At 70.2% G+C, this 230,686-nt stretch carries 203 protein-coding genes, 2 tRNA genes and 2 pseudogenes (1 of these 207 cut by a window edge); 133 read left to right on the forward strand and 74 right to left on the reverse strand.

Translation table 11 applies throughout. The features are described from left to right. Positions 1 to 4: 4 nt before the first annotated feature. The 10 genes from OG714_RS33140 to OG714_RS33185 all read left to right on the forward strand — a co-directional run bounded on the left by OG714_RS33140 (position 5) and on the right by OG714_RS33185 (position 12,778). Positions 5 to 1,492, forward strand: a complete 1,488-nt coding sequence (locus OG714_RS33140) for a bifunctional folylpolyglutamate synthase/dihydrofolate synthase (protein WP_406126544.1) — start codon at positions 5 to 7, stop codon at positions 1,490 to 1,492. 5 nt (positions 1,493 to 1,497) lie between these two features. Beyond that, positions 1,498 to 1,863, forward strand: coding sequence for a DUF4233 domain-containing protein (locus OG714_RS33145; protein ID WP_406126545.1), 366 nt, complete (start codon positions 1,498 to 1,500; stop codon positions 1,861 to 1,863). A gap of 78 nt (positions 1,864 to 1,941) precedes the next feature. After that, positions 1,942 to 2,355, forward strand: coding sequence for a nucleoside-diphosphate kinase (ndk, locus tag OG714_RS33150; protein ID WP_327404109.1), 414 nt, complete (start codon positions 1,942 to 1,944; stop codon positions 2,353 to 2,355). 276 nt (positions 2,356 to 2,631) lie between these two features. Beyond that, a complete protein-coding gene (locus tag OG714_RS33155; protein WP_019065566.1) occupies positions 2,632 to 3,651 on the forward strand; it encodes a rod shape-determining protein in 1,020 nt (339 codons plus the stop codon). Between the two features lie 172 nt (positions 3,652 to 3,823). Then, entirely contained in the window at positions 3,824 to 4,765 is a 942-nt protein-coding gene (gene mreC, locus OG714_RS33160; RefSeq protein ID WP_406126546.1) for a rod shape-determining protein MreC, read from the forward strand. Positions 4,766 to 4,777: 12 nt separating this feature from the next. Further along, a complete protein-coding gene (gene mreD, locus OG714_RS33165) occupies positions 4,778 to 5,446 on the forward strand; it encodes a rod shape-determining protein MreD (RefSeq protein WP_405972036.1) in 669 nt (222 codons plus the stop codon). A gap of 92 nt (positions 5,447 to 5,538) precedes the next feature. Further along, positions 5,539 to 7,800: a penicillin-binding protein 2 gene (gene mrdA / locus OG714_RS33170; RefSeq protein ID WP_406126548.1), complete on the forward strand. Its 2,262-nt coding sequence runs from the start codon at positions 5,539 to 5,541 to the stop codon at positions 7,798 to 7,800. Then, entirely contained in the window at positions 7,797 to 8,993 is a 1,197-nt protein-coding gene (gene rodA / locus OG714_RS33175; protein WP_406126549.1) for a rod shape-determining protein RodA, read from the forward strand. Before mrdA ends, rodA begins: the two co-directional genes overlap by 4 nt. A gap of 105 nt (positions 8,994 to 9,098) precedes the next feature. Then, positions 9,099 to 10,703 (forward strand): CHAD domain-containing protein, encoded by a 1,605-nt coding sequence (locus tag OG714_RS33180; protein WP_406126551.1) that lies wholly within the window; start codon positions 9,099 to 9,101, stop codon positions 10,701 to 10,703. Between the two features lie 107 nt (positions 10,704 to 10,810). Next, entirely contained in the window at positions 10,811 to 12,778 is a 1,968-nt protein-coding gene (locus tag OG714_RS33185) for a TIGR03960 family B12-binding radical SAM protein (RefSeq protein ID WP_406126553.1), read from the forward strand. 12 nt (positions 12,779 to 12,790) lie between these two features. Here OG714_RS33185 and OG714_RS33190 read toward each other — a convergent pair whose 3' ends face one another. Continuing rightward, positions 12,791 to 13,486: a DUF899 domain-containing protein gene (locus tag OG714_RS33190; protein ID WP_406126555.1), complete on the reverse strand. Its 696-nt coding sequence runs from the start codon at positions 13,484 to 13,486 to the stop codon at positions 12,791 to 12,793. A gap of 193 nt (positions 13,487 to 13,679) precedes the next feature. After that, the gene (locus OG714_RS33195; protein WP_406126557.1) at positions 13,680 to 14,549 is read right to left on the reverse strand and encodes a hypothetical protein; all 870 of its coding nucleotides are present in this window, start codon (positions 14,547 to 14,549) and stop codon (positions 13,680 to 13,682) included. A gap of 307 nt (positions 14,550 to 14,856) precedes the next feature. Here OG714_RS33195 and OG714_RS33200 point away from each other — a divergent pair, with 307 nt between their 5' ends. Then, positions 14,857 to 16,008, forward strand: a complete 1,152-nt coding sequence (locus OG714_RS33200) for a glycosyltransferase (RefSeq protein ID WP_406126559.1) — start codon at positions 14,857 to 14,859, stop codon at positions 16,006 to 16,008. Positions 16,009 to 16,037: 29 nt separating this feature from the next. Here the strand turns inward: OG714_RS33200 and OG714_RS33205 are convergent, their stop codons facing one another. Continuing rightward, a complete protein-coding gene (locus tag OG714_RS33205; RefSeq protein ID WP_406132043.1) occupies positions 16,038 to 16,514 on the reverse strand; it encodes an RrF2 family transcriptional regulator in 477 nt (158 codons plus the stop codon). A 157-nt stretch (positions 16,515 to 16,671) separates the two neighbouring features. Between OG714_RS33205 and OG714_RS33210 the strand changes: the two genes are divergently transcribed. After that, positions 16,672 to 17,409: an SDR family oxidoreductase gene (locus OG714_RS33210; protein WP_406126560.1), complete on the forward strand. Its 738-nt coding sequence runs from the start codon at positions 16,672 to 16,674 to the stop codon at positions 17,407 to 17,409. 5 nt (positions 17,410 to 17,414) lie between these two features. Here OG714_RS33210 and OG714_RS33215 read toward each other — a convergent pair whose 3' ends face one another. Beyond that, positions 17,415 to 18,263 (reverse strand): helix-turn-helix domain-containing protein, encoded by an 849-nt coding sequence (locus OG714_RS33215; RefSeq protein WP_406132045.1) that lies wholly within the window; start codon positions 18,261 to 18,263, stop codon positions 17,415 to 17,417. Between the two features lie 153 nt (positions 18,264 to 18,416). Between OG714_RS33215 and OG714_RS33220 the strand changes: the two genes are divergently transcribed. Continuing rightward, positions 18,417 to 19,169, forward strand: coding sequence for an SDR family oxidoreductase (locus OG714_RS33220; protein WP_406126562.1), 753 nt, complete (start codon positions 18,417 to 18,419; stop codon positions 19,167 to 19,169). Between the two features lie 13 nt (positions 19,170 to 19,182). Here OG714_RS33220 and OG714_RS33225 read toward each other — a convergent pair whose 3' ends face one another. Further along, positions 19,183 to 20,022: a hypothetical protein gene (locus tag OG714_RS33225; RefSeq protein ID WP_406132047.1), complete on the reverse strand. Its 840-nt coding sequence runs from the start codon at positions 20,020 to 20,022 to the stop codon at positions 19,183 to 19,185. A 143-nt stretch (positions 20,023 to 20,165) separates the two neighbouring features. Beyond that, the gene (locus OG714_RS33230; protein WP_406126563.1) at positions 20,166 to 20,705 is read right to left on the reverse strand and encodes a cysteine hydrolase family protein; all 540 of its coding nucleotides are present in this window, start codon (positions 20,703 to 20,705) and stop codon (positions 20,166 to 20,168) included. A 62-nt stretch (positions 20,706 to 20,767) separates the two neighbouring features. Between OG714_RS33230 and OG714_RS33235 the strand changes: the two genes are divergently transcribed. From OG714_RS33235 to OG714_RS33295, 13 genes are all read left to right on the forward strand, one after another. Further along, the gene (locus OG714_RS33235) at positions 20,768 to 20,953 is read left to right on the forward strand and encodes a hypothetical protein (RefSeq protein WP_406126564.1); all 186 of its coding nucleotides are present in this window, start codon (positions 20,768 to 20,770) and stop codon (positions 20,951 to 20,953) included. A gap of 3 nt (positions 20,954 to 20,956) precedes the next feature. Beyond that, entirely contained in the window at positions 20,957 to 21,496 is a 540-nt protein-coding gene (locus OG714_RS33240; protein ID WP_406126566.1) for a GNAT family N-acetyltransferase, read from the forward strand. A 15-nt stretch (positions 21,497 to 21,511) separates the two neighbouring features. Further along, positions 21,512 to 22,621 carry a hypothetical protein gene (locus tag OG714_RS33245; protein ID WP_406126567.1) on the forward strand — a complete coding sequence of 370 codons (1,110 nt, stop codon included), beginning with the start codon at positions 21,512 to 21,514 and terminating at the stop codon, positions 22,619 to 22,621. Between the two features lie 46 nt (positions 22,622 to 22,667). Continuing rightward, complete coding sequence (locus OG714_RS33250) at positions 22,668 to 23,435, forward strand: TIGR03936 family radical SAM-associated protein (RefSeq protein ID WP_406126569.1); 768 nt, start codon at positions 22,668 to 22,670, stop codon at positions 23,433 to 23,435. Between the two features lie 261 nt (positions 23,436 to 23,696). Then, on the forward strand, positions 23,697 to 27,713 hold the full coding sequence (locus OG714_RS33255; protein WP_406126571.1) for an Rne/Rng family ribonuclease: 4,017 nt from the start codon (positions 23,697 to 23,699) through the stop codon (positions 27,711 to 27,713). A gap of 231 nt (positions 27,714 to 27,944) precedes the next feature. Continuing rightward, positions 27,945 to 28,265, forward strand: a complete 321-nt coding sequence (rplU, locus tag OG714_RS33260; protein WP_006374708.1) for a 50S ribosomal protein L21 — start codon at positions 27,945 to 27,947, stop codon at positions 28,263 to 28,265. Between the two features lie 14 nt (positions 28,266 to 28,279). Continuing rightward, complete coding sequence (gene rpmA, locus OG714_RS33265; protein WP_019063244.1) at positions 28,280 to 28,534, forward strand: 50S ribosomal protein L27; 255 nt, start codon at positions 28,280 to 28,282, stop codon at positions 28,532 to 28,534. A gap of 151 nt (positions 28,535 to 28,685) precedes the next feature. After that, positions 28,686 to 30,122 carry a GTPase ObgE gene (gene obgE, locus OG714_RS33270; protein WP_406126573.1) on the forward strand — a complete coding sequence of 479 codons (1,437 nt, stop codon included), beginning with the start codon at positions 28,686 to 28,688 and terminating at the stop codon, positions 30,120 to 30,122. Positions 30,123 to 31,074: 952 nt separating this feature from the next. Further along, entirely contained in the window at positions 31,075 to 32,625 is a 1,551-nt protein-coding gene (locus tag OG714_RS33275; RefSeq protein WP_406126575.1) for an alkaline phosphatase D family protein, read from the forward strand. Between the two features lie 114 nt (positions 32,626 to 32,739). Further along, the gene (locus tag OG714_RS33280) at positions 32,740 to 33,903 is read left to right on the forward strand and encodes a hypothetical protein (RefSeq protein ID WP_406126576.1); all 1,164 of its coding nucleotides are present in this window, start codon (positions 32,740 to 32,742) and stop codon (positions 33,901 to 33,903) included. A 149-nt stretch (positions 33,904 to 34,052) separates the two neighbouring features. Next, on the forward strand, positions 34,053 to 35,546 hold the full coding sequence (locus tag OG714_RS33285; protein ID WP_406126578.1) for an SDR family NAD(P)-dependent oxidoreductase: 1,494 nt from the start codon (positions 34,053 to 34,055) through the stop codon (positions 35,544 to 35,546). 59 nt (positions 35,547 to 35,605) lie between these two features. After that, positions 35,606 to 37,648: a hypothetical protein gene (locus OG714_RS33290; protein WP_406126580.1), complete on the forward strand. Its 2,043-nt coding sequence runs from the start codon at positions 35,606 to 35,608 to the stop codon at positions 37,646 to 37,648. Between the two features lie 156 nt (positions 37,649 to 37,804). Continuing rightward, positions 37,805 to 39,043, forward strand: a complete 1,239-nt coding sequence (locus tag OG714_RS33295; protein ID WP_406126581.1) for a glycosyltransferase family 2 protein — start codon at positions 37,805 to 37,807, stop codon at positions 39,041 to 39,043. A gap of 157 nt (positions 39,044 to 39,200) precedes the next feature. On the opposite strand, the gene OG714_RS33300 is transcribed toward OG714_RS33295, so the two are convergent. Continuing rightward, positions 39,201 to 39,590, reverse strand: coding sequence for a BTAD domain-containing putative transcriptional regulator (locus OG714_RS33300; protein WP_406126583.1), 390 nt, complete (start codon positions 39,588 to 39,590; stop codon positions 39,201 to 39,203). A gap of 211 nt (positions 39,591 to 39,801) precedes the next feature. Between OG714_RS33300 and proB the strand changes: the two genes are divergently transcribed. From proB to OG714_RS33325, 5 genes are all read left to right on the forward strand, one after another. Further along, positions 39,802 to 40,908, forward strand: a complete 1,107-nt coding sequence (gene proB, locus OG714_RS33305) for a glutamate 5-kinase (RefSeq protein ID WP_406132048.1) — start codon at positions 39,802 to 39,804, stop codon at positions 40,906 to 40,908. A 204-nt stretch (positions 40,909 to 41,112) separates the two neighbouring features. Next, positions 41,113 to 41,571, forward strand: coding sequence for a hypothetical protein (locus OG714_RS33310; protein WP_019063252.1), 459 nt, complete (start codon positions 41,113 to 41,115; stop codon positions 41,569 to 41,571). A 103-nt stretch (positions 41,572 to 41,674) separates the two neighbouring features. After that, complete coding sequence (locus OG714_RS33315) at positions 41,675 to 42,961, forward strand: glutamate-5-semialdehyde dehydrogenase (RefSeq protein WP_406126585.1); 1,287 nt, start codon at positions 41,675 to 41,677, stop codon at positions 42,959 to 42,961. Between the two features lie 93 nt (positions 42,962 to 43,054). After that, positions 43,055 to 43,660, forward strand: a complete 606-nt coding sequence (locus tag OG714_RS33320; protein WP_406126587.1) for a hypothetical protein — start codon at positions 43,055 to 43,057, stop codon at positions 43,658 to 43,660. Positions 43,661 to 43,749: 89 nt separating this feature from the next. Next, positions 43,750 to 44,838 (forward strand): hypothetical protein, encoded by a 1,089-nt coding sequence (locus OG714_RS33325; protein ID WP_406126589.1) that lies wholly within the window; start codon positions 43,750 to 43,752, stop codon positions 44,836 to 44,838. An 84-nt stretch (positions 44,839 to 44,922) separates the two neighbouring features. On the opposite strand, the gene OG714_RS33330 is transcribed toward OG714_RS33325, so the two are convergent. Next, entirely contained in the window at positions 44,923 to 46,047 is a 1,125-nt protein-coding gene (locus OG714_RS33330; protein WP_406126591.1) for a M48 family metallopeptidase, read from the reverse strand. 101 nt (positions 46,048 to 46,148) lie between these two features. On the opposite strand from OG714_RS33330, the gene OG714_RS33335 reads away from it, so the two are divergent. The 7 genes from OG714_RS33335 to OG714_RS33365 all read left to right on the forward strand — a co-directional run bounded on the left by OG714_RS33335 (position 46,149) and on the right by OG714_RS33365 (position 50,546). Then, entirely contained in the window at positions 46,149 to 46,310 is a 162-nt protein-coding gene (locus OG714_RS33335) for a hypothetical protein (protein WP_327404136.1), read from the forward strand. Positions 46,311 to 46,474: 164 nt separating this feature from the next. Then, positions 46,475 to 46,636: a hypothetical protein gene (locus tag OG714_RS33340; RefSeq protein ID WP_033285922.1), complete on the forward strand. Its 162-nt coding sequence runs from the start codon at positions 46,475 to 46,477 to the stop codon at positions 46,634 to 46,636. 67 nt (positions 46,637 to 46,703) lie between these two features. Further along, positions 46,704 to 47,393: a nicotinate-nucleotide adenylyltransferase gene (gene nadD / locus OG714_RS33345; RefSeq protein WP_026151393.1), complete on the forward strand. Its 690-nt coding sequence runs from the start codon at positions 46,704 to 46,706 to the stop codon at positions 47,391 to 47,393. 16 nt (positions 47,394 to 47,409) lie between these two features. Then, positions 47,410 to 49,119, forward strand: coding sequence for an LCP family protein (locus tag OG714_RS33350; protein ID WP_406126593.1), 1,710 nt, complete (start codon positions 47,410 to 47,412; stop codon positions 49,117 to 49,119). Positions 49,120 to 49,274: 155 nt separating this feature from the next. Beyond that, the gene (gene rsfS, locus OG714_RS33355; RefSeq protein ID WP_406126594.1) at positions 49,275 to 49,718 is read left to right on the forward strand and encodes a ribosome silencing factor; all 444 of its coding nucleotides are present in this window, start codon (positions 49,275 to 49,277) and stop codon (positions 49,716 to 49,718) included. Further along, complete coding sequence (locus tag OG714_RS33360; RefSeq protein WP_406126596.1) at positions 49,715 to 50,380, forward strand: histidine phosphatase family protein; 666 nt, start codon at positions 49,715 to 49,717, stop codon at positions 50,378 to 50,380. The genes rsfS and OG714_RS33360 overlap by 4 nt, the downstream gene beginning before the upstream one ends. A 93-nt stretch (positions 50,381 to 50,473) precedes the next feature. Next, positions 50,474 to 50,546 (forward strand) — tRNA-Ala (locus OG714_RS33365). Between the two features lie 70 nt (positions 50,547 to 50,616). Here the strand turns inward: OG714_RS33365 and OG714_RS33370 are convergent. Continuing rightward, positions 50,617 to 51,462 (reverse strand): helix-turn-helix transcriptional regulator, encoded by an 846-nt coding sequence (locus tag OG714_RS33370; protein ID WP_406126597.1) that lies wholly within the window; start codon positions 51,460 to 51,462, stop codon positions 50,617 to 50,619. A 208-nt stretch (positions 51,463 to 51,670) separates the two neighbouring features. On the opposite strand from OG714_RS33370, the gene OG714_RS33375 reads away from it, so the two are divergent. The 4 genes from OG714_RS33375 (at position 51,671) to OG714_RS33390 (ending at position 53,732) form a co-directional block, all read left to right on the forward strand. Continuing rightward, positions 51,671 to 53,047 (forward strand): MFS transporter, encoded by a 1,377-nt coding sequence (locus tag OG714_RS33375; protein WP_406132050.1) that lies wholly within the window; start codon positions 51,671 to 51,673, stop codon positions 53,045 to 53,047. Between the two features lie 68 nt (positions 53,048 to 53,115). Next, on the forward strand, positions 53,116 to 53,289 hold the full coding sequence (locus OG714_RS33380; RefSeq protein ID WP_019063265.1) for a hypothetical protein: 174 nt from the start codon (positions 53,116 to 53,118) through the stop codon (positions 53,287 to 53,289). A gap of 3 nt (positions 53,290 to 53,292) precedes the next feature. Beyond that, positions 53,293 to 53,526, forward strand: a complete 234-nt coding sequence (locus tag OG714_RS33385; protein WP_003976229.1) for a hypothetical protein — start codon at positions 53,293 to 53,295, stop codon at positions 53,524 to 53,526. 133 nt (positions 53,527 to 53,659) lie between these two features. Continuing rightward, positions 53,660 to 53,732, forward strand: a tRNA-Ala gene (locus OG714_RS33390). Between the two features lie 125 nt (positions 53,733 to 53,857). Here OG714_RS33390 and OG714_RS33395 read toward each other — a convergent pair. Further along, entirely contained in the window at positions 53,858 to 55,471 is a 1,614-nt protein-coding gene (locus tag OG714_RS33395) for an NADH-ubiquinone oxidoreductase-F iron-sulfur binding region domain-containing protein (RefSeq protein WP_406126600.1), read from the reverse strand. Further along, positions 55,468 to 56,802, reverse strand: a complete 1,335-nt coding sequence (locus OG714_RS33400) for a cytochrome b/b6 domain-containing protein (RefSeq protein WP_406126602.1) — start codon at positions 56,800 to 56,802, stop codon at positions 55,468 to 55,470. The genes OG714_RS33395 and OG714_RS33400 overlap by 4 nt, the downstream gene beginning before the upstream one ends. Before the next feature lie 444 nt (positions 56,803 to 57,246). Between OG714_RS33400 and leuS the strand changes: the two genes are divergently transcribed. From leuS to OG714_RS33430, 6 genes are all read left to right on the forward strand, one after another. Next, complete coding sequence (leuS, locus tag OG714_RS33405) at positions 57,247 to 60,135, forward strand: leucine--tRNA ligase (RefSeq protein WP_406126604.1); 2,889 nt, start codon at positions 57,247 to 57,249, stop codon at positions 60,133 to 60,135. A 191-nt stretch (positions 60,136 to 60,326) separates the two neighbouring features. Further along, the gene (locus tag OG714_RS33410) at positions 60,327 to 61,058 is read left to right on the forward strand and encodes a hypothetical protein (RefSeq protein WP_406126606.1); all 732 of its coding nucleotides are present in this window, start codon (positions 60,327 to 60,329) and stop codon (positions 61,056 to 61,058) included. Positions 61,059 to 61,202: 144 nt separating this feature from the next. Continuing rightward, positions 61,203 to 62,048 carry a DegV family protein gene (locus OG714_RS33415; RefSeq protein WP_366437232.1) on the forward strand — a complete coding sequence of 282 codons (846 nt, stop codon included), beginning with the start codon at positions 61,203 to 61,205 and terminating at the stop codon, positions 62,046 to 62,048. A gap of 363 nt (positions 62,049 to 62,411) precedes the next feature. Beyond that, a complete protein-coding gene (locus tag OG714_RS33420; RefSeq protein WP_406126608.1) occupies positions 62,412 to 62,540 on the forward strand; it encodes a hypothetical protein in 129 nt (42 codons plus the stop codon). Positions 62,541 to 62,752: 212 nt separating this feature from the next. Next, positions 62,753 to 63,634, forward strand: a complete 882-nt coding sequence (locus OG714_RS33425; RefSeq protein WP_406126610.1) for a helix-hairpin-helix domain-containing protein — start codon at positions 62,753 to 62,755, stop codon at positions 63,632 to 63,634. Next, positions 63,631 to 66,240, forward strand: a complete 2,610-nt coding sequence (locus OG714_RS33430; RefSeq protein ID WP_406126611.1) for a ComEC/Rec2 family competence protein — start codon at positions 63,631 to 63,633, stop codon at positions 66,238 to 66,240. Before OG714_RS33425 ends, OG714_RS33430 begins: the two co-directional genes overlap by 4 nt. A 133-nt stretch (positions 66,241 to 66,373) precedes the next feature. On the opposite strand, the gene OG714_RS33435 is transcribed toward OG714_RS33430, so the two are convergent. Then, positions 66,374 to 67,075, reverse strand: a complete 702-nt coding sequence (locus OG714_RS33435; protein WP_406126612.1) for a TetR/AcrR family transcriptional regulator — start codon at positions 67,073 to 67,075, stop codon at positions 66,374 to 66,376. Between the two features lie 24 nt (positions 67,076 to 67,099). Here OG714_RS33435 and OG714_RS33440 point away from each other — a divergent pair, with 24 nt between their 5' ends. The 6 genes from OG714_RS33440 to holA all read left to right on the forward strand — a co-directional run bounded on the left by OG714_RS33440 (position 67,100) and on the right by holA (position 71,786). Next, positions 67,100 to 67,378, forward strand: a complete 279-nt coding sequence (locus OG714_RS33440) for a hypothetical protein (protein WP_406126614.1) — start codon at positions 67,100 to 67,102, stop codon at positions 67,376 to 67,378. Then, complete coding sequence (locus OG714_RS33445) at positions 67,375 to 68,388, forward strand: ROK family protein (protein WP_406126616.1); 1,014 nt, start codon at positions 67,375 to 67,377, stop codon at positions 68,386 to 68,388. The genes OG714_RS33440 and OG714_RS33445 overlap by 4 nt, the downstream gene beginning before the upstream one ends. A gap of 92 nt (positions 68,389 to 68,480) precedes the next feature. After that, positions 68,481 to 69,626, forward strand: coding sequence for an alcohol dehydrogenase catalytic domain-containing protein (locus OG714_RS33450; protein WP_406126617.1), 1,146 nt, complete (start codon positions 68,481 to 68,483; stop codon positions 69,624 to 69,626). Next, positions 69,623 to 70,408 (forward strand): arylamine N-acetyltransferase, encoded by a 786-nt coding sequence (locus OG714_RS33455; protein WP_406126619.1) that lies wholly within the window; start codon positions 69,623 to 69,625, stop codon positions 70,406 to 70,408. Before OG714_RS33450 ends, OG714_RS33455 begins: the two co-directional genes overlap by 4 nt. Positions 70,409 to 70,420: 12 nt before the next feature. Further along, positions 70,421 to 70,666, forward strand: coding sequence for a hypothetical protein (locus OG714_RS33460; RefSeq protein WP_406126620.1), 246 nt, complete (start codon positions 70,421 to 70,423; stop codon positions 70,664 to 70,666). 130 nt (positions 70,667 to 70,796) lie between these two features. Continuing rightward, positions 70,797 to 71,786 carry a DNA polymerase III subunit delta gene (holA, locus tag OG714_RS33465; protein ID WP_406126622.1) on the forward strand — a complete coding sequence of 330 codons (990 nt, stop codon included), beginning with the start codon at positions 70,797 to 70,799 and terminating at the stop codon, positions 71,784 to 71,786. A 176-nt stretch (positions 71,787 to 71,962) separates the two neighbouring features. Here holA and rpsT read toward each other — a convergent pair whose 3' ends face one another. Next, positions 71,963 to 72,229 (reverse strand): 30S ribosomal protein S20, encoded by a 267-nt coding sequence (rpsT, locus tag OG714_RS33470; RefSeq protein ID WP_329249620.1) that lies wholly within the window; start codon positions 72,227 to 72,229, stop codon positions 71,963 to 71,965. Positions 72,230 to 72,732: 503 nt separating this feature from the next. On the opposite strand from rpsT, the gene lepA reads away from it, so the two are divergent. Next, a complete protein-coding gene (lepA, locus tag OG714_RS33475; protein ID WP_365300338.1) occupies positions 72,733 to 74,607 on the forward strand; it encodes a translation elongation factor 4 in 1,875 nt (624 codons plus the stop codon). Between the two features lie 214 nt (positions 74,608 to 74,821). Then, positions 74,822 to 76,708: an AMP-dependent synthetase/ligase gene (locus OG714_RS33480; RefSeq protein WP_406126624.1), complete on the forward strand. Its 1,887-nt coding sequence runs from the start codon at positions 74,822 to 74,824 to the stop codon at positions 76,706 to 76,708. A gap of 108 nt (positions 76,709 to 76,816) precedes the next feature. On the opposite strand, the gene OG714_RS33485 is transcribed toward OG714_RS33480, so the two are convergent. Then, complete coding sequence (locus tag OG714_RS33485) at positions 76,817 to 77,392, reverse strand: two-component system response regulator (protein WP_406126626.1); 576 nt, start codon at positions 77,390 to 77,392, stop codon at positions 76,817 to 76,819. Between the two features lie 12 nt (positions 77,393 to 77,404). Then, positions 77,405 to 81,544, reverse strand: a complete 4,140-nt coding sequence (locus OG714_RS33490) for a HAMP domain-containing protein (RefSeq protein WP_406126628.1) — start codon at positions 81,542 to 81,544, stop codon at positions 77,405 to 77,407. 102 nt (positions 81,545 to 81,646) lie between these two features. On the opposite strand from OG714_RS33490, the gene OG714_RS33495 reads away from it, so the two are divergent. Together OG714_RS33495 and hemW are read left to right on the forward strand one after the other, a co-directional pair. Further along, positions 81,647 to 83,578 carry a SpoIIE family protein phosphatase gene (locus OG714_RS33495; RefSeq protein ID WP_406126629.1) on the forward strand — a complete coding sequence of 644 codons (1,932 nt, stop codon included), beginning with the start codon at positions 81,647 to 81,649 and terminating at the stop codon, positions 83,576 to 83,578. A 40-nt stretch (positions 83,579 to 83,618) separates the two neighbouring features. Continuing rightward, positions 83,619 to 84,851: a radical SAM family heme chaperone HemW gene (hemW, locus tag OG714_RS33500; RefSeq protein ID WP_406126631.1), complete on the forward strand. Its 1,233-nt coding sequence runs from the start codon at positions 83,619 to 83,621 to the stop codon at positions 84,849 to 84,851. 33 nt (positions 84,852 to 84,884) lie between these two features. On the opposite strand, the gene OG714_RS33505 is transcribed toward hemW, so the two are convergent. Together OG714_RS33505 and OG714_RS33510 are read right to left on the reverse strand one after the other, a co-directional pair. Continuing rightward, the gene (locus tag OG714_RS33505) at positions 84,885 to 85,694 is read right to left on the reverse strand and encodes a DUF3097 domain-containing protein (protein ID WP_406126633.1); all 810 of its coding nucleotides are present in this window, start codon (positions 85,692 to 85,694) and stop codon (positions 84,885 to 84,887) included. A 34-nt stretch (positions 85,695 to 85,728) separates the two neighbouring features. After that, complete coding sequence (locus tag OG714_RS33510; RefSeq protein WP_406126634.1) at positions 85,729 to 86,460, reverse strand: MBL fold metallo-hydrolase; 732 nt, start codon at positions 86,458 to 86,460, stop codon at positions 85,729 to 85,731. 173 nt (positions 86,461 to 86,633) lie between these two features. Between OG714_RS33510 and hrcA the strand changes: the two genes are divergently transcribed. From hrcA to OG714_RS33560, 10 genes are all read left to right on the forward strand, one after another. Beyond that, on the forward strand, positions 86,634 to 87,650 hold the full coding sequence (hrcA, locus tag OG714_RS33515; RefSeq protein WP_200682116.1) for a heat-inducible transcriptional repressor HrcA: 1,017 nt from the start codon (positions 86,634 to 86,636) through the stop codon (positions 87,648 to 87,650). Next, a complete protein-coding gene (dnaJ, locus tag OG714_RS33520; protein ID WP_328683406.1) occupies positions 87,651 to 88,784 on the forward strand; it encodes a molecular chaperone DnaJ in 1,134 nt (377 codons plus the stop codon). 143 nt (positions 88,785 to 88,927) lie between these two features. Further along, positions 88,928 to 90,004 carry a nitronate monooxygenase gene (locus OG714_RS33525; protein ID WP_406126636.1) on the forward strand — a complete coding sequence of 359 codons (1,077 nt, stop codon included), beginning with the start codon at positions 88,928 to 88,930 and terminating at the stop codon, positions 90,002 to 90,004. Beyond that, entirely contained in the window at positions 90,001 to 90,753 is a 753-nt protein-coding gene (locus tag OG714_RS33530) for a 16S rRNA (uracil(1498)-N(3))-methyltransferase (protein ID WP_406126637.1), read from the forward strand. Before OG714_RS33525 ends, OG714_RS33530 begins: the two co-directional genes overlap by 4 nt. A gap of 16 nt (positions 90,754 to 90,769) precedes the next feature. Beyond that, positions 90,770 to 91,162, forward strand: coding sequence for a VOC family protein (locus OG714_RS33535; protein WP_406126639.1), 393 nt, complete (start codon positions 90,770 to 90,772; stop codon positions 91,160 to 91,162). A gap of 143 nt (positions 91,163 to 91,305) precedes the next feature. Continuing rightward, entirely contained in the window at positions 91,306 to 91,818 is a 513-nt protein-coding gene (locus tag OG714_RS33540; RefSeq protein ID WP_406132051.1) for a hypothetical protein, read from the forward strand. Positions 91,819 to 91,888: 70 nt separating this feature from the next. Further along, positions 91,889 to 95,110, forward strand: coding sequence for a S41 family peptidase (locus OG714_RS33545; protein ID WP_406126641.1), 3,222 nt, complete (start codon positions 91,889 to 91,891; stop codon positions 95,108 to 95,110). Between the two features lie 97 nt (positions 95,111 to 95,207). Beyond that, entirely contained in the window at positions 95,208 to 95,561 is a 354-nt protein-coding gene (locus OG714_RS33550; RefSeq protein WP_406126643.1) for a histidine triad nucleotide-binding protein, read from the forward strand. 6 nt (positions 95,562 to 95,567) lie between these two features. Next, a complete protein-coding gene (locus tag OG714_RS33555) occupies positions 95,568 to 96,473 on the forward strand; it encodes a ribonuclease Z (RefSeq protein ID WP_406126644.1) in 906 nt (301 codons plus the stop codon). A 20-nt stretch (positions 96,474 to 96,493) separates the two neighbouring features. Further along, entirely contained in the window at positions 96,494 to 97,486 is a 993-nt protein-coding gene (locus tag OG714_RS33560; RefSeq protein WP_406126646.1) for an adenosine deaminase, read from the forward strand. Between the two features lie 32 nt (positions 97,487 to 97,518). Here OG714_RS33560 and OG714_RS33565 read toward each other — a convergent pair. Further along, positions 97,519 to 98,858 (reverse strand): annotated as a pseudogene (locus tag OG714_RS33565) (MFS transporter). Between the two features lie 247 nt (positions 98,859 to 99,105). Next, positions 99,106 to 99,888, reverse strand: a complete 783-nt coding sequence (locus tag OG714_RS33570) for an IclR family transcriptional regulator (RefSeq protein ID WP_406126648.1) — start codon at positions 99,886 to 99,888, stop codon at positions 99,106 to 99,108. A gap of 170 nt (positions 99,889 to 100,058) precedes the next feature. Here OG714_RS33570 and OG714_RS33575 point away from each other — a divergent pair, with 170 nt between their 5' ends. The 3 genes from OG714_RS33575 (at position 100,059) to OG714_RS33585 (ending at position 103,598) form a co-directional block, all read left to right on the forward strand. Next, positions 100,059 to 100,955: a 5-dehydro-4-deoxyglucarate dehydratase gene (locus OG714_RS33575; protein ID WP_406132052.1), complete on the forward strand. Its 897-nt coding sequence runs from the start codon at positions 100,059 to 100,061 to the stop codon at positions 100,953 to 100,955. Beyond that, entirely contained in the window at positions 100,952 to 102,241 is a 1,290-nt protein-coding gene (locus tag OG714_RS33580; protein ID WP_406126649.1) for a glucarate dehydratase family protein, read from the forward strand. The genes OG714_RS33575 and OG714_RS33580 overlap by 4 nt, the downstream gene beginning before the upstream one ends. Before the next feature lie 196 nt (positions 102,242 to 102,437). Then, positions 102,438 to 103,598: a carbohydrate kinase family protein gene (locus tag OG714_RS33585; protein ID WP_406126651.1), complete on the forward strand. Its 1,161-nt coding sequence runs from the start codon at positions 102,438 to 102,440 to the stop codon at positions 103,596 to 103,598. A 67-nt stretch (positions 103,599 to 103,665) separates the two neighbouring features. Here OG714_RS33585 and OG714_RS33590 read toward each other — a convergent pair whose 3' ends face one another. Next, on the reverse strand, positions 103,666 to 104,391 hold the full coding sequence (locus OG714_RS33590; protein WP_406126653.1) for an FAD binding domain-containing protein: 726 nt from the start codon (positions 104,389 to 104,391) through the stop codon (positions 103,666 to 103,668). A 339-nt stretch (positions 104,392 to 104,730) separates the two neighbouring features. Here OG714_RS33590 and OG714_RS33595 point away from each other — a divergent pair, with 339 nt between their 5' ends. The 4 genes from OG714_RS33595 to OG714_RS33610 are packed head-to-tail and all read left to right on the forward strand — an operon-like array spanning position 104,731 to position 107,992. Then, complete coding sequence (locus OG714_RS33595) at positions 104,731 to 105,786, forward strand: PhoH family protein (protein ID WP_033285958.1); 1,056 nt, start codon at positions 104,731 to 104,733, stop codon at positions 105,784 to 105,786. Positions 105,787 to 105,798: 12 nt separating this feature from the next. Then, on the forward strand, positions 105,799 to 106,296 hold the full coding sequence (gene ybeY / locus OG714_RS33600) for an rRNA maturation RNase YbeY (protein ID WP_405839883.1): 498 nt from the start codon (positions 105,799 to 105,801) through the stop codon (positions 106,294 to 106,296). Between the two features lie 32 nt (positions 106,297 to 106,328). Then, positions 106,329 to 107,636: a hemolysin family protein gene (locus OG714_RS33605; protein ID WP_406126656.1), complete on the forward strand. Its 1,308-nt coding sequence runs from the start codon at positions 106,329 to 106,331 to the stop codon at positions 107,634 to 107,636. Continuing rightward, positions 107,633 to 107,992 carry an MmcQ/YjbR family DNA-binding protein gene (locus tag OG714_RS33610; protein WP_406126658.1) on the forward strand — a complete coding sequence of 120 codons (360 nt, stop codon included), beginning with the start codon at positions 107,633 to 107,635 and terminating at the stop codon, positions 107,990 to 107,992. Before OG714_RS33605 ends, OG714_RS33610 begins: the two co-directional genes overlap by 4 nt. Before the next feature lie 209 nt (positions 107,993 to 108,201). On the opposite strand, the gene OG714_RS33615 is transcribed toward OG714_RS33610, so the two are convergent. Continuing rightward, positions 108,202 to 108,336: a hypothetical protein gene (locus tag OG714_RS33615; protein ID WP_406126660.1), complete on the reverse strand. Its 135-nt coding sequence runs from the start codon at positions 108,334 to 108,336 to the stop codon at positions 108,202 to 108,204. A 452-nt stretch (positions 108,337 to 108,788) separates the two neighbouring features. On the opposite strand from OG714_RS33615, the gene OG714_RS33620 reads away from it, so the two are divergent. Further along, positions 108,789 to 109,712, forward strand: a complete 924-nt coding sequence (locus OG714_RS33620) for a helix-turn-helix domain-containing protein (protein WP_406126661.1) — start codon at positions 108,789 to 108,791, stop codon at positions 109,710 to 109,712. Between the two features lie 110 nt (positions 109,713 to 109,822). Continuing rightward, positions 109,823 to 110,038: a DUF397 domain-containing protein gene (locus OG714_RS33625; RefSeq protein WP_406126663.1), complete on the forward strand. Its 216-nt coding sequence runs from the start codon at positions 109,823 to 109,825 to the stop codon at positions 110,036 to 110,038. A gap of 52 nt (positions 110,039 to 110,090) precedes the next feature. Here OG714_RS33625 and OG714_RS33630 read toward each other — a convergent pair whose 3' ends face one another. Beyond that, positions 110,091 to 111,500 (reverse strand): MFS transporter, encoded by a 1,410-nt coding sequence (locus OG714_RS33630; RefSeq protein WP_406126665.1) that lies wholly within the window; start codon positions 111,498 to 111,500, stop codon positions 110,091 to 110,093. A 91-nt stretch (positions 111,501 to 111,591) separates the two neighbouring features. Between OG714_RS33630 and OG714_RS33635 the strand changes: the two genes are divergently transcribed. The 5 genes from OG714_RS33635 to OG714_RS33655 all read left to right on the forward strand — a co-directional run bounded on the left by OG714_RS33635 (position 111,592) and on the right by OG714_RS33655 (position 116,294). Then, positions 111,592 to 112,461, forward strand: coding sequence for a helix-turn-helix transcriptional regulator (locus tag OG714_RS33635; RefSeq protein ID WP_406126667.1), 870 nt, complete (start codon positions 111,592 to 111,594; stop codon positions 112,459 to 112,461). Between the two features lie 37 nt (positions 112,462 to 112,498). Further along, positions 112,499 to 112,852 (forward strand): cytidine deaminase, encoded by a 354-nt coding sequence (locus OG714_RS33640; protein WP_405859399.1) that lies wholly within the window; start codon positions 112,499 to 112,501, stop codon positions 112,850 to 112,852. Between the two features lie 341 nt (positions 112,853 to 113,193). Beyond that, entirely contained in the window at positions 113,194 to 113,679 is a 486-nt protein-coding gene (locus tag OG714_RS33645; RefSeq protein ID WP_406126668.1) for a hypothetical protein, read from the forward strand. Between the two features lie 208 nt (positions 113,680 to 113,887). Then, positions 113,888 to 115,204, forward strand: coding sequence for a beta-xylosidase (locus OG714_RS33650; protein WP_406126670.1), 1,317 nt, complete (start codon positions 113,888 to 113,890; stop codon positions 115,202 to 115,204). 76 nt (positions 115,205 to 115,280) lie between these two features. Continuing rightward, on the forward strand, positions 115,281 to 116,294 hold the full coding sequence (locus OG714_RS33655) for a WxL protein peptidoglycan domain-containing protein (RefSeq protein ID WP_406126672.1): 1,014 nt from the start codon (positions 115,281 to 115,283) through the stop codon (positions 116,292 to 116,294). On the opposite strand, the gene OG714_RS33660 is transcribed toward OG714_RS33655, so the two are convergent. Then, entirely contained in the window at positions 116,188 to 116,526 is a 339-nt protein-coding gene (locus tag OG714_RS33660; RefSeq protein ID WP_317769879.1) for a P-II family nitrogen regulator, read from the reverse strand. The two genes, OG714_RS33655 and OG714_RS33660, sit on opposite strands and share 107 nt — an antisense overlap. Continuing rightward, entirely contained in the window at positions 116,523 to 117,866 is a 1,344-nt protein-coding gene (locus tag OG714_RS33665; RefSeq protein ID WP_406126674.1) for an ammonium transporter, read from the reverse strand. Before OG714_RS33665 ends, OG714_RS33660 begins: the two co-directional genes overlap by 4 nt. A 162-nt stretch (positions 117,867 to 118,028) precedes the next feature. Here OG714_RS33665 and era point away from each other — a divergent pair, with 162 nt between their 5' ends. Beyond that, positions 118,029 to 118,988: a GTPase Era gene (era, locus tag OG714_RS33670; protein WP_406126676.1), complete on the forward strand. Its 960-nt coding sequence runs from the start codon at positions 118,029 to 118,031 to the stop codon at positions 118,986 to 118,988. Positions 118,989 to 119,028: 40 nt separating this feature from the next. On the opposite strand, the gene OG714_RS33675 is transcribed toward era, so the two are convergent. Then, positions 119,029 to 119,874 (reverse strand): helix-turn-helix transcriptional regulator, encoded by an 846-nt coding sequence (locus OG714_RS33675; RefSeq protein WP_406126677.1) that lies wholly within the window; start codon positions 119,872 to 119,874, stop codon positions 119,029 to 119,031. Positions 119,875 to 120,002: 128 nt separating this feature from the next. Here OG714_RS33675 and OG714_RS33680 point away from each other — a divergent pair, with 128 nt between their 5' ends. After that, positions 120,003 to 120,857, forward strand: coding sequence for an NAD-dependent epimerase/dehydratase family protein (locus OG714_RS33680; protein WP_406132053.1), 855 nt, complete (start codon positions 120,003 to 120,005; stop codon positions 120,855 to 120,857). 18 nt (positions 120,858 to 120,875) lie between these two features. On the opposite strand, the gene OG714_RS33685 is transcribed toward OG714_RS33680, so the two are convergent. Genes OG714_RS33685 through OG714_RS33700 form a run of 4 tightly spaced genes read right to left on the reverse strand, consistent with a single transcriptional unit; the run spans position 120,876 to position 124,949 of the window. Continuing rightward, on the reverse strand, positions 120,876 to 122,171 hold the full coding sequence (locus OG714_RS33685; protein WP_406126679.1) for an MFS transporter: 1,296 nt from the start codon (positions 122,169 to 122,171) through the stop codon (positions 120,876 to 120,878). Beyond that, positions 122,168 to 123,493 carry a GH1 family beta-glucosidase gene (locus tag OG714_RS33690; RefSeq protein WP_406126681.1) on the reverse strand — a complete coding sequence of 442 codons (1,326 nt, stop codon included), beginning with the start codon at positions 123,491 to 123,493 and terminating at the stop codon, positions 122,168 to 122,170. Before OG714_RS33690 ends, OG714_RS33685 begins: the two co-directional genes overlap by 4 nt. A 59-nt stretch (positions 123,494 to 123,552) precedes the next feature. Further along, a complete protein-coding gene (locus OG714_RS33695) occupies positions 123,553 to 123,819 on the reverse strand; it encodes a protealysin inhibitor emfourin (protein WP_406126683.1) in 267 nt (88 codons plus the stop codon). A 47-nt stretch (positions 123,820 to 123,866) separates the two neighbouring features. Next, positions 123,867 to 124,949 carry a M4 family metallopeptidase gene (locus OG714_RS33700; protein ID WP_406126685.1) on the reverse strand — a complete coding sequence of 361 codons (1,083 nt, stop codon included), beginning with the start codon at positions 124,947 to 124,949 and terminating at the stop codon, positions 123,867 to 123,869. A gap of 302 nt (positions 124,950 to 125,251) precedes the next feature. Here OG714_RS33700 and leuA point away from each other — a divergent pair, with 302 nt between their 5' ends. The 6 genes from leuA to OG714_RS33730 all read left to right on the forward strand — a co-directional run bounded on the left by leuA (position 125,252) and on the right by OG714_RS33730 (position 133,292). After that, on the forward strand, positions 125,252 to 126,991 hold the full coding sequence (leuA, locus tag OG714_RS33705; protein ID WP_406126686.1) for a 2-isopropylmalate synthase: 1,740 nt from the start codon (positions 125,252 to 125,254) through the stop codon (positions 126,989 to 126,991). A gap of 196 nt (positions 126,992 to 127,187) precedes the next feature. Then, complete coding sequence (locus OG714_RS33710; RefSeq protein ID WP_406126688.1) at positions 127,188 to 127,892, forward strand: TerB family tellurite resistance protein; 705 nt, start codon at positions 127,188 to 127,190, stop codon at positions 127,890 to 127,892. 186 nt (positions 127,893 to 128,078) lie between these two features. Then, a complete protein-coding gene (locus OG714_RS33715) occupies positions 128,079 to 130,151 on the forward strand; it encodes an MMPL family transporter (protein ID WP_406126690.1) in 2,073 nt (690 codons plus the stop codon). Positions 130,152 to 130,176: 25 nt separating this feature from the next. Next, positions 130,177 to 131,376 carry a sensor histidine kinase gene (locus tag OG714_RS33720; protein WP_406126691.1) on the forward strand — a complete coding sequence of 400 codons (1,200 nt, stop codon included), beginning with the start codon at positions 130,177 to 130,179 and terminating at the stop codon, positions 131,374 to 131,376. Further along, a complete protein-coding gene (locus OG714_RS33725; RefSeq protein WP_406126693.1) occupies positions 131,373 to 132,038 on the forward strand; it encodes a response regulator in 666 nt (221 codons plus the stop codon). Before OG714_RS33720 ends, OG714_RS33725 begins: the two co-directional genes overlap by 4 nt. Positions 132,039 to 132,065: 27 nt before the next feature. Next, complete coding sequence (locus OG714_RS33730; RefSeq protein ID WP_406132054.1) at positions 132,066 to 133,292, forward strand: exo-alpha-sialidase; 1,227 nt, start codon at positions 132,066 to 132,068, stop codon at positions 133,290 to 133,292. A gap of 20 nt (positions 133,293 to 133,312) precedes the next feature. Here OG714_RS33730 and OG714_RS33735 read toward each other — a convergent pair whose 3' ends face one another. The 5 genes from OG714_RS33735 to OG714_RS33755 form a co-directional block, all read right to left on the reverse strand. Next, positions 133,313 to 134,248, reverse strand: a complete 936-nt coding sequence (locus tag OG714_RS33735; protein ID WP_406126695.1) for a dihydrodipicolinate synthase family protein — start codon at positions 134,246 to 134,248, stop codon at positions 133,313 to 133,315. Continuing rightward, positions 134,245 to 135,267 (reverse strand): oligopeptide/dipeptide ABC transporter ATP-binding protein, encoded by a 1,023-nt coding sequence (locus OG714_RS33740; protein WP_406126697.1) that lies wholly within the window; start codon positions 135,265 to 135,267, stop codon positions 134,245 to 134,247. The genes OG714_RS33735 and OG714_RS33740 overlap by 4 nt, the downstream gene beginning before the upstream one ends. Before the next feature lie 67 nt (positions 135,268 to 135,334). Then, the gene (locus OG714_RS33745; protein ID WP_406126699.1) at positions 135,335 to 137,332 is read right to left on the reverse strand and encodes a dipeptide/oligopeptide/nickel ABC transporter permease/ATP-binding protein; all 1,998 of its coding nucleotides are present in this window, start codon (positions 137,330 to 137,332) and stop codon (positions 135,335 to 135,337) included. Then, positions 137,332 to 138,291, reverse strand: coding sequence for an ABC transporter permease (locus OG714_RS33750; protein ID WP_406126701.1), 960 nt, complete (start codon positions 138,289 to 138,291; stop codon positions 137,332 to 137,334). Before OG714_RS33750 ends, OG714_RS33745 begins: the two co-directional genes overlap by 1 nt. Positions 138,292 to 138,309: 18 nt before the next feature. After that, a complete protein-coding gene (locus OG714_RS33755) occupies positions 138,310 to 139,944 on the reverse strand; it encodes an ABC transporter substrate-binding protein (protein WP_406126703.1) in 1,635 nt (544 codons plus the stop codon). A gap of 225 nt (positions 139,945 to 140,169) precedes the next feature. Here OG714_RS33755 and OG714_RS33760 point away from each other — a divergent pair, with 225 nt between their 5' ends. Next, positions 140,170 to 140,883 (forward strand): FadR/GntR family transcriptional regulator, encoded by a 714-nt coding sequence (locus OG714_RS33760; RefSeq protein ID WP_406132055.1) that lies wholly within the window; start codon positions 140,170 to 140,172, stop codon positions 140,881 to 140,883. 98 nt (positions 140,884 to 140,981) lie between these two features. Here the strand turns inward: OG714_RS33760 and OG714_RS33765 are convergent, their stop codons facing one another. Both OG714_RS33765 and OG714_RS33770 read right to left on the reverse strand, forming a co-directional pair. Further along, positions 140,982 to 141,794, reverse strand: coding sequence for a GH12 family glycosyl hydrolase domain-containing protein (locus tag OG714_RS33765; RefSeq protein WP_406126704.1), 813 nt, complete (start codon positions 141,792 to 141,794; stop codon positions 140,982 to 140,984). Positions 141,795 to 141,805: 11 nt separating this feature from the next. Next, a complete protein-coding gene (locus OG714_RS33770) occupies positions 141,806 to 142,642 on the reverse strand; it encodes a pectate lyase (protein WP_406126705.1) in 837 nt (278 codons plus the stop codon). Between the two features lie 145 nt (positions 142,643 to 142,787). Here OG714_RS33770 and OG714_RS33775 point away from each other — a divergent pair, with 145 nt between their 5' ends. After that, positions 142,788 to 143,276, forward strand: coding sequence for a protein phosphatase (locus OG714_RS33775; protein ID WP_406126707.1), 489 nt, complete (start codon positions 142,788 to 142,790; stop codon positions 143,274 to 143,276). Here OG714_RS33775 and OG714_RS33780 read toward each other — a convergent pair. Further along, a complete protein-coding gene (locus tag OG714_RS33780) occupies positions 143,250 to 143,822 on the reverse strand; it encodes a class I SAM-dependent methyltransferase (RefSeq protein WP_406126708.1) in 573 nt (190 codons plus the stop codon). The genes OG714_RS33775 and OG714_RS33780 overlap by 27 nt on opposite strands. 232 nt (positions 143,823 to 144,054) lie before the next feature. Next, positions 144,055 to 145,011 (reverse strand): class A beta-lactamase, encoded by a 957-nt coding sequence (bla, locus tag OG714_RS33785; RefSeq protein ID WP_406126710.1) that lies wholly within the window; start codon positions 145,009 to 145,011, stop codon positions 144,055 to 144,057. Positions 145,012 to 145,137: 126 nt separating this feature from the next. On the opposite strand from bla, the gene OG714_RS33790 reads away from it, so the two are divergent. After that, positions 145,138 to 146,292, forward strand: coding sequence for an abortive phage infection protein (locus OG714_RS33790; RefSeq protein ID WP_406126712.1), 1,155 nt, complete (start codon positions 145,138 to 145,140; stop codon positions 146,290 to 146,292). A gap of 37 nt (positions 146,293 to 146,329) precedes the next feature. Here OG714_RS33790 and OG714_RS33795 read toward each other — a convergent pair whose 3' ends face one another. Then, positions 146,330 to 146,857, reverse strand: a complete 528-nt coding sequence (locus OG714_RS33795) for a GNAT family N-acetyltransferase (protein ID WP_406126713.1) — start codon at positions 146,855 to 146,857, stop codon at positions 146,330 to 146,332. A 286-nt stretch (positions 146,858 to 147,143) separates the two neighbouring features. Here OG714_RS33795 and OG714_RS33800 point away from each other — a divergent pair, with 286 nt between their 5' ends. From OG714_RS33800 to OG714_RS33825, 6 genes are all read left to right on the forward strand, one after another. Further along, positions 147,144 to 147,908 carry an SCO2525 family SAM-dependent methyltransferase gene (locus tag OG714_RS33800; protein WP_406126715.1) on the forward strand — a complete coding sequence of 255 codons (765 nt, stop codon included), beginning with the start codon at positions 147,144 to 147,146 and terminating at the stop codon, positions 147,906 to 147,908. 84 nt (positions 147,909 to 147,992) lie between these two features. After that, entirely contained in the window at positions 147,993 to 149,834 is a 1,842-nt protein-coding gene (locus OG714_RS33805; RefSeq protein WP_406126716.1) for an SCO2524 family protein, read from the forward strand. 4 nt (positions 149,835 to 149,838) lie between these two features. After that, on the forward strand, positions 149,839 to 150,756 hold the full coding sequence (locus tag OG714_RS33810) for an SCO2523 family variant P-loop protein (protein WP_406126717.1): 918 nt from the start codon (positions 149,839 to 149,841) through the stop codon (positions 150,754 to 150,756). Next, positions 150,753 to 151,736 (forward strand): SCO2522 family protein, encoded by a 984-nt coding sequence (locus OG714_RS33815; protein ID WP_406126718.1) that lies wholly within the window; start codon positions 150,753 to 150,755, stop codon positions 151,734 to 151,736. The genes OG714_RS33810 and OG714_RS33815 overlap by 4 nt, the downstream gene beginning before the upstream one ends. 1 nt (position 151,737) lies before the next feature. After that, positions 151,738 to 152,706, forward strand: coding sequence for an SCO2521 family protein (locus tag OG714_RS33820; protein WP_406126719.1), 969 nt, complete (start codon positions 151,738 to 151,740; stop codon positions 152,704 to 152,706). A gap of 171 nt (positions 152,707 to 152,877) precedes the next feature. Then, positions 152,878 to 153,822: a hypothetical protein gene (locus OG714_RS33825; RefSeq protein WP_406126721.1), complete on the forward strand. Its 945-nt coding sequence runs from the start codon at positions 152,878 to 152,880 to the stop codon at positions 153,820 to 153,822. Here OG714_RS33825 and OG714_RS33830 read toward each other — a convergent pair. Both OG714_RS33830 and OG714_RS33835 read right to left on the reverse strand, forming a co-directional pair. After that, complete coding sequence (locus tag OG714_RS33830) at positions 153,788 to 154,624, reverse strand: ABC transporter permease (protein WP_406126722.1); 837 nt, start codon at positions 154,622 to 154,624, stop codon at positions 153,788 to 153,790. The genes OG714_RS33825 and OG714_RS33830 overlap by 35 nt on opposite strands. Continuing rightward, positions 154,621 to 155,535: an ABC transporter ATP-binding protein gene (locus OG714_RS33835; protein WP_406126724.1), complete on the reverse strand. Its 915-nt coding sequence runs from the start codon at positions 155,533 to 155,535 to the stop codon at positions 154,621 to 154,623. The genes OG714_RS33830 and OG714_RS33835 overlap by 4 nt, the downstream gene beginning before the upstream one ends. A gap of 133 nt (positions 155,536 to 155,668) precedes the next feature. Here OG714_RS33835 and OG714_RS33840 point away from each other — a divergent pair, with 133 nt between their 5' ends. The 3 genes from OG714_RS33840 (at position 155,669) to OG714_RS33850 (ending at position 157,987) form a co-directional block, all read left to right on the forward strand. Then, positions 155,669 to 156,871 (forward strand): sensor histidine kinase, encoded by a 1,203-nt coding sequence (locus OG714_RS33840; protein ID WP_406126726.1) that lies wholly within the window; start codon positions 155,669 to 155,671, stop codon positions 156,869 to 156,871. After that, positions 156,868 to 157,524, forward strand: a complete 657-nt coding sequence (locus OG714_RS33845) for a response regulator (protein WP_406126728.1) — start codon at positions 156,868 to 156,870, stop codon at positions 157,522 to 157,524. The genes OG714_RS33840 and OG714_RS33845 overlap by 4 nt, the downstream gene beginning before the upstream one ends. An 82-nt stretch (positions 157,525 to 157,606) precedes the next feature. Continuing rightward, positions 157,607 to 157,987: a VOC family protein gene (locus tag OG714_RS33850; RefSeq protein ID WP_406126730.1), complete on the forward strand. Its 381-nt coding sequence runs from the start codon at positions 157,607 to 157,609 to the stop codon at positions 157,985 to 157,987. Between the two features lie 9 nt (positions 157,988 to 157,996). On the opposite strand, the pseudogene OG714_RS33855 reads toward OG714_RS33850, so the two are convergent. Then, positions 157,997 to 158,827 (reverse strand): annotated as a pseudogene (locus OG714_RS33855) (helix-turn-helix domain-containing protein). A gap of 184 nt (positions 158,828 to 159,011) precedes the next feature. Here OG714_RS33855 and OG714_RS33860 point away from each other — a divergent pair. The 4 genes from OG714_RS33860 (at position 159,012) to OG714_RS33875 (ending at position 161,546) form a co-directional block, all read left to right on the forward strand. Beyond that, complete coding sequence (locus tag OG714_RS33860) at positions 159,012 to 159,227, forward strand: hypothetical protein (RefSeq protein WP_406126732.1); 216 nt, start codon at positions 159,012 to 159,014, stop codon at positions 159,225 to 159,227. Between the two features lie 57 nt (positions 159,228 to 159,284). Next, the gene (gene recO / locus OG714_RS33865) at positions 159,285 to 160,034 is read left to right on the forward strand and encodes a DNA repair protein RecO (RefSeq protein ID WP_393041623.1); all 750 of its coding nucleotides are present in this window, start codon (positions 159,285 to 159,287) and stop codon (positions 160,032 to 160,034) included. Between the two features lie 63 nt (positions 160,035 to 160,097). Then, positions 160,098 to 160,940 (forward strand): isoprenyl transferase, encoded by an 843-nt coding sequence (locus OG714_RS33870; RefSeq protein WP_406126734.1) that lies wholly within the window; start codon positions 160,098 to 160,100, stop codon positions 160,938 to 160,940. A 63-nt stretch (positions 160,941 to 161,003) separates the two neighbouring features. Beyond that, positions 161,004 to 161,546: a YcxB family protein gene (locus OG714_RS33875; protein ID WP_406126735.1), complete on the forward strand. Its 543-nt coding sequence runs from the start codon at positions 161,004 to 161,006 to the stop codon at positions 161,544 to 161,546. An 85-nt stretch (positions 161,547 to 161,631) separates the two neighbouring features. Here OG714_RS33875 and OG714_RS33880 read toward each other — a convergent pair whose 3' ends face one another. The 4 genes from OG714_RS33880 to OG714_RS33895 are packed head-to-tail and all read right to left on the reverse strand — an operon-like array spanning position 161,632 to position 164,762. Beyond that, positions 161,632 to 162,042, reverse strand: a complete 411-nt coding sequence (locus tag OG714_RS33880; protein WP_033284652.1) for a Fur family transcriptional regulator — start codon at positions 162,040 to 162,042, stop codon at positions 161,632 to 161,634. 59 nt (positions 162,043 to 162,101) lie between these two features. Then, entirely contained in the window at positions 162,102 to 163,004 is a 903-nt protein-coding gene (locus OG714_RS33885) for a metal ABC transporter permease (RefSeq protein ID WP_406126737.1), read from the reverse strand. Continuing rightward, entirely contained in the window at positions 163,004 to 163,795 is a 792-nt protein-coding gene (locus tag OG714_RS33890) for a metal ABC transporter ATP-binding protein (protein ID WP_406126739.1), read from the reverse strand. Before OG714_RS33890 ends, OG714_RS33885 begins: the two co-directional genes overlap by 1 nt. A 7-nt stretch (positions 163,796 to 163,802) precedes the next feature. Continuing rightward, positions 163,803 to 164,762 (reverse strand): metal ABC transporter substrate-binding protein, encoded by a 960-nt coding sequence (locus OG714_RS33895; protein ID WP_406126740.1) that lies wholly within the window; start codon positions 164,760 to 164,762, stop codon positions 163,803 to 163,805. Positions 164,763 to 164,947: 185 nt separating this feature from the next. Between OG714_RS33895 and OG714_RS33900 the strand changes: the two genes are divergently transcribed. Beyond that, a complete protein-coding gene (locus tag OG714_RS33900; RefSeq protein ID WP_406126742.1) occupies positions 164,948 to 166,330 on the forward strand; it encodes a glycine--tRNA ligase in 1,383 nt (460 codons plus the stop codon). A gap of 74 nt (positions 166,331 to 166,404) precedes the next feature. Here OG714_RS33900 and OG714_RS33905 read toward each other — a convergent pair whose 3' ends face one another. Further along, positions 166,405 to 167,451 (reverse strand): chitinase, encoded by a 1,047-nt coding sequence (locus tag OG714_RS33905; protein WP_406126744.1) that lies wholly within the window; start codon positions 167,449 to 167,451, stop codon positions 166,405 to 166,407. Between the two features lie 155 nt (positions 167,452 to 167,606). Between OG714_RS33905 and OG714_RS33910 the strand changes: the two genes are divergently transcribed. Next, entirely contained in the window at positions 167,607 to 168,617 is a 1,011-nt protein-coding gene (locus OG714_RS33910; protein WP_406126745.1) for an aldo/keto reductase, read from the forward strand. Positions 168,618 to 168,643: 26 nt separating this feature from the next. Then, positions 168,644 to 169,228, forward strand: coding sequence for a TetR family transcriptional regulator (locus OG714_RS33915; protein WP_406126747.1), 585 nt, complete (start codon positions 168,644 to 168,646; stop codon positions 169,226 to 169,228). 3 nt (positions 169,229 to 169,231) lie between these two features. Here OG714_RS33915 and OG714_RS33920 read toward each other — a convergent pair whose 3' ends face one another. The 3 genes from OG714_RS33920 to OG714_RS33930 form a co-directional block, all read right to left on the reverse strand. After that, complete coding sequence (locus OG714_RS33920; RefSeq protein WP_406126749.1) at positions 169,232 to 170,365, reverse strand: serine hydrolase domain-containing protein; 1,134 nt, start codon at positions 170,363 to 170,365, stop codon at positions 169,232 to 169,234. A gap of 104 nt (positions 170,366 to 170,469) precedes the next feature. Further along, positions 170,470 to 170,676, reverse strand: coding sequence for a hypothetical protein (locus OG714_RS33925; protein WP_406126750.1), 207 nt, complete (start codon positions 170,674 to 170,676; stop codon positions 170,470 to 170,472). Between the two features lie 122 nt (positions 170,677 to 170,798). Beyond that, complete coding sequence (locus tag OG714_RS33930) at positions 170,799 to 172,226, reverse strand: MFS transporter (RefSeq protein ID WP_406126752.1); 1,428 nt, start codon at positions 172,224 to 172,226, stop codon at positions 170,799 to 170,801. A gap of 101 nt (positions 172,227 to 172,327) precedes the next feature. On the opposite strand from OG714_RS33930, the gene OG714_RS33935 reads away from it, so the two are divergent. Next, positions 172,328 to 173,236 (forward strand): helix-turn-helix transcriptional regulator, encoded by a 909-nt coding sequence (locus OG714_RS33935; RefSeq protein ID WP_406126753.1) that lies wholly within the window; start codon positions 172,328 to 172,330, stop codon positions 173,234 to 173,236. A 13-nt stretch (positions 173,237 to 173,249) separates the two neighbouring features. Here the strand turns inward: OG714_RS33935 and OG714_RS33940 are convergent, their stop codons facing one another. Next, positions 173,250 to 174,695, reverse strand: a complete 1,446-nt coding sequence (locus OG714_RS33940) for an MFS transporter (protein WP_406126755.1) — start codon at positions 174,693 to 174,695, stop codon at positions 173,250 to 173,252. 97 nt (positions 174,696 to 174,792) lie between these two features. Here OG714_RS33940 and dusB point away from each other — a divergent pair, with 97 nt between their 5' ends. Continuing rightward, complete coding sequence (dusB, locus tag OG714_RS33945) at positions 174,793 to 175,959, forward strand: tRNA dihydrouridine synthase DusB (protein ID WP_406126757.1); 1,167 nt, start codon at positions 174,793 to 174,795, stop codon at positions 175,957 to 175,959. Positions 175,960 to 175,986: 27 nt separating this feature from the next. Here the strand turns inward: dusB and OG714_RS33950 are convergent, their stop codons facing one another. From OG714_RS33950 to OG714_RS33960, 3 genes are all read right to left on the reverse strand, one after another. Further along, positions 175,987 to 177,555: a sulfatase-like hydrolase/transferase gene (locus tag OG714_RS33950; protein ID WP_406132056.1), complete on the reverse strand. Its 1,569-nt coding sequence runs from the start codon at positions 177,553 to 177,555 to the stop codon at positions 175,987 to 175,989. Between the two features lie 1,346 nt (positions 177,556 to 178,901). After that, the gene (locus tag OG714_RS33955; protein WP_406126759.1) at positions 178,902 to 180,839 is read right to left on the reverse strand and encodes a glycogen debranching N-terminal domain-containing protein; all 1,938 of its coding nucleotides are present in this window, start codon (positions 180,837 to 180,839) and stop codon (positions 178,902 to 178,904) included. Further along, a complete protein-coding gene (locus OG714_RS33960) occupies positions 180,836 to 182,308 on the reverse strand; it encodes an MGH1-like glycoside hydrolase domain-containing protein (protein ID WP_406126761.1) in 1,473 nt (490 codons plus the stop codon). Before OG714_RS33960 ends, OG714_RS33955 begins: the two co-directional genes overlap by 4 nt. 120 nt (positions 182,309 to 182,428) lie before the next feature. Here OG714_RS33960 and OG714_RS33965 point away from each other — a divergent pair, with 120 nt between their 5' ends. Together OG714_RS33965 and ppdK are read left to right on the forward strand one after the other, a co-directional pair. Further along, the gene (locus tag OG714_RS33965; protein ID WP_406126763.1) at positions 182,429 to 183,631 is read left to right on the forward strand and encodes an ROK family protein; all 1,203 of its coding nucleotides are present in this window, start codon (positions 182,429 to 182,431) and stop codon (positions 183,629 to 183,631) included. A gap of 405 nt (positions 183,632 to 184,036) precedes the next feature. Beyond that, positions 184,037 to 186,757 carry a pyruvate, phosphate dikinase gene (gene ppdK, locus OG714_RS33970; RefSeq protein ID WP_406126765.1) on the forward strand — a complete coding sequence of 907 codons (2,721 nt, stop codon included), beginning with the start codon at positions 184,037 to 184,039 and terminating at the stop codon, positions 186,755 to 186,757. A 157-nt stretch (positions 186,758 to 186,914) separates the two neighbouring features. On the opposite strand, the gene OG714_RS33975 is transcribed toward ppdK, so the two are convergent. After that, positions 186,915 to 187,415, reverse strand: coding sequence for an excalibur calcium-binding domain-containing protein (locus OG714_RS33975; protein ID WP_406126767.1), 501 nt, complete (start codon positions 187,413 to 187,415; stop codon positions 186,915 to 186,917). Positions 187,416 to 187,588: 173 nt separating this feature from the next. On the opposite strand from OG714_RS33975, the gene OG714_RS33980 reads away from it, so the two are divergent. After that, the gene (locus OG714_RS33980; RefSeq protein WP_406126769.1) at positions 187,589 to 188,515 is read left to right on the forward strand and encodes an oxidoreductase; all 927 of its coding nucleotides are present in this window, start codon (positions 187,589 to 187,591) and stop codon (positions 188,513 to 188,515) included. Between the two features lie 39 nt (positions 188,516 to 188,554). Here OG714_RS33980 and OG714_RS33985 read toward each other — a convergent pair whose 3' ends face one another. From OG714_RS33985 to OG714_RS34000, 4 genes are all read right to left on the reverse strand, one after another. Beyond that, on the reverse strand, positions 188,555 to 189,334 hold the full coding sequence (locus OG714_RS33985) for an SDR family NAD(P)-dependent oxidoreductase (protein WP_406126771.1): 780 nt from the start codon (positions 189,332 to 189,334) through the stop codon (positions 188,555 to 188,557). A 70-nt stretch (positions 189,335 to 189,404) separates the two neighbouring features. Next, a complete protein-coding gene (locus OG714_RS33990) occupies positions 189,405 to 189,989 on the reverse strand; it encodes a TetR/AcrR family transcriptional regulator (protein WP_406126772.1) in 585 nt (194 codons plus the stop codon). A gap of 86 nt (positions 189,990 to 190,075) precedes the next feature. Further along, entirely contained in the window at positions 190,076 to 191,215 is a 1,140-nt protein-coding gene (locus OG714_RS33995; protein ID WP_406126774.1) for an LLM class flavin-dependent oxidoreductase, read from the reverse strand. A 126-nt stretch (positions 191,216 to 191,341) separates the two neighbouring features. After that, positions 191,342 to 192,271 carry a LysR family transcriptional regulator gene (locus OG714_RS34000; protein ID WP_406126776.1) on the reverse strand — a complete coding sequence of 310 codons (930 nt, stop codon included), beginning with the start codon at positions 192,269 to 192,271 and terminating at the stop codon, positions 191,342 to 191,344. Between the two features lie 176 nt (positions 192,272 to 192,447). On the opposite strand from OG714_RS34000, the gene OG714_RS34005 reads away from it, so the two are divergent. Then, a complete protein-coding gene (locus OG714_RS34005) occupies positions 192,448 to 193,848 on the forward strand; it encodes a M20 family metallopeptidase (RefSeq protein WP_406126778.1) in 1,401 nt (466 codons plus the stop codon). 79 nt (positions 193,849 to 193,927) lie between these two features. Further along, complete coding sequence (locus tag OG714_RS34010) at positions 193,928 to 195,244, forward strand: MFS transporter (protein ID WP_406126780.1); 1,317 nt, start codon at positions 193,928 to 193,930, stop codon at positions 195,242 to 195,244. A 51-nt stretch (positions 195,245 to 195,295) separates the two neighbouring features. Here OG714_RS34010 and nirD read toward each other — a convergent pair whose 3' ends face one another. Together nirD and nirB are read right to left on the reverse strand one after the other, a co-directional pair. Next, complete coding sequence (gene nirD, locus OG714_RS34015; RefSeq protein ID WP_406126782.1) at positions 195,296 to 195,646, reverse strand: nitrite reductase small subunit NirD; 351 nt, start codon at positions 195,644 to 195,646, stop codon at positions 195,296 to 195,298. Beyond that, positions 195,643 to 198,258, reverse strand: coding sequence for a nitrite reductase large subunit NirB (gene nirB, locus OG714_RS34020; protein WP_406126783.1), 2,616 nt, complete (start codon positions 198,256 to 198,258; stop codon positions 195,643 to 195,645). Before nirB ends, nirD begins: the two co-directional genes overlap by 4 nt. Positions 198,259 to 198,536: 278 nt before the next feature. Between nirB and OG714_RS34025 the strand changes: the two genes are divergently transcribed. From OG714_RS34025 to OG714_RS34040, 4 genes are all read left to right on the forward strand, one after another. After that, positions 198,537 to 199,052 (forward strand): hypothetical protein, encoded by a 516-nt coding sequence (locus tag OG714_RS34025; RefSeq protein WP_406126785.1) that lies wholly within the window; start codon positions 198,537 to 198,539, stop codon positions 199,050 to 199,052. A gap of 10 nt (positions 199,053 to 199,062) precedes the next feature. Beyond that, the gene (locus OG714_RS34030) at positions 199,063 to 200,412 is read left to right on the forward strand and encodes a sensor histidine kinase (protein ID WP_406126787.1); all 1,350 of its coding nucleotides are present in this window, start codon (positions 199,063 to 199,065) and stop codon (positions 200,410 to 200,412) included. 32 nt (positions 200,413 to 200,444) lie between these two features. Continuing rightward, positions 200,445 to 201,092, forward strand: a complete 648-nt coding sequence (locus tag OG714_RS34035) for a LuxR C-terminal-related transcriptional regulator (RefSeq protein WP_406126789.1) — start codon at positions 200,445 to 200,447, stop codon at positions 201,090 to 201,092. A gap of 90 nt (positions 201,093 to 201,182) precedes the next feature. Continuing rightward, entirely contained in the window at positions 201,183 to 201,965 is a 783-nt protein-coding gene (locus OG714_RS34040) for a sulfite exporter TauE/SafE family protein (protein WP_406126790.1), read from the forward strand. A gap of 38 nt (positions 201,966 to 202,003) precedes the next feature. Here the strand turns inward: OG714_RS34040 and OG714_RS34045 are convergent, their stop codons facing one another. Together OG714_RS34045 and OG714_RS34050 are read right to left on the reverse strand one after the other, a co-directional pair. Then, positions 202,004 to 202,645, reverse strand: coding sequence for a class F sortase (locus OG714_RS34045; protein WP_406126791.1), 642 nt, complete (start codon positions 202,643 to 202,645; stop codon positions 202,004 to 202,006). 118 nt (positions 202,646 to 202,763) lie between these two features. After that, a complete protein-coding gene (locus OG714_RS34050) occupies positions 202,764 to 203,282 on the reverse strand; it encodes a hypothetical protein (RefSeq protein WP_406126793.1) in 519 nt (172 codons plus the stop codon). Positions 203,283 to 203,553: 271 nt separating this feature from the next. Here OG714_RS34050 and OG714_RS34055 point away from each other — a divergent pair, with 271 nt between their 5' ends. Continuing rightward, on the forward strand, positions 203,554 to 204,138 hold the full coding sequence (locus tag OG714_RS34055) for an NADPH-dependent FMN reductase (RefSeq protein WP_406126794.1): 585 nt from the start codon (positions 203,554 to 203,556) through the stop codon (positions 204,136 to 204,138). A gap of 122 nt (positions 204,139 to 204,260) precedes the next feature. Here the strand turns inward: OG714_RS34055 and OG714_RS34060 are convergent, their stop codons facing one another. Next, positions 204,261 to 204,527 (reverse strand): hypothetical protein, encoded by a 267-nt coding sequence (locus OG714_RS34060; RefSeq protein WP_406126795.1) that lies wholly within the window; start codon positions 204,525 to 204,527, stop codon positions 204,261 to 204,263. Positions 204,528 to 204,711: 184 nt separating this feature from the next. Here OG714_RS34060 and OG714_RS34065 point away from each other — a divergent pair, with 184 nt between their 5' ends. The 4 genes from OG714_RS34065 (at position 204,712) to OG714_RS34080 (ending at position 209,616) form a co-directional block, all read left to right on the forward strand. Further along, positions 204,712 to 205,854: a hemopexin repeat-containing protein gene (locus OG714_RS34065; RefSeq protein WP_406126797.1), complete on the forward strand. Its 1,143-nt coding sequence runs from the start codon at positions 204,712 to 204,714 to the stop codon at positions 205,852 to 205,854. An 80-nt stretch (positions 205,855 to 205,934) separates the two neighbouring features. Beyond that, positions 205,935 to 207,398: a hypothetical protein gene (locus OG714_RS34070; protein ID WP_406126798.1), complete on the forward strand. Its 1,464-nt coding sequence runs from the start codon at positions 205,935 to 205,937 to the stop codon at positions 207,396 to 207,398. Between the two features lie 14 nt (positions 207,399 to 207,412). Further along, positions 207,413 to 208,996 (forward strand): hypothetical protein, encoded by a 1,584-nt coding sequence (locus tag OG714_RS34075; protein WP_406126799.1) that lies wholly within the window; start codon positions 207,413 to 207,415, stop codon positions 208,994 to 208,996. Next, complete coding sequence (locus OG714_RS34080; RefSeq protein WP_406126801.1) at positions 208,990 to 209,616, forward strand: hypothetical protein; 627 nt, start codon at positions 208,990 to 208,992, stop codon at positions 209,614 to 209,616. Before OG714_RS34075 ends, OG714_RS34080 begins: the two co-directional genes overlap by 7 nt. Here the strand turns inward: OG714_RS34080 and OG714_RS34085 are convergent. Beyond that, positions 209,613 to 210,344 (reverse strand): TetR/AcrR family transcriptional regulator, encoded by a 732-nt coding sequence (locus tag OG714_RS34085; protein WP_406126803.1) that lies wholly within the window; start codon positions 210,342 to 210,344, stop codon positions 209,613 to 209,615. The two genes, OG714_RS34080 and OG714_RS34085, sit on opposite strands and share 4 nt — an antisense overlap. A 149-nt stretch (positions 210,345 to 210,493) precedes the next feature. Here OG714_RS34085 and OG714_RS34090 point away from each other — a divergent pair, with 149 nt between their 5' ends. Beyond that, the gene (locus tag OG714_RS34090; RefSeq protein WP_406126805.1) at positions 210,494 to 212,011 is read left to right on the forward strand and encodes an MFS transporter; all 1,518 of its coding nucleotides are present in this window, start codon (positions 210,494 to 210,496) and stop codon (positions 212,009 to 212,011) included. A gap of 88 nt (positions 212,012 to 212,099) precedes the next feature. On the opposite strand, the gene OG714_RS34095 is transcribed toward OG714_RS34090, so the two are convergent. Beyond that, positions 212,100 to 212,702, reverse strand: coding sequence for a hypothetical protein (locus OG714_RS34095; protein WP_406126807.1), 603 nt, complete (start codon positions 212,700 to 212,702; stop codon positions 212,100 to 212,102). Next, complete coding sequence (locus tag OG714_RS34100) at positions 212,692 to 213,219, reverse strand: SigE family RNA polymerase sigma factor (protein WP_406126809.1); 528 nt, start codon at positions 213,217 to 213,219, stop codon at positions 212,692 to 212,694. Before OG714_RS34100 ends, OG714_RS34095 begins: the two co-directional genes overlap by 11 nt. 170 nt (positions 213,220 to 213,389) lie before the next feature. Between OG714_RS34100 and OG714_RS34105 the strand changes: the two genes are divergently transcribed. Continuing rightward, positions 213,390 to 213,680 carry a hypothetical protein gene (locus OG714_RS34105; RefSeq protein WP_406126811.1) on the forward strand — a complete coding sequence of 97 codons (291 nt, stop codon included), beginning with the start codon at positions 213,390 to 213,392 and terminating at the stop codon, positions 213,678 to 213,680. Positions 213,681 to 213,938: 258 nt separating this feature from the next. Here the strand turns inward: OG714_RS34105 and OG714_RS34110 are convergent, their stop codons facing one another. Beyond that, complete coding sequence (locus OG714_RS34110) at positions 213,939 to 214,439, reverse strand: GNAT family N-acetyltransferase (RefSeq protein WP_406126812.1); 501 nt, start codon at positions 214,437 to 214,439, stop codon at positions 213,939 to 213,941. A 427-nt stretch (positions 214,440 to 214,866) separates the two neighbouring features. After that, on the reverse strand, positions 214,867 to 216,510 hold the full coding sequence (locus tag OG714_RS34115; protein ID WP_406126813.1) for a M4 family metallopeptidase: 1,644 nt from the start codon (positions 216,508 to 216,510) through the stop codon (positions 214,867 to 214,869). Positions 216,511 to 216,632: 122 nt separating this feature from the next. On the opposite strand from OG714_RS34115, the gene OG714_RS34120 reads away from it, so the two are divergent. After that, positions 216,633 to 217,061 carry a gamma-glutamylcyclotransferase family protein gene (locus tag OG714_RS34120; protein ID WP_406126814.1) on the forward strand — a complete coding sequence of 143 codons (429 nt, stop codon included), beginning with the start codon at positions 216,633 to 216,635 and terminating at the stop codon, positions 217,059 to 217,061. A gap of 36 nt (positions 217,062 to 217,097) precedes the next feature. Here OG714_RS34120 and OG714_RS34125 read toward each other — a convergent pair whose 3' ends face one another. Beyond that, positions 217,098 to 217,790, reverse strand: a complete 693-nt coding sequence (locus OG714_RS34125; protein ID WP_406132058.1) for a vancomycin high temperature exclusion protein — start codon at positions 217,788 to 217,790, stop codon at positions 217,098 to 217,100. Between the two features lie 229 nt (positions 217,791 to 218,019). Here OG714_RS34125 and OG714_RS34130 point away from each other — a divergent pair, with 229 nt between their 5' ends. The 5 genes from OG714_RS34130 (at position 218,020) to OG714_RS34150 (ending at position 225,094) form a co-directional block, all read left to right on the forward strand. Beyond that, positions 218,020 to 218,895 (forward strand): sirohydrochlorin chelatase, encoded by an 876-nt coding sequence (locus OG714_RS34130; RefSeq protein WP_406126816.1) that lies wholly within the window; start codon positions 218,020 to 218,022, stop codon positions 218,893 to 218,895. 173 nt (positions 218,896 to 219,068) lie between these two features. Further along, positions 219,069 to 220,388, forward strand: a complete 1,320-nt coding sequence (locus tag OG714_RS34135; protein WP_406126818.1) for a deoxyguanosinetriphosphate triphosphohydrolase — start codon at positions 219,069 to 219,071, stop codon at positions 220,386 to 220,388. Between the two features lie 93 nt (positions 220,389 to 220,481). Then, positions 220,482 to 221,747 (forward strand): NAD(P)/FAD-dependent oxidoreductase, encoded by a 1,266-nt coding sequence (locus tag OG714_RS34140; RefSeq protein WP_406126820.1) that lies wholly within the window; start codon positions 220,482 to 220,484, stop codon positions 221,745 to 221,747. Positions 221,748 to 221,794: 47 nt separating this feature from the next. Then, the gene (gene dnaG, locus OG714_RS34145) at positions 221,795 to 223,702 is read left to right on the forward strand and encodes a DNA primase (RefSeq protein ID WP_406126822.1); all 1,908 of its coding nucleotides are present in this window, start codon (positions 221,795 to 221,797) and stop codon (positions 223,700 to 223,702) included. A gap of 81 nt (positions 223,703 to 223,783) precedes the next feature. Beyond that, positions 223,784 to 225,094 carry an RNA polymerase sigma factor gene (locus OG714_RS34150; RefSeq protein ID WP_406126824.1) on the forward strand — a complete coding sequence of 437 codons (1,311 nt, stop codon included), beginning with the start codon at positions 223,784 to 223,786 and terminating at the stop codon, positions 225,092 to 225,094. 167 nt (positions 225,095 to 225,261) lie between these two features. Here the strand turns inward: OG714_RS34150 and OG714_RS34155 are convergent, their stop codons facing one another. The 4 genes from OG714_RS34155 to OG714_RS34170 all read right to left on the reverse strand — a co-directional run. Beyond that, positions 225,262 to 227,190 (reverse strand): ABC transporter ATP-binding protein, encoded by a 1,929-nt coding sequence (locus tag OG714_RS34155; RefSeq protein ID WP_406126825.1) that lies wholly within the window; start codon positions 227,188 to 227,190, stop codon positions 225,262 to 225,264. After that, positions 227,190 to 228,923 (reverse strand): ABC transporter ATP-binding protein, encoded by a 1,734-nt coding sequence (locus OG714_RS34160; RefSeq protein WP_406126827.1) that lies wholly within the window; start codon positions 228,921 to 228,923, stop codon positions 227,190 to 227,192. Before OG714_RS34160 ends, OG714_RS34155 begins: the two co-directional genes overlap by 1 nt. Positions 228,924 to 229,086: 163 nt before the next feature. Then, positions 229,087 to 230,544, reverse strand: a complete 1,458-nt coding sequence (locus tag OG714_RS34165; protein ID WP_406126828.1) for an FGGY-family carbohydrate kinase — start codon at positions 230,542 to 230,544, stop codon at positions 229,087 to 229,089. Between the two features lie 51 nt (positions 230,545 to 230,595). After that, positions 230,596 to 230,686 carry the final stretch of a YtxH domain-containing protein gene (locus OG714_RS34170; RefSeq protein ID WP_406126829.1) on the reverse strand. Its footprint extends 215 nt past the window's final position, so the window shows 91 of its 306 coding nt (coding positions 216-306); the start codon falls outside the window, past its right edge; its stop codon occupies positions 230,596 to 230,598.

The raw sequence follows: 230,686 nt of genomic DNA on the forward strand, positions 1-230,686 counted from the left end.
CCACGTGACTGACAGCGACCCGTTCGACGAGATCATCGAGGCCGAGACCGACCGCGACCCCGACCTCGCGGTCATCGAGGCCGGCAGCCGCACCCTACGAGCCCAAGGCACCGGCGCCCCCCAGGCAGACGTCCCCGGCCGCCCGGAAGACCCCGCCCTGGACAAGGCCCTCCGCACCGTAGAGGCCGACCTCGCCACCCGCTGGGGCGAGACCAAGCTGGAGCCCTCGGTCAGCCGTATCGCCGCGCTGATGGACGTCCTGGGCGACCCGCAGCGGTCGTACCCCTCGATCCACATCACCGGCACGAACGGCAAGACATCCACGGCCCGCATGATCGAGGCCCTGCTCGGCGCCTTCGAGCTGCGGACCGGCCGCTACACCTCGCCGCACGTGCAGTCGATCACCGAGCGCATCAGCCTCGACGGCGCCCCGATCTCCGCCGAGCGCTTCATCGAGACGTACGAGGACATCAAGCCGTACGTCGAGATGGTGGATGCCCAGCAGGAGTTCCGGCTGTCGTTCTTCGAGGTGCTGACGGGCATGGCGTACGCCGCGTTCGCGGACGCGCCCGTCGATGTGGCCGTCGTGGAGGTCGGGATGGGCGGGACCTGGGACGCCACGAACGTCATCGACGCCGACGTCGCCGTGGTCACGCCCATCGATCTCGACCACACCGACCGCCTCGGTGGGACGACCGGCGCGATCGCCACCGAGAAGGCCGGGATCATCAAGCAGGACGCGACCGTGATCCTCGCGCAGCAGCCGGTGGACGCGGCGCAGGTGCTGCTGAAGAAGGCCGTCGAGGTGGACGCGACCGTGGCCCGGGAGGGCCTGGAGTTCGGGGTCGTGTCCCGGAGCGTCGCGGTCGGCGGACAGCTCATCAACCTGCGCGGCCTCGGTGGCGAGTACGAGGAGATCTACCTCCCGCTCCACGGCCCGTACCAGGCGCACAACGCGGCCGTCGCCCTCGCCGCCGTGGAAGCCTTCTTCGGTGTCGGTGCCCAGCGGCCCGATCCGCTCGCGATCGACACCGTGCGGAAGGCGTTCGCGTCGGTCACCTCGCCGGGGCGGCTGGAGGTGGTGCGGCGGTCGCCGACCGTTGTGCTGGACGCGGCGCACAACCCGGCGGGCGCCCGTGCAACCGCCGAGGCCGTGGCCGAGGCATTCGACTTCAGTCGGCTGATCGGTGTCATCGGGGCCAGCGGGGACAAGGACGTGCGCGGGCTGCTGGAGGCCTTCGAGCCGATGTTCGCCGAGGTCGTCGTCACGCAGAACTCCAGTCATCGCGCGATGGACGTGGACGAGCTGGCGGGGATCGCCGTCGAGGTGTTCGGCGACGAGCGCGTGCAGGTCGAGCCGCGGTTGCCGGACGCCCTGGAGGCCGCGATCACGCTGGCCGAGGAGGACGGCGAGTTCGCGGGCGGCGGTGTGCTCGTCACCGGTTCCGTCATCACCGTCGGTGAGGCCCGACTGCTCCTGGGGAGGGGCTGACTTCCGTGCGTACGCTCTGTTCTTCGACGCTGATCGGCGAGTTCTTCGTGATCGGTTTCGCCGGGCTCGTGGCCATGAAGGACCCGGATCTGACCACCTCCACCGTGTGGACGGTGTGCGGGATCGCCATGTTCCTGTCCGTCGCGCTGTGCGGCGTGGTGACCCGGCCGGCCGGCATCGTGCTGGGCTGGGCGCTGCAGATCGCGCTGATCGCGTCGGGCTTCGTGGTGCCGTCCATGTTCTTCCTCGGGGTGATCTTCGCGGCCCTGTGGTGGGCCTCGGTCCACTACGGCCGGAAGATCGACGAGGCGAAGGCGCGGTTCGCGGCGCAGGCCGCGCAGGCCGACTCCACTACACCTGACGCTGCGTAATGGACGCATGGACACGCCCTGTAGCCTCGGGCTTGTCGTGAGACGTCCCGCACCATCATGATCCGAAGGAGTCCCCTCGTGACCCAGCGCACCCTCGTCCTGCTCAAGCCCGACGCCGTACGTCGTGGCCTGACCGGCGAGATCATCAGCCGGATCGAGCGCAAGGCCGGCTGGCAGATCACCGCGCTGGAGCTGCGCACCCTGGACCAGGACACCCTGGAGCAGCACTACGGCGAGCACAAGGGCAAGGTCTTCTACGAGCCGCTGGTGGAGTTCATGGCCTCCGGTCCCGTCGTCGCCCTGATCGTCGAGGGCGAGCGGGTCATCGAGGGCGTGCGCCAGCTGGCCGGTCCGACCGACCCGATCGCGGCCGCCCCGGGTTCGATCCGCGGGGACTTCGGGGTCATCGTGCGGGAGAACCTGATCCACGCCTCGGACTCGGAGGAGTCCGCCGAGCGCGAGGTGAAGATCTTCTTCCCGGGACGCGTCTGAATCTCCATCAGTAACCCACATGCCTGACCAGGGACGGCCGCGTTTTTCCGGCCGTCTCTTGGCATATGCGTGCCGATCGGGGGAACGAGTGCCCCCGTTGGGCCGTCTCCACAAGCGAGGCAGCGCCTCACATGCTGACAATGGCGAAGACCCTCGCGCAGTGTTCGTGATGGCGCGTCTACGATGGAAGCCTTCACGTCACAGCACCCACTTCGCCGACCTGAAAAGCCCTCAAAAGCTCCCAGGAAGGCCAGACGAATCCTGATGGGGAACTCAATGTCGTTCATCGGCCGTGACATGGCTGTCGACCTCGGGACCGCCAACACGCTGGTGTACGTCAGGGGTCGCGGGATCGTACTCAACGAGCCGTCCGTCGTCGCGATCAACACCAACACCGGTGGCATTCTCGCGGTCGGCTCCGAAGCCAAGAAGATGATCGGGCGCACGCCCGGCAACATCGTTGCCGTACGTCCGCTGAAGGACGGTGTCATCGCCGACTTCGAGATCACCGAGCGCATGCTCCGCTACTTCATCCTGAAGATCCACAAGCGGCGCTATCTCGCCCGCCCCCGTGTCGTCGTCTGTGTGCCCTCGGGCATCACGGGCGTCGAGCGCCGTGCCGTCATCGAGGCGTCGTCCCAGGCCGGGGCCCGCCAGGTGCACATCATCGAGGAGCCCATGGCCGCGGCCATCGGTTCCGGCCTGCCGGTCCACGAGGCCACGGGCAACATGGTGGTGGACATCGGCGGCGGCACCACGGAGGTCGCGGTCATCTCGCTCGGTGGCATCGTCACCGCCCAGTCCATCCGCGTCGCGGGCGACGAGTTGGACAACGCGATCATCCAGCACATCAAGAAGGAGTACTCGCTCCTCCTGGGTGAGCGGACGGCTGAGCAGATCAAGATCACGATTGGTTCCGCGTACGACCTCGACGATGACCAGCACACCGAAATCCGCGGCCGGGACCTGGTCTCCGGCCTTCCGAAAACCGTCGTCATCTCGGCCGGCGAAGTCCGCAAGGCGATCGAGGAGCCGGTCAACGCGATCGTCGACGCGGTGAAGACGACCCTAGACAAGTGCCCGCCGGAGCTCTCCGGCGACATCATGGACCGCGGAATCGTTCTGACCGGCGGTGGAGCCCTGCTGAAGGGTCTCGACGAGCGGCTGCGCCGGGAGACCGGAATGCCGATCCACATCGCCGAGGATCCGCTGGACAGCGTGGCGCTCGGCTCCGGCAAGTGCGTCGAGGAGTTCGAGGCGCTCCAGCAGGTTCTGGACGCCCAGCCGCGCAGATGACGTAACGCTTCGATTCCGCCGTACTGGATGATCTCCTCTCGTGCGGCGGATCGTTGATACGGAGGCATAGGCTCCGTCATAGGCCTCCATTCACATCTGACGGGGCCTCCGTACACACACCTGCATACCCGAACCTCTGCACATTTCTATGAGGAAGGCACGGCCGCCGCACGTGAGGGACACACGAGAGAGCCGGCTGCTCCTGGTGCTGCTGATCGCCGTAGCGTTCGCGTTGATCACGGTGGACATCCGGGGAGGGCAGGACTCACCGGTCGACGGTGCCCGCCGGGCCGCGGCCACCGTGTTCGGCCCGATCGAGAACGGCGTGTCGTCCGCCGTCGACCCGGTCGGTGACGCGGTCTCCGCGGTCCGCGACTCCGGTGAGCGGCACGACCGGCTCGCCGTCCTGGAGAAGGAGAACGCGGCCCTCAAGGCGAAACTCGGCAGCGACGACCGCAACCGCAGCCGCCTGACCCAGCTCGACAAGATGCTGAAGGTGGCCGGCGAGGGCCAGTACGGCATCAAGGGCGCCCAGGTCATCGCGATAGGAGCCGCCCAGAGCTTCTCCTGGACGATCACCATCGACGTCGGCGCCAACGACGGCATCAAGCGCGACATGACCGTCCTGAACGGCAACGGACTGGTGGGCCGGGTGACGACCGTCGGCCCCGACACCGCCACCGTCCTCCTCGCCAACGACCCCGACTTCACCGTCGGCACCCGGATGGAGGACAGCGACGAACTCGGCTTCGCCTCCGGCGAGGGCGACGGACCGCTGCGCGTCGAACTCCTCAACGGCAAGGCCGAGGTGAAGAAGGGCGACCGGCTCGTCACCTTCGGCTCGCAGGCCGACAAGCCCTTCGTGCCCGGCGTCCCGGTCGGTGTCGTCTCCCGCGTCGACCCCTCCGGCGGCGGCCTGACCCGCACGCTGTACGTCACGCCGTACGTCAACTTCACCAAGCTCGACATCGTCGGCGTGGTCGTGGAGGCCCCGAAGAAGGACCCGCGTGACACGGTCCTGCCGGCGAAGCCCAAGCCGACCCCGATCCCGACGGTGACCGTCACGGTCACCCCGTCCGCGAACGCGCCGGTCGACGGCCAGCAACAGCAGTAGGAGCCCCTCCCCATGCGTGTCAACCGGATCCTGCTCTCCGTGCCGCTGGTCGTCGTCGCCCTCGTGATCCAGGTGAGCGTCCTCGCCCGCCTCCACCTCCCGGGCGCCGTCCCCGACCTGCTGCTCCTCACCGTCCTCGGCCTGGCCATGGTCTACGGCCATGTCGCGGGCGCCCTCATCGGCTTCGGCGCGGGCCTCCTCGCCGACCTGGCCCCGCCCGCCGACCACGCGGCCGGCCGCTACGCGCTCGTGCTGTGCGTCATCGGCTACCTCGCGGGCCTCGCGAAGCCGGAGAACGGCCGCCTGAAGTCGGCGACCGGCCCGATGGCCGTCGTGGTCGCCGCCGCGATCGGCGCCACCCTGCTCTACGCCGGTGTCGGCGCCCTCGTCGGCGACACCGCGGCCCGCCATGTGGGCCTGGGCAGCCTGCTGTTCACGGCCTCCCTGTACGACCTGCTGCTCGCCCCGTTCGTCGTCCCCGGGATCATGGCGCTGGCCCGGCGCGCCGACAACGACCCGCTCGCGGAGACCAACGCCGCCAAGTCGGCCGACATCTCCTCGGGTTGGCTCTCCTCGGGCACCGGCCTGAAGATCGGCGGCCAGCGCGGCGGACTGAGGATGAAGACCGCACGCGCGCGCGTGGCCCGTGCGGGACGTATCAAGGGGGTCAAGAGGCTTTGACCACCGGGGAGTTGGGCCACGGACTCACAGGTCCGTCGTATATGACTCATACACGCATCGTGTACACGCACTGAGAGGGGGAGGCAGCACAAGTGACCAACATCCCGGAGACCGGTCGGACTCCACGGGTTCAGATCAGGCTCGTCGTCATCCAGATTCTCGTCCTCTCCCTCCTCGGCACCCTCGGCGGGCGCCTCTGGTACCTGCAGATCCGTGAGGGCGCCGCGTACCAGAAGGAAGCGTCCGGCAACCACGTCCAGCAGGTCGTCGAGCCCGCGGTACGCGGTTCGATACTGGACGCGCGCGGTGTGCCCCTCGCCGACAACGAGACCCGGCTCGTGGTCTCCGCCTCCCGCACCGACCTGCTGAAGCAGGCGGACGACGGCAAGGCCGTCCTCACCAAGCTGGCCGGCGTGCTGGGCCTGAAGCCCGCGGACGTCATCCAGAAGGTCCGGCTGTGCGACGCGAAGACCCCGCAGCCCTGCTGGAACGGCTCGCCCTACCAGCCCATCCCGATCACCGACGAGGCCACCGCCAAGCAGGCCCTGCAGATCCGCGAGCGCGCCGAGGACTTCCCCGGCATCACCGCCGAGCCCGAGGCCGTACGGCGTTACGCGGCCCCCGGCGACGCCAACGCGGCGCAGGTCCTCGGCTACCTCTCGCCGGTCACCGACGACGAGATCACCCAGGCCAAGGACTCCGACTCGCCGTATCTGCGCTCCGACCAGGTCGGCCGCTCGGGCCTTGAGCGCGAGTACGACAAGGAGCTGCGCGGCAAGGCCGGCGTCACCCGCTACGAGGTCGACAACCTCGGCCGTGTCATCGGCAAGGCCAAGTCCGATGCGGCGCAGCCCGGTTCGAACCTCGTCACCAGCATCGACGCCCGCGTGCAGCGCGTCGCCGAGTACCAGCTGGACAAGGCGATGAAGACCGCCCGCCAGCAGTTCGACAAGATCACCGGCGAGAACTACAAGGCCGACTCCGGTGCCGTCGTCGTGATGGAGGCCAAGACCGGCCGGATCGTCGCCATGGCGTCCGCGCCGACGTACGACCCGAACGTCTGGGTCGGCGGCATCTCCGCCAAGGACTACAAGCAGCTCACCGGCAAGAACTCCGACTACCCGCTCCTCAACAGGGCCATACAGGGTCAGTCGGCGCCCGGTTCGACGTTCAAGGTGGTCTCCACGGCCGCCGCGGTCGAGGCCGGCTACGCGTGGGACGGCGGCTACCCCTGCACCAGTTCGTACTCGGTGGGCGGCCAGGTCTTCAAGAACTTCGAGGGCGAGAACTTCGGCCCCATCTCCCTGGGCCGCGCGCTCGAAGTCTCGTGCGACACCGTCTTCTACGGCCTCGCCGACTCCCAGTGGAAGAAGGACGGCGGCATCAACCCGAAGAAGGGTGAGCCCAAGGACTACTTCTACAAGGCGGCCCACCAGTTCGGCCTCGGCAAGACCACCGGCGTCGACCTCCCCAACGAGGTCACCGGCCGCATCCCGGACCGCAAGTGGAAGCAGGAGACCTGGGAGGCCAACAAGGCCTACTGGTGCAAGACCGGCAAGAAGGGCGGCACGTACGTCCAGCAGATCGCGTACGAGAACTGCCTCGAAGGCAACAAGATGCGCGAGGGCGACTCGATCAACTACTCCATCGGCCAGGGCGACACCCTCGTCACGCCGATCCAGGAGGCCATGATCTACGGCGCGCTCGCCAACGGCGGCACCGAGTACGTCCCGACCATCGGCAAGGCGATCGTCAGCGCCGACGGCAAGACCGTCACGGAGATCAAGCCGAAGGTGAAGGCCAAGCTGCCGATCAGCGCGGCCACGCACAAGGGCATCGACAAGGCCCTCGCGGGCGTGGTCACCAGCGGTACCGCAGCCTGGAAGTTCCAGGGCTGGCCGCAGGACAAGATCGAGCTGCACGCCAAGACGGGTACGGCGGAGGTCTACGGCAAGCAGACGACCTCGTGGTTCGCGACGTACACCAAGGACTACACGGTCGTCATGACGATCGCGCAGGCCGGTACGGGTTCCGGCGCCTCCGGTGAGGCCGTGCGCAACATCTACAACGCGATGTACGGCGTCCAGGCCGACGGCTCCATCGACAAGAAGAAGGCGATGCTGCCCACGCCGCAGACGAGCCTCCCGAAGGTCCGCGCCGACGGCACGATCGCCTCCCCGAAGATCACCGCCGACCCGGCCAAGGAGCTGGAGAAGCAGCAGGAGAAGGCGACCCAGGGCGGTGTCACACCCGCGGACGACACCCAGCAGCCCGCCACCTCGCCCTCACCGTCCACCAACAGCAACACCCGCAGGCGTCCGCGCAGAAGGGGTAGCCGGAGGATGCTCACATGACCGGCAACAGCTTCTCCGTCTCCGGATACGGGCCCGACCGGGCCGGCTGGACGCGGGTGTTCTCCCGTGACTCGCTGGCCCGCCGGCTGGACTGGCCGATACTGCTGTCGGCGATCGGCCTGTCCCTGATCGGCTCGCTGCTGGTCTACTCGGCGACCCGCAACCGCACCGAGATCAACCAGGGCGACCAGTACTACTTCCTGATCCGGCACCTGATGAACACCGGCATCGGCATCGGCCTGATGATCGCCGTGATCTGGGTCGGCCACCGCACCCTGCGCGTCGTCGTCCCGTTCCTGTACGGCGCCTCGGTGTTCGGCATCCTGCTGGTGCTCACCCCGCTCGGCTCGACGGTCAACGGCGCGCACTCCTGGATCGTGCTCGGCGGCGGATTCTCGCTCCAGCCCTCGGAGTTCGTGAAGATCACGATCATCCTGGGCATGGCGATGGTGCTCGCCGCCCGGGTCGACGCGGGCGACAAGCCCTACCCCGACCACCGCACGGTCCTCCAGGCCCTGGGCCTCGCCTCGGTCCCGATGATGATCGTCATGCTGATGCCCGACCTCGGCTCGGTCATGGTCATGGTCATCATCGTGCTCGGCGTGCTGCTGGCCTCCGGCGCGTCCAACCGCTGGATCTTCGGCCTGCTGGGCGTGGGCGCGATCGGCGCGATCGCGGTGTGGCAGCTGCACATCCTGGACGAGTACCAGATCGCCCGCTTCGCCGCCTTCGCCAACCCGAGCCTCGACCCGGCCGGCGTCGGCTACAACACCAACCAGGCCCGCATCGCGATCGGTTCGGGCGGCCTCACCGGCGAGGGCCTGTTCCACGGCTCCCAGACGACCGGCCAGTTCGTCCCCGAACAGCAGACGGACTTCGTCTTCACGGTCGCGGGCGAGGAGTTGGGCTTCGTCGGCGCCGGCCTGATCCTCGTCCTCCTGGGCGTGGTGCTGTGGCGCGCCTGCCGCATCGCCCGCGACTCGACCGAGCTCTACGGCACGATCGTCGCCGCCGGGATCGTCGCCTGGTTCGCCTTCCAGGCCTTCGAGAACGTCGGCATGACCCTCGGCATCATGCCGGTCACCGGCCTCCCACTGCCCTTCGTGTCGTACGGAGGTACGTCGATGTTCGCGGTGTGGCTGGCGGTGGGGTTGTTGCAGTCGATCCGGGTGCAGCGCCCGATGTCCGCGTAGCCGCCGTCCTCGCGTGGCCGCCACCGCCCCGAACCCCAGGGTTTCCCTGGGGTTCCTTGGGGACGCGCCCTGCCATCCTGGCCGGTCAGCAACTAGATTCAGGTCATGGCGGACACAAAGCGGGAGATCGAGCGTAAGTACGAGTCCGACGAGAGTGGGCTGCCCGACCTGACCGGTGTCGCCGGGGTCCAGGCCGTCATCGACAAGGGCGTCATGAGTCTGGACGCCGTGTACTACGACACCGCCGACGAACGCCTCGCCGCCGCCTCACTGACCCTGCGCCGCCGCACCGGCGGCTCCGACGCGGGCTGGCACCTGAAGGTGCCGGTCGCGCCCGGCGTCCGCGACGAGATCCGGGAACCCCTCTCCGACACCGTGCCGGACAGCCTCGCCGCGCTGGTCCGCTCCCGGGTGCGCGAGGCCGAACTGCTGCCCGCCGTCCGTTTGCGCTCAGACCGCGACGTACGGCACCTCGTGGACGCGGACGGCGTGCTGCTCGCCGAGGTCAGCGTGGACGCCGTGCACGCGGAGCGCCTCACCGAGGGCGGCGGCACCGCCCAGTGGACCGAGATCGAGGTCGAACTCGCCGACGACGGCGACCCGGCGTTCCTCGACCAGGTGGAGAAACGGCTGCGCAAGGCGGGCGTACGGCCGTCGTCGTCGGCCTCGAAGCTGGCGCGGGCGCTGGCGGAGACGTCACGCCCGTCGGGGCCGGGGAAGTCGGGGTCGGGGAAGTCGGGGTCGGGGAAGTCGGGGTCGGGAAAGTCCGGGTCGGGAAAGTCCGGGTCGGGTAAGAAGAAGCGCAAGGCGCCGCCCGTGCCCGAGGGGCCCGCGGATCCGGTCACCGCCGGCGACCACGTCCTCGCCTACGCCCGCGCCCAGCGCGACGCGATCCTCGAACTCGACCCCGCCGTACGGCAGGACGCGTACGACTCCGTCCACCGCATGCGCGTCGCCACCCGCCGCCTGCGCAGCACCTTCCGCTCCTACGGCAAGGTCCTCGACCGGGAGGTCACCGACCCGATCGGCGACGAACTGAAGTGGCTGGCGGGCGAGTTGGGCGTGGACCGCGACCGGGAAGTGGTGACCGAACGCCTGACGACGATCCTCGGCGAACTGCCCGCCACCCTGATCTCCGGCCCGATCCGCACCCGCCTGGACACCTGGGCGAACGCCCGGCACGGCGGATCCCGCAGCCGCCTGATCGGCGTCCTGGACTCCCGTCGCTACCTCACGCTCCTCGACACCCTGGACGCGGTGATCGCCGAACCGCCCCTGCTGCCCGCCGCGGCCGGCACACCGGAGAAGGCGATCGGCAAGGCCGTACACAAGGACTTCGGGAAGGTCTCCGCGCTCGTCGAGGAGGCGATCGAGGCTCCGCCCGGCGCGGACCGTGACCTCGCGCTGCACGAGGCCCGCAAGAAGGCCAAGCGCACCCGGTACGCGGCGGAGGCGGCGACGCCGGCCCTCGGTGCGCCGGCCCGCACGCTGGCCAAGTCCATGAAGTCGCTGACCAGCCTGCTGGGCGAGCACCAGGACAGCGTGATGGTCCGGGTGACCCTGCGGGAGCTGTCCGCGGTGGCGCACGCGGCGGGGGAGAGCTCGTTCACGTACGGAGTGCTGTACGGACGGGAGGAGCAGCGGGCGGCCGGGGTGGAGGCCGCGTTGCCGGGGGCGTGGGAGGAGATCGTGGCCGAGGAGTCCGTCTGAGCGTGCGGGGAGGCCCGTGCGTGATTGCGGCGTACGGGTGAGGTCCGGGATCGCGTTAGTCTGGATGGTCACCCGTCCGTTCAGTCCCGCTCACGAAGGTTCGCGAGATGCCTGCCGAAGTCGCTGCGGCCGCAGAGTCCGTCTTTCCGCAGCTCGAAGCCCTGCTCCCGCAGGTGCAGAAGCCGATCCAGTACGTCGGCGGTGAGCTCAACTCCACGGTCAAGCCGTGGGAGTCGTGCGATGTCCGCTGGGCGCTGATGTACCCGGACGCGTACGAGGTCGGCCTGCCCAACCAGGGCGTCATGATCCTCTACGAGGTCCTGAACGAGCAGGAGGGCGTCCTCGCCGAGCGCACGTACAGCGTGTGGCCGGACCTGGAGGCGCTGATGCGGGAGCACAAGGTCCCGCAGTTCACGGTCGACAGCCACCGCCCGGTGGGCGCGTTCGACGTGTTCGGCCTCTCCTTCTCCACCGAACTCGGCTACACGAACATGCTCACGGCCCTGGACCTGGCGGGCATCCCGCTGGAGTCGAAGGACCGGACGCTCGACGACCCGATCGTGCTGGCGGGCGGCCACGCGGCCTTCAACCCCGAGCCGATCGCGGACTTCATCGACGCGGTGATCATCGGCGACGGCGAACAGGCCGTCCTCGACATGACGAAGATCATCCGAGCCTGGAAGGCGGAGGGCCGCCCCGGCGGCCGCGAGGAGGTCCTCTTCCGCCTGGCGAAGACGGGTTCGGTCTACATCCCGGCCTTCTACGACGTCGAGTACCTGCCGGACCACCGCATCGCGCGCGTGGTCCCGAACAAGTCGGGCGTCCCGTGGCGGGTGAGCAAGCACACGGTGATGGACCTGGACGAGTGGCCGTACCCGAAGCAGCCGCTGGTCCCTCTCGCCGAGACGGTCCACGAGCGCATGTCGGTCGAGATCTTCCGCGGCTGCACGCGCGGCTGCCGCTTCTGCCAGGCGGGCATGATCACCCGCCCGGTCCGTGAACGCTCGATCACGGGCATCGGCGAGATGGTCGAGAAGGGCCTCAAGGCGACGGGCTTCGAGGAAGTGGGCCTGCTGTCACTCTCCTCGGCCGACCACTCGGAGATCGGCGAGATCGCGAAGGGCCTGGCGGACCGCTACACGGAGGACAAGGTCGGCCTGTCGCTGCCGTCCACCCGCGTGGACGCGTTCAACGTGGACCTGGCGAACGAGCTGACGCGCAACGGCCGGCGCTCCGGCCTCACCTTCGCGCCGGAAGGCGGCTCGGAACGCCTCCGCAAGGTCATCAACAAGATGGTCTCGGAAGAGGACCTGATCCGCACGGTCTCGACGGCGTACGGCAACGGCTGGCGCCAGGTGAAGCTGTACTTCATGTGCGGCCTCCCGACGGAGACCGACGAGGACGTCCTGCAGATCGCCGACATGGCGATGAAGGTGATCGCCGAGGGCCGCAAGGTCTCCGGCCAGAACGACATCCGCTGCACGGTCTCGATCGGCGGCTTCGTCCCCAAGCCGCACACCCCCTTCCAGTGGGCCCCGCAGCTCTCGGCGACGGAGACGGACGCCCGCCTCACGAAGCTCCGCGACAAGATCCGCGGCGACAAGAAGTACGGCCGCTCGATCGGCTTCCGCTACCACGACGGCAAGCCGGGCATCGTCGAGGGCCTCCTCTCCCGCGGCGACCGCCGGATCGGCGCGGTCATCCGCGCGGTCTACGAGGACGGCGGCCGCTTCGACGGCTGGCGCGAGCACTTCTCCTACGACCGCTGGATGCGCTGCGCCGAGAAGACGCTGCCGGCGTTCGGCGTCGACGTCGACTGGTACACGACCCGCGAGAAGACGTACGAGGAGGTCCTTCCCTGGGACCACCTGGACTCGGGCCTCGACAAGGACTGGCTCTGGGAGGACTGGCAGGACGCCCTCGACGAGACGGAGGTCGAGGACTGCCGGTGGACACCGTGCTTCGACTGCGGGGTGTGCCCGCAGATGGACACGTCCATCCAAATCGGGCCCACGGGGAAGAAGTTGCTCCCGCTGACGGTCAAGCAGCCCGCGGGGAGTGGGCACACGCACTGAGCGGTGCGTCGGTCAACTGACGGGGTCCGAGGGGCCGTAGAGCGTGGCGATGTCCTTGGACCCTGCCCATCGGCTGTACGTGGGGGACTGGGGCCAGCCCTCGGGGGAGTCCTGCCATTCCTCCTGGCGGCCGTACGGCAGGAGGTCGATCAGGGCGAAGCTGTGGCTGAGTTGCTCGGTGCCGCGGCCGGTGGTGTGCCAGGTGCGGTAGACGGTGTCGCCGTCGCGCAGGAAGACGTTGACCGCGAATCCTCCGTCGGGCGGTGCGCCGACGTCGGTGCCGAAGGGGCTGTTCGCGGTCGAGTACCAGGGCATCCGGTTGCCTACCCGCTGCTTGTAGGCGAGGGCCTCGTCGATCGGGCCCTGGGTGACGATGACGAACCGTGCGTCGTAGTCGTCCAGGAACTCCAGGCGGGTGAACTGCGAGGTGAACCCCGTGCAGCCCGGGCACTGCCATTCCTTGCCGGCGAACCACATGTGGTTGTAGACGATCAACTGCCGCTTGCCGTCGAAGACTTCCGCCAGCCGGGCCGGGCCGTCCTCGCCGTCGAGGGTGTAGTCGGGCATCTCGACCATCGGCAGACGGCGGCGTTCGGCGGCGATGGCGTCGAGTTCCCGGGTCGCGGCCTTCTCGCGGGCGCGGAGGGTCGCGAGTCGGGTTTCCCACGTTGCGGTGTCGACGACGGGGGGTAGCGCGTCGGTGGTCATGGTCCCTCGCAGAGCTGGTGGGCGTGGCTGTGCCTTGTGCGGGGGTAGACCTCGGCGGGCCGTGGAACTCATCGGTCGGGAGGCCCGGGAAGCTCGGCGAGGCGGCCGGATGCCCGGAGCGGGTGTTGTCCGCACCCGGCCCGGCCCGGTCACGTCGTGGGATGTGACCGGGCCAGAGGTGCGTGCGGGACGGTCAGTTGTTGCTGTTGCCCGGTTCGGGTGAGTTCAGCGCGGTCCACGGGCCGGGGCAGGTCAGGCTGGCCGGGGTGTTCGCGGCGTGGCTCTCGGTGCAGATGGTCTCGAAGACCAGTCCCGTGGTGGTGATGACGTCGTACTTGATGCCTGCCAGGTCCTGGTTGCCCTGGCTGTGTTCGTTGACGGACACGGCACAGGCGAAGCCGTTGGTGCCGCCGCTCGGGTAGCCCGTCAGTGTGCTGAGGTCGGTCCACCTCATGGTGTGGTCCTCGTTGGGGCGGACGTCGCGGATGCCCGCGTAGGTGATGGTCCCGCTCACCGCGCCGCGGACCTCGTACACCTGCTGGTCCTGGAACCCGTCGATGTCGGCGCACGGCCCGGTGGCGCCGGTGGGGCCCGCCGGTCCGGTCGCGCCCGTGGTGCCCTGTGCTCCGGTGGCACCCGTCGCGCCCTGGTCGCCCTGCGGGCCGGTGGGGCCGGTGGGCCCGGTGGCTCCCGGTCCTCCGGGCTGGCCCTGGGCGCCGGTCGCGCCCGTGGCGCCCGTGGGCCCCTTGGGACCGGTCGCGCCGGTGGCTCCCTTGTCGCCCTTCGGGCCCTTCGGACCGGTCGGGCCCGTCGGTCCCTTGCAGTCGCCCTTGCCGCCGCCCTCGGTCACCCGGGACTTGTGATGGTGGGCCGGTTTGCAGTGGTCGCCGCCGTTGCCGGCGGCCGCCTTCGGCCGGTCGGTCACGCTCCGCGCCGCCGCGGCGGCCGGAGTGGCCACGCCTGCCGCCAGGACCAGGGCGAGCGAGGCCACCGTGCCCGCCTTCCTGAACCGGTCCCGGACCAGCGGACCGAGGGGCGAGGACGTCGGGAACTCAGGGTTCATCTGTGTGCTCCTTGGGAGACCGGTCCGGGTGATGTCCCGAATCCGAGTGCGAACGCGAGCTTGGCCTGAGGTGGCTCGGGCGACCGGCGTAGCGGTACGGAACGCGCCCGTATGTCGTCATATCGGACTAACTGGTGCGCTCCGATGGGGCACTTTTTACCTGCGATCACCCGTACGGCCTCGGCCGCCGCTGTTCGGGGACTCTCGGCGCGGGCTTCCGCGTGGATGGACGGTCACGAAGCGGACGCGTGCCACTGTGACGCGCGTGATTCCGACGGGACGTCAGCAGTCCGGGACGGGTGAGGCCGTGAAGCAGCAGACCCTCTGCCTGTGCATGATCGTCAAGAACGAGTCGCTCGTGATCGAGCGCTGTCTGGAGGCCGTCCGCCCGCTCGTCGACTACTGGGTGATCTCCGACACCGGCTCGACGGACGGCACGCAGGACCTGATCCGCAAGGTGCTGGACGGCGTTCCCGGCGAACTCCACGAGGAACCCTGGGTCGACTTCGGGCACAACCGGACCCGGAACATCCAGCACGCCCGCGGCAAGGCCGACTACCTGCTCACCCTCGACGCCGACCACGTCATGCGGCAGGACGCCCCGCTGCCCCGGCTGACGGCCGGTTCATACATGCTGCGCTACGACACCCCGGGCACCCAGCACCGGTTCAAGCACCTGATGCGGGGCGACTGGCCGTGGCGCTACGAGGGGGTGACGCACGAGTACCCGTGCACCGACGAGGCCGACACCCAGGAGAACCTGGACGCGCTCGTCATCGAGGACCAGGCCGACGGCGGTTGCCGTAGCGACAAGTTCGAGCGCGACGCGCGTCTGCTGCGGCGCGAGCTGGAGCGGGACCCGGACAATCCGCGCACGGTCTTCTATCTGGCCAACACCGAACGCGACCTGGGGCACCCGCGGGAAGCGATCGCTCTCTACGAGCGGCGCGCGCGGATGGGTGGCTGGGGCGAGGAGGTCTACTGCTCCCTCCTGGAAGCCGGAATCCTGCGGGCGGAGGAGGCCGACGACTGGCCGGGGGCGATGGACGCGTTCTCCCGGGCCTGGGACGGGCGCCCCGAACGGCTGGAAGCCTGCTACGAGTTGGCGTCCCGCCTGCGGCTCGCGGGCCGCCACCGCACCGCGTACGCCCTTCTCCGCGACGTCGTCGGCAGGCCGGAACCGGGTGACCTGCTCTTCACCAAGTCCTGGGTGTACCGATGGGGGCTCCTCTTCGAGTTCTCGATCACCGCCTACTGGGTGGGCGAGTTCGCGGCCTCGATCGAGGCGTGCGACCGGTTGCTGGCCCTGCCGGACCTGCCCGCCGCCATCCGCCGCCAGACCATGGCCAACCGGGAGTTCTCCGCCCCGCACGCCGCCGCGGTCCCCCGGCCGTCGAACTCCGCGCGCGGGCCGAAGGCATCCCGGGCGGGCAAGGCGGCCAGGGGCGGGAAGAAGTAGGCGGTACGCCGACGCGCTCGCCGTGAGGGTCAGTCGTGTTGTGAGACCAGCCAGGTGCCGACGCCCGCCAGCGTCCCCTCCCCGGAGTCCGATTCCACGTCGCCCGCCAGGTCGGCGATCGTGACGGACCGCAGGGCATCGCGGCGGGCCGACTCGGCCGCGGCCATCGTGCGGGCGATCGCGCACGGTGTGGTGCAGGACTCGGGAGGGGTGGCCATCGGGCCGCGTTGGCGGATCTCCGTGCAGACGAAGGCCGGGTCGGGGCCGTCGATCGCCTCGACGACGTCGAGGACCGTGATCGACGCGGGGGAGCGGGTCAGGACGTAGCCGCCCGACTTGCCCTGTACCGAGCGGACCAGGCCGGAGCGGGAGAGGGCCTGGAGCTGTTTGGCGAGGTAGGTCGGTGACACGTCGTGGAACTCGGCCAGGCGTGCGGCCGGGACCGGGGCCTGGGTCGAGGTCAGGACAACGCAGCAGTGCAGGGCCCACTCGACTCCGCCGGACATCTTCACCCACTCATTTTACTCAGACTCCGGTTGACTCGGATGTCTGTTGTCCGAGTATTATCTCGGATAAGAAGTGTCCGGGTTTTGGTTTCGGGGTGCCGCCGGTTTCGCCCGGCGGTGCATATCGGACGTAAGTCATCTACGGAAGGCGTAGGCCATGAAGATCGCAGTCATCGGCGGTACCGGACTGATCGGGTCGCAGGTCGTGCGGAACCTGAACGCGGCCGGGCATCAGGCCGTGCCGCACTCGCAGTCCACCGGCGTGGACATCATCACCGGTGAAGGGCTGGAGGCGGCCGTCTCGGGCGCCGACGTCGTCGTCAACCTGACGAACTCACCGACCTTCGACGACGCCTCGATCGGGTTCTTCCAGACGTCGATGGACAACCTGCTCACCGCGAGCGAGAAGGGCGGGGCCGGCCACTTCGTCATCCTGTCCATCGTCGGCGTGGACCAGGTCCCCGGGCTGGACTACTACCGGGCGAAGGTCCTTCAGGAGGACCTCCTCAAGGGCGGGCCGGTCCCGTACTCCATCGTCCGCGCCACGCAGTTCATGGAGTTCATGGGTGCGACCCTCGCCATGACCACCGACGGCGACACCGTCCGGCTGCCGCGTACGCCGGTCCAGCCGATCGCCGCCGCGGAGGTCGCCGCCGTCGTCGCCGAGGTCGCCGCGGGCGCCCCGCTGAACGGCGTCCTCGACATCGCGGGACCGGACGTCTACCCCCTCGACGAACTCGGCCGGCTCACCCTGACCGCCAAGGGCAGCGCCGACTCCGTGGTCACCGACGACACCGCCGGCATGTTCGCCGTCGTCCCCGGTGACGTCCTCACCCCCCCGGACGACGCCCGCATCACCGCCACCCACTACACGGAATGGCTCGCCGGGCACTGACTCGCCTACCGCTGGGGCGCTTTCGGGGTCCCGGCCGCGTGCAGGGACCCCAACCGCGCCAGCGCCGCCGCGTCCGCCGTGTCCGGCTCCGCCGTGCCGACCAGGAGGCACTGGCCGGGGGCGCTCTGCACGTCGAAGGTCTGGTACGTGAGCGTGATGCGGCCCACGTCCGGGTGGTTGAAGGTCTTGGACTGGCGGCCCGGGCGGCTGACGCTGTGGTTCTGCCACAGGGCGGCGAACTCCTCGCTCCCGTCGAGGAGTTCGGCGATCAGCGAGTCGAGCTCGCGGTCGTCCCGGTCGTGGCCCGTCGCCAGGCGCAGCGCCTCGGCCGAGCAGCGCGCGACATGCTGCCAGTCGGCGAACAGGTCCCGGGCCGCCGGGTCGAGGAACAGCGAGCGGACCATCCTGCGGCGGTCGCCCAGGGGCGCGAGCAGCGCGTCGGCCAGCGCGTTCGACGCGAGGACCTCCAGACGCCGGTTGATGACGTATGCCGCCGCCGTCGGGAACGCGTGCATCAGCCGGCGCAGCGCCGGGTCCACCTCGTCGGACGGCTCGGCGGGGACGGGCCTCGGGACCAGGCCGGCCAGGCGGTACGCGTGCCAGCGGGCGTCCGTGTCCAGGCGCAGGGCGCGGGCGATGGCGTCGACCACCTGGCCGGAGGGGCTGCGCTCCCGGCCCTGCTCCAGCCGGGCGTAGTAGTCGGCGCTGACCCCGGCCAGCACGGCGACCTCCTCGCGCCGCAGCCCGGCCACCCGGCGCGCCCCTGAACTGGGAAAACCCACCTCCGCCGGCGTCAGCCGGGACCGCCGCGCACGCAGGAAATCACCGAGTGCGTAACCGTCCGTACCGTCCATGCCGTCCATTCCAAAAGCCTACGGCGCCCCCTCGCTTCCTGGGAGTGGCGCACCCAGGAAGCCTCGCCCTGCCTCATCGGGCCGATTCCGCCGATGCTCGGAAGGCACGGTGGATCACCACCGTGCGGATCAGGTTTCACCGAAGGGCTCCTCATGACCGCCACCACCGTCCAGTCCGTCTCCCGTACCGCCAAGGTCGTCCTGATCACCGGCGCGAGCAGCGGTATCGGCGAGGCCACGGCCCGGCTGCTGGCCGCGGCGGGGCACCGGGTGTTCCTCGGCGCGCGGCGAGCCGACCGCCTCGCCGCCGTGGCCAAGGACATCCAGGCGGCCGGGGGTACGGCCGACCACCACGAGCTGGACGTGACCAGCCTGGAGAGCGTGCAGGCTTTCGTCCGGGCCGCGCGGGAGTCGTACGGACGGGTCGACGTGCTCGTCAACAACGCGGGCGTGATGCCCCTGGCGATGCTGGAGGCCCTGAAGGTCGACGAGTGGAACCGCATGATCGACGTGAACATCCGCGGTGTGCTGCACGGCATCGCCGCCGTGCTGCCCGTCATGCGCGAGCAGGGCGCGGGACACATCGTGAACGTCGCCTCCGTCGCCGGGCACCGCGTCGATCCGACCGCGGCCGTCTACTGCGCCACCAAGTACGCGGTCCGCGCCATCTCCGAAGGGCTGCGGCAGGAGAGCCGCGACCTGCGCGTCACCGTGGTCAGCCCCGGCTTCACCCGCACCGAACTGACCGACAGCATCGGCGACTTGGGCATGCGCGCGGTCGCCGAGGACATGATGGGCATCGCGATCCCCGCGACGGCGATCGGCGAGGCGATCGTCTACGCCGTCAACCAGCCCGCGGACGTCGACGTCAACGAGATCGTCGTCAGGCCCACGGCGCAGGGCTGAAGTCCCGTCAGGGTCAGGGGAGTTGGCTGCCGGTCGGCGAAGCGGATGCCGACGGTGGCGGGTAACTCGGGTGCAGTGAGGCGGAGAGCGGGGCCAGCCCGGCGCACAACGACGTGGGGAACGCGGGCTCCGCGCGCCGGACGGCCTTGCAGCCGCCGGCCGCGCTCTCCGCCACCGGTGCCCAACCGGCGGGCTTCGCACGGAAGAACCAGCGGTCGCCCAGCTGGGACGAGCAGCCGGCCGGGGACGCGGTCGTGTCGCCGCAGACCGGGCCCGTACGCCAGGAGAAGTCGAGGACCAGCCATTTGCCGTCGCAGTGCTCGGAGTTGAGGTAGGTGTGCTCGGGGGCGTCGGCCGCCATCAGCGCCTGCTGGTAGGAGGCGCTGGTGCAGCCGGTGGCCGGCGGGTGGCAGCCGAGCTCCCCGCACAGCCGCAGTGCGGGCAACTTGGCGCCGTCGGTGGTGAATTGGGTGTCGTTGTCGATGACCAGCTTCTGGTCGCCCAAGCGCTCGGGCAGCCGGAGTCGCGTCGTGGCCGTACGTTCCCCGGTGCAGCCGGAGCGCCTGTCGCCCGATGGTGAGGAGAGGGTGATCTGGACCCACACGGTGTTGTTCTCGGCGGCGGTGACCGCGGCCCTGAGCGCCCGCACGCAGGGCCGCTTGCCGTCGGGGACCCGGGCGGTCAGGGTCAACGTCCGCTGATCGTCGGCCAGTTGGGCAGCCGTGACCCTGAAGGGCTCCGTGGTGGTCCAGGGGATCGGCCCGGTCGGCGTCGCGCCGTCCGCGCCGCCCGCGACCTGCCTGCCGCAGGCACCGAGAAGCAGTACGGCTACGGCGCAGAGGGCGGCGACCACGGCCGCCCCGCGAGTTCTGTCCGGTCCCACGAGCGCTCAATCCCCCCGGGTCGCTCCGACGTCGACTCCGGCCCGTCCAAGGGCGGGTGTCACGTACGGGCCTCAAGTACGCCCACCAATATAGGTAGTTCAGTACAGGGAGTTCAGCGCGCGGTGACCCAGTCCGCCACCGTCGTCACCTCGGCCTGCATCGGGAACACCTTCTCCGTGAGGACCCGGTGGACCTCCGGGTCGTTGTCGAGGCAGCCGTCGGACAGGACGGTGAGGGTGAAGTCCAGGTCGGCGGCCTGGCGGAGGGTGGACAGGACGACGCCGCTGGTGGCGATGCCCGTCAGGACCAGGTGGTCGACGTCGTTCGCCCGCAGGACCATGTCGAGGTCGCTGCCCGCGAACGCGCTGACGCGGCGCTTGGTGACGACGATGTCGCCGGGTCCGGGGGCCACATCCGGGTGAACGTCGTTGGCCGGGCCGGCGGGGGCGCCCGCGAGCCTGCCGAACAGCTTGTTGCGGGGGCTGATCTCCGGGGCGCCGGGGCGGAATCCGACGGTCACGTAGATCACACGGACGCCGCTCGCGCGGGCCGCGTCGATCGCCTTGCGCAGGCGCGGCAGATAGGCCGGGTCGGGGTAACGGTCCACGATCATGCGCTGGACGTCCATGACGAGAAGGGCTTGCTCGGACACCGCGGTCCTTTCGTACGGGGGAGATGGCGGGGGAGAGGCGGGCCAAGTCAACAGGTGATTGCTTGCCTGACGCAACTATGCCTTATGGGTGCCGGGAGATCGGACACCAACTCGTCACCGCCCGCGAGGAGTTCGTCCGGAACTTCGTCAACTGGGCGGCGGAGAGATCGGGTTCACGCCGGTGCATGGTCGTCGCGGGGGTCGGCGTGATCCCCGCCTACGCCCGCCCCAGTGACCCCTACCCTTGACCGATGCCTGAACTCATCCTGCCCGACGCCCGGTTCCGGGTCTCCTTCCTGGACGCCGTGTACGAGCACATCGTCGAGGACGACTTCTTCGGGGGCACTCTCGCGCGTGAACTGCGGGAGCACGGCAGCACCTGGCGGCAGCCGGCGGGGTTCGCGCGGTACGTCGAGGCGGTGCGTGAGGAGGAGTCGGAGGACGGGCGCCGGCCCGAGGGGTTCGTGCCGAACACCTGGTACTGGTACGTGGACGGCGACACCTACCTCGGCCGGATCCAGATACGGCACAGGCTCACTTCATGGCTCCTCGACTACGGCGGCCACATCGGGTACGGCGTCCGGCCGGGTGCCCGTCGCCGCGGGCACGCGACCGCGATGCTCCGCGACGTCCTGCCGTACGCTCGGGCACTCGGCCTGGATCCGGTCCTCGTGACCTGTGATGCCACCAACATCGCGTCCCGCAAGGTGATCGAGGCCGGTGGCGGGAAGTTCGAGGACGAGCGGGACGGGAAATTGCGGTACTGGATCCGGACCCGGACGGGGAGCTGAGGCGTCTTGCCCGGTATGGACGCCCCCAGGAAATTCGAGAAGCCGCCCGCGCGGCCGTCGCCGCAGTCGCCCGAGGGATGTCTCGCCGTCGCGATCCGCGTCCCGGTGCGCATCGTCGTGCTCGTGCTGGTCGTGCCGGTGCGACTGGTTTGGGACGCGCTGGTGGTCGGCGGACGGTTCCTGTACCGGACCGTGCTGCGGCCGGTGGCGCGCGCGGTGTTCGTGTGGCCGTGGGTGGCGCTGTGGCGGTACGTCGTCGTGCCGCTCGCCAAGGCGCTCGGCTGGCTCACCAACCTCCTTGTCCTTGTACCGCTGGTCTGGCTGTACCGGTACGTGTTCACCCCGGTCGGGCACGGTCTCGCCTGGGCCGCCCGGCAGGTCGGGGGCGGGCTGGTGTGGGTCTACGCGCGCCTGCTCACTCCCGTAGGGCACGCGTGCGCGTGGATCGCGGGCGGGGTGGCCGCCGGGGTGGCGTGGGTCGTCGGCGGGGTGGCCGCCGGTCTGACCTGGCTCGGGCGTTACCTGTTCGTCGTGCCCGCCGGGTGGCTGTACGCGTGGGTCCTGGCGCCGGTCGGGCGCGCGATCGCCTGGTGCGGGCGGGGACTTCTGTGGCTGCTGAAGGCGATCGGTACCGGTGTCGGGTTCGTCCTCTACTGGACCGCCCGGATTCTCCTCGTCCTGCCCGCCATCGGCCTCTGGCGCTGGGTGCTGACACCGGTCGGGCGCGTGCTCGCCGTCGTCGGGCGGGAGGTCCGGGACGCCCTCGGGCACGCCTGGCGGATCGCCGGGCACATCTCGCTCGCCGTGGGGCGGGTCCTCGGGACCCTCTTCCGGTGGATCTTCGTCGAGCCCGTGACCTGGGTGTACCGGACGGTTCTCACCCCGGTCGGACACGTCGTACGGGACCTGGTGCTGCGGCCCGCCGCCGAGGCCGCGCGCGCTGTGGGACGGGTCACCCGGCAGGTGCTGACCGCCGCGCGCGACTCCGCCCGGCAGGCTCGCGCCGACTTCCGGCGGATGGTCTTCGGCGAGCCCCGGCAGCCCGAGCCGGTGGAGCTGCGGGAACCGACGGGCGACGACACACGTACTCTTGGTAGAAGTACGACCGTTCTCACGAAGGACTAGGACACTGGGCAAGCGACAGCCCGAAGGCCCGCCGCCCGCACCCGCGGTGCAGCGCATCCGACTGCGCTACACCAAGCGCGGCCGCCTCCGGTTCACCAGCCACCGAGACTTCCAGCGCGCCTTCGAGCGTGCGCTGCGCCGCGCCGAGGTGCCGATGGCGTACTCGGCGGGGTTCACGCCGCATCCGAAGGTGTCGTACGCCAATGCCGCACCCACCGGCACGGGCAGTGAGGCGGAATACCTGGAGATCGCGCTCACCGCCGAGCGCGACCCCGACAAGCTGCGCGAGCTGCTCGACGAGTCGATGCCCGTCGGGCTCGACATCATCGACGCGGTCGAGGCCCGGACCTCCGGGCTCGCCGACCGGCTCACGGCTTCCGTGTGGGAGCTGCGGCTCGACGGAGTGGCGCCCGAGGACGCCGAGCGCGCGGTGGCCGCTTTCAACGCGGCCGAGAGCGTCGAGGTCCAGCGCATGGCCAAGAACGGCATGCGGACGTTCGATGCCCGACCCGCCGTAGCGCATCTAGAGGCGGTTGGTCCACAGGCTGATAGGCCTACCGACCAGGCCTGTGCGATACTGCGGCTGGTTGTTCGGCACGTGACGCCTGCCGTTCGACCCGACGACGTCCTGTCCGGTCTTCGCGCCGTGGCCGACCTGGCGCCGCCGGTCGCCCCAGCGGTGACCAGGCTGGCGCAGGGGCTGTTCGATGAAGAGACCGGCACGGTGACCGACCCGCTCGCGCCCGACCGCGAGGCAGCAGTGACCGGGAACACCACGGTCGCCGAAGCTGCCGCCGCGAAGGCGCCGGCGTAGGGAAGTTCCGCGTAGGACGGACGTCGTAGCGTCGCCCTCGGACTCGGGAGCCACCTGGGTCGGGCAGCGCACCGACCACAAGACTTTCGCCAGGCCGTCCGCATCTGGGCGTACGGAACCGGCGAGACAGGACACAGAGAGCTCCCGTGCGGCGCCCGCGCCCCGGACGGCGGCACCGCGCAACGCGCGAGCCGCGGACGTCACCGGCATCCCTGCCGGACCAGGCGCGGCGCCCGGGAGCCTGACGGGAGAAACGCCCGCATGCTCGAACCGACCGAACCCACCGAGGGTTCCGAACCGACCACCCCGAGCGACACGCTGCCGCCGCGCCGCAGGCGCCGCGCCGCGTCTCGCCCAGCGGGACCGCCGACCGCCGCCGAGGGCGCGGTCGAGAACAGCGCTCCGGCCATACCGGCCGACGTGAGCGACGAGAAGCAGGACGAGAACGCCGAGGTCACCGCGCCCGTCGCGGCCGAGGTGACCGAAGTGGCTGCCGAGGCTCCTGCCGCCGTAGAGGAAGCCGCGCCCGCCGGGCGTACGCGTCGGCGTGCCACTCGGCGGGTCTCCGCGCCCGCCGGTGCGCCCGAGGCGAGTGAGGTGCCCGAGGCTGCCGAGATCGTGGTGCCGGCCGTTGCCGCCGCCGCGCCCGCCGCCGTCGAGGAGACCGCGCCGCCCGTGGAGTCCGACGAGGATGCCGCTCCGCGGCGTACCCGCCGTCGCGCCACGCGCCGGGTGACCGCGCCCGAGACCGTTGCCCCGGCTGCCGTGGTGGAGCCGGTGGAGGAGCCCGAGGCCGCGCCCGTCGTCGCCGAGGAACCCGCAGTCGTAGCGGAAGAGGCTGCTGCGCCCGCCGGGCGTACGCGTCGGCGTGCCACCCGGAAGGTGTCCGCGCCCGCCGGTGCGCCCGAGGCGAGTGAAGTGCCCGAGGCCGCCGAGAGTGCTGAAGCCACCGCAGTGACCGAAGAAGTGACCGAAGGTTCCGCGGCTGCCGCGTCCGATGAGGATGCCGCTCCGCGTCGGAGCCGTCGTCGCGCCACGCGCCGTGTGTCCGCGCCTGCCGGGACGCCCGTGGGCGAGGAGGCCCCTGTGAACGACGAGACCACCGCGGACACCGCGGACACGAACACCGCTGCCGAGGTTCCCGCCGAGGACTCGGGGCCGCGACGTCGGCGCCGGGCCGTGCGGACCGCAGCCGGAGGGTTCTCCGCGCCCGCGCCCAAGAACGGGAACAGCGCCGAGGAGGAAGACGGGCCGCGTCGGCCGAGGCGGCCCGCTGTCGCCGTGTTCCAGGCGCCCGTCTTCACCGAGCCGATGTTCCAGACCCCGGAGCGGGCCGCCGCGGCCGCCGCCGCCGAGGCCGTGGAGGACGACGAGGAAGAGGTCGTCGTCGTAGCGGAGCCAGTGGCCGTGGAGGTTGTCGAGGAGGAGACCGGCGGACGTCGTCGGCGTCGTCGCCGGGGGGCCGCCTTCGAGGCCGAGCCCGAGGCGCCCGCCGTCGTCGAGGCCGTCGCCGTGGAGGAGGAGCCCGAAGAGGCCGACGAGGCCGAGGACTCCGCCGACGGTGACGAGACCGAGGAGCCCGGTTCGCGCCGCCGCCGTCGGCGTGGTGGCCGGCGTCGTCGCCGTGGCGAGTCCGCCACCGGTGAGGACGAGGGCGAGGACGGCGAGGAGTACGCCGCCGAGCAGGCCGCGCAGGACTCCGAGGACACCGCCGAGCAGGTCGAGGAGGACGCCGAGGAGGCGGACGACGACCAGGGCGGTTCCGGGTCCAGCAGCAGCCGTCGTCGGCGCCGTCGGCGTCGTCGCGCCGGTGACTCGGGCGGCGAGAGCGAGACGCCCGCGTCGGCCGACGACCCCGAGCGCACCGTCGTCAAGGTCCGCGAGCCGCGCGCCAAGAAGGACGAGCACCCGAGCGACGAGGTGCAGTCCATCAAGGGCTCCACGCGTCTTGAGGCCAAGAAGCAGCGCCGCCGCGAAGGCCGCGAGCAGGGCCGTCGACGCGTCCCGATCATCACCGAGGCCGAGTTCCTGGCCCGCCGCGAGGCCGTCGAGCGTGTGATGGTCGTCCGGCAGAGCGGTGAGCGCACGCAGATCGGCGTCCTGGAGGACGGCGTGCTCGTCGAGCACTACGTCAACAAGGAGCAGTCGACCTCGTACGTCGGCAACGTCTACCTGGGCAAGGTCCAGAACGTGCTGCCCTCCATGGAGGCCGCGTTCATCGACATCGGCAAGGGACGCAACGCCGTCCTGTACGCCGGTGAGGTCAACTTCGAGGCGCTCGGCATGGCCAACGGGCCGCGCCGCATCGAGTCCGCCCTGAAGTCCGGCCAGTCGGTCCTCGTGCAGGTCACCAAGGACCCGATCGGGCACAAGGGCGCGCGTCTGACCAGCCAGGTCTCCCTCCCGGGGCGCTACCTCGTGTACGTCCCCGAGGGCTCCATGACCGGCATCAGCCGCAAGCTGCCCGACACCGAGCGGGCCCGGCTGAAGACCATCCTCAAGAAGATCGTCCCCGAGGACGCGGGCGTCATCGTGCGCACCGCCGCCGAGGGCGCGAGCGAGGACGAGCTGAGCCGTGACGTCGAGCGCCTCCAGGCGCAATGGGAAGACATCCAGAAGAAGGCGAAGGGCGGCGGCGGCTCGAACGCGCCGACTCTGCTGTACGGCGAGCCGGACATGACCGTCCGCGTCGTGCGCGACATCTTCAACGAGGACTTCACCAAGGTCATCGTCAGCGGCGACGAGGCGTGGGACACCATCCACGGCTACGTCGCGCACGTCGCCCCCGACCTCGCCGACCGGCTCTCCCGCTGGACCTCCGAGGTCGACGTCTTCGCGACGTACCGCATCGACGAGCAGCTGATGAAGGCGCTGGACCGCAAGGTCTGGCTGCCCAGCGGCGGTTCGCTGGTCATCGACAAGACCGAAGCGATGATCGTGATCGACGTCAACACCGGCAAGTTCACCGGTCAGGGCGGCAACCTCGAAGAGACCGTGACCAGGAACAACCTGGAGGCGGCCGAGGAGATCGTGCGCCAGCTGCGGCTGCGCGACCTGGGCGGCATCGTCGTCATCGACTTCATCGACATGGTCCTGGAGTCCAACCGGGACCTCGTCCTTCGGCGGCTCCTGGAGTGCCTGGGACGCGACCGTACGAAGCACCAGGTCGCCGAGGTCACCTCGCTGGGCCTGGTCCAGATGACCCGCAAGCGCGTCGGACAGGGCCTGTTGGAGTCCTTCTCCGAGACCTGCGTCCACTGCAACGGCCGCGGTGTCATCGTGCACATGGAGCAGCCGACCTCGGTCGGTGGCGGCGGCAAGCGCAAGCGGCGCGGGCGCGGTGGTGACGGGACCGGGCAGGACGTCCACGACACCCACGAGCACGACCACGAGCACGATGTGGCCGACGACGAGGTCGAGACCGAGGCCGAGGTCGCCGCCGAGGTCGCCACGCCGGTTCCGTTCGCCGAGCCCGAGTTCCGGCCCGACGAGGACCTGTACAGCAGCGCCGCCGAGGCGGAGGCCGCGGCCACCCGTGGTGGGCGTTCGCGGCGCCGGACGAGCCGGCGGGCGTCAGCTCCGGCCGGTGCGCCGAGGGGCGAGCGGCAGTCGCGCGAGGTGCGTGAGGAGGCCGAGCCGGCCGCCGTCGCGCAGGCCGAACCCGTCGCCGTGGAAGACCCGGTCGTCGAGGCGCCCGTGGTTCAGGAGACCCCGGCGTCCGCGCCGGTCGTCGAGGCTCCGGTGGTCGACGACGCGGCGCCCAAGGGGCGTACGCGGCGTCGGGCGACCCGTAAGGCGACCGCGCCCGCGGGTTCGCCTGCCGGGTCCGAGGAGGCCGCCGTGGTGACGGTCACCGAGGCCGTCGCGCCGGTCGTCGTCGAGACGCCCGCGCCCGTCGAGCAGCCCGAGGCGCCCGCCGAGAGCGCGGCTCCGGCCCGCCCGCGGCGTCGTGCCGTGCGCAAGGCCACCGCGCCCACCGCGTCCGAGGAGGCGGCCGTCACGGTCGTACCGTCGGCCGTGGTGGAGGAAGTGCCGGTCGCCGAGGCCGAGGTCGAGGCGGACGCTCCGGCCAAGAAGACGGCCGCGCGCAAGGCTGCCAAGAAGGCCCCGGCGAAGAAGGCGGTCGCCAAGAAGACGGCGGCCACCAAGACCGCGGCCAAGAAGACGGCCGCGAAGAAGACGACGGCCAAGAAGGCCGCCAAGACCACGTCGAAGAAGACCGCGGCGGCGGAGCAGACGAGCCCGTCCTCCGTCACCGCCTCCACCGACGAGGGCTGAACCCCGGGCGGGTGCGGCTGGTCCATGTGACCAGTCGCACTCCCCACCGGGCCCGGTTTGACCCGTTCGGCTGCGGCCCCGTAACCTTGACTGTCGGCGTGTCCACTGGTGACACGCCACATCCCCGTAAACCTCTTCCTCCCGGGCGTGTTCCGCCGGGAGAGGCCGTCTGCTCGTGCAGGGCGGCTGGACTGCGGGGGTGCCGTCCCTGAGCTAGAGAGTGAGATCAGCGTGTACGCCATCGTGCGCAGCGGTGGTCGCCAGCACAAGGTTGCTGTCGGCGACATCGTTGAGGTTGACAAGATTTCCACTGCCAAGGTTGGCGACACGGTCGAGCTCTCGACCCTGCTCGTTGTCGACGGCGACGCTGTGACCAGCGACCCGTGGGTGCTGGCCGGCATCAAGGTCCAGGCCGAGATCGTGGACCACCACAAGGGCGTCAAGATCGACATCCTTCGCTACAAGAACAAGACCGGCTACCGCCGTCGTCAGGGCCACCGCCAGCAGTACACGGCGATCAAGGTCACTGAGATCCCCGCGGCTGCGAAGTAAGGGACTGAGGAGACATGGCACACAAGAAGGGCGCATCGTCCACCCGGAACGGTCGCGACTCCAATGCCCAGCGGCTCGGCGTGAAGCGCTTCGGCGGTCAGGTCGTCAACGCTGGTGAGATCCTGGTCCGCCAGCGCGGCACCCACTTCCACCCCGGTTCGGGCGTCGGCCGTGGCGGCGACGACACGCTGTTCGCGCTGAACGCCGGTGCGGTGGAGTTCGGTACCCACCGTGGCCGCAAGGTCGTGAACATCGTTCCGGTCGCCTGAAGCATCAGGTAGCTGAATCAGGCAACTGATCGGAAGCTTTCGCGAGGCGGACCTCACTTCCCTTCCGGGAAGCGGGTCCGCCTTTCGCGTGTTGAACAAGAGACATAGCTGAACCAAGAGACATCGCTGTACGTAACTGGAGGCACATCCCATGACCACCTTCGTGGACCGCGTCGAGCTGCATGTCGCCGCGGGTAACGGAGGCCACGGCTGTGCCTCCGTCCACCGTGAGAAGTTCAAGCCGCTCGGCGGCCCGGACGGCGGCAACGGCGGAAGGGGTGGGGATGTCATCCTCATCGTCGACCAGTCCGTGACCACGCTGCTCGACTACCACCATTCCCCGCACCGCAAGGCCACCAACGGCAAGCCCGGCGAGGGCGGCAACCGCTCCGGCAAGGACGGCCAGGACCTGGTCCTGCCGGTGCCGGACGGCACGGTCGTGTTCGACGGCGCGGGCAACGTGCTCGCCGACCTGGTCGGCCACGGCACCTCCTACATCGCCGCGCAGGGCGGCCGGGGCGGCCTCGGCAACGCGGCCCTGTCCTCGGCCCGCCGCAAGGCCCCCGGTTTCGCGCTGCTCGGTGTGCCCGGTGACCTCCAGGACATCGTGCTGGAGCTGAAGACGGTCGCCGACGTCGCCCTCGTGGGCTACCCGAGCGCCGGCAAGTCCTCGCTGATCTCCGTGCTGAGCGCGGCCAAGCCGAAGATCGCCGACTACCCGTTCACGACGCTGGTCCCGAACCTCGGCGTGGTGACCGCAGGCGAGACCGTCTACACCATCGCCGACGTGCCCGGTCTCATCCCCGGCGCCAGCCAGGGCAAGGGTCTCGGCCTGGAGTTCCTGCGCCACGTCGAGCGGTGCAGCGTCCTCGTGCACATCCTGGACACCGCGACGCTGGAGTCCGAGCGCGACCCGATCTCCGACCTCGACATGATCGAGGAGGAGCTGAAGCAGTACGGCGGCCTCGACCGGCGTCCGCGGATGGTCGTCCTGAACAAGATCGACGTACCGGACGGCAAGGACCTGGCCGAGATGGTGCGGCCGGATCTGGAGGCGCGTGGCTACCGCGTCTTCGAGGTGTCGGCCGTCGCTCACACGGGACTGCGTGAACTGTCCTTCGCCATCGCGGAGTTCGTCGCCGCGTCGCGTGCCGCGAAGCCGAAGGAGGAGGCGACCCGGATCGTCATCCGCCCGAAGGCGGTCGACGACAGCGGCTTCACCGTCGTACAGGAGGAGGACGGTCTCTTCCGCGTGCGCGGCGAGAAGCCCGAACGCTGGGTCCGCCAGACCGACTTCAGCAACGACGAGGCCGTCGGCTATCTCGCCGACCGGCTCAACCGTCTCGGTGTCGAGGCGTCGCTGATGAAGGTCGGCGCCCGCTCCGGCGACGGCGTCGCCATCGGTCCCGAGGACAACGCGGTCGTCTTCGACTGGGAGCCGACCGTCATGGCCGGTGCGGAGATGCTGGGCCGGCGTGGCGAGGACCACCGGCTCGACGAGCCGCGGCCGGCGACGCAGCGGCGTCGGGACAAGCAGGCCGAGCGGGACGAGGCGACCCAGGAGTTCGAGGAGTTCAAGCCCTTCTGAACGACCTGCGCGGCGCGGCCTTCCGGCGACCGGAACTGTGCGGTGACCGGAGCTGTGCGATGCCTGTTCGGCCGGCGGGCTGACCGCACGGCTCGGCGGGGTGACTGCCCGTCGAACGGGGTGCCGGTCGCCGGCCGTGGCGGCTGCGTGGCTGGCGCGGCGGCTGCCGGTCGGGTGTGGTGACCGGTGGCATAGCCGTTTGCCCGGCGTGGCAGCTGCCTGCCCGGCGCGGTGGTTGTCCGTCGTGGCCAGGTGACTGTCTGTCGGGTGTGGTGATCGGTCGACCGGTGGGACGGCCGTTTGCCCGGCGTGGTGACCGCCCGTCCGGCGTGGCGGCTGTCCGTCCCGGCCAGGTGACTGTCCGTCGGGTGCGGGGACCGGTCGACCGATGGGACGGCCGCCTGCCCGGCGTGGCGGCTGCCTGTTCGGCCCAATGGCCGCTCGCCCCGGCGGAGTTGATCGTCCGCCAAGCATGCTGGCCGTCCGGCGCGGCGGCTGTCCGCCCTGGCCAGGTGACTGTCCGTCGGCTGCGGGGGACTGGTCGACTGGTGGGACGGCCGTTTGCCCGGCGTGGCGACCGCCCGTCCGGCGTGGTGGCTGCCTGTCCGGTGCAATGGCCGCCCGCCCCGGCGGAGTTGATCGCCCGTCAGGCACGTCGACCGTCCGGCCCGGCATGACGACCGTTCGCCCCGCGCGTCGCTCACCCGCCCAGCGCGTCGCTCACCCGTCCCGCGCGACGGTGTCCCACCCTGCGCGCCGATCGTCCGTCCGGCGTGAAGATCATTCACCGGCGTGACCAAACTGGCTGAGACCCGTTGCTCTCGGAGTAACGGGTCTCTTGCTGTGCGCTCATTTGTCATGGACGCGATACTTACTGTTCAACGGGCGGGACTCCGCGCACTGTGAGGCTTCCAAGTGACCCAAGAGGCCAACGTCGCAAGGGAGTTCACCGATGACCGGAGCCGTATCACCCGATCGACGACGTTTTCTCGCGGCCGGCGCGGCGGTGCTGGGAGCCGCCGCCTCCGCCCAGCTCTGGCTGCCGACCACCGCCCGAGCTGCCGAAACCCCGCTGCCCGACGGTGTGTTCAGCCTCGGCATCGCCTCCGGCGACCCGCTGCCCGACGGCATCGTGCTGTGGACGCGGCTCGCACCGGACCCGCTGAACGGCGGCGGGATGCCGGACCAGGTGGTCCCCGTGGAGTGGGAAATCGCGGAGGACGAACGCTTCAGAAAGCACGTGCGCCGCGGAATCGCGCCCGCCCGGCCCGAGTACGGGCACAGCGTTCACGTGGATGTACGGGGACTGCGGCCGGGCCGTGACTACTGGTACCGCTTCCGTGTCAGCGGGCAGATCTCCGCCACCGGCCGCACCCGCACCGCGCCCCACGCGAGCAGCTCCGGCGGCCGGCTGCGCGTCGCGCTCGCCTCCTGCCAGAACTGGCAGAACGGCTACTTCACGCCGTACGCCGACATGCTGTCCCAGGACCCCGACTTCGTGCTCTTCGTCGGCGACTACATCTACGAGTCGGCGCCGTCGAACGCGGGGCCGCGCCGACACGAGGGGACCGGGGAGCCGTACAGCCTCGTGCAATATCGCAATCGGTACGCGCAGTACCGGAGTGATCCCGACCTCCTCGCCATGCATGCCAACAGCCCCTGGGTCGTGACCTTCGACGACCACGAGGTGGACAACGACTGGGCGGGGGAGATCCCGCAGGACCCCGCCCAGCAGTCGCACGACGCGTTCGTCGCGCGGCTGACGGCGGCCTTCCAGGCGTACTACGAGCACATGCCGGTGCGCGCGACCGCAGTACCGAACGGGCCGCACATCCAGATGTACCGTCGGCTGGAGTTCGGTCGGCTGATGCGGCTCAACGTCCTCGACACCCGGCAGTTCCGCAGCGACCAGGCGACCACGCAGGCCGGCGCCGAGGACCCGTCGATGACGATGATGGGCGCCGGGCAGAAGGAGTGGCTGCTGAAGGGGCTGCGCCACTCGCCCGCGCGCTGGAACGTCATCGCCTCGCAGATCATGATGGCCGAGACGGACATCCTGCTCGGCGCGGGCAAGCAGTGGTTCTACGACGCCTGGGACGGCTACCAGGCCGAACGCAACGCCCTGCTGGAGGACTTCAAGAGCGTCCGCAACCCCGTGGTGCTCAGCGGCGACCGGCACCTCACGATGATCAGCGACCTCAAGGAGGACTTCGCCGACCCGGACTCCGACGTCGTCGGCGCCGAGTTCGTCGGCACGTCCATCTCCAGCAACGGCGACCAGGACCAGGCCGCCTTCCACGCCCAGTGGGACCCGCTGATGGCGGACAACCCGCACTGGAAGGTGATCGACGCCCACCGCGGCTACCACCTGTTCGACATCCGGCGGGACGGCATCGACGCGCAGGTGAGGGTCGTGGACACCGTGCTCAAGCCCACGGCCGTGCCCAGTACCTACGCCTCGCTCCGGGTGGAGGCGGGCGACCCCGGCGTCAGCGTGGTCTGAGTTCCGTGAAGTCTGTGTGACGCGTGAAGCCTGTGTGACGGGAGCCTGGGACTCATCTGTGTCCCAGGCTCCTCTCAGGTCAAACTCAGGAACAACTCTTACCGTCCGTTAACCATGGAGACGGATTGTATTGAGGAAGCGCTGCCCGTCGGGACCCGGCTGCTGCACATCGGCCCGCACAAGACCGGGACCACCGCGATCCAGGGCGCGCTGTTCGCCGCGAAGGACACGATGCCCGAGCACGGCGTCGACTTCCCCGCACACAGCAGGCACCCGATGGAAGCGGCCCTCGCGGCCTGCGCCCGGCCCGCGATGATGGGCGACACCGTGCCCACCGACAAGCACTGGACGCGCCTCCTCGACGCCGTGCGGGCCACCGGCGACCGCACCTCGGTGATCAGCAGCGAGTTCTTCGCCGACGCCGAGGACGACGAGACGATCGCCCGGATCGTGGAGCAGCTCGGCGGCGAGCGCGTGCACATCCTGATCACCCTGCGCCCGCTGGCGAAGATCATGCCCTCGCAGTGGCAGCAGTACGTGCAGAACGGCCTGCGCATGGGCTACGACAACTGGCTGGAGCACATGCTCCGCAAGGCGCCGTACGAGCAGCCCAACCCCAGCTTCTGGCGGCGGCACCGGCACGACCGGCTGGTCGAGCGCTGGGCCCGGGTCGTGGGTCCCGGGCGGGTCACCGTCGTCGTGGTCGACGACGGTGACCGGGAGGGGCTGCTGCGTACCTTCGAGACGCTGCTCGGGCTGCCCGCGAATCTCCTGCGGCCGGTTCCGGACGCCGCCAACCGTTCTCTCACCCTCGCCGAGACCGAAATGCTGCGGAGGCTCAACGTCGAATTCCGCGGAAATGGCCTCCCCGACGAGCTGTATTCCAAGCTCGTGCGCAACGGCGCCGTCATGCATATGAAGAATGCGTGCAGCCCGACCCCGCAGGACGTGAAGATCACCACGCCCCGGTGGGCACTGGAGGCGGCCGGCGCGATCGGCGCCGAGATGACCGGGACGATCGCCGCCACGGGCGTACGGGTCGTAGGGGACACCGCCCTGCTGTCGGCCGTGCCCGAGGGAGGCGGGAAGGCGCCCGGGGCGCCGCGGATCGCTCCCGAAGTGGCCGCGCAGGCGCTCTACGGGGCGCTCGCGGCGGTGGCCGCGGCGCCCGTGCGGCACAGTGCGCCGGCGAAGGCGCGGACGGTCCACCAGACGTCGTCGAAGGAACTCGTACGGGTTCTCGGTCACCGTTGTCTGAAGAGGCTCCGGCGGCGCTGAGTTCCGTCATCGCACGGTCACCGGCAGTGCAAGATGAATGACAGGTGTCGCGCGCCTATGCGGCGGAGGTCACTCGCCTTGCACTGCGGTAACCGCGAGTGGGACCATTTGCGAGTTCCCCATTGTCCCGAGGTAGGTCAAGGTCACCTGTGTCGCACATAGCCAAGCCCCGCACCACCGCAGTGATCCTGGCCGGCGGTACCGGTCAGCGGGTGGGTCTCTCGATCCCCAAGCAGCTGCTGAAGATCGCCGGCAAGGCAGTCATCGAGCACACCCTGACCACCTTCGAGAACACCGACTCGATCGACGACATCATCGTCCTGATGGCGCCGGGCTACGTCCCGGACATCGAGAAGATCGTCGCCAAGGCCGGTTTCCAGAAGGTCACCCGGATCATCGAGGGCGGCTCCACACGGAACGAGACCACCGAGCGCGCCATCGCCGCGCTCGGTGAGGGCCTGGCCGAGGGCGAGGACCGCAACGTCCTCTTCCACGACGCCGTGCGCCCCCTGCTCTCGCAGCGCGTGATCGACGACTGTGTGGTGGCCCTGGAGCGCTTCCAGGCCGTCGACGTGGCCATCCCGTCCGCGGACACCATCATCGTGACCCGCACGCACGGCGACGACGGCGAGTTCATCACCGAGATCCCCGACCGCTCCCGGCTGCGCCGCGGCCAGACGCCCCAGGCGTTCAAGCTGTCCACGATCCGCCGCGCCTACGAGGTCGCCGCCGGGGACCCCAACTTCCAGGCCACGGACGACTGTTCGGTCGTACTCAAGTACCTGCCGGACGTGCCGATCCACGTCGTCGCGGGCGACGAGTACAACATGAAGGTCACCCAGCCCGTCGACGTCTTCATCGCCGACAAGCTCTTCCAGCTCGCCTCCACGGCCGCGCCCGAGCAGGTCGACGAGGCCGCCTACCGCGAGCTGCTCACCGGCAAGACGCTGGTCGTCTTCGGCGGCTCGTACGGCATCGGCAAGGACATCGCCGAGGTCGCCGAGGGCTACGGCGCCACGGTGTACGCGCTGGGCCGCTCGACCACCGGCACGCACGTCGAGAACCCCGAGGAGGTCGACGACGCGCTGTCCAAGGCGTACGGCGAGACCGGGCGCATCGACTACGTCATCAACACCGCGGGCGTGCTGCGCATCGGCAAGCTGGCCGAGACGGACAACGCGACCATCGAGGAAGCGCTGAAGGTCAACTACCTGGCGCCCGTGCAGATCGCCCGTTCCGCGTACAAGTACCTCGCCGAGACCAAGGGCCAGCTGCTGCTCTACACCTCCAGCAGCTACACCCGAGGCCGCGCCGAGTACAGCCTGTACTCCTCGACCAAGGCCGCGATGGTGAACCTCACGCAGGCCCTGGCGGACGAGTGGGCCGGCGACGGCATCCGCGTGAACTGCATCAACCCGGAGCGCACCGCCACCCCGATGCGCACCAAGGCGTTCGGCCAGGAGCCGACGGGCACCCTGCTCTCCTCCGAGGCCGTGGCCCGCACCTCGCTCGACGTGCTGCTGTCCGAGCTGACCGGCCACGTCATCGACGTCCGCCAGCAGGACCCGACGGCCGGCGCGGCCAGGGCGTCCGGCTTCGAGGCCGCCCTCGCCTCGGTCCTGGACGTCCAGGACGGCGTTTAATTAAGCCTGCTTCTGAGATCCCGGTAAATTACTCAAAACCCCCAAGAGCAGGTTTATCAGTGATTTCCACCGCTATTCGCGTGGCCCGTGTGGGCAGCGCGGCTGAGCTGGCCGCCGCCGCCCTGATGATGCTGGGATACCCGGCCCTCATGCTGGCCGCCCTCGTCCCGAGCGTCCCCGCCTTCGCCGCCGCGACCGTCGTGACGTACGTCGCGGACCACTACCTCCACCGCCAGGCCAGCTACCTGATCAACCGCCTCAGCAAGGTCAGAGCGGGCCTCTCCATCCGCTTCCTGATCCGCCAGCTCCTGCTGATCCTGCTGCTGGCCCGCATGGACCTCTCCGACAACCTCATCTTCTACGGCGCGATCGCCTGCTTCATCGCCTTCTACGGCCTCCAGGCCCCGCACGGCGCCGTCGTCACGCTGATCCGCAACCGCCGCCGGATGCCGGTCGCCACCCGCAACGTCGACCTCGGCTCACGCATCCACATCCCGGACGCCCCGAGGTTCGGCCTGCTGGAGCGCTCCGCCGAGAAGATGCTCCACCTCGACCTGTTCGCCGTCGTCGGCCTGCTGATCTCCGCCGAGCTGGACTCGGCCGTCGCGGGCTTCATCGGCATCGGCATCACCCTGTTCCTGGGCACCCTCTACGTCGGCGCGCTCCTGCCGTACATACGGGGTACGAAGATCCCGCCGACGCCGGAGGTCATCCTCACGGCCGTCGACGACTGGCTGCGCGAGTACAACCCACAGACGGTGCTCTACTTCTCCGGCTCCAAGGACTCGACGTACCAGGTCAACATGTGGCTGGAGACCATGGAGCAGCTGGACACCCGGCCGCTGGTCCTGCTCCGTGAGCGCGTGATACTGCAGAACCTCGCCCAGACCAAGGTCCCCGTCATCTGCGTGCCCGGCGGTGTGCACCTGATGAACATGGACCTGTCGACCGTGCGCGTCGCGCTGTACGCGGCCAACGTCGGCAAGAACATCCACCTGCTGCGCGTCCCCACCATGAAGCACGTCTTCATCGGCCACGGCGACAGCGACAAGCTGGCCAGCGTCAACCCGTTCAGCAAGGTCTACGACGAGGTGTGGACCGCCGGCCGTGCGGGCCGCGACCGCTACGCCATCGCCGACGTCGGTGTCCGCGACGACGACATCGTCGAGGTCGGCCGCCCGCAGCTCGCCCCGATCCAGACCTGGCAGGGCGTGCCCGAAGGCCGTATCCCGACCGTGCTGTACGCGCCGACCTGGGAGGGCTGGGACAACGACCCCGGCAACACCTCCCTCCTGCTGGCCGGCGAGAACATCGTGAAGAAGCTGCTCAAGGCCGACCCGCCGGTCCGTGTCCTGTACAAGCCGCACCCCTTCACCGGCACCGTCAGCCCCGCCGCCGGCTCCGCGCACCGCAAGGTCGTCGCCCTGGTCGAGAAGGCCGCCGCCCAGCGCGCGACCGACCCGCGCTTCCAGGCCGACGCGGCCGTGCAGACCAAGGCCAAGGCCGACCTGGCCCGCATCGACGCCCGTATCGCCGAACTGTCCGGCGGCCCCGCCGACAAGGGCGACGAGGCCGAGCTGACCCGTGACGGCGTGGTCGACCTGGTCAAGTACGAGGAGATCGCCCGGCTGCGCGCCGAGTGGAACGACGCGTACTGGAACTCGGTCGGTACCTTCGAGCACCGCGTCATCGCGGGCGCCGAGCCGCGCCTGTACGACTGCTTCAACGTGTCCGACGCGATGGTCTCCGACATCTCCAGCGTGGTCTCCGACTTCATCGCGAGCGGCAAGCCGTACGCGGTCACGGACTCGGCGAAGCTGGGCGTGGAGGAGTTCAAGCGGCAGAACACCGCGGTGCGCGCGGCCGTGATCCTCTCCAACAAGGCGTCGGAGATGGGCGAGTTGCTGGCGGCGGTCCGCGCCCCGGAGGCCGACCCGATGGCCGAGGACCGCAAGGAACTCAAGGAGTACCTGCTCGGCCCGGACGAGCCCACGTCGATCGAGCAGTTCAACACCGCGGTGGGGAACCTGGCGGTCAAGTCCGAGACGCGGAACGTCGGCCAGGAGCGGGTGGCGACGACGGAGGCCGAACTCACCAGCTGACCCGTGCGTGTCAGTACTTGGTCAAGAAGAGCCCGGTTTTTGGGGAGTGATTCTCGAAAACCGGGCTCTTTTGCGTATCCCCTCCTGACGGAGGACAACCGATCCACTCGGTCGGCCGTCTTGTAGATGGCGATTCAATGGACAAGGGGGGTACGCGTGACCGTGACGCAGCCTGATGTGACCGTGGTCGTCGGGGCGTACGAGGCGATGCCGTACCTGGTCGAGTGCCTGCGCTCGGTCGAGGCGCAGACGCTGGACCCGGCCCGCATCGAGGTCATCGCCGTGAATGACGGCTCGACGGACGGTACGGGGGAGTACCTGGAGGAGTTCGCGGCCCGCGCCGCGACCCACGTCACCGTGATCCACCAGGAGAACTCCGGCGGCCCCAGCGCCCCGCGCAACGTCGGCCTCGGCAAGGCGAGCGGACGCTACGTCTTCTTCCTCGACGCCGACGACCGGCTCGCCCCGGAGGCGTTGGAGCGCATGGTCGCGATGGCCGACCGCAACGGCACGGACGTGGTGCTCGGAAAGGTCGAGGGCATCAACCGCGTCCCGCCCAAGGCGGCGTGGGTCGAGACGCTGGAGCGCACCGACGTCTTCCACTCCAACATCAAGTTCACGCTGAGCGCCCAGAAGCTGTTCCGGCGGGCGCTGTTGGAGCGGCACAGCATGCGGTTCGACGAGTCGCTGTTCACCGGCGAGGACGCGCTGTTCACGATGGAGGCCTATCTGCGGGCCGACGGCGTCTCCGTGATCGCCGACCACACCTGCTACTACCTGGTGGGCCGCGACGACGGCAAACACGTGACGAAGAGCGGGAGTTACACCCTGCGCTTCGACTCCGCGCGTGCCCTGATGAATCTCATCGCGGAGATGGTCCCGCCGGGCGTGGAGCGCGACAAGCTGATGCTCCGCCCCTTCCTGGTCACGCTGCTCCCGCAGTTCGGCCCCAAGTACCTCAAGGACAGCGAGCAGGTCAGGCGGCACAAGTTCGAGCTGGCCAAGCCGTTGATGGCCGCCCACTGGACCGACGAGGTCGCCGTCCGCCTCAAGGTGGACGAGCGGCTCCGCCTCCACCTGGTCGCCGAGGAACGCCCCGAACTCCTCCTGGACGTCGTCGAGTTCGTCCGGGCCAAGAAGCAGCCCGCCGCCGTCCTGGAGCGGCGTGGCCGCCGGGTCTACCTGGCCTACCCGCACTTCCGCTCGGAGGCGGTCGGCCTCCCCGACTCCCTCTACCTCGCCGAACCGCGGGAGGCACGCGCCGTCGAGGGCTACCACGAGCCGGGGCGCCGACTCGTGCGCCGGGCGCTGGGGAAAGCGCGCCGGGGACTGGGGAGGACGCGCCGGGTGCTGCTGTCGCGCGGAGTCACCTCACGCGGCCGGGCGGCGGCCTGACGGATCCTGACGGACGGTGAGCCCGGTCCCTGGGCGGGACCGGGCTCGTGCGCCGCACTACCGCGGTCGTCGTCTTTCCGTCTGCTTCAGGGTCTGACGCCCTTGGACTTGTCCCGAGGGCCGGGCACCTTTCTGCGGCGGACGTCAGGGAAATCGCTCAGCACGTCATGAGCAGGCTCGCCGCCCGCTCGCGAAGGGGATGCTCGATGACAAGAGACGTCAGTTCCCTGATCGTGTCGCGGGCCCGGCCGACTTCGAGGACGGCCGCGGCGTGCTCCTCCAGGGCGGAGAGCCGCTCCTCCTCCTCCATACAGGCCTCCATATAGGCGCCGGCCGTCGACGGCAACCACTGGCCCGCCAGGCCCGAGAGCGGCGGCCCGTGCCACAACTCGACTTCCTCACCCAGGAGTTCACTCGCCCGCACCGCACCGACGTGCTGGGCCAGATCGACCAGACGCCGGAAACGGTGGAGGCCGATCTGTTCCTTGTCACCCGCACGCCTGTGACCAGGGCACCTGAGACACGCTGAGAGCGGCCAAGTCCCCACGGCCGTCCGTGACCACCCAAGGTCCCTCGTCGACCACCCGAAGGTCCGTCGTCGGACGAGCGGACGGTCACGGACGGCTTACGGATGGCCGACGGACGGCTGTCCGGGGACTGGACCGGTCAACGGCCCCCGCCCCGTTCGCGTAGATTGCCGGGCGGGCAGCCATACCTACGCGAGGGGAACTCAGCACGTGGCAGGGGCAAGGCAGGCCGTGACCGAGGCCCGCAGGATTGTCGTCAAGGTGGGTTCCTCCTCGCTGACCACCGCGGCCGGCGGCCTGGACGCCGACCGCGTCGACGCACTGGTCGACGTCCTCGCCAAGAGCCGCAGCGGGGGAGAGAAAGAGGTCGTCCTCGTCTCCTCCGGCGCCATCGCCGCCGGACTCGCCCCGCTCGGACTGCGCCGCCGCCCGAAGGATCTCGCCCGTCAGCAGGCCGCCGCGAGCGTCGGCCAGGGCCTCCTGGTGGCCCGCTACACCGCCTCCTTCGCGCGTTACGGCATCCGCGTCGGCCAGGTCCTGCTCACCTCCGACGACATGAGCCGCCGCTCCCACCACCGCAACGCCTCCCGCACCCTCGACAAACTCCTCGCCATGGGTGCCCTCCCGATCGTCAACGAGAACGACACCGTCGCCACGGACGAGATCCGCTTCGGCGACAACGACCGGCTCGCCGCCCTCGTCGCCCACCTCGTCCACGCCGACCTGCTGGTCCTCCTCTCCGACATCGACGGCGTCTACGACGGCGACCCCAGCAAGCCGGGCACCTCGCGGATAGCGGAAGTCCGGGGACCGCAGGACCTCGCGCACGTCGAGATCGGCAGCGCGGGCAAGGCCGGCGTCGGCACCGGCGGCATGGTGACCAAGGTGGAGGCGGCCCGGATCGCCGCCGCCGCCGGCATCCCCGTCGTGCTGACCAGCGCGGTCCACGCGACCGACGCGCTGGGCGGCGGCGACACGGGGACCTACTTCCACGCCACCGGAAAGCGTTCCGCGGACCGGCTGCTCTGGCTCCAGCACGCGTCCACCCCGCAGGGCTCGTTGACGCTCGACGACGGTGCCGTACGCGCGGTCGTGCAGCGTCGGATGTCGCTGCTGCCGGCCGGAATCGCCGCCGTCGAGGGCGAGTTCAGCGCGGGCGACCCCGTCGAACTCCGCGACGGCACCGGGCACGCGGTCGCCCGGGGCCTCGTCAACTTCGACGCCAAGGAGATCCCCCAGCTGATCGGCCGCTCCACCAGGGAACTGGCGCGGGAGCTGGGACCGTCGTACGAGAGGGAAGTCGTCCACCGGGACGACCTGGTGATCCTGCACCCGTAGAACCGGCGAAGCGACCGGCACCCGTAGGACAGGCGAGGCGTTCGGTCGAAAATTGCGGGAACGCCGATCGTGGGCGACAGCCATGAGGTGGACCTTCCGTAAAAGCGCCACGCGGACGCCTTGGGCCTGCTCAACTTTGCTCAGGGACACATCCGCGCGAGCACAGCAGCTCGCCCCTTGCGTAAGGAGGCCGTCGTGAGACGAGTGCGCCCTGGGGCGGCGGCGTCCCGCGGTGGTGCCACCTCCCGCGCGCCCGGCGAGGAGCGCACGCTGACGAGCGTCGCGGCCGGCGCCCGGTACGAGGGCGAGGAACCCAAGGATCTGCCCCGGCTGTGGCATGTCACCCTCAGCGTCTCCGGCGGCGAGGCCCCGCTGAAGGAAGTGCGGCGCGGTCTGGAACAGCTCGCCCACGACCACCCCTTTCTGCTGACCAGCCGCTACGCCAACGACCACGCGGAGATCCGCTACTGGGAAGAGGCCCGCGACCTGCACGACGCGGCAGCCGTGGCGCTGCGCCTGTGGGGCGAGCACCGCCAGACCGCCAAGCTGCCGCCGTGGGAGATCGTCGGCCTGGAGGTCATCGACCGCGAGACCTACCACCAGCGCATCTCCGAGGGGTACGGCCCGCTGCCCGCGACCCCCGTCGGCGTACATCCGTTCTGAGACCCTCAGGGTCCGTTTCGAGCCGTCCTCGGGTCCTTCCGCGCTTGTCTCGCGGTTTGGGATAGCCGGTGGACGCCTTCGCGGGGCGCACTACCCTTCCCTCATGACCACGCTCTCGCCGTACGACTCCCTGTCCCCGGTCACGCAGGCCGCGTACCGCGCCAAGTCCGCCGCCGCCGACCTCGCGCCGCTGCCGCGCGCCGAGAAGGACGACGCGCTGCTCGCCATCGCGGACGCGCTGGAGGTCCGTACGAGCGAGATCGTCGAGGCCAACGCCAAGGACATCGCCAAGGCCCGCGCCGCCGGCACCAGCGAGACGGTCATCGACCGGCTGACGCTGACGCCCGAGCGCGTACGGGCCATCGCCTCGGACGTACGGGACGTCGTAGCACTGCCCGACCCGGTCGGCGAGGTCGTCCGCGGCTCGACCCTGCCGAACGGCATCGACCTGCGCCAGGTCCGCGTCCCCCTCGGCGTCGTCGGCATCATCTACGAGGCCCGCCCGAACGTCACCGTCGACGCCGCCGCCTTGTGCCTCAAGTCCGGGAACGCGGTCCTCCTGCGCGGCTCGGCCTCCGCCTACGAGTCGAACACCGCCCTCGTGCGCGTCATCCGCGACGCCGTCGGCGGCGCCGGACTGCCCGCCGACGCCGTGCAGTTGGTGCCCGGCGAGAGCCGCGAGAGCGTGCGCGAACTGATGCGCGCCCGGGGACTCGTAGACGTCCTGATTCCGCGCGGCGGCGCCTCCCTGATCCAGACCGTCGTCAGCGAGTCGACCGTCCCCGTGATCGAGACCGGCGTCGGCAACTGCCACGTCTACGTCGACGCCGACGCCGACCTCGACATGGCGATCGACATCCTGATCAACTCCAAGGCCCAGCGGCCCAGCGTCTGCAACGCCGCCGAGACCCTCCTCGTCCACCAGGACATCGCCCCCGAGTTCCTGCCGCGCGCCCTGGACGCCCTCGCCGAGGCCGGCGTCACCGTGCACGCAGACGAGCGCGTGCTCGCCTACGCCAAGGACTCCGAGGCCACGGTCGTCGAGGCCACCCCGGAGGACTGGGACACCGAGTACCTCTCCTACGACATCGCCGCCGCCGTCGTCGACTCGCTCGACAAGGCCGTCCAGCACATCCGGCTGTGGAGCTCCGGCCACACCGAGGCGATCGTCACCAGCTCCCAGCAGGCCGCCCGCCGCTTCACCCAGCTGGTCGACTCCACCACCGTCGCCGTCAACGCCTCCACGCGCTTCACGGACGGCAGCCAGTTCGGCTTCGGCGCCGAGATCGGGATCTCCACCCAGAAGCTGCACGCGCGGGGTCCGATGGGCCTGCCGGAACTGACGAGCACCAAGTACATCGTCACGGGCGACGGACACATCCGCCGCTGAGGCCCCGCCGTTCGGCATATGCGGTGGGCATAGCGCCTCGTCGGGGGAGAGACGTCTCACACAACGGATGAATTTCCCTACCGCCTGCCCAAATTGACCCCCCAGGTCTACTCTGGAGAGGTGCCGGAGGACGTGGGGGGCAGGCCGTTTCCTGACGGCTGGGAGCCCGACGACGACCACGACCGCGGAGTGTCGGACGAAGAGTTCGCATCCGTGGTCTTCGACGAGGCCTTCATACGGGCGGCCGTAGTACACGAGCCGACCGCCGTCGAGCGCCTCCTGGCCGCCGCGCAGGCGAGAGCCGAGGCCTCCGAGGCCGAAGCCCGCCGCGCGCAGCACGGCAGACGCGCACGAGGCGACGATCCGTTCGAGGACGCCTACGGACGCGAATTCGGCCATGATCCGGAACTCGACGACCTGGACGACCCCGACGTCGTCGAGGGCCGCTACGGCGCCCCGGGGACCTACGGCAAACAGGTCCGCTGGCACCGCCCGGTCGCCTGGCTGCTCGCCCTGGTGATGGGCATCGGCATGGTCGCCCTGGCTTTCTCGGCGGTCTACCGCGGCGCCTCCTCGGGCGGCAGGGACCGTGTCCCGCCCCCGGCCTCGACGGGCGTGGAACAGGGCACGGCTGCGGCACCGTCCGCTTCCGCCGACAACTCCCAGCCACCGCTGTCCGCGGTCCCGCGCACGCCCTGAGCGAGCTGTGAGCGCCCCGGTGAGAACCTGTCAGAACTTGTCGTGTAGCAGGGCGTTTACCTGAGGCTCCAGAGACCTACTCTGAAAGTATGGGCGGTCCAGGAGACCCACCTGAGGGCACGCCCGAGGGCGCTCCCGGTGGTGGTGAGGACGAGTACCGATCCGTCGTCTTCGACGAGTCGTTCGTCCGCGCTGCCCGCCTCCAGGAGTTCTCCGCGCAGGAGCGCCTGGCCGACCACGCCCCCGCCGTCCGCCGCCGCCCGGCCTTGCGCCGCGGTCTCTCCCGCCAGGCCCTGATCCTGGTCATGCTGATCGCCGTCGCCTTCGGCACCGCGATCTACATGGGTGTACGGCACCCCTACACGACCCCCACGGCCCAGCAGCCCATCGAACCGCTGCGGATGACCGTCATCCCACTGTCCCCCCAGGGCAAGGTCCCGGGGGCGGCCGACGCCGAGTACCTCTACGAGCACAGCCCGGCCGCGCAGTTCAGCGTCGGCGCCGAGGGCGTGCCGCTGCCGGCCGCGCGGCGCACCGCGCACTTCTCGGACAGCCAGGTCATCGCCGCCCTGAGCACCGCCAAGGACTACATCGTGGAGTCCTCGCTCTACCCGGCGGTGCTCACCGGCGGACAGATCCGCCCCGCGCGCGTCCTCGTCGACCCGGACCAACTCGACCAGTTCGACCAGAGCTTCGAGCACCCGACCGCCGACGGCCGGCACGAACCCACCGGATGGCTGGTTCGCTTCGACCCCTCTCGCGTCCAGCTGGCCGACCGCAAGATCCGCGTCCAGGGCACCCTCCAGGCCACCGAGATCGACTCGTCCACTCTTGAAGTCATCGCCGACGGAACCTTCGTCTACGCGCTACGGCCCACCGGCTCGGCGGCCTCGGCCGGCTCCGGCGACCAGGCCCAGGCGTCCCTGTTCACCGTCCGCCGCGAACTGCACTTCCGCTTCGACCGCGACGACCTGCGCATGCACCAGGCCCAGCTCGTCGTCTCCTACGTCCAGGCCGGGCCCCTGTCCTGCGCCGAGGACTCCGTGACCCATCTGCGCCCCCTGCTCGCCGGCCAGACCGCCAAGGCGGGCGGCCCGGCCGGCACGGACCCGTACGCGACGGGCAGCGCGACGGCGCTGTGCGGGTCACTGGCGACGAGCGCGCAGCCGAAGGTGTGAGTTTCCTGAATTTCCACGCCGGGGGCCGTGCCCGGAAGGAGCCGTGCACGGCCGTCGTACGTGATGGATGAGTGAGGTCGGTCCTCAGTCGCGCGGCGGTGTGTCGTCCGTCGGCGGCTGCTCCGTGCCGTTGGCCGGGCCCGCCGGCGGCTCGTCCTGCGGGGTCGAGCTCGCGAAGCCGCCGAAGCCGCGTCGCACCCGGCCGCCCAGGTCGCCCGCGCCGCCCGCGAAGTCGCTGACCAGCTTCATCAGCGGGTCCTTGGAGTTCTTGACGTTGCTGGCGTAGCTCGCCGCCGACTCGCGGAACGAGTCCGTGACCGAGGTGTCCTTGTCCTCGCTGCGCCGCGGGTAGTGCCCGTCCATGATCCGCTGGTAGTCGCGGGACTCGGCCCACTTCTTCAGCTCGGCCGCCCGCACGGTGGTGAACGGGTGGGAGCGGGGCAGCACGTTCAGGATCTTCAGCACCGAGTCGCGCAGGTCACCGCCCGACTCGAACTCCTCGGCCTGCTTGAGGAAGGCGTCCACGTTCATCTCGTGCAGGTGGTTGCCGCCTGCGATCTTCATCAGGCCGCGCATCGAGGCCCGCAGGTCCTGGCCGACCAGCAGACCCGCGCGGTCTGCGGACAGCTCCGACTTGCGGAACCACTCGCGCAGCGCCGTCACGATCGCCAGGATCGCGAGGTTGCCCAGCGGGATCCAGGCGACCTTCAGGGCGAGGTTGGTCAGGAACAGCAGGATCGTGCGGTACACGGAGTGGCCGGACAGCGCGTGGCCCACCTCGTGGCCGACGACCGCCCGCATCTCCTCCTCGTCGAGCAGCTCGACCAGGCCGGTGGTGACGACGATGATCGGCTCGTCCAGGCCGATGCACATCGCGTTGGGCTGCGGGTCCTGGGTGACGTACATCGGCGGGACCTTCTCCAGGTCCAGGATGTAACAGGCGTCCCGCAGCATGTCGTTGAGGTGCGCGAACTGCTGGTCCGACACGCGCACCGAGTCGGACAGGAACAGCAGCCGCAGACTGCGCTCGGGCAGCAGCCCGCTGAGCGCCTTGAACACCGTGTCGAACCCGGTCAGCTTGCGCAGCGCCACCAGGGCGGAGCGGTCGGCCGGGTGCTCGTACGCACGCGAGGAGATCCCCTCGAAGCGCCTGCGCTGCCTGCTCGGCACGTTCTCGTGCCCGTTCTGCTCGTGGCCGTCTTCGGACATGTGGTCCCCCATGTGCGTGTGAGTGCCCTGAGTGCCCCCGAAGCAGAGCCCAGCCTAGGCGGAGATACCGTGGACGGGCAGTACAGCGAAGGAGTCAACGCATGGAGCCCCATTCCGCAGCCGCCTGGCTCGCAGAGGCCGCGAACGCCGCCCCCCGGCAAGGATCGGGGGACCTGCTCAAGGTCGTACTGATCGTCATGTTCTTCGGCTGCATCCTGACCGCGTGGTTCCTGCTGCGCGGGTACAAACAGAAGGACGACTGAGGCGCCCGTCGAGTTCCCTGTCGCGTCCAGGTCGGCTGCCCGTCGTCTTCCAGCCGGCTGTCCGTCGGCTTCCAATGGCGGAGTCGGCGTGATCGCCGCCGGGGCGCCCGCTTACCATGGGCCGACATCTTTATCCCGCCCACACCGGATAGGTTCTGCTGAAGATGAGCATCCACGGCACTGCTGCCCAGTTGGTCACTCTTGCCGCCGAGGGGGAGGGCGGGGGCAACCACGAGAGCCTCCAGCCGATCATCACCGGTGGCGGCGCGTTCATCGTCCTGATGCTCCTGCTGTGGATCACCACCCGCTTCAACCGCGACCGCTAGGGTCTGTCCCTTCTGTCCACCGGACGGGTCCCGGGGCCTTCACACCGGGCCGGTAGGGTCTGCACGCATGGGAGAGCAGGACATGCCTACCGGTCCGGCGAACGACACGACGCGCGGCACGGAGATCCGAATGGCGAACGGCCCGCGCAACAACGGCCCGTCGAACCCCGGCAAGCGCCGACTCGGCGTCATGGGCGGAACGTTCGACCCGATCCACCACGGGCACCTCGTGGCGGCCAGTGAGGTCGCCGCGCAGTTCCACCTGGACGAGGTGATCTTCGTCCCGACCGGTCAGCCGTGGCAGAAGACCGACCGCAAGGTGGCCCTGGCCGAGGACCGCTACCTGATGACGGTGATCGCGACCGCCGAGAACCCCCAGTTCTCGGTGAGCCGTATCGACATCGACCGCGGCGGCCCCACCTACACCACGGACACCCTGCGCGACCTGCGGGCGCTCAACCCCGACGCGGACCTCTTCTTCATCACCGGCGCCGACGCCCTCGGCGCGATCCTGACCTGGCGGGACGCGGAGGAACTGTTCTCCCTCGCGCACTTCATCGGGGTCACCCGCCCCGGCCACACGCTGACCGACCCGGGTCTCCCGGAGGGCGGCGTCTCGCTGATCGAGGTGCCCGCGCTGGCCATCTCCTCGACGGACTGCCGGGCGAGAGTCGCGAAGGGAGATCCCGTCTGGTACCTGGTGCCCGACGGAGTCGTGCGCTATATCGACAAGCGCGAGCTGTACCGCGGCGAGTGAGCCGAGAGGGGCACCGGTGAACGACCGATACGACGCCGGGTACGGCGGCGACCAGTACGAACTGGTCGGCTACGACGAATACAACCAGCCTGTCTACCGGCAGGTCCCGGCCCAGCAGACCCAACAGCCCCCACAGCAGCAGCCGTACGACCCGTACGGGCAGCAACAACAGGGCTACGCCTACGACCCGTACGCAACCGGCACCCAGCAGCAGCCGTCCCCGTACGACACGGGCACGCAGCAGTCTTACGACACCGGCCAGCAGGCGCCCCAGTCCGGCTACGACCCGTACGCCACCGGGACGACGACGGCCTACGACCCCTACGGGCAGACCGCGGCCGGCGGACAGCAGCCCTGGGTCGCCGAGCAGACCGCCTACATCCCGCAGCAGTCCGGGCCGGCCGAGGACACGGAAGCCCCGAAGGCCCCGGACACGGGTGAACGGGACTACCGCACCGAGCAGTTCGCGTTCGTGGAGGAGCCGACCGACGACTCCGAAGACGTCATCGACTGGCTGAACTTCACCGAGAACCGCACCGAGCGCCGCGAGGAGGCCAAACGCCGTGCCCGCGGCCGCATGGTCGCCCTCGTCGTGGTCCTCGCGCTGGTCGCGGCCGGCGGTGTCGGCTACCTCTGGTACGCCGGGAAGCTCCCCGGAGTGTCCACGCCCGCCTCGAAGTCCGGCACGACAACGGCCGAGGGCGCCCAGAACCGCGACGTGATCGTCGTCCACCTGCACAACACCGCGAAGGGCGGCACCTCTTCGGTGCTGCTCGTCGACAACACCACCCTGAAGCAGGGCACCACCGTGCTCCTGCCCAACTCCCTGGCGCTCACGGACGACGACGGCAACACGACGACGCTGGCCAAGTCGGTCGACGACGACGGCACCTCCGGGACCGTCGACCAGCTCAACACGGTCCTCGGCACCGACATCGAGGGCACCTGGCGGCTGGACACCCCCTACCTCCAGAACCTGGTCGACCTCGTCGGCAACATCGACCTCGACACCAACGTCGACGTGCCCGACCCGGACGCCACGAAGAAGAACGCCGCACCCCTCGTCCACAAGGGCAAGGACCAGACCCTCAGCGGCAAGATGGCCGTCGCCTACGCCACCTACCGCGCCTCCGGCGAGGCGCAGAACGCCCAGCTGGAGCGGTTCGGCCAGGTCATGCAGGGCGTCCTGCGCCAGCTGACCTCGGACCCGACGGCGGCGACCACCACCGTGCAGACGCTGGCCCAGATCCTGGACCCGCCCCTCACCGACAAGGACCTCGGCACCTTCCTCGCCAAGCTCGCCGACCTCGCCAAGAGCGGCGACTACAAGACGGCCCTGCTGCCCGTCCAGAACGACGGCACCCTCACCGCGCAGGCCTCGGCCAGCGTCGTCAAGGACATCCTGGGCGGCACCGCGAAGAGCCCCGACGAGGGCTCGGCGGTCCGGGTCGCCGTCCAGAACGCCACCGGCGTCAAGGACGACACCGAGAAGGCCCGCGTCGTCCTCCTCAACGGCGGCTTCACCTTCCTGGAGGCCGGCACGTCGTCCACGGCCTCGGCCACGTCCAAGATCACGTACTCCGACGCGGCCGACAAGGAGAACGCCACCGAGGTCGCCAAGACCCTGGGCCTGCCCACCAGCACCGTGACCAAGGGCACAGTCTCCGCGAACGCGGATGTCTCGGTGATCCTCGGAGAGGACTACAAGCCGTCGTCGTCATCATGACGACGACCTGGTGGCCGGGTGACGGAGAGCATGCCCCGGAGGCCGGAGCCGGTGTCCCGACCGGCCTCCGGGGCATGATCCGTTATTCACGTGGGGTGCCGTCCGCGGTCCGTGAGACCCTTGAGGTCTGTTGACCGCCGACCGAAAGCCGCGTAGTGACCGCCACTGACCGCTCCATCGAGCTCATCTCCGCCGCCGCCCAGGCGGCCGCCGACAAGCTCGCGCACGACATCATCGCCTACGACGTCAGCGACGTGCTGTCGATCACGGACGCCTTCCTGCTGGCCTCCGCTCCCAACGACCGTCAGGTCAAGTCGATCGTCGACGAGATCGAGGAGCGGCTGAACAAGGAGCTCGGCGCCAAGCCGGTGCGCCGCGAGGGCGACCGTGACGCCCGCTGGATCCTGCTCGACTACGTCGACATCGTCGTCCACGTCCAGCACAGCGAGGAGCGTGTCTTCTACGCCCTGGAGCGGCTGTGGAAGGACTGCCCCGAGCTGGAGATCCCGGCCGAGGCCAAGGCCACCCGCGGCAAGGCTGCCGAGCACGCCAAGCTGCAGGCCGAGGAGGACACCTCCGAGTTCGGGGAGGTGCGGTGACCGCCGGGGCAGACGGCCGCAAGGCGGGCCGGGGCCGCCGCGTCATCCTGTGGCGGCACGGCCAGACCGCGTGGAACGTGGAGCGCCGCTTCCAGGGCACCACGGACGTCGAGCTCACCGAGACCGGCATCGGCCAGGCCCGCCGCGCGGCCCGGCTGCTGGCCTCCCTCGAGCCGGACGCGATCGTCGCCTCCGATCTGAAGCGGGCGGCGAACACGGCCGCCGAGCTGGCCGCCCTCAGCGACCTCGACGTCACCCACGACGAGGGCCTGCGGGAGACCTACGCGGGCGTCTGGCAGGGGCTGACGCACGAGGAGATCATCGCCCGCCACGGCGAGGAGTACGCCGCGTGGAAGCGCGGGGAGCCGGTGCGCCGCGGCGGCGGCGAGCTGGAGACCGAGGTCGCCGACCGGGCCGCCCCCGTCGTGCTGCGGCACGCCGAGAAGCTGCCCGAGGACGGCACCCTCGTGGTGGTCAGCCACGGCGGCACGATCCGCACCACCATCGGGCGTCTGCTCGGTCTGGAGTCCCAGCACTGGGAGAGTCTCGGCGGCCTCTCCAACTGCTGCTGGTCCGTCCTCGGCGAGGGCGCCCGCGGCTGGCGCCTGCTGGAACACAACGCCGGCACGCTCCCGGAACCGGTGCTCGGCGACGACGACTGAGCGGCCCTCCAGGGCCCCGACCCCGGATTTCACTTTCCGGCAGGTCGCAGGCTAAAGTTCTTCTTGTTCGCCCGCCGAGCGGGAAGAACGCAAGGGGCTATAGCTCAGTTGGTAGAGCGCCTGCATGGCATGCAGGAGGTCAGGAGTTCAATTCTCCTTAGCTCCACAGATCGACACTCTTGAGTTGTCAAAGATCGAGAGTCGTCCACGATCGAATCGATGAGATCCCATCCCTTTCAGGGGTGGGATCTTTTCGTCGCTGTCAGCGCCTCCGTGCGCAGCCGAGTCTCCTCGTCGGCCGGGGTGTAGACCACGATCCGGCATTCCGGCATGCCGTTGATCGACAACGACACCGACGTCATCCGCATCTCGCCCACCGCCGCGTGCCGGAACGTCTTCACCCGCCGCCCCGGCTCCGCCACGTCCCCGCTCCTCCACAGCCGCGCGAAGAGCGGACTCGCCGCCGACAGCCCGCGTATGAACTCCTCCCAGGCGGGCTCGCCGGTATGCACCCCGTAGGCGGAGCGCAGCGTCGCCACCATCACCGGCAGCTCCGTCTCCCGGTACAGCAGCGGACACTCCTCCTCCGGCACCGTGAACAGCTTCCACAGCGCGTTCGGCATCGGGCCCGGCGGCAGCGGCTCCAGCCAGAACACCGTCCGGTAGGGGGAGTTGGTGGCGAGGATGTCGTACCGCGAGTTGTAGACCACCGCAGGGCGTGGCTCCAGGGCGTCGAGGATGCCCTGGACCTCCGGCCCCACCGTCTGCGCGAGCGCTTCCGGAGGATGCGCGTACGGCACCTCGGCCAGGTGGTACAGATGCTCGCGCTCCGGCGCGTCGAGCCGGAGCGTGCGCGCCACGGCGTCCAGCACCTGCGCGGACGCGTTGATCGGGCGCCCCTGTTCGAGCCACGTGTACCAGGTGACGCCCACTCCGGAGAGCTGCGCGACCTCCTCGCGGCGCAGTCCCGGCGTACGGCGTCGAAAACCCGGCGGCATGCCGACGTCGTGCGGTGTCACCCGGGCGCGCCTGCTGCGCAGAAACGCGGCCAGCTCGGGCCGGCGGCGCTGTGTCGTCCCCATCCCCATCGTCACATCCCCCATGTTCGACGCCCGGCCTGGTCCCTGCCAGGTGCTGCCGGTACCAGCATCAGCGGGCTCTCGGCACCCGTACCGGAGCGCCCCCACGCTCGACGGCATGACGACGACACCCCGTACGGAACCGGATTCCGCACCCGTTCCGACTCCTGCCACCAGTAAAGACCCCGGCACTGACAATCGCCGCGGGCCGATGCTCGCGGTGCTGCTCGCGGCCCTCTTCATGGCGCTGCTCGACGTGTTCATCGTGAACGTCGCCGCCCCCACCATCGGCACCGAACTCCACGCGTCCGGCGCCGACTTGCAGCTGGTGATCGCCGGATACACCATCACGTACTCGGTGTTGCTGATCACCGGCGCCCGGCTCGGCGACCGGTTCGGTCACGCCCGGGTGCACCTCGCCGGGCTCGCCCTCTTCACCGCCGCCTCGCTCACCTGCGGCCTGGCCCAGGGCTCGACCGAGCTGATCGTGTTCCGGCTGATCCAGGGGTCCGGCTCGGCGCTGATGATCCCTCAGGTGCTCAGCCTGATCCAGCGGAACTTCGTCGGCGAGGCCCGGATGCGGGCGCTCGGCGTCTACTCGGCGGTCATCGCCGTCGGCGCCGCGGCCGGGCAGATCCTCGGCGGTGTCCTCGTCAGCGCCGACCTGTTCGGCACGAGCTGGCGGCCGGTGTTCCTCGTCAACGTGCCCGTGGGCGTCGTACTCCTGTTCCTCGGCAGGCGCGTCCTGCCGAGGAACGGCGGGGCGGAGCCGGAGCGGGCGCGGGCCTTCGACGTGCCGGGGCTGGTGCTGCTCGCCTCGGCGGTCTCGCTGCTGACGGTGCCGCTGGTGCTGGGGCAGGAGGAGGGCTGGCCGCTGTGGTCGTGGCTGTCGCTGATCGCGGCGGCCGTCCTCTTCACGTCGTTCTGCGTGTACGAGTCCCGGCTCGCGCGGCGCGGGGGAGCGCCGCTGATCGCGCCGCGTGTGCTGCGTCACCCGGGCATGGGTCTCGCCGTCTTCCGGATCCTGGCGGTCATGGCCGTCAACGCCGGTTTCCTGTTCGCGCTCACCCTGCACGTCCAGGGCGGCCTCGGCTTCAGCGCGCTGCGTGCCGGTCTCACCTTCGCGCCGACGGCGGTCGTCTTCGGGGCGGTCGGGCTGACCTGGCGGAGGTGGCCGGCGGCCTGGCAGCGGGCGCTGACCCCGCTCGGTTTCCTGATCACGATCCCGGCCGTCACGGGAGTCGGCCTGGCGTTCGAAGGCGGCGACCGCGGCGGGGCCGTACTGTACGTGGCGTACGTCGGTGTGGGGGCCGGGCTCGCGCTCGCCTTCAGCCCGACGCTGACCCGGGCCCTCGCGACGGTGCGGCCCGAGGACGCGGCGGACGCCAGCGGTTTGCTCTCCACGGTCGCGCAGCTGGGTCAGCTGATCGGGGTCGCGGTTTTCGGCACACTGTTCTTGAACCGGCTTGAGTCACTTGGGGCCCCGGGGGCGTATACCTCTGCGGAGGCGCTTTTGGCGTGCATGTTCGCGCTGGCGGGGACGGCCGCGGTGGGTGCCGTGTCCGGACTGGTACTGAGGCGTCGCTGACCGTATTGGTCCGGCCGTGGCAGAATCAAACGGCCGGAGGGGGCGCGGCCCGACGGGAGGGAGTAGCGATGCCTGCGAGCATCATCGAGGAGGTCGACCACCTCTTCGATGCGGCGTTGATACGGGATACGATCACCCGCCTGAGCTGCCCTTCCTGCGGTTCCGCCCACGTGGCCCAAGTCCTCGGTGACAACGGCGGAGTTTCCTACGTGTGCACGGCCTGCGGCCACAGCTGGAGCTGATCGATGGGTGCACACAGGCGAAAGTGCGACTGGTGCGGCAGTGGGACGCCGATCGTCCGTGACATGGAACCGGTGAATCCCGACTACCAGTACTGGTGCGAGGAGTGCGCGCGGGCGCTGATCATAAAAGGCGACCCGATCGAGACGTACCGCGAACTCGAGGGTGAGCCGATCTACGGTCGACTCCTGGAAGAGCACTGCACATTGAAACGGTTCTATTCGTTCGTCACCGCTTGACTCCGGCCGGGGCCCCGCGAGGAGGTCCCGGCGATCACGGTCACGACCACGGGGACGGAAACGATTTGGTGGTGAACCGGGTCCACCGGTAATGTTGGCGTCGCCGCCGGGGAGACCCGGTAGCACACCGCACGGGGCTATAGCTCAGTTGGTAGAGCGCCTGCATGGCATGCAGGAGGTCAGGAGTTCAATTCTCCTTAGCTCCACAGAAGTCGAAGGCGGGTCATCCCACAAGATGACCCGCCTTCGGTGTGTTCAGGGGGAGTTGGTGCCGTTCATGGAGCAGCGGGCCGCCCCTTCTTAAGAAGAGGGCGGCCCGCTGCTCGTGTGCTCAGCGGCCGAGGGCCCGCCGGCCGCGGCCCTGGGAGAGGACCGGCAGGTTGCGGGCCGGGCCCTTGTCCCGCGCGGTCTCCTCCTCCAGGCGCAGGGCGAGCGCCGGGCAACGGCGCACCGCGCGGAGCGCCTTCGCCTCCGCGTACCGCGGCACCTGGGCCTGCGCGACGGTGGGGAAGCCGTCCGCGCCGAGTTCGAAGACCTCCGGGAGGATGTCCGCGCACAGACCGTGGCCCCGGCACAGCGTCCAGTCGACGTAGATCTTCTGACGGCTGGGACCGTTGTCCTCGGGCTCCGCGCCGCTCGTGATGCCCGCGGGGAGCTGGCCGCCCTCGAAGAGCGGCAGAACGCCCTCCACGGGCCTTCCGCAGCCATTTCCGAGGACGTGGGCGGCGAGGTCGTCCGTGAACGCCTTGATGGTCGACTCCAGGAACATCGCGGAGCCGTCCGGGTGCGAGCAAGCACCGCGCCGCTTCACGGCCTTGGCGACCTGCTTGAGCGCCTCCAGGGCGGCCGGGCCGCCGCCGTTGAGGATGTCCTCCATGCCGCGCGCGGCGGCCGGCAGACCGAGGTAGCAGGGACCACATTGTCCCGCGCTCTCGTCGGCGAGCCACTGGGCCACGCGCAGTGACTCGCCCAGCGGGCAGGTCTCCTGGGTGATCGGCATGATGGCGCCCGCGCCGAGCGCACCGCCCACCGCGTCCAGGGAGTTGCGGGAGACGATCGCCTCGTTGACCGTCGCCGCGTCGATCCACTTGCCGTGGTAACCGCCCGTCAGCACACCCTGGGGGACCGGCGGGGCGCCGGCCAACTGCAGGACGTAGCGCAGCGGTACGCCTGTGGGGACCTCGATCACCATGGGGCGCGCGACCGCTCCGGAGACCGTGAGCATGACGGTGCCGGGCTCGTCGTAGAGGCCGGTGTTGCCGTAGCGCTCGGGGCCGATGCGGGCGGCGATGGCGAGTTGGGCGAACGTCTCGGCGTTCGACAGCAGGGTGGGGACGCCGCCGACGCCGTTCTGGGAGGCGCTGACCTTGCGGCCGGGCGGGATCGCCGGGCCGCCGTCGATCGAGCGGATCAGCGACGCGGCGGCGCCGGTGACCATGCGGACCGGGTTGCGCTGGACGAACGCCTTCAGGGCCGAGCGGCGGGTGTTGCTCAGGCCGCGCTCGGAGAGTGCGGCCTCCATGGAGCGCTGCGTCGACTCACGGGTGACCCCCACCACGAGCGTGCGGGCACCCAGGGCCTCGGCGACCAGCAGCGCGCCGTCCAGGATGAGGTGCGGGGCACGGTTGATGAGCACCGTGTCCTTGCGGCAGGCCGGCTCGTCCTCGCTGCCGTTGACGACGACGACCGGTCGTACACCGCGCTTGATCGCCGCTTCGGCGACCGAGCGCAGCTTCTTGTGGAAGGGGAAGCCCGCGCCGCCGCGGCCCTTCAGGTTGATGGCCTCGGAGAGCTTCGCGAGCTGCTCCCCGCCCATCGGTTCGAGCGGCCCATGCACCTTCAGGTGCATGGGCAGGTCGAGTCTCTCGACAAGGTCGAAGCCAGACGTGAGCTGCGGAAGCCCGACCACGCGGACTTCTGGGACGTCGGGCAGGGCCTCGTTCACCTATAGCCTCCGGAAGGCGTGTTCCAAGGTTCGCCCGAGCCGCCCTGCGCGTCGAAGTCGTACGACGTGTTGGGCGTTTGATCAGTGGCGGGACCGCTGTTGTACGTGTCATTGGGGTTGTACGTACCGGAGGCACCGTTCGACTCACCGGTGTCGTACACATATCCCTCGCCGTACCCGCCCGTGTTCGCGTTGTTGTTGTACGTGGGGATGTTGTACCCGGTGTCCTGGAGCGGGTCGTACGCCGACGGGGGCGCCTCGCCGACCGGCGGCGGCGACGGGACCGGCCAGCTTCCGGAGGTACTGCCGCCGTTGTCCGCGCGCGGGACCGCCTGCGTGTTCTGCATGTCCATCGGCACGTTCATGCGCGAGGTCTGGTCGGTGATGAACGGCATCTGACCGGTGGACTCCGGCGTGGCGGTGCGGTAGGCGGCCGCGAAACTGTTCGTGTCGGGCTCCGGGGTCATGGACCTCGTCTCGTACGCGCCGGCGGGGTCCACGCGCGGCATCGACCCGGTCTCGGTGAACGAGGGCTGCTGCGAGGCCCGTCGGCCCTCGGCAGGGCGTCGGCTCTCGTAGCCCGGCAGCCCGGACTCGGCCACGCGGCCGCGGCTCGCGTCGAGTTCGTCGAGACCCGGCCGCTCCTCGTTGCCCAGGAGCCTGGCGACCTTGTCGGCGAACTGGCGCTTGAACGGGCGGGGCGCCGAGCGCAGGGCGAGGGCGGCGGCGACCCCGACCAGGCACAGCTCGTACGAGATCATGAAGAACGGCTTCGCCGCGCGGCCCGCGAACAGGCCGTGGACCAGCGCCGCGCACCAGGCCGGGTAGGCCAGCATGTGCATCGCGCGCCAGCGGGCGGCGACCGGCGCGGGGGACGCGAACTGGTTGCGCAGGGCGCCGGTGATGCCCACGAAGATCATCAGCAGGCCGCCGAGCGAGCCGAGGCCGATGAGCCCGGCGCTGCCCTTCACGCCGAGGCTGAAGGGGATCAGCGCGGCGATCAGGACGGTGTGGTCGAGCGCCAGCTTGACCGTGATGTGCACCACGAGGAACGCGATCGAGCCGACGGCGGTCACCCGGTGGATGCCCTGCGCCACGATCCGCTGGCGGATGTTGAGGATGACCCGGTCCTGGGCGACGAGCCCCCAGATCACCGAGCAGGAGAGGGAGACGAGCGAGAGAACGCCCGCACCGAAGTTGAGGAAGTCCTGTACCTGGCTGCCTCCGGCCAGCACGAACACGGGTATGAAGATCAGGACGACGAGGCTCACCACGCCATAGGCCGAGCGGCCCGGCTTGGGGAGCGAACTGGTACTACGACGAGCGTTCATGGGGGCAACTCCGAGCAGTATCGGGAAAGCGGTCCCGCTGCCGAACTCTAAGTGGCTCCATACCGGTGGGTACGAGGTTTGAGTTATTGCGTTGTTATCAAACGACAATGCGCTTGCTGTGATGTCCCGTAGTGGGTGGTACGCGAAGGTAATCCTTGAACCGGGGTCAGTCCACGCCGGTGTGGACAGGGTGCCAAGGGTGATACGGAAGCGCGTCGCGTTGTGCTCAAGGGCTGCGGTACTCTGACGCCATGCGTGCCGTACGCCTTCTGCTTAGCGAGCCGCGCTGATCAGTCCCGACCACCGGTGAACGGTGAGGTCGGAATCGGCGCGGCGTCCCCTCCTGTGCGAGGGGATTTTTCATTTGGTGGATGTCACAGCGTGGACGTCACACCCTGAATGTCGCAGCCGCTGGCAGAGACGATCGATGGAGCTTTGAGGATCATGAGCGAGACGAACCCCGCTGCCGCCGCCGAGGTGGTCGCCCCGCACCGCTACACGGCCGCCATGGCCGCGGACATCGAGGCACGCTGGCAGGACTTCTGGGACGCCGAAGGCACCTACGAGGCGCCGAACCCGACCGGTGACCTGGCCGGCGACCCCGAACTGGCCGCCCGCCCCAAGAAGTTCATCATGGACATGTTCCCGTACCCCTCCGGTGCGGGCCTGCACGTCGGCCACCCCCTGGGCTACATCGCCACCGATGTGTTCGCCCGGTTCCAGCGGATGACCGGCCACAACGTGCTGCACACCCTGGGCTTCGACGCCTTCGGCCTGCCCGCCGAGCAGCACGCCGTCCAGACCGGCGAGCACCCCAGGATCACCACCCTGGCCGCCATCACCAACATGAAGTCCCAGCTGCGCGCGCTGGGCCTGGGCCACGACAAGCGCCGGTCGTTCGCCACGATCGACCCCGGGTACTACAAGTGGACCCAGTGGATCTTCCTGCAGATCTTCAACTCCTGGTACGACGACGAGGCCGACACGGCCCGCCCGATCGCCGAGCTGATCGCCCAGTTCGAGACCGGTGAGCGTGCCGTACCGGGACACACGCGCGCGTGGCACGAGCTGAGCGCCACCGAACGTGCTGACGTCCTGAGCGAGTTCCGCCTGGCGTACGCCTCCGACGCGCCCGTCAACTGGTGCCCCGGCCTGGGCACCGTGCTGGCCAACGAGGAGGTCACCGCCGACGGCCGCTCCGAGCGCGGCAACTTCCCCGTCTTCAAGGCCAAGCTGCGCCAGTGGAACATGCGCATCACCGCCTACGCCGACCGGCTGCTGGCGGACCTGGAGGAGCTGGACTGGCCCGAGGCCATCAAGCTGCAGCAGCGCAACTGGATCGGCCGCTCCGAGGGCGCCCGCGTCGACTTCCCCGTGGACGGCGAGAACATCACCGTCTTCACCACCCGCCCGGACACCCTGTTCGGCGCGAGCTACATGGTGCTGGCGCCCGAGCACCCGCTGGTCGACAAGTTCACGCCGGGAGCCTGGCCCGAGGGCACGCGCGACGCGTGGACCGGCGGCCACGCCACCCCGGCGGAGGCCGTCGCCGCGTACCGCGCGCAGGCCGGCACCAAGTCCGACGTGGAGCGGCAGACCGAGGCCAAGGAGAAGACCGGCGTCTTCACCGGCGCGTTCGCGACCAACCCGGTCAACGGCGAGCGGCTGCCCGTCTTCATCGCCGACTACGTGCTGATGGGCTACGGCACCGGCGCGATCATGGCCGTCCCGTGCGGCGACCAGCGCGACTTCGACTTCGCGCGCGCCTTCGAGCTGCCGATCAACTGCATCGTCGAGCCGACCGACGGCCGCGGCACTGACACGTCCACGTGGGAGGACGCCTTCGGGTCGTACGACGCGAAGATCATCAACTCCTCGAACGACGACATCTCCCTGGACGGCCTGCCCGTGGCCGAGGCCAAGGCCCGCATCACGGAGTGGCTGGCCCGCAAGGGCATCGGCGAGGGCACCGTCAACTTCCGTCTGCGTGACTGGCTGTTCAGCCGCCAGCGCTACTGGGGCGAGCCCTTCCCGATCGTCTACGACGAGGACGGCATCGCGCACTCGCTGCCCGAGTCGATGCTGCCCCTGGAGCTGCCGGAGGTCGAGGACTACTCGCCGCGCACCTTCGACCCGGACGACGCGAACACGTCCCCGGAGACGCCCCTGTCCCGCAACGAGGACTGGGTCGCCGTCACCCTGGACCTGGGCGACGGCCGCGGCCCCCAGAAGTACCGCCGCGAGACCAACACCATGCCGAACTGGGCCGGTTCCTGCTGGTACGAGCTGCGCTACCTGGACCCGCACAACGACCAGAAGCTGGTCGACCCGGCCATCGAGCAGTACTGGATGGGCCCCCGCGCGGGCATGCCGCACGGCGGCGTCGACCTGTACGTCGGCGGCGCCGAGCACGCCGTACTGCACCTGCTGTACGCGCGCTTCTGGTCCAAGGTGCTGTTCGACCTGGGGCACATCTCGTCCCCGGAGCCGTTCCACAAGCTGTTCAACCAGGGCATGATCCAGGCCTACGTCTACCGGGACAGCCGGGGCTTCCCGGTGCCGGCCGCCGAGGTGGAGGAGCGCGACGGCGCCTACTTCCACCAGGGCGAGAAGGTCTCCCGGCTGCTGGGCAAGATGGGCAAGTCCCTGAAGAACGCGGTCACTCCGGACGAGATCTGCGACGAGTACGGCGCCGACACCCTGCGCCTGTACGAGATGGCCATGGGTCCGCTGGACGTGTCCCGGCCGTGGGACACGCGCGCGGTGGTGGGCCAGTACCGGCTGCTGCAGCGGCTGTGGCGCAACGTCGTGGACGAGGCGACCGGTGAGGTCACGGTCGCCGACGTCGAGGACGCCGATATCGACGTGGCCACGCTGCGTGCCCTGCACAAGGCGATCGACGGTGTCCGTCAGGACCTGCAGGGGCTGCGCTTCAACACGGCCATCGCCAAGATCACCGAGCTGAACAACCAGCTGACCAAGGCGGGCGGCGCGGTGCCACGCTCGGTCGCCGAGTCGCTGGTGCTGCTGATCGCGCCGCTGGCCCCGCACATCGCCGAGGAGCTGTGGCGCAAGCTGGGCCGCACCGACACGGTGGTCCACCAGGACTTCCCGGTCGCCGACCCGGCGTACGTCGTGGACGAGAGCGTGACCTGCGTCGTGCAGATCAAGGGCAAGGTCAAGGCACGGCTGGAGGTCTCGCCGACGATCTCCGAGGCCGAGCTGGAGAAGGTCGCGCTGGCCGACGAGAAGGTCGTCGCCGCGCTGGAGGGCGCGGGCATCCGCAAGGTCATCGTGCGGGCGCCGAAGCTGGTGAACATCGTTCCGGCGTAGTCGGTAGTTCGGTAGTTGACAGTCGATGTCGGCAGGCCTTGTCGGCATGGCCTTTCGACGCGCCGGGGCGCGTGCCTCGGGGTAGTCCCCTACGGGCAGGTTCGGGGTTCTTGTGGAACTCCGGACCTGCCCTTTGCGTTTACCGTTGAAGAGCGGCGCGGCGTGTGCCGCCCGGAGCCGGTGGAGGAGCGTTGGAAGCCGTGATCGCAGTCTTCGCCCTTCTCTTCCTGCTGTTCGTGGTCGTGGGCGGCTATGCGGCGGTCAAGGCGGTCGGTGCGGCCAAGCGCGGTGTCGACCGCACGGTCGCGCAGGCCCGGCGCTCGGTCGAGGACCACACCCTGCGCGCCAAGTCCTTCGCCCAGCCCGGACCGCAGGGACAGGTGGCCCAACTCCGGCTCGCGCTGCGCACGTCGATGCGCGCGACCCAGGACGCGCTGCACGCGGGCGTGACCGAGGACGAGTCACTCAAGGAGTCCCTGGGCCTCTTCGAGCGGCTCAGCGCGCACGGCCGTGAACTCGACGGTGAGCTCAGGCGCCTGGAGTCCGAGCCGGACCGCAGGAGCCTCGCCGAGCGGCTGCCCGCCCTGCGCGAGCGCACCGAGCGCATCACGAAGTCGGCGGACTCGCTGCGCTGGGCGGCCCGCGACCGCGCCGGCCGCTTCGCGGAGGACGACCTGGACACGCTGAGCGCCCAGATAGACATGGAGGCCGGTGCCCTGCGGCACTGGACGAAGTCGGAGCCCACGACACCTCCGTGGCCCGAGGCTCCGCCCGCCGACGCCACGGCGGGCCGGCAGACCTGGCCGGAGCCCCCGCGTTCCCGTCCCGCCGCCGAGGAGCCCGCCCCGTCCGCCATCACCCCGCTGGGACGGCGCCCCAGCTACCCCTGGCAGAAGAAACCCCGTCCCGAGAGCACGACTTGATCGGGCGGCACGGTGTGAGGGCGCGGGACTGTGTGAGTGTGCGGCATGGCGTGCGCGTGCGGCATGGTGTGATCCGGCCGGTTCCGGCCCAGGTGAGAGGGGTCGGGCTGCCGCCCGGCCGCTACGGCAGGTAACCTCCAGCTCATGTCCCGCCATGTCGCGATCGTCACCGATTCAACGGCCTACCTGCCGCCGCTGACGATGGAGCGCCACGGCATCACAGCGGTGCCGCTGACCGTGGTCCTGGGCGACCGGGCGCTCGAAGAGGGCACCGAGATCTCCACCCGCTCGCTGGCGCAGGCCTTGCAGAAGCGCCGCCCGGTCACCACCTCGCGCCCCAGCCCCCAGCTCTTCGCGGAGACCTACCGCAAGGTCGCCGAGTCCGGCGCCACCGGCATCGTCTCCCTCCATCTCTCCGCCGAACTCTCGGGCACCTACGACGCGGCGGTCGTCGCCGCGCGCGAGGCACCGGTGCCGGTACGGGTCGTTGACACCGGGATGGTCGCGATGGCCCTCGGCTTCTGCGCACTCGCCGCGGCCGAGACGGCGGAGGCGGGCGGCACGGTGGACGAGGCGGTCACGGCCGCGGAGAAGCGGGCCGCCGGCACCTCCGCCTACTTCTACGTCGACACCCTCGACTATCTGCGCCGGGGCGGCCGTATCGGCGCCGCGCAGGCTCTGTTGGGCTCCGCGCTCGCCGTGAAACCGCTGCTCCAGCTGGAGGGCGGGCGCATCGAACTCCTGGAGAAGGTACGGACGGCGTCGAAGGCGATCGCCCGTCTTGAGGAGCTCGCGGCCGACCGGGCGGGCAGTGCGCAGGTCGACATCGCCGTCCATCATCTCTCCGCGCCTGAGCGGGCGTCGGCGCTCGCGGACCGGTTGCGGGTGCGCGTGCCGGGGCTGGCCGATCTGCATGTGAGTGAGGTCGGGGCGGTGATCGGGGCGCATACCGGGCCTGGGTTGTTGGGGGCTGTGGTTTCGCCTCGGTGACGGGGTCTGTCGGGGGTGGGGTTCGCTGGGGTGGCGGCGCTCTAGGGCGGTGTCTCGGGCCGGTACCTGGGCCGGTGCTTGGACCGGTGCCTTGGGCGGGTGACGCTCGTGTGGGTGACGGAGTTATCCACAACTGGGCGGTCGTCCCCGGGAATTGACCAAGATCATCGTGAAGTCGCGGAATGTCCGATCCTCGGCGCATGGCACTTCGATCACGCTCACACACAGCGACTGCGACCAGCGGCCCGGGCCGCCCCCCGTCCTCCGACGGCCGAACTCGGCATCGCCGCACGCCTGTACGGGGGCGGGCACATCGGCAGGCTTCGGCGGAGGAACTTCGGCGACGGGCGGAACTGCTCTTCGGTGAACCTGGTGAAGGTGGTGAACGCGCGGGGGAGCGGGGGGAGTTGGGGAATGGGCCGCCGGGTGGCGGTGGCGGTGGCGGTGGCGGTGGCCGTGGCGCTGGTGGTGCGGGCGGGGGTGAGGCTGTAGGCCCTCCTGTTCTGCCGGTGGCTGAGGTGAGGGGGCGGGCTGCTCCGTCTGTGTCGCCTGTGGCTGTGCCGCCTGTGGTCAGGGCGGCGGGGCTTCGTTTTCCGGCGCCTGTTGATGCCGGGCCGTGGGCTGTTCCGGAGCGGGAGCCTGAGCCTGAGCTGGAACCGGTGCCGGTGCCGGAGCCGGAGCGGGTGGTCCGGGGTGGTTCGCCGGTGGGTGTTGCGCTGGACCCTGACCGTTTCTCGTGCCCCGGAAGGGCCGGAGTGGCTGGAGACGCTGGGGAGTTCAGCGGATCCGGAGAGGTCGGTGCCGGGCGGGATCGTGCGGGCGGGGCCTGGCGGGAGCGGGTCGGGGTGGCTCTGCGGGAGCGGATGCCGGTGTGGATGCAGACGCGGTGCGGGCTGGAGCGGCGGAACGTGGTCGCGCTCGGTGTACTGCTCGTCGTTGCCGCGGTCTTCGCCGTGCAGCACTTCTGGGTGGGCCGGACCCAGCCCGTTCGCGCACCGGAGGTGGTGGGGGCGGCGGCTACCTATGGAGACGGAGATGGGGTTGGAGGCAGGGGCGGCGGGGGTGCGACTGCGGCTGCGGGGAAAGGGGCCGAACCGCGTGACTCGTCGGTCGGAGCGCGGGGTGCTCCGGGTGCTGGCGGCACCGAGATCGTCGTGGACGTCAGCGGCAAGGTCCGGGAGCCCGGGGTGCATCGGCTTCCGGCCGGTTCGCGGGTGACCGATGCGTTGCGGGCGGCGGGCGGGGTACGTCCGGGCACCGGCACCGAGGGGCTCAACCGGGCTCGGTTCCTCGTGGACGGGGAGCAGATCGTCATCGGCGGTCCGGCCCCTGCGGCGGTGCCTGGTGGGGGCGGCGGTGCGAACACCACAGGGGTGGCGGGCGCCGCTCCGACGGCTCCGGTCTCCCTCAACACGGCCACCGCGGACCAGCTCAACACCCTGCCCGGCGTGGGACCTGTGCTGGCCCAGCACATCATCGACTACCGCACCCAGCACGGCGGTTTCCGCTCGGTGGACGAACTGCGCCAGGTCAATGGCATCGGCGACCGCCGCTTCTCCGATCTGCGGGACCTGGTACAGCCATGACCCACGTCTCCTCACCGGCCCGCCCCACCGTGCACGCCGCCTCCGGAAGCCGGCGAGGTGCCGCACACCCTCAACAGGAAGGACCGACGGACCTACGACTCGTACCGCCCGCACTCGCGGCCTGGGCGACGGCGGCACTGGCACTGGACGCGTCACCAGGCTGGGTCACAGGAGTCGCCGTCGCCTCGCTGACCGTGGCGCTCGTGCTGCTGCTGGTGACGCGGCGGCGGGACAGGGCAGGCGGCAGCCCCGCCCCCTCACAGTTGGACGCCAACCTCTTACCGGAAGGCGTTCACCCCGCACCGTCATGGCGGCGGGCCGCATGGCCCCGTGTCTCGATCGCCGCCCTGCTCCTCTCCATCGCCGCTGCTGCCGCTTCCGCCGGGCTGCACGGGGCGGATCTGCGGCGTGGGCCGGTGCCCGAATTGGCGCGGGAGTACGCGACCGTGACCGCGGAGGTGGAGGTCGGTTCCGATCCGAGGTTGACCAGGCCCCGGGTCAGCGGGGATCACGCGGCCCCGGTCTCCGTGCTGATCGACGCCGAGGTACGGCGGGTCGAGGAGATGGACGGGACGGTCGTGGAGACACGGGCGCCGGTACTGCTGATCGTCGACCCGGGTTCGTCCACCAAGGGAGAGGGGGCGAGAGGGCGTTCCGGTGGTGGGCCCGAGCGTTCGCCTTGGCTACGGCTGCTTCCGTCGACGCGGGTGAAGGTGACCGCGCGGTTGGCGCCCTCGCTGACGAGCGGGGACCGGGTCGCGGCCGTGCTGCGGGTGCGCAACCAGCCGGTGCCGGAGGTGGTGGGGGAGCCGTCCGGAGCGCAGCGGTTCGCGGGGCGGCTGCGGGCCGGGCTGCGTGAGGCCACCGACGGGTTGCCGGCGGACGCGCGGGCGTTGCTGCCGGGGCTGGTCGTCGGGGACACCGCCCGGATCACACCCGAGTTGGACGAGGCGTTCAAGGCGACGGACCTCGCACACACCCTCGCCGTCTCCGGAAGCAACCTCACCATCCTGCTCGCCCTCCTCATCGGACCACCCGGTCTCGCCCAGCACGTCGAACGCCGGGGTCTGGCACCGCGGTTGGGTATCTCCCTCCGGGCGACCGCACTGCTGGGCGGGGTGCTCACGCTCGGGTTCGTCGTCGTGTGCCGCCCCGACCCGAGCGTGCTGCGGGCCGCGGCCTGCGGTGCCGTCGCGCTGCTCGCCCTGGCGACCGGGCGCCGCCGATCACTGATCCCGGCCCTGGCGACGGCCGTACTGCTGCTGGTGCTCTACGACCCGTGGCTGGCCCGCAGTTACGGCTTCCTGCTCTCCGTGCTGGCTACCGGTGCCCTGCTGACGCTCGCGCCGCGCTGGTGCGAGACGCTGCGTCGGCACCGGGTTCCGCCGCGGCTGGCCGAGGCGCTGGCCGCCGCCGCTGCCGCGCAGGCGTTGTGCGCGCCGGTCGTGGCCGTGCTGTCGGCGCGGGTCAGTCTGGTGGCGGTGCCGTGCAATCTGCTCGCGGAGATCGCCGTCGCGCCGGCCACGGTGCTGGGCTTCGCGGCGCTGGCGGCGGCGCCCGTGGCGATGCCGGTGGCCAAGGTCCTTGCCTGGGGCGCGAGTTGGCCCGCCGGGTGGATCGCGGACGTCGCCCGGACCGGCGCGGCGCTGCCCGGTGGGGGAGTGGACTGGCCGGGCAGTTGGACCGGGGCGCTGTTGCTCGCCCTCGCGGTCGCGGCCCTCGTGCTGGTCGGGCGGCGGCTGTTGAAGCACCCCTGGTTGTGCGGTGTCTGCGGGTTGTTGCTGCTGCTGATCGTGGTGGCGCCGGCGCCGTTGACCCGGGTGATCACGGGGTGGCCGCCGCCGGGCTGGAGATTCGCGATGTGTGATGTCGGTCAGGGCGACGCGACGGTGCTCGCCGCGGGCAAGGGCGCCGGCGTGGTCGTGGACGCCGGACCCGATCCCAAGCTGGTCGACCAGTGTCTGCGCACGCTCGGCATCACCAGGATTCCGCTCGTCGTCCTCACGCACTTCCACGCCGACCATGTGGCGGGGCTCCCCGGGGTGTTGCGGGGCCGTTCGGTGGGCGCCATCGAGACGACGTCCTTCGAAGAGCCCGCGGACCAGGCCGAGTTCGTACGGAGAGCGGCAGCGGAGCAGCACGTCCCGATCACCCGGGCCGTGGCCGGGGAACAGCGACGCACCGGCCCGCTGTCCTGGCAGGTGCTGTGGCCCCCACCGCGCCCGGCGCCGGACCCGGACGGGCCGAACGATGCCAGCGTCGCCCTGCTGGTACGGGCGGCCGGGCTGCGACTGCTGCTGCTCGGGGACCTCGAACCCCCGGCCCAGCAGGAGCTGTTGAGGTCACCGGCGGCCGCGTTGTTGGGAGGCGTGGACGTGCTCAAAGTCGCTCATCATGGTTCGGCTTATCAAGATCCGGACCTTATACGCAGGGTGGCCCCGCGGCTGGCGTTGATCTCCTGTGGAGAGAACAACACCTATGGGCACCCCGCCCCCAGCACGGTCGCGGCGCTGCGGGCCATGGGTGCGGTGGTCCTGCGGACGGATGTGGACGGGGCGTTGGCGGTGAGTGGGGAAGGAGACGGTCTGCGGGTGATACGGGAGTGAGGGAACGGGCGTGGCGCAGGCCACCGGCACGACCGGCACACCGTCTTCCGCTTCACCGGCACGCCCGGCACACCGTCGGCTCAGGTCCCGCCCGGCGGCACGTGCCCCGACTCGCACGTGATGCAGGCCCCGCTCAGTTCTCGCCCAGCAGTACCCTGACCGACCTCCACGCCGTGTCCGCCACGGTCCGTAGCGCCTCTGTCGTCGCGCCGTCGCGGGCCCGGTGCGACATGCCCTGGACGATGACTCCGGTGAACTCGGCGACCGCGCGGGCGTCGGTGCCGGCCGGGAGGGTGCCGTCATCCACGTCGGCTCTGACGTGGGACTCCAGGCGGTCGATGTTGGCGTTGCGGAGGGACTGGAGGCGGTCGGCGACCTGCTGCGCGGCGTCGGAGACCCGGGTGGCGGAGCCGATGATCAGGCAGCCGCCGGGGCCGTCGACGTGGGTGTAGGTCTCGGCCGCCTCGTACAGCAGCCGTCGGATCAGGACGGGGGAGCGTTCCTCCTCGTCGAAGGCGCGCTGCATGAAGCTGCCCCTGCCGTTGTTGTAGTACTCGACGGCGGCGAAGAAGAGGCCCTCCTTGCTGCCGAAGGCCGCGTAGAGGCTGGGGGTGTTGATCCCCATCTCCCGGGTGAGGGTGGCCACCGAGGTGCCGTCGTACCCGTGCCGCCAGAAGGCGAGCATGGCCTTCTCCAGGATCTCGTCGAGATCGAACTTGCGGCCCTGGCCGCGTACGCCTGCCATCGCGTGCTCCCACGTCGTCGTCGGTGAGCGGGTTCTGCCGGAGGTGCGGGCCGGGGGCACGGCGGCACACCGGCGTGATCCGTTATTCATGTAGCGATCGATATACGAATGGTAGTGTCGGCGAGCCGGCCCGAGGGCTTCCGCACCGCCGCCCGCCTCCTCGACGTCGACATCGCCGAATGCCTCCTCTTCGAGGACTCCACCCCCGGCCTCCTGGCCGCCCACCGCTCCGGCGGCACCCCCGTCGCCGTGGCCGCCCCCGCCACGGAACCCGCCCCGTACCGCGTCGACGACCTCACCGCCGTCACCGCCCACACCCGGGACGGCCGTATCCACCTGGAGATCCGACCACCCCGGGCACACACCGGACAGACGCGGGAGCTACGGCCATGAGCACGCGGCCCGTCACCGAGGACCGCGACGGCCGGGTGCGTACGGAGGTCGCCGTCGACCTCGGAGGGACCTGGCTGCGGATCCGCACAGGCTCCGAGGAGACCGTACGGCTGCCCGCGCCCAGCGTCCTCAACCGGCCCGGCGAGCAGCCCGAAGCGCTCCTGGAGCTGCTGATCGAGACCCTCGCCGGAGCGGTCCCGGACGGGGCGCGGGTGGCGATGTCCTGCGGTGCGGCCATGGACGAGGAACACGGGGTGCTGCACGGCTCGGGCCCGCTCTGGGGCGGTGGCCCCGACCGGCCCGTCCCGCTCCGCGCCCTGCTCACAGCCCGCCGCCCGGACGTCGACTGGCACCTGTTCAACGACGTCACCGCGGGCCTCGCGAGTTTCGTCGGGCGGTTCGGCCGCCCCCACCACCGCCGAGTCGTGTACCTCACGGTGAGCACCGGTATCGCCCTGCGCACCGCCGACCTCACCGAACGCTCCGTCCCGGTCGACGCCCACGGCATCCAGGGCGAGGTCGGCCACCTCCCGGCCGTTTCCACCGCGCCCGCCGCCGTCCGAGCCCTGCGCTGCCCCTGCGGCGGCACCGGTCATGTCGCCGCCCTGGCCGCCGGACCGGCCCTCCCGCACGTGGCCGCCGCGCTCGGCGTCGAACACCCCGAGAACATCCGCGACGCCCTCGCCACGCGGCTGTCGTCCGGGGACCCCGCCGCCCAGCGCCTGCTCACCACCGTCGTGGAACCCGTCGCCGAACTCGTACGCGTCCTGCGCTGTCTCGATCCCCGGATCGACCTCATCGGCATCGGCGGCGGCTACGCGGAAGGCCTCGGCGACCCCTACCGCGCCGAACTGGTCCGCCAGACAGGCGAGATACGCAGCTACGCCGACCGCGCCACCGGCCCCGACCGGACCGCGGACCGGCTACGGCTGTGCCGCCCCGGCGAGGTGGACCCGCTGACGGGCGCCGTCGCGCTCTCCCACGGCGCGTTGACCATCACCAAACACTGAACGCTGACCGGCACCAAGCGCTGACCGTCACCGAACGCCGAGACCCCCTTCACCATTTCACCCCTTCGCCCCGCTGCCCCGGAAAGGACCCCATGCCGATCACGGCCACCCACCGCGCGATCGTCCGCCACGGCACCACCTGCCGTATCGAAGAGGTCCCCACCCCGGACCCCGGCGAGGGCGAACTCCTGCTCGCGCCCGAGCACGTGAGCCTCTGCGGCACCGACATCCAGATCCTGCGCGGCGACCGCGACGACCCCTCGTCCGTCGTCGGGCACGAGGGCGCCGCCCGGATCGTCGCGGCCGGACCCGGCACCGACGGCTTCGCGCCCGGCGACCGGGTGTTCGTCAACCCCACCCACCCCGGCGACCCGTCCTTCCTCCTCGGTCACAACGTCCCGGGCCTCTTCCAGCAGCGCGTCCTCATCGGCGCCTCGGCCGTCCGCGGCGGCCTGGTCTCCTCCCTCCCCGAAGACCTTCCCGCGGCCCGCGCCACCCTCGTCGAGCCGTACGCCGTCGTCCGCTACGCCCTCTTCTGCCTGGCCACCTCGGCCCCCGACACCCTCGTCGTCCGCGGCGACGGCCTGACCGGCAATCTCGCCGCCCTGCTCGCGCCCCGCTTCCTCTTCCCCACGGTCCGGGTCGTCGTGGTCCACCGCACGGAAGCCGGTCTCGAATGGACCCAGGCCCACGTCCCCCACGCGGTGAGCGTCCTCGCGGACGACCCCCTCGCCCCGCAGGTCACGGGCTCCGTCGCGCTCCTCGTCACCACCCACCGCGGCGGCACCGTCCCCGCCGTCGAGGCCACCCTCACCGCCCTCGGCGAGCGCGTGGTCGCGATCCATCCCCTCGGCGGTGTGCCGCCCCGCGCCACCACCTCCCTGCTGCCGGGCGTCGATCTCGACGGCGTCCGCCGCGCCAACACCGGCGGTCCCTGGCCCCCGGCGACCACCACCTTCACCCGCCCCGGCCCGAGCGTCACCCTCAGCGGCAACCGCGGCGTCTCCAACCTCCAACTCCTCGCCGCCGCCGAGGCACCCTGCGCGCCGACAGCACCGCCGACCCGTCCTCACCCACGTCATGGACCTGGAACCCGGCGTCCAGCACCTCAACCGGATCATCGGCGACCGCACCCGCACCGTCGCCGGCGAACTGGTCGTCCGCCTGGTCATCACCCTGGGCAACGCCCCCGCCCACCCGCACGCACGGCCACCGCTGGAGTGAGACTGGGGGCATGAACCCCGCACAGACCGACGCCTACCTCCGCCGCCTGGGCCTCGCCCGCCCACCCGCGCCCACCGCCGACGCCCTGCGCGAGCTCCAGCTACGACATCTGCGGACCGTGCCCTTCGAGAACCTGTCGGTTCATCTGGGGGAGGAGATCGTGCTGGAGGAGAACCGCCTGCTGGAGAAGGTGGTGGGCGCGCGCAGGGGCGGGTTCTGCTACGAACTCAACGGCGCCTTCGGGGCGTTGCTCACCACCCTGGGCTTCGAGGTCACGCCGCTCGCCGCGCGGGTGCACGGGGACGAGGGGCGGCTGGGCATTCCGTACGACCATCTCGCGCTGCGGGTACGGGCGGTGGACGGGAGCGTGTGGCTGGCCGACGTCGGCTTCGGCAAGCACAGTCACCACCCGCTGGCGTTCGCGGAACGGGGCGGACAGCAGGACCCGGGTGGCACTTTCAGCCTCGTCGAGGCGGGGCCCGACCTGGATGTCGTCCAGGACGGCAAGCCGCAGTACCGCCTGGAGGTACGGCCCCGGGTGCTCGCCGACTTCGTGGCCGGGGCGTGGTGGCACAGCACGTCACCGGCCTCGCACTTCACCCAGTCACTGGTCTGTTCACGGCTCCTTGAGGACGGCGGGAGGATCACGCTCGCCGGCCGGACCCTCACGGTGACCAGCGGGGAGGGGACGCGGGACGTACGTGAACTGGCCACGGACGAGGAGGTGTTGGGGGTGTACCGGGAGCGGTTCGGGATCGAGCTGGGGTCGGTTCCGGAGGTGCGGGAGCGGGGGTAGAAAATGTCTCGCGTGAGCGATGTGAGACATGTGCTGGTGCTGCCCGACCGTGACGCGGCCCAGGAGGCGGCGGAGGCGCTCGGGGAGCGGTTCGCGCTCGACGAGGAACCGCGGCTGGTGCGGGACGCGCTGGCCGGTGAGGACGACGCCGAGGACGCGCAGTGGCTGCTCGTTCTACGGGACGAGGACGGGCGGCTCGATCCCGCGGCACTGGACGCGTTCGCGGGGGAGTGGGACGGCTGGCGCGAGGAGCCGTAGCGGCGGCCGGTTCTACGGTCGGACGCGCGCCCGAACCCGTACGCGCACCCGAACCCGTACTCGCCCCCCGTCCGAGCCGGCACGCGGCACGCGGGACGCGTTGTCAGTGGCGCGTGCGATGCTTTACGCGATGGCCAGGAAGACTGCGAATGACGACCCTCTCGCCCCGGTGACGCTTGCCGTGGGCCAGGAGGACCTCCTGCTCGACCGTGCCGTGCGGGAGGTGGTGGCCGCTGCCCGGGCCTCCGACGCCGACACGGACGTACGTGACCTGACTTCGGACCAGTTGCAGCCCGGCACGCTCGCCGAGTTGACCAGCCCGTCGCTCTTCGCGGAGCGCAAGGTCGTGGTCGTACGCAATGCGCAGGACCTGTCCGCGGACACGGTCAAGGACGTGAAGGCGTATCTCGGCGCGCCCGCCGAGGAGATCACGCTGGTGCTGTTGCACGCGGGCGGGGTCAAGGGCAAAGCGCTGCTCGATGCCGCGCGCAAGGCGGGGGCGCGGGAGGTGGCCTGCCCGAAGATGACGAAGCCGGCGGACCGGTTGGCGTTCGTGCGGGGCGAGTTCCGGGCGACCGGGCGATCGGCCACGCCGGAGGCCTGCCAGGCACTCGTCGACTCCCTCGGCAGTGATCTGCGCGAACTGGCGTCCGCCGTCTCCCAGTTGGTCGCCGACATCGAGGGGACCATCGACGAGGCGGTCGTCGGGCGGTACTACACGGGGCGGGCCGAGGCGTCGAGCTTCACGGTTGCGGACCGGGCCGTGGAGGGGCGGGCGGCGGAGGCGCTGGAGGCGTTGCGGTGGTCGCTGTCCACCGGGGTGGCGCCGGTGCTGATCACCAGCGCGTTGGCACAGGGGGTGCGGGCGATCGGGAAGCTGTCGTCCGCGCGCGGGGGACGGCCGGCGGATCTGGCGCGTGAGCTGGGGATGCCGCCCTGGAAGATCGACCGGGTACGGCAGCAGATGCGGGGGTGGACACCGGACGCGGTCTCCGTCGCGCTGCGGGCGGTGGCCGAGGCGGACGCGGGAGTGAAGGGCGGGGGGGACGATCCGGAGTACGCGCTGGAGAAGGCGGTCGTCGCGATCGCCCGCGCGGCCCGGTCCCGGGGACAGGCCTGACGGTCCCGCCCGAGGCGGACACAGCAATGCCCCCGAAGTGGGTCCGGGGGCACTGTACGTGGCGTGGCGACCACGATGTCTGTCCGTGAATCGAGGTAGAGGGCTCGACGTTGTCCTCACGGTGGATTGCTACTGGTCCGGTCCGCGCGAGCGCGGGCCGAGGCAAGTGCGGAGGATCAGCCCTTGAGCGCGGTGACCTTGGAAGCAAGCGCCGACTTCTTGTTGGCGGCCTGGTTCTTGTGGATGACGCCCTTCGCGACGGCCTTGTCGAGCTGACGCGCGGCAGCGCGCTGGTACTCGGTGGCCTTCTCGACGTCACCCGCGGTAGCGGCTTCGCGGGCCTTGCGGATCGCGGTCTTCAGGGAGGACTTGACGGCCTTGTTGCGCAGCCGAGCCTTCTCGTTGGTCTTGATCCGCTTGATCTGGGACTTGATGTTCGCCACGAATGAGCCTTTGCAGGTTCTGGCACGGGGCCGCACGGGTCCCGGGCCGATGATTTTCCTTGGGGTGTGTCTCGCACCGAGCGGGGATACCGGTCAGGGATGAGACACAGCCACCCAGGCTACCAGCCGCCCATGGGCCCACCCAAACCGGTCGCCGAGGGGCCGACGGCCACCGTCCCGCACCGGCCCGAACCGGACCGCACCCTTCGTCCGTCGGCCCAGGCCAGGCCCCTGACCCGGCTCCCGAGTCGGTCCCAGGCTTACCCGGACGTCTCCCCGAGTCCCCGAGCGGCCCGAGACATACCCGACCGCTTCCCCCACTTCCCGAGCAGCCCCTGAGCCGCCGAACCCGCCCCCGGACCGACCCGCGAAAACCCCCATGGTTACCCACCCGCACCGGCCCAAACCGGACCGCACCTCCCACGCGTGGGACGATGGAGCCTACGTATCGATCCGACCCGAGACCGCAGACACTGCGGACGCCTCAAGAATCAGGACCCTGCGTGCCCGCGATCCCCAGCCATGTGCCCGAGCCGAGCCGTACCGACCCGGCGCTGATCCGCAATTTCTGCATCATCGCGCACATCGACCACGGCAAGTCCACGCTCGCCGACCGGATGCTCCAGCTGACCGGAGTGGTCGACAGTCGGCAGATGCGTGCTCAGTACCTCGACCGCATGGACATCGAGCGCGAGCGTGGCATCACGATCAAGTCCCAGGCGGTGCGTCTGCCGTGGGCCCCCACCGAGGGGGCCGACAAGGGCAGTACCCACATCCTCAACATGATCGACACCCCGGGACACGTCGACTTCACGTACGAGGTCTCGCGGTCGCTCGCCGCCTGCGAGGGCACCGTGCTGCTCGTGGACGCCGCCCAGGGCATCGAGGCCCAAACCCTCGCCAACCTCTACCTGGCGATGGAGAACGACCTCACGATCATCCCCGTACTGAACAAGATCGACCTGCCGGCCGCGCAGCCCGAGAAGTTCGCGGAGGAGCTGGCCAACCTCGTCGGGTGCGACCCCGACGACGTGCTGCGGGTGTCCGCCAAGACCGGTATCGGTGTCGACGTACTGCTGAACAAGGTCGTCAAGGAGGTCCCGGCGCCGGTCGGGAACGCGGACGCGCCCGCCCGCGCCATGATCTTCGACTCCGTCTACGACTCCTACCGCGGTGTCGTGACGTACATCAGGGTCATCGACGGACAGCTCACCAAGCGCGAGAAGATCCGGATGATGTCCACGAACGCCACGCACGAGCTGCTGGAGATCGGGACGAACTCGCCGGAGATGCTCGGCGCGGACGGCCTCGGGGTCGGCGAGGTCGGCTATCTGATCACCGGTGTGAAGGACGTCCGCCAGTCCAAGGTCGGTGACACGATCACCACCCTGCACAAGGGCGCGACCGAGGCGCTCGGCGGTTACAAGGACCCCAAGCCGATGGTCTTCTCGGGCCTGTATCCGCTGGACGGGTCCGACTACCCGGAGCTGCGCGAGGCCCTCGACAAGCTCCAGCTCAACGACGCCGCGCTCGTCTACGAGCCGGAGACCTCGGCGGCGCTGGGCTTCGGCTTCCGCGTCGGTTTCCTCGGGCTGCTGCACCTGGACGTGATCCGGGAGCGGCTGGAGCGCGAGTTCGGCCTCGACCTCATCGCGACCGCGCCGAACGTGGTGTACCGGGTCGAGATGGAGGACGGCAGCGAGCACGTCGTCACCAACCCGAGCGAGTTCCCCGAGGGGAAGATCGACAAGGTCTACGAGCCCGTCGTCCGCGCGACGATCCTCGCGCCGTCGGAGTTCATCGGTTCGATCATGGAGCTGTGCCAGACCCGGCGCGGCACCCTGCTCGGCATGGACTACCTGTCCGAGGACCGGGTCGAGATCCGCTACACGCTCCCCCTCGCGGAGATCGTCTTCGACTTCTTCGACCAGCTGAAGTCCAAGACCCGCGGCTACGCCTCGCTCGACTACGAGCCCACCGGCGAGGTCGACTCCAGCCTGGTCAAGGTCGACATCCTGCTGCACGGCGACAAGGTGGACGCCTTCTCGGCGATCACGCACAAGGACGCGGCGTACGCGTACGGCGTGCGACTGGTCGCCAAGCTGCGGGAACTCATTCCGCGGCAGGCCTTCGAGGTGCCCATCCAGGCCGCGATCGGCTCCCGGGTCATCGCCCGCGAGACCATCCGCGCCATCCGCAAGGACGTCCTCGCCAAGTGCTACGGCGGTGACATCTCCCGTAAGCGGAAGCTGCTGGAGAAGCAGAAGGAGGGCAAGAAGCGGATGAAGATGGTGGGTTCCGTGGAGGTTCCCCAGGAGGCCTTCATCGCGGTGCTGTCCAGCGACGACAGCGGTCCCGGAGCCAAGGGCAAGAAGTAGCGGCGATTCATGGGGCCCGTTGCGCTTTTGCGCGGCGGGCCCTATGTGTTGGGTCTGTACGAAGTGGTCACGGCTCTGTTCGAAGTGACCGTCCGCCGCCCCTTACGCACCGGCCGGTCGCGGCTTACTCTGATCACTGCTCGATAGTTACTCGCGAGTTAAACAACAGCCGTAGCAATGAGCCAGCCGCACTGTCGCGGGCCCGGAGGATGTCGTGAGCGACACACAGACCCTGATCGAGAACCGTCCGCCGTCCGTGGCGGGCCTCTTCCTGGAGCGCGTGGCGGCCACGCCGGACGCCGAGGCCTACCGCTACCCGGTGCCGGCGGCCTCAGGTGAGGGCCCCGACGACTGGAAGTCGCTGACCTGGGCGCAGGCCGCCGAGCGGGTCTACGCCATCGCGGCCGGCCTGATCGAGCTGGGCGTGGAGCCCGAGCAGCGCGTCGCCCTCGCCTCCGCCACCCGCGTCGAGTGGATCCTCGCCGACCTGGGCATCCTGTGCGCCGGCGCCGCCACGACCACGGTGTATCCGCAGACCAACGCCGACGAGTCGACGTTCATCCTCGCCGACTCCGACAGCAGGATCCTGATCGCGGAGGACGCGGCGCAGCTCGCCAAGGCCCGGGAGAAGCGCGCCGACCTGCCCGAGCTGACGCACGTCGTGGTCATCGACCCCACCGGCGTCGAGACCGGAGCCGACGAAGGCGACTGGGTGCTGACCCTCGCCGAGCTGGAGCAGCGCGGTGCCGCGTACCTGGAGAAGAACCCGGACCTGATCAAGGAGCGGGTCGGGGCCATCACCAAGGACCAGCTCGCGACGATCATCTACACCTCGGGTACGACCGGCCGCCCCAAGGGCGTCCGCCTCCCGCACGACAACTGGTCGTACCTGGCGAAGGCCATCGCCGCGACCGGACTGCTCGGCCCCGAGGACGTGCAGTACCTGTGGCTGCCGCTCGCCCACGTCTTCGGCAAGGTGCTCACCTCCGGGCACATCGAGATCGGGCACGTCACCGCCGTCGACGGCCGCGTCGACAAGATCATCGAGAACCTGCCGATCGTGCAGCCGACGTACATGGCGGCCGTCCCGCGCATCTTCGAGAAGGTCTACAACGGCGTCGCCGCGAAGGCACGCGCAGGCGGTGCCTCCAAGTACAAGATCTTCCAGTGGGCCGCCGAGGTCGCCCGCGAGTACGCCAAGGTCACCCAGGACAACTTCCGCCGCACCGGCACGGCCACCGCGCCCTTCGGTCTCGCCGCCAAGCACAAGGTCGCCGACGCGCTGGTCTACGCGAAGATCCGCGAGGCCTTCGGCGGCAAGCTGCGCGCGTGCGTCTCCGGTTCGGCCGCGCTCGCGCCCGACATCGGCTACTTCTTCGCCGGCGCCGGCATCCACATCCTTGAGGGCTACGGCCTCACCGAGTCCTCCGCGGCCTCCTTCGTGAACCCCGGTGAGGCCTACCGCACCGGCACGGTCGGCAAGCCGCTGCCCGGCACGGAGGTGCGCATCGCGGACGACGGCGAGATCCTGCTGCGCGGCCCCGGCATCATGGAGGGCTACCACGGCCTCCCCGAGAAGACCGCCGAGGTCCTGGAGTCGGACGGCTGGTTCCACACCGGCGACATCGGCGAGCTGTCCCCGGACGGCTACCTGCGCATCACGGACCGCAAGAAGGACCTGATCAAGACCTCCGGCGGCAAGTACATCGCGCCGGCCGAGGTCGAGGGCCAGTTCAAGGCCGTCTGCCCCTACGTCTCCAACATCCTGGTCCACGGCGCCGACCGGAACTTCTGCACCGCCCTCATCTCCCTCGACGAACCGTCCATCCTGGAGTGGGCGAAGGACAACGACCTGGCCGGCAAGTCCTACGCCGAGGTCGTCGCCGCACCCGCGACGGTCGCCATGGTCGAGGGCTACGTCAAGGAACTCAACGAGGGCCTCCAGCGCTGGCAGACCATCAAGAAGTTCCGCCTCCTCCCGCGCGACCTCGACGTCGAACACGGCGAGATCACCCCGAGCCTCAAGCTCAAGCGCCCGGTGGTGGAACGGGAGTACAAGCACCTGATCGACGAGATGTACGCGGGCTCGCGCGAGGCGTGACCATGTGATGGGCCCCGCGCCCCGAAGGGGCCGCGGGGCCCATCAGGGGCGCGGGGAACTGCGCGACAAGCCCCCACCGGCCCGCAGGCAACAACGCACCCACCAGGCCTAACGCCGCCGCATATCCCTCACCAGCTGCCCCATCTCCCGCACCTGACGCCGAAGTTCCTGCACCTCATCCACCGAACTCGCGGCCATCTGCGCCTCAACTTCCTTGAGCCGCAACGCCAGTTCATCGAACTGCCCCTGCTCACGCGCCAGCATCCGCTCCAACAACTGGTTCTTACGGTGCAGTTCGAGAAAAACGGTGACCTTGGCCCGCAGCACCCAGGGATCGAACGGCTTGGTCAGGTAGTCGGCGGCACCCGTGGCATACCCCCGGAACGCATACCCCGCGTCCGAGTCCGTGCCGGTCAGGAAGATGATCGGCACGTCCTTGGTCTGGTCGAGCCGTTTGATGTTGGCGGCGGTCTCGAACCCGTCCATGCCCGGCATCCGGATGTCCAGCAGAACCACGGCGAAGCGCTGCCGCAGCAGCGCCTTCATCGCCTCCTCGCCCGAACGAGCCCGTACCAGCGGCTCGTTGAGGGACCGCAGGACAGCCTCCAGCGCGACCAGGTTGTCCTCCATGTCGTCGACCAGGAGGATGCTGGCGCGCTCGTCGGTCGTTGCCTCAGCGCTCATGATGGCTGTGCCTCACTCAGTCGTCGGCGGAACCGCCGCTTCTCCTGAAGTACCCGGATCCGCCACCGTGATGTCCTCGGACGCGGCCTCGGGGTCCAGGAGGGCGCAGACGACGGTCAGCAACTGATCGACATCCACCGGCTTCGGTACGTAGTCGTTGGCGCCCCGCGCGATGGACTTCTCCCGGTCGCCGGGCATCGCCTTGGCGGTGAGCGCGACGATGGGCAGTCCGGTCCAGCGCGGGGCGCGGCGGATGGCGGCGATGGTCTCGTACCCGTCCATCTCCGGCATCATGATGTCCATCAGCACGAGTTCGACGTCGGGATTGCGCTCCAGGGTCTCGATGCCCTCGCGGCCGTTCTCCGCGTAGAGCACCGGCATGCCGACCCGGCCCAGCACATGGGTGAGCGCGAAGACGTTGCGGATGTCGTCGTCCACGATCAACACCCGCCGCCCGGGCAGCACTTGACCCGCCCGCCCGGCCTTCCACGCCTCCAGCTTGGTGGGTGTCGGCCACGAGTCGTCCACCTCGGTCGAGGTGAACGGCTCGCTGGACAACTGCTCCGGCAGCAGCGGCAGTTCGCGGTCCTCGGTGAGCGGCGCGCCGCCCGCCGCGTGCCCGGGGCTGACGACGGGGACGTAGAGAGTGAAGGTGGACCCTCGCCCCGGCTCGCTCTCGGCGACGATACGGCCGCCCAGCAGGCCGGAGATCTCGCGGCTGATGGACAACCCCAGCCCCGTGCCGCCGTACTTGCGGTTGGTCGTGCCGTCGGCCTGCTGGAACGCCTCGAAGATCACCGGGAGTTTCTCGGCGGCGATCCCGATCCCGGTGTCGGAGACGGCGAACACGATGACCTCGTCGCTGTCGTCGGAGTAGCGGTGCTCGGGGTCCTTGACCCGGTTGACGCGGAGTTCGACGCGGCCCGTCGCGGTGAACTTGATGGCGTTGGACAGCAGGTTGCGCAGGATCTGCTGGAGCCGCTGCTCGTCCGACCACATCTCGCGCGGCACGTCCTCGCCGACCGACACCTCGAAGGCGAGCCCCCGGTCCAGGGTGAGCGGGCGGAACGTGGCGTGGACGTAGTCGAGGAGCTTGATGAGCGGAAGCCGCTTCGGGCGTACGTCCATCCGGCCGGCCTCGATCTTCGACAGGTCGAGGATGTCGTTGATGAGCTGGAGCAGGTCCGAGCCGGAGCGGTGGATCGTGGTCGCGAACTGCACTTCCTGGTCGGAGAGATGGCCGTCCGGGTTGTCCGACAACAAGCGCGCCAGAATCAGCAGCGAGTTCAGCGGGGTGCGCAGCTCATGGCTCATGTTCGCCAGGAACTCCGACTTGTACTGCGAGGAGGTCGCCAACAGGGCCGCCTTCTCCTCCAGTTCGGCGTTGGACCGCTGCAACTCGGCCTGCTGCTTCTGGAGTTCGTCCGAACGTTCCTGCAACTGCGTCGCCAGCCGCTGGGACTGGCCGAGCAGGGACTCCGTGCGGGAGTTGGCGATGATGGTGTTGATCGCGACGCCGATGGTGTTCACGAACTGGTCGAAGAAGGCGAGGTGGACGTCGGAGAAGCGGGAGAAGGAGGCCAGTTCGATCACGCCGAGGAGCTTGTCCTCGAAGATGATCGGGATGATGACCACACTCGCCGGGGCGGCTTCACCGAGCCCGCTGTTGATCTTGATGTAGTCCGGCGGGGCCTCCTCCACCAGGATCCGCTTCTTCTCCCGCGCCGCCTGCCGGACCAGACCGTGCACCGGCATACCGCCCGTGTCCACGGTCGCGCCCTGCGCCGACCCGTACCCGGCGATGAAGGCAAGTCCCTTGGCGGGGATGGCCGTTCGCAGACTGTCCTCGTCGGGATCGGCCAGGAAGAACGCCCCGTACTGCGCGTTCACCAGCGGGGTCAGCTCGCGCAGGATCAGGTCGGCGACCTCCATCAGGTCCCGGTGCCCCTGCATCAGGGCCGCGAGGCGGGCCAGGTTGGACTCCAGCCAGTCCTTCGCGCGGGTCGTCTCGCGGAGGTTGGCCACCATCAGGTTGATGTTGTCCTTCAGTTCGGTGACCTCGCCCTGGGTCTCCACCGTGATCGAGCGGGACATGTCGCCCTGGGCCACCGCCGAGGCCACCTCGGCGATCGCGCGGACCTGCGTGGTGAGGTTGAGCGCGAGTTCGTTCACGTTGGTCGTCAGGCGCTTCCAGGTGCCGTAGACGCCCTCCACCCGTGCCTGGCCGCCGAGTTGGCCCTCGGAGCCGACCTCGCGGGCGACCCGGGTGACCTCGGAGGAGAAGGAGGAGAGGGTGTCGACCATCGTGTTGATGGTGGTCTTCAGCTCCAGGATCTCGCCGCGCGCGTCCACGTCGATCTTCTTCGACAGATCGCCCTGCGCCACCGCGGTCGCGACCTGGGCGATGTTCCGCACCTGCGAAGTCAGGTTGTCGGCCATGTAGTTGACGTTGTCGGTCAGGTCCCGCCAGACACCCGAGACGCCCAACACCTGGGCGCGGCCGCCGAGTCGGCCGTCGGTGCCGACCTCGCGGGCCACCCGGGTCACCTCGTCGGCGAAGGCGCGCAGCTGCTCCACCATCGTGTTGACGGTGTCCTTGAGTTCGAGGATTTCGCCGCGCGCGTCGACGGTGATCTTCTTCGACAGATCGCCGTTGGCCACCGCGGTCGTCACCTGCGCGATGTTCCGCACCTGTGAAGTCAGGTTCAGGGCCATGAAGTTGACGTTGTCCGTGAGGTCCTTCCAGACCCCGGAGACCCCCCGCACCTGCGCCTGACCACCGAGGTTGCCCTCGGTGCCGACCTCGCGGGCCACGCGCGTCACCTCGTCCGCGAAGGCCGAGAGCTGGTCCACCATCGTGTTGATCGTGGACTTCAGCTCCAGGATCTCGCCCTTGGCCTCCACCGTGATCTTCTTGCCGAGGTCGCCCTGCGCGACGGCGGTGGACACCAGCGCGATGTTCCTGACCTGTGAAGTCAGGTTGTCCGCCATGAAGTTGACGTTGTCGGTGAGGTCCTTCCAGACCCCGGAGACCCCCCGCACCTGGGCGCGTCCGCCGAGGTTGCCCTCGGTGCCGACCTCGCGGGCGACGCGCGTCACTTCGTCAGCGAAGGCGGAGAGCTGGTCGACCATCGTGTTGATGGTCGACTTCAGTTCGAGGATCTCGCCCTGCGCGTCGACCGTGATCTTCTGGGACAGATCGCCGTTCGCCACGGCCGTCGTCACCTGGGCGATGTTGCGGACCTGCGACGTCAGGTTCGACGCCATGAAGTTGACGTTGTCGGTGAGGTCCTTCCAGACCCCGGACACGCCCCGCACCTGGGCGCGTCCGCCCAACTGCCCCTCGGTGCCGACCTCGCGGGCGACGCGCGTCACCTCGTCCGCGAAGGCCGACAGCTGGTCGACCATCGTGTTCACGGTGAGCTTCAGTTCGAGCAGCTCACCGGTCGCCTCGACGGTGACCGTACGCGTCAGGTCGCCGCGCGCCACCGCCGTGGTCACCAGGGCGATGTCCCGCACCTGCGCGGTCAGCCGGGACGCCATCGTGTTGACCGCCTCGGTCACATCACGCCAACTGCCGGACAGCCGCGTCACCTTGGCCCGTCCGCCGAGTCTGCCCTCGGTGCCGACCTCGCGGGCCACCCGGGTCACCTCGCCGGTGAACAGGGAGAGTTGATCCACCATCTTGTTCACGGCCCGGCCCAGGTGCCGTAGATCACCGCGCAACTGCCTGCTGCCGTCGTGCAGATCGACCCGCTGGGTCAGGTCGCCGCCCGCCACCGCGTCCAGGACGCGGGTCGCGTTGGCGGCCGGGGCGACCAAGGCGTCGAGGAGCTGGTTGACGTCGTTGACCCGGGACGTCCAGCCGCCCTGGCCGGGGCTGGCGGAGAGGCGTTCGTCGAGGCGGCCGTGGCGCACCAGCTCCCGTTTGACGCGCTGTGTCTCGGAGTTGAAGTGGGTACTGCGGTCCATGATCTGGTTGAAGGCGGCGGTCAGTTCGGCCACCAGGCCGTGGCCCGTCTCCGGCGCCTTCGTGAAGTCGCCGTCGCGGGCGGCCGTCATCACGGCGAGCAGCGGACGGAGATCGGATGCTCGAATCCAGTCGTCTTTGTGACCGTCTTCGAGCACACGCGTAGCACTGTTCTCACTCATGGCGGCCCACTTCGGTAACTCGGCGCTTATGGCCGCGGCCAGTCTGTCACTCTGTCCGCATCGATCGAGGCGTATTCGTCCGAACTGCTCGGGGAGCTGCGCATGGGGGCCATACCGACGCAACGGGAGACCACTTCACGTGCTCCCGATGCGCCCGCGCACCACGGCGCGGACCGGCGTACGACGGTGCGCGCGACGCTCTCGGGCAGCTCCCTCGCGCCCGGTTCCGCCCGCGGCCTGGTGCGTGCCACGCTCCGCGAATGGGCCGAACTCGGCCTGCCCGGCAGCGAGATGCTCACCGACCGGCTGGCCGACGACGCGATGGTCGTCGTCAGCGAACTCGTCACCAACGCCGTCGTCCACGCGGGCACGGACGTCGAGCTGGTGTGCCGCCTGGAGGACACGGACTCGGTCGTCGTCGAGGTCGCCGACCACCACCCCTCCCGCGCCCCGCGCGACAACAGCGCCGAACCGGCCTACGAGACACCGGAGTTCGGCCGCGGCCTGCGCCTCGTCTCCACCCTCGCGGAGTCCTGGGGCGTCACCTACCGCACCGGCACCAAGACCGTCTGGGCCCGCCTGCCCGCCGAAGGCACCCCGGCCGCCGAGGAGTTGGAGACGTACGCGGGGGAGCGCGGCCTGCGCGTCGCCGAGATCCTCGCCCCCGAACCTCCCCCACCTTCGAACACGCCCGGGCGGGGCGACCCGCAGCGCGCCGAACACGACCGGGACTGGCTCGGCCGCGGCGCCCTGTCCTTCCTCGCCGAGGCCTCCGACCTGCTCGCCGGACAGCTCGACGAGGACCTCGTCGCCGCGCTCGCCGGACAGCTGATCGTGCCGCGGCTGGCCGACTGGTGCGCCGTATGGCTGGAGGACGAGGCGACGGGCCGCGGCGGAGGCTGGGGCGAGGGCGCCGGGAGCAGCGCCGGGCCGCGCCTCGCCCGGGTCTGGCACGGCAGCGAGAACCGCATCGAGGAACTGCGCGGCGCCCTGGAGAAGAACCCGCCCCGCCCGCCCGACTCCCTGCGGCCCGTGTCCTACCCCTGGCCCGCCGACGCCCTCGGCCCGCACGGGACGTACGGCGCGGCGCTGGCGTACCGGCTGATCGCGGGCGGCCGGCCGCTCGGCACGCTGGTCATCGGACGGTCCGGGCTGCCGCGCTTCCCCGACGAGGTCACCGGCCTGGTCGAGGACCTCAGCCGCCGCGTCGCGCTCGCGATCGGCGCGGCCCGCCAGTACGCCCGCCAGGCCACCATCAGCCGCGTCCTCCAGCGCGGCCTGCTGCCCGGCGCCGTCGCCGAGATCCCCGGTCTGCACAGCGCCCTCGTCTACGAACCCTGCGACAAGGGCGGCCCCAGCGGCGACTTCTACGACCTCTTCCCGGCCGGCGACGGGCGCTGGTGCTTCGCCCTCGGCGACGTCCAGGGTAAGGGCCCCGAGGCCGCCGTGGTGATCGGACTGGCCCGCCCCTGGCTACGGCTCCTCGCCCGCGAGGGCTACGGCGTCGCCGACGTCCTCGACCGCCTCAACCAGCTCCTCCTCGACGACGCCACCGAGGCCGCCGACGCGGCCGCCCACGCGCTCGTGGCGGCGGGCGGCATGCCGGGCCCGGTCGGCGACGGCCCCCGCTTCCTCTCCCTCCTCTACGGCGAGCTGGTCCCCTTCGACGGCGGCGTCCGCTGCACCCTCGCCTCCGCCGGACACCCGCTGCCACTGCTCCTCGGACCGGACGGCAGCGTCGGTACGGCAGCCCGCCCGCAGACCCTCCTCGGGGTCGTCGAGGACGCGACGTACACCAGCGAGACCTTCGAACTGCGGCCCGGCGACAGCCTGTTGTGCGTCACGGACGGGGTGACCGAGCGGCGCTCCGGCCCGGTCCAGTTCGACGACGGCGACGGGCTGGCGACCGCGCTCGCCGGATGCGCGGGACTGAGCGCCGAGCTGATCGCGGAGCGCATCAAACGCCTGGTGCACGAGTTCGGCGGCCGTCCCCCGGAGGACGACATGGCGCTGCTGGTGCTCCAGGCGGAATAGGCGGAGCGGTCAGCCGCACCGGTGCTGGACAATGGAGGACATGCCTTCCGCACTCCCCGACGGCGATCCCGTCCCCGACGACGGCGCCCTGCCCGCACCGGCGCTCGCCGGGGCCGCCGACCGCCCCCTCGGGTTCTATCTGCACGTCCCGTACTGCGCGACCCGCTGCGGCTACTGCGACTTCAACACCTACACGGCGACCGAGCTGCGCGGCACGGGCGGAGTGCTGGCCTCCCGCGACAACTACGCGGACACCCTGATCGACGAGGTCCGCCTGGCCCGCAAGGTCCTCGGCGACGACCCACGCCCGGTCCGCACGGTCTTCGTCGGCGGCGGCACCCCCACGCTGCTGGCGGCGGGCGATCTCGTACGGATGCTGGGCGCGATCCGCGACGAGTTCGGCCTGGCACCGGACGCGGAGATCACCACGGAGGCGAACCCGGAGTCGGTGGACCCCGCCTACCTCGCCGCCCTCCGCGACGGCGGCTTCAACCGCGTCTCCTTCGGCATGCAGAGCGCGAAACAACACGTACTGAAAGTCCTCGACCGCACCCACACCCCCGGCCGCCCCGAGGCCTGCGTCGCGGAGGCCCGCGCGGCCGGCTTCGAGCACGTCAACCTCGACCTGATCTACGGCACCCCCGGCGAGACCGACGACGACTGGCGCGCTTCCCTCGACTCCGCCCTCGGCGCGGGCCCCGACCACATCAGCGCGTACGCCCTGATCGTCGAGGAGGGCACCCAGCTCGCCCGCCGCATCCGCCGCGGCGAGGTCCCGATGACGGACGACGACGTCCACGCCGACCGCTATCTGATCGCCGACGAGGTGATGTCGGCGGCGGGCTTCGACTGGTACGAGGTCTCGAACTGGGCGACGTCGAATTCCGGCCGTTGTCTCCACAACGAGCTCTACTGGCGCGGCGCCGACTGGTGGGGCGCGGGCCCCGGAGCGCACTCGCACGTGGGCGGGGTGCGGTGGTGGAACGTGAAGCACCCGGGGGCGTACGCGGGGGCGCTGGCGGCAGGCCGCTCACCGGGCGCGGGCCGGGAGATCCTCTCCGAGGAGGACCGCCGGGTGGAACGCATCCTCCTGGAGCTACGACTCCGCGAGGGCGCCCCGCTTGACCTGCTCCGTCCGGAGGGGCTCGCGGCTTCGCGCCGGGCGCTGGGGGAGGGGCTGCTGGAGGCGGGGCCGTACGAGGAGGGGAGCGCCGTGCTCACCCTGCGGGGGCGGCTGCTGGCGGACGCGGTGGTGCGGGACCTGGTGGACTGACCGGATCGACCCGTCAGCACTCGTCGGTGTCCGTCAGCTGTCTTCGGGTGCCGTGACGAAGTCGATCAACTCCTCCACCCGCCCCAGCAGTTCCGGCTCCAGATCCCGGTAAGACCCCACCCTGGCCAGAATCGCCTGCCACACCGCACCGGTGTTTTCCGGCCAACCCAACGCCCGGCACACCCCCGTCTTCCAGTCCTGCCCGTGCGGGACGCGGGGCCACGCGGCGATGCCCACGGAGGACGGTTTCACGGCCTCCCAGATGTCGATGTACGGGTGGCCCACGACCAGCGCGTGCTCACTCGTGACCGACTGGGCGATGCGCCACTCCTTGGTGCCGGGGAGCAGGTGGTCGACCAGGATGCCCAACCGCGCGTCCGGGCCCGGGGCGAACTCCTCCACGATGGCCGGCAGATCGTCGACGCCCTCCAGGTACTCGACCACCACGCCCTCGATGCGCAGGTCGTCGCCCCACACCCGCTCGACGAGTTCGGCGTCGTGCCGGCCCTCGACGTAGATCCGCCCGGCGCGAGCCACGCGCGCGCGTGCGCCGGGGACTGCCACCGAACCGGACGCCGTACGCGTGGGCCGTAGCGGACTCGACACGGGCCTGACCAGGGTCACCACCCTGCCCTCCAGGAGGAAGCCGCTCGGCTCCATCGGGAACACCCGGTGCTTGCCGAAGCGGTCCTCCAGGGTGACCGTGCCGGCCTCGCAGCGGATCACCGCGCCGCAGAAACCGGTGCCCGGCTCCTCGACCACCAGGCCCGCCTCCGCGGGGACCTCGGGGGCCGGCTTGGGCTTCTTCCACGGCGGGGTCAGGTCGGCGGAGTACTGGCGCATTCGGATGACGATAGGAGAACCGGGCCGACCACCGTCACGACACGCCGAAACGCGTTGCCAACGCGTCCCGTTGGGCCCGCACGAACCCCGCGTCCACCACCGCTCCGTGACCGGGCACGTACACCGCGTCCTCCCCGCCCAGTTCGAGGAGGCGGTCCAGGGCGGCCGGCCAGAGACCCGGTACGGCGTCGGGGCCCGCCTGCGGTTCGCCGGACTCCTCGACCAGGTCGCCGCAGAACACGACCGGCGGGTCGCCCGGCACCATGACCGCGAGATCGTGGTCGGTGTGTCCCCGGCTGTGCACCAGCAGCACCTCCGGGCCGCCGTCCAGTTCCAGCCGCATCCGACCCTGACCCCACACGTACACGCATTCGCGGGGGTGCACGAAGACGTCCGCCGCGTTCTCCGCCGCCCGCGGGTCCAGCCCGTTGCGCACAGCGTCGGCCAGCAGCTCCTCGCCCCCGCGCTCGAACACCCCGCTCGCGCCCCCGCCCACGAAAACCGTCGCCCCCGCGAACACCGCCGCCCCGAAGACATGGTCGAAATGGAGGTGGGTGAGCGCGAGAAGCGGCACACGGCGCCCGGCCAGCGCCTGCGCCTGCCCGCGCAACCGTGCGCCCTCCGCCAGGCTCGACCCCGCGTCGATCAACAGCGCCGAGTCCCCGCCGATCACCAGCCCGACCGTGCAGTCCCAGCCAGGGAGCCGGCACCGCCCCACCCCGGCGGCCAGCCGCTCCCACCCCGCCTCTTCCCAAGTCACCGTCATACGGCGACGCTAACGGTGACGGCACTCAGGGCATGGCATCGCAGGACCGGCCTTGCCCGGGGTGTACCTCACGGCCGTACACTGGGCCGGGGAACGCTGGCACTCACGCGCACAGAGTGCCAGGAAAGGGCAGCCCGGCAACAAAACGGCGACCAGAACTGGAGGTGTGCGCGATGCTCAGCGAACGCAGGCTTCAGGTGCTGCGCGCCATCGTCCAGGACTACGTCGGCACCGAGGAGCCGGTCGGGTCCAAGGCGCTCACCGAGCGGCACAGCCTCGGCGTCTCCCCGGCGACCGTGCGCAACGACATGGCCGCCCTGGAGGACGAGGGCTACATCGCCCAGCCGCACACCAGTGCCGGGCGCATCCCGACCGACAAGGGCTACCGGCTGTTCGTCGACAAGCTCGCCGGCGTCAAGCCGATGACCGGCCCCGAGCGCAAGGCGATCCAGAACTTCCTCGACGGTGCCGTGGACCTCGACGACGTCGTGGGCCGTACGGTCCGGCTGCTCGCGCAGCTCACCCGGCAGGTCGCCGTCGTGCAGTACCCCTCGCTGACCCGCTCGACCGTCCGGCACGTGGAGCTGCTGTCGCTGGCCCCCGCGCGCGTGATGCTCGTGCTGATCACCGACACCGGGCGGGTCGAGCAGCGCATGGTCGACTGCCCGGCGCCCTTCGGGGAGAGCTCGCTCGCGGATCTACGCGCGCGGCTCAACAGCCGGATCGCGGCCCGCCGCTTCGCGGACGTACCGCAGCTCGTGCAGGACCTGCCGGAGGCCTTCGAGAACGAGGACCGCGGCACGGTCGCGACGGTGCTCTCCACCCTCCTGGAGACCCTCGTCGAGGAGACCGAGGAGCGGCTGATGATCGGCGGCACCGCCAATCTCACCCGCTTCGGACATGACTTTCCCCTCACCATCCGCCCCATCCTGGAAGCTCTGGAGGAGCAGGTCGTCCTCCTCAAGTTGCTTGGTGAGGCGGGGGATTCGGGCATGACCGTACGGATCGGTCACGAGAACGCCTACGAGGGACTCAACTCCACTTCCGTGGTGTCGGTCGGTTACGGTTCGGGCGGCGAGGCAGTCGCCAAGCTCGGCGTGGTCGGACCGACCCGCATGGATTACCCGGGAACGATGGGAGCGGTACGCGCAGTGGCACGGTACGTCGGACAGATCCTGGCGGAGTCCTAAGTGGCCACGGACTACTACGCCGTTCTCGGCGTGCGTCGCGACGCGTCGCAGGATGAGATCAAGAAGGCCTTCCGTAGGCTCGCGCGCGAGCTGCACCCGGACGTGAATCCGGACCCGAAGACCCAGGAGCGGTTCAAGGAGATCAACGCCGCTTACGAGGTGCTCTCGGACCCGCAGAAGAAGCAGGTCTACGACCTCGGCGGCGACCCCCTCTCGCAGGCGGGCGGCGCGGGCGCGGGCTTCGGGGCCGGTGGCTTCGGGAACTTCTCGGACATCATGGACGCGTTCTTCGGCACGGCGTCGCAGCGCGGACCGCGCTCGCGCACCCGCCGCGGCCAGGACGCCATGATCCGGCTGGAGATCGAGCTCGACGAGGCGGCCTTCGGCACCACGAAGGACATCCAGGTCGACACGGCCGTCGTCTGCAACACCTGCAACGGCGAGGGCGCGGCCCCCGGCACCTCCGCGCAGACCTGTGACATGTGTCGCGGTCGCGGTGAGGTCTCGCAGGTGACCCGGTCCTTCCTGGGCCAGGTCATGACGTCCCGCCCCTGCCCGCAGTGCCAGGGCTTCGGCACGGTCGTGCCGACGCCGTGCCCGGAGTGCGCCGGCGACGGCCGCGTCCGCTCGCGGCGCACGCTCACCGTCAAGATCCCGGCGGGCGTGGACAACGGCACGCGGATCCAGCTCGCGGGCGAGGGCGAGGTCGGCCCCGGCGGCGGCCCCGCCGGTGACCTGTACGTCGAGATCCACGAGTTGCCGCACGCGATGTTCCAGCGCCGCGGCGACGACCTGCACTGCACGGTCACGCTCCCCATGACGGCCGCGTCCCTGGGCACGAAGGTGCCGCTGGAGACGCTGGACGGCATGGAGGAGGTCGACATCCGCCCGGGCACCCAGTCCGGCCAGTCGATCCCGCTGCACACCCGCGGCATCACGCATCTGCGCGGCGGCGGCCGGGGCGACCTCATCGTGCACGTCGAGGTCACCACCCCGACCAAGCTGGACGTGGAGCAGGAACGTCTGCTCCGCGAACTGGCCAAGCTGCGCGGCGAGGAGCGCCCCATGGGGACGTTCCAGCCGGGTCAGCAGGGGCTGTTCTCGCGCCTCAAGGACGCTTTCAACGGTCGCTGAGAGGGTCCGGGGGCTGCCGCCCCCGGACCCTCTCTTCGTCTCAACGGCCCCGTCCTCCATGGCCGGACCGGCTGAAAGTAATGGCATGTGCCAGCGCCAAGGCCGGATTCGGACTTGTTCGGAGGACGTGACAACATGCCGTCATGTCCTCCGCACTGACCGATCTCTTCCCTCATCCGATCGTGCAGGCCCCGATGGCGGGCGGTGTCTCCGTCCCGCGTCTCGCGGCCGCCGTGTCCGAGGCCGGCGGGCTGGGATTCCTCGCCGCCGGGTACAAAACGGCCGACGGCATGTACCAGGAGATCAAGCAGCTGCGGAGCCTGACCGGCCGCCCCTTCGGCGTGAACCTCTTCATGCCGCAGCCGGAGTACGCGGACAAGGCCGCCGTCGACGTCTACGCCCACCAGCTGGCCGGCGAGGCCACCTGGTACGACACGGAACTCGGCGACCCGGACAGCGGCCGCGAGGACGGCTACGACGCCAAGCTGTCCGTCCTGCTCGACAACCCGGTGCCGGTGGCCTCCTTCCACTTCGGCATCCCGACGCCGGAGGTGCTGGACTCGCTGCGCCGGGCCGGCACCTTCACCCTCGTCACCGTCACCACCGTCGAGGAGGCCCTCGCCGTCGAGCGGGCCGGCGCCGACGCGGTGATCGCGCAGGGCGTCGAGGCAGGCGGCCACCAGGGCACCCACCGCGACCTCCCGGAGAACGACGGCGCAGGCGTCGGCCTGCTCTCCCTCGTCGCCCAGATCCGCGAGACCGTGAGCCTCCCGATCGTCGCCGCCGGCGGTCTGATGCGCGGCAGCCAGATCGCCGCGGCCCTCGCGGCGGGCGCGAGCGCGGCCCAGCTCGGCACGGCGTTCGTGGCCGCGCCGGAGTCCGGCGCCCACGCGCTCCACAAGCAGGCGCTCACCAACCCCCTGTTCACGCGTACCGAGTTGACCCGCGCGTTCTCCGGCCGCCCGGCGCGCGGCCTGGTCAACCGCTTCATGCGCGAGCACGGCCCGTACGCCCCCGCCGCGTACCCGGAGATCCACCACCTGACCTCCCCGCTCCGCAAGAAGGCCGCCGCGTCCGGCGACCCGCAGGGCATGGCCCTGTGGGCCGGACAGGGCCACCGCATGGCCCGCGAGCTGCCCGCCGGCCAACTGGTCGAGGTCCTGGTCGCCGAACTCGCCTCCGCCCGGACAGCGTTGTCCACCGGAGGCGACCTCCGATGACCGCGCCGGTGTTCGTCGTCGAGTCCCTCCAGGGCGTGGGCCCCGGCTCCGTCGCCGAGGTGGACGGCCCCGAGGGACGGCACGCCGTCTCCGTACGGCGGCTCCAGCCCGGCGAGGACGTCGTGCTCACGGACGGGCAGGGCCGGGGCGCCGCCGGGGTGGTCCTCAGGGCCGAGGGCAAGGACCGGCTGATCGTCGAACTCCACGATTTCCCCGTCGAGTCCGAGCCCACCCCCCGTATCACCGTCGTCCAGGCCCTCCCCAAGGGCGACCGCGGCGAGCTGGCCGTCGAGACGATGACCGAGACCGGCGTCGACGCGATCGTCCCCTGGGCGGCCGCCCGTTGCATCACACAGTGGAAGGGCGACCGGGGTCTGAAGGCCCTCGCCAAGTGGCGCGCCACCGCACGCGAGGCCGGCAAGCAGTCCCGTCGGCTGCGCTTCCCGGAGGTCGCGGACGCGGCAACGAGCAAACAGGTTGCGGCACTTCTGGCCAAAGCCGACTTCGCCGCCGTCCTCCACGAGGACCGCGACTACGGCAGCGCGCCGCTGGCCACCGCCGAACTCCCCGCCGAGGGCGAGATCGTGCTGGTCGTGGGCCCCGAAGGAGGCGTCTCCCCCGAGGAGTTGGCGCTCTTCGAGGAGGCGGGGGCGAAGGCCTACCGGCTCGGGCGTAGCGTGCTGCGTACTTCGACCGCCGGGACCGCGGCGAGCGCCCTGCTCCTGGGCCGTACCGGACGCTGGTCCTGAACCAGGGGGGATCACCGTGGAACTCGCTCAAGTACGGCTGCTCGTCACCGACTTCGCCGCCTGCTACCGCTTCTACGCCGAAGTCCTCGGCCTGAAGCCCCAGTCGGGGGCGGCCGAGGGACCGTACGAGAAGTTCAGCCCCGCCAAGGGGTCCGCCGGGATCGCGTTGCAGGACCGGGCGATGATGGCCCAAGTCCTCGGTGAACTGGGGGACTTGGCGACCGGGCACCGCTCGCTCGTGGTCCTGCGCGTGGACGCTCTGGACGAGTACTGCGAGCAGATCACCGCCCGGGGCGCGGAGCTGCTGCACGGGCCCGCGCCGATGACGGACCGCATGCGGGTCGCCCATCTCAAGGACCCCGAGGGCAATGTGGTGGAGCTTCAGGAGTGGCTGCTGCTCCGGGGCTGACGGATCGTGCGCCGGTGACCGCGCCCCCGGCGCACGCGTGGCCGTATGCGCTCTTCCGTGTGCGCTCCGACGGTGGCAGGCTGCCGTCCATGGGGGTGTTGAGACGGAACTGGCGTCGGCCGCGCGGGCGGCGGGTGGCCGCTGTGGCGGGGCTCGCGATGGTGACCGTGGGCGGGGCCGTCGCGTGCCAGCCCGGTGATCTCAGCTCGGCGACCGTCGCGTACACGACCGACAAGACGGCCACCGCGGAGCTCAAGCGGGACCACGTGAGCGTGCGCTGGCTGACCTGCACGGGCAGCTACGGCAGCAACGACAAGGCCTACACGCCCGGGAAGACGCCCTCGCCGACCGAGACCACGGTCGTCAGCGTCGACTGCCAGGGGCAGACCAACGACAACCGGGACATCACCGTCACCGGCAAGGTCACCCGGGCCGTCGACGGCGCGTGTGTCCGCGGTGACCTCGTGGGCAAGGTCGCCGGCAAGCAGGTCTTCCACGTCACCGGGCTCGGCGACTGCAACGCGGCGACGCCGTCGTCCGTGTCCAATCCGAACCCGAGTCTCACCTACGGCCCGGGCCCGACCGTCACGGTCACGGTGACGAAGACGATCTGGTGCAAGGGCGACCCGACCTGCTGGCCGGTGGAGGGCAAGTGACCGCCCTTCCCTGGCGGGCAAGTGATCCAAACCGCTGTCGTCGCAGGCCGTAGCTGCATACGCTGATCAGGTGACTCAGCCCTCAGCGTCCGCAGCCCAGGCCTATCTCCGCTTCCCGCACCTGCACGGCGAGTTGGTCGCCTTCACCGCCGAGGACGACGTGTGGCTGGCGTCCCCCGACGGCGGCGGCCGGGCCTGGCGGGTCAGCGCCGAGAACGTGCCAGTGACCCACCCCCGCATCTCGCCCGACGGCACCACGGTCGCCTGGACCTCCGCCCGCGACGGCGCCCCCGAGGTGCACATCGCCCCGGTCGACGGCGGCCCCGCCAGGCGCCTGACGTACTGGGGCAGTTCACGCACCCAGGTGCGCGGCTGGACCGCCGCCGGCGAGGTCCTCGTGACCAGCACCCACGGCCAGGCCAACCTCCGCCGCAGCTGGGCCCGTTCGGTCCCGCTGGACGGCGGACCCGCGACCACCCTCCCGTACGGCTGGGTCGGCGACGTCGCCCGCGGCGAGACGGCCACGGTCCTCCTCTCCGCGCCCATGGGCCGCGAGGCCGCCTGGTGGAAGCGCTACCGGGGCGGCACGGCGGGCAAGTTGTGGATCGACCGCGACGGCGACGGCGAATTCACGCGCCTGCACGAGGAGTTGGACGGCAACATCGAGTACCCGGTGTGGGCGGGGGAGCGGATCGCGTTCCTCTCCGACCACGAGGGCACCGGCGCGCTCTACTCCTCACTCGCGGACGGCTCCGACCTCCGCAGGCACACCCCGCTCGACGGCTTCTACGCCCGGCACGCGTCCGGTGACGGCACCCGGATCGTCTACTCCTCCGCCGGTGAACTCTGGCTCCTCGACGACCTGGACGGCGCCGAGCCGCGCCGCCTCGACATCCGGCTCGGCGGCCAGCGCATCGACCAGCAGCCGTTCCCGGTGCCCGCGGCCCGCTGGTTCGGGTCCGCGTCGCCCGACCACACCGCACGCGGCAGCGCGGTCGCCGTGCGCGGCGCCGTCCACTGGGTCACCCACCGCTCCGGCCCGGCCCGCGCGCTCGCCGCCACCCCCGGCGTCCGCGCCCGGCTGCCCCGCACCTTCCGCGCCGACGGCGAGGAGTGGGTGGTGTGGGTGACGGACGCCGAGGGCGACGACGCCCTGGAGTTCGCCCCCGCCACCGGCCTCGCCCCCGGCGCCACCCCGCGCAGAATCGCCGCCGGACAGCTCGGCCGCGTCCTCGCCCTCACCGTGGCCCCCGACGGCAGCCGGGTCGCCGTGGGCTCGCACGACGGCCGCGTCCTCCTCGTCGAACGCGAGACCGGCGAGGTCCGCGAGGTCGACCGCAGCGAGAACGGCGACGCGTCCGGCCTCGCCTTCTCCCCGGACTCCGCCTGGCTGGCCTGGTCGCACCCCGGCCCGCGCCCGCTGCGCCAGCTCAAGCTCGCCAACACCACCGACCTGTCGGTCACCGAGGCGACCCCGCTCCGCTTCCAGGACTACGCCCCCGCCTTCACCCTCGACGGCAAGCACCTGGTCTTCCTCTCCACCCGCTCCTTCGACCCGGTCTACGACGAGTTCGTCTTCGACCTGGCCTTCGTGGTCGGCGACCGCCCGCACCTGATCACCCTCGCCGCGACGACCCCGTCCCCGTTCGGACCGCAGCGGCACGGCCGCCCCTTCGAGGCCCCCGACAAGGACGAGACCCCCGACAGCGAGGGCCGCCCCACCACCCGCGTCGACCTCGAAGGCCTCGCCGACCGCATCGTCCCCTTCCCGGTGGAGGCAGGTCGCTACACGAACCTGCGAGCGGCCAAGGACGGAGTGCTCTGGCTGCGCCACCCGGTGCAGGGAGTCCTCGGCTCCACCCGCGCCACCCCCGAAGACCCGGACCCCAAAACGGAGTTGGAGCGCTACGACCTCGCCCAGCAGCGCATCGAGCACCTCGCCGGGGACGCCGACCACTTCGAGGTCAGCGGCGACGGCAAACGCGTCCTGCTCTGGACGGACCACAAACTCCGCGTCGTCCCGAGCGACCGCCGCGCCTCGGGCTCGGACGACGACGACAGCGACTCGAACATCAACGTCGACCTGTCCCGCATCCGCCAGACCGTCGACCCGGCCGCCGAGTGGCGCCAGATGTTCGACGAGACCGGCCGCATCATGCGCGACAACTTCTGGCGCGCGGACATGAGCGGAGTCGACTGGGACGGGGTCCTGGACCGCTACCGCCCGATCCTCGACCGCGTGGCCACCCACGACGACCTCGTCGACCTCCTCTGGGAGGTGCACGGCGAACTCGGCACCTCGCACGCCTACGTCACCCCGCGCGGCGGCCACGGCCACGGCGAACGCCAGGGCCTGCTCGGCGCCGACATCTCCCGTCACGCGGACGGCAGTTGGCGCATCGACCGCATCCTGCCCTCGGAGACCTCCGACCCGAACGCCCGCGCCCCGCTCGCCGCCCCCGGCGTAGCCGTCCGCGCGGGAGACGCGATCCTCGCGGTCGCCGGACAACCCGTCGACCCGGTAACCGGCCCCGCCCCCCTCCTCGTCGGCACGGCGGGCAAACCGATCGAGCTGACGATCTCCCCGGCAGGCGGCGGAGACCCCCGCCACGCGGTCGTCGTCCCCCTCGCGGACGAGGAACCCCTCTACTACCACGCCTGGGTCGCCGACCGCCGCGCCTACGTCCACGAGAAGTCCGGCGGCCGCCTCGGCTACCTCCATGTCCCCGACATGCAGGCCCCCGGCTGGGCCCAGATCCACCGCGACCTGCGCGTGGAGGTGGCCCGCGAGGGCCTGGTGGTCGACGTCCGCGAGAACCGAGGCGGCCACACCTCCCAGCTCGTCGTGGAAAAACTGGCCCGCCGCATCGTCGGCTGGGACCTCCCCCGCGGCATGCGCCCCTACAGCTACCCCGAGGACGCCCCCCGCGGCCCCGTCGTAGCCGTGGCCAACGAGTTCTCCGGCTCCGACGGCGACATCGTCAACGCGGCGATCAAGGCACTGGGCATCGGCCCGGTGGTCGGCACGCGCACGTGGGGCGGCGTGATCGGCATCGACAGCCGCTACCGCCTGGTCGACGGCACGCTGATCACCCAGCCCAAGTACGCGTTCTGGCTTGAGGGTTACGGGTGGGGGGTCGAGAACCACGGGGTGGATCCGGACGTGGAGGTGGTCCAGCGCCCACAGGACTACGCGGCGGGACGGGACACCCAGCTGGACGAGGCAATCAGGCTGGCGCTGGAGAAACTGGAGACCGTTCCGGCGAAAACCCCGCCAGTCCTGCCAACTTAAGGGGCGCGGGGAACGGCGCGACCAGCCACAACGCACCTGCACCCAACGACGATACGATGCCCCGCGTAAAGCACCCCCAGCCTCGGAGGGAACGCCCATGTCAGGGGACCCACAGGACGACTGCCTGTTCTGCAAGATCGTCGCAGGCCACATCCCCGCGACGATCATCCGAGAGACGCCCACCACCGTCGCGTTCCGGGACATCAACCCCCAGGCCCCGACCCACGTCCTGGTCATCCCCCGCGTCCACTACCCCGACGCCGCCTCCCTCGCCGCAGCCGAACCCGCGGTCGCCGCAGACGTACTGCGCGAGGCCGGCGAGGTGGCGACCGACGAGAAGCTCGACAGCTACCGGGTGATCTTCAACACCGGCAGCGGCGTGGGCCAGACCGTGTTCCACGCCCACGCCCACGTCATGGGCGGCCGCGGCATGCAGTGGCCGCCCGGGTAACTCGCCATGTCCGTACGCGAGTTCGTGGTCCTCGGCACAGCCAGCCAGGTCCCCACCCGCCACCGCAACCACAACGGCTACCTGCTGCGCTGGGACGGCGAGGGCATCCTCTTCGACCCCGGCGAGGGCACCCAGCGCCAGATGCTGCGCGCCGGGGTGGCCGCGCACGACCTCAACCGGATCTGCGTCACCCACTTCCACGGTGACCACTCCCTCGGCCTCGCGGGCGTCATCCAGCGCATCAACCTGGACCGCGTCCCGCACCCGATCACCGCGCACTACCCGAAGTCCGGCCAGCGCTTCTTCGACCGCCTGCGCTACGCCACGGCGTACCGCGAGACGGTCGGCATCACGGAGTCCCCGGTGTCGGAGGACGGCGTACTCGCCACCACTCCCGCGTACACCCTGGAAGCCCGCAGGCTCTCCCACCCCGTCGAGTCCTACGGCTACCGCCTCACGGAACCCGACGGCCGCCGCATGCTCCCCGACCGCCTGGCCGCGCACGGCATCAAGGGCCCGGACGTGGGCCGCATCCAGCGCGAGGGCACGGTCGACGGCGTCTCGCTGGACGAGGTCAGCGAGGTACGGCACGGGCAGCGGTTCGCGTTCGTCATGGACACCCGCCTCTGCGACGGGGTGCACGCCCTCGCGGAGGGCTGCGACCTGCTGGCCATCGAGTCGACGTTCCTGGACGAGGACGAGCAACTGGCCGTAGACCATGGCCACCTGACCGCAGGGCAGGCCGCGAGGGTGGCGCGGGAGGCAGGTGTACGGCACCTGGTCCTCACGCACTTCAGTCAGCGCTACTCCGAACCGGAGGAGTTCGAGCGGCAGGCGCGGGCGGCGGGGTTCGAGGGGGAGCTGACCGTGGCGCACGATCTACTCAGGGTGCCGGTTCCGAAACGGCGGTAAAACACCCGTACGATACTTCGATGCCCATTCCCAAAGCCGAACTGCACCTGCACATCGAAGGCACCCTGGAACCCGAGCTGGCCTTCGCGCTCGCGGCCCGCAACGGCGTGGAGCTGCCGTACGCGGACACCGAGGAACTCCGCAAGGCGTACCTCTTCGAGGACCTCCAGACCTTCCTGAACCTCTACTACGAGCTGATGGCCGTCCTGCGCACCGAGCGGGACTTCGAGGACCTCGCGAACGCCTATCTCGCCCGCGCCGCCGCGCAGGGCGTACGGCACGCGGAGATCTTCTTCGACCCGCAGGCGCACATCGCGCGGGGCGTGGACATGGGCACGGTGGTGGAGGGCCTGTGGCGGGCGCTGGGCAGCAGCGAGACCAACCACGGCATCTCGACCCGCATGATCCTCTGCTTCCTGCGCGACGAGTCCGCCGGCTCGGCCCTGGAGACCCTGGACGCGGCCAAGCCCTACCTCGACCGCATCACCGGCATCGGCCTCGACTCGGCCGAGGTCGGCCACCCGCCGGTGAAGTTCCGCGAGGTCTACGAGGCCGCCGCCGCGCTGGGTCTACGACGTGTCGCGCACGCCGGTGAGGAGGGCCCGCCGGCCTACATCACCGAGGCGCTCGACATCCTCGGCGTCGAGCGCGTCGACCACGGACTGCGGTGCATGGAGGACGCGGAACTGGTGGCGCGGCTGGTGCGCGACCGTATCCCCCTGACGTTGTGCCCCCTGTCGAACGTCCGGCTGCGCGCCGTGGACGTCCTCGCCGAGCACCCGCTGCCCGCCATGCTGGACGCGGGCCTGCTCTGCACGGTCAACTCCGACGACCCGGCCTACTTCGGCGGCTACGCGGGCGACAACTTCGACGCGGTGCGCGAGGCCCTCGGCCTGACCGAGGACCGGCTGCGGGAGCTGGCCCGCAACTCCTTCGTGGCGTCCTTCCTGGAGGACGACGAGGAACGGCGGGCACGTTATCTGGCCGAGGTGGAGGCGTACGAGTTCTCGTAGGCGGGTGGTGGGGCCGCGGGCCGCGGGAGCGCTCAGCCGCCGGTCGCCGTGGCCGCCTGCCGAGGTCCCGCCGTGTCGTAGTCGCCCTGGGCTGGGATGGCAGGGGTGTCCAGCGGGATCTCGACGACCGGCTGCTCGGTTGGGCCGGTCTGCGGAATCGTGCCGCAGGGCGAGCCGGGCAAGCCGGTCGACGCGGCGACCACGGCGGCCGGGGTGCCCCCGCGCCGCCGGACCGTGCCCGGCACCAGCAGCCGACCGCCGGTGTGGAGGGCGACCCCGGTCATCGGCAGGGCGATCACGACCAGCCCCGCCGCGAGGATCGCGCCCATCGCCGGGAACCCGGCCCGCGCCGACAGCACGCTGCCCACCAGGGGGCCCGCCGCCGTGCCGAGGGACGAGGCCGAGCCGACAAGGACGGCCCAACGCCCGCGCGGATCAAGGGAGGCGGCGAGACCGAGGACGTAGGACAGGACGATCGGGTAGAGGGTGTTCCAGGCGATCTCGCCGGTCGCGAACGTCCTCAGGTCGTGCGCGGACGCGCTGAGCACGATGCAGCCCGCGATGAGCGCCGTCCCCGCGCCGATCGGCACCGCGCGCCCCAGCCGGGCCCCGAGCGCGCCCGCGCCGATCACGCCGACCAGGCCGGTGCCGAGCGCGATCGCGAAGACCGCGCCGACGGTGACCTCGGAGAGGTGGGCCTGGTTGATGCCGATGCGGCCGCTGACGCCCCAGAGGGAGTTCTGGGCGAGGGACCAGCAGAGCAGGGTGGCGGCGAGGACCAGTCCGGCGCGGCGGTGGGGGAGTCCGGCGGTCTCCACGCGCGTGTGCGCCGTCGTCGTACGGACCGGGAGTCGTCCGGTCAGTGGCCATACGGCGAGTGCGGTGAGGGCGATCGCGGCGAGCGGCTGGCCGTGGCCCGCGCCGAGGTGCGGGACCGTCAGATAGACGGCACCCGCGAGCGCCGACACGCACAACAGGCCGAGCGTGGAAGCGCGATGGGGTCCCGTTCGGCGGCGATCCCGGACGCGGCGACCGTGGTGGCCGTACCCGATCCGAAGCCGCCGACCACCGCGCCGGCGACGACCGCGGGGACGGCATGCGTGAGGGCTGCCGAGCCGTAGCCGAGAACGGCCAGCGCGAGGCCGATCCGCGCGAGTGTGCGCGGGCCGACCCGGTCGACGCGCGAGGCGAGCAGAAAGCCCGCCGCGGCCGAACTCAGCAGCAGCGCACTGCCGACGGCACCGGCCTGCGTGGCGGAGAGCGAAAGCCCGGCGTCGAGGCGGCCGACGGTGGTGGGCAGGAGGTAGGGGGCGAGGTACCCGGCCGTGAAAAGGGCGACGAGGGGCCAGGGCGTGGTGGTGCGGGCGAACACGGGCGTTCCCAGGGCATGCGAAAGAAGCGGCTCAAAAAGGGGGATTGGGCGACGACCGTCGACGGACAGGAACGCGCGGCCAATTTGTATCAAGCACGCGGTTCGCGAAGAAGGGCGGGGGGTGTGATCTGGGGCACGTTCAGTTTGGGGTCGGGGGGACCGGGTAAACGAGCGCCCAATTCCTGGTGCCGGGCGGCGTCATCCGGCTCGTCCGGCTCCTGTCGATGCAGGCCGGAAGGTGCGCCCGCTACCGCCAGTGCACGGCCCCACCGGCCGCGGGCGACGCCGACTCGATCTCCGCCCTGACCTCCCGCATCACCGCCACGATCTGCTCCTCGTGCCCCGGCGTCAGCCGAACCACCGGCACCGAGCAACTGATCGCATCCAGCGCCGGGTTGTCGTAGCGCAGGGCGAAGCCGAAGCCGACGATCCCGAGGACGCCCTCCTCACGGTCGATCGAATAGCCCCGGGCGCGGATCGAGGCGAGGTCGGCGGCCAACGCGTCCCGGGAGGTGTGAGTGTTGGGGGTGGCGGCCTCGTACGGCCCGGCCGGCAGTTCGGCGTCCGGCCGTTCGGCGAGGAGCGCCTTGCCCAGGGCGCCGACGTGGGCCGGGAGCCGTCGCCCGACCCTGCTGATGGTCCGCAGGTACTCGTGCGACTCCCGCGTCGCCAGATACGCCACGTCCCGCCCGTCGAGCCGCCCCAGGTGGATCGTCTCGCCGAGCGCCTGGGACGCCTCGTCGAGATACGGCCGTACGACTCTCACGCGCGGGTCGGAGTCCAGATAGCTCGTGCCGGTGAGCAGGGCGTGGATGCCGATGCCGTAGAGCGAGCCGGTGATGTCGGTGCGGACCCAGCCGTGTGCGATCAGGGTCTGGAGGAGGGCGTACATGGAGCTGCGCGGCACGCCCAGCTCGTCGGCGAGTTCCTGGAGGCGCGCGGGACGGTCGCCGCGCGCGGCGAGCAGTTCGAGCAGCTCGACCGTGCGGGCGGCGGACTTCACCTCGCGGACGCCACCGGGCTCTGACATGCGCCGATGGTAGCGAGGGGCGGCCGAGGCGTGACGCCCCGTTGACGGCCCCATTGACGGTCGCGGTTCGCGTATCTAATCTCTGTCCTCATACGTGGATGATGTCTACATAGGGAGATGGCACAGTGAACGGCGACACGGAGACCGTGGTGCGCAGGCTCCGGGACGGGATGGCGGGCGGAGTGCTCTCCTTCCCGCTCACCTCCTTCCACGACGACGGCTCCCTCGACCCCGACGGCTTCCGCACCCATGTCGCGGCCCGGATCGCCACCACCCCCGGCGCCGTGTTCCCCGCCTGCGGCACCGGCGAGTTCTTCTCGCTCGACGAGGACGAGTACCGCACGGTCGTCACCATCACCGTCGAGGAGGCGGCCGGCCGCGTCCCCGTCGTCGCCGGTGTCGGCTACGGCTGGGCGCAGGCCGCCCGCTTCGCGCGCATCGCCGAGGAGGCCGGCGCCGACGCGCTCCTCGTCCTGCCGCACTACCTCGTCGCCGCCCCGCAGGACGGCCTGGTGGCCCAGCTGGAGCAGGTCGCCGCCCGCACCCGGCTCCCGCTCATCGCCTACCAGCGCGGCCAAGTCGCTTTCACCGCAAGCTCGTTGAAGCGCATCGCGGCGATCCCCGGCGTCATCGGCCTCAAGGACGGCCACAGCGACCTCGACCGCCTCCAACGCCTCACGCTCGCCGCCCCCGAGGGCTTCCTCTTCTTCAACGGCGCCTCGACCGCCGAGATCCAGGCCCGCGCCTACGCCACGGTCGGCGTCCCCGCCTACTCCTCCGCCGTCCACGCCTTCGCCCCGGAGATCGCGAACGCCTTCTTCGCCGCGTTGCGGGACGGCGACGACAAGGCGGTCGAGAAACTGCTGCGCGACTTCTACGTCCCGCTCGTCGAACTCCGCGACCGCGTACCGGGATACGCCGTGTCGCTGGTCAAGGCGGCGGCCCGGCTGCGCGGCCAGCCGGTGGGACCCGTGCGCGCCCCGCTCACCGACCCCTCGGCCGCCGACCTGGCCGAGCTCACGACCCTGCTCGCCACCGGACTCGACCTCGTAGGAGCCGCGCTGTGAACCTCACCATCGCCGACGTCCGCCTGACCCCGATCCTGGTCGCCGACCCGCCCCTCCTGAACACCCAGGGCGTCCACCAGCCCTACACCCCGCGCCTGATCGTCGAGATCGAGACGGCCGACGGGATCACCGGCCTCGGCGAGACCTACGGCGACACCAAGTACCTGGAACTGGCCCGCCCCTTCGCCGAGAAGCTGATCGGCCGTCAAGTCAGCGACCTGAACGGCCTGTTCACGGTCGCCGACGAGCTGGCCGTCGACAGTTCCCGGGTCTCCGGGCAGGTCGACGTCGGCGGGCTGCGCGGTGTCCAGACCGCCGACAAGCTGCGGCTGTCCGTCGTCTCCGCCTTCGAGGTCGCCTGCCTCGACGCCCTCGGCAAGGCGCTCGGGCTGCCCGTACACGCGCTGCTCGGGGGCAAGTTGAGGGACGCGGTCGAGTACAGCGCGTACCTGTTCTACAAGTGGGCCGACCATCCCGAGGGCGTGACGGCGGAGAAGGACGACTGGGGTGCCGCGATCGACCCGGCCGGAGTCGTCGAGCAGGCACGGAAGTTCAAGGAGCGGTACGGCTTCACCTCCTTCAAGCTCAAGGGCGGGGTGTTCCCGCCGGACGAGGAGATCGCCGCCGTACGGGCGTTGGCGGCGGCCTTCCCCGACCACCCCCTCCGCCTGGACCCCAACGGCGCCTGGTCCGTGGAGACTTCGCTGAAGGTCGCGAAGGAACTCGGGGACGTCCTCGAATACCTGGAGGACCCGGCGCTGGGCACCCCCGCCATGGCCGAGGTGTCCGCCGGGACCGGGGTGCCGCTCGCCACCAACATGTGCGTGACGACGTTCGCCGAGATCAAGGAGGCGTTCACGAAGGACGCCGTGCAGGTGGTGCTCTCCGACCACCACTACTGGGGCGGACTGCGCAACACCCAGCAACTCGCCGCCATCTGCCGCACGTTCTGCGTCGGCATCTCCATGCACTCCAACACCCACCTCGGGATCAGCCTCGCCGCGATGACCCACGTCGCGTCGACCGTCCCGAACCTCCACCACGCCTGCGACTCCCACTACCCCTGGCAGTCGGAGGACGTCCTCACCGAACGCCTCACCTTCACCGACGCCAAGGTCACCGTCTCCGACGCACCCGGCCTCGGCGTCGAACTCGACCGCGCCAAGCTGGAGTTCCTGCACCAGCGGTGGCTCGACGACGACGGTTCGCTGCGCGAGCGCGACGACGCGGCGGCGATGCGGATCACGGACCCGGAGTGGGTCACGCCTTCGATGCCGCGCTGGTAGGAACCGGGTGACCGGATCCGGACGCGTGCGGTGCGGTGTCCGTGGGCGGGGCGGCACCGGCTGCGGCACGCACCGTAGGGCCGGGACCTGCGGCTGACCGATACCGGTGCGACGGGCGGCACCGGAGCGGGAGCCGTCCCCACGCGTGCGTGGTGGTGCACACTGGCCTGATCCGTATCACGTCAGGGAGCGCACCGTGACCGCGTCCAACGCGTCCACCGGACAAGGACCGTCGTCCCGCAGCGAAGGGCCGTCCTGCGGGGTCGATCCGCTGGCCGGGCTGCGCGCGGCGGACGATCCGCCCTGGGACGTGTATCTCACCGGCACCGTCTTCCTCGACATCATCTTCACCGGGCTCGAATCCGCCCCCGTGCGCGGCACCGAGTCCTGGGCGCGCGGGATGGGGTCGAGCCCCGGTGGAGTCGCCAACATGGCGACCGCGCTCGCCCGCCTCGGGCTGCGGACCTCGCTGGCCGCGGCCTTCGGCGACGACCACTACGGCGAGTACTGCTGGGACGCGTTGCAACAGGGCGAGGGCATCGACCTCTCCACCTCCCGCACGGTTCCCGGCTGGCACTCCCCGGTCACCGTGTCGATGGCGTACGAGGGCGAACGCACGATGGTGTCGCACGGTCACGAGCCGCCCCCGGAGGTCGTGTTCGGGCAAGGGGGCGCACCTGACTGCCCGCCACGCGCGCGTGCCGCCGTCGCCTCGCTCACCCCCGGCAAGCGGGCCCCCTGGGTCGCCCAGGCCGCGAGCGAGGGCACCCGGATCTTCGCCGACGTCGGCTGGGACGACACCGGCGCCTGGGACCTCGCCGGACTCGCCGACCTCGCGCACTGCGAGGCGTTCCTGCCGAACGCCGAGGAAGCCATGCGCTACACCGGCGCCGACTGCCCCCGCGCCGCCGCCCACGCGCTCACCGAACACGTACCGCTCGCCGTCGTCACCCTCGGCGCGGACGGCGCCTACGCCGTGGACCGGCGTACCGGAGAGTCCGCCGAGGTCCCGGCGATCGCCGTCGAGGCGCTCGACCCCACCGGCGCGGGCGACGTCTTCGTGGCCGGTTTCGTCACCGGCACCCTGGCCGGCTGGCCGCTCGCCGACCGCCTCGCCTTCGCCGGACTCACCGCCGCCCTCTCCGTCCAGGAGTTCGGCGGCTCCCTCTCCGCACCGGGCTGGTCCGAGATCGGCGCCTGGTGGCGCAGGGTGCAGTCGGTCGAGGGCCAGGACCCCACCGCCCTGGACCGGTACGCGTTCCTGGCGGGACTCGTACCGGAGGTGGAGCAGGGCAGCGGCAGTCCGTGGCCGTTGCGGCGGGCGGTGCCGACGATCGGGTTCGGCCGGTCGACCTAGGCGGCGGGGACGGTCGCTGTTCGGCCGCCCGGGAGCGGAACGTTCCTGCTCGACCCGCGTCCCGACATCACCGAGCCCCCGCCCGCTCCACCACCCCGGTGACCTCTTCCCGTACCGCCTCGAAGACCGCCTCGGGCAATGTGCCGAGCGGTGTGAGCGCCAGGGTGCCGAGAATCCGGCCGGCGTCCGTGTCGTAGGGGACGGTCTCGCTGAGCACGTCGTAACCGTCACGGACCGCGACCCGCAGGACGCGCGCCTCCGTGCCCTCCACCGCTCCCACCGCCACCGCGACCACGAACGGAACCTCGCCCCGCAGCACACCGGTCAGCTTGCGGTAGCCACTGGCGACCGGCTCCCGCCAGCGCAGGCTCAACAGCACCGGCCGCTTCGCCAGCAGCTCGGCGAGGTCGGTCTCGACGGGACCGTCCGCCTCCAGGACGACCGCGCGGGCGTCCAGCACCAGCGCGGCGGGGAGCAGACAGCGCAGCGTGCTGCCGACGATGTTGCCGCCGACGGTGGCGGTCCGGCGCACGGCACCGGTCCCCACGCCCGCCGCGGCCCGCCGCAGCACCTCCGGCACCCGCTCGTCCATCTCGTGCAGCAGTACGGCCGCGCCCAGCGCCCCGTCCCCGATCACCTTCGCCTCGGGCAGCTCCCGCAGGGACACCGCCTGCTCGGGGAACCCGTCCCGTTGCCAGGAGGCCCACACCAGCGTCGCCCCGCCGACGGGCACCGCCCCCTCGACCAGGCACTCCTGCGCTTCGGACACGGACGTGGGCAGACGCACGAACACAGCGGCCGACCTGCTTTCCCTGTACGGCCCGGCGGTGGGAGCCACGGCCCACCGGCCGGATCTCCTGCTGACACTTGGCTGACTCAGCACATTGTCCGTACAAGCGAGGGGGCGCGAACAGGGCTCACGGCGGCACCCCGCGCGCCTCCTCTGCGCCGGACACGCTCCCGGAGCAAGGCAGGACCCAGTCCCGGGACCGGCCCGGATTTCGTGGCCCGACGGTCACCGAAAAGCCCTACGGCGTTGTCAGTGGCCCGGCGTACCCTGGAAACCACCAGGCCGCCCTTGTGGCGGGCGAGTCTTTTCGAGGAGGACGAGTAAGGCCTACAGAGCCGGCCCATGACTCAGACACCCACAGCTCACACCCCCGCGCAGGAGCAGGCGAAAGCACGGTTCACCGTCCCCGCCCAGCATCCGATGGTCACCGTCCTGGGGTCCGGAGACGCCCTCCTGCGCGTGATCGAGAAGGCCTTCCCGGCGGCCGACATCCACGTCCGGGGCAATGAGATCAGCGCGGTCGGCGACGCCCGCCAAGTCGCCCTCGTCCAGCGCCTGTTCGACGAGATGATGCTGGTGCTGCGCACCGGGCAGCCGATGACGGAGGACGCAGTGGAACGCTCGATCGCCATGCTGCGGGCGAGTGAGAACGGGGATGGTCCCGAGGAGACACCGGCCGAGGTGCTCACCCAGAACATCCTGTCCTCGCGAGGCCGCACGATCCGCCCCAAGACCCTCAACCAGAAGCGGTACGTCGACGCGATCGACAAGAACACGATCGTCTTCGGCATCGGCCCCGCCGGTACCGGCAAGACCTACCTCGCCATGGCCAAGGCGGTCCAGGCCCTCCAGGCCAAGCAGGTCAGCAGGATCATCCTGACCCGCCCGGCGGTCGAGGCGGGCGAGCGGCTGGGCTTCCTCCCGGGCACCCTCTACGAAAAGATCGACCCGTACCTGCGCCCCCTGTACGACGCCCTGCACGACATGCTCGACCCGGAGTCGATCCCGAAGCTGATGGCGGCGGGCACGATCGAGGTGGCGCCGCTGGCCTACATGCGTGGTCGCACGCTGAACGACGCCTTCATCATCCTGGACGAGGCCCAGAACACGAGCCCCGAGCAGATGAAGATGTTCCTCACCCGGCTCGGCTTCGAGTCGAAGATCGTGATCACCGGTGACGTGACGCAGGTCGACCTGCCGAGCGGCACGAAGTCGGGGCTGCGGCAGGTGCAGGACATCCTGGAGGGGCTCGACGACGTGCACTTCTCCCGCCTGTCGTCGGCGGACGTCGTCCGGCACAAGCTGGTCGGCCGTATCGTCGACGCGTACGAGAAGTACGACAGCGAGAACGGTACGGAGAACGGCACCCACAAGGGTGCCCGTGACAAGCGGAAGTAGATCAGCACGACCATGTCGATCGACGTCAACAACGAGTCCGGAACCGAGGTCGACGAGCAGGCGATCCTCGACATCGCCCGCTACGCCCTCGCGCGGATGCGCATCCACCCGCTCTCCGAGCTCTCGGTGATCGTCGTGGACGAGGACGCCATGGAGCAGCTCCACATCCAGTGGATGGACCTGCCCGGGCCGACCGATGTCATGTCCTTCCCGATGGACGAGCTGCGTCCGCCGAGCAAGGACGACGAGGAGCCGCCGCAGGGGCTCCTCGGTGACATCGTGCTGTGCCCGGAGGTCGCCACGAAGCAGGGGGCCGAGGCGGAGACGCAGCACACCATGGACGAGGAGCTCCAACTCCTCACCGTCCACGGTGTGTTGCACCTCCTCGGCTACGACCACGAGGAGCCGGACGAGAAGGCCGAGATGTTCGGCCTCCAGGCCGCCATCGTGGACGGCTGGCGCGCGGAGAAGGGCCACACCGGCCCCTCCCCGGCTCCGACGGTCTCCTAGGGCACGGGTTAGGGCACAGGTAAGTACGCCTCATGAGTCCTCAGATCGTCGTCGGGGCCATCGCCCTTGTCGTTGTCGCCTGGCTCGCCGCCTGCGCGGAGGCGGGCCTCGCGCGCGTCTCCAGCTTCCGCGCCGAGGAGGCCGTACGGTCCGGGCGGCGCGGCAGTGCCAAGCTCGCGCAGGTCGCCGCCGACCCGACCCGCTATCTCAATGTCGCCCTGCTGGTCAGGGTCGCCTGCGAGATGGCCGCCGCCGCGCTGGTCACCTACGAGTGCCTGCACGTGATCCACGGCACCGCGCCCGCGCTCCTCGCCGCGATCGGCGTCATGGTCCTCGTGTCGTACGTCGCGGTGGGGGTCTCCCCGCGCACGATCGGGCGCCAGCATCCGCTGAACACGGCCACGGCGGCGGCGTACGTCCTGCTGCCGCTCGCGCGGATCATGGGCCCGATCCCGTATCTGCTGATCCTCATCGGCAACGCGCTCACGCCCGGAAAGGGCTTCAGGCGCGGCCCGTTCGCGTCCGAGGCCGAGTTGCGCGCGCTGGTGGACCTCGCCGAGAAGGAGTCGCTGATCGAGGACGAGGAGCGCCGCATGGTGCACTCGGTCTTCGAGCTGGGCGACACCCTCGTGCGCGAGGTGATGGTGCCGAGGACCGATCTCGTCGTCATCGAGCGGTACAAGACGATCCGTCAGGCCCTGACTCTCGCGCTCCGCTCCGGCTTCTCGCGGATCCCGGTCACGGGGGAGAGCGAGGACGACATCGTCGGGATCGTGTACCTCAAGGACCTGGTCCGCAAGACGCACATCAGCCGCGACGCCGAGTCCGAACTCGTCTCGACGGCCATGCGGCCCGCCAGCTTCGTGCCGGACACCAAGAACGCCGGTGACCTGCTGCGCGAGATGCAGCAGGAGCGCAATCACGTCGCCGTCGTCATCGACGAGTACGGCGGCACGGCCGGCATCGTCACCATCGAGGACATCCTGGAGGAGATCGTCGGCGAGATCACCGACGAGTACGACCGTGAACTGCCTCCGGTGGAGGAACTGGGCGACGACCGCTACCGGGTCACCGCCCGCCTGGACATCGGCGACCTGGGGGAGTTGTACGGCTTCGAGGCCTACGACGACGAGGACGTGGAGACGGTCGGCGGACTGCTCGCGAAGGCCCTGGGCCGGGTCCCGATCGCCGGTGCCTCCTCGGTCGTGGAGCTGCCGGACGGCCGCGAACTACGGCTGACGGCGGAGGCCTCCGCCGGGCGCCGGAACAAGATCGTTACGGTACTGGTCGAGCCGGTGGGACCGGCCGACCCGGCCGGGGAGGAGACGAAGCCGGAGTGAGCCCCGAGCAACTGCGCGCGTTCTGCCTGTCGTTCAACGCGACGGTGGAGGACTTCCCCTTCACCCCGGAAACGTCCGTCTTCAAGGTCCTGGGCAAACTCTTCGCCCTGACCCGCCTGGACGGCCGCCCCCTCACGGTCAACCTCAAGTGCGACCCGGAGGACGCGATCCGACTCCGGGAGGAGTACGACGGGTTGATCATCCCCGGGTACCACATGAACAAGCGGCACTGGAACACGGTGACGGTGGACGGGGGGCTTCCGGACCGGGTTGTCCGGGAGTTGATCGAGGACTCGTACGACCTGGTGGTGGCGGGGTTGCCGCGGGCGGAGCGGCTGCGGCTGGACCGGCCGTGAGGAATCCCGACAGCCGACGGTGACTTCCGGGCAGTACCGACGAACCCGCTTGCGACACTCGCCATTGTGCGTGTGGAGCGGCAGAATAGAGGAACGGGCGGAATCGGGACCGTCCCACTCCGGGCTGCCGTCCAGGGAAACTCGGAGTGGAACAGATGCGTTGGCGTCCGCCTCACTCAGCCCCGGCCTTCAGGTCGGGGCTGTTTGCATCACAGGTGGGAGTGTGTCCACCTCTCGACGATCTGCTGGATCGCGAGGAGCAGGTTGACCCACGGAAGCGCGAATGCGATCTTCTCGGTCCACGTGTGCTTGGTGCGACGCCCCGACGGCTCTTCTTCGGCCATGGGGCTGATCTCCTTTCTGGTCTCGGTCGATCGCGGAGACCGCGGTGCTCCGTGTCGATCGCGACACCAGGGTGATCGCCCACCGGCTGAGTCGAGGTCAACCTCAGTCCTGTGGCACTCAACCTCCCTTGGGATTCTGTCGATTGAGTCATATTCACTGGCTGAGTCCAGCGTAGCCTGGTCGCGCTCACCTGGGTAGAGCTGTTGGCTAGCTTGCCGAGCGAACCTTCATATCCGGTTGCTCCGGAACGGTGAGTCCCATTCGGAACCTGACGAAGTGCGATGTAGCGTTCTGCTACCCCGAAGGTCCGGACTCGGCCGCTGGCCCGCTTGCCGACCTGCGACTTTCGGGTTTTGCTGGAAAGAATACAACCGCTCCGGAAGGTCTCGATGAGTAAGCATCTATTCTGCTATGTTGCATCCCGCGAGGTCCATTTGGGGGTGGAGCCATCATGAGCGTGCCAAGTGCGGCACTGCAGCGGCTACGGCTGCGCACAGAGCTGCGCAAGGCCCGGACAGGCGCCAGCCTCACGCAGCGCGAAGTCGCCAAGATGATGGAATGGAGTCCCTCCAAGCTCATCCGTATCGAGGCGGGTGAGGTGGGTATCTCCATCAACGACCTCCGGCCGTTGCTCGGGGCCTACGGGATCACCGACCGGCGCAGGATCGACGGACTACTGGATCTCGCGCGAGGCAGCCGCAAGATGCCGTACACCGAATACCGGGACCTCTACGGCAAGGAGGTCCTCCAGTTCTTCGCGCTGGAGTCGGCTGCGTCGATCATCCGGCAGTACAGCTCGTTGGTGCTCCCGGGGCCCTTGCAGACCGAGGAGTACGCGCGCGCGGTCATGCGGGCCTACGACAAGGGGATCTCGGAGGAGAAGGCCGACCGTGCCGTGGAGGCCAGGCTCGCCCGGCAGGAACAGCTCACGTCGGGTGTGGGAAATGAGCGTCAGCTCTTCTACATCCTCGACGAGGCCGTCGTGCGTCGTCAGGTCGGAGGGCGCGGCGTGATGCGTGCTCAGCTGGACCGGCTCGCCGAGCTCGCGGCCCAGCCGGGAATCACCATCCAGATCCTGCCGTTCACCGTCGGCGCCCACCCTGGCGTCATGGGCCCCTTCACGCTTTTCGAGTTCGAGACGGACGAGATGCCCGACTCGCTCTTCATCGAGAACTCGCGCGGTGACACGTACAGCAGCAACGCTCCGGAAGAGACCGGCCGGTACCTGGAGCGGTTCTGGGAGCTGGAGGATCTGGCGGTCAAGGACGACATCGACGGCCTGTTGCGTCTGCTGGCGGCGAGGATGGACACGGGCAGCGACGACCTGGTCGCATTGCTTCACGGCGAGACCCATGAGGCGTCCAACTCGTCCTGATTCAAGGGATCTTGGCGAGAAAAGGCTCATTCATATTCATGTGATGGCCCGTTACTCTGGAAGAGGTGCTGTGCGTCCCTGGCCTTCGCACCCAGGCTGGAGGAGAAGGTGTGGGCGGCTCATGGACGTGGCACAAGAGCAGCGCGAGTAATCCTGACGGAGCCGCGTGTGTCGAGGCGGCCTGGACCGGCGAGGAATTGCTGGTGCGTCATTCAACTCGTCCCCATGAGGCGGTTCTCGCCTTCCGTCCCCTGGCCTGGTGCGCCTTCCTGGAGTGCGTGAAGTACCCTTCCGCGGCAAGACCCCCGACCACGCGGCGGAGTTGAGCCGATGCGTGGGCCCGCTCGTGGATTCAGTGAGCGGGCCCACGCGGTTCGGTCACCGGCGTCGCCGGTCCCGCAGCCCCACCGCCACCATCCCCGCCGCCCCCAGCGCGATCGCCGCGTCGATGCCCACCACCGTGTGGACCCCCGACATCAGATCGCCGGACGTGGTGGCGAGGACGCCCAGCAGCGGGATGCCGATGGTGATGCCGACCTGCTGGGTGGAGGTGACCAGGCCGGTGGCCAGGCCCTGTTGCTCGTCGGGGACGCCCGAGGTGACCGTCAGGCCGTAGGAGATGATCGCGCCCAGGTGGCACATGCTCGCCAGGGAGACGGCGGCCGTCGCCACCCAGACCGACCAGGTGTGGGTGTTCAGGGTGAGGAGGGCGGCTGTCAGAGCCGCCTGGCCGGTGAGGGATGCGATCAGGGTGCGGCGAGCGCCGATGCGGCCGATGACCTTCGGGGCGCAGACGCCGGCCACCGCCGAGAGGATGCCCTGGACGCCGAAGACCAGGCCCGTCTCGAAGGACGACAGGTGCAGGACCTCCTGGAGGTACAGGGTCAGGACGAAGACCACCGTCGACATCATCGAGAAGGTGACCAGACCGCCCAGGTTGCCCCACGCCACCGTGCGGCGGCGCAGCATCGGGAGGGAGACCAGGGGCTGGGGCGTGCGGGACTCGATGTACGCGAAGGCCGTGAGCAGCAGGACGCCCGCGATGAGTGTCGTGATCACGTCCGTGTGGGCGAAGCCGTGTTCTGCCGCCGTCGACAGGGCGTAGATCAGGGCCAGCAGGCCGCCGGTGACCGTGATCGCGCCGGGGACGTCCAGGCGCGGGCGGTCCGGGGTGCGCGACTCGGGGAGCAGGGCCGGGGCCAGGGGGAGGACCAGGACCGCGAACAGCGTGAGCAGGGCCATCGTCGAGCGCCAGCCGAACGCATCGGTCAGGACGCCGCCGGCCACCATGCCGACCGTGAAGCCGAGCGAGAGCAGGGTGCCGGAGATGCCGAGCGCGCGGTCGCGGGCCGGGCCCTCCGGGAAGGTGGTGGTGAGGAGGCTCATGCCGGTGGGGACGATCGTCGCCGCGCCCAGGCCCTGGAGTGCCCTGCCGGTCAGGAACGACGCCGGGTTCCAGGCGAACGTGGCCAGCAGGGACGCCGCGCCGAACAGGGCCAGGCCGGTGAGGAACAGCCGGCGGCGGCCGTAGAGGTCGCCGATGCGGCCGAAGAGGAGCAGGAAGCCGCCGGACGGCAGCGCGAACGCGGTGACCGCCCACTGGAGGCCGGACCGGCTCATGCCGAGGTCGGCGCCGAGGGTGGGCAGGGCCACGTTCAGGACGGAGAAGTCCAGGGCGACCATGAACTGGGCCGCGCAGAGGACGAAGAGGACGAGTTTGTCGCGGGTCGAGAGGTGTGGGGTGCCGAGTGGTTCGTGGGTGGTGAGGGATGTGGTGTCGGTCGCCATGTGTCGAGCTTCCGGCCGTCGGAATAGCCGTGGGGAGCCGGAAGTTGTGCTGGTGGTGGCACCACCAGCCTTGTACGAGGGGGATCTGTACGTGTCCGAGGACGCGCTGAAGAGTGAACGGCTGCGTGAGCTGCGGGAGTTCCTGATGAGCCGCCGGGCGCGGGTGTCGCCGGCCGAGGCGGGGCTGCCGGACGGTGGGGCGCGGCGCCGTACGCCTGGGCTGCGGCGGGAGGAGGTCGCCGTGCTCGCGGGGGTGGGCGCCTCCTGGTACCAGTGGCTGGAGCAGGGGCGGGACATCTCCGTGTCGCCGCAGGTCCTCGACTCCGTCGCCCGGGTGCTGCGGCTGAGCAACGCCGAGCGGCGGCATCTGTATGTGCTGGCCGGGCTGAACCCGCCCGCGCCCGAGCCCGCGGCCGATCACGGGTGCGAGGGCATGCGGCGGCTCATCGACGCGTGGATGCCGTTTCCGGCGCACATCATGGACCGCTACTACAACTGCGTGATGTACAACGACGCGGCCGGCTGGGTGCTGGGTATGCGGCCCGAGAACACGCAGAACTGCCTCGTCGACTTCTTCACGGATCCGCTCTACCGGGCCCGTTCGCAGAGCTGGGAGCGGAACGCGCGGACCGTCGTCGCGCAGTTCAGGGCGATGTGCGCGGACCGTCCCGACGACGGGGGGTTGCAGGCCGTGCTGGCCGAACTGACCGCCGTGAGCCCGGAGTTCGGGGAGTTGTGGGCGCGGCGGGACATCCTGGACGCGGGGGTGGTCCGCAAGGAGCTGGATCATCCGCTGGTCGGGTTGCTGTGTGTCGAGTCGACGGCGTTGAAGGTGCCGGCGCGGCCCGATCTCACGATCGTGCTGCACACGCCGTTGGACGAGGCGAACACCGTGGCGAAGCTGGAGTGGCTGGCCTCTCCGGAGGGGCGGCGCGGGGCGATGTACCCCGTGGCGGGGTGAGGTCCTCGCCGGCCCTCGGTCTTCGTATGCTCTGTTCATGACCGACAGCAGCGCGCTTGATCCCGAGGACCGCAAGATCGTCACCCTGGCCCGTTCGGCTCGGGCCCGTAACGGTGTGCCGGAGGGTGCCGCCGTGCGGGACGAGACGGGGCGGACGTATGTCGCCGGAACCGTTGCTCTTGAGTCGCTGAAGTTGAGCGCGTTGCAGACGGCGGTGGCCATGGCGGTGGCGTCGGGGGCGAAGTCCTTGGAGGCGGCGGCGGTTGTGACGGAGGCGGAGTCCGTGGCTGCGGAGGATCTGGCGCCTGTACGGGATCTGGGTGGGCCGGAGACGCCGGTGCACGTGGCTTCGCCGGACGGGGTTGTCCGTCTGACGGTGGCTGCTGGCTGAGGTGGTGCTGGGGGCTCCGCCCCCAGACCCCCATCGGCCCTGAAGGGGCCTCGTCCTCAAACGCCGGACGGGCTGAAATATGCGGGCCTGCGCTGAAAAGTGGGCCCGAGATGCTGACAGACCCCCCGCGCCGGAAATGTCCCCGTGTCCGGAATTAACCCGTCCGGATTTCGCCCTTGCTCTCCCCCCGTCTCCCGCGCATCAATGGAACCGTAAGTTCCGACGGACCGTCAGATTCTCGCTCGCGTGGCGCACCGCACCGCGTTCGTGAGGGGTTTCTGAGGTTTTTGTTCCGTCCGTCCCCACATGGCATTCCCAGACACGGGAAGGGAACCAGACCCATGAAAGGCACGCTGAGAAGCAAGCGGATCGGTACCGGTGCGGCACTGGTGACGGGGGTCCTCGCGGCCGCCTCGCTGGCGTTCGCGCCGAGTGCGCTCGCCGTCACTCCCCAGACGGCGACGATCACCGCGGACTGCGGCATCTTCGGCGGTGGCGCGGCAACGCTCACCGCCACGCAGGACGGCACCGCGGCCACGGTCACCATCACCTCCTCCATCACGGCGCCGCTGGCCCTGTCGCAGGACTCCATCTCCTCCACCTTCACGTTCGAGAACGCGAGCGGTGGCACCACCGTCTTCAGCGGCACGAAGAACCCGGCCATGGCGACCGGCGACGCCGTCACCGTCGGTCCGCTCGACGGGACCGTGGCCTCCGGAGACAGCCTGGAGGCGTACGGCGGGTCGCTACAGATGACGATCTTCGGGATCGCCGTCACGTGCACGGCCACCGGACCGCAGTCGCCGGGTCCGTTCGTGTTCGACTGAGAACTCCCCCGAGGATTCGCCTGAGGATTTCTCCGAGGATTCCCCCCACGGGCTCAACTGGGCCGTCGGTTCCCGCCGTTGGCGGGAGCTGACGGCCCATCAGTTTGTTTTGGTGTGTGCATTGACTTCTCACGCGATCCCCACATCAATGCCCCCTGTGGGCGCAGACGAGCCGCTGCGCCCATCGTCCTCAGGAGGGGGCACAGCCATGGCTACGACATCCCGAAGACGCCGTTGGGCGTCATTGCTCGGGGTGACCGCGCTCGCGGTCGCCACGGGCGGCGCGCTGGCCTGTCCGGCCGGCGCGTCCACGAACGTGGACTTCGCCACGCACTGCATCCCGCCGGCGATCGCGGGCATCCCGCCGATCGACGGCACCACGACCGCCGCGATCACGGTGGACAACACCGCGCCGAAGGTCGGCGACACCGTCACCGTGACGTACACGGTGGTCAAGCCGGCCGCCAGCAACCCGACCGCGATCGCTCTGCCGGCCGACATCATGACGCCCACCGGGAAGGTCACCCTAGGCGGTGCCCAGACCGGCAGCCTCACGGTGGCCGGGCCCAAGAAGAACGACCCGGTGCCGGGCAACGGCGCCTTCCCGTCGTTCTCCATGACCGGCACCTTCACGGTCACCACCCCGGGCGCGATCACCCTCTCGCCCGGCGACTACAACATCCACACCAGCTACATCCTGGAGCTGGACACCCCCTGCACGGTGACGAACCCGCCGGCGCCGGTCTCCGAGACCGTCACCGCGACCGCCACCGTTCCGGTCAACACCCGGGCGATCAGCCTGGGTTCGGCCTCCGGGAACGCCGGTGACAGCGTCGCCGTGACCGGCAGCAACTTCACCCCGGGTGCCTCCGTGACCCTGGCCGGGCGGTCCGGTACCGCCCAGACCGCGGACACGGCGACCGTCACGGCGAGCAGCAGCGGCACCATCAGCGGTTCGCTCGTCGTCAACGACAAGACGACCACCGGGATCGTCGCGTACGAGGGCAGTGCGTGGACCGGCGACCTGGGTGCCGGGCCGGCCGCCTATGTCGTCAACGACACCACGCCCGTTCCGCCGGGGAGTCAGAAGCTGACGACCACCGTCAAGGCGGGCACGCTGTCCATGGCGCAGGCCGGGGACGCCGTGGGCCTGTCCGCGGTCGACTTCGGCAAGGGCGGTGCCTCCACGGGCGCCCTGAACACGGTGACGGTCCAGGACTTCCGCGGCGGACCCGCGGGCTGGTCCCTGACCGGCAAGGTCACCGACTTCACCGGTCCCGGCGCCAAGATCGATGCCGGGGCGTTGAGTTGGACACCCGCCTGCGCCACCAAGGCGGGCAGCCCGAGCACCTGCGTCGCCGGTTCGGCGGGCACCGTGGGCACTTCGGGAGCGACGCTCGCGTCCACGCCCGACGGCACGCTCACCGGCGGTGAGTTCACCGTCGACGCCGGACTCTCCCTGAACGTACCGGCGTTCACGCCTCCGGGCTCGTACTCAGGTGTGCTCACGCTGACGCTCACCTGACCGTCCCACTCATTTCCGGTGGCCGGGCGCTCGCACCCGCCCGACCGCCACACCTCGTCCGTGGGGGTCCGCACCCATGCGCAAGCTGTACGTCCTCCTCCTGAGCCTCTGCCTCGGCGTGCTCTCCGCGCCCGCCACCTACGCGGCGGACAACGGCAGTTGGTCCGTGTACCCGGCCGCCTCGCAACTCGCCGCGCGGCCGTACTTCTATCTCTCCGCCGATCCCGGCCAGACCATCGAGGACAAGATGGTCGTCGCCAACAAGACGGCGAAGCCGCTCACCTTCCGGCTGTACGCGGCCGACGCCTACAACACCGCGCGTGACGGCGGGTTCGCCGTGCGGACCGTGACGGAGACGATGCGGGGCGTGGGTGCTTGGGCGAAGCCCGCCAAGTCCCGGGTAACCGTGCCCGCCCACAAGACAGTCACCGTGCCGTTCACGCTGCATGTTCCCGAAGGCGCCGAACCCGGCGACCACCCGGGCGCGTTGGTCGCCCTCGACGAACGCGTCGACAAGGGGGACGGATCGCTCGCGCTCGGTGTGCAGCGGGCCGTCGGTGCCCGTGTCTATCTCCGGGTCAGCGGTCCGACGTTGCCCGCACTCGCCGTGGAACATGTGCGGGTGTCCCATCACCAGCCGCTGGTACCGGGGTTGGGGGACAGCGACGCGACGATCTCCTACACGCTGCACAACACCGGGAACGTCACCCTCGATCCGAAGGTGACGCTGAAGGCGCAGGGGCTGTTCGGCCGGACGCTGCTCTCGCGTGGACTGACGCGGATTCCGGCCGAGTTGCTGCCGGGACAGAGCGTGAAGCTGAGCGAGCCGTGGAAGGGCTCGCCCCAACTCGACTGGGGCGACATCACGTTGACCGCGAGCGCGCCGGGCACGAAGCAGTCGGCGAGCGCGTCGTTCTTCGCGCTGCCGTGGCTCGCGGCGGCGCTGCTGCTCGCGGTCGGGTTCGTCGGGGGAGCGCTGGCGGTCAGAGCGCGTCGGGCCCGCGTTCGCCCGTCCGAACCCGTACGACCGTCTCGACCGGCATCGACCACACCTTCCCGTCCCCGATCTTCCCCGTCTGCGCGGCCTTGACGATCGCGTCGATCACGGCGTCCGAGTCCGCGTCGTCGACGACGACCTCGATCCGCACCTTGGGGACGAGGTCGACGCGGTACTCGGCGCCGCGGTACACCTCGGTGTGGCCGCGCTGCCGGCCGTAGCCGCTGGCCTCGGTGACGGTCAGGCCGTGCACGCCGAGCTCCTGGAGCGCCGTCTTGACCTCGTCGAGGCGGTACGGCTTGACGATCGCGGTGATGAGCTTCATGCCTGGGACTTGACCTTCTGGAGGGAGGGGAGGGACGAGCCGACCGGGGCTCCGTGGCCCAGGACGCCGTGATCGTATGCGGTCTCGGCGTGCACCGTAAGGTCCAGACCCGTCTGCTCCTGCTCCTCACTCGCCCGCAGCCCCATCAGCCGGTCGAGCAGCTTCCCGATGCCGTACGTCACGAGGAACGCGTACGCCCCTACGGCGACCACGGCCACCAGCTGCTTGCCGAGCTGGGCGAGCCCTCCGCCGTAGAGGAGGCCGTCGGTCTTCCCGGTCAGTTCCGTGGTGGCGAAGACGCCGATCAGGAGGGTGCCGATGATGCCGCCGACCAGGTGGACGCCGACGACGTCGAGCGAGTCGTCGTAGTTCAGCTTGAACTTCCAGCCGACCGCGTACGAGCAGACGGCACCGGCGGCGAGGCCGACGACGAGCGCGCCGAGCAGGGAGACCGAGCCGCAGGACGGGGTGATCGCGACCAGGCCGGCGACCGCGCCCGAGGCCGCGCCCAGGGTGGTGGGGTGGCCGTCGCGCTTCTGCTCCACGAAGAGCCAGCCGAGGAGGCCGGTGCAGCCGGCGGTGAGGGTGTTGAGGAAGGCCGCGGCGGCGAGGCCGTTGGCGCCGAGGGCGGAACCGGCGTTGAAGCCGAACCAGCCGAACCAGAGCAGGCCCGCGCCCAGCATCACCATGGGGAGGTTGTGCGGGCGCATGGCGTCCTTCTTGAAGCCGAGGCGCGGGCCGACCACCAGGCACAGGGCCAGGCCCGAGGCGCCCGACGTGATCTCGACCGGGAGGCCGCCCGCGAAGTCGAGGGCGCCGAGGTGCGCCGCGATCCAGCCGCCCGGGCCCCAGACCCAGTGCGCCACGGGAACGTATACGAGGAGCGCCCAGACGGGCACGAAGACCAGCCACGCCCCGAACCGGACCCGGTCCGCGACCGCGCCGCTGATCAGCGCGGCCGTGATGATCGCGAAGGTGAGCTGGAAGGTCGCGAAGAGGAGGGTGGGGACGGTGCCGTGGACGGCGTTCGGGCCGAGGCCCGCCATGCCGAGGTGTTTCACGCCGCCGATCAGCCCGCCGCCGACGTCGTCGCCGAACGCGAGCGAATAACCGGCCGCCAGCCACACCACCGTGACCAGGGCGATCGACACGAAACTCATCATCAGCATGTTGAGGACGCTCTTCGTGCGGACCATGCCGCCGTAGAAGAGGGCCAGGCCCGGGGTCATCAGCAGGACGAGGGCGGTGGCGGCGAGCAGCCAGGCGGTGTCGCCGGTGTCGATGCGCCCGTCGGCGAGTGCGGCGGCTTCGGTGACGGAGAGGGGCACGGTTGTCTCCAACGGTGTGGGGGCTCGTCAGAGGGTCACCGGCGCTGGTTTCCGGTTGTGCACGGGGGTGTTTCCGTGACGTTTCATTGCGGTGGGGTTTCCGGAAGCTCACCGTGGCGGGCGCGGGTGGACTGTTGTGCGGCGGGGGCTTGTGGATCAGGGACAATGGGCGCCATGAGCGTTCGTACCCCGTCATCCAAGCCGCCCGCGTCGTCGGAGACCCCCCACCGCGCCGGCTTCGCCTGCTTCGTGGGCCGCCCCAACGCGGGCAAGTCCACCCTTACGAATGCTCTGGTCGGCCAGAAGGTGGCGATCACCGCGAACCAGCCGCAGACCACGCGGCACACGGTCCGCGGCATCGTGCACCGGCCGGACGCGCAGCTGATCCTGGTGGACACGCCTGGGCTGCACAAGCCGCGCACGCTGCTCGGGCAGCGGCTCAACGACATCGTGCGTACGACGTGGGCCGAGGTCGACGTCATCGGTTTCTGCCTGCCCGCGAACGAGAAGCTCGGCCCGGGTGACCGTTTCATCGCGAAGGAACTGGCGTCCATCAAGAAGACGCCGAAGATCGCGATCGTCACGAAGACCGACCTGGTGGACTCGAAGACGCTTGCCGAGCAGTTGATCGCCATCGATCAGCTCGGTAAGGAGCTGGGCTTCGAGTGGGCGGAGATTGTGCCGGTGTCCGCGGTCGCGGACCAGCAGGTGGGTCTGCTCGCCGATCTGCTGATTCCGCTGCTGCCGGAGGGGCCGGCCCTTTATCCCGAGGGCGATCTCACCGACGAGCCCGAGCAGGTCATGATCGCGGAGTTGATCCGGGAGGCCGCGCTGGAGGGGGTTCGGGACGAGCTTCCGCACTCCATCGCCGTCGTCGTCGAGGAGATGCTGCCCCGCGAGGACCGGCCTGCCGACAAGCCGCTCCTCGACATCCACGCCTTCGTCTACATCGAGCGGCCGAGCCAGAAGGGCATCATCATCGGCCCCAAGGGCGCCCGCCTGAAGCAGGTCGGCATCAAGTCGCGCAAGCAGATCGAGGCGCTGCTGGGGACTCCGGTGTTCCTGGACCTGCATGTGAAGGTGGCGAAGGACTGGCAGCGGGATCCTCGGCAGTTGCGGAAGCTGGGGTTCTAGAGGGGGAGTTGGGGGTCTGAGGGGCTGAATTCTCAGCCCGTCAGGCGGTGGGGGTCATGTCCTGCACGCCTACCACCCGGAGCAGTTGCAGGCGTTCGTACGACTCCGTGCCGGGGCGGGCCGTGTGGATGATCAGCAGGTGGTGCGCGTCCTGGTTCAGGAGGATCTCGCAGTCCAGTTCCAGGAGGCCGACCAGGGGGTGTCGGAAGCGCTTCGTGGACTGACGGCGTACCGCCACCTCGTGTTCCTCCCACAGGCGCGCGAACTCCTCGCTGGACGACCGGAGTTCGGCCACCAGCGCGGCAGGCTCGGGGTCGTCGGGGCGGGCCGCGGCCACCGCGCGGAGGTTCGCGACGTGGGAGCGCGCGTGGTCCGGGATGTCCTCCGGGGGGAACATCTCCCGGGCGGCCGGGTCGAGGAAGAAACGGCGGAGCAGGTTGCGGTCCCGGGGCGGCCGGGCGAGCGCGTCGCCCGTCAGCGCCCGTGACATCGCGTTCTGGGCGATCATCTCGCCGCAGTCGCTGGACACGTGCGCCGGGGTGTCGTGCAGCCGGTCAAGGACCAGGAGCAGGCCCGGCCGCAGGTGCGTGGAACCCCCTCCACGGCGCGGTGGTTCCTCGCCCGTCAGGTGGAACAGGTGGTCGCGTTCGTCCTCCGTGAGCCGTAGGGCCCGCGCGAGCGCCGTGAGCATCTGGCGGGACGGGTGCGGGCCGCGGGCCTGTTCCAGGCGCGTGTAGTAGTCCACGGACATGCCGGTCAGCTGGGCCACCTCCTCGCGGCGCAGGCCCGGCGTACGGCGGCGGGTGCCGGCCGTGAGGCCCACGTCGGCGGGGTCCAGGCGGGCCCGGCCGCGGCGCAGGAAGTCGGCGAGTTCGGCTCGGTTCACCCTTCCAGCGTGCGGCAGGCCGCCCGGCTTATCCAGGCACTGCCGATCCCCTGATCGGAAGGTCTCTCCCGGTACCGGCCCGCCCGCCCAAAGCTGGTCGGGACGAGACACGACGAGAGGAGCACATGATGCTTTCACTGGTGACAGGCTCGACGGGCCAGGTCGGACGCCGCTTCGTACCGAGGCTGCTGGCACAGGCCGGGCCGGGGGAGCGGGTGCGCGTACTGGTGCGGGACGCGGCCCGCGCCGAACGCTTCGCGGAACTGGGCGCGGAGGTCGTCCTCGGCGATCTGCGCGACACGGAAGCCCTCGGCAAGGCGGTCTCCGGCGTCGACGCGGTCGTGAACGTCGCCGCGTCCTTCCGCGGCGTACCGGACGAGGAGGCCTGGGCCGTCAACCACGAGGCGGCGGTGGCCCTGGGGCAGGCGGCGCTGACCTCCGGCGTACGGCGCTTCGTCCAGGTCAGCACGGGCCTCGTGTACGGCACCGGGCGGGGCCGCCCCATGACCGAGGAGGACGAGAGCCGCCCCGGCGGCGGGATGTGGGGCGCCTACCCCGCCGCGAAGGCGGCGGCCGAACGGGAGCTGCTCGCCCTGGACGGCATGGACGTCCGCGTCGCCCGGCTCCCCTTCGTCTACGGCGAGGGCGACCCCCACCTCGCCAACTCCCTGCGCTGGGCCGCCCATTGGGCCTCGAACCAACGCCTCCACATGGGCCACCACGCGGACGTCGCCCAGGGCCTCCTCCGCGTCCTGCACGCCCCGGGAATCGCCGGCCGCGTCTACAACATCGCCGACGACGCCCCGGTCACCGCGGTCGAACTCCATCTGCTCAACGGCGTCGAGATCCCCGCCGAACTCCACGAACGCACCGACCCCGACCCGTGGTTGGGCATCATGTCCACGGAGCGCATCCGCCGCGAGCTGGGCTACCGCCCGCTGTTCCCGACGGCGTGGTCGGCACGGGACGCGGGCGTGCTCTGACCCCGCCCCCACACCTGTTCAGTCCACCCCGCGAATCCGCCGGACCAGCAACGCCCCCACCATCCCGATCACCGCCGACACCAGGTACAGCACCCGGTACCCGCCCAGATACGTCACGATCGGCGCTGCGAGGGCGGGGGCCGCGACCTGCGGAAGGGCGTTGGCGACGTTGATGACGCCGAGGTCCTTGCCGCGGTCCAGGGCCTTCGGGAGCACGTCCGTCATCAGGGCGAAGTCGACCGAGGTGAAGACGCCGAAACCGACGCCCAGGACCGCCGCCGCGGTGATCGCGCCCGGCCAGGTCTGCCAGCCCGCGAGGACCGCTGTCGCGATCGCCATCAGGACACCGGACCAGATCACGAACGGCTTGCGGCGGCCGACCCGGTCCGACCAGACCCCGCCCACCACCACCGTGGCCAGCAGTGTCAGGCCGTTCACCGCCGTCAGGATCAGGACGCCCTGGTCGGGGTCGTGGTAGTGCAGGCTGTCGCGCAGGTAGTAGAGGAGGTAGAGGAGGACCAGGGCATTGCTCAGGTTGATCAGGAAGCGGGTCAGCCAGGCCCAGCCCAGGTCGGGATAGCGGCGCGGGCTCAGCCAGAAGCCCCGCACGAAGCCCGGCCAGGACCACACCGGCCGCTGCGTCGGCGGGAGCTGGAGATCCTTGTAGCGCAGCGCGTACGGCAGCACGCCCACCGCCGTGAACACCGCGCACGCCACATAGCCCGCCCCGACGCCCCCGGCCGCCGTCGCCAGACCCGTACCGCCGACCACGCCCAGGATCTGCGCGGCGCCCAACCAGCCGCCCACGGAACCGCGTTGGAGCCGCGGCACCCGGTCCGGCACGGCCGCCGTGACCGCCGCGAAGGCCGCGTTCAGGGTGAGCTGGACCAGGCACCAGCCGGCCGCCATCGTCCACACCCCGCCCGCGCCCGCGAGCAGCAGCAACGACAGCGCCCCGCCCGCGGCCCCGCCCACGATCCACGGCGTACGGCGCCCCCACCGCGCCGTCGTACGGTCGGACAGCGCCCCGAAGAGCGGATTGGCGACCAGCGACACCAGCGCGCCCGCGCCGGTCACCCACGCCAGCATCGACTCCTTGGACATGCCGGTGCCCGGCGCGAAGTCCTTCGCCTGCGACGCGAGCAGGATCTGCAGCGGGCCGTACCAGCCCACCCAGATCGCCCCGTTGGCCAGCGACAGCGCGGATGTCCAGCCCCGGCCCACGCGTTCGACGGGTTCGGCCAGGGCGAGCGCCGAAGTGGCCGTAGCGGGAGCCGTGTTGCCGTCGTCCACCGAACTCCCCGTCGTCGTCATCTCTGCGCCCGCAGCATGCCCTGGAACCAGCCGTACGACGCCTTCGGAGTGCGCGCCCGCGTCTCGTAGTCCACGTGTACGAGGCCGAACCGCCGCTCGTAGCCCTCCGCCCACTCGAAGTTGTCCAGCAGCGACCACACGAAGTACCCGCGGACGTCCACGCCCGCCTCCAACGCCCCGTGCAGCGCCCGGACATGGCCATCCAGGTAGGTGATCCGGTCCTGGTCGTCGATGCCGTCGTAGGAGCAGCCGTTCTCGGTGATGACCACGGGCGGGAGCCGGTCGCCGTAGCGGTCGCGGAAGGTGGTGAGGAGTTCCGTCAGGCCCTCGGGGACCACCGGCCAGCCGAAGTCCGTCACCGGGACGTTCTCGATCTCCCGTACGGAGAAGGGGAGTTCGGCGGGGAGCGTGAGGCCGCCGAACTCGATCTCCGCGCCCTGGGGTGCCCCGACCCTGGTCGGCGCGTAGTAGTTGATCCCGTACCAGTCGATCGGCTCGGCGATCACCTTCAGGTCGGACTCGACGTCGCCCGGCATCAACTCGCCCAGTCCGGAGGGGTACTCGCCGAGCAGGAGCGGGTCGGCGAACAGGCGGTTCAGGAGCAGGTCGTAGAAGTTCGCCGCCTCGATGTCCTCCGGTTCCTGCGAGGCCGGCCAGGTCGGGCCGTGGGAGTTGGCGATCCCGATGTCGGTGGCACCGGCCGCGCGCAGCGCCCGTACCGCCAGGCCGTGGGCCAGGAGTTGGTGGTGGGCGACCGGCAGCGCGTCGAACAACAGGGTCTTGCCGGGGGCGTGCGCGCCCAGTGCGTGGCCCAACAGAGTGTGTTCCGCGGGCTCGTTGAGGGTGATCCACTTCTTCACCCGGTCGCCCAGACGGTCGGCGACCAGCGACACGTACTCCGCGAAGTGCGAGGCCGTGTCCCGGTCCAGCCAGTCCTGCGTGACCGGCAGATCCCAGTGGAACAGGGTCGGGACCGGACGTACGCCCGCCGCGCACAGGTCGTCGACGAGACGGTCGTAGAAGTCGAGGCCGCCGGGGGAGTTCACCCGCGGCCAGGAGATCGAGAAGCGGTACGCGTCCACGCCCAGGCCGGCCAGGAGGGCCACGTCCTCGCGGTGGCGGTGGTAGTGGTCGCAGGCCACCGCCGCCGTCGAGCCGTCCTTGATCCGGCCCGGCTCCGCCTCGAACGTGTCCCAGACGGACGGTTCGCGCTCGTCCGCCGCGCCCTCGATCTGGTGGGCCGAAGTCGAGACGCCCCAGAGGAATCCGGCCGGGAACCGAGGTATCGGGTTGCCTGCATCAATCGCCATGCGCCGGATCATCCGTACCGGCGGTAACGGGTGTCAACGGGCGGGCGTGAACAAGCAGTTACGGCCCTCGTTCACGCGCCTTCCTTCAACACCTTTGAGATCAACTCCCGTTGCTCGTCCGTGAGCCGGGGATCGGCCGCGTACACCGTCCTGCCGTCCACCGTGATCTCGTAGTGGAAGCCGTCCGGGACGCCCGCCGTCGGCGTGCCCTGGCCGGCGGCGACCGCCTGCCGGGCCAGGGCATGCCACTCGTGCGCGTCGGGCCGCGTCGAGGTGTCGACCTCGCCGCGGCGCTGGATACCGCCGAAACCGCCCGTGCGCCGTACTTGAATACGCATGGTCCCTGTCTAGTACGGATCGGGTGCGGTTACGAGGCGGGGAACCCCTAGGTGGAGGAATCCCTAGTGGTGGGCACTCCGACCTGCTCCCACGCCTTCTCCACGGCCTGCAACTCCTCGCCGCCGTCCCCGAACCGGGCCTTCGCGGCGGCCACCGTGAGCGTCGCGAAGTCCGTGAACAGGGCGTCCTTCTTGATCTCGCCGCCGGTCAGGACGTCGTACCAGATCTGTCCCGCCTTCTCCCAGGCGTGGCCGCCGAGCGCGTCGGCGACCAGGTAGAAGGCGTGGTTGGGGATGCCGGAGTTGATGTGCACGCCGCCGTTGTCGCTGCCCGTCCTGACGAAGTCGTCCATCGTCGCGGGCTGCGGGTCCTTGCCGAGGGCGTCGTCGTCGTAGGCCGTGCCCGGGGCCTTCATCGAGCGCAGGGCGACGCCGGAGACGCGCGGGGCGAGCAGGCCCGCGCCGATCAGCCAGTCGGCGTCGGCTGCGGTCTGGCCGAGCGTGTACTGCTTGATGAGCGAGCCGAAGACGTCGGAGATCGACTCGTTCAGGGCGCCGGACTGGCCGAAGTAGGTCAGGTTCGCGGTGTACTGCGTGACGCCGTGGGTGAGTTCGTGGCCGATGACGTCGACCGGGATGGTGAAGTCGAGGAACAGCTCGCCGTCGCCGTCGCCGAACACCATCTGCTCGCCGTTCCAGAACGCGTTGTCGTAGTTCACGTCGTAGTGGACGGACGCGTTGAGCGGCAGGCCCTCGCCGTCGATGGAGTGGCGGTTGAAGGCGTTGAGGTACAGCTCGAAGGTGGCGCCGAGACCGGCGTAGGCGCGGTTGACGGTGGCGTCCTTGCCGGGGTCGGAGCCCTCGCTGCGGACCTTCTTGCCCGGCAGGTCCTGCTTGTGCTTCGCGTCGTAGATCGTGCGCTGCGGCTTGTCGGACACGACCGGCGCTTCGAGGAGCGGGGCGCCGATGACGGTGGTCAGCCGGCGGTGGGTGCGCTCGTAGGCGTCGCGCTCCAGGGTCTCGCGGGCGGGACCGGCGAGCGCGGGGTCCTCGTGCTGGGCGAGCCTGTCGAGGACGTGCGGCGGGACGATCGTGCAGAAGACGGGCTCGAAGCCCCCGTGAGTCGTCATGCCCGGCACCCTGGCACCGAGTGACGTGGATGTCACTACCGGCAACCATGATTGGTGGAAAACGCGGACATTCATCACAGTCTCGTAGCGGAGAGTGGTATACGACGGCGAATATCCCGCATAGTGATACGGCCCCCCGCACGGCGCACGTCTCGGCTAGTCTGCTGGACATCATGCGTATCGGGCTGCTTCTCCTTAGCTGCCGCGGCGAGGGCCTGTAGTCGTAGGCCGACCCCCTCCCCGCGGAGTCTGGCGTTGCGCCGTCGGCCGTCCTTCAGGACACCACGAGGAGCCCCCGCATCATGGCAATCAGCCACAGCCGTGCCAATCGCCAGCAGCCCAGTTCCATGCCGATCCGCAAGTACGGCCAGTACGAGCAGGTCGACATCCCCGACCGCACCTGGCCGCAGCAGCGGATCACCGTAGCCCCCCGCTGGCTCTCCACGGACCTGCGTGACGGCAACCAGGCCCTGATCGACCCCATGTCACCGGCGCGCAAGCGCGCGATGTTCGACCTGCTGGTCAAGATGGGCTACAAGGAGATCGAGGTCGGCTTCCCGGCCTCCGGCCAGACCGACTTCGACTTCGTGCGCTCGATCATCGAGGAAGAGGGCGCGATCCCGGACGACGTCACGATCTCCGTGCTGACGCAGGCCCGCGAGGACCTGATCGAGCGGACCGTGGAGTCCCTGAAGGGCGCCAGGCGCGCCACGCTGCACCTCTACAACGCGACCGCGCCCGTCTTCCGCCGTGTGGTCTTCCGCGGCTCCAAGGACGACATCAAGCAGATCGCCGTCGACGGCACCCGCCTGGTGATGGAGTACGCCGAGAAACTGCTGGGCCCCGAGACCGAGTTCGGGTACCAGTACTCGCCGGAGATCTTCACGGACACCGAGCTGGACTTCGCGCTGGAGGTCTGCGAGGCGGTCATGGACGTCTGGCAGCCCGGCCCGGACCGCGAGATCATCCTCAACCTGCCTGCCACGGTGGAGCGTTCGACCCCGTCGACGCACGCGGACCGGTTCGAGTGGATGGGCCGCCACCTGTCCCGCCGCGAGCACGTGGTGCTGTCGATCCACCCGCACAACGACCGCGGTACGGCCGTCGCCGCCGCCGAGCTGGCGCTGATGGCCGGCGCCGACCGCGTCGAGGGCTGCCTGTTCGGACAGGGCGAGCGCACCGGCAACGTCGACCTGGTCACCCTGGGCATGAACCTGTTCTCGCAGGGCGTCGACCCGCAGATCGACTTCTCGAACATCGACGAGATCCGTCGTACGTGGGAGTACTGCAACCAGATGGAGGTCCACCCGCGCCACCCGTACGTGGGCGACCTGGTCTACACGTCCTTCTCCGGCTCCCACCAGGACGCCATCAAGAAGGGCTTCGACGCGATGGAGGCCGACGCCGCCGCCAAGGGCGTCACGGTCGACGACATCGAGTGGGCCGTCCCGTACCTGCCGATCGACCCGAAGGACGTGGGCCGGTCCTACGAGGCCGTCATCCGGGTCAACTCGCAGTCCGGCAAGGGCGGTATCGCGTACGTCCTGAAGAACGACCACAAGCTGGACCTGCCGCGCCGGATGCAGATCGAGTTCTCCAAGCTGATTCAGGCCAAGACGGACGCCGAGGGCGGCGAGGTCACCCCGAAGCAGATCTGGGCGACCTTCGAGGACGAGTACCTGCCGAACCCGGACAACGCCTGGGGCCGTATCCAGGTGAAGAACGGCCAGTCGACCACCGACACCGACGGCGTGGACACGCTCAAGGTCGAGGCCACCGTCGACGGCGTCGACACCGTGCTGACCGGCTCCGGCAACGGCCCGATCTCCGCGTTCTTCGACGCCCTGGGGTCCGTCGGCATCGACGTACGGCTCCTGGACTACCAGGAGCACACGATGAGCGAGGGAGCCTCCGCGCAGGCCGCCTCGTACATCGAATGCGCGATCGACGACAAGATCCTGTGGGGAATCGGCATTGACGCGAATACGACACGTGCGTCCCTGAAGGCGGTCGTCTCCGCCGTCAACCGCGCTACCCGCTGAACCATCCTGACCGGCGGTTTACTCGTCGCGGAAGGGCCCCGTACGCCGGTCTCCGGCGGGCGGGGCCCCGTCGTTTCCCGGCCATTCCATGTGCAGGTCACGGAGAGGTCTCGTCCGGGGTACTGACTCCGGCTCGACAATGTGGCTAACATCACGCCAGCGCGGCGATGTTGCCGCGGCGTTACGGAGGTGCGACGTGCTGCCTGAACGGGGACGAGACGGCCGAGCGGTCCATGAGGGCCGTGCGGCACGCGTGCTGGGCATCCGTACCGCGTGGACCAGCGTCGGGGACGGCGAGTTCTTCTGCCCCGGATGCGGGGGCGACCGCAACTACCAGCGGCTCACCGGGCGCCGTCGCTTCACCCTGCTCGGCATGCCCGTGCTGCCGCGCGGAGACACCGGTCCCGTCGTCGAGTGCGCGGCCTGCCAGGGCCACTACGGCACCGACGTCCTCGACCATCCCACCACGAGCCGTTTCTCCGCGATGCTCCGCGACGCCGTGCACACGGTCGCCCTCGCGGTCCTCGCGGCAGGCGGCAGCTGCGCCCGTACGTCCCTGGAGGCCGCCGCGGGCACCGTGCGGGCCGCCGGCTTCCAGGACTGCACGGAGGACCAGCTCGGCGCCCTCGTCGAGGCCCTGGCCGCCGACACCGGCCGCGTCTACGGCGAACCCAGCGGTGCTGGCCTCGCCATAGAGCTGCACGAGGCCCTCGACCCGCTAGCCCCCCACCTCGCCCCCGCGGGACGCGAATCGATCCTGCTGCAGGGCGCCCGCATCGCCCTCGCCGACGGCCCCTACACCCCCGCGGAACGCGACGCCCTCGCGACCGTCGGCGCCGCCCTCACCATCTGCGCGGACGACGTGACCCGGCTGCTGGCGGCGGCGCGGACACCGTCGTAGACCCGTCACCGTCGTAGCCCCGCATCCCGTCCTGGCCCCGCCCAGTACTCCCCAGGGAGTAATACGGCCGCGCGGACACCCCTGGCAGTAGTCCCGAACTCGCCCTCCCGCGCGACGATTTGCCCCTCCCGCGCCGGAAGTCTGGAGAGCGCAACCAGACATCCGCGCCGGAGGGGGGCCCGTTCCATGGGGGCCGAACAGAGGAACAGCACACGCCGACGAGCCATCCCCTGGGTGATGCTCGCGCTCTGGATCGGGGTGCTCGCGCTCGCCTCGCCGTTCGCGTCGAAGCTCGGCGACGTCACGCACGACAGAGTCACCGACTATCTGCCGGCGAGCGCCGACTCCACCCAAGTCGCCAAGATCCAGCAGGAGTTGCCGGGCGGCCAGACCACCGAACTGGTCCTCGTCTACCACCGCGCCACCGGACTCACGGCCACCGACAAGGCGACGGCGGCCCAACAGGTCACGCGGGTAGGCACGTTGCACCCGCTCGCCGCGACCCCGCGAGGCGTCCCGTCCGCCGACGGCACCACCCTCATGTACCCGGTCACCAGCAGCTGGCCCGGCACCGACGAGAAGAAGCGCACCGCCCTCGTCGACGACATCCGCCAAGTCACCCACGGCACCGGCGGGTTGACGGTCGAGGTGGGCGGCCCCGGCGCCCTGGCCACCGACTCCGGCAAGGTCTTCGACTCGCTCGGCGGCCCCCTGCTCTACACGACCGTCGCCGTCGTCGCCGTCCTGCTGATCATCATCTACCGCAGCCCGGTCCTCTGGCTGGTCCCCCTCGCGGTCGCCGGAGTCGGCGACTTCCTCTCCACGGGCGTCTCCTACGGCCTCAACCACGCCTTCGGGACGACCATTTCGGGCCAGAGCACGGGCGTGATGACGATCCTCGTCTTCGGCGCGGGCACCGACTACGCCCTCCTGCTCATCTCCCGCTACCGCGAGGAACTGCGCCGCATCGAGCGCCCCTACGACGCGATGCGCGCCGCCCTGCGCGGCTGCGGCCCCGCCGTCCTCGCCTCCTCCGGCACGGTCGCCGCCGGACTGCTCTGCCTGCTCGCCGCCGACCTCAACTCCAGCCGCGGAATGGGCCCGTTGGGCACGGTCGGCGTCCTGTCCGCACTCGCCGCGATGCTCACGCTCCTCCCCGCACTCCTCGTCCTCCTGGGCCGCCGAGTCTTCTGGCCGCTCGTCCCGGCCTACGGCTCCACGCCCAAGGCCCGCCGGTCCCTGTTCACCGCGATGGGCAGCTCCGCCGGACGCCGCCCGCTGCTCGTCCTCGTGGCCGGCGCCGCCGTACTGGGCGCACTCGCCCTGGGCACCCTCAACCTCCCCGGCTCCCTCAAGCAGGACGACTCCTTCGTCGACCGCCCCGACTCCGTCACCGCGATGCGCACCCTCGCCGAGGCCTACCCCGAACGCTCGGCGCAGCCCATCGACGTGATCACCCCGGCCGCCCGCACCGACGCCACCCTCGCCACGATCCGGGCCACGCACGGTGTCGCCGGCGCCTGGCAGGGCCGTAGCGGAAACGGCTGGACGGAGATCTCCGTGACCGCCGTGGGCGCGCCGCAGTCGGCGGCCGAGACCCGCACCATCACCGACCTGCGGCACACGCTCAAGGGGTCCTATGTCGGTGGCCCGAGCGCCCAGCAGCTGGACCTCCGGGACACCAACGCGCGGGACCGGATGGTCGTCGTGCCGATCGTGCTCGTGTCCGTGCTGCTGATCCTGATCGTGCTGCTGCGGTCGCTGGTCGCGCCGTTGATGCTGGTGGCCGCCGTGATCGCGGTGTGGGGCGCGGCGCTCGGCATCGGGGGGCTGGTGTTCGGGCCGGTGTTCGGCTTCGCCGGGACCGATCCGGGACTGGGTCTGCTGTCCTTCGTCTTCCTGGTGGCGTTGGGCGTCGACTACGGCATCTTCCTCATGCACCGGATGCGGGAGGAGGCGATCGGGGGCGCCGAACCGGTCGCCGCCGCGCTGACCGCCCTGCGGACCACGGGCGGGGTCATCGCCTCCGCCGGGCTGGTCCTCGCGGCGACCTTCGCGGTGCTGACGAACATGGGGTTGGTCCAACTCGTCGAGCTGGGCTTCGTGATCGCGGTGGGCGTGCTGCTGGACACCTTCCTCGTGCGGACGTACCTGGTGACCAGCGCGAGTGTGCTGCTGCGGCGGAAGGTGTGGTGGCCGGGACGGCTGTCCCGGGAGCCCGAGGCCGTACGGCCGGAGCGGCAGCCGGAGCCGGTGTGAGGCGCTCGCACGGGGCCGGTGGAGGATGAACCCCGTGCAGGCGATGAGGCTGAGTGCCCGGCGGCAGGACGTGTTCCTCGCCGTCGGGCTCGCCGTGCTCGCGTCCGTCGTCGCCGTCAGCTTCGGGAGCGGACGGCGGCCGGACGCGCTCGGCTGGACGCTGCTGCTCGCGCTGCACGTCCCGCTGGCCTGGCGGCGACGGGCCCCGCTGGCCGTGCTGTGCGTGATGATCCCGCTGATCGCGTTCTACCACCAGCAGGAGTACGACCACTCGGCGCCGACCGCCGCCTCCATGGTTCTCCTCTACACGGTGGCCGTCACCGGCAGCACCCGGCGGACGGTGACCATCGGCTGCGCGGTGGTCGCGCTGATGCTGGTGCTGAAGGCGGGCCACGGCATGGCGGGGGTCGCCGTCAGCTTCCAGATCACCGGCTGGATCGTGTCGATGCTCGTCCTCGGCGGCTACCTCCGCGTCCACCGTCAGCTGACGGAGGCGGCCCTCGAACGCGCCGAGCGCGCCGAACGCACCCGCGAGGAGGAGGCCCGCCGCCGCGTCGCCGAGGAACGCCTGCGCATCGCCCGCGACCTGCACGACCTGCTCGCGCACAGCATCACCCTCATCGGCGTCCAGACATCGGTGGCCGCGCACGTACTGTCCGAGGACCCCGGCCGCCTCGACCGCGCCGCCGTGGCCAAGGCCCTCGACGACATCGCCGACACCTGCCGCGGCGCACGCGGCGAACTGCGCACCACGCTGGAGGTGCTCCGCGAGCACGGCCCCCTCGACGACGAACACGGTCCACTCGACCAGCGCGGCCCGCTCCCCGGCCTCGACGGACTGCCCGACCTCGCCGCTACGGCCCGTGCGGCGGGGGCGCAGGTGGAACTGTCGGTGGGAGCGGCCGCCGTCATCCCGGCGGCCGTGGGCGCCGCCGCGTACCGGATAGTCCAGGAGGCACTCACCAATGCCGTACGACATGGCGGGCGCGCCGACCTCACGGTCCGGGTCGGCGTGCACGAGCGGGACGGAGCCCTCCGCGTGGACGTCACGGACGACGGCGCGGGCAGCGGTTCCGCGCCGCCCGGCTTCGGGCTTGTCGGTATGCGCGAACGGGTGCGCAGCGTCGGCGGCACGCTGGACGCCGGGCCGCTGGACGAGCGGGCGGGCTTCGCGGTGAGCGCCGTACTGCCCTTGCGGGCGCGGGGAGAGGAGGGGGTGCGGTGACCGCGATCCGGGTGCTGCTCGCCGACGACCAGACCCTCGTACGGGCCGCGTTCGCGATGCTCGTCGAATCGGCGCGGGACATGGAGGTCGTAGGACAGGCAGCGACCGGCCGCGAGGCGGTGGCGCTGGCCCGCACCTCGCGCGCGGACCTCGTCCTGATGGACATCCGCATGCCGGACCTGGACGGCATCGAGGCCACCCGCCTGATCGCGGCCGACGAGGACCTCACCGGGGTGCGGATCCTCGTCCTCACGACCTACGACACCGACGAGAACGTCGTCGAGGCGCTGCGCGCCGGCGCCTCCGGATTCCTGGTCAAGGACACCCGTCCGGCCGAACTCCTCGACGCGATCCGCACGGTGGCGGCCGGAGAGGCGCTGCTGTCGCCGGGCCCCACGTCCCGACTGATCGCCCGTTTCCTGCGCGGCCCCGCCGCGCCCGCCACCGGCGGCCCCGACTGCCTCTCCGAACGGGAACGCGGAGTCCTCGCCCTGGTCGCGCGCGGCCTCAACAACACCGAAGTAGCCGAAGCGTTGGGCCTGAGTCCGCTCACCGCGAAGACGCACGTCAGCCGCATCATGGGCAAGCTGGGGGCGCGGGACCGGGCACAGCTGGTGATCGTGGCGTACGAGTCCGGGATGGTGACACCGGGGAGGCTGTGACGGATGACGGACAGACAGGCGAGAGCGATGACGATCCTGAGCCGCACGCTGCTCGTGACAGCAGTACTGGTCGCTCCGGTCACCTTCGCCGCGCCCGCCTCCGCGCGCTCCGGCTGCACGTCCTCCGTGCCGTACGTCTCGGGAAGCGGCGGCTACGACACCTACCGCATCCCGGCGACCGTCGTCACCGGCCGGGGCACCGTCCTCGCCTTCGCCGAGGGACGCCACAACAGCGCGGGCGACACCGGCAACATCGACGTCGTCCTCAGACGCTCCACCGACGGCGGCTGCACCTGGGGCCAGTTGTCGGTGGTGGCCGCGGGCGAGGGGGACACCCGGGGCAACCCGGCCCCTGTCGTCGACCCCCGCACCGGCGCGATCGTGCTGGTCACCTCCTACAACAGCGGGACCGTCACCGAGGGCCAGATCATGCGGGGCGAGGTCACGCCCGAGCAGAGCCGCCGGGTCTTCGTGCAACGCAGCTGGGACGACGGACGGAGCTTCACCGCGCCTCGGGACATCACGGGGGAGGTGAAGCCGCCGAGTTGGCGGTGGTACGCGACGGGGCCCGGACACGCGGTCGCGCTGACGCGGGGCGTGCATGCGGGACGGTTGGTGGTCCCGGCCAACCACTCCGCCGCACCGGCCGCCGGCTCGACCGACACCGGGCAGGAGGCGAAGTACTACGGCGGGCACGACCTGTACAGCGACGACGGGGGCGAGACGTGGCACCTGGGGTTCGTGGACGCCACGTACGACAGGGTCGACAACGCGAACGAGTCATCGGCGACCGAACTCCCCGACGGCAGGCTGTACTTCAGCTCGCGGGATCAACTGGGGACGAGTACGGGGAACCGGCTCGACACGTACTCCAGTGACGGGGGTGTGAGCCTTGACCGGCCCTACGCGGTGCAGCACACGTTGGACGACGTGCCGGTGGTGGAGGGGAGCGTGCTGCAACTGGCGGGCACCGGTGGGGCGTTGTTGTTCTCGGCGCCGTCCGTGCCCAACGTCCGCCAGGGGATGGCGGTTTGGCGGAGCGGGGATGCTGGGGCGAGCTTCGTGAAGGCGGTCACGCTGTCGCCGCAGCGGGCGGGGTACTCCGATCTCGTGCAGGTGGGGTCGGACACGGTGGGGGTGTTGTACGAGACCGGGGTGACGGGGACGTACGACACGATCGAGTTCCGGCGGGTGGGCGTGGCTGAGCTGGGTGGGAGCGGAGCCCCCAGGGGTTCGCCTCTCAACACACCGTAAACAGGCGGGTGGGAAACCCGTTACAGCAACCCCGCCGCCGCCAAGAACTTCCCCACCCGGCCCACCTCGTCCGGCGACAACGACACCTGCGGCTCCGCAGTCGCCGCGCACTCGATCACGCCCCGCAGATGCAGCGCGGCCTTGAACGCCCCGAGTGCCGACGAGCTGCCTCCCATTCGCGCCGGGTCACCGACGCCGACCAACCCGAACAGGGCGCACAACCGCTCCTGTTCGGCACGGGCCCGGTCCCAGTCGCCGGCTCGGCACAGCTCGTGGAGACGGACGTACCCGTGTGGATCGACGTTGGCGAGACCAGGTACCGCCCCGTCCGCGCCCAAGGCCAGCGCCGAGTCGACGAACAGCTCGGAACCGGTCAGCACGCTGAACCCGGTGATGTCCGGATGGACACGCGCGCCGGTGACCACCGTACGGAAGCCGCCGAGGTCGCCGCTGGAGTCCTTGAGGCCGGCGAGGACACCCTCGGCGGCGAGTTCGAGGAGCAGGTCGGCGGGCAGCTTGGTGTGGACGGAGGCGGGGAGGTCGTAGGCCACGACAGGGACCGGCGACGCGGCGGCGGTCAGGCGGTAGTGGCGGGCGATCTCGGCGGGATGGGTGCGCGTGTAGAAGGGCGCGGTCACCACGACCGCGTCCGCCCCCGCGTCCGTCACCGCGGCCACATGGTCCAGGACCCGAGGTGTGGTCATGTCGATCGCCCCCGCCAGCACGGGGAGTTGACCCCCTACATGAGCCACCACCGCCTCGACGACGTACCTTCGCTGCCGGTCCGTCAGATACGCCGCCTCCGAGGTCGAGCCGAGCAGGAACAGCCCGTGCACCCCGGCCTCCACCAGATGGTCGACGAGCCTGAGCAGTGAACGGACGTCCACCTCGCGGTCCGGTGTCAGGGGTGTGCAGACGGGCGGTACGACACCGGTGAGCGGGGCGGGGAAGGTCATGAAGGCTCCAGGGGGCGGCTTTGGCGAACGAGGTCGCCGGTCGACAGATCCTCCTCCACAGGATGGTGGCAGCGGTAGCGATGCCCCGGCGTCGACGCGGGCGAAAAGTCCGGCATGGCGGAGGCGCACGCCTCGTCCGCCTTCCAGCAGCGGGTGCGGAACGGGCAGCCGCTCGGCGGTCGCGTGGCCGACGGCACCGGTCCGATCAGCGGGATCGGGTCGATGGGGTGGAGGAGACCGGGGGTCGCCGAGAACAAGGCGCGGGTGTACGGGTGCCGCGCCCGGTCGGTGACCTGGTCGGCCGGGGTCTCCTCGACGATCCGGCCGAGGTACATGGTGATCACGCGGTCGCTCATCCGCCGTACCGTCTGGATGTCGTGGGACACGAACACCAGCGCCAGGCCCAGGCGTTCCTTCAGGTCGAGGAGGAGGTTGAGGATCTGGGCCCGGACCGACACGTCCAGTGCGCTGGTCGGTTCGTCGGCCACCACCAGGTCGGGATCCAGCGCCAACGCCCGTGCGATCGCGACGCGTTGGCGCTGGCCGCCGGAGAGCTGCCCGGGCAGGCCGTCCGCCAGTGCGCGCGGGAGGCCGACCAGGGACATCAACTCCCGTACGCGGTCCTCCCGTTCGGCCCGCGTACCGCGACCGTGCACGTCCAGCGGATCCCGCAGTATCCGGCGGATCGTCAGCCGACGGTTCAGCGCGGTCGACGGGTCCTGGAAGATCATGCCGATGCCGGTGCCCACCGCGGCCCGGCGTTCGCCGTCCGGCATCGACCACAGGTCGCGGCCCCGGAACGACACCGTGCCCGACGTCGGCCGCTGCACGCCCACCAGGACCTTCGCCAGCGTCGACTTGCCGCAGCCGGACTCGCCGACCACGCCGACCGTCTCGCCGGGCGCGATGGTGAGGCCGGCGCCGGTCAGGGCGTAGACCCGGTCGCGGGTGAACAGACCGCCGCCGCGCGCCTTGTGGACGACATGGGCATCGGCCAACTCGACCAGCGCTCCGTTCACTTGACCTCCCGCCGGCTCAACATCCGCGACGCTCACTCGGCCGCCCCTCGCTCAACCGCCGCGCCGCTCACGTGACCGCCTCGCTCTCCGTCGTCACCAGGTCGATCGCCGGGTGGTGGCAGGCCGCCGTGTGCGTACGCGGGCCGACCAGGTCGGGTGCCGTCGTACGGCAGATGTCGCTCGCCAGCGGGCAGCGGTCCGCGAAGCGGCAGCCGGCCGGGAAGTCGGCGGGGGAGGGGACGACGCCCTTGATCTGGGTCATCCGCTCGGCCGCCGACTCCAGGGACAGCACGCTGCCGAGCAGGCCGCGCGTGTAGTGGTGGGTCGGCGACTCCACCAGGTCGGCGGTCACGCCCGTCTCCACGATCTGCCCGCCGTACATCACCACCACCCGGTCGGTGACGTCGGCGATCAGCGCGAGGTCGTGCGAGACGAGGATCAGCGCGAAGCCCAACTCCGCGCGCAGGCCCAGCAGTAGCTCCATGACCTGCGCCTGCACGGTGACGTCGAGGGCGGTGGTCGGTTCGTCGGCGACGATCAGCTTGGGGTCGCGGGACAACGCCATGGCGATCAGGACGCGTTGGCGCTGGCCGCCGGAGAGTTCGTGCGGGTAGCTGCGCAGGGTGCGGTCCGGGTCGAGGCCGACCATCGTCAGCAACTCGCCCGCCCCACGGCGCCCTCCGCGCCGTATCACCTGTTTGAGCTGGGCGCGGATCGTCATCGCCGGGTTCAGGGACGAGAGGGCGTCCTGGTAGACCATCGCCATCTCGTGGCCCAGCAGTCTGCGGCGGACGCGCATCGGCTCGCCCACCAACTGCCGCTGGTTGAAACGGACATGGCCGCGCACCCGCGCCCCCTTCGGTTCCAGGCCCATCACCGCGAGCGCCGTCAGCGACTTGCCGCAGCCCGACTCGCCCACCAGGCCCAGGACTTCACCCGCCCGCACCTCGAAGCTGATGCCGTCGACGATGTCCACACCGTGGTGCCGGCCCTCGAAGCCGATCGCCAGGTTCTCGACCGCGAGGACCGGTTGGCCGTCCGGGTCGGGCAACGGCCGTGCGCGGGACCGGAGTCGTAGCGCCGCCTCCGTCAGGCCGGGGAGCGGGAGCACCTCGCCGCTGCCGGGCTCGGGCGCGTCGAGCGGGTCCTCGTCGTGCCGTACGTCCACCTCGCGCGGGGCCGGTGCCGCCCACGCGTCGGAGACTCCCTCGGACAGTATGTTCAGCGAGAGGACCGTGATCAGCATCAGCAGACCGGGGAAGACCGTCGCCCACCAACCCCCGGTCAGCACCATGTTCTTGCCGTCCGCGATGACACTGCCCCAGGACGGGTCCGGGGGCCGTACGCCCGCTCCGATGAACGACAGCGACGCCTCGAAGACGATGGCCTCGGCGACCTGCACCGTGCAGAACACCAGGATCGGAGCGGCGCAGTTGACGGCCACGTGCCGGATCACGATGTGCGGGGTGCGGGCGCCGATCACCCGCTCGGCCGTCACATAGTCCTCGCCGTACTGGTCAAGTACGTTGGCCCGTACGACCCTTGCGACCGGCGGCGTGAACAGGAACGCGATCGCGCAGATCAGTACGGTGATCCCGCCGCCGAACACCGCGACCAGGACCGCCGCGAGCGCGATGCCGGGGAACGCCATCACCACGTCCAGGCAGCGCATCAGCGTCTCGTCGACGCCCTTGCGGGAGGTCGCGGCGACCGCGCCGATCAGCGCGCCGACGACCAGGGCCAGCGCGGTCGCCCCGAGGCCGATCGCGAGGGACCAACGGGCGCCGTACATCAGCCTGCTGAGGATGTCCCGGCCGAGACTGTCCTGGCCCATCCAGTGGTCGGCGGAAGGGTGTCCGGTGCCGTCGACGGGGAGCCGCTGGTCGAGCGGGTCGTCGGGCGCGAGGAGGGGTGCGGACAGCGCCACCAGCACCACGACCGCGAGAAAGCACACCGCGACCTTCGACAGCAGCGGCAGCCGACGCCAGCCATGCAGCCGGATGCCGGGCCGGGACAGGGTCTCGGCGAGGCCCTCGCGGGAGAACCGGGGGAACTGAGTGAACATCAGGAAGCATCCCTCAGGCGGGGGTTGACCAGCAGATAGAGGATGTCGATGACGAGGTTCACGACGACGAACCCGGTCGCCGTCGTAAGTACCACGCCCTGGACGACGGCCGGGTCGCCGTTCTGCACGGCGTCGATCATCAACTTGCCCATCCCGGGGAGGGAGAAGATGGTCTCGATGACGACCGCACCGCCGAGCAGATATCCAACGCGCAGGCCCAGCACGGTCAGTGGGTTCATGAGGGCGTTGCGGAGCACGTTCCGGCCGACCACGACCCGCGGCGGCAGGCCGCTGCCGATCGCCGTCCGGACGTAGTCCTTGTCCAGCTCCTCGACCACCGACGTCCTTACGATGCGCGTGAGTTGGGCCGCCACCGGCAGGGACAGCGCCAGCGCCGGGAGCGCCATCGTCTTGAGCCAGCCGGTGAGGGAGTCCGCCGGGTTGATGTAGCCGCCGGTCGGGAACCAGCCCTGGTCGACGGCCAGGTACTGGATCATCAGCAGCGCCAGCCAGAAGCCGGGCGCGGCGACCCCGGTCAGCGACACGACCCGGATGATCTGGTCGGGCAGCCGGTCACGGTAGATCGCCGCCGTCACCCCGCCGAGCAGCGACAGCACCACCGCGATCCCCAGCCCCAGGAAGGTGAGTTGGAGGGTGAGCGGCAGCGCGGTGGTGACCTGCTCGACGACCGGTGCCCGGGTCAGCGCGCTCGTGCCCAGGTCGCCGTGGAGGAGGGCGCCCACGAAATGGACGTAGCGCAGAGGCAGTGGATCGAGCAGGCCGTTCCGCTCGCGGAAGTCGTGGAGTTGCCGCGCGGTCGGGTTGGCGCCCTGGAAGAACGCGGACGCCGGGTCGACGTCCGAGAAGCGCATCACCACGAACACGAACAGCACGATGCCGAGCATCAGCGGCACGAGCAGGACGATCCGGCGGGCCAGAATCCGGAGGACGGTGACCATGGTCCAACTCCCGTACTGCTAGACCCACTTGGCCTGGAGGACATTGATGCCGGGGTAGGGCTGGGCCCTTATGCCCGTCAGCTTCCTCGGGTCCCAGGCGGTCATCAGCTCGTTGTGGACGACCGGGTAGAGCACGGCCTGTTCGGCGACGGTGTCGATGTAGTCCTGGATCATCGTCTTCTTCTTCGCCGCGTCCGGTTCCCGGGTCGCCCGGTCCATGTCCTTGAAGAGCTGCTTGGCGACGGGGTTCCCGGCCCAACGGGCGTAGCCCATCCAGAGGTTCTGCGGGCCGTAGTTGTAGTGCATGATCAGGTCCGCGTCGAGACCGAACTGGTTGGGGTTGGAGGCGGCGGCGACCACTTGGTAGTCCTGCTTCTGGTCCATCTTGGTGAAGACCGCCGTGGTCTCCTGCGGGGAGAGCGTCGTCCGCACGCCGATCGCGTCCCAGGACGCCTTGATGGTGGGCAGGCAGTCGACGATCCAACTCACGTTCACCGCGAGGATGTTGACCTTCAGCCCGCTGACCCCGGCCGCCTTCAGCAGTGCCTTCGCCTTGTCGGGGTCGTAGTCGTAGACCGTCTTCGCGCGCCGGTGGGCCGGGTTGCCCTCGTCGAGGAACGACGTGGACGGCTTCCCGTGCCCCCGCAGGGCGACCTGGACCATCTTGCCGGTGTCGATGGCGTAGTGGAGCGCCTGGCGCACCCGTACGTCGTCGAAGGGCTTGTGCCGGGTGTTGAACATCAGGAACAGGTTGTTCATCCCGGCCCCGCCCGCGACCGTCAGCCCGCCGCTCCGCAGCCGCTGGATGTTGGCGTAGGGGATGTTGTCGGCGATCTGCGCGCCCGCGCTCGACCCGGAGATCTTGGCGACCCGGGGTGCCGCGTCGACGATCGTCAGCCAGTTCATCGTCTTGAAGGCGGGCGGGCGCGGGCCGTTGTAGTCGGCGAACGCGGCGAAGGTCGTGTTCGACTTCGGGTGGTGCGCGGTCTGCCGGTACGGCCCCGAGCCGACCGCCTTGCCCTGGATCGCGTCGTCCCAGGCGCCCGGCTCGGAGTAGATGTGCTTCGGCATGATCTTCGCGAGGGTGAGGCGTGAAATCCCGTCCGGGAAAGGGAACTTGAGGACCAGCTCGACGTTCCGCGCGTCGATCTTCCGCACCTCCTTCAGCCAGCTGGCGAAGAAGCCCTGCGCGAGGGTCGTCGTCTTCGGGTCGAGGATGCGGTCGAAGACGAAGACGACATCGTCGGCGGTGACCGGCTGCCCGTCGTGGAACCTCGCGCCCGCCCGCAGCGTGAACGTCCACGAGGTGCCGCTCGTGTCCTTCGGCACGGCCGTCGCCAGCGCCGGGTAGGACGCGCGGGTGATCGGGTCGGTGTCGAGCAGCCCCTCGTAGATGTGGTTGTTGCCGGCCATCGCGAACGCGGACGCCGTCTGCGTCGGATCCCAACTGCCGTCGTTGCCGTAGCCGATCACCGCGGTCAGCGTCCGGTTCTTCCCGGTGCCCCCGCCGCCGGTGTCGTTCGTCGACTGCGGACCCGACGAACAGGCCGTCAGGGACGAGGAGATCGCGGCCGCGGCGCCCAGCGCGCCGGAGTACTTCAGGAACGCCCGGCGGTGCAGCGCGGGCACGTTCTGGGTCACGTCTTCGCGCATGGTTACTCCAGGAGGTACGACGTCCTACGTCCTGCGGTCAGCGCGACCATAAGAGCGGCCGTGGGGACGGTCAAGGCATCGCACACGAATGGCGTAGCCGTCAGAGGTCGGACCAATGGCTGTTTGAAATGGCACGTGGAATGGCACGTGGAATGGCGTGAGTTGACCGTTCCTCCGAGTGGTTCGAGCCCAGACATGGGACGTGGGATGTCTGGTGCGGCTACGATGCGGCGCATGTCCGGGGAACCGAGGAACAGTCGGATACAGCGCGAGGTCGTCCAGCTGATCCTCGACCGCGGACTCCCGCCCGGCGCGCCGCTGCCCACCGAGACCGATCTGATGGAAGCCCTCGGCATCAGCAGAAACTCCGTCCGCGAAGCCCTCAAGGCGCTCCAGGCCCTCGACATCGTGGAGATCAGACACGGCTACGGCACCTACGTCGGCCGCGCCTCGCTGACCCCGCTCGTCGACGGCCTCACCTTCCGTACGCTCACCCGGCGCGAGGACGACGCGGACGCGCTGGCCGAGATCCTCCAGGTGCGCGAGGTGCTGGAGGAAGGCCTGATTCATCGGGTCGCCGCCACCGTCACCGAACCGGAACTGGACAGACTCGAAGCGGTGGTGGACCAGATGGCGGAGGCGGGCCGCGCCGGCCGCCCCTTCCCCGAACTCGACCGCGAATTCCACGAGTTGCTCTACGCCTCACTCGGCAACGAACTCGTCCCCCAACTCCTCGGCGCCTTCTGGACGGTGTTCCACCGGGTCGCCGGAGCCCGTGGCCGGCCCGACGACCCGGCCCCCGAACTCACCGTCCGCCGCCACCGCGACATCGTCACCGCGCTGCGCGCCCGCGATGTCGAGGGCGCGCGGCGCGCGATGACGGACCACTTCCGCGGCATCGAGGCGCGGGCCGCGCGGGAGTCGCGGGGAGTGGGGTGACCGCTCTTTGACGGACCGGCCTTTCACGGACCGGCCCTTTCACGGACCGGCCCTTTCGCTGACCGACTCTCTTGCCGGCCGGCGCTATTTTGCTGTGGTCACCCCACGTTGACGGAGTACGAGCCGCTGCTCAGCTTGCCCCGCCCCCTGAACACCTCCGTGCCGGCCTCCACGCTCGTCAGATACGCGTTGTTGGCCAGCAGCCGGCGCTGGACCAGGGCGTCGGCCATGGCGGTGATGTCGGTGGTCGCCGAGTTCGTGTTGGCGACGCGGACGTACGAGTAGACGTTCCAGCTGCTGGTGACCCGGCCCGCCTGGTCCTTGTTGACGATCTTCCCGACGTACAGGTCCCAGGCCGTGCCGCCGATGGTGACCCGCTCGCGTTTCGTGCCCAACGGGCCTGCTCCGCCTTGGTGGTTGAGCCAGATCATCATCTCGTCGTGCGGCTGGTCCTTCCAGTCCGGGTTGGACTTCTGGTGGAACCAGACGTCGTAGGAGACGTTCATGACGGACGGGGTGTTCTGGGTGATGTTGAAGGCCCAGTTCGAGGTGACCTTGCGGCGGCTGTTGAGCTGGACGGGCAGCTTGGTGGTGGTGTCCTTCCAGCCCCAGTGCCAGCCGAGCACGATGCTGCCGTAGGCCTTGACGCCGGTCGGGTTGCCGCCCGACCAGTCGAAGGACGTCTCCCAGTTGACCTTGCCGCCCCGGTAGGAGTTGAGCCAGGTGCACTGCTTGCCGGTGGCGCCGCTGGCGCCCCAGACGTTGTTGTTGAGGTAGTACGGGGACGCCTTGATGGTGTTGAAGGCGGTGCAGTTGTCGGCGGCCCGCGCGGAGGGGGCGAGCAGGAGCGGGGCGGCGACGGCGGCGGCGACCGACGCGGTGAGGGCTCTGAGGGCGCTTCGGGAGAACATCGTCGGTGCTCCTACTTGTAGGTGATGTCGGAGGATTTGTAGATGCAGTTCCGGCCGTCGGGGCCGGACCCGACCTTCGCGGGTTCGCCCGAGGTGACCCCGCGGAACTTCTGGCAGACGACGATCTTGCGGCCCGGGTCGCCCTGGATGGTGATGCGGCTCAGGCGTGCCGTGTCGCCGTACGGCGTGGAGTTGATGCCGACGACGTCGAGGCCGGGGGACTTCACGGTGACGTTGTCGAGGACAACATGGCGCTGGTACTGCGTCTTGCAGTTGCCGCAGGAGCGGTAGAGCTTGCCGAAGTTCTCGACCTTGAAGTTCCTGATGACGAAGGTGCCGGGGCCGTTCTGCTGGAACACCTTGTCGGCCGCCTTGCGGGCGCCGCCGCCGTCGATCGTCATGGTCTGGTTCGCGGCGGTGCCCTTGAAGGTGGCCGCGTCCTCGCCGACGTCCTCCCACCACACGTTCTTCAGCGTGCAGGTGCCCCGGCAGTGGATGCCGTCGGCGGCCGGGGAGCCGATGATCACGTTCGAGACGGTGGCCTTGTCGGCCAGCTCCAGGACCGGCGGCTGGTTCTCGGCCTGGTCCCCGCCGGCGAGCGCACCGGCGCCCACGAAACGGGTGAAGTCGAAGTCCCGGTTGCCGGTGACCTTGATCGTGGCGCGTACCTGCTGGACGCGCTTGGCGGCCGGCCAGTCGGCGGCGGGCCGCGCGGAGCCGGTGGCGGACTGTGCGGAGTCGGTGGCGCCTGGGAGGTCGGCCGCCGCGACGGTGGTGGGGACGGAGGAGACGAGTGTCGCCGCCACGAGGACGGCGAGCGGCAAGAGGGTGCGTTTTCGGATGTGCATAGTCGGATCGTTGGCAGAGACTCCGCTCCGGCGCGCGCGGTGTCGTCCGAACGTATGACCGCAGGCCTCGAACGGACGGGCCGCGAACGGACGGGCCGCGAACAGAGGGTCCTCGAAGGCGCGGTCCAGTCCCTACGCTGGCGGTGTGACCGAGACCTGGCCAGAGACCTGGAACCCCACCGCCACCGGCGTCCTACGGCTGCCTTCCGGCCGCCTGATCCGGGGCCGCGGCCTGCGCCGACCGCTCCCGGCCGACGGCCCGGCACCGACGTACGGCGTGTATCTGCTCGGCGGCCCGCCGCCTCAACTCGCCTGGGAGACACGGTGGTTGCGCTGGCCGGACTTCCGGCTGCCCGCCGACCGCGCCGAGGCCCGCACCGTCCTCACCGAGGTCTGGCAGCGGGCCCGTACCGAGCGCGTCGAGCTCGCCTGCGGCGGCGGCCGGGGCCGCACCGGCACGGCACTCGCCTGCCTCGCGGTCCTCGACGGGGTGCCGCCGGGGGAGGCGGTCGCCTACGTCCGAGCCCACTACGACCGGCACGCGGTGGAGACGCCGTGGCAGCGGCGGTACGTACGACGGTTCGGGCAGGTGCGGCAGGTGCCGGTGTCAGACCCGGCGGGCCCGGAAGCGTAGGCCGCCGCTCTCCGGGTGCAGGTCGACCGTCGCGTCCGTGAAACCGGCCCGCTCCAGCCGGGCCGGGAGCGTCGCCGGATCGAGGGTGTTCATCGTGTCCCGGAAGTGCAACACCCGGAAACGGAAGCCGGGTTGGCTGTCGCTGCCCGCGAAGGTGCCGCCGGGGCGCAGCACGCGGAACGCCTCGGCGAAGATGCGGTCCTGGTGGGCGGCCGTGGGCACGTGATGCAGCATCGTGAAGCAGACGACGGAGTCGAACGCCCGGTCCGGCAACGGCAGTTCGGCGCCGTCCGCGTGGAGCACGGTGGCCCGGTCGCCCCACTGGGACTGGAGCAGCCGTGCGGTGTCGGCGTCGATCTCGGCGGCGGTGAGATGGTCGACCCGCTCGACGAGGACGCGGAGGTTGGCGCCGTAGCCGGGGCCGATCTCCAGTACGTCCGCGCCGAGTTCGACGTGTTCCAGGGCCCAGGGCAGGATGCGGTCCTTGGTCGTCCGCGCCCATCCCTCGGAGCTGCACAGCTTGCGGTGGGCTCGGTTCATCGGCATACGTCGACGCTAGGCGAGAGGGCGGCTGTCCACCACAGGCCAGGCCGCCGTGCCATGTCGCGGAACGGACAGCGCGGGGACGTCGGCCCGCCTCTTCGTCGCGGAGACGGTCCTTGGGTTCGGGCAGTGGCGGGAACGGCTGCGGACGCGGGCCGCGTTGCCGTTCCTCGCCGAGGGGCTGCCGGTGGAGCCCGTGGCAGTACTACCCGCGCTGGGGGCGGTACTTGCCGTACTAGCTGACCGCTTCCGCCACCAACTTCGCCGTGTCCGCGACCAGTTGGTTGTCGTACGGCGCGTCGGGCAGGGTCGGCTTCGTCGTCAGGACCGCGAGGACGACCGGGTCACCGGCCTCCGTCCAGGCGATGCCGACGTCGTTGGCGGTGCCGTAGTCGCCGCTGCCCGTCTTGTCGGCGATCGTCCAGGTCGCGGGGAGCCCGGCGCGGAAACGGGCGGCGCTCGTCGTGTTGTTGAGCAGCCAGGCGGTGAGCCGGTCGCGGTCGGGGCGGCGCAGGGCGTCGCCGAGGACGAGCTTGCCGTACAGGCCGGCGATCGCGCGCGGGCTGGTGGTGTCGGTGATCCGGTCCGGCTCGGCCGAGTTCAGCTCGGTCTCCCAGCGGTCGAGCCGGGTGACCCGGTCGCCGAGGGAACGGGCGAAGCGGGTGACGGCGGTGGGGCCGCCCAGTTCGCGCAGGATCAGGTTGCCGGCGCCGTTGTCGCTGAACCGGATGGCCACGTCGGCGAGTTGCTCGACCGTCATGCCGTCGGCCAGGTGCGCCCGGGTCTGGTCGGAACCGTCGACCAGATCGGCCTCCGTGTAGTGCACGACCTTGTAGAGGACCTCTCCGTGCCGGTCCAGGTCCCGCAGGACGGCCGCGGCGGCGAGCGTCTTGAACACCGAGCACATCGGGAAGAGTTCGTCGGCGCGGTGCACGACGGTCTTCTTCGTACCGAGGTGATGCGCGAACACGCCTACGCGGGCGCTGTGTTGCTCCTCAAGGGCGCGCAGGCCCGTCGTGACGTCGGTGCTGGTGCTGGTGCTGGTGCTGTCTGATGCCTGGGCCGCGGAGGCACCGGCGAGGAGGGTCGCGGCGGTGGCGGCACCGGCGGTGAGCAGGGTGCGGCGGGTGGCGGTGGTGGTGGCGGTGCGGGTCGTAGGGGCCGTAGAAGACTGTTCGGAGCCTGAGATCACGCTCTCCTTTGTTCGGTTTCCGGCAACGATCTCTGCAGTGACCGACGCGAGAGCTCATACCTTGGTTGCGTCGCCCTAGACCATCGGGCGACCCCGCGGCGGGCCCGCGCTCGGCACAGTGGGCGCATGGTGAACACACAGGGGATCACTCGGGGGCAGTTCCTGGCGGGGTCGCTGGCCCTCGGGGCGGCGGGCGCGCTGCTGCCGTCAGGACAGGCGGCGGCGCAGCCGCAACCGCGCACACTCGCACAGGCGACACATGCCCGCCGCCCCGGTCTGCGCCGCCACGGCGTCGTCTACACGGTCGGTGAGGGCGAGACCCCCGCCACCGCCTGGAACCCGCGTCGCATGCGCGCCGATCTCCGCGCCGTCCGCGACGAGTTGCACGCGGACACGGTCGACGTCACCGGCGACGGCGTCGGCCGCCTCACCGCGACGGCCGCCGAGGCCGCCGAACTCGGCCTGCACATCTGGCTCCAGCCCACCCTCGCCGACGTCCCGGAGCGGGAGATCCTCGAACACCTTGCGGAGACCGGCCGGTTCGCGGAACGCCTCCGGCGTCAGGGCGCGAGCGTCGACCTCAGTGTCGGCTGCGAGTTCTGGCTGTTCGTGCCCGGGATCGTGCCCGGCGCGACGGTCCTGGACCGCGTCCAGAACATCCTGAACGGCACCTTCGACCCGGCGAAGACGCAGCGCAGGCTGAACGCCTTTACCAAGAAGGCGGCGGCGACGGGCCGTTCGGTCTTCCACGGCAACCTCGGCTACGCCGCCGCCCAGGACGACGAGGTCGACTGGAACCTCTTCGACGTCGTGGGCATCGACTACTACTCGTACTTCCGCCAACCGGCCGACTACGTGCGGGAGTTGAAGGCCTACCAACGCTGGGGCAAGCCCGTCACCATCACCGAGTTCGGCACCTGCGCGTACAAGGGTGCCGAGAAGACGGCCGGCATGGGCTGGAACGTCGTCGACTACGACAAGGACCCGGAGGAGATCAAGGGCCACCTGACCCGCAGCGAGCACACCCAAGCGGCTTATGTCGTGGACCTGTTGGAGGTCTTCGAGTCGATGAACCTCTACGGCGCGATGGCCTTCGAGTTCGTCACCCCGGACGCACCCCACCGCGCCCACGATCCCCGCCACGACCTCGACATGGCGAGCTACTCCATCACCAAGACCATCAAGGACCGCCCGTACGACCCGGGTTCACCCTGGCACTGGGAGCCGAAGGAGGCGTTCCACGCACTCGCGCGACGGTACGCACGGGCGTGCCGCCGGTGAACGCGTCTCACCTGTCGGCCTCTTCACCTCCCGCCCCTCACATCCCCAACGTCATGACCAGCCGATCCTCCCCGGGCCCGAAGTAGTCCTTCTCCACCCCTTCGTCGGACGAGAATCCCAGCGACCGGTACAGCATGATCGCGGCGGCGTTCGTCGGTTCCACCGTCAGCCGGACCTGGTGGACATGTTCCGTACGCAGCCGCCGCAGGGCCTCGACCATCAGGCGGCGGCCGAGCCCGCGGCCCTGAAGGTGGGGGATGACGGCGAGGCTCATGATCCAACTCACGTAGCCGTCCGAGGTGTTGACGAACAGGACGTAGCCGAGCAGACCCTCGCCGTCGTCCAGGACGAGGATGCGGTCGCCGTGGATGTCGACCAACTGTCTGAGCACGACCTGTGTGTACGGCTCCTCGGGGAAGGCCTCCCTGTCAACCCGGAGCAGCTCGGGCAGGTCGGCCACGGTGACGCCCCGCAGGGTCAGCGGGCGTTCGCCGCGGTCGGCGAAGAATGCCTGGTCAGTACGGCGCCCGACAGAAGGGAAACGTTCCTCCGGAAAGGGCGTCATACTGCCTCCTGGGGGTAGGAAGTCAATTGCGCGTTGACGGCTCGTGAGACTCGTACGGGTGGTACGGGCGAGACGTGTGCGTCCTGCCTTACTGGTGTGTTCGGCAGGGTTCCACCCATCTTGGGTGGGGCAATCCGGCAGTTCAAGGCCGAATCCGGTCGCATGAATGCATTCGCCACGATGCGCCCCCCGTGCGCCCCAGCGGTAGCTGTGACTTGACGTAGATTGTCCTGCGAAATTGACGATGAGGTGTACGTCGCGCCTGTGATGTTGTTAGTGTGGACTGGTGAAAAACGCGGAAGTCGCCTGGAGCGCGTTCGATTCGATCGCATATGTAGATCACAACTACGGTGACCTACAGGCGGAGGACGCCGAGATCCTGACCATTGTCCGGGATCATTTCGCGGGCCATTTCCGGAACCAGGGCGTCGACCCGGTATACGGCATCGACGTGGGCGCCGGCGCCAATCTCTATCCCGCGCTGTCCATGCTTCCGTGGTGCGAGGGGATCACCCTCTTCGAGCGCTCGCCCTCGAACGTGGCCTACCTGGAGAGCCAGGTCGACTCGTACGCGCGGAACTGGGACCAGTTCTGGGACGCCCTGTGCGCGAACAAGGACTACGACGCCTTCGACGCCGACCCCCGCGAGAGATTCCGCGAGGTCGTCAAGGTCCAGCAGGGCGATATCTTCGATCTTGAGCGGTTCACCGGCCAGTGGTCGGTGGGGACGATGTTCTTCGTCGCCGAGTCGATGACCTCCTCGTACCAGGAGTTCACCCTGGGTGTGGAGCGTTTCATGCGCGCCCTGGCCCCAGAGGCCCCCTTTGCCGCCGCTTTTATGGAACACTCCAAGGGTTATCACACGGGTGAGCAGTTCTTCCCCGCGTGTGACGTGGGAGAGAACGAGGTGCGGGAGAGCCTCGCGCCATTCGCGGACGAGTTCAAGGTGCAGCGGCTCAAAAGCGAGGCCGGGCTTCGGGACGGATATTCCGGAATAATCCTCTCCTACGGCTGGCGCGGAAATTCGGACCCACAGGTTCCGATCGGCTGACAGGGCGGCCGACCGGTGAATCTTCACAACAGAAGAGGGATATTCCTCGGCTGAGGGCAGTGCGGTCTGTGTGAGGGGCATGGAATGGAGATCAAGCCGCGGCAGCACCTGCTGGACATCTGGCAGGCGGTAGCCCGCCACTCCTTCGACGGAGGGGAGTGGGCGTGGGGAAAGTGGGGCGGTGAGAGCAGCGTCGCCGATGCCGAGCGCCTGCTCTGCCTGTTGTATCCGGCGACCGAGCTGCCGTCGTTCCGGCTGGACGACCCCGACACCACGCTGACCGACGTCCAGCAGACGCTGAAGCGGGCCGGCGGACGACTGGAGATTCCGGCCAACCTCGTCACGGCCGCCGTCGAGTTCATGCGCACCCACACCGACGACAAGAGGCCCACGTTCGCGGGCGGTTACTACTTCCAGTCCCGGGACAAGGACCAGGACCTCACCGAGGAGCAGCGCCAACTAGGCGTCACCGACTCGTTCTCCATGTCGATCACCCTCTGCCTCGCCCTGCTCGGCTTCCTCAAGGTCTACGAGTCCAAGACCCGCCGCGGCGATATGCAGGAGACGATCAAAGAACTGAAGGCCGCGACCAGCAACCGGCTCACCGCCGCCATGGTGAGTCTGCTGCGGTCGTTCACGGTCAACGTCTACGACACCGACTCCTCCCAGGGCCAGACGCTCTGCGAGCTCCTCGGCCAGGGGCAGTTGTCGCAGCGTCAGGTGCTGGAGCAGTTCCAGCGGCGGTTCCGGCCGCTGCGCGCCGCCATCATCGAGAGCTTCATCCTCGGCCTCGACGTCCAGGAGGCGCTCAAGGACGAGAGTCAGCTGTTCGAGTGCGGCTGGGCCTGGAGCCTGGTGCGGGACGCGCCCGAGGTGGAGACCGAGGAGACCATCGGGGCCCAGCCCGTCGGCGTCGCCAACCCGGTGCCGTACCTCTATTTCACGGTGGTCGCGCTCGACGGAATCCAGGACCTGTTCTCGGACCGCACCCTGACCCTGGGCCTGCTCAACGCCGAACAGCAGAAGCTCGCCGAGGCGTTACGACTGCGCTGGGAGATCACGCAGCAGTACTGGTCACGCATCGCCCGCTTCGACGGCGACCGCTGGCCCCTGGAGGACATTCCCTGGCGTACGACGGGACAGCGGCTGGAGTCGGAGTACTTCTCGCTCTCGGTCGCCGCGATCCTCGTGCACGACCTGATGCGCCGCCGGGCCACGGACGACGACCTGACCCGCACCGTCCGCGTCATGGAGCGGCTCGCCGAACGCGGCCGTATCACCAGCCGGATGACGCGCGACGACCCGATGATCCAGCTGCACAACCCGGGCGTCACCCTGCCGCTCCAGGGTGGCGGCACCATCGGCCCGCCGATGGACTGGACGATGAGCGACTTCTCGGCCCAACTCCTCAAGCGCACCGTGCAGTTGTGCACGCTCTCCCGCAACCTCTCCGCGCACGACCGGCTGCTCAGGCTGGCCGAGGACATCTTCGGCCATGTGTGGCGGCGCCGGATGGGCGACGGCGAGGGCGCCGGTCTGTGGGACAACGTGCACGCCATCTACCCGGAGACCGCCCTCACCGAGGGGCCGGTGTCCTGGAGCATCACCGAGCGGGTCACCGAGGTGATGGTCCAGGTCCACAACATGTACGCGCAGCCACCGATCCGCAGCCTCGAACTCACCGAACTAGCAAGGGCGTTGCTCAGCGAGTCCACCCACCTCCTGGGCAACGAGCAGATGGCGCCCGCGCCCAACTCCGACGGAAAACGCGGCATGCAACTCAGGGGAATCGAGGTCAAGTTGCGCCGCGCCCGCGCTCTCGTCGACGAACAGCCGGGCACCGCCTACTCGTTGACCCTCGACGTACTGGGCCAGCTCGACGCACTCGCCCGGGCCCGCGACGCCGCCACGGTCCAGGGAGTGTGACCCTGTGCTGATCTTCGCGGCCTCCGACAAGGGAGGCACGGGCCGCTCCGTCACCAGCGCCAACCTCGCCTACCAGCGGGCGCTCATGGGCGACGACGTCTGCTATCTCGACTTCGACTTCGGCTCGCCCACCGCCTCCGCCGTCTTCGACGTGCCCGAGGCCCGCGAGGCCGCCGAGGACCGCGGGCTGCACTCCTACCTGATAGGCGAGATCAGCGAGCCGGTCAGGATCGACGTCTGGGCGGACACCGAACACCGCGTCCTGCGCAACCAGCCGCCCGGGGCAGGCCGGTTGATCCTCATGCCCGGTGACCTCAGCGGCGGCGAGTTCGCCACCTCCGGCGACAACCTGCGCCGCTGCGTGGACCTGCTCCTGCGCCTCAACGGCGAGTTCGACCTGATCGTCGTCGACCTCAGCGCCGGCCGCAGTTACGCCGTCGACATGGTCCTCGCGGCCACCTCGCAGCGGGCGATGAGCGGCGTCCTGGCCCGCTGGCTGGTCTTCCACCGCTGGACCCGCCAGCACGTGGAGGCCGCGGCCAGCCTGGTCTACGGCAAGCGCGGCATCCTCGCCGGCGGCGTCGCCCGCGGCCACGACGAGGACACGCTGCGCGGTGCCATCCGCTTCGTACGGGCCGCCGTACCCGATCCCGACTCGGCGCTGTGGTCGCAGGCCACGCCCACCCAGTCGGCGTGGATGGAGCAGTGCGACACCGAGTTGAAGCATCTCGCCTCGCACCACGGCATCGGCTACAGCCAGGTGCTCGGCTCGGTGCCGCTGGAGCCGGTGCTCCAGTGGCGGGAGCAACTCATCACCGACGAGGACGTGTTGGACAGCCAGATCGCCACCATGGAGACCTGGCAGGCACTGAGCGACCTGGCCGCGCGGCTGACCGACGACAAGTACTGGGAGGAGGCATGACGGAGGCCGTCTTCCGGGAGACCACCGCGGACCCGCGCACCCAGTCCGTGCCGCTGGCCCATCTCTCGCTGGAGCTGGGTCACCTCTACATGGAGGACTTCGAGGCGGGCCCCGGGCGGCTGCGCGAGCACTTCGCCGAGGTCCGGATCTGGGTGGACGCGGCCCGCGCCTCCGCAGCCCGCCGCACCGGCGGCAAACGCCCCCGCATCAGCACCTGTTTCCTGATCGACGACTACTTCACCCGCTTCTCCACCCCGGCCGAACTCGTCCCGCTGGTCCTGGACGAGGCCGAGAAGGCCGGGCTCGTCATCGACTACCTCGCCCGCGAGTCGGGCTGCGCGGTCGCCGACCGGATCGAGCTCGCCGAGTCCGTCATGCACCGCCTCGTCGAGTCACCGCCGCCCGGCAGCCACGGCTCCCGCCCACCGGTCAGCCAGACCGGCTGGCTCGCCAACGGCGAGCGCACCACCCCAACGCGCAGCGCCCTGGCGGAAATTGTCACCTGGCAGCCGCCGCACGAGACCGCGGCCCGCAACCACTCGGTCTTCATGGACGTCGAGTTGTGGTCCGAGACGGACAAGGGCCGCCTGTGGTCCTGCCCGTTCCTGGCCGCCGTCTGGCAGTTGGCCCGCCTGGGTCTGCTACGGCACCTCGGCGAGCCGGTGCTGGTGCCGCAGCAGTGGACCGGCGGGGACTTCCCGCTCGACTGGGACCGGCTGCCGCCGCTGCTCAAACTCAGCGACACCCGCGTCCCGTTCAGCGCGTACCGCACCTGCACGCTGATGGCGAACCGGTTCGTCGCCGTGGAAGACGCCGTACGGCTCATCCTCGACCAGATAGACGTGGACTCCGTGGCGCTCGAACAGGTCGCCAAACGGTCCGCTGGCGAAGGCGTCGCGGTACCGGAGGCGGTGGCCCAGCGCGCCACCTACGTGTTCTACGAGGAGCCCGCCAACTCGGTGTCACCCGACGGGACTTGACATGACGACCCCCGGACAGCAGACGCGCCCGGTCCTCGCCTGCGGCGAGGTGCGCACCGGTCTGCTGCCGTCCTTCCAGGCGCTGGACGGCCGCGCCGCCGCCCAACTCCTGCGGCTGCGCGCCGACGAACACGTCCGGGTCTCCGAGCGGCCCAACCTCTACGCCCTCTCGCCCGAGGTCCTCACCGGCGTGGACTGCCGGCTGCCCACCTCGAACGGCGCCAAGGTCCGGGCCGTCGGTACGGTGGCCGCCCGCGCGGCGCTCACCGAGGGCCGTGTCGTGCAGTCCACCGCCTACTTCAGCGCCCCGGCCGCCGGACCCGACGTACGCCGGCCCTGGGGGCACTACCTCGTGCGCCCCGGAGTCGTCGAGCCGTTCGGGAAACTGCCCGAACAGGCCACCGCGGAGGGCGTGTTGCGCGGTGGCGGGCGCGGCGAACTGGACCTGGGGATGATCGCCGAGGGGCTGCTCGCACAGTTGGTGCGGCACCCGCTCCTCGACCACAAGGCGCCTTTCAAGTCCCGCCGCACGTACCTGCGTTGGGCGGCGCGGCGGGCGCCGGAGGGTGAGGGGGCGACGCTTGACCGCTTCACGTTGGCCGAAGACGGCCTGCGGACGGTGGAGTTGAGGGTGCCGGACGGCACCGAGGCGGTCGCGGTCGCGGGGCTCTGCGAAGACCTCGCGTTGCACGACTGGCTTTTGACGACGGTGGTGCACATGCTGGAGAACAGCCGGCTCGGTGCGGCGGACGGGCCCGCGGCGGTCCTGGCGCTGCGCCCCGCGGTGGATCACCTGCTGCATCTGTGGATGCCGCGCGCGCACGTGGACCGCACGCTGGGACACCTGTGGGACGTACTGGAGCGGGAACCGGGCTTCAGCCGCCAATGGGAGAACCTTCGCCAGCGTATCCGGGACCAACTGGCCATACAGGCCATCCCGTTGCTGCACCAGGCGCTGAGCACGCGCTGACGGGGCGGCACGAACCGCATATCCGACGGGGGAGAGGTTCACATGAACGGAGTGACGACAACAGGGGCAGGGCCAGGGGCCGTTCCACAGCCGGATCAGCAGGCCCAGCGTGGATCGAGGCTGTTCATCAGGACAGGGTTCGCGATCTTAGCGGGGGTCGCCGCCTTCTTCGTGACCAACGTCCTGAACGAGGACGACGGTGAACTGTGGCAGTGGACGATGTCCATCGTCCTCGGCTGCGCGACGCTGATCGTGCAACTGCTCGTGGACTTCGGCGAGCGGCTGGAGGCCGTCCAGGAGAGCCAGAAGCGGCGCATCCGGGACATGAAGGACAGCCTGTCCAGCCACCACACCGAGATGCGCGCGGCGGTCGACGAGAGCTTCGCGAAGATCAACGCGGCGACCGAGCTGTACAGCAAGGTCGACGGTTCGGTGCTGCGCTCCGACGAGGTGACCCGGCTGGTGCTGGGCTACACGAAAGTCGGCGAGCAGGGCGCGGACATCGTGAAGGCCTTCGCCGAGGAGGAGTTGGGCCGCCTCGCGCTGCTCATGGAGAACCTCGGCAACGGCACGGCGGACTGCCCCGGCGAGAACCACGAGTGGCTGATCGACCTCACCAAGTGCGTCAAGCGGACGCTCTACGCCACCAGCACGTCCGTCGACCGCGACTTCTGGTCGAGCGAGCCCGCGGGGCGGTATCTCGCCGCTCAGGAGACGGCGATCAGGACGCGGGGCGTGAAGATCCGGCGCGTGTTCCTCGTCGACAAGGAGGAAGAGATCACCCCCGGCCTCCGCCTGCTCTGCGCAAGACACTGCAGGTCCGGGATCGACGCGCGTGTCGCGGTCCGCGCCCTGCTGGAACCGACCGCCCAGATGAACTCGTTGAACGACTTCATCATCTTCGACGGAGAACTCTCCTACGAGACCGAGCCCGACATCCGGGTCATGCCGGCCAAGACGACGCTGAAGATGACGCGCGAGCACGTGGAGGAGCGCGTCAACCGCTTCAACGTCCTGTGGGAGGCGACGGAACCGGAACCGCAACGGGATCCGGAACCGGAGCCGGACGGAGGAAGGGCGGTCACACATCCCGCCGGTCAACGGCAACAACCGTGACCACCGCAGCGACCGCGGCCCACACCGCGAACACGGTCCACGCGCCGGCGACGGTCGTCGGATACCGCTCGGCCAACGTGTAGGGCATGCGGCCGTAGTCGACCTGTACGAGTCGGTCCCAGGCGTTGAAGGGCAGGGCGTTGCGGACGCAGGCCGTCCAGTGGTAGCGCTCGGTGACGAAGGTGGGCAGGAGGACCAGGAGGCCGGTCGCGAGGACCATCGTCGTGGCGCTGTGCCGGATCAGCGCGCCCATGGCCATGCCCACCAGCGCGGACACCGGGGCGAGCAGTGCCGACGCGACGACCACCCGCAGGGCGCCGGGGTAGCTGATCGACAGGCCCAGGCCGCGCCCGGACAGGATCGCCTGGGCCGCCGCGAAGGAGGCGGACGCGACGACCGCGCCGTACGCCGTCATGACCGCGGTCACCACGGCCGCCTTCGCCGACATCAGCGCCCGGCGGTCCGGCACGGCCGCGAAGGTCGTGCGGATCAGCCCCGTCGAGTACTCGCCTACGACCGTGACCGCGCCGACGCTCGCCGCCGTGAGGATCAGGATCAACGCGGCACCGTCGGTGAAGGCGTCGAACAGCGCGTTGTTGGCGAAGTGGGCGCGCATCACCGTGTTGTAGTGCGGATAGTCGACGTAGTCGGCGCGTGCCGCGTTGGCGTTGAAGGCGATCACGACGAGGGTGCTGACGCCGAGCGCCCAGTAAGTGGAGCGGAGGGAACGGAGTTTGAGCCACTCGGCGGCCAGCAGATCGCCGAAGCGCGGGACGGGCACGGTCACGGGAACGGTCGTCATCGGGAGTCTCCGGCCAGGTATTCGACGCTGTCGGCGGTCAGTTCCATGAAGGCCGCCTCCAGAGAGGCGTGCTCGGTGGTCAACTCCCACAACAGGAAGCCGTGTTCGTGCGCCAGTTCACCGATACGACTGGCGCTGACCCCGGTGACCTTCAGCGTCTCCTCGTCGCACGGAGCCACCACCGCGCCCTCCGATGCCAGTACGGCGGCCAGCGCGCCCGCGTCCGGAGTCCGCACGGTCACCGTCGGCGCCGTACCGCGTGCGGCGAATTCTTCGAGGCTCTCGGCGGCGATCAGTTCGCCCCTGCCGATGACGATGAGCCGGTCGGCCGTGTTCTCCATCTCGGACATCAGATGGCTGGAGACGAAGACCGTACGACCCTCCGCCGCCAGTTTCCGGAACAGGCCCCGCACCCACAACACCCCTTCCGGATCAAGCCCGTTGAGCGGTTCGTCGAAGAGGAGGACGGGCGGGTCGCCGAGCAGGGCGGTCGCGATGCCGAGCCGCTGTTTCATACCGAGCGAGTAGCCGCCGACCCGGCGCCGGGCCGCCGCCCCGGTGAGCCCGACCTCGGTGAGCACCTCCTCCACCCGCCCCGCGGCGATCCGGTTGCTCAGGGCGAGTGCCCGCAGATGTGCCCGCGCGGACCGCCCGCCGTGCACATCGCCCGCGTCGAGCAGCGCACCGACGTGGCGCAGCCCGCGCGGATGCCGGCGGAAGTCGTGACCGCTGATGGTGGCGGTGCCGGTGGTCGGCTCGACAAGTCCCAGCAGCATCCGCAGAGTTGTCGTCTTGCCGGCGCCGTTCGGGCCCAGGAAGCCGGTGACGTGCCCGGGCTGGACGGTGAAGGACAGTTCGCGTACGGCGGTGGTGGGGCCGTACCGCTTCGTGAGTTCGTTGACTTCGATCACGGGACCACGGTTTCGCGGGCGGCCGGTCCCCGGCATCGGCCGGGCGCTGACATTCGTCCGGCGTCGATGTCGACCCTGGTTGTACGTCTCCGGGCCGATGACCGCACCCGCTCCGCGCTCTTACGATCGCTGCATGCCCGCCACCCCGCCGCTGCCCCTGCTCAAGCGTGTGCCGCCGGGCGTCTGGACAGGCGTGCCCTGGACCTACGGCACGCTGTTCGCGATCCGCTCCTTCTTCCACCTGCCCTTCATGCCGACCGACCCCTTCCCGCCGACGCCCGACGGCTGGGTGCTGATCGTGTCGGGCAGCGTCCTCGCCCTGTTCGGTTGCGTGGTGCTGCGTCCTCGTCCGCTGCCGGCGCTCGGGCTGCTGCTGGCGGGGACGTACGCCGTGACGCTGGGCCTGAACGGGCTGACCCTGGGCCTGATCCACTACGCGGCGATCGATGTCGCCGTGGGCTGGACAGCCGCGAGCACCAGCCGCCGCCGAGGCCTCACCGCCCTCGCCCTGGCCATCGCCGTGCTGCCCGCCTACCAACTCACCCGGACGGGCCTCGGACGCCCCCTTCTGGCCCTCTACGACAACGGCCGGGGCGACTGGCAGAGTTGGTCGGCGCTCGCCCTCACGGCCGTCGTCGCCTGGCTGATCGGCAACTCCGTCCGGCAGAACCGCGCTTACACCGAGCGGCTCACCACCCAGGCCGCGACGCAGGCCGTCACCGCCGAACGTCTGCGTATCGCACGGGAGATGCACGACACCGTGGCCCACAGCATCGGCATCATCGCCCTTCAGGCGGGCGCGGCGGCCCGGGTCACCACGACCCAGCCGGAGGCCGCGCGGGAGGCGATGCGGGCGGTCGAGCACGAAGGCCGGGTGACGCTGGCCGGACTGCGCCGCATGCTGGTCGCGCTGCGGGCGGCCGACGCGGCACCCTTGCTGCCCGCCGGCCTCGGTGACGTGGACCGACTCGCCGCCACGACCACGGCGGCCGGGGTGCGAGTCGACGTGCGGCGGCTCGGCGAGCCGCGTCAACTCCCGCCCGACGTGGACCTGTCGGCGTTCCGCATCGTCCAGGAGTCCGTCACCAACGTCGTACGGCACGCGGGCACGCGGACCTGCCGGGTCACCCTCGACTACCGCGAGGACGAACTCGCCCTTGAGGTCACCGACGAGGGCCGGGGGCACGGCACCTCCACCGACACCGGGTTCGGTCTGGCCGGGATGCGCGAGCGAGTCGCCCTGCTCCATGGGGAGTTCACGGCGGCACCGCGTCCGGGCGGCGGCTTCCGGGTGGCGGCGCGACTGCCGGTACCGGCGGAGGTGGTCGCCCGATGACGGTCCGCGTCGTCCTGGCAGACGACCAGCAGCTCATCCGTACGGCACTGCGGATGGTGATGGCCGACATCGAGGACATCGAGGTCGTCGGAGAGGCGAGTACGGGCAGGGAGGCGGTACGGCTTACGGAGCAACTCGCCCCGGATGTCGTGGTGATGGACATCCGCATGCCGGGGATGGACGGCATCGAGGCGACGAGCACGATCACCGCGAGTTCCTCGACGGCCCGAGTCGTCGTCCTCACGACCTTCGACGACGACGATTACGTCTACGGCGCGTTGCGCGCGGGCGCGTCCGGGTTCCTGGTCAAGGACATGGCCCTGGACGACATCATCGGCGCGGTACGGGTGGTGGCCGCAGGGGACGCCCTGATCGCCCCGAGCGTGACCCGGCGCCTGATCCACGACTTCGCGTCGTCCCGCCCCGAACCGGTCCGGGTGCAGCGGGAGTTGACGGGCATCACGGAGCGGGAACGCGAGGTGCTGACGCTGGTCGGCTCCGGGCTGTCCAACACGGAGATCGCGGCCGAGCTGCACATCAGCGTGGCCACGGCGAAGACCTACCTGACCCGCCTCTTCACCAAGCTGGACGCGAGAGACCGCGTCCAGTTGGTGATCCTCGCCTACGAGGCGGGGCTGGTCTCAGTGGGATAGCGGCCCTGCCCTGAAAACGCTTCGCCCGTGCTCGTCCCGTCGGGTACGGTCGCGAGGTTGTTTTCACTGCTGGGAGGCCGTTGTGGCGAGTCGTATCGGTGAGCTGGTGCTCGGTTGTCGTGACCCCGAGCTGCTGGCGCGGTTCTGGTGCGAGGTCCTGGACTTCGTCGTGCTCGAACGCGAGGACGGCGAATGGGTGGAGATCGGGACGCCCGAGGGGTTCGGCGGCCCGCATCCCACGCTCTTCTTCAGCCGCAGGGACGAGCCAGAGCCCGGCAAGTCCCGGCTGCACATCGACGTCAACCCCACCGACCGCGACCAGGCCGCCGAGCTCGAACGCCTGCTGAAGCTCGGCGCGCGCCCGGCCGACATCGGTCAGACGGGGGAGGAGCAGTGGCATGTCCTGGAAGACCCCGAGGGCAACGAGTTCTGCCTGCTCAAGGCCCGCATCAACCCCCTCTGACGCGGGGACCTAGGAGCGCGGCGAGCCGACGAACTCCGTCCAGGCATCGGCTCCGACCACGATCACCGGCCCACCAACAGACACCTTCCCCGCCGATTCGATCAGGGTCAGGGACGCCTCAGGCGACGGCGCGGCGGCCCTGAGTGGATCGTATGCCGTGTACACGCGCTTCATCACAGCCGGATCGTCCAGGAGGTTCCCCGAATACACCGCCTCTGTACAGGCGGTTGGCGGGGCGTCGTCGAACTCCATGAGCCGTAGATCTCCGGTCATGACGGCGTACGCCCCGGCCGAGTACGGCAGGACCTGGACCAGCACCGTTCGCTCGCGTGCGAGTGCCGCGATGTGATCCAGCTGCCTGGCCATGGCAGCGGCCCACCGACCGGAACGCGCAACGAGTTCTCGTGCGGGATCGCCCAATACACGGGCCGTGTTGCGTCCTTGAGGATGCGCGACCGGTCCATTCGACCGTCCACCTTGTCCGCGATGTACTCCTCCGTCTGCAACAGGCCCAGGACCAGCGCGTGCGGGAACTCGCAGATCTTCGTCGCCAGCGCCTCCAGCTCCGCCGCCTTCGCGAAGTAATCGGCGTACCGCCTGTCGTTGATCAGGCCGATGCAGAGGCGCTCGAAAATACCGTCGGTTTGCAGAATCTCGTCGAACCGGATGGCCAGCTCCATCTGCGGTTTGCGAATGACCTGTTCGAATTGGCCGATATAAGCGCCAGAGACAAAAACGAGCGCCCCCCAACTGCGCCTGCGAGAGCCCCATTTCCTCACGCCGTCGTCTCAGCTCAGCCCCGAAGAACTCCCAAGCCGCCAGCCGTGAACCGTTGGCCATAGCCAACCACCTTGGTCTGCACCGGAGTTGTCGTCGACAGACTCCTGCCGAGTGTAGGGGGAGGAGGGGCACTCCGGAGACGGGAAGCGTGAAAGTCGAAAAGGGAGGGGAGTCAGGTGTGGGCACACTGCTTGGAGGTGAGGGAAATCTTGGTGGAATTCCGGATTCGGGTGCGAGGAGAGCGATGAAGCCGCCTGTCGGATCGGTCGCCGTGGACACCCGTAACGGGAGAGTGGGCATCGTCATGGGGCATGAGGGGCCTTATGTTCAGCTGCGCCCGTACGGCGGCGGGCGGGAGTGGGACGTCGAGCCGGCGGCCGTGCGGTGCGCGACCCCGGCCGAGCGGCTGAGCGCGGCGACCGCGTACGCGAACGCCCGCAGTCGCGGTGAGGTGCCTTGAAGCGCCGATGCGCCGATGCGTCGTGGCGCCACAGGGCCGTAGGGGACAATGCATGGCATGAGTCTGTTCCGCGACGACGGCATCGTGCTGCGCACCCAGAAGCTGGGTGAGGCGGACCGGATCATCACGCTGCTCACGCGGGGTCACGGGCGGGTACGCGCGGTGGCGCGCGGGGTGCGGCGGACCAAGTCGAAGTTCGGCGCCCGGCTCGAACCCTTCTCCCATGTGGACGTGCAGTTCTTCGCGCGGGGGAGCGAACTGATCGGCCGCGGGCTGCCGTTGTGCACCCAGAGTGAGACCATCGCTCCGTACGGTGGCGGAATCGTCGCCGACTACGCGCGGTACACCGCCGGTACGGCCATGCTGGAGACGGCCGAGCGGTTCGCCGACCATGAGGGCGAGCCCGCCGTTCAGCAGTATCTGCTGCTCGTGGGCGGGCTGCGGACGCTGGCCGGCGGGGAGCACGCTCCGCATCTCATCCTCGACGCGTTCCTGCTGCGTTCCCTCGCCGTCAACGGATACGCGCCAAGCTTCGGTGACTGCGCGAAGTGCGGGATGCCGGGACCGAACCGGTTCTTCTCCGTGGCGTCGGGCGGGGTCGTCTGCGCCGACTGCCGGGTGGCCGGGAGCGTCGTACCCTCACCGCAGGCCCTGGAACTCCTCGGTGCGCTGCTTACGGGAGACTGGGAGACGGCGGACGCGTGCGAGGCGCGGCATGTGCGCGAGGGCAGCGGGCTGGTGTCCGCCTATCTGCACTGGCATCTGGAACGCGGACTCCGTTCGCTGCGGTACGTGGAGAAGTCGTAGCAGGGCGTAGTGAGTTGGCGTAGCAAGTCGTAGCAAGTCGTAGAAAGAGGAGACGAGAAGCACATGGCCGTACGCGGGATCCTGGGGCGCCAGCGGCGCGAGTACACGGCGCCGGAGCCGCACCCGTCGGGGGCCACCGCACCGAAGCTGCCCGGTGAGCTGATTCCGAAGCACGTGGCGATCGTCATGGACGGGAACGGGCGGTGGGCGAAGGAGCGGGGGCTGCCGCGCACCGAGGGCCACAAGGTCGGCGCCGAGCGGGTGTTGGACGTGCTTCAGGGTGGCGTCGAGATGGGCGTCGGCGCGATCTCGCTGTACGCCTTCTCCACCGAGAACTGGAAGCGGTCGCCCGACGAGGTCCGCTTCCTCATGAACTTCAACCGCGACTTCATCCGCAAGACCCGCGACACCCTCGACGAACTCGGCATCCGGGTGCGGTGGGTGGGCCGTATGCCCAAGCTGTGGCGGTCGGTCGCCAAGGAGCTCCAGATCGCGCAGGAGCAGACCAAGAACAACGACGCGCTCACGCTGTACTTCTGCATGAACTACGGCGGCCAGGCCGAAATCGGCGACGCGGCGCGGGCGTTGGCGGAGGACGTGAAGGCCGGCAGGCTCGACCCGTCCAAGGTCAACGAGAAGACCCTCGCGAAGTATCTGTACTACCCGGACATGCCGGACGTGGACCTGTTCCTGCGCCCCAGCGGCGAGCAGCGCACCTCCAACTTCCTTCTCTGGCAGAGCGCTTACGCCGAGATGGTCTTCCAGGACGTGCTGTGGCCGGACTTCGACCGGCGTGACCTGTGGCGTGCCTGCGTCGAATTCGCCCAGCGGGACCGGCGGTTCGGCGGCGCGGTGCCGAACGAGAAGCTGCTCGCGATGGAACAGGCGATGCGGGGAAACGAGTAACACCCTCGTCGGATTCGGGCGTTACTATCACGGCTCGTCACCGCACAACGGGGAGGGGCCGTGATGGAGCAGGGACAGCGCGTCGGGCAACACGTGAGCGAAGTGGTGCTGGAGTACCAACTCCGGCTGGAGGACATGACCGAGGCCGTCCGGCTGCTGTTCCGCAAGCGCGGCCGGGCCGGGTTCACCCACCACCCCGCCTTCCTCGCGGTCGTGATGGTGCTGGGCGTGCTCCTGCTGACCGCGGGCCTGGCGGGCGGCGACGGCATCGGCTTCGCCTTCGGCATGGCGCTCATCGCCTGGCCGCTGCTGATGCTCCGGGTGCCCGGCATGACCGCCCGCCAACTGCTGCGGGCCAACCAGCACCACGGCGTGATGCGGGTGACCGTCGCCGAGGAGGGCGTGCGGATGGTCAGCACGCACATCGACTCGCGCATGTCCTGGGCCAATTACGGCAGTTACGCCGAGACGGACCACTGCTTCGTGCTGCGCAGCCCCGACCGCATCGGAGCCTGCGCGATGGTCATCGTCAAGCAGGGAGCCACCGCACCACAGGACGTGGACCGCCTGCGCGCCCTGCTGAACACCAAACTGCCCCGCGTCTGAGCCCCGTAGGGGGGCGGGGCTGTATCGATATGCGGCTCCGCCGCGTGGGCGCGCCCAGCCCCCACCGGGCCCGCACGCTATCCGCTCAGCCGGCGGAGCACTCCGCACAAGTGCCGAAGATCTCGACAGTGTGCGCCACATTGACGTACCCGTGCTCCGCCGCGATCGCCTCCGCCCACTTCTCCACCGCGGGCCCTTCCACCTCCACCGCCTTGCCGCACACCCGGCACACCAGGTGGTGATGGTGATCGCCCGTGGAGCAGCGGCGGTACACGGATTCGCCCTCGTCCGTGCGCAGGACGTCGACCTCACCGGCGTCGGCGAGGTTCTGGAGGGTGCGGTAGACCGTGGTCAGGCCCACCGAGTCACCCTTGTGCTTGAGCATGTCGTGGAGTTCCTGGGCGCTGCGGAACTCGTCGACCTCGTTGAGTGCCGCCGACACGGCGGCACGCTGGCGGGTGGATCGTCCCTTAACGGGCGGGCCGGCCGTCGTCACCGTTGCCTCCTCACGTCTGCACTTTGCCGAGCCATTGTGCCAGCCCGGACTGTGCGTGGTCAGACGCCGACCTCGTCGGCGGCCCCCCGGGTGGCTGGAATCGCGCACTCCACCGGGTCCCCGGCCGGTCGCGCGGCGGCCGCGGCCCGGGCCCGGCGCCTCGCCAGCGGAGTCGCCAGCGCGGTGAGGGCGATGAACGCGGCGATCGTCAGGAGCACGATCGTCGCGCCGGGCGGGACGTCCTGGTAGTACGAGGTGACGGTGCCGCTGACCGTCACGGTCACGCCGATCACGCCCGCGATCGCCAGCGTCGCCCCGAAACTGCGGGTGAGCTGCTGTGCGGCGGCGACCGGCACCACCATCAGCGCGGACACCAGGATCAGGCCCACGACCCGCATCGCGACGGTGACCGTGACGGCCGCGGTGACCGCCGTCAGCAGGTTCAGGGCACGCACGGGCAGTCCGGTGACCCGCGCGAACTCCTCGTCGTGGTTCACGGCGAACAGCTGCCGCCGCAGACCCAGGGTGACCACGATCACGAAGGCCGCCAGGATGCCGATCGCCGTCACGTCGGACTGCGAGACCGTGGAGAGCGAGCCGAAGAGATACGAGCTCAGGTTGGCGTTCGAGCCGCCCGGCGCGAGGTTGACGAACATCACACCGCCCGCCATACCGCCGTAGAAGAGCATCGCGAGGGCGATGTCGCCGCGGGTCTTGCCGTACCAGCGGATCAGTTCCATCAGGACCGAGCCGAGGACGGAGACGGCGGTGGCCATCCAGACCGGGGAGGCGTTCAGCAGGAAGCCGAGGCCCACGCCGGTCATCGCGACGTGGCCGATGCCGTCGCCCATGAGGGGCTGGCGGCGCTGGACGAGGTAGATGCCGATCGCGGGGGCGGTGATGCCGACGAGGACGGCGGCGATGAGCGCCCGCTGCATGAAGGCGTAGTCGAGGATGTCCATCAGCTCAGCAGTCCCGTGCGGATCGGTTCGGCGTCCGCCGAGTGCGGGTGTACGTGGTCGTGGCCGGGCAGCGCGTGCTGGCCGAGCGCGCGCGGTGGCGGGCCGTCGTGCTGGACGCAGCCGTCGCGCAGGACGACCGCGCGGTCGATCAGGGGCTCCAGCGGGCCGAGTTCGTGCAGGACGAGCAACACCGTTGTGCCTTCGGCGACTTGGCGGGTCAGGGTGTCCGCCAGCACCTTCTGGCTGGCCAGGTCGACGCCCGCCATCGGCTCGTCCATGATGAGGAGTTCGGGTTCGGCGGCGAGCGCGCGGGCGATCAGCACGCGCTGGTGCTGGCCGCCGGAGAGCGCGTCGACCGAGTCCTTGGCGCGGTCCTCCATCCCGACCAGCTCCAGGGCGTGCCGTACGGCCTCGTGGTCCGCCTTGCGCAGCAGGCCGAAGCGGGCGCGGGAGAGGCGGCCGGACGCGACGATCTCGGTGACCGTGGCGGGCACCCCGCCCCCGGCCGTCGTGCGCTGCGGTACGTAGCCCACGCGCCGCCAGTCCCTGAAGGCGCGGCGCGGGGTGCCGAACAGCTCGATCTCGCCCCCGCTGAGCGGGACTTGGCCGATGATCGCGCGGATCGCGGTCGACTTGCCGGAGCCGTTGGCGCCGAGCAGCGCGACGACCTCACCGCGCCGCACGGTGAGGTCGATGCCGCGCAGGACGGGGCGCGAGCCCAGCTCTGCGCGGACTCCACGCAGCGATATGACGGGCTCGCCCACTGTGTCCTCCGGACTGCTGTAGGTCACTTGTAGATCACTTGGTTCCCAGGGCCGTCTGAAGCGCCTTGAGGTTGGCCTGCTGGACCGAGAAGTAGTCCTTGCCGCGGGACTTCTTGGTGATGCCCTCGATCGGGTCGAGGACGTCCGTCTTCAGGTTCGCGTCCGCGGCGATGGTCTTCGCGGTCTTGTCGCTGACGAGCGTCTCGTAGAACACCGTGGTGACGCCGTCGGCCTTCGCCATCTTCTCAAGGTCCTTCACGCGCTCGGCACTGGGCTCCGACTCGGGGTCGAGGCCGTTGATGGCCTCCTCGGTGAGGCCGTAGCGCTCGGCGAGGTAGCCGAAGGCGGCGTGCGTGGTGATGAACACCTTGGTCCTGGTGTTCGCGAGGCCCGTCCTGAACTCGGTGTTGAGCGCGTCCAGCTTCTTGACCAGGGCCGCGGTGCGCGTCTTGTAGTCGGCCGCGTTCTTCGGGTCGGCCTTCTCGAAGGCCTTGCCGACGCCCTCGGCGACCTGGGCGTAGCGCACCGGGTCGAGCCAGATGTGGGGGTCGAGGCCGGCCAGCTCGTCGTTCTTCGAGGTGTCGTGCGAGGCCGCGTGGCCGCCGACCTCGTTGCCGTGCTTCTCCTCCGTGGTCAGGGAGGCCGCGTCGATCTTCGTCTTGACCTCGGACTGGCTCACCGCGTCGTCGACGGCGGGCTGGAGGTTCTTGAGGTAGAGCACCGCGTCGGACTCCCCGAGCGCGGCCGTCTGCTGCGCGCTGATCTCCAGGTCGTGCGGTTCCTGGCCGGGCTTCGTCAGGCTGGTGACGTGGACGTGGCTGCCGCCGATCTGCTCGGCGAGGTACTGGAGCGGGTAGAACGCCGCGACGACGTCGAACTTGTCCGTGTTGGCCGCGGCCGCGGTGTCGGTGGAGCAGGCGGAGAGGGTCCCGAGACCGAGGGCGGTGGCCGCGGCGATGGCGATCCCGGATATGTGGCGTCGTCGTACGTTCATGACAGTCATTTTCAACTGACATGGAAACCGTTGTCAACAAGCGCCGGGTGAGGAACCGATTTGATACGGGGGTAGGCCGCGCCGGTAACCTAAGTCATTCGCCCGCCCGTCTCCCGACCGCCACCCCTCACCGAGGCGCTTCGCGCCGCCCCTCCTTACCGTCCATTCGTCATGAAGAGAGCATCGTGGCCGCCGACAAGATCGACACCATCGTCAGCCTGAGCAAGCGCCGTGGCTTCGTATTCCCCAGTAGTGAGATCTACGGCGGCCAGCGCGCCGCTTGGGACTACGGGCCCTTGGGTGTCGAGCTCAAGGAGAACCTGAAGCGCCAGTGGTGGCGCTACATGGTGACGTCGCGCGAGGACGTGGTCGGTATCGACTCGTCCGTGATCCTGGCCCCCGAGGTCTGGGTCGCTTCCGGCCATGTCGCCACCTTCTCGGACCCGTTGACCGAGTGCACCGCGTGCCACAAGCGGTTCCGCGCGGACCACCTGGAGGAGGCGTACGAGGCCAAGCACGGCCGCGCCCCCGAGAAGGGTCTCGCCGACATCAACTGCCCCAACTGCGGCAACAAGGGCCAGTTCACCGAGCCCAAGGAGTTCTCCGGCCTGCTCTCCACCCACCTGGGCCCGACGCAGGACACCGGCTCCGTCGCCTACCTGCGCCCCGAGACCGCCCAGGGCATCTTCACCAACTTCGCCCAGGTGCAGACCACTTCGCGCCGCAAGCCGCCGTTCGGCATCGCGCAGATGGGCAAGTCCTTCCGCAACGAGATCACGCCCGGCAACTTCATCTTCCGGACCCGCGAGTTCGAGCAGATGGAGATGGAGTTCTTCGTCAAGCCGGGCGAGGACGAGAAGTGGCAGGAGTACTGGATGGAGCAGCGCTGGAACTGGTACACCGGCCTGGGCATGCGCGAGGAGAACATGCGGTGGTACGACCACCCCAAGGAGAAGCTCTCCCACTACTCCAAGCGCACCGCTGACATCGAGTACCGCTTCCAGTTCGGCGGCAACGAGTGGGGCGAGCTGGAAGGCGTCGCCAACCGCACCGACTTCGACCTGAACGCCCACTCCAAGGCCTCCGGCCAGGACCTCTCCTTCTTCGACCAGGAGGCCCAGGAGCGCTGGACGCCGTACGTCATCGAGCCCGCCGCCGGTGTCGGCCGCGCGATGCTGGCGTTCCTGCTCGACGCCTACGTCGAGGACGAAGCGCCCAACGCCAAGGGCAAGTTGGAGAAGCGCACGGTGCTGCGCCTCGACCACCGGCTCGCCCCGGTGAAGGTCGCGGTGCTCCCGCTGTCCCGCAACCCCGAGCTGTCCCCGAAGGCCAAGGGCCTCGCCGCCGCGCTCCGTCAGAACTGGAACATCGAGTTCGACGACGCGGGTGCGATCGGCCGCCGTTACCGGCGCCAGGACGAGATCGGTACGCCGTACTGCGTGACGGTCGACTTCGACACGCTTGAGGACAACGCGGTGACGGTTCGCGAGCGCGACTCCATGAAGCAGGAGCGCATCTCCCTGGACCAGATCGAGGGCTACCTCGCGGGCCGCCTGATCGGCGCCTAGGGGCTGAGTTCTGAACCGGACTGCGGGCGGGCTGAGTTGATCAGCCCGCCCGCAGTCTTTTCACGCATGGGGTCTCAACGGCCCTGCAACGACTTCACGTTGTCGCCGAACGTCCAGTTCTTCGAGCCGTCCCAGTTGATCGACCAGGTCATCAGGCCCTTGAGCGAGGTGCCGTAGTGGCGCCACGCCTGGGAGACCAGGGACGGTGACATGTAGCCGCCGCCCGCGCCCGACTGGGCGGGCAGGCCCGGTACTTGCTTGTCGTACGGGACCTTGATCGTCGTACCCTGCACGACCAGGCCCTTGTTGAGGCAGTCGGTCTGGGCGGTGAAGCCCGCGACCGTGCCGGCGGAGTACGAGTCGCCGGAGCAGCCGTACATGCTGCCGTTGTAGTACTGCATGTTGAGCCACCACAGGCGGCCGTTGTCCGCGTACTTCTTCACGATCGGGAGATACGCGCCCCAGATCGAGCCGTACGTGATGCTGCCGCCGGTGACGTACGCGGTCTCCGGGGCCATCGTCAGGCCGAAGCCGGCCGGCATCTGGGCGAGGATGCCGTCGATGATGCGGATCAAGTTGGCCTGGGACGTGGAGAGTTGGCCGATGTTTCCGCTGCCGACCAGGCCCGTCTCTATGTCGATGTCGATGCCGTCGAAGTTGTACTTCTTCAGGATCGGCACGATCGTCGAGACGAACTTGTCGGCCACGGTGGTCGAGCTGAGGTCGATGCCCGCGGCCGCGCCGCCGATCGACATCAGGATCGTCTGGCCGGAGGCCTTCGCCGCGCACATCTCGGCCGGTGTGGCCACCTTCACGCCCGCGTCCATGCCGTCCTCCCACAGGGCCGTTCCGTCGGAGCGGATGACCGGGAAGGCCGCGTTGATCACGTTGTAACCGTGGGTGGCGATCGCGGAGTTGGTGATCGGGGTCCAGCCGAAGGGCGGATGGACGCCGTTGGAGGAGCCGTCCCAGTTCTCCCAGTAGCCCTGGAGGACCTTGCCGGCCGGGCGGGACTTCACGGCGCAGGTGTCGGCCGCGGACGCCGTTGCGGCGATGGGGAGTTGGGCGAGGCAGGCCGTCGTCAGGGCGGCGGCGAGCAGGCGCAGGGCACGGCGAAGCATACGGGCCTCCCGGTGGGGGTGCGGTGAGGTGTCGTAGGCATGACAGTGCGCGTGGTCCAGACCTTTCGTCAAGAGGTCCGTACCGGCCGACCGTGCTGACAAGTATGGAATGACAGATATTGAAATCTGTCATCTGTCATGCCAAGCTGGAACGCATGACGATCCCCACACGCACTCTCGGAACCACCGGCCCCCAGGTCTCCGCCCTCGGCCTCGGCTGCATGGGCATGTCCGCGTTGTACGGCGACGCGGACCGGGCCGAGTCCATCGCCACCATCCACGCCGCCCTCGAAGCGGGCGTCACGCTCCTCGACACCGGCGACTTCTACGCCATGGGCCACAACGAGATGCTGATCGGCGAGGCCCTGCGCGCCGCCCCGGCCGCCCGTCGCGAACAGGCGCTCACCAGCGTGAAGTTCGGGGCCCTGCGCGATCCGCAGGGCGGCTGGAGCGGTTACGACGGGAGGCCCGCCGCCGTGAAGAACTTCGCCGCGTACTCCCTCCAGCGCCTCGGCGTCGACCACATCGACGTGTACCGGATCGCCCGGGTCGACCCCGGCGTACCGATCGAGGAGACGGTCGGCGCGATCGCCGAGCTGGTCGAGCAGGGCTACGTACGGCACATCGGGCTCAGCGAGGTCGGCGCCGACACGATCCGGCGGGCCGCCGCGACCGCGCCGATCGCGGATGTGCAGCTGGAGTACGCGCTGATCACGCGCGGCATCGAGGACCGGATCCTGCCGGTCACCCGTGAGCTGGGCATCTCCGTCACGGCGTACGGCGTGCTGTCCCGAGGGCTGATCTCCGGGCACTTCACGCCCGAGCGGCAGCTCGGGGCGAGCGACTTCCGGGCGCACTCGCCGCGCTTCCAGGGCGAGAACCTCCAGCACAACCTCACCCTGGTCGAGCAGTTGCGGAAGCTCGCCGAGCAGAAGGGCGTCTCCGTCGCCCAGCTCGCCATCGCCTGGGTGCTGTCGCGGGGCGAGGACATCGTGCCGCTGGTCGGCGCGCGGACCCGGGGGCGCCTCACGGAGTCGCTGGGCGCCCTGGACGTCGTACTGGACGCGGCGGACCTGGCCGCGATCGAGGCGGCCGTACCGGCGGACTCGGCCCTCGGTGACCGCTACCCGTCGGCGATGATGGCGCACCTCGACAGCGAGCGCTGATCCGTCCTGCGGGTACGGTCTTCGTCATGGCAGCGAGCGAGACCCTGACCGCCGAGCGCATCCTCGAAGCGACCGAGGAGGTGCTGCGCCGCCACGGCCCGGCGAAGGCCACCGTGGTGGACGTGGCCCGCGCGCTCGGCGTCAGCCATGGCACCGTCTACCGGCACTTCCGCACCAAGGCGGCGCTGCGGGAGGCGGTCACCAAGCGCTGGCTGGACCGGACTTCGCAGGCGCTGTCCCGTTTCGTGACGGAGGACCGCGATCCGGAGGCCCGGGTGCGGGACTGGCTGGCGGGGCTGTTCGACGCCAAGCGGCTCAAGGCGGGCGGCGATCCCGAACTCTTCGCCACGTACTCGGTCCTCGCCGAGGAGGCGGGCGAGGCCGTCGGCGAGCACATCGACGAACTGACCGGGCAGCTCACCGCGATCGTCCGGGCCGGCGTCGGGAGCGGTGTCTTCACCGTCCCCGATTCGGCCGTCGCCGCCCGCGCCGTCTTCCAGGCCACCGGCCGTTTCCACGATCCCGCCTATGCGCGGGAGTGGCGGAAGCCGGGCGTGGAGGCCGAGTTCGAGGCGCTGGTGGAGTTGTTGCTGCGCGGGCTGCGCGGCTGAGGATCAGCTGCTCGCCGTGCACCGCCAGAAGTCCCGCATCACCTTCGTCGGGGTCGGGCCCGTCATGGCGACCTGGGTCAGCAGGACCGTGACCGTGCCGGTGGGCGGGACGATGTGGGCCGTGGTGCCGGTGCCGCCGACCCAGCCGTAGCGGCCGGGGACGTTCCACGGGTCGATCGGGGCGACGTCGACCTGGCCGCCGTAGCCCCAGCCCTGGCCCTCCAGGAAGAGGGGCGCGGCCTCGCGCTGGGCGGCCGAGAGGTGGTTCGTGGTCATGCGGCTCACCGAGGTGGGGGTGAGGAGTTCCCCGCCGCCGGCCAGGAGCATGCGGGCGAACGCCAGCCAGTCGTCCGCCGTGGAGACCAGGCCGCCGCCGCCCGAGGGGAAGCGCGGCAGGCGGCTGTAGTCGCCGTCCGGGGTGTCCGTCAGACGCAGGGTGCCGTCCTCGGCCGGGGCGTAGGACGAGGTGAAGCGGTGCCGCTTCGACTCCGGCACCTCGAACCCGGTGTCCCGCATGCCCAGCGGCTCGAAGATCCGCTCCGCCAGGAAGTCGGGGAGGGAGCGGCCCGACACCCGGGCGGCCAGGATGCCCTGGAGGGCGGCCGAGGTGCCGTACAGCCAGGCCTCGCCCGGCTGGTGCAGCATCGGCACCTGGGCCAGCAGGCCCAGCCAGGTGTCCGGGTCCGGCCAGTCCCCGAAGGGGTGGCTGTGGTCCTGCACCGCGAACAGGGCCTGCGCGGCGGGCAGCCCGAAGTCGTCGGGCAGACCCCACCCGGCACGGAAACTGAGCAGGTCCTCCACGGTTATCGGGCGGTCGGCCGGTACGACGTCGTCGACGGGACTCGCGGGTGTGCGGACCACCACCGGCTTCGCCAGCTCCGGGAGCCACTCGGCCACCGGGTCGTCGAGCCCGATGCGGCCCTCGTCCACCAGTGTCAGCAGCGCCGCCGCCATGATCGGCTTGGTGATCGACGCGATCCGGAAGATCGAGTCCCGGGCCATCGGGGCCGAGCCCTCGGCGTCCACCGCGCCGACGGTCACCACCTCGACGTCGGCGCCACGGGCCACGAGACCCACGGCGCCCGGCACCGTCCCGTCCCTGACATAGCGGATCAGGGTCTCGCGCGGTTCACTCATCGGTGGGCCTTCCGGTGCCGGTCGCGGTCGCAGTCGTAGGCGTGCCTACGAGAGATACGACCCGAGCGGCGACGGAAACTCATCGGTGACCCGCGTCGCGCCGCCTAGGCCGCCGACGGGTCCACCGTCGCCTGGTGCTCCTCGGCCAGATGCTCCTCCGCCTTCAGCCAGGGCAGGAACTGCGCGTTCTTCTTCCAGCCGCACGTCTCGCAGCTGATCGTGCGCCTGGCGCCGGTGCGCAGCACCCGGACGACGTGCTCGCGCCCGTGCTGGTCCCAGCGGCTCACCTTGCTCGTGTTGATCTCCAGCATGATGTCTCGCCTCCGTCACAGAGTGTGCAGCAAGACCAACATCAACAGGGCTCAATTCACGGCGAGTTGTCCAAGCTGTGAACATGACATCCCGAGTGCCGTGCGGCATGTCGTCCGGTATGTCATCCGATCGTGCGCGGCAGCCGCAGGCTGAGCAGGCCGGTCAGCACGACCCCGGCCAACTGCACCAACAGCGTTGTCGCCAGGGCGTCCTGCATGCCCATCCCCGGGACCAGGGACAGGAAGAGGGTGCCGAGCGTGGCCACGCCCAGTGCCAGCGCGGACTGCTGGGTGGTGACCATGACGCCGGCGCCCACACCGGCACGGGCGGCGGGCACCTCGGACAGGATGATGCGGAAGATGATGGGGAGTTGGAGCGCCTGACTGGCTCCGGCGACCGCGGCGCCCGGCAGCAGTTCGACGAATCCGAGGTGCGGCCAGGAGCGCCACACGGCCAGCACGATCAGGCCCAGACCCACCGCCTGCACGACCGAACCCGCCGTCACGACCCGTGTGCCGTACCGGGCCACCAGACGCGGCCCGGCGAGCGAGGCGAGGAAGAAGGTCACCGCCAGCGGGACGAGCGCGAGGCCCGCCGCGACCGGGCCGAGACCCGCGCCGCTCTGCAACGCCACCGCGATCACGAACATGAACCCGCTGAAGCCGATCGCGAACGGCACGATCATCACCAGCCCGCGCCGGAGCGAGGTCAGCGCCAGCAGACTCGGCGGCACCAGCGGCGTACGGCCCTGCCGGTCCGCCCTGCGCTCCACCGCGTAGAACGCCGACGCGAGCCCCGGGAACGCGGCCAGCGACAGCCACGTCCACAGCGGCCAGCCCGCCGCCCGGCCCTCGGTCAGCGGCACCAGCAGCGCCAGCAGGGACGCGCCGAGCAGGAAGGTGCCGGGCACGTCCACCGGCTCCGGGTGCTGGGAACGCGTCTCCGGTACGACCTTGGCGGCCAGGAACAGACCGACGATGACGACCGGCACGTTCACCAGGAACACAGCGCGCCAGCCGGTACCGGCGATGTCCGCGGCGACCAGGACCCCGCCGAGGATCTGGCCGGCCACCATGGCGAGGCCGGCGGTCGCGCCGTACAGGCCCATCGCCTTGGCGCGGCGCGGGCCCTGGGTCGTGGACTGGATGGTGGCGAGGACCTGCGGGAGCATCGCCGCGGACGCCGCGCCCTGCGCGATCCGCGCGACGACCAGTGTCCAGGCGGTCGGCGCGAGCCCGCACGCGAGCGAGGTGACGCCGAACGCGGCCATCCCGCCCAGGAACAGCCGGCGGCGCCCGAACAGGTCGCCGAGCCTTCCGCCGAGGACGAGCAGCACGGCGTACGAGACTCCGTAGCCGGCGACGACGAGTTCGAGGACGGCCTCGCTCGCCGAGAGGTCCTTGCCGATGGTCGGCAGGGCCACGTTGACGATGAAGAAGTCGATGAGGGGCAGCGCCGCGGCCAGCAGCACCGTGAACAGCCCGAGGCCGCTGAGCACGGGTGCCGCCGCCGGGGACCTGACGGTGCGGGAAGCGATGGTTTCGGTCACGCTGCCGAGCGTGCGCCTTCCGCGAGACTGGTACCAGAGTGTCCTTATCCTGGTAGCAGGACTACCTGGAAACAGGCTCCGTACAGCGGCAGACTGGAGCGATGACGACGATGGCACAGGAGACGGTGACAGAGCCCGCGGCTGCGACGCCGGCCGATGTGGCGGTCGCTCCGCAGACCGTGTCCACGGTCCGGCGTCATGAGCTGGCCGCCTTCCTGCGCCACCGGCGGGAGCACATCGCGCCCGAGCAGGTCGGCCTGCCGCGCGGCACCCGGCGCCGGACGCCCGGCCTGCGCCGCGAGGAGGTCGCGCAGCTCGCCGCGGTCGGGGTCACCTGGTACACGTGGCTCGAACAGGCCCGGGACATCCAGGTCTCCGTACAGGTCCTGGACGCGTTGGCCCGCACCCTGCTGCTCGACCCGAGCGAGCGCGCCCACCTCTTCCAGCTGGCCGACGCGACCGACCCGCGGCCGGCGACGGTCTGCCCGGTCGTCACGCCCGCCCTGCGGGAGATGCTGGACCAGCTGGACCCGATCCCGGCCTGTCTGCAGAACGCGCGGTACGACATCCTCGCCTACAACCGGACGTACGGAATGCTGCTGTGCGACCTGGACACGGTGCCGCCCGAGGACCGCAACTGCATGATCCTCTCCTACACGCACGAGGACTGGCGGTCGTCGATCGTGCACCTGGAGAAGACCCAACGCCTCATGGCCGCCCGCTTCCGGGGCTCCATGGCGGGCCACCTCGCCGACCCCACCTGGAAGACACTCCTCAAGCGTCTGCGCACGTCCCCCGAGTTCTGCGAGGTCTGGGACCGCCACGAGGTCATGGGCGCCAGCCCCCGCCGCAAGGAGTTCCGCAACACCCACGTAGGCCGCATCACGGTCGACCACACCGACCTGTGGCTGGGCGCGGCAAGGGGCCCACGGATGGTGACGTACGCTCCCGCGGACGAGGAGTCGAGGGAGAGGCTGGAGCGGCTGCACGCGATAGCGCAGGCGAGGTAAGTGCCTTTTGTCTTTAGGCGTTGATACCGGCAGCCTCGCGTACTTCAACAGACGACAACTTGTCAGCCGTACGCTCAGCGGTCCGCCGAGCCCAAGCCCCACTCGTCACCGCCCCCAGCACCAGCACGGCCAGCCCGCACACGACGAGGATCCACCAGCCGGGCCGAGCCGCGGAGACGAACGTGTCCTTGTACGACGACGCCGTCACCCCGGAAGCCAATACCGCCCCGACCACCGCGACCCCGAGCGTCTGCCCCAACTGCCGGCTTGTGGAGGCCACGGCCGCCGCAACCCCCGCCTGAGCCCGCGGCATCCCGGACACCGCCGTGTTGGTGATCGGCGCGTTCACGAACCCGAAGCCGATCCCGAACAGCGCGTACCCGATGAACCGCGAGACGCCGGACGTCTCCGCCTCGAACCCGGCGAACATCACCGCACTGGCCGTCATCGCCGCCCCCGCGATCAGCAGGGATATGCGCGGTCCCCGACTGCCGACCAGCCGCCCGGAGATCGGCGCGCACAGGAACGTGGGAACAGCCATCGGCAGCATCCACAGGCCGGCGTGCAGCGCGTCCAGCCCCACCACGTTCTGCAGATACAGCGTGGACAGGAACAGGAAGCCGCCCAGCGCCGAGAACGCGCTGATGGCGATCACCGTCGCCCCACTGAACGGCGCCGAACGGAAGAAGCGCAGGTCGATGAGGGGTTCGTCGCGTCGCGGCTCGTACCAGAGGAGACCGGCGAGGGCGGCCAGCGCGAGGATCGCGAAGGGCAGGACCGAGGTGAACCCGGAGTCCGGCGCCTCGATGATCGCGTACGTCAGCGAACCGAACAGGGCGATCACCATGAGCTGGCCGACCGGGTCGGCACGGCGGGCCTTGGGCGCGCGGGACTCGGGGATGAACTTCAGCGTGAGCAGCAGCGCGGCCAGGCCCACCGGCAGGTTGATCCAGAAGATCGAGCGCCAGCCGACCGAGTCCACGAGCAGCCCGCCGATCAGCGGACCGGCGGCCATCGATATGCCGACGACCGCGCCCCACACACCGATCGCCCGGGCGCGCTCGCGCGGCTCGGTGAAGGTGTTGGTGATGATCGACATGGCGACCGGGTTGAGCATCGAGCCGCCGACCGCCTGGATCATGCGGAACCAGATCAGCGCGTCCAGATCGGGCGCCACGGAGCAGAGCAGGGAACCGAGGCTGAAGACCACCAGGCCGGAGATGAAGACGCGTTTGCGGCCGATCCGGTCGGCCGTGGAGCCCGCCAGCATCAGCAGAGAGGCCAGGACCAGGGTGTACGCGTCGATCGTCCACTGCAGACCGGAGGTCGAGGCGTGGAGATCGGTCTGCATCGCGGGCAGCGCGACATTCAGGATGGTCACGTCCAGGCTCACGATCAGCAGACTCATGCAGCAGATCGCGAGCACCAGCTGTCGGCGGCGGTGGCTGAGCTCGGGCATGCGAACCATCGTACGCCAAACTCGATAGTGCGGCTAACTAATTACCGATACATGATCCTGCGGCCGAGCACCTGACGCGGTGCGGGACAATGGAGCAATGTCCACGCCCGTCTCCCCGCCCGCGTCCCCGACTGTGACCCCCTTGCGGATCGGTCCGCACACCGTCTCGCCGCCCGTCGTCCTGGCCCCCATGGCCGGGATCACCAACGCGCCCTTCCGCACCCTGTGCAGGGAGTTCAGTGGCGGCAAGGGCCTGTTCGTCAGCGAGATGATCACGACGCGGGCGCTGGTCGAGCGCAACGACAAGACCATGCAGCTGATCCGTTTCGACGCGACCGAGAAGCCGCGTTCGATCCAGCTGTACGGCGTGGACCCGGCGACCGTCGGCAAGGCCGTCCGCATGATCGCGGAGGAGGGGCTCGCCGACCACATCGACCTCAACTTCGGCTGTCCCGTACCGAAGGTCACCCGCAAGGGCGGCGGCTCCGCGCTGCCGTACAAGCGCAACCTGCTGCGGGCGATCCTGAAGGAGGCCGTCAGCGGAGCCGGTGACCTGCCCGTCACCATGAAGATGCGCAAGGGCATCGACGACGACCACATCACCTTCCTCGACGCCGGCCGCATCGCGGTCGAGGAGGGCGTCACGTCCATCGCGCTGCACGGGCGCACGGCCGCCCAGCACTACGGCGGCACGGCGGACTGGGACGCGATCGCGCGCCTGAAGGAGCATGTGCCGGAGATCCCCGTGCTCGGCAACGGCGACATCTGGTCGGCGCAGGACGCGCTGCGGATGGTGCGGGAGACCGGGTGCGACGGGGTCGTGGTCGGGCGCGGGTGCCTTGGGCGGCCGTGGCTGTTCGCCGACCTCGTGGCCGCGTTCGAGGGGCGTCAACAGGACGTCCTGGAGCCGTCGTTGCGCGAGGTCGCCGATGTCATGGTGCGGCACGCGACGCTGCTCGGTGAGTGGATCGGGGACGAGGCGCGCGGGGTCATCGACTTCCGTAAGCACGTCGCCTGGTACCTGAAGGGCTTCGCGGTCGGGAGCGAGATGCGCAAGCGCCTCGCGATCACGTCATCGCTTGAGGAACTCCGGGCCGGGCTGGACGAGTTGGACCTCGACCAGCCCTGGCCCGTGGGCGCCGACGGGCCCCGCGGCCGTACGTCCGGCAACAACAGGGTGGTGTTGCCGGACGGTTGGCTGAAGGACCCGTACGACTGCGCGGGGATCGGCGAGGACGCGGAGCTGGACACGTCCGGGGGCTGAACGCCCTTCGTCGGATACCCGGTTGGCTCAGTTCTTCTTCGGGTGGGGCGTCGAGCCGTACGCCGTGAGGAACTTGTCGCGGAAGTCGCTCATCTTCCACACCGGGGCCTTGTGGGCGGGGCGCAGGCCGTCGGACCAGTTCCAACTGTCGATCTTCTCAAGGACCTTGGGGTCCTTGGCGACGATCGAGATCGGGACGTCACGGCTGGCGTGGTTGCCGCTGACGCGGGCGATCGGCTGGTGGTCGCCGAGGAATACGAGCACGGTGTTGTCGTTGCCGTAGCGCTCCAGCCACTGGGTGAGGGAGTTCACCGAGTACTGGATCGACTTGCCGTACTCCTGGCGGGACTTGGTGGTGTCGGCGATGACGCTGGACGCCTTGTTGCCGTCCTTCTCGATCGAGTCGAAGATCGAACCGTCGCCCAGCTGGTCCCAGGGGACGAGCTTCGGGATCGGTGCCCAGGGCTGGTGGCTGGAGGTCAGGATCAGCAGGGACATCAGCGACTTGCCGTCGGTGCGGGGCTTGCTGTGCACCTGCTTCTGGAACTGCTCCAGCGCGTACTGGTCGGGCATCGTGGACCAGCTGAACTTCGGTCCCTGGTAGCCGAGTTGGAAGGCGTTGTAGACCTTGTCGAGGCCGTAGAAGCTCTGCTCCGGCCAGCCCTTCTGGATGCCCGGCATCACGCCGACGGTGTCGTAGTCGCCGGTCTTCTTGAAGGCGTCGGTCAGGCTCAGGTGGTCGCTGGCCATCACCGTGCGGTAGCGCTGCTGGTTGCTGACCCACAGGCCCGACATGGTGGTGGAGTGGCCGAGCCAGCTGCTGCCGCCGTACGTCGCCGAGGTCAGCCAGCCGCTCTTCGCGGCGAAGCCCGCCTTCGACAGGGCCTTGGTGTCGGCGGCGAGGGTCGAGTCGACGCCGGGCGCCATGATCGGGTCCTCGATCGCGCTACGGCCGTAGCTCTCGATGAAGGTGAAGATCATGTCCTTGCCGCGGAGGTCCGGGACGAGCTGGCTGCCGGGGGTGTTGCCGAAGGCGTCGACCTTGGCGACCTTCTTGAACTCCGCCTCGTCGCGCAGGGTTTCCTGCACCGCGCGCACCTGGTACTTGATGACTCCGGCGGTGTGGTCGGCGGCGAGCGGGATGCCGTGGAACTCCAGCGCGAACGCGGTGAGGGTGATCCAGACCGTGCCGGCGATCAGGGTGCCCTTGGTCGCGATGGGCTTGTAGGTCACCAGGACGTTGCTGAGCCGGACCATCGCCAGCGCGACGAGGGTGATCAGCACGACGATGAGGGCGATGACGCCGACCGTGATGATCTGCGTGGCCGTCCCGCCGAAGGTGTCCTTCAGATACCCGCGGGCGTCCCCGAACAGGCTCCAGTCCAGGATGATGTTGAAGTGCCGGCCCAGGTATTCGTTGAAGCCCATGTCGAACATGTTCAACACGGCGATGGCCCCGACGAGCGCGCCGAAGCCCGCGGCCAGGATGATCCGGGGCCGCCGCGGCAGACTCAGCAGAATGACCGCCGCCATGATCGCCTCGGCCGGAACCCGCGCGAACTCCATGAGCCTCAACTGCCCCAGCGTGTTGGGCATTTCGAGGCAGATGTAGACCAGCACGGCCGCGAGGAACGTGACGATCCAGGAGAACGTGAGCGCGGCTACGGGGTGCTTCTCCCGCCAGGCCTGAATACGACGCCGGAGACCTAGGCGGCTGCTCCAGGTACGGGGGCCGGGGCGTTTGGGGCGGGGGGTGGTGGCTTCGGGGGTGGCGGCTTGGTCGGGGGCGTCGAGGTCGGTGTCTGCGGCGGCTTCGGGGTCGGTGCCGGGGGCTGTGACGGGGTCGGCCGAGGTGTCCGCGTCCGTGTCTGCGTCTGCGTCCGTGTTGGTGCCTGAGGCGTCGGGTTCGGCTTCGGGTTCCGTGCCCGGGGCGGTCGCGGTGGCCTTCTCGGCGGCCTCGGAGTCGGGTGCTTCGGTGTCTGCGGCCTCGGGGGCGGTGGCGTCGTCGGTTGCCGGTACCGGGGACTTCACGGCGCTGGACGCGGTGTCGGGCGTCGCGGGGGACACGGTTCCGGGCGCGGCTTCCGTTGTGGCCTCGGGCGGTGTTTCTACGGCGAGTTCGGGCGCGGAGGCCTCGGCGTGCTCGGTCTTGGCGGCGGGAGGAGCGCCGGCCTCGGTTGTGGCGCCCGCAGGAGAACCCGTCTCGGTCTCGGCGGCGGCAGGGGAACCGGCCTCGGTCTTGGCGGCGGGAGGAGCGCCGGCTTCGGTCGTGGCGCCTGTGGGGGAACCGGCCTTGGCCGCAGCGTCGGCAGAAGGCCTGGCCTTGCTCTTGACGCTCGCGAGGCGGGCGGCTTTCGTCTCGGCGGCTGCGGAGGTTCCGGCCTCGGCCTTGCTGCCGGCGCCAGTTGAAGCGTTGGCCCGCGACTCCGTGCCCTCGCGAAGTCCGGCCTTCGTCTCCGCGCCTGCGGAAGGCTTGTCCTTGTCCTTGCTCGCGGCGGCTGGGGAAGCGCCGGCCTTGGCCTCGTTCCCGGTGTTCGCCGAAAGGTTGGTCTCCGTCTTCGTGTCCTCGGAGAACTCGGGCTCGCCCTCGCCCTCGTCGACCGCGGAACTGCCCGCGTCGGCCCCGGACTTGGGCCCCGCGTCCGTGGTGATGCCGGAGGCCTCCGGTGTGGTCCCCGGCGTTGCTATCGCGCCGCCCGGTGTCGGTTCGTCGTTCGTGTCCGGCGGCAGTACCTCGCCATCGGCTGCCCCGGCCGTATTCGGTGTCTGGCGTGTGCTCGTGTGCTGAGGCAACCCGAAGGTCCTTCCGTGCGAGGCCCATGATCGGAGTGGAGTGGCGGTCCGACTGGGGAGGCAGGACCGCCGCTCTTCCGTACGAGTTGCCTCGGGCCCCTGTTCACGGAACTGGGCAAACACCCGGCAAACGCCTTATCACCGTTGTGTCACGCGCCCCCGACCGCCGTGAGCAGCGCCAATGGAGCCGCCGCCGAGCGGGACTCCCGCACGCACGCGTGCGGGTACGGAACCGGCTCCGGGTGGGTGTCGCGGCCGTAGCCCGCGAGGACCTCCGGGAGGCGGTGGCCGGTCGCCGTCGCCGCGTCGACCAGCGCGTGCGCGACCGTGCGGGCCTCGTCGTGCAGGCCGTAGCGGGCCAGGCCCAGCGTGATCAGCGCGTTGTCGTGCGGCCAGACCGAACCTCGGTGGTACGACAACGGGTGGTACGCCGCTTGGCCCGAGGCGAGGGTGCGGACTCCCCAGCCCGAGAAGAAGTCCGGTGCCAGGAGCCTGCGGCCGACCAGCTCGCCGTACTCCTTGTCGAGGAGGCCGGACCAGAGCAGGTGTCCCGCGTCCGACGCCAGCGCGTCGACCTGGCGGCCCTCGCCGTCCAGCGCCAGCGCAGGGAAGGAGTGCTCCCGCATCCAGAAGTCCCGCTGGAAACGGTCCCGGAGGTCGGACGCGGCCTGTTCCAGGAGGGCCGCGTACGTCTCGTCCTCCCACACCGTCCGCGCCACCCACGCCGTGCGGCGCAGCGCGTCGTACGCGTAGCCCTGCGCCCCCGCCGCCATCACCGGACCGCTCGCCCGCGTGCCGTCGGCGCCGCAGATCGCGCCGGGGGAGTCCTTCCAGTTCTGGTTGGCCAGGCCGCCCTGGTCGGCGCGGTAGACCAGGTAGCCGCGTGAGGTCAGGCCGCCGTGGTCGAGCATCCACCCGATCGCGGCACGGGCGTTGGGCTCCAGGCGGCGGGCCAGGGCCGTGTCGCCCGTCTGCTCCACGTACGCGCCGAGCAGCACCAGGAACAGCGGGGTCGCGTCGACCGAGCCGTAGTAACGCCCGTACGGCACCTGCCCGAAGTGCGCCAACTCGCCGTGCCGCACCTCGTGCACGATCTTGCCGGGCTGCGACACCGACTCCGGGCCCACGGCCGTCGCCTGCGTCGCGGCGAGCGCCGGCAGTGTGGCGGCGGCGAGTTGGGGGCGGTACGGGAGCGCGAAGAGGGAGGTCAGTAGCGCGTCCCTGCCCAGCAGGGTCAGGAACCACGGTGCCCCCGCCGCCGGTACGCGCAGTTCCTCGCCGTCCGGACCCGTCGCCGGGACCTGGAGCGAGGCCAGGTCCGACAGGCCCCGGGCGCAGGCGGCCGCCAACTCCGGCCAGCCGGTGGGGAAGGAGACGCCCTGGACGTACTCGCCCTCCAGGGCGATGAGTTGGTCGTTCAGGGCGGACGGAGAGCGCGGTACCCGCAGGGCCCGTTTGTCGCCGTGCGGGCGGGCCATCACGCGCAGCGCCAACTCGGCGGTGCCGTGCGGTTCGAGGTCCAGGGTCCACACCATGCGGCGGGCGCCGGTGCCGGTCTCCTCGACGCCGTCGGGGGCCGGTTCGGCCGTGACCGTCGTACAAGAACGCCATTCGCCGCGCTGGTAGGCGAACTCCACGCCGTCCTCCAGGACTTGGCGGGAGCGGGTGGCGCCGGTCTTCGCGTACGTGCGGTAGTCGGAGCGGAGTTCGAACTGGTCCGTGAAGTCGGCGTCCGCGGTGACCGCGAGCCGGACCGTCGTCGGGACCGGGCGGTTGCTGGTCACCTTCAGCGATTCGACGAACGCGCCGTCGCCGACGGCCTGTTCACGGAAGAGCGTGTGTGCGGGCGGCTCCTGGCGGCCGCCGCGCGGGACGAGGACACAGCGCGCCATGTCCCCGTCGGCCACCGGCGTCAACGCCTCCGGCACCGCGCCGTCGACCGTCAACTGCCAGCGGCTCAGGTGCCGGGCGTCCCGTACGAATAACCCGTCCGGGGAACTGCCGCCCCGTACGCCGCTGATGTCCCCGCCGTCGCCCACGGCTGCGAACGTCCCGCCGTGCACGAGCAGATGATGCCGGTCCGTCATCCCCGGTCCCCTCCCTTGACTCTCCTGGCGACCTTGACTTCGCTGTCGTTCAGTTCTGTGTCACGCATGTCGAACGTGCCGAGCACCGTGCCGGACACGCCGGGTCCGGGGGGCTCGTGAAGCAGATCGAGGGTCAGCGCGGCGGTCCAGCTGAAGCCGGTCGCGCCGCACGCCTCGCCGTCGTACGGGTCGACGTACTCGGCGAAGTCGGTGGTGTCGGCGGTCTCCAGGACCGCCGTGCGGAGCGCGTCCGCCCGTGTCCGCTCGCCGTGCAGCCGCAGGCCGCGCTCCAGCAGCCAGCTCGTGTTGAACCAGGCCGGCCCGCGCCAGTACCGGTGCGGATCGAACGCCTCGCCCAACAGGTCGTAACTGGGCGGGAGTTGAGTGGTGTCGCCGAGCCCGAAGTGCGGACCGGACGCCGTACGGACGAGGGCGCCGGTGATGTCCCGGGGCAGGTCGGGCAGGAGGAGCGGGATCAGGCCGGAGACGCTGCGCTCGGGGATCAGTCCCTCGCCCCGCACGTCGCGGCAGAAGAACATGCCCTCCGCCGGGTCCCACAGCCGCTCGATCAGCACCCCGGTGAGGCGCTCCGCGCGTGCGTGCCGGGCCGTACCGGTCGCGCCCAACTCCCGGGCGATACGGGCCAGTGCGTGCTCGGAGGCGATGAGCAGGGCGTTGAAGGACGGGTCCTCCACCGCGAACTCGCTTGCCCCGTCGGCGTATTCGCCGTCCCGGTAGTCCGTCGCGAGGCGCACGTAACGGCCGTAGTCCAGATCCGTCGGCCGGTCCTCGGCGGCCCCGTGGTCGAGGTCGGCGCGGCGGAAGGAACGGGCCGGGGCGGGTGTGATGCGGCTCAACGGGGCGTCCCAGCAAGGGCTGTTGTCCATACCCTGTTCCCAGGGGTGTACGACGGACGCGAGTCCGCCCCCGCCGAGGTCGCGCCGGTGCAGCAGATAGCGGTGCCAGGCGGCCAGCCGGGGGTAGACACCGGCGAGGAAGCCACGCGCGCGGGAGAGGCCCGGATCGGCGCAGTGCACCAGCCACGCCGCCAGCGCGTGGACCGGTGGCTGCACGATGCCCGAGGTCTGTACGGTGCGCGGGGCGCCCGCGGCGCGCCCCGCGGTCGAGGAGCGCCAGAAGTCGGGGCTCGGGAAGTACGCGTCGAGCGGCACGGAGGGGTTGAAGACGATGTGCGGGATACGGCCGTCGCCCCACTGGGCGGCGAGCAGCGTCTCCAGCTCCGTCTGCGCCCGCAGCGGCGAGAGGTGCCGCAGACCGATCGCGATGAACGCGGAGTCCCAGGACCACTGGTGCGGATACAGACCGTGGGAGGGGACCGTTGAGGTACCCGTCCAGTTCCCTTCCAGTACGGCAGCCGCCCTGAGGTGCAGGGAACCTGACAAGGGCGGCGGATCGTATACGAAGGTGCGTTCCACGGGGAGGGCTGTGAGCTGGGCAGTGCGATCCACTCGGGACTCCACGAAACACATCGTGCCGACCGGTTCGGTCATGGCTACCGTAGGGTTACGTCTATTTAACACGCAAAACTCAATATGTAATGCAGGGTTGAGAAACACAAGGGGGTGCGCATGACTGGACGAGGTCAAGCGAGCGCCGGCGATCTGCTCGAACTGGTACGCACCGGGCGTGCCACGACCCGCGGTGCCCTCCAACAGGTGACCGGACTCTCACGCGCGACCGTCGGCCAGCGCCTGGACCGGCTCTTCCGCGCGGGCTGGCTGCGCGAGGGCGCGGGCGGTCCGGTGGACTCCCCGCTGGGCGGCAGACCCTCGATCACTCTCGAATTCGACGACGCCCATGCTGTAGTCCTCGCGGCGGACCTGGACACCCGCCACGCGCGTGCGTGCGTCCTCTCGCTCACCGGCAAGATACTCGCCGAGCACGGCGGCACGCTCGTCATCGAGGACGGTCCGGACGCCGTACTGGGCGAACTCGGCCGCTGGTTCGCCGAGTTGCTGGAGAAGGCCGGGCATCGGGCGTCCGAGGTCTGCGGGATCGGGCTCGCCGTCCCCGGACCCGTCGACAGCGAGACCGGCCGGGTCGTCCAGCCGCCGATCATGCCCGGCTGGGACGGCTACGACATAAGGGGCCGCCTGGCGCGGGCCTTCACGGAACACACCGGCGCCCCCCGGGTCCCGGTCCTGGTCGACAACGACGCCAACCTCATGGCCTACGGCGAACAGCGCACCGGCCATCCCGACTGCTCGGCCTTCGTGCTGGTCAAGGTCTCGACCGGTATCGGCGCCGGAGTCGTCGTCGGCGGCTCCATCTTCCGGGGGATCGACGGGGGCGCCGGCGACATCGGCCACATCCGCGTCCCGGCGGGCGCGCAGGCGTTGTGCCGGTGCGGGTCCTACGGCTGTCTCGCCGCGGTCGCCAGCGGTGGCGCCGTGGCGCGACGGCTGGCCGAGACCGGGGTGCCGGCGGCGTCCGGCTCGGATGTGCGGGACCTGTTGGCGTCGGGGCATCCGGGAGCGGCCGCGTTCGCCCGCGAGGCGGGACGGCAGGTCGGGGACGTCCTGGCGACCGTGGTGACGCTGCTCAACCCCGGGGTCCTGATGATCGCGGGAGACCTGGCCGGCACCTCCTTCCTCACGGGCGTACGGGAGCTGCTGTACCAGCGGGCACTGCCGCGCTCCACCGCTCATCTGCACGTGCTGACCTCACGGCTCGGTGAGCGGGCCGGGCTGGTGGGGGCGGGGGCGCTGGTCGTGGAGCACCTGTACGCGCCGGAGCGGGTCGAGGCACGGCTGCTCGCGCTGGGCATGTGACGTTCACATTTCCGTCCGGAGACCCGTCCGGATGGTGAAATCCGGTCGGGTGTGGAAGCGTGATTCTCGCCACCTTTGATAGGGGTGGCGCTCAGGTGAGCGGATCTTGCGCGGCTGCACTTCTCCAAGGGGTGGCACTCCGTGCCACCCCTTGATCGTTCATCGATCGAAAACAGGCGAGCCGCAACCCGCTCGTATGAGCGCATAATCCCGTACCTGGGTGGCGTTGCGTTCAAGAAGTGAAAACATCCGGCGTCGTTCGCTTGCCGAGCTTTGACTTTCGATCCGCTGGCGGACTACCGGTTACAGACGCATGACATGCAAGTGGACGTACCCAGACGCCTTCGATCTGGGTATGTTCCTGGCCGTCAGGGCAGCCACCCGCGTCCCGAGGAGTCGAGACCCGTGTCGGAAAACAAAGAACCCCACGTAGTGAAGTTCGTCTACGACTTCACCGAGGGAAACAAGGACCTCAAGGACCTCCTCGGCGGCAAGGGTGCCAACCTCGCCGAGATGACCAACCTGGGCCTTCCCGTCCCTCCGGGTTTCACCATCACGACCGAGGCGTGCAAGACCTACCTCGACAGTGGCGAGGAGCCGGCGGCACTGCGTGACGAGGTGAGTGCACACCTCGACGCGCTCGAGTCGACGATGGACAAGAAGCTGGGGCAGGCCGACAACCCCCTCCTCGTATCGGTCCGTTCCGGGGCGAAGTTCTCCATGCCCGGCATGATGGACACCGTCCTGAACATCGGCCTCTCCGACAAGTCCGTGCAGGGCCTGGCTAAGCAGGCCGGCGACGAGCGCTTCGCGTGGGACTCGTACCGCCGCCTGATCCAGATGTTCGGCAAGACCGTCCTCGGCGTCGACGGCGACCTCTTCGAGGAGGCGCTCGACAAGGCCAAGGAGGCCAAGAAGGTCACCGTCGACACCGAGTTGGACGCGGCCGACCTGAAGAAGCTGGTCACCCGGTTCAAGCGGATCGTCAAGACCGAGGCGGGCCGCGACTTCCCGCAGGACCCGCGCGAGCAGATGGACCTCGCCATCCACGCGGTCTTCGACTCCTGGAACACCGACCGCGCGAAGCTCTACCGCCGTCAGGAACGCATCCCGCACGACCTCGGCACGGCGGTCAACGTCTGCTCGATGGTCTTCGGCAACCTCGGCCCCGACTCGGGCACCGGCGTCGCCTTCACCCGCGACCCCGCCAGCGGCCACCAGGGCGTCTACGGCGACTACTTGCAGAATGCGCAGGGCGAGGACGTCGTCGCGGGCATACGGAACACCGTGCCCCTCGCGGAACTCGAGCAGATCGACAAGGCGTCGTACGACCAGCTCATGCAGATCATGAAGACGCTGGAGAACCACTACAAGGATCTCTGCGACATCGAGTTCACCATCGAGCGCGGGCAGTTGTGGATGCTCCAGACGCGGGTGGGGAAGCGGACGGCGGGTGCGGCCTTCCGTATCGCGACCCAGCTCGTCGACCAGGGGCTGATCGACGAGGCGGAGGCCCTCCAGCGGGTCACCGGCGCGCAGTTGGCGCAGTTGATGTTCCCGCGCTTCGACGACGAGGCGAAGGTCCAGCAGGTCGGCCGGGGCATCGCGGCCTCGCCGGGTGCGGCCGTCGGCAAGGCGGTCTTCGACTCGTACACGGCGGTGAAGTGGTCGCGTTCGGGCGAGAAGGTGATCCTGGTCCGCCGCGAGACCAACCCCGACGACCTCGACGGCATGATCGCGGCGGAGGGCATTCTCACCTCGCGCGGCGGCAAGACGTCCCACGCGGCCGTCGTGGCGCGAGGCATGGGCAAGACGTGTGTCTGCGGCGCGGAGGAGCTGGAGGTCGACACCAAGCGGCGCCGGATGACGGTTCCGGGTGGTCACGTGGTCGAGGAGGGCGACGTGATCTCCATCGACGGCTCCAGCGGCAAGGTGTACCTGGGCGAGGTCCCGGTGGTCCCCTCCCCGGTCGTGGAGTACTTCGAGGGCCGGATGCACGCGGGCGCCGACGACGCCGACGAACTGGTCGAGGCGGTCCACCGGATCATCGGATACGCGGACCGCGTACGCCGGTTGAGGGTGCGCGCCAACGCCGACAACGCCGAGGACGCGCTGCGCGCCCGCCGCTTCGGGGCACAGGGCATCGGCCTCTGCCGTACGGAGCACATGTTCCTCGGCGACCGCCGCGAACTGGTCGAGCGCCTGATCCTGGCCGACACGGACACCGAACGCGAGGAGTCCCTCAAGGCCCTTCTCCCGCTCCAGAAGGCCGACTTCGTCGAGCTGTTCAAGGCGATGGACGGACTCCCGGTGACCGTCCGCCTGTTGGACCCGCCGCTGCACGAATTCCTGCCGGACATCACGGAGTTGTCGGTCCGTGTCGCGCTGGCGGAGTCCCGCCAGGAGTCCCACGAGAACGACCTGCGACTCCTCCAGGCGGTCCACCGCCTGCACGAGCAGAACCCGATGCTGGGCCTGCGGGGCGTGCGCCTGGGCCTGGTGATCCCCGGCCTGTTCACCATGCAGGTACGGGCGATCGCCGAGGCCGCGGCCGAGCGCAAGGCGGCCAAGGGCGACCCGCGCGCCGAGATCATGATCCCGCTCGTCGGCACGGTCCAGGAACTGGAGATCGTCCGCGAGGAGGCCGACCAGGTCATCGCCGAGGTGGAGGCCGCGACGGGCACGTCCCTGAAGCTGTCGATCGGCACGATGATCGAACTCCCGCGTGCCGCCCTGACCGCGGGCCAGATCGCCGAGGCGGCCGAGTTCTTCAGCTTCGGCACGAACGACCTCACGCAGACGGTGTGGGGCTTCAGCCGGGACGACGTAGAGGCCTCCTTCTTCACGGCCTACCTGGAGAAGGGCATCTTCGGAGTCAGCCCCTTCGAGACGATCGACCGCGACGGCGTGGGTTCGCTGGTCAAGCTTGCGGCGAAGGCGGGCCGCGAGACCCGCCCCGACCTCAAGCTCGGCGTCTGCGGCGAACACGGCGGCGACCCCGAGTCGGTCCACTTCTTCCACGAGGTGGGACTGGACTACGTCTCCTGCTCGCCGTTCCGGATTCCGGTGGCGCGGCTCGAAGCGGGGCGGGCGGCCTCAGTGGCGCAGGGGAGCGATCACCGGTAGGCCGTACGGCATTCAGTCGTACGGCATCCAAGAACCCCGGGACAGCTGTCGGTCATCCTGACCCTCACCGACGCGGCGGCGGTTCCGGATCACGAGGAGAGGGGCGGCACCCTGTGCGGGGGTACCGCCCCTCTCCGCTGCCTGCCGCCCTCCGCCGTCACTCGCAGGCGACGCCGTCCCCGTCCCGGTCGAGGTGGGAGTCGTAGCCGGGGTCGCCCCGGTGGAGGGGCGTGACGCCGGCGGCGCGGGCCGCGGTGCAGTTCGTGTAGTAGGTGCTGCCGCCGCCCGAGCCGCTGTCATCGGAGCCGGAACCCGACCCCGAACCTGAACCGGAGCCGCTGCCCGCGGCCACCTCCGCGGTGACCGTCTTCGTGACCTTGACGGTCTTGGTCGCGGTGACCGTGGGCGCGGGCGCCGGAGTGGCGGTCTCCGTCGTGGTGGCCGTGACGGTCATCGTCGGCTGGGGCCTGGCCGCCGCGGGCTTCGCGTCGGCCGTGGTGTCGGTCTTCTTGTCCTGGCCGGAGCCGCCCGCGCCGATGCCGACGAGGAAGGCCAGTGCGAGGGCGGGGAGCACGTAGCGCTTGCGGGCCCACCGGGGTGCCGGGCGGACGGGCTGGGGCGCCGGTGGTACGGGTGGCATCGCGTATGGATGGGTCATCTCGTCCCCCTGTGTCTGGTGTGGCATGGAACGTAATGCCGGGACCGGGAGCGCGAAGGAGGAGTGACCAACCTGTGATGGTGGCGTCACTCGGTGTGGGGGGAGCGGGGTCGGGCCGACTCTCGTACGCTCTTTGTGCGCCGGGAGTCAGGCGTCTACGGAGGGAGCCGCCCATGTCCGGCTGGAACGAGAAGGCCGTCCCCGACCAGCGCGGCCGGGTCGCCGTCGTCACCGGGGCCAACAGTGGGCTCGGCTACGTCACCGCGCGTGAGCTGGCCCGCAAGGGTGCGCGGGTCGTGCTCGCCTGTCGGAGCGAGGTGCGGGGGAGTGCGGCCGCCGACCGGATCGTGGCCGAAGTGCCGGGCGCCGAGGCGCAGTTCGGGCGGCTGGACCTCGGGGACCTCGCGTCGGTTCGGGAGTTCGCGGCCACTTTTCCGTACGAGCGGCTCGATCTGCTCGTCAACAACGCCGGGGTCATGGCGATGCCGTACGGCACGACGGTGGACGGGTTCGAGACGCAGTTCGGGGTCAACCACCTCGGGCACTTCGCGCTCACCGGGCTGCTGCTGCCGGCGCTGCTCGACGCACCCGGCGCCCGGATCGTCACGCTCTCCAGCTTCATGCACGTGCTCGCCAACATCGACATCGACGACCTCAACAGCGAGCGCCGGTACAGCCGTTGGACCGCGTACTCCCGGTCCAAGACCGCCAACCTGCTCTTCACGCACGAGCTGGCGCGGCGGCTCGCGGCGGCCGGTTCGGGGGTGGTCGCGACCGCCGCCCACCCCGGGTACGCCGCCACCAACCTCCAGACCGCCGGTCCGCAGGCGGAGGGGCGCAGGGGCGCCGAGCGGCTCATGGAGGTCGGCAACCGGGTCTTCGCCCAGTCGGCGGAGGCTGGCGCGCTGCCGTCCCTCTACGCCGCCACCGCCCCCGACGTACGACCTGATTCGTTCTTCGGCCCCCGTATCGCCATGTGGCGCGGGGCACCGGCACCCTCCTGGCGGGCACCCTGGACCCTCAACGACCCGATGGGGCAACGCCTTTGGGCTGCCTCGGAGGCACTGACGGGAGTCGTGTACGACCAACTCAAGGCGTGAGTCGTCGAGTTGCCGGTATGCGGGCCAGGCCCCTGAGCCTCATGCCGTCGCGCCGCTGTCCACCACCAGGTCCGTGCCCACCACCGACGCCGCGTCGTCCGAGGCCAAGTAGAGGACGGCGGCGGCCACTTCGGACGTGGCGGAGATACGGCCCAGGGGGAGCGTGACCCGAACCCGTGCGGCGCGGTCGGCCTCCGTCTCGCCGGTGCGCAGGGCCATGGGGGTGTCGGTGGCGCCGGGGCTGACCACGTTGATACGGACGCCCTCGCGGATGTGGTCCACGGCGGCCCCCTTGCTCAACACGGCCACGGCGGCCTTGGACGCGGCGTAGGCGGCGGCCCCGGGGCTGCTCGTGTGCACGCCGAAAGTGGACGCCACGTTGACGATCGCGCCGCCGGACGACTGGGCGCGCATCTGCCGGATCTCCGCCTGGAGCGCGAGGAAGACGCCGGTGACGTTGATGTCGAGCTGCGTGCGCCAGTCCTCCTCGGTGAGGTCGGCGAGGGGGCGTCCGCCCCGGAAGATCCCCGCGTTGTTGACGGCCACGTCGAGCGAGCCGTACCGGTCGACGGCTGCCCGCACCAGGGCGCGGGCGTCAACGGCCTTCGACACATCGGCAGTTACCGCGAGGGCCTTACCGCCACCGGCCTCGACCAACGCGACGGTCTCGTCCAGCGGTTCGCGCCGCCGTCCCGCTACGACGACGTTCGCCCCCTCCGCCGCGAACGCGAGGGCGATCGCCCGTCCGATACCCGAGCCCGCCCCGGTGACGAGGGCGGTCCTGCCGGAGAAGCGGGCTGGTGTGCTGCGGCTGGTCATGATCTCCCCTTTTCTTGACCGATCAGTTCAATATAAGGACATGAGAAGAGGCCCTGAACAGAAGGACGTCTCAGTCGAGCAGTGTCAACGCCTGCTCCGCCGCGTCCCGCACCCGCGCCGGATCCCCGGACGCCCGGCCGACCACCCGCAGCCCCTGCATCAGCACCAGCAGCATGCGTGCGAGGGTGAGCGGATCGCGGTCGGCGGGCAACTCGCCCTGCGCCTGTGCCCGCACCAGCGCCGAGCGCAACACCGCCTCCAACTGGTCCCAGTTGCGCTCGACCAGCCGGGTCGCGGCCGTGTCGTGCGGGGCGAGTTCGGCGGCCGTGTTGGTCACCAGGCAGCCCAGCGGCCGTAGTTGCTCGTCCGCCGCCTCGGCCGCGTACCGCCGTACGATCGCTCGCACGGGCGGCAGCGCGGGGCCCGGCTGGGACAACTCCCGCACCATCGGGGTGAGTCCGGACCGGTCGTAGCTCTCCAGTGCCTTCAGGTACAGGTCGTGCTTGTTGCCGAAGGTCGCGTAGATGCTGGCCCGCCCGACGCCGAGGTGCTCGACGAGGTCGGACATCGACGTCGCCTCGTAGCCGCGCCGCCAGAACAGCTCCAGGGCTGCCCGCAGCGCGGCTTCGGGGTCGAACTCCTTGGTCCTGGCCATGCCCGACAGCCTAGGTTTATCGAGAACGTTCAGTCAAGAAAGCTTGCCCGGACAAGCCGAACAAGCCCAACGGGAGGGCCCGCCGGTCACGCGAACTCGGGGATGAGCTCGCCCACCCGCCGAATGCTGTCCATCACCCGCTCGTGCGGGATCGCCCCGACCTGCTGGAAGCACATCAGCCGGTCGATGCCCGCGTCCGCGTACGCCCGCAGCTTCTTGCGGCAGGTGTCGGGGCTGCCGACGATCAGGGAGTCCTGTGCCATCAGCGCCTCGAACAGCTCGTCCTCGGGGACGGTCTCGCCCTGGAGGATGCGGCCGATGGCCAGTTGGGCCGCGTTGGGGGCCGTGTCGACCTCGTCGCGCAGGAACGCGCCGGTCAGGCCGCCACCGGCCGGGTCGGCCAGGATGCCCTGCTGGATCGTCATCGTCTCGACGAACGCGTCCGCCGCCTCGAAGAAGGTGAGCGCCCGGGCCGTGTACCAGGCCGCCGCCGCTGCCGCGCCCGACCGCAGCGCCTCCTCGTCGGTCTCGGCACAGTGGACGAACGTGAAGAACGCGATCTGGTCGTTGACGAAGGCACCGGCGGGCTGTTCGCAATCGGCTACGGCCTCCCGGTACAGCTCCACCAGGCGCGCCACCCGGGTCAACGGCTCCCAGAGGGTCGTGCCCAGGACGCCCACTCCGCGCCGGCCCGCCTCCTCGAACGACGCCGGGCTGGAGGCCGCCTGCCACAGGGGCGGGTGCGGCTGTTGGAGGGGTGCGGGGACGAGTGGCTGGTCACCGGCGCCCGTCCACAGCCGGGGTATCTCCTCGAAGGCCCGCTGGGTCTGGGCGCGGGCGCTCGCCGGGTCCACGCCGAACATGCGCCACTCCGGCGCGGTGGAACGGGTCAGGCCCAGCTCCACCCGGCCGCCGCTCAACTGGTCCAGCCAGGCGGCCCGTTCGGCGACCCGCCGAGGGTGGTTGATCTCGGCCGGTGCCAGCACCGCCGCGTGTCCGAGCCGGATCCGGGAGGTGCGCTGCGACAGCGCCGCCAGCAGCAGTTCCGGCGCCGAGCTGAGGCTGAACTCCGCGGCGCCGTGGTGCTCCACCTGCCACCAGCAGTCGTACCCGAACTCGTCGGCGAGCACGGCCTGTTCGACCGCCTCCGTGATCCGCCGGTGTTCGTGGTCCTCGGTCGCCCACGGCCTGGGGTCCTGGATCTCGCTGAACATGTCGAGCTTCACGTGCTGAACTGCCCTTCTCTCCGGCCGACTTGTGGTGGGAGGGCTCCCACGCGGCCGGATCAGACTGTCAGGGAAGTGTGTTACGGGCGTGACGTCCCGCTGTGAGGCTCATGTGTAGGTTGTTGTTCAGGAGGACCGGTCCCGCCGCAGCGACGCCACCAGCAGTTCGGTGAACTGTGTCGCCGACCAGGACGGCCGCCGCCCCGTCGCCGTCTGCACCTGTGCCTCGCGCTGCCGGAACACCGGGTGGTCGACGGGGACGTACGCCACGCCCTCGGTCCCGGTGTCCCGCCCGTCGCCGCCCAGGTCTCCCAGGTCTCCGAGGTCTCCGACCAGGGCGAGGCCGCCTCCCGCCCGCACGAACTCGTACTGCGGAGCGAGGCTGTCGCAGACCAGTGCGGGGCGGACCGTGATCCCCTCCAACTGCGCCCCGATGTCGAAGAGTTCACGCTGACTGGTGCCCGGTGAGGCCAGGGCGAGGGGGTACGCGCACAGGTCGGCGAGGCCGATGCGGTCGCGGCCGGCGAGTTCGTGACCGAGGGGGACGATCGCCGCCACCGGGACCACGACCGCGCACTCGACGCGGACGTCGTGCTGCGGGCCCATCGTGTAGGTGACGGCGACGTCGGCGAGGCCCTCGACCACGCGGCGGGTCGCCTCCTGGCGGGCGACGACGTCCACGCGGAAGGCCACGTCGGGGTGGGCGCGCCGGAAGTCGGCGACGGCCCGCGGCACCAGCCGTCGCGCGAACCCCTCCGAGCAGGCGACGGCGACACTGCGCGCCTCCGCACCCCGTCCGGTCCTCAACTCCTCGACGAGCGTGGTCGATTCGGTCTCGGTGCGGCGCGCGTGGGCCAGCAGCCGGGAGCCGGCCTCGGTCAGCGTCATCCCGCGCGGATGCCGGGCGAACAACGGAACACCGATACCGGACTCCAGCTTGGCGACCTGCCTGCTGATCGCCGAGGGCGCGACGTTCAGGGCGTGCGCCGCCTCGGTCACCGATCCGGTGCGGGCGACCTCCAGGAAGTAGGCGAGGTTCACCGGCAGAAGTTGCATAGGGGCCCCTGTGGTCACGCCTGTGGCCGCGCCCGTGGTCGCGCGATGCGTTGCCGAAAGTAGAACGCATCACGTCACAAACGGCAATGGTCGCAGGCCCGGATCCGCCCTACGCTGCTGGCACGACGAGAGCGCACCGCCCGCCCGACCGCCGCCCTCCCTGGAGAAATCTTCCCGTGATACCTGAGAAACTGGCCCGTAAAGCCGAGGAGTTCGTCGGCTCGGGTGCCTTCTTCACCGAGCTGGCCGCCATGGTCGCGTACGCCACGGAGAGTTCCCGACCGGAGGGCCGCCTTGCCATTGAGGCATACCTCGACGAGTTCCTGACCCCCGCCCTGACCGCCCTCGGCTGCGAGGTCACGCGCCACGACAACCCCGATCCGGCGGCCGGCCCCTTCCTGATCGGCACCCGCGTCGAGTCCCCCGACCTCCCGACCGTGCTCGTCTACGGCCACGCGGACGTCGTCGAGGGCCAGGCGGGCCGGTGGAGCGAGGGCCGCGACCCGTGGACGCTGACCGCCGAGGGCGAGCGCTGGTACGGGCGCGGCGCCGCCGACAACAAGGGCCAGCACCTGGTCAATCTCGCCGCCCTGCGGCTACTCATCGCCGACCAGGGCTCGTTGGGCTTCAACCTGACCTTCCTGCTGGAGTCCGGCGAGGAGATCGGCTCACCCGGACTCGCCGAATTCGCCACCGAACACCGGGAGTTGCTGCGCGCCGACGTGCTCGTCGCCTCGGACGGACCACGCCTGGACGCCACGACCCCGACGCTGTTCCTCGGCGCACGCGGCGGCCTCCAGCTCCAACTCACCGCCGATCTACGGCCGGACGCCTACCACTCCGGCAACTGGGGCGGCCTGCTGCGCAACCCGGCGACCACCCTGGCCGGAGCCATCGCCACCCTGGTCGACGGCCACGGTCGTATCCGCGTACCGGAGTTGCTGCCGCCCGCGATCCCGCCGGAGGTCCGCGAGGCACTCGCCGGTGTCACCGTCGCGGCCTCGCCCGGTGACCCGTTGCCGGACGAGGGCTGGGGCGAGCCCGAACTGACCGCCGCCGAACGGCTCTACGCCTGGAACACCCTCGAAGTCCTCGCCCTCGGCGCGGCAGACGCCGAGCGGCCGGTCAACGCGATCCCGGGCAGCGCCCGCGCGGTCCTCCAACTCCGGTACGTCGTGGGCACCGACGCCGGTCGGGTCGCCGAGGCGGTCGCCCGGCACCTGGCCGAGCACGGGTACCCGATGGTCGACGTCCGGGTGCTCGGCAGTTTCGCCGCGAGCCGCACCCCGCTCGACGACCCGTGGGTGCGCTGGACCCGGACCGCGCTCGAAGAGGTCACCGGCGGTCCGATCGCCGTACTGCCCAACATCGGCGGCTCCCTGCCCAACGCCGTCTTCACCGACGTCCTCGGCCTGCCGACCCTCTGGCTGCCCCACTCCTACCCCGGCTGCCTCCAACACGCCCCCGACGAACACCTGTTGGCGTCGATCGCCCGCGAGGGCCTGGTCCTGGCGGCCGGCCTGTTCCACGCGCTGGGCCGTCCACCGGCGGACCGGCCGCTCCCCACGCACGCATAGCCCCCCTTTCGCTCCCGAGTCTCGGCACCCGCGCCCCGTCCGGCACACCCCTCCCCAGCACCCGCCGGAAGGACCCCCGATGACCGCTCCGTCCCCCCAGCCCACCCAGTCCGCGCACCCCGACGACACCCGGGCACCGAGCCGCCCCACCGCACGACGTGCCATCGCGGTGGCCGGCATCGGCAACGCGCTCGAGTTCTTCGACCTCGCCCTGTACGCCCTGATGGCGTCGTACATCGGCCGCACGTTCTTCCCCGGCGGCAACCCGGGCGTCCAACTCGTGCAGGCCTACGCCGTGTTCGGCGTGACCTATCTGATACGGCCGCTCGGCGGGCTGCTGCTCGGCGCGTACGCGGACCGCAACGGCCGTAAGAAAGCACTGGTGTTGTCGATCCGCCTCATGGTGCTCGGTACGCTGCTGCTCGCGGTGATGCCGGGCTACTCGACCCTCGGGATCGCGTCGACCCTGGGGATCGTGCTCGCGCGGCTGATCCAAGGGTTCGCCGCCGGGGGCGAGTTCGGGGCGGCCACGTCGTTCCTGGTCGAGCAGGACGAGCGGCGCAAGAGTTTCCTCGGCAGCTTCCAGTTCGCCAGTCAGGGCCTGTCGACCCTCATGGCGGCAGGGTTCGCGGCGGCTCTCACGGCTCTGCTGTCCGACGCCCAGATGACGTCGTGGGGCTGGCGCGTGCCGTTCGCGTTCGGTCTGCTGATCGGCCCGGTGGGCTATTTCGTACGCCGCTGCATGGACGAATCCCCGGCCCTGGCACCGGAGTTGGAAACGGACGCCCCGAAGCCCTCGCCGATCGTGTCGGTCTTCCGGCACCACTGGGGCGGGCTGCTGATCGCCGGCGGTGCGCTGATCGTCTCGACGGCGCTGAACTTCATGCTCCAGTACCTGCCGACGTACGGCATCGGTCAACTGGGCCTGGACGCCTCGCTGTCGTTCACCGCGCTGCTCATCGCCGGGGCCGTCCTGACCTTCGTCACTCCGCTCGTGGGACTGCTGGGCGACCGCCACGGCCGGCTGCGCATCATGATCCCGGCCGCGGTGCTGATCGGCGTGAGCGTCGTCCCGCTCTTCCTGTGGCTCAACGCCTCGCCGTCCTTCCTCACGTTCGCGGTGTGCGCCACCGCCCTCGCCCTCCTCAAGGCGGTGTACTTCGGCACGCTGCCGTCGGTGATGGCGGACGTCTTCCCGGCCCGGGCCCGCGCGACGGGCCTGTCCTTCAGCTACAACACGACGGTCGCGCTCTTCGGCGGCTTCACACCGACGATCGCCGCGGCCCTGATCGAGGCGACCGGCTCGCCGGTGGCACCGGGCTACTACCTCTTGGCCACGGCCGTGTTGAGCACCGCGGCCCTGACGACCGCGCTGCGGACGCATCGCATCCGGTAAGGGGGAGGAGCGGTTCGCGCGTCACCGAGCTCGACCGCCTCTCCTGCGTCGTCACCCCGCCCGCACCTCGTACGTCGCCACCCGCACCGACGCGTCGTCCAGGCACTCCCCGGAGAGCAGGTCGAAGCGCTGCTTGAGCAGCGGCGACGCGACGAACGGGCGGCCCTGGTGGGTGCCGGTCAGGCCGCGGGAGAGGACCGCCGCGCCGCTGAACGGGTCGCGGTTGTCGATGCCGTAGAGGGTGCCGGAGCGGTCGCGGAAGAGGGCGACCTGGCTGCCGTCCGGCAGCAGGGCCGCCACTCCGCGGCCGGGAGTGAGCAGGTTCAGGTCGCAGACCGTGAACCAGCCCTCGGTCAGCTGGAGTTGGACCTTCAGGTCGGTCGTCTCGGGAGCCAGTGTCATCGCTGGGCGCTTCCTTCCAGGACGTCTGCGGTCTGCTGGGGCCGCATGCCGATGGTCAGCAGGGGCAGGTCGGGCTTGATCTGGTCGCGCTCGGGGACGAAGCCGACGACCGGGTCCGGGGTGTCGGGCGCGTTCACGAACGACACGAACCGGGCCAGCTTTTCGGGGTCGTTGATGGTGGTGGCCCACTCGTCGCGGTATCCGGCGACATGCGCGGCCATCAGCGACTCCAACTCCCCGCAGATGCCGAGCGAGTCCGCCACGACCACGTCCCGTACGTGGTCGAGGCCGCCCGGAATCCGCTCCAGCCAGACGCTCGTGCGCTCCAGCCGGTCGGCCGTACGGATGTAGAACATGAGGAACCGGTCGATCAGGCGCACCAGTTCGGCATCGGACAGGTCCTTCGCCAGCAGGTCCGCGTGGCGTGGGGTCGCGCCGCCGTTGCCGCCGACGTAGAGGTTCCAGCCGCTCGCGGTGGCGATGATCCCGAAGTCCTTCGACTGGGCCTCGGCGCACTCGCGGGCGCAGCCGGAGACCGCCGACTTGAGCTTGTGCGGGGAGCGCAGGCCCCGGTAGCGCAGCTCCAGGTCGATCGCCATCCGCACCGAGTCCTGCACGCCGTAGCGGCACCAGGTCTGGCCCACACAGGACTTGACGGTGCGCAGGGCCTTTCCGTACGCGTGGCCCGACTCGAAGCCGGCGTCCACCAACCGGGCCCAGATCAGCGGGAGTTGTTCCACCCGCGCGCCGAAGAGGTCGATGCGCTGGCCGCCGGTGATCTTCGTGTAGAGGCCGAAGTCGCGGGCCACCTCGCCGATCACGATGAGCTTCTCGGGGGTGATCTCGCCGCCGGGAATGCGCGGCACGATCGAATAGGAGCCGTTCTTCTGCAAGTTGGCGAGGAAGTGGTCGTTGCTGTCCTGCAAGGCCGCCTGCTCGCCGTCCAGGACATAGCCGCTCGCGCCGATCGTCGGGGCGAGGGACGCGATGATCGAGGCGACCGTCGGCTTGCAGGTCTCGCAGCCGTCGCCACCCCGGGCGCCCTCACGTCCGTAGCGATCCAGCAGATCCTGGTAGGAGTTGATCCGCAGCGCGAGGGCGATCTCGTACAACTCCTCGCGGGTCTGCGCGAAGCAGCCGCACAGGCCCTTGTCGACCTCGACGCCGTTCGCCTCCAGCTCGGCGGTGACCAGCTGGCCGAGCACCTTGATGCAACTCCCGCAGCCCGTACCGGCCTTGGTGCACTTCTTCACCTCGGGCACGCTCGTGCAGGAGTGGTCCGTCACCGCGCCGCGGATCGCGCCCTTGGTGACGTTGTGGCACGAGCAGATGACGGCCGCGTCGGGCAGCGCGGACGGACCGAGCTGGACGGCGCCCCCGGAACCCGCCGGCAGCACCAACTGCTCGGGGGAGACGGGCGGTACGGACCCCGTGAACGCGCGCAGCGTGCCGTACGCGTCCGCGTCGCCGACCAGGATGCCGCCGAGCAGCTCGCCGCCCCGCCCGATCACCAGCTTCTTGTACGTGCCCGCCCGCGCGTCGGAGTAGACGACGTCGAGGCAGTCCGCGGTCGTGCCGTGCGCGTCGCCGAAGGACGCCACGTCCACGCCGAGCAGCTTCAGCTTGGTCGACAAGTCCGCGCCGGTGAAAGCCGATTCGTCCCGAGCGATGGTCGCCGCAGCCGTCTCCGCCTGCTCGTAACCGGGCGCCACCAGGCCGTACACCCGGCCGTCCGCAGCCAGCGCGCACTCACCGATCGCGAACACGTGCGGGTCGGCGACCGTACGGCACTGCTCGTCGACCGCGATGCCGCCGCGCTCACCGACCGACAGGCCGCAGTCCCGGGCGAGTTGGTCGCGGGGGCGGACACCGGCGCTGAACACCACCAGGTCCGTGGCGAGTTCGGAGCCGTCCGACAGCTTCATGCCGGTGACCGCGCCGTCCGCGCCGGTCAGGATCTCCTGGGTGCCCACGCCCGTGTGGACGCTCAGGCCCATGTCCTCGATGGTGCGCAGGAGCGCGGCGCCGCCACCCTCGTCGATCTGCACCGGCATCAGGCGCGGCGCGAACTCCACGATGTGGCTGGTGAGTCCGAGCCCCTTCAGCGCGCCCGCGGCCTCCAGGCCGAGCAGCCCGCCGCCCACCACGGCACCCGTCGTCGCCCGCGACCTGGCGTACGCCTCGATCGCGAGCAGGTCCTCGATCGTGCGGTAGACGAAACAGCCCTCGGCGTCCTTGCCCGGGACCGGCGGCACGAACGGGTACGAGCCGGTGGCCAGGACGAGCGTGTCGTACTCGAGTGACAGTCCAGAGCGGGCGGTTACCGTCTTCGACACGCGGTCGATCGTCTCCGCCGGGTCGCCGACGTGCAGCTCGATCCCGTGGTCCGCGATGAACTCCGCGTCCGTGAGCGAGAGTTCCTCGGGCGTACGGCCCGAGAAGTACGAGGTGAGCTGGACGCGGTCGTAGGCGGGACGCGGTTCCTCGCACAGCACGACCACGCGGTGCGTGGCGGTCAGGCCGCGCTCGGCGAGCGCTTCGAGGAAGCGCTGACCGACCATGCCGTGGCCGACGAGCACGATGGTGGGCACCACACGCGGATTCGAGGTCATGCCCAGGAGCCTGCGACGCCGGTGTTACCCGACCGCATCCCACCTGTTTCCCGCGAGGAACGCTGCCCTCAGCGGGAGCACGCGGGGGGTGTGAGGGTTCGGGGTGCGCGCCGGGGGCGGAGTGTGAGGCCGGGCCCGGTCCGCGCCGGTTCGGTTAACCGAACCCCGCGCTTCCGTGCAGGCACCATCGTGTACAGCGGGCGGCGGCGGAAAGCTGGAGACATCGGTTCACGGCAGTTCACAGGGGCTGCGCCGATTCATGTGCAGGGGGATGCACCATGACCACCACCCGCGATCTGCCCACCCGACCGGCCGCCCCGGACACCCTGTCCGTCCGCGCGTGGCGACTCGTCCGTGAACCGTTCACCGCCACCACCTGGCGCCGCACCGCCTACGCGCTCCTCGCCCTCCCGCTCGGCCTGGCCTGCATCCCGCTCGCACTCCTCGGCGCCCCCACGGCCCGCTGGCAACGGGGTTTGGTCCACCGCTTCCTCGGCACCGACCTCTCCGGCACGCCCCGCGCCGGCGGCCTGCCCCACGCCCTCCTCGCCACACCCCTCAACCTCCTCACGGCGTTCATCACGCTCTACGGCTGGGCGATCGTCCCCATGAACCTCGGCTGGCCGCTCCGCGCGGGCGACGACTACTCCGGCGCCTGGGGCGGGCCCACCTTCGCCGGGGCCTGGGCCTTCCACGCAGTCCTCGGCGGCATCGGCTTCCTGCTGCTGATGCCGTGGGTGGTGCGCGGCCTGACCGCCGTCCAGGTCCGTGTCGCCAGGTCGCTCCTCTCCTAGGTTGATCCCCATGCCGAGCCTCCGCTCCCGCCTCTGGTCCCGCCTCCGCTCCAGTCTCCGCACCCGCGCCACCGCCACCTTCGGCCGCCGCGCCCTGGCCGCCGTCCTCTACGGCGTGATCGCCCTCCCGCTCGCCCTCGTCGGCTTCTTCCTCACCCTCGTCGGGCTGGCGTTCGGCGGGGCGCTGTCGGTGACCACGCTCGGCCTGTGGCTGCTGGCGGCGACCGTGCGCGGCGCGCTGGCGCTGGGCGCCCTGCAACGGGGCCTCGCCCGACGGCTGCTCGGCCTGGAGATCGAGCAGCCGGGCGTGGAAGACGGAGGTACTGGCGTTGGCGCCGGCGGAATCCTCAGCTGGCGCCGAGGCATCCTGCTCGACCGAACCGGCTGGCGGGCCGTGGGCTGCGCCCTGTTGACCCCGTTCACAGCCGTTTTCGCGTACGCAGCCGTCGTCATCGGCTACATCTACGGCGCCCTGTTCACACTGCACCCGCTGCTCAAGCGCTGGAACTACAACACGGTTCACACCACCGACGGCACCACGCACCGCGGCTCCACACACCACGTGTCACTGGAGTTCTTCGGTTACCAGCTCGATTCCTGGCCGCGCTGGTTGATTCCGTTCACAGCCGGTTTGCTGTTGCTGGCCGTCGCACCCCTCCTCCTCCGTTACGCCCTCGGCCCACACCGCGCCCTGTTGACCGTGCTGCTCGGCCCCGACGCCGCGACCCGCCGTATCCGCACCCTGGAGGAAACCCGCGCCCGAGCCGTCGACGACGCCGCCGCCACCCTCCGCCGTATCGAACGCGACCTGCACGACGGAACCCAGGCCCGCCTGGTGGCCCTGGCCATGCACCTCACGCTGATCCGCGAACTGGTCACCGCCGGCGCCGAACCCGCCCGCGTCCTCACCGCCGTCGACACCGCGCAGGGCAACGCCACCCAGGCCATCACCGACCTGCGCCACCTGGTCAAGGGCATCCATCCGCCCGTACTCGACGAGGGTCTGCACGCCGCCCTCACCACCCTCGCCGCCGACAGCGCCCTCCCGGTCACCCTCACCACCGACATCGGCACCCGCCCGACCCCGGCCGTCGAGACCATCGCCTACTTCTGCGCCGCCGAACTCCTCGCCAACGCCACGAAACACGCCCACGCCACGGCGGCCGCCGTCGACGTCACCGCCCGCGACGGCGTCCTGCGCCTGCGCGTCACCGACGACGGACAGGGCGGCGCGAAGATCGGCGCGGGCTCCGGACTCACCGGCCTGCTCGCCCGGGTCCGCACGGTCGACGGCACACTGACCTGCGACAGCCCGCACGGAGGCCCTACCGTGGTCACGGTCGACCTGCCCCACACGTGACCCCACACCTGAGCGGACCCGATCGGAGCGGTATGCGCGTCGTCATCGCCGAGGACTCGGCCCTGTTGCGCGACGGCCTGGTCCAGTTGCTCCGCCTACGGGACGTGGAAGTCGCCGCGGCGGTGGGCGACGCCGAAGCGCTCCTCACCGCGGTGGCAGCACACGCCCCGGACGTAGCCGTCGTAGACATCCGCCTCCCGCCCACCCAGACGGACGAGGGCGTACGAGCGGCCGTACAACTACGCGACCGGCACCCCGAGACCGGTGTCCTGCTGTTCTCGCAGTACGTCGAGACGACCCACGCGGCCCAACTGCTCGGCAATCCGGCCGGGTTCGGGTACCTCCTCAAGGAACGGGTCGTGGACATCGGGGAGTTCGTCGGCGCGCTGGAACGCGTCGCGGCCGGCGGCACCGCGCTCGACCCCGAGGTGGTCGCCCAACTCTTCGGCGCCGCCCGCCGATCCACCGCCCTCGACACCCTCACCCCGCGCGAACGCGAGGTCCTCGCCCTGATGGCGGAGGGCCGCACCAACCACGCGATCGCCACCGCGTTCACGGTCTCGGAACGAGCCGTCGAGAAGCACGTGGCGAACATCTTCGCGAAGCTCGACCTGCCCCCTTCGGAGACGGGAAACCGCCGCGTACTCGCCGTACTCCGCTACCTCGAGACCGGCCGCTGAAGCCCGCAAAAGCCCGCCAAGGCCCGCCGAAGCTCAGAAACCCCTCAGGTACATGGACGGCACACGCACCCCGTCCATAAGGTCATGATCATGCCCGACATACCGCTGACCATGGTCGCCGTCCTCTGCCTCACCGCCCTCGCGGCCGGCTGGATCGACGCCGTGGTGGGCGGCGGCGGACTCCTCCTGCTCCCGGTCCTCCTCCTCGGCCTGCCCGCCGGCACCCCGGCCGCCACCGCACTCGGCACCAACAAGGCCGTCGCGATCGTCGGCACGTCCGGGGCGGCGGTGACGTACGCCCGCAAGGCACCCGTGAACGTCGGCCTGGCCGTACGCATCGGCCTCGCGGCACTCGCCGGCAGCTCGGCCGGCGCCTTCTTCGCGGCCGGTATGAGCACCGACGTACTCAAGCCGGTGATCATGGTGGTCCTGCTCGCCGTCGCCACCTTCGTGATCCTGCGCCCGGCCTTCGGCACGGCCCCCGCCCCCGGCCCGGCCACCCGCCGCCAGATCCTCGCGGCGATCGGCCTCGCCGGCCTCGGCATCGGTTTCTACGACGGGCTCGTCGGCCCCGGCACCGGTACGTTCCTGGTCCTCGCGCTCACCGCCGTACTCCACCTCGACCTGGTCACCGCCTCCGCGACCGCGAAGATCGTCAACTGCTGCACCAACGCGGGCGCCCTCGCGATGTTCGCCTGGCAGGGCACGGTCCTGTGGCAACTCGCCGGTCTGATGGCGGTGTTCAACCTCGCGGGCGGCATGCTGGGCGCGCACGCGGCACTGAAACAGGGGAGCGGTTTCGTGCGGGTCGTGCTGCTGACGGTGGTCTTCGCACTGGTGGCGAACCTGGCGTACCAGCAGTGGCTGGCATGAGACCAGCCCAATGGCCGGCGTCCAAAGGCTGGTTGGCCCTACCGGCTACCACTCAGGTGCGCGAACACCACCACATTCCCCTGGTACCCCGTCGACCGCGAGTACCCGCCCCCACACGTGATCACCCTCAACTCGGGCCGCCGCGCGGCCCCGTACACCTTCTGGTCGGGAAAGCGGCTCGCCTGATACGCCTCGACCGCGTCCACCGTGAACAGCGCGACGCTCCCGTCCAGCCGGTCCAACTCGATGGTGTTGCCCTTCTTCAGGGCGCCGAGGTCGTAGAAGACGGCGGGACCGTCGGCGTTGTCGACATGCCCCGCGACGACCGCCGTGCCGGTCTCACCGGGGGTGGTCCCAGCCTCGTACCAGCCGGCGAGGTTCTTCTTCGCGGCCGGGGGCACGTCCAGGCTGCCGGTGCTCGTCAGCTTGAGGCCCATCAGCGGGGCGTTCACATGGATGGCCGGGATCCGGATGCGATCCGGCGGCGACGGCGGCAGCGCACGGGCCGCGGTACGCGCGGTGGCCGGATCGGGCCGCCCCTCGGCGGCGGACGGCTGCGGCGGAGCGTTCGTCCCGGAGCCGCCGGTCAACAGCCACGCGCCCGTGCACAGGGCGACCACGGTGACGACCCCTATCGCGGTATTGGCCCCGGTCGCGGTAGTGCCGTATCTGCGACGCATGAGGAATCAACCCCTCTCCAGCGACTGGCCCCGCGCCCCCCTCCGGGCCACGAGGGGCGTCGGACCCGGAGGGGGAGGGGACATGCGGTACCGGCGGACGGACAGCGGAGGGTGTCCGTCAGAACCTGTCGCCTCTCGCCCGGCGATGCAGGAGCCAGGTACCGCCCGCGGCGGCGACGGCGAGAGCCGCCACGCCGGCCGCGGTCTGCACGGGGTCGGGGCCCAAGGCACCGCCGACCCCCGTCTTCACACTTCCGCGCGGCTGCACCTGCTGCCGCATCGAGGCCAGCGTCACCAGCAGATCGCCGCTGACCTCCCGGCCGTCCGTGCACTTCGCGACGATCTCGTACGTCCCCGGTTGCGCACTCGGCGGCACCTTGAACTGCCCGATCGCGTCGCCCTCGTGCGCGCTCGGCGCCAGCGTGAACGTGCCGGCGCCCACCGCGCTGGCGTCACCGGCGGCCGTACCGTCGTCGCCGCACGCCGCCGTGTTCACCGTGACGTCGCCGCCCGGCACGGCGTTCGACGGGAACACCTCCAGGCTGCCGCTCTCGGCGCCGTACGCCGGCGCGGTCGCGAGACCCGCGGCGGCGACGGCGAGCGCGGTGCCGGTCAGCAGACGGGCGGTACGTCGCATCGGTGCTCCTCCGAGCTGTGGTTGGCTGCCCTTCCGAGGTAAGTGGCACCGGGCCGAGCCCGCTTCCTGAGCGAGCGTCAGAAATGCGGTGAATGGGTGTCAGAAAGGGGCCAGGACGGCCCGTCCCGTCGTCGTTTCAGCAGGTCATAGCGGTACGACGGGGTACGGCGAAACCCGTCCCGGAGAAGAACCCGAAGAGCGCAAGCCGCGCGTGTGAACGGGTGATGACCTCACTTGACCTCAAGAATGGTTGAGGTACGAGGCTGCCCTTATGGACACCACTACCGCTCCTCTGGCTGTCACGGTCGTCATCGGCAGCAACCGCCACGGCCGCTTCGGCCCGGTCGTCGCCGACTGGCTCCTCACCCACGTCCGCGACCACCCCGACCTCATCCTCCAGGTCGTCGACGTGGCCGAGACCGACCACCTGCCCACCAGCCTCGCCCCGACCCCGGAGGCGACCGCGGCGCTCGCCGACATCACTCCCAAGCTGGCCGGCGCGGACGCCTTCGTCGTCCTCACCCCCGAGTACAACCACTCCTTCCCCGCCGGCCTCAAGAACCTGATCGACTGGCACTTCATCGAGTGGCGCGCCAAGCCCGTCGCCCTCGTCTCCTACGGCGGCCTCGCGGGCGGCCTGCGCGCGGTGGAACACCTGCGCCAGGTCTTCGCCGAACTCCACGCCGTCACGGTCCGCGACACCGTCTCCTTCCACAACGCGGGCGCGTCCTTCGACGACGACGGCCGCCTCAAGGACTCCACGGCCCCGGACGCGGCGGCGAAGGCGATGCTGGACCAACTGGTCTGGTGGGGAAGGGCGTTGAAGGAAGCGCGCCAGGTGCGGCCGTTGATCTGACACAAGGGAAGGACGCAGAAAGAGGACGCAAAAAAGGGGCGGCCGACGCAGGTCGGCCGCCCCCTTCACACCGTCACTGACGGCCCGGTGTGCTGCCCGGGCTGGTGCGCCGGGCGGACGTGTCAGAAACCGAAGACGCCCTGGAACGTGCCGCGGTCCCAGTCGTGGTCCGTCTTGGTGGTCGACGCGTAGACGGGGCCGACGTGGTTGATGACACCGGCGAACATCGTGTTGTCGACGTGCCCGGAGCCCTGGGAACCGGTGCCCTGGACGAGCGCGCCGTCGTCGTGGGGGAACGGACCGTTGTCGTGGGCGAGGGCGGCACCGGCGCCACCGAGCAGGATGCCTACGGCGAGGACGGACGTGGTCAGGGCGGAACGCATACGCATGACTACTCCCAAAGATCTCTGGAAGACGCGCCGAAAAACAGACGCATCGGTCGGTTCAACGCCTAAACGATCACTGAAAACGGCATGCCGCCTCGGTGACGCCACGTGGATCACCCCCTGATTCACTCGAACGGGAACCCGCTCCACGCCATAAGAACCGCACCGCCGGAGCATGCATCCCGGCATGAGTGTGGACAGGGCGTACTTCACCGTCGGGGCCACCGTGTCCACGTACGACATCGACGCGGACGCGGCGGACCCGGCGCAGGACTGGCAACTCGGCGCGGCCTGGGCCGGGTTGCCACCGGGCTGGGAGGAGGGCGTCGACGCCGCGGTCGACCTGGGCCAGGCCCGCCTGTACGTGTTCCGGGGCACGGAGTACGTCCGCGTCCCGTTCGCCACCCAGACCGTCGACGACGGCTACCCGCTCACCACCCGCGACAACTGGCCGGGCCTCTCCTTCGACACCGTCGACGCGGTCATGAACTGGTCCGACGGAAAGCTCTACTTCTTCAGCGGCCCGCAGTACGTCCGCTACGACATCGCCGCCGACCGCCAGGACCCCGGTTACCCCAAGCTCGTCGCGGACGGCTGGAGCGGAGTCACCGCCGACTGGATCGGCGACGGCATCGACGGCGCCCTCGACCCCGGCAACGGACGGGCGTACCTCTTCAAGGGCACCGAGTACGTGGGCATCGACTGGCACACCAAGAAACAGGAGGACGGCTACCCACTCACCATCACCGACCAGTGGCCCGGCCTGACCGGCCCCTACGACGCGATCTGGTCGAACGCGGCCACCACACCGCCGAGTTCACCGCCGAGTTCGAGCAAGGCGGCCCGATTCCGGCTCTCGTACGGCGAGTTCGCCACCGCCAGTGAGACGGCGACCGGTGTCCCCGCGCTGGTCACGCTCGGCCAGGCGGCGCTGGAATCCGGCTGGGGCTCGACCGCGCCCGGCAACAACTTCTTCGGCATCAAGGCGAAGGCGACCGACCCGCCCGAGACCCGCCAACTCCTCAGGACCCAGGAGGTGTTGGACCGGCCGGACGTCGCGTTCCCCGAGGTCATCTCCGTGACGCGGCGTCCCGACGGCAAGTACCTGTACGTCGTCCGCGACTGGTTCCGCGTCTACGCGACCCCCGAGGAGTCCTTCACCGTCCACGGCAACTATCTGCGGAACAACGCCCGTTACGCCCCCGCGTTCGAGCACACCGACGACCCGTACGCCTTCGCCCGGGCGGTCGCGGACGCGGGGTACGCGACCGCGACGAACTACTACGACTCCCTGGCCTCCGTCATGCGGAACATCGAGACGGCCACCTGAATCGGCCGGTCATTCACTTATCCGGGTGAATGACTGCAAGTCACCGTATGTGCGGCATATGACCCGGGCAGGACGGGGGCATGGGATACCAACTGGGGGATCTGGGGCGGACGTTCCGTGACCAGATGTACAACGTGCTCACCGGCGGCGACGGCAGCGTCCCGCCGGCCAAGTCCAGCTTCATCACCTGGTGCATGCCCGGACTGCCGTACCAGGAGGCGGACTTCGCGTTCGCCGCGCAGGGAATCGGCACCGGTGCGACCGCGGCGGAGGACAAGCTCCTGCTCCAGCAGGCGTACAACTTCTCCTCGCTCATCGACTTCATCCCGGACGTGACCTCGGCGTACTCGTCGGGCCGCCAGGACGGGGTGTGGCGCAACGCGAGCGGTGCCCGGCTGAGTGAGATCTACGGCCAGATCCTCAAGTTCTCCAAGGTCGTCGACGACCGGCTCACCGACGACCAGAAGGCCAAACTGGAGCGGTTCCGGGGCCTGTTGAGAGTGACGCGCACGGTGAAGGACATCGTCACCGAGCAGGAGAAGCAGGTCACCGAGGACAGCCCCATGCTCAAGGCCTACAAGGCGTGCATGCAGGCGTACGTCACCGCCGCGCTGTCGTACAACAACAAGCGCATCGCGGCGCAGGCCGCCGTGGGGGAGTCAGGAAAGCAGGCGGTCGCGGACTGGGCGGCGAACGCGCAGCTGTACTCGATGCAGGTCGCCGCCGCGATGGACGACTGGACGTCGAGCGGCTACCGCAACGAGGTCGAGGAGATCAACGCCTACATCGACCAGACCACCGAGAAGTCGATGCTGCTGTGGAAGCGCAACCTGGAACGCTTCTACGAGGAGGCGAACACCAACGCGCTGGGTCCCGGCCAGTCCTTCTACTACACGACGGTCGTCCCCGGTGACTTCGCGAACTCGAACGGCTGGACCGCGTACTCGATGTACCACCAGATGGTGGACTCCCACAGCCACTACGAGACGACGTCCTGGTCGGCGGGCGGCGGACTGAACTTCGGCCTGTGGAGCGCGAGTTCGGGCGTCACCTCCAACTCCCAGGACTACAGCGAGAACTACCAGGTCGACGACTTCTCGATGTCCTTCGAGATGGCGCAGGTGCAGGTCGTACGGCCGTGGTTCTACCCGGAGTTCCTGGAGAACCGGGGCTGGGACCTGCGCAAGGGGCAGGGCTGGAACTACGACCAGATGCCGTCCGACGGCGGCACCCCGCCCCAGGGCCGCTTCATCGGCTATCCGCTCCAGGCCCTGTTCATCAGGAACCTCACCATCCACTCCGCCTCGCTGGCCCAGGCGTTGCAGACCCACCAGAGCTCCGTGTCGGTCAACGCGAGTGTCGGCTGGGGCCCGTTCACCGTGAAGGGCAGCTACAGCCACTCCGAGTCGGACCAGCACTTCCACTCCGAGAACGACGGCGCCACCATCACCGTCCCCGGCATGCAGATCGTCGGCTTCGTCAACCACCTGCTGGACAAGACACCCAACCTGCTCGACGGCCTCGACCCCGACCAACTGGTCTAGGGCGGCGGCCAGTCATGACCAACATCGAGGCAGCCGGCATCGCGGCGGTATGGTCCGCGTCCCCGGTGGACGCGGCGGCCATGTTCGGCCTGGGCGCGTACTTCCGCGGCCTGCTCACCGACTCCGACCACCTGGTCGCCGTACCGGCGACGCCGGTCGTCCACCAGGACGGCATGTTCCGCTTCAGCGGCGCCCTGGACGCGGCCCGGGCCACGGTCTGGTCCGAGTTCTGCGAACTCGTCAACAGGGTCCCCACCCAACCCGTTTGGGCACCCCCGTCCACCGCCCACCTGTGGAGCGTCTACGGCGAGGTACTCGGCGCCGACCTGGCCCGCTCCACCCTCACCCCCGAGGAACACCAGCGCTACGACACGGCGGTCGACTACCTCTACGACACCGGCTCCGACGGAGTCTTCGTCCCCTCGCCCGCCCTGCGCGGCTACCGCACGGCCCGCCAGGCCTGGCTCCAGGCCGACACGGACTACCACCAGGGCGAACAGACCGGGACGACGTCGACCGACCAGGCGGTCCGCGACCACTGGACCCATATCGACGAACCCCGGCTCCGCCAGGCCAGGGACGACGCCATGGACGCCTGGCAGACCGCCGGCCACAAGGCCGAGGTCGAGGACGCCCTGCGCGAGACCTCCGAACTCGCCTCGAAGGCCCCCTCCAGCATCTGGAAACGACACCGCGACACCTTCAACCCGAACCTCCCCGACCAGTACACGACCTCCCCCAACGGCACGCGTTTCGCGCCCACTTACTACTCACCGGAGGGCGCCCTGGACGACCCCTGGTCGAGAGTCGTGCTCTCGCAGGACATGCTCCGCACCCTGGCCGCCCAGGCCCCCGCGGAACTCAGGTCGGCGTTCGGCGACCGCGCCACCGACGACACGGTCTTCTCCCTCGCCTTCGAATACCGCGTGGTGTCGGTCGTCCGCCCCTGGCTGGACCCACCGATGGAACTCTTCGGCTCCCGAGCCTGGCGCCTCTCGACAGGCATCGCCCCACTCAGCGACGGCGCCACCCCACCGCACGGCCGCTGCCCGTCGTACGTCGAATCGGTCGCCCTGGCCCGCAACATCGAGCTGATCCGCCAGGCCGTCGGCTACACGGAGACCCCCGGCGAGACCACCCTCCACGGCACCTGGACCCTGGACCTCGACAACGGCATCGCGGGCGGCGACATGAACACCGCCGACCTCTGGTGGGAGTGGATGACGGAGACGACCGCCCAGTTGGTCCCCAGCTCCCACGCCGGAATCGTCAACCTCGGCCAGGTCGACTACGACGCCTTCGACGGCCACCGCCTCTCGGCCCTCACCTACGGCACCACCCCCCTCACCGGCAACCCGAACGCGAGCAACCAGCTGATCACCGGCGACGTGTTCGCCGTACGCACGACGGAGGGCCGCTTCGCCAAGGTCCTCGTCGTCCAGTACGGCTACGACCTCCAACTCCGCTGGGTGGCCTACCAACAGGCGACCTCCGCGACGCAGAGCAGCGACTCCTCGCCGGACGACGTGTTCCTCGCCGGGTTCGTGTGCCGACAGCTCCCGAAGAGCCCCGACCCGGACCCGGCACTGACATGGTGAGCCCCGAACTCTCCGTCCACGGCTTCGTGTTGCTGGGCACGGACACCGTGTACGCCGTCCACATGCCCACGTTCACCGCCCCGTACGGCTTCCAGGCCGTCCTGCGCATCACCCTGGACACGGACACCTACCGCACGGCCCGCAAGCGCTACGGCACGTCGGCACTGTTCACGGTCACCCCACGCACCCTCCTCCTCAAGGACCTTGAGCCGGGCGCCACCTTCCCCGCCGACCTTTACTTCGGCCGCTTCGGGAGGGACGGCGAGCTGCTGGGGGAGGTGAGGGTGAAGATCGAGGAGCGGCTGTACGTGGGCCACCCGACCGGGCCCACTATCGAACCGCCGCCTCTCCGCTACGTCGTCTTCGGCCGCGAACAGCTCTACCTGGCCCATGTGTTCACCCGCTCGCCGGACTTCGACCAGGTGCTGACGGCTCAACTGGCCGGGGAATGGCTGACGTCGGCGGGGGAGCAGCCGGCGAGCACGGTGACGATCCCAGGCCGCCCGGACGACCTGACGGGCCGCCTGCACCCGGGCGAGCAAGTCACCGCAGAGGGAGCTGAGTTGCAGGTGCTGGCCGAGGTGTACCTGGAGACGGCCGACCTGGCGGGCGGGGCCTAACGCGTCAGCCGTAGCGACAGCCCGTCGAGGACGACATCGAGGCCGTAGGCGAACTTGCCGTCGCGCAGCGCCACCGGGTCGGTGGCCGTGGCGGCCGACTCGGCGTACGAACCGGCGAGATGGGCGTGACCGGCCGCCGCCTGCCGCGCGGCCGGCATCAGCCGGGCGATGAACTCGCCCTCGCTCTCCCCGGACCGCGCGACCGTGGTCAGCCAGGCGGCCTCGGTCGTGCTCATCCCGATCGTGTACGACAGCACGGCGTCGATCGCGCCGCTCGGCTCGGGGAATCCGACGGCCGTGAACAGCGCGGCGAGCCGCTCGGAGAAGGACATGAGGTTCGGGCCGAGGTAGGCGAGCCCGGCCTGCCCGAGCACCGAGGACAGCCAGCGGTGCCGTAGCGCGGTCGTACGGAAGGACGCGGCGGCCTCGGTGACGGCGGCGCGCCAGTCGGCGGCGTCCGGGGCCGGGACGTGGATCTCGGCGGCGACCTCGTCGACGGCCAGTTCCATCAGCTCGTCCTTGGTCGCGACATGCCGGTAGAGGGAGGTCGCGCCGGCGCCCAGCCGCGCGCCGAGCTTGCGCATGCTCAGCGCCTCGATGCCGTCGGCGTCCAGCATCGCGATCGCCTCGCGGACGATCGCGTCCCGGCTGAGCGCGGGCTGGTCGGGCGAGCGCTGCTCACGGGCCCACACGGAGGGGATGGCGTTCGGCTTGCTCCGGGGGGTCATGGGCGCTCCTTCGTGCCTTCTGCGTACGTCGTTCGCATCCAGCGTACAGAGTTCAAGGATTGCGCACACTGTTCCGCTGTGCGTACAGTGTGCGCATCGAAGGAACGCTGTACGCACAAAGTCGAACGGCGACTCTGAAGGGAAGCCCCATGGAGACCCGAAACCCCCGGCGCTGGTGGATCCTCGTCGTGCTGTGCCTCAGCTCGCTGGTGCTGGTGGTCGACAGCATGGCGCTGACCGTGGCGGTCCCGTCGATGACCGAGAGCCTCGGGGCGAGCGCCCAGGACACCCAGTGGATCCTCGACTCCTACATCCTGGTCTTCGCCGGCCTGCTGCTGACCTCCGGCAGCCTCGGCGACCGCTTCGGCCGCCGGAAGGTGATGCTGATCGGCCTGGTGCTCTTCGGGGCGGCGTCACTGGCGGCGACGTTCTGCACGAACCCCGGCGAGGTGATCGCCGTACGGGTGGCGATGGGGGTCGGCGGCGCGCTGATCATGCCGTCGACGCTCTCGATCCTCATCACGGTCTTCGACGCGGAGGAACGCGGCAAGGCGATGGCGGCCTGGGGTTCGGTGTCGATGCTGGCGCTGGTCGGCAGCCCGGTGCTCGGCGGCGTACTGATCGACCACTTCTCGTGGCACTCCATCTTCTTCCTCAACGTGCCGGTCGTAGCCCTCGCGTTGGTGGCCGGTGTGACGCTGATGCCGGAGTCCAAGGGCCCCTGGCAGAAGCCGGATCCGCTGGGCGCGGTGCTGTCGGCGGTCGGTATGACGGCGCTGATCTGGTGGATCATCGAGATCCCGCAGCACGGCGCGTTCGCGGGCCGAGGGTTGGTCACCCTGACCGTGGCGGTCGTGGGGCTGGCCGGATTCGTGGTCTGGGAGAACGTCACGCCGACCCCGATGGTCCCCCTGGTCCTCTTCAAGCACCGCAATTTCAGCGGGGGTTCGCTCTCCCTGACCCTGGTCCAGATAGGCAACGGCGGCCTGCTGCTGGTCCTCACGCAGTACCTGCAGTTCGTACTCGGCTACTCACCGGTGAAGGCGGGCCTGGCCTTCGTGCCGCTGGCGGTCACCGCGCTGCTCGGCAACGCGGCGGGCGCCAAGTTCACGGCGCGGTACGGCCATCGGTACCTGATCCTGGCGGGCATGCTGGTGATGGCGTCGTCCTTCGCCCTGCTCACGACGGTCACGGCCGACACCGGCTTCACCGTCCCGGCGGTCGCCCTCGGCCTCCTCGGCCTGGGCGCGGGCCTCGCGATGCCGGCGGCGGTGGGCGCGCTGATGGGCACGATCCCGGAGGACAAGGCCGGCGTCGGGTCGGCCCTCAACGACACCATCCAGCAAGCCGGTACGGCCCTCGGCATCGCGATCCTCGGCTCCCTCCTGTCGAGCGGCTTCGCCGACGAAATGCCTTCCGCTACGTCCGATGAGGCTCGCCACTCGATCGGCGGGGCGCTGGCTGCGGCGCACGGCGACGCGGGGCTGGTCCGGGCGGCCCGGGAGGCGTTCACGCACGCCATGTCAACGACCTTCATGGTCAGCGCGGTTGGGGTTGTGGCAGCGGGGGTGCTGGCGGCGGTGGTGATGCGGGACGGGAAGCCGGGCGCGGCGGAGGCTCCGGTCTCCGGAGAAGAGGCGGCGGGGGAGCCGGAGTTGGCCGCCTGACCTCAACTCTCCTGAATGACAAGGCCGTTGCCCATTGCGGGTGGCGGCCTTGTCGTGTCGCCGTCGTCGTGTTGATGCTCGGCGGAGGTCAGGACCCGTCGGGGCAGGACCATTTCGCGATTCCCATGGTGCGGAGATCGAAATCGACCTCGATCGAATCCGGTGCGCTGTCGCTCGTCACGCGTACGCGGACGGTGTCGGCCCCGACGTTACGGGCGTCGCCGACGGTGAAGACGGTGGCGGCTTCCACCTGCCCACACGTGGCCGCCAAGTCGCCGGATCCGCTGCCTTCGAGAACAACTTCTCGCTTCAGTGCCGTCTCCGTGAAATGCGCCTTCATCAGCTTCCACAGCTTCGACTTCGAATCCCGTGCGGCAAAGGCATCCGGCAGCACCGAGTAGTAAGCCCGAAGGTTCTCCTGGGCCGCCGGTATTCTGGAATCCTCCCCGTGACGGGACGGATCTGCCGCAGATCGGTTCACGCCCGCGAAATTCCAGAAAGCGCCCGCACCGATTGCCGTCACGGCAATCGCCGCGATGACGGCGGAACGGGTCCGGCGTTGACGGCGTCGGACGCTTCGGCGACGCAACTCCTGTGCGGACACCGGCTGGTCCACCCGGACACTCTCCAACTGCACGATGCTCTCGGCAAGCCAGGCAGGACGCTCGTACTCATCCGACTCATCCGACATGGTCCACCTCCTGGTCCGGCAGGGAGGAGAAATGGCGGGCGAGCGACAGGCGCCCACGGACCAGCCACACTCTGATGCTCCCGGTCGGCCAGCCCGTCTCGGCGCTTATCTGCTCGACGCTGAGATCGCACAAGTGGTGGAGGACAACGACACTTCTGTGCTTCTGCGGAAGCGTGCGAAGTGCCTCGACGAGAGCGACACGTTCGGGGGACGGGCCTTCGACGGGACGCTGTTCGTGATGACGCTGCATGAGCTGCACACCGCGCCGCACACGCCGGAAGCGGGATACGGCGAGCCGCCAGGCCGTGGTACGGATCCATGCCTCCTGGGAACCGTCGCTCGTGAATATCCCCCGTCGACCCCAGGCCCTTATGAACGCCTCCTGCACGACATCCTGAGCCTCCGGCAGATCGCCGGTCATCGCGTAAAGCTGCCGAACGAGCCTGGGGTAGGCCAGTGCGTAGAACTCATCGAACTCCTCTTCCGCCGCGCCTCTCGCCACTCGTCCGCCATTCATTTCCGTCCACAGAACGGCCAGGGGTTCTCCATGGGGGAAGTACGAACGGGCACCGACCCTCCGCTACAGCGACTCGCCGTGATCTGCGTCACCGCATCCGGGTGTCGCGTCCGGGCCCCCGCGCTGCGTAGTCCACCTGTCCAAGTCGCACCGACAGCAGAGGAACTCTCATGCGCCATGCAGCACCCCGTAAGCCGAGCAGGATGGGGACGACGTTCAGGACCGCCGCGGTCAGCGCTCTGGCGCTCGGCAGTCTGACGGTGGCGGCGGGGTCGCAGGTCCACGCGGCCACGGCGACCGCGCACTCCACGACGGACGACTCCGCGCGCACACAGAAGCAGAAGGCCCTTGCGGTCGCCGACGCGGCCAAGGGGAAGGGTTCCCGGCCGGTGACGGACCCCGAAGCGGTGCGCATCCTCAAGATGAAGACGATCGCGATGGCTCACGCGCCGAAGGGCTGATCGGCCTCGTGTCGTTCTGAGAAAGTGTGACACTTTTACGGGAAGTGTCACACTTTTTCGATGTGAGTGATCGCTGCCAGTGGGGCAAGTCGCCTGCGTGACCGGCTCTTCCGGGTCGAACTCACCCGCAAGGCCACCGAGGACGACTTGTTCGGGTGTGGACTGTTGATCGTCGGTCAGATCGCGGACCGTTGGGGCGTGCGCGAGCTCACCGTGGGCAAGGCGGTGTGGTGCGAGTTGGACGTCGTACGACACCACTCACAAGGCCCGCTCCATGCAGACCAGTTGATCCCGCTCGTCCCATGACGTCGTGACGGCGAAGCCGAACCGTTCGTAGAGGGCGATGGCCCCGGTCCGCCACTTCCACACCGACAACCGCACGGCACCCGCGCCGCTTTCCGCGGCCTGTGCGAGCGCGGCACGGAGCAGGCCGGACGCGACGCCCCGGCCCCGGAACGCCGGGTCCGTCCAGAGCCTCTTGATCTCCGACCGTCCGTCGGCGGGGGCGGTCACCACCAGACAACCCACCGCGGCACTCCCGCTCACAGCCATCAGCACGACAGCGTCGACGAACGCGGTCCGGGGGTCCGAGATCTCTGTACGGTACCGGTCCGGCAGCCCGTCGACATCGGCAACGGGCTCCCCCTTCTCGGCCTCCGTCCGCAGGTGGTACGCCGCGAGCAACGCGCCCAGCCCGTCCTCGGCGGAAAGGGCCCGGCCCGGTCGACGGACGATGGAAACCTCATGCTGATCAGCCATGACGTCAAGTATCCAGGGATTCCAGGAACGGCAAGTACGCCACCCCAACCCGCCGGCCGTCGCGGCGGACGTCGTTCCGCGGGGTCCCGTGCCGGCTCGCCCTTGCGGACGGCTCGCACTGCGGCCGCGTGTTCGCGCCTGCCTCCCGTGCGACGCGGGGGACTGCTCCCGCACCGCTGGAGAAACCGCGCACCACGTGGCGGAAACGGCACCCGGTGCCGGTGGGTCGAAACGGACGTCCGCGTCCTGCACGCCGACCGGCCCGCCCCGGAAGGACCCGGGCCCGCCCACCGCGTCCACCCGCCGCAGCGCGGCCCGGCCATCGTCGCGGCACAACTCCGGTGAGCGGCTGAACGGCCACCCCGGTCCACAGACCGGGGCGACCGCGAACCCGCCGACTTCGAGCCGGCCGGCTCCGAGCCTCAGCTCACCCCACACTCACCGCACTCCACGCCGCCGCCACCGCGCCGTACTCCGAACTCCCCACCCCATAAAGGTCCTTGGCCGCGCTGAGCGTCGCCGTTCGCGCCCCCGCGTAGTTCGTCGAGGACGTCATGTAGACCGTCAACGCCCGGTACCAGATGGCCCCGAGCTTGTCCCGGCCGATGCCGTTCACCGAAGAGCTGTTGCACGTGGGCGAGTTGTAGCTGACGCCGTTGATGGTCTTCGGGCCGCTGCCCTCCGCGAGGAGATACGCGAAGTGGTTGGCGACGCCCGAGGAGTAGTGGACGTCGAGATTCCCGACCGACGAACTCCAGCAGTCCGCGGAATTACCGTCCTTGGACGGCTGGTCCATGAACCGCAGCGCCGCCTTGCCGAAGCCCGACCGGACGATCTTCTCGCCGATGAGGTAATCCCCGAGATCGGACGAGTTGTTGGCGTACCACTCCACCAGCGTGCCCATGATGTCCGAGGTCGCTTCATTCAGCCCGCCGGACTCGCCCGAGTACGTCAGCGCCGCCGTCTTGGACGTCACGCCGTGCGTCATCTCGTGCCCGGCGACATCCAGCGCCACCAGCGGACCGAGCTGCGTCCCGTCACCGTCGCCGTACGTCATGCAGAAGCAACTGTCGTCCCAGAAGGCGTTGTTGTAGCTGTTGCCGTAGTGGACGCGGTTGTACGAACCCTTGCCGTCGCCCGCGATGCCGTTCCGGCCGTGGACGTTCTTGTAGTAGTCCCAGGTCTCGTTCGTGCCGTACTGCGCGTCCACCGCAGCCGACGAACGGTCCGAAGTCGCCCCCGTGCCCCAGTGGTTGTCGGCGTCCGTGAACACCGTGGCCGGGGCTCGGCTGATGCAGATGCCGAAGATGCACAGGTCGGTCTTGTTCGCCGCGTCACCGGTGTAAGTCCCGCCGCGCGTCGCGTCCTTGAGCTGATACGTCGATCCCGACAGCGTCGTCTCCAACGGCACCGTCCCGCTGTACAGCGACTTCCCGTCACCCGTCGCCGTCTCCACACTGTCCCAGGCGTCGATCTGGACGCCGCTACGGGCGTCGGTCAGCACCGTGCGGGCGACCGGGTTGCCGAGCGAGTCCTTGGCGACGACATTCGTGCGCCAGGCAAGCTTCGGGGCCCCGTGCAGGGCGTCAACTATCAGCTGGGGCTTGGCGGTCATCCCCTTCAGCGCCTCACCGAGATTCGCCGCCCGCAACGCGTTCACCGCCAGGTCCGCCGCCTTGGGAGCGGCCACCTTCGGCGTCACGGACGACAGGGATATGGAGCTCCGGGTCGCGCGGTCGGCGCTCCGATAGCTGCCGTTCGCGGCCAGATGGACCACGAAGTCGCCGCCGAGGACGGGTAGTTGGCGGTACGTACGGTCGTAGCGGACATGCTGCGTGCCGTCCGCGTCGACGATCACGTCACGGACCGAGGTGTCCTCCGCGGTGGTGAGGCCCAGGCTCGCGGCGTGGGCCACCAGCGCCGACGCGGCGTTCGCGATCGCGGTGGTCCGGGTCGGGCGGTCGGCCGCGTGGGCGGTGGGGGCGAGGGTGGCGGCCAACAGGGTCGCGGCGCCGGCCGCGATACCGGCCGTGGCAAGACGGGAACCTCGGATGTGCCGTGTCCGACTCATGGCTCTCCTCAAGAACGCAAGTGGGGGGCGTGGGGGCTGCGTTGATGTTGAATGAGATTTAAAGGGGCCATGACATGTCATGTCCATAGCGCGTGCAAAGACTTCCGGGATCAAGGAGAGCGATGGCGGCACCCTCGACCCCCCTCCCCTTCTTCGTCTACGGCACCCTCCGCCCCGGCGAGCCCAACCACGACCGCTTCCTGCGCGGCCGCACGGACTCCGAGGAACGGGCACGGCTCCACGCCGCCGCGCTCTACGACGGTCCCGGCTACCCGTACGCCGTCGAGGTCCCCGGCTCGGTGATCGTCGGTGAACTCGTCACCGCGCGACCCGAGGCCTACCCCCAACTCCTCAGGGAACTGGACCGACTTGAGGACTACGCCCCCGGCGACCCGCACAACCTCTACGAGCGCGTCGAACGGCAGGTGACCCGCGACGCCGACGGCACGGCCGTACGCGCCTGGGTGTACCTCGCCGCCCCCGCCGTCACCGCCCGCCTCCGCACCCACGGCAAGCTGATCGAGGGCGGCGACTGGATCAACCGCGGCTGAACCCGCTGAACCCGCCGAACCGTCGCCGAACGGGCCTCAGTTGCCGGCGGCCAGCGCCCGCGCGACTCCCGGCTCCTTCGGCCCGAGGAAGTGCGGATCGGGATGGAACATCAGGTCCAGCGCCGCCTTGCCCGCCGCGAGCACCTCGCGCGTACCGCCGTAGTACCAGGTCGCGTTGTGCGCTTCGTCGACCCCGACGCCGTACGAGTCGACACCCGCCGCGTCGCACAGCGCGACCGCCCGCCGGATGTGGAAGTTCTGGCTGATCAGTACGGCCTTGTCGACGCCGAAGATCTTCTTGGCGCGGACGCAGGAGTCCCAGGTGTCGAAACCGGCGTAATCGGTCACCACGCGCGCGCGTGGCACCCCGTGCTTCGCCAGGTAGACGCGCATCGCGTCCGGCTCGTCGTAGTCCTTGCGGCTGTTGTCGCCGGTCACCAGGACGACCTTCACCCGGCCCTCCCGGTACAGCGTCGCCGCCGCGTCCAGCCGGTGCGCGAGATACGGCGACGGCTCGCCGTCCCACAGCCCGGCCCCGAAGACCACGGCGACATCGGTGCGCGGCGCGTCCTGGAGGGTCCGCAGCCGGTCGGCCGTGGACACCCACAGCCAGGTCGCCGGAAGCAGCGCGAGGACACACCCGGCGGCCACCACCTGCACAAGCTGCCGCCACCCCGCACGCGTGCGGGGCAGTCGCAGCCGAGGCCGGCGAAGTCTCGGGCGACGCACTGCACGCAGCGAACGCATCAAAGGGGTCCCTCCCGTACGGGTTCGACAGTCACAGACGCGCCGTGACCCGCTCCGGTTCGCCGCCCGCAGTGTGACCGGCTTCACTGTGAGCCCGGACTCCGCAGGTCACGTCACCTCACACACCCCCCGAACCCCACCGTGAACCCCCGGAAAACCTCCGTCATTCCGGTGCAACGGGACGGCAACCTCCCACCGCCACCATCACTCCATGACGGCGTCGAACCACCCTCACGACGAGTCCACGACCCTCGACAGTACGGCGCATCTCATGAACCGGATCAGCAGCCAGCTCGCCGACCAGCTCAGCCTCGTCTCCCTGAACGGCACCAGGCGCCCCGTACCGCCCGCCCCGCCGGCCCTCGTCCTGGTGGCCCACGGCAGCCGCGACCCACGCGCCCTGAGCACCGTACGAGCCCTCATGGAACGCGTCCGCGAACTCCGCCCCGGCCTTCCCGTCCACCTGGGCCACATCGAACTCAACGAGCCTCGCCTCCCGGACACCCTCACCCGACTGGGCACCGCGGAGGCCGTCCTGGTCCCCCTCCTCCTGGCCCGCGGTTACCACGTCAAGCAGGACATCCCCGAGATGGCGGCGGAGGCCGAGGCACGCACGCGCGTGGCGGCCCCGCTGGGCCCACACCCCCTCCTCGTAGAGACCCTCTACGACCGCCTGGTGGAGGCCGGTTGGCGCACGAGGATGAACGACCAGACCCGACGCGCGAGCGCCGTGGTCCTGGCCGCGGCAGGCTCCCGTGACCCGGACTCCAAGCTCGACACCAACCGCACGGCCCACCTCCTGGCAGACCGTTTGGGCGTCCCCGTAGTCCCCGCGTACGCCTCGGCGGCGACCCCCACCGTCTCCGAGGCCGTACGCACCCTCGCGGCGCGAGGCCACCACAGGGTGGCGGTGGCATCCTGCTTCACGGCCCCCGGCCGCTTCGCCACACAGTGCGCGGAACAGGCCCCATGGCTCGCGTCAGCTCCCTTGGGAGCCCACCCCGCGATGGCGAGGCTCGTCCTCCACCGCTACGACCAGGCCTTGGCAACGGCGGAAGTCACGGCCCCGGAGTTGGCCTCAGCTTGAAACTGAGGGCGGGGCCGACCCCCTAAGGGGCGCGGGGCTGTACCGATGTGCGGCTCCGCCGCGTGGGCGCGACCAGCCCCCACGCACCCGCACACGCAACCAGACCGCACCCGGCAAACGCAGCCGCGCCCCGCAACTCCCGAATTGTCACTACCGCCGCTTACTGTCGAAGCATGGACGGCACCGCAGCACTTCCCCTGTACGACCCGACGTCAGTCGACCGCTGGGCGACGGAGCCCGACAAACGCCCGGGCCGCACGGCCTTCCAACGCGACCGCGCCCGCGTACTGCACTCCGCCGCCCTACGACGACTCGCCGGCAAAACCCAGGTGGTCACCCCAGGAACCCGCAGCCAGGCCTGGGACGCCAGCCCCCGCACCCGCCTCACCCACTCCCTGGAGTGCGCCCAGGTGGGCCGCGAGCTGGGCGCGGCCCTGGGCTGCGACCCGGACCTGGTCGAAGCGTCCTGCCTCTCCCACGACCTCGGTCACCCACCCTTCGGCCACAACGGCGAACAGGCACTGAACGAATTCGCCGACGACTGCGGCGGTTTCGAGGGCAACGCCCAGTCCCTCAGACTCCTCACCCGCATCGAACCGAAGCGCTTCGTAAGAAGCGACACGACAGGCGAGATGGTGAGCGTCGGCCTCAACCTCACCCGCGCCACCCTCGACGCCGCCACCAAGTACCCCTGGCCGCGCGGAGCGCACCCCACCGACCCCAAGTCCCCCAAGTTCGGCGTCTACGAGGACGACAGACCCGTCTTCGACTGGGTCCGCAAGGGCGCCCCCGGCACGCGCACGTGCTTCGAGGCCCAGGTGATGGACTGGTCGGACGACGTGGCGTACTCGGTGCACGACGTCGAGGACGGCCTGCACGCGGGCCACATCGACCCCAACTGCCTGCACGCCGAACCGGAACGCCGGGAGATCTTCGAGGTGGCCATCGGCCGCTACGTCCCCGCGGACACGGCCCCCGACGAACTCGCCGAGGCCCTGGACCGGCTCCAGAACCAGCCGTGGTGGCCGCACGGCTACGACGGTTCGGCGGTGGCGCAGGCCCGCCTGAAGGACGCCACCAGCCAGCTCATCGGCCGCTTCTGCCTGGCCGCCGAGTCCGCCACGCGCGCGGCGTACGGCACCGGTCGCCTCACCCGCTACGACGCCGAACTCGTCGTACCGCACGAGGCACGACTGGAATGCGCGGTCCTCAAGGCGGTCGCCGACCGGTACGTGATGCAGCGCGCGGAGCAGGAGCGCATCCGCGCCGACGAGCGCATCGTGGTCGCCGAACTCGCCGAGGTGCTCACGACGCGCGCGCCCGACGGCCTGGAGCCGCAGTTCCGCGCCCAGTTCGACGAGGCGCCCGACGACCGCGCGCGCAAGCGTGTGATCGTCGATCAGATCGCCTCGCTGACGGACGCGTCGGCGCGGTCTCTTCACGCGTATCTCACGTCGCTGGGGCACAGTGACGCGAAACAAGCCCGAATGTGACCCTCCGTGGCCTGATCGGGCCACACCCCCTTCCCCCATCACACTGCGTGCGGGACGCTCGCATATGGCGGCACCCTTACGAGGAGGCATCAAGTGGTCGACGCGGATCAGACGTTCGTCATCATCGGAGGAGGCCTGGCCGGCGCCAAGGCGGCCGAGACGCTCCGAGCGGAGGGCTTCACCGGCCGCGTGATACTGATCTGCGACGAACGCGACCACCCGTACGAGCGCCCGCCGCTGTCCAAGGGCTACCTCCTCGGTAAGGAGGAGCGCGACAGCGTCTTCGTCCACGAACCCGCCTGGTACGCGCGCAACGACATCGAGCTGCACCTCGGCCAGACCGTCGACGCCATCGACCGTACGGCGAAGACGGTGCGCTTCGGAGACGACGGCACCCTGGTCCGCTACGACAAGTTGCTCATCGCCACCGGCTCCGAGCCCCGCCGCCTCGACATCCCGGGCACGGACCTCGCGGGCGTCCACCACCTGCGCCGTCTCTCGCACGCCGAGCGCCTCAAGAACGTCCTGGCGTCCCTGGGCCGGGACAACGGCCATCTGGTGATCGCCGGCGGCGGCTGGATCGGCCTGGAGGTCGCGGCGGCGGCCCGGACGTACGGCGCCGAGGTCACCGTCGTGGAACCGTCCCAGACCCCGCTGCACGGGGTCCTCGGCCCCGAACTCGGCCAGATCTTCGCCGACCTGCACGCCGAGCACGGCGTGCGCTTCCACTTCGGCGCCCGGCTCACCGAGATCGTCGGCCACGACGGCATGGTGCTGGCCGCCCGCACCGACGACGGCGAGGAGCACCCGGCGCACGACGTCCTCGCGGCGATCGGCGCGGCCCCGCGCACCGCGCTCGCCGAGGCGGCGGGCCTGGAGCTGGCCGACCGCGCGCACGGCGGCGGCATCGCGGTCGACGAACGGCTGCGCACCTCCGACCCCGACATCTACGCGGCCGGCGACGTGGCCGCCTTCCACCACGCCCTCTTCGGCCTCCGCCTGCGGGTGGAGCACTGGGCGAACGCCCTCAACGGCGGCCCGGCGGCGGCCCGCGCGATGCTCGGCAAGGACGTCACCTACGACCGCGTGCCCTATTTCTTCTCCGACCAGTACGACATGGGTATGGAGTACTCCGGCTGGGCGCCCCCGGGCTCCTACGACGAAGTGGTGATCCGGGGAGACGCGGGCAAGCGGGAGTTCATCGCCTTCTGGCTGAAGGAGGGCCGCGTGCTGGCCGGGATGAACGTGAATGTGTGGGACGTCACAGAGCCCATCCAGCAGCTCATCCGCTCCCGCACGCGCGTGGACTCCGAGGCACTCGCGGACCCACACGTTCCACTGGACAGCCTGGGCGTCTGAACCGTCTCGTCGTCACTGGTGTCAGTCCGGCCCCGTAGAATTCACGCGTGGCAGGACGGATCAACGACGAGGACGTGAAGGCGGTTCGGGACGCGGTCCCGATCGACGCCGTGGTGTCCGAGTACCTCCAGCTGCGCAACGCGGGCGGCGGAAACCTGAAAGGTCTCTGCCCCTTCCACGACGAGAAGTCGCCGTCCTTCCAGGTCAGCCCCAGCAAGGGTCTCTTCCACTGCTTCGGCTGCCAGGAGGGCGGCGACACCATCACGTTCGTGATGAAGGTCGACCACCTCACGTTCTCGGAGTCGGTCGAGCGCCTGGCCGCCCAGGCCGGCATCACGCTGCGGTACGAGGAGGGCGGGTACAACCCGGCCCACCAGCGCGGCGAGCGCATCCGTCTGGTCGAGGCCCACAAGGTCGCGGCCGACTACTACGTGGAGCAGCTCGCCGTCAGTCCCGAGGCGGACACCGGCCGCAAGTTCCTCGCCGAGCGCGGCTTCGACCAGTCCGCCGCCGAGCACTTCTCCGTCGGCTACAGCCCGCAGGGCTGGGACCACCTCACCCGCTTCCTCCGCGGCAAGGGCTTCACCGACAAGGAGATCCTCCTCTCCGGCCTCGCCCAGGAGGGCCGCCGCGGCCCCATCGACCGCTTCCGCGGCCGCCTCATGTGGCCGATCCGCGACATCGGCGGCGAGGTCGTCGGCTTCGGCGCGAGGAAGCTCTACGAGTCGGACAACGGCCCGAAGTACCTCAACACGCCCGACACCGCGATCTACAAGAAGTCACAGGTCCTCTACGGCATCGACCTCGCGAAGAAGGACATCGCCAAGTCCAGCCGCGCGGTCGTCGTCGAGGGCTACACGGACGTCATGGCCTGCCATCTCGCCGGAGTCACCACCGCCATCGCGACCTGCGGCACGGCCTTCGGCGGCGACCACATCAAGATCCTCCGCAGGCTGCTGATGGACAACGGCAGCGCGCGCGTGATCTTCACCTTCGACGGCGACGCGGCCGGCCAGAAGGCGGCCCTGCGCGCCTTCGAGGACGACCAGAAGTTCGCCGCCGAGACGTACATCGCGATCGCCCCGGACAACATGGACCCCTGCGAGCTGCGCCTCGCCAAGGGCGACGAGGCGGTCGCCGACCTGGTCCAACCCCGCACCCCGCTCTTCGAGTTCGCGCTCCGCCAGATCGTCGTCCGCTACGACCTCGACACCCCCGCGGGCCGCGCCTCCGCCCTGGACGAGGCCGCCCCGATCGTCGCCCGCATCAAGAACAGCGGCGCCCAGCACGAGGTGGCCGTCCAGCTCGCCGGCATGCTCGGCATCCTCGACACCCAGTTCGTGGTCAAACGCGTTGCCCAGCTGGCCCGTTGGGCCCGCGACCGCGGCGGCAAGGGCCCGGCGCCGACCAGAGGCGGCCAACAGCAGCAGCCGTACGACACCGCCCCCCGCACCCCCACGGGCGGTCCCGCCCTCACCCTCCGCAACCCGGTCTTCGCCACCGAGCGCGAGCTCCTCAAACTCGCCCTCCAGCGCCCCGACTTGGTCTCCCCGGCCTTCGACGCGTACGGCGTCGACGAGTTCACCGCCCCGCCCTACGCGGCCGTACGCGAGGCGATCATCGAGGCGGGCGGCGCCGAGTACGGCCTCCAGGACGCGCAGGACTACCTGGTCCGCGTCCGCGAGGCGGCACCGGACGACACGGTCCGCGCGATGGTCACGGAGCTGGCAGTCGAGGCGATCATGCGCCGCACGGTCGACGAGAACTACGCGGGCGAGCAGCTCGTCACCGTCCGCCGAAGAGCCGTAGTACGGCGGATCGGCGACATCCAGGGCGCGCTCACCCGCCTCGGCAGCCACGGCGACTCGGCCGAACTGGCCGCCGTACAGAACGAGTTGTGGGTACTTCAGCAGTACGACCAGGCACTCCAGGTGCACGGCGCCACAGCGCTCTGAGCACGTAGTCACGGCACGGACTCAAAAAGTCACCGCACGCCCCTCGTGGCGGCGATGTGTCGTACTCCACACTGGGTTCCGGTGCCTGAGTCCTCGGAGCGCGGCCGATCCGTCCCCAGCGGGTCCATCACCCCCGCGGTTCCGCTCATCGAGTACGGGACGGATTGCGGCGAGGCCGCCCACTCCGCCCCTGAAGTACCGCTGCCGTACCCCCTGGCAGCGATCATCCTGGAGGTCGCCCCCGTGCAGACCCAGACCCTCGACCAGACCGAGACCAGCACGACGGACGGCGCGGAACCGGAAGCGGAGACCGATGTCCTCGCGACCGTCCCCCCGCAGAGCCGTGCCGCGCACCACCCCGAAACCGCGGACCCGGAGAGCCCGCCCGAGCTCGAAGAACCGACGGCCGAAGCGGTGGAGACCGCAGAGGCCCCCGAGCCCGCCGTACGGCCCCGCAGCCGGGTCGCCGCCGACAACGGCGCGCCCTCCTCGGACCTGTTCCGCCAGTACCTGCGCGAGATCGGCCGCATCCCGCTGCTCACCGCGGCCGAGGAGGTCGACCTCGCCCGCCGTGTCGAGGCCGGCCTGTTCGCCGAGGAGAAGCTCGGCGGCGCCACCGACCTGGACAGCCAACTCGCCCTCGACCTGGACAAGTTGGTCGTCATGGGCCGGATGGCCAAGCGCCGCCTGATCGAGGCGAACCTGCGGCTCGTCGTCTCCGTCGCCAAGCGGTACGTCGGGCGCGGGCTGACCATGCTCGACCTCGTCCAGGAGGGAAACCTCGGCCTGATCAGGGCAGTTGAGAAGTTCGACTACGCCCGCGGCTACAAGTTCTCGACGTACGCGACCTGGTGGATCCGCCAGGCCATGTCCCGCGCCCTCGCCGACCAGGCCCGCACGATCCGCGTCCCGGTGCATGTCGTCGAGCTGATCAACCGGGTCGTCCGCGTCCAGCGGCGCATGCTCCAGGAGCGCGGCTACGAGCCGACGCCGGAAGAGGTGGCCGACCACCTCGACCTCGCGCCCGAACGCGTCAGCGAGGTGCTCCGGCTCGCCCAGGAGCCGGTGTCGTTGCACGCGCCGGTGGGGGAGGAGGACGACGTTGCCCTCGGCGACCTGATCGAGGACGGCGACGCCACCAGCCCCGTGGAGTCGGCCGCGTTCATCCTCCTCAGGCAGCACCTGGAGGCCGTCCTGTCGACGCTGGGGGAGCGGGAGCGGAAGGTTGTGCAGCTGCGGTACGGCTTGGCGGACGGGCGTCCTCGCACGTTGGAGGAGATCGGCCGCATCTTTGGCGTGACCCGGGAGAGGATTCGGCAGATCGAGTCCAAGACGCTCAACAAGCTGCGGGACCACGCCTTTGCGGATCAGCTCAGGGGCTATCTGGACTGATGCCGGGTGCGGGTCCGGTGGGGGCTGGTCGCGCAGTTCCCCGCGCCCCTGAAAAGACCTCAGCCGAGGTGCTTTTAGGAGCGCGGGGCTGTGTACATTTGCGGCTCCGCCGCGGCGCGCGACCAGCCACGACGGGCCGTCAGCCGAACGACGACCCGTCCTGGCGGCTAGTCCACTTCCGCCACCGCCTGCGCGAACTGCGCCTTGTACAACCGCGCATACGCCCCGTCCGCCGCCAACAGCTGCGCGTGCCCGCCCTGTTCGACGATCGAGCCGTTCTCCATGACCAGGATCGTGTCCGCGTCCCGGATCGTGGAGAGCCGGTGCGCGATCACGAACGAGGTACGCCCATGGGCGAGTTTGGCCATGGCCTTCTGGATCAGGACCTCCGTACGGGTGTCGACGGAGGACGTCGCCTCGTCGAGGACGAGGATCGTCGGGTCGGACAGGAACGCCCGCGCGATGGTGATGAGCTGCTTCTCACCGGCGCTGACCCCCGTGCCCTCGTCGTCGATGACGGTGTCGTAGCCGTCGGGCAGCGTACGGACGAACCGGTCGGCGTGCGCCGCCCGCGCCGCCTCCTCGATCTCGCCCCGGGTGACCTCGCGCGACGCCCCGTACGCGATGTTCTCGGCGATCGAGCCGCCGAACAGCCAGGTGTCCTGGAGCACCATGCCGATGCCGGACCGGAGTTCGTCCCGGGACATCCGCGCGATGTCGACGCCGTCGAGGGTGATCCGGCCGCCGGAGACCTCGTAGAACCGCATGAGGAGGTTGACGAGGGTGGTCTTGCCGGCGCCCGTCGGGCCGACGATCGCGACCGTGTGGCCCGGTGCCACCGTCAGCGAGAGGTCCTCGATGAGCGGCTTGTCGGGGTCGTAGCGGAAGGAGACGTGCTCCAGGGCGACCAGGCCGCGGAGTTCCTCGGGGCGTTCGCTCGGCATCGGGTCGGGCTGCTGCTCCTCGGCGTCGAGGAGTTCGAAGATCCGTTCCGCGGAGGCGACGCCGGACTGGACCAGGTTCGCCATCGACGCGACCTGTGTCAGCGGCATCGAGAACTGGCGCGAGTACTGGACGAAGGCCTGCACGTCACCGATGGAGAGCGAGCCGGACGCGACCCGCAGACCGCCGACCACGGCCACCAGCACGTAGTTGAGGTTCGACACGAACATCATCAGCGGCTGCATGACCCCGCTGTTGAACTGCGCCTTGAAGCCCGCCTCGTACAGCGCGTCGTTCTGCTCGGCGAAGAGCTTCGCCGACTCGTCCTGACGCCCGAACACCTTCACCAGGTTGTGGCCGGTGTACATCTCCTCGACGTGCGCGTTGAGCTTGCCCGTCGAGCGCCACTGCTGCACGAAGTGCGGCTGCGAGCGCTTGCCGATGCGGGTGGCGACGAGGAACGACAGCGGCACCGTGACCAGCGCGACCAGGGCGAGAAGCCATGACACCCAGAACATCATCGCGAGGACGCCGATGATCGTGAGCAGCGAGTTGATGAGCTGGCCCATCGACTGCTGGAGGGTCTGCCCGATGTTGTCGATGTCGTTGGTCGCGCGCGAGAGCACCTCACCGCGCTGCCGCTTGTCGAAGTACGACAGCGGGAGGCGCGACATCTTCGTCTGCACGTCCTCGCGCAGCCGGAACATGGTCCGGTTGACCGCCCGGTTGACCATCCGGGTCGCCACCGCCATCAGCAGCCCGGCCACCATGAACGTGCCCAGCGCGAGCAGCAGCACATGACCCACCGAGGTGAAGTCGATGCCCTGGCCCGGCGTGAAGTCCGTGCTCTTCAGCATGTCCGCGACCGAACCCTGGCCCCGGTCGCGCATCGCCTGGAGCGCCTGCGCCTTGGTCGTCCCGGCCGGCATCTGCCGCCCGATGATGCCCGCGAAGACCAGGTCGGTGGCGTTGCCGAGGATCTTCGGCCCCACCACGTTCAGCCCCACGCTGATCACCACACACACCAGCAGCAGGCCGATGGTCAGCCGCTCCGGCCTGAACTGGCCGATGAGCCGCTTGCCGGACACCTTGAAGTCCATCGAACGGGCGTCGGGGCCCGTCCCGGCCATCATCCGCCCCATGGGCCCGGCCATCAGGCAGCCTCCGCTTCCGTCAGCTGGGAGAGCACGATCTCCCGGTACGTCTCATTGCCCGCCATCAACTCGTGATGGCGCCCCGTCCCCACAACCCGTCCTTCGTCGAGTACGACGATCCGGTCCGCCTCCCTGATCGTCGCCACCCGCTGCGCCACGATCACCACGGTCGCCTCGGCGGTCTCCCGCGAGAGCGCCGCCCGCAGCGCCGCGTCGGTCGCGTAGTCGAGGGCGGAGAAGGAGTCGTCGAAGAGGTAGATCTCCGGCCGCTGCACGAGTGTCCGCGCGATCGCGAGCCGCTGCCGCTGACCGCCGGAGACGTTCGTGCCGCCCTGCGAGATGGGGGAGTCCAGCCCGTTCTCCAGCCCCTCGACGAAGCCCTTGGCCTGCGCCACCTCCAGCGCGTGCCACAACTCCTCGTCCGTCGCGTCGGGATTGCCGTAGCGAAGGTTGGTCGCGACCGTGCCCGCGAAGAGGTACGGCTTCTGCGGGACCAGGCCGACCGTCTTGGCGAGCAGGACCGGGTCGATGGTCGACACGTCGACTCCGTCGACGAGGACCTCGCCGTCCGTCGCGTCAACCAGCCGCGGGACGAGACTCAGAAGGGTGGACTTTCCGCTGCCGGTCGAGCCGATCACGGCCGTCGTCTCGCCCGGGCGGGCCACCAGGTCGATGGACTTCAGTACGGGTTCCTCGGCGCCCGGGTAACAGAAGCCGACCCCGCGGACCTCCAGATGGCCGTGCCGGCGCAGCTCGGTGACGGGCGCGAGCGGCGGCACGACACTGCTCTCGGTGTCGAGGACCTCCTCGATGCGCTCGGCGCAGACCTCCGCACGCGGCACCATCATGAACATGAAGGTGGCCATCATCACGGACATCACGATCTGCATCAGATAGGCGAGGAACGCCGTCAGATCGCCGATCTGCATCCCGCCGCTGGCGATCCGGTGCGCGCCGAACCACACGACCGCGATCGACGACAGGTTCACCGTGGTCATGACCACCGGGAACATCAGCGCGAGCAGGTTGCCGGTCTTCAGCTGCATCTCGGTGAGATCGCTGTTGGCCTTGCGGAACCGGTCCTTCTCGTACTCGTCCCGGACGAAGGCGCGGATCACGCGGTTGCCGGTGATCTGCTCGCGCAGCACCCGGTTCACCGCGTCGAGGCGCACCTGCATCGACCGGAACAGCGGGCGCAGCCGGCGCACGATCAGCGTCACGCAGATGGTCAGCGTCGGCACCACCGCGATCAGCACCGCGGACAGCGGCACGTCCAGGCCGAGCGCCAGGATGATCCCGCCGACGCACATGATCGGCGCCGACACGAGCAGCGTGAACGTCATCAGGGCCAGCATCTGGACCTGCTGGACGTCATTGGTCGTCCGGGTGATCAGCGAGGGCGCGCCGAACTGGCCGACCTCGCGGGCCGAGAACGACTGCACCCGGTCGAAGATGGCACCCCGGATGTCCCGGCCGACGGCCGCCGCGGTGCGGGCGCCGTAGTAGACGGCACCCGTGTTGCACACGACCTGGACCAGCGAGATCCCGATCATCAGGGCGCCGAACGACAGGATGTATCCGGTGTCCCCCTTCACCACACCGTTGTCGATGATGTGCGCGTTCAGGGTGGGCAGGTAGAGGGTGGCGCAGGTCTGCAGGAACTGCAGCAGCACCAGTAGGGCGATGGGTTTCCTGTAGGGCCTGAGATAGGTCCGCAGAAGTCGTATGAGCACGCTGGGTCTCTCGGAGTCGGCGGGTGGAGGGCGGGCGGTGTGCCCCTCGCCCCCATCGTCGGACACTCCACCCGCGTTACCTCAACCGATTAACCCAACAGCAGTGCCCTACGGCCCGTTATGCACCCTTAAGTGCTTTATTCGCATCGACGACCGCGCGTCCCTACGAGCGGAACGCGCCCGGATGGGTCTGTTCCCGTACGGACACGTACTGCTGACGCACGGCCTGCCCCACGGCCAGTTCGTCGCCCGGCTCGAAGACCTGGGCGACCGGTCCCTGCCAGGGCGGCGGGTTGCGCGGGTCGAGGGTGCCCTGGGAGACGCCGAGCGCCCAGGCGGCCTGCCGGGCGGCGCCGATCGCGGCGTAGTCGGCGGGCTGCGGTACGACGATCTGGGTCCCGAAGAGCGCGGGCGCCGCGGCCTGCACGGCGGGCAGCTCGGCGGCCGACCCGAGCAGGAAGAGCCGCCGTACGGCAACGCCCCGTCCGCGCAGCACGTCCAGCGCGTCCGCGAGCCCGCACAGCATGCCCTCGAACGCGGCCCGCGCCAGATGCTCCGCCTTCATCGACTCCCGCCGCAGCCCGGCCAGCGTCCCGGCGGTGTGCGGCAGGTTCGGCGTCCGCTCGCCTTCCAGATACGGCAGGAAAACGAGTCCGTGCGCCCCGGGCGTCGACTTCATCGCCAGCTCGGACAGGCTCTCCAGATCGGGCAGTCCGAGCAGTTCGGCGGCGCCGCGCAGGGTCCGTACGGCGTTGAGTGTGGTGACGACCGGCAGATGCATCCCGGTCGCGTCGGCCAACGAGGTGATCATCCCGCTCTGGTCGACGAGCGCCTCGTGGTGCACGGCCATCACGGACCCGGAAGCGCCGAGCGACACGACCGCGTCCCCGAACCCGATCCCGAGCCCGAAGGCGGCGGCCATGGTCTCGCCGGTGCCGGCGGAGATCAGCAGCCCCTCCGGAGTCGTACCGGCCGCGTCGGAGGGACCGATCACGTCGGGGAGCATGGCCTGGTGGCCGAGGGCGAGTTCGACGAGATCGGGCCGGTAACCACCACTGGCGGCGGACCAGTACCCGGTCCCGGAGGCCCCGCCCCGATCGGTCGTCCTGCGCACCGGCCGCCCGAGGAGCTGCCACACGAGCCAGTCGTGAGCCTGGAGCAGCGCGGTCGTCCGCCGGGCGTTGTCGGGCTCGGTCCTGTTCAGCCAGCGGAGCTTGGTGACGGGCTGCGCGGCCTGCGGTACGGAACCCACCGCCTGCGCCCACGCCTCGCGCCCGCCGAGCGCGTCGATCAGGTCGGCCGCCGCGACCTGCGCCCGCTTGTCACCGCCGACCATCGCGGGCCGCACGGTGTTGCCCTGCGAGTCCAGCGGCACGAGCGCGTTCTGCTGCGCGGAGACGCCGATGGCCTGCACACCTTCGAGCAGCCCCCCGCCGGCCGCCTCGCCCAGCGACAACAGCCAGGCCTGTGGATCGACATCGGAGGGCCGCCCGCCGCCCTCGGTCTCGGTTTCGACCGGATGCGGCGCATATCCCTGCCTGAGCACGGACCCCGTGTCCGTGTCGCAGACGACGATACGAGTGAAATCGGGCGAACTGTCCAACCCGGCGACTATCCCCATGGCGGAAATTCTGCCGTACGGCGGGAGGTGACGGCGCCGGGTCGGGACTCCCTAGGTGTTGCTGGTGCCCCAGTCGTCCTCGCCCGTACCGCTCGCGTTGCGCTCACGCAGAGAACGTACGCGCTGGGCCACCGAGTCGGGG

Source organism: Streptomyces sp. NBC_00989, assembly GCF_045162655.1.
Lineage (GTDB): Bacteria > Actinomycetota > Actinomycetes > Streptomycetales > Streptomycetaceae > Streptomyces.

What these genes read in the sequence shown, in the direction of transcription:
- OG714_RS33155 (WP_019065566.1), top strand. Translation starts at nt 2,632, where the DNA reads ATGTCGTTCATCGGCCGTGACATGGCTGTCGACCTCGGGACCGCCAAC.
- mreD (WP_405972036.1), top strand. Translation starts at nt 4,778, where the DNA reads ATGCGTGTCAACCGGATCCTGCTCTCCGTGCCGCTGGTCGTCGTCGCC.
- rodA (WP_406126549.1), top strand. Translation starts at nt 7,797, where the DNA reads ATGACCGGCAACAGCTTCTCCGTCTCCGGATACGGGCCCGACCGGGCC.
- OG714_RS33180 (WP_406126551.1), top strand. Translation starts at nt 9,099, where the DNA reads ATGGCGGACACAAAGCGGGAGATCGAGCGTAAGTACGAGTCCGACGAG.
- OG714_RS33185 (WP_406126553.1), top strand. Translation starts at nt 10,811, where the DNA reads ATGCCTGCCGAAGTCGCTGCGGCCGCAGAGTCCGTCTTTCCGCAGCTC.
- OG714_RS33190 (WP_406126555.1), bottom strand. Translation starts at nt 13,486, where the DNA reads ATGACCACCGACGCGCTACCCCCCGTCGTCGACACCGCAACGTGGGAA.
- OG714_RS33195 (WP_406126557.1), bottom strand. Translation starts at nt 14,549, where the DNA reads ATGAACCCTGAGTTCCCGACGTCCTCGCCCCTCGGTCCGCTGGTCCGG.
- OG714_RS33205 (WP_406132043.1), bottom strand. Translation starts at nt 16,514, where the DNA reads ATGTCCGGCGGAGTCGAGTGGGCCCTGCACTGCTGCGTTGTCCTGACC.
- OG714_RS33210 (WP_406126560.1), top strand. Translation starts at nt 16,672, where the DNA reads ATGAAGATCGCAGTCATCGGCGGTACCGGACTGATCGGGTCGCAGGTC.
- OG714_RS33215 (WP_406132045.1), bottom strand. Translation starts at nt 18,263, where the DNA reads ATGGACGGTACGGACGGTTACGCACTCGGTGATTTCCTGCGTGCGCGG.
- OG714_RS33220 (WP_406126562.1), top strand. Translation starts at nt 18,417, where the DNA reads ATGACCGCCACCACCGTCCAGTCCGTCTCCCGTACCGCCAAGGTCGTC.
- OG714_RS33240 (WP_406126566.1), top strand. Translation starts at nt 20,957, where the DNA reads ATGCCTGAACTCATCCTGCCCGACGCCCGGTTCCGGGTCTCCTTCCTG.
- OG714_RS33245 (WP_406126567.1), top strand. Translation starts at nt 21,512, where the DNA reads ATGGACGCCCCCAGGAAATTCGAGAAGCCGCCCGCGCGGCCGTCGCCG.
- OG714_RS33255 (WP_406126571.1), top strand. Translation starts at nt 23,697, where the DNA reads ATGCTCGAACCGACCGAACCCACCGAGGGTTCCGAACCGACCACCCCG.
- rpmA (WP_019063244.1), top strand. Translation starts at nt 28,280, where the DNA reads ATGGCACACAAGAAGGGCGCATCGTCCACCCGGAACGGTCGCGACTCC.
- obgE (WP_406126573.1), top strand. Translation starts at nt 28,686, where the DNA reads ATGACCACCTTCGTGGACCGCGTCGAGCTGCATGTCGCCGCGGGTAAC.
- OG714_RS33275 (WP_406126575.1), top strand. Translation starts at nt 31,075, where the DNA reads ATGACCGGAGCCGTATCACCCGATCGACGACGTTTTCTCGCGGCCGGC.
- OG714_RS33280 (WP_406126576.1), top strand. Translation starts at nt 32,740, where the DNA reads ATGGAGACGGATTGTATTGAGGAAGCGCTGCCCGTCGGGACCCGGCTG.
- OG714_RS33315 (WP_406126585.1), top strand. Translation starts at nt 41,675, where the DNA reads ATGACCACGCTCTCGCCGTACGACTCCCTGTCCCCGGTCACGCAGGCC.
- OG714_RS33325 (WP_406126589.1), top strand. Translation starts at nt 43,750, where the DNA reads ATGGGCGGTCCAGGAGACCCACCTGAGGGCACGCCCGAGGGCGCTCCC.
- OG714_RS33330 (WP_406126591.1), bottom strand. Translation starts at nt 46,047, where the DNA reads ATGTCCGAAGACGGCCACGAGCAGAACGGGCACGAGAACGTGCCGAGC.
- OG714_RS33335 (WP_327404136.1), top strand. Translation starts at nt 46,149, where the DNA reads ATGGAGCCCCATTCCGCAGCCGCCTGGCTCGCAGAGGCCGCGAACGCC.
- OG714_RS33340 (WP_033285922.1), top strand. Translation starts at nt 46,475, where the DNA reads ATGAGCATCCACGGCACTGCTGCCCAGTTGGTCACTCTTGCCGCCGAG.
- nadD (WP_026151393.1), top strand. Translation starts at nt 46,704, where the DNA reads ATGGGAGAGCAGGACATGCCTACCGGTCCGGCGAACGACACGACGCGC.
- OG714_RS33370 (WP_406126597.1), bottom strand. Translation starts at nt 51,462, where the DNA reads ATGGGGACGACACAGCGCCGCCGGCCCGAGCTGGCCGCGTTTCTGCGC.
- OG714_RS33375 (WP_406132050.1), top strand. Translation starts at nt 51,671, where the DNA reads ATGCTCGCGGTGCTGCTCGCGGCCCTCTTCATGGCGCTGCTCGACGTG.
- OG714_RS33380 (WP_019063265.1), top strand. Translation starts at nt 53,116, where the DNA reads ATGCCTGCGAGCATCATCGAGGAGGTCGACCACCTCTTCGATGCGGCG.
- OG714_RS33385 (WP_003976229.1), top strand. Translation starts at nt 53,293, where the DNA reads ATGGGTGCACACAGGCGAAAGTGCGACTGGTGCGGCAGTGGGACGCCG.
- OG714_RS33400 (WP_406126602.1), bottom strand. Translation starts at nt 56,802, where the DNA reads ATGAACGCTCGTCGTAGTACCAGTTCGCTCCCCAAGCCGGGCCGCTCG.
- leuS (WP_406126604.1), top strand. Translation starts at nt 57,247, where the DNA reads ATGAGCGAGACGAACCCCGCTGCCGCCGCCGAGGTGGTCGCCCCGCAC.
- OG714_RS33415 (WP_366437232.1), top strand. Translation starts at nt 61,203, where the DNA reads ATGTCCCGCCATGTCGCGATCGTCACCGATTCAACGGCCTACCTGCCG.
- OG714_RS33430 (WP_406126611.1), top strand. Translation starts at nt 63,631, where the DNA reads ATGACCCACGTCTCCTCACCGGCCCGCCCCACCGTGCACGCCGCCTCC.
- OG714_RS33435 (WP_406126612.1), bottom strand. Translation starts at nt 67,075, where the DNA reads ATGAATAACGGATCACGCCGGTGTGCCGCCGTGCCCCCGGCCCGCACC.
- OG714_RS33445 (WP_406126616.1), top strand. Translation starts at nt 67,375, where the DNA reads ATGAGCACGCGGCCCGTCACCGAGGACCGCGACGGCCGGGTGCGTACG.
- OG714_RS33450 (WP_406126617.1), top strand. Translation starts at nt 68,481, where the DNA reads ATGCCGATCACGGCCACCCACCGCGCGATCGTCCGCCACGGCACCACC.
- OG714_RS33455 (WP_406126619.1), top strand. Translation starts at nt 69,623, where the DNA reads ATGAACCCCGCACAGACCGACGCCTACCTCCGCCGCCTGGGCCTCGCC.
- holA (WP_406126622.1), top strand. Translation starts at nt 70,797, where the DNA reads ATGGCCAGGAAGACTGCGAATGACGACCCTCTCGCCCCGGTGACGCTT.
- OG714_RS33485 (WP_406126626.1), bottom strand. Translation starts at nt 77,392, where the DNA reads ATGAGCGCTGAGGCAACGACCGACGAGCGCGCCAGCATCCTCCTGGTC.
- OG714_RS33490 (WP_406126628.1), bottom strand. Translation starts at nt 81,544, where the DNA reads ATGAGTGAGAACAGTGCTACGCGTGTGCTCGAAGACGGTCACAAAGAC.
- OG714_RS33495 (WP_406126629.1), top strand. Translation starts at nt 81,647, where the DNA reads ATGGGGGCCATACCGACGCAACGGGAGACCACTTCACGTGCTCCCGAT.
- hemW (WP_406126631.1), top strand. Translation starts at nt 83,619, where the DNA reads ATGCCTTCCGCACTCCCCGACGGCGATCCCGTCCCCGACGACGGCGCC.
- OG714_RS33505 (WP_406126633.1), bottom strand. Translation starts at nt 85,694, where the DNA reads ATGCGCCAGTACTCCGCCGACCTGACCCCGCCGTGGAAGAAGCCCAAG.
- OG714_RS33510 (WP_406126634.1), bottom strand. Translation starts at nt 86,460, where the DNA reads ATGACGGTGACTTGGGAAGAGGCGGGGTGGGAGCGGCTGGCCGCCGGG.
- hrcA (WP_200682116.1), top strand. Translation starts at nt 86,634, where the DNA reads ATGCTCAGCGAACGCAGGCTTCAGGTGCTGCGCGCCATCGTCCAGGAC.
- OG714_RS33525 (WP_406126636.1), top strand. Translation starts at nt 88,928, where the DNA reads ATGTCCTCCGCACTGACCGATCTCTTCCCTCATCCGATCGTGCAGGCC.
- OG714_RS33530 (WP_406126637.1), top strand. Translation starts at nt 90,001, where the DNA reads ATGACCGCGCCGGTGTTCGTCGTCGAGTCCCTCCAGGGCGTGGGCCCC.
- OG714_RS33550 (WP_406126643.1), top strand. Translation starts at nt 95,208, where the DNA reads ATGTCAGGGGACCCACAGGACGACTGCCTGTTCTGCAAGATCGTCGCA.
- OG714_RS33555 (WP_406126644.1), top strand. Translation starts at nt 95,568, where the DNA reads ATGTCCGTACGCGAGTTCGTGGTCCTCGGCACAGCCAGCCAGGTCCCC.
- OG714_RS33560 (WP_406126646.1), top strand. Translation starts at nt 96,494, where the DNA reads ATGCCCATTCCCAAAGCCGAACTGCACCTGCACATCGAAGGCACCCTG.
- OG714_RS33570 (WP_406126648.1), bottom strand. Translation starts at nt 99,888, where the DNA reads ATGTCAGAGCCCGGTGGCGTCCGCGAGGTGAAGTCCGCCGCCCGCACG.
- OG714_RS33575 (WP_406132052.1), top strand. Translation starts at nt 100,059, where the DNA reads ATGGCGGGCGGAGTGCTCTCCTTCCCGCTCACCTCCTTCCACGACGAC.
- OG714_RS33595 (WP_033285958.1), top strand. Translation starts at nt 104,731, where the DNA reads ATGACTCAGACACCCACAGCTCACACCCCCGCGCAGGAGCAGGCGAAA.
- ybeY (WP_405839883.1), top strand. Translation starts at nt 105,799, where the DNA reads ATGTCGATCGACGTCAACAACGAGTCCGGAACCGAGGTCGACGAGCAG.
- OG714_RS33605 (WP_406126656.1), top strand. Translation starts at nt 106,329, where the DNA reads ATGAGTCCTCAGATCGTCGTCGGGGCCATCGCCCTTGTCGTTGTCGCC.
- OG714_RS33615 (WP_406126660.1), bottom strand. Translation starts at nt 108,336, where the DNA reads ATGGCCGAAGAAGAGCCGTCGGGGCGTCGCACCAAGCACACGTGGACC.
- OG714_RS33620 (WP_406126661.1), top strand. Translation starts at nt 108,789, where the DNA reads ATGAGCGTGCCAAGTGCGGCACTGCAGCGGCTACGGCTGCGCACAGAG.
- OG714_RS33630 (WP_406126665.1), bottom strand. Translation starts at nt 111,500, where the DNA reads ATGGCGACCGACACCACATCCCTCACCACCCACGAACCACTCGGCACC.
- OG714_RS33640 (WP_405859399.1), top strand. Translation starts at nt 112,499, where the DNA reads ATGACCGACAGCAGCGCGCTTGATCCCGAGGACCGCAAGATCGTCACC.
- OG714_RS33645 (WP_406126668.1), top strand. Translation starts at nt 113,194, where the DNA reads ATGAAAGGCACGCTGAGAAGCAAGCGGATCGGTACCGGTGCGGCACTG.
- OG714_RS33650 (WP_406126670.1), top strand. Translation starts at nt 113,888, where the DNA reads ATGGCTACGACATCCCGAAGACGCCGTTGGGCGTCATTGCTCGGGGTG.
- OG714_RS33655 (WP_406126672.1), top strand. Translation starts at nt 115,281, where the DNA reads ATGCGCAAGCTGTACGTCCTCCTCCTGAGCCTCTGCCTCGGCGTGCTC.
- OG714_RS33660 (WP_317769879.1), bottom strand. Translation starts at nt 116,526, where the DNA reads ATGAAGCTCATCACCGCGATCGTCAAGCCGTACCGCCTCGACGAGGTC.
- era (WP_406126676.1), top strand. Translation starts at nt 118,029, where the DNA reads ATGAGCGTTCGTACCCCGTCATCCAAGCCGCCCGCGTCGTCGGAGACC.
- OG714_RS33680 (WP_406132053.1), top strand. Translation starts at nt 120,003, where the DNA reads ATGCTTTCACTGGTGACAGGCTCGACGGGCCAGGTCGGACGCCGCTTC.
- OG714_RS33685 (WP_406126679.1), bottom strand. Translation starts at nt 122,171, where the DNA reads ATGACGACGACGGGGAGTTCGGTGGACGACGGCAACACGGCTCCCGCT.
- OG714_RS33690 (WP_406126681.1), bottom strand. Translation starts at nt 123,493, where the DNA reads ATGATCCGGCGCATGGCGATTGATGCAGGCAACCCGATACCTCGGTTC.
- OG714_RS33695 (WP_406126683.1), bottom strand. Translation starts at nt 123,819, where the DNA reads ATGCGTATTCAAGTACGGCGCACGGGCGGTTTCGGCGGTATCCAGCGC.
- OG714_RS33700 (WP_406126685.1), bottom strand. Translation starts at nt 124,949, where the DNA reads ATGACGACTCACGGGGGCTTCGAGCCCGTCTTCTGCACGATCGTCCCG.
- leuA (WP_406126686.1), top strand. Translation starts at nt 125,252, where the DNA reads ATGGCAATCAGCCACAGCCGTGCCAATCGCCAGCAGCCCAGTTCCATG.
- OG714_RS33715 (WP_406126690.1), top strand. Translation starts at nt 128,079, where the DNA reads ATGGGGGCCGAACAGAGGAACAGCACACGCCGACGAGCCATCCCCTGG.
- OG714_RS33720 (WP_406126691.1), top strand. Translation starts at nt 130,177, where the DNA reads ATGAACCCCGTGCAGGCGATGAGGCTGAGTGCCCGGCGGCAGGACGTG.
- OG714_RS33730 (WP_406132054.1), top strand. Translation starts at nt 132,066, where the DNA reads ATGACGATCCTGAGCCGCACGCTGCTCGTGACAGCAGTACTGGTCGCT.
- OG714_RS33735 (WP_406126695.1), bottom strand. Translation starts at nt 134,248, where the DNA reads ATGACCTTCCCCGCCCCGCTCACCGGTGTCGTACCGCCCGTCTGCACA.
- OG714_RS33745 (WP_406126699.1), bottom strand. Translation starts at nt 137,332, where the DNA reads ATGTTCACTCAGTTCCCCCGGTTCTCCCGCGAGGGCCTCGCCGAGACC.
- OG714_RS33750 (WP_406126701.1), bottom strand. Translation starts at nt 138,291, where the DNA reads ATGGTCACCGTCCTCCGGATTCTGGCCCGCCGGATCGTCCTGCTCGTG.
- OG714_RS33755 (WP_406126703.1), bottom strand. Translation starts at nt 139,944, where the DNA reads ATGCGCGAAGACGTGACCCAGAACGTGCCCGCGCTGCACCGCCGGGCG.
- OG714_RS33760 (WP_406132055.1), top strand. Translation starts at nt 140,170, where the DNA reads ATGCGGCGCATGTCCGGGGAACCGAGGAACAGTCGGATACAGCGCGAG.
- OG714_RS33765 (WP_406126704.1), bottom strand. Translation starts at nt 141,794, where the DNA reads ATGTTCTCCCGAAGCGCCCTCAGAGCCCTCACCGCGTCGGTCGCCGCC.
- OG714_RS33770 (WP_406126705.1), bottom strand. Translation starts at nt 142,642, where the DNA reads ATGCACATCCGAAAACGCACCCTCTTGCCGCTCGCCGTCCTCGTGGCG.
- OG714_RS33780 (WP_406126708.1), bottom strand. Translation starts at nt 143,822, where the DNA reads ATGCCGATGAACCGAGCCCACCGCAAGCTGTGCAGCTCCGAGGGATGG.
- OG714_RS33790 (WP_406126712.1), top strand. Translation starts at nt 145,138, where the DNA reads ATGGTGAACACACAGGGGATCACTCGGGGGCAGTTCCTGGCGGGGTCG.
- OG714_RS33795 (WP_406126713.1), bottom strand. Translation starts at nt 146,857, where the DNA reads ATGACGCCCTTTCCGGAGGAACGTTTCCCTTCTGTCGGGCGCCGTACT.
- OG714_RS33805 (WP_406126716.1), top strand. Translation starts at nt 147,993, where the DNA reads ATGGAGATCAAGCCGCGGCAGCACCTGCTGGACATCTGGCAGGCGGTA.
- OG714_RS33815 (WP_406126718.1), top strand. Translation starts at nt 150,753, where the DNA reads ATGACGGAGGCCGTCTTCCGGGAGACCACCGCGGACCCGCGCACCCAG.
- OG714_RS33820 (WP_406126719.1), top strand. Translation starts at nt 151,738, where the DNA reads ATGACGACCCCCGGACAGCAGACGCGCCCGGTCCTCGCCTGCGGCGAG.
- OG714_RS33830 (WP_406126722.1), bottom strand. Translation starts at nt 154,624, where the DNA reads ATGACGACCGTTCCCGTGACCGTGCCCGTCCCGCGCTTCGGCGATCTG.
- OG714_RS33840 (WP_406126726.1), top strand. Translation starts at nt 155,669, where the DNA reads ATGCCCGCCACCCCGCCGCTGCCCCTGCTCAAGCGTGTGCCGCCGGGC.
- OG714_RS33845 (WP_406126728.1), top strand. Translation starts at nt 156,868, where the DNA reads ATGACGGTCCGCGTCGTCCTGGCAGACGACCAGCAGCTCATCCGTACG.
- OG714_RS33860 (WP_406126732.1), top strand. Translation starts at nt 159,012, where the DNA reads ATGAAGCCGCCTGTCGGATCGGTCGCCGTGGACACCCGTAACGGGAGA.
- recO (WP_393041623.1), top strand. Translation starts at nt 159,285, where the DNA reads ATGAGTCTGTTCCGCGACGACGGCATCGTGCTGCGCACCCAGAAGCTG.
- OG714_RS33870 (WP_406126734.1), top strand. Translation starts at nt 160,098, where the DNA reads ATGGCCGTACGCGGGATCCTGGGGCGCCAGCGGCGCGAGTACACGGCG.
- OG714_RS33875 (WP_406126735.1), top strand. Translation starts at nt 161,004, where the DNA reads ATGGAGCAGGGACAGCGCGTCGGGCAACACGTGAGCGAAGTGGTGCTG.
- OG714_RS33885 (WP_406126737.1), bottom strand. Translation starts at nt 163,004, where the DNA reads ATGGACATCCTCGACTACGCCTTCATGCAGCGGGCGCTCATCGCCGCC.
- OG714_RS33895 (WP_406126740.1), bottom strand. Translation starts at nt 164,762, where the DNA reads ATGAACGTACGACGACGCCACATATCCGGGATCGCCATCGCCGCGGCC.
- OG714_RS33905 (WP_406126744.1), bottom strand. Translation starts at nt 167,451, where the DNA reads ATGCTTCGCCGTGCCCTGCGCCTGCTCGCCGCCGCCCTGACGACGGCC.
- OG714_RS33910 (WP_406126745.1), top strand. Translation starts at nt 167,607, where the DNA reads ATGACGATCCCCACACGCACTCTCGGAACCACCGGCCCCCAGGTCTCC.
- OG714_RS33915 (WP_406126747.1), top strand. Translation starts at nt 168,644, where the DNA reads ATGGCAGCGAGCGAGACCCTGACCGCCGAGCGCATCCTCGAAGCGACC.
- OG714_RS33920 (WP_406126749.1), bottom strand. Translation starts at nt 170,365, where the DNA reads ATGAGTGAACCGCGCGAGACCCTGATCCGCTATGTCAGGGACGGGACG.
- OG714_RS33925 (WP_406126750.1), bottom strand. Translation starts at nt 170,676, where the DNA reads ATGCTGGAGATCAACACGAGCAAGGTGAGCCGCTGGGACCAGCACGGG.
- OG714_RS33935 (WP_406126753.1), top strand. Translation starts at nt 172,328, where the DNA reads ATGACGACGATGGCACAGGAGACGGTGACAGAGCCCGCGGCTGCGACG.
- OG714_RS33940 (WP_406126755.1), bottom strand. Translation starts at nt 174,695, where the DNA reads ATGCCCGAGCTCAGCCACCGCCGCCGACAGCTGGTGCTCGCGATCTGC.
- dusB (WP_406126757.1), top strand. Translation starts at nt 174,793, where the DNA reads ATGTCCACGCCCGTCTCCCCGCCCGCGTCCCCGACTGTGACCCCCTTG.
- OG714_RS33950 (WP_406132056.1), bottom strand. Translation starts at nt 177,555, where the DNA reads ATGCCCAACACGCTGGGGCAGTTGAGGCTCATGGAGTTCGCGCGGGTT.
- OG714_RS33955 (WP_406126759.1), bottom strand. Translation starts at nt 180,839, where the DNA reads ATGACGGACCGGCATCATCTGCTCGTGCACGGCGGGACGTTCGCAGCC.
- OG714_RS33965 (WP_406126763.1), top strand. Translation starts at nt 182,429, where the DNA reads ATGACTGGACGAGGTCAAGCGAGCGCCGGCGATCTGCTCGAACTGGTA.
- OG714_RS33975 (WP_406126767.1), bottom strand. Translation starts at nt 187,415, where the DNA reads ATGACCCATCCATACGCGATGCCACCCGTACCACCGGCGCCCCAGCCC.
- OG714_RS33980 (WP_406126769.1), top strand. Translation starts at nt 187,589, where the DNA reads ATGTCCGGCTGGAACGAGAAGGCCGTCCCCGACCAGCGCGGCCGGGTC.
- OG714_RS33985 (WP_406126771.1), bottom strand. Translation starts at nt 189,334, where the DNA reads ATGACCAGCCGCAGCACACCAGCCCGCTTCTCCGGCAGGACCGCCCTC.
- OG714_RS33990 (WP_406126772.1), bottom strand. Translation starts at nt 189,989, where the DNA reads ATGGCCAGGACCAAGGAGTTCGACCCCGAAGCCGCGCTGCGGGCAGCC.
- OG714_RS34000 (WP_406126776.1), bottom strand. Translation starts at nt 192,271, where the DNA reads ATGCAACTTCTGCCGGTGAACCTCGCCTACTTCCTGGAGGTCGCCCGC.
- OG714_RS34010 (WP_406126780.1), top strand. Translation starts at nt 193,928, where the DNA reads ATGACCGCTCCGTCCCCCCAGCCCACCCAGTCCGCGCACCCCGACGAC.
- nirD (WP_406126782.1), bottom strand. Translation starts at nt 195,646, where the DNA reads ATGACACTGGCTCCCGAGACGACCGACCTGAAGGTCCAACTCCAGCTG.
- nirB (WP_406126783.1), bottom strand. Translation starts at nt 198,258, where the DNA reads ATGACCTCGAATCCGCGTGTGGTGCCCACCATCGTGCTCGTCGGCCAC.
- OG714_RS34025 (WP_406126785.1), top strand. Translation starts at nt 198,537, where the DNA reads ATGACCACCACCCGCGATCTGCCCACCCGACCGGCCGCCCCGGACACC.
- OG714_RS34030 (WP_406126787.1), top strand. Translation starts at nt 199,063, where the DNA reads ATGCCGAGCCTCCGCTCCCGCCTCTGGTCCCGCCTCCGCTCCAGTCTC.
- OG714_RS34035 (WP_406126789.1), top strand. Translation starts at nt 200,445, where the DNA reads ATGCGCGTCGTCATCGCCGAGGACTCGGCCCTGTTGCGCGACGGCCTG.
- OG714_RS34040 (WP_406126790.1), top strand. Translation starts at nt 201,183, where the DNA reads ATGCCCGACATACCGCTGACCATGGTCGCCGTCCTCTGCCTCACCGCC.
- OG714_RS34045 (WP_406126791.1), bottom strand. Translation starts at nt 202,645, where the DNA reads ATGCGTCGCAGATACGGCACTACCGCGACCGGGGCCAATACCGCGATA.
- OG714_RS34050 (WP_406126793.1), bottom strand. Translation starts at nt 203,282, where the DNA reads ATGCGACGTACCGCCCGTCTGCTGACCGGCACCGCGCTCGCCGTCGCC.
- OG714_RS34055 (WP_406126794.1), top strand. Translation starts at nt 203,554, where the DNA reads ATGGACACCACTACCGCTCCTCTGGCTGTCACGGTCGTCATCGGCAGC.
- OG714_RS34060 (WP_406126795.1), bottom strand. Translation starts at nt 204,527, where the DNA reads ATGCGTATGCGTTCCGCCCTGACCACGTCCGTCCTCGCCGTAGGCATC.
- OG714_RS34065 (WP_406126797.1), top strand. Translation starts at nt 204,712, where the DNA reads ATGAGTGTGGACAGGGCGTACTTCACCGTCGGGGCCACCGTGTCCACG.
- OG714_RS34070 (WP_406126798.1), top strand. Translation starts at nt 205,935, where the DNA reads ATGGGATACCAACTGGGGGATCTGGGGCGGACGTTCCGTGACCAGATG.
- OG714_RS34075 (WP_406126799.1), top strand. Translation starts at nt 207,413, where the DNA reads ATGACCAACATCGAGGCAGCCGGCATCGCGGCGGTATGGTCCGCGTCC.
- OG714_RS34080 (WP_406126801.1), top strand. Translation starts at nt 208,990, where the DNA reads ATGGTGAGCCCCGAACTCTCCGTCCACGGCTTCGTGTTGCTGGGCACG.
- OG714_RS34085 (WP_406126803.1), bottom strand. Translation starts at nt 210,344, where the DNA reads ATGACCCCCCGGAGCAAGCCGAACGCCATCCCCTCCGTGTGGGCCCGT.
- OG714_RS34090 (WP_406126805.1), top strand. Translation starts at nt 210,494, where the DNA reads ATGGAGACCCGAAACCCCCGGCGCTGGTGGATCCTCGTCGTGCTGTGC.
- OG714_RS34095 (WP_406126807.1), bottom strand. Translation starts at nt 212,702, where the DNA reads ATGTCGGATGAGTCGGATGAGTACGAGCGTCCTGCCTGGCTTGCCGAG.
- OG714_RS34100 (WP_406126809.1), bottom strand. Translation starts at nt 213,219, where the DNA reads ATGAATGGCGGACGAGTGGCGAGAGGCGCGGCGGAAGAGGAGTTCGAT.
- OG714_RS34105 (WP_406126811.1), top strand. Translation starts at nt 213,390, where the DNA reads ATGCGCCATGCAGCACCCCGTAAGCCGAGCAGGATGGGGACGACGTTC.
- OG714_RS34110 (WP_406126812.1), bottom strand. Translation starts at nt 214,439, where the DNA reads ATGGCTGATCAGCATGAGGTTTCCATCGTCCGTCGACCGGGCCGGGCC.
- OG714_RS34115 (WP_406126813.1), bottom strand. Translation starts at nt 216,510, where the DNA reads ATGAGTCGGACACGGCACATCCGAGGTTCCCGTCTTGCCACGGCCGGT.
- OG714_RS34120 (WP_406126814.1), top strand. Translation starts at nt 216,633, where the DNA reads ATGGCGGCACCCTCGACCCCCCTCCCCTTCTTCGTCTACGGCACCCTC.
- OG714_RS34130 (WP_406126816.1), top strand. Translation starts at nt 218,020, where the DNA reads ATGACGGCGTCGAACCACCCTCACGACGAGTCCACGACCCTCGACAGT.
- OG714_RS34135 (WP_406126818.1), top strand. Translation starts at nt 219,069, where the DNA reads ATGGACGGCACCGCAGCACTTCCCCTGTACGACCCGACGTCAGTCGAC.
- OG714_RS34155 (WP_406126825.1), bottom strand. Translation starts at nt 227,190, where the DNA reads ATGGCCGGGCCCATGGGGCGGATGATGGCCGGGACGGGCCCCGACGCC.
- OG714_RS34165 (WP_406126828.1), bottom strand. Translation starts at nt 230,544, where the DNA reads ATGGGGATAGTCGCCGGGTTGGACAGTTCGCCCGATTTCACTCGTATC.